The sequence below is a fragment of the Bacillus sp. FSL W8-0102 genome (assembly GCF_038007225.1).
Classification (GTDB): Bacteria; Bacillota; Bacilli; order Bacillales; family DSM-4216; genus Bacillus_O; species Bacillus_O smithii.
Map to the genome: position 1 here is coordinate 460,286 of NZ_JBBOWT010000001.1, position 230,686 is coordinate 690,971.

Genomic DNA, 230,686 nt, shown 5'->3' on the forward strand with positions numbered 1-230,686 from the left:
TCGAGATGGCGAAGAAATTTGTCGATCAAGGAGCGGCATGGATCCATATGGTCGATCTGGATGGCGCCAAAGATGGAATGCGAATCAATGACCGCTATGTTCTGGAAGCGGCTCAAAAGCTTCCGGCGAAAGTGCAAGTTGGCGGCGGCATCCGTTCGGAACGAGATGTGATCCATTATTTAGAAAACGGAGTGGATCGGGTGATCATTGGCAGTATGGCCGTTTCGAATCCGGATTTGGTTCTTGAACTGATTCGAACATATGGATCCAAAATTGCTGTTGGCCTCGACGCAAAAGATGGATATGTGGCCGTTCACGGCTGGCTGGAAACTTCCCAAATCAAAGCAGTCGAATTGGGAAAACGGCTGGCAGAAGGCGGGGTAGAAACGTTTATTTTTACGGATATTGCGACGGATGGCATGCTGTCCGGCCCCAATATAGAAGCAGCGGTGGAATTGGCGAAAGCAACAGGTAAACAAGTCATTGCTTCCGGCGGAGTCCGTTCCCTCTCTGATTTGCAAGCTTTAAAGGCTTATGAGAATGAAGGCGTGTCCGGTGCGATTGTCGGCAAAGCCATTTATACCGGACAATTTTCACTGCGGGAAGCGCTGGAAGAGGTGGAAAGATGATCACAAAACGGATTATTCCTTGTTTGGATGTAAAAGATGGAAGAGTGGTGAAGGGCATTCAATTTGTTCAGCTTCGCGATGCAGGCGATCCGGTTGAGCTGGCACGTGTTTATGATGAACAAGGTGCCGATGAACTGGTTTTTTTAGATATTTCCGCTTCCCATGAGGGCAGGAAGACGATGGTTGATGTTGTCAAAGCCGTCGCCTCCGAACTGGCTATTCCTTTTACCGTTGGCGGCGGGATCCATTCACTGGATGATATGAAAAAGATTTTGCGTGCGGGTGCCGATAAAGTTTCTTTAAACACGGCTGCTGTCAACCATCCTTCCCTTATTACCGAAGGAGCAGAATATTTTGGATCACAATGCATTGTCGTGGCCATCGATGCCAAATATGACGCAGAACTAGGTTCTTGGCGGGTGTATACGCATGGAGGAAGAAAAGCTACTGAAAAAGAAGTCGTCTCTTGGGCTAAAGAAGCAGTAGAAAGAGGAGCCGGCGAAATTTTGTTAACAAGCATGGATTCGGATGGTGAAAAGAAAGGGTACGACGTTGCCTTAACGAAAGCGGTTAGTGAAGCTGTCACGGTACCGGTCATTGCTTCGGGAGGTGCCGGGAAAAAAGAAGATTTCTTGGAAATACTGACGGAGGGAAAAGCAGACGCTGCCCTTGCCGCCTCGATTTTCCATTATAAAGAAACAAGCGTGCAGGAAGTAAAACACTTTTTGCAACTCCAAGGAGTGGATATCAGATGACAGAATTTTCAATAGATCAACTTGTTTTTGATGAAAAAGGATTAATTCCGGCAATCGTTCAAGATGTGAATACAAAAGAAGTGCTCACGTTGGCTTACATGAATAAACAATCTCTGCAAAAAACGTTGGAAACGGGAGAAACTTGGTTTTACAGCCGTTCCCGCCAAAAACTATGGCACAAAGGCGAAACGAGCGGAAATACCCAAAAAGTAGTGAAAATGAAATGGGATTGCGACCGGGATGCTGTGCTCGTTGTGGTAGAACCGAACGGTCCTGCATGCCATAACGGCACGGATAGTTGTTTTGTGGACGAGTTTTACGGCGAAGAAAATCAGATCGCTTCTTATGCTATTTTGTCTGAATTGGAACAAGTGATTGCAAAACGGGATGAAGAACGTCCGGAAGGAGCCTATACCACCTATTTATTTGAAAAGGGCGTCGATAAAATTTTAAAGAAAGTCGGGGAAGAAGCGTCTGAAGTCATCATTGCCGCTAAAAACCGCAGCCATGAAGAATTGCGCTGGGAAGCAGCTGATTTGATTTATCACCTTCTTGTGCTGCTTCGAGAACAGCGATTGCCGCTTCAAGACGTCTTGGCTGTTTTGGAAAAAAGACACGAAGAAAAATCAAGAAAAAATAATGAAAATAAGTGAACTGTAGTTGAGCAATTTTCATTACAATAATTACCATGTAAAAAGAGACAAACGGAGTACCCCTTATGCCACATGAAGCTGTTTTTTAACGACATCAATGGGAATATCTTGTTTCGCTGCATCGTAAATAAACTCCACGAGGCTATGTCCTTTCTTCTTTCGAAGGAAGTCAAGCCCGGTAGAGAAATCGCTGTTGGATTCGACCATACTGTACACATAAGCGAGTTGCACCAAGATCCAATACCGTTTCACCGCCCGACGCCCGCGAACGCGGTACCCATCGAGCTTCAGCTGGTCTTTCGCTTGTCGAAAAAAGCATTCGATCGACCAACGCTGGGCATAGTAGCGCAAGATCTCTTCATCGCTTAGCTCCCGGTCGGTGCTCAAGACGCAGTGAAGATGTTCAGGTGTCATCGGCTGATCGGCTTTCCAAGCCAACAACACAACGGCATCATCGAGACCTTTCAGCGCTCCCTCGTAGCGATACACGCGATAACGCTCTTCTCCCACCGTGACGAGATGGGTGTCGTTCGGTTCGATATAGCGGGCAAACTGTTTGGCTTGGATGGCGATGCCTTTTGGATAAAGAACCCGATTCGTCTTGAGCATCGCAATGACGTGGAATCCTTTTTTCAGGCAGGCTTCCACGAGTGTTTTCGATGGGTACCAAGAGTCCATGAGCACATAAACGGGTCGACTCACATCCAACGAAGAAAGCATCTCGATCGCGAGTTCCCCTTTGCTTTTCCCCGCCGTCTTGTCGTAGAGGCGAAAGGCAAAAGGAAACGCTTGGGTCATCGTATGAACCATGAGCCAAACGAGAGAATGTCCCCAGATCGACTTTTTCTCTGCGTGAGAATAGTGCCAATCACACCCTTGAATGGCGTGTGTTGCCCGTGACGAGGGCTTCGTTTTTTGGCAAATCGTATCATCGATCGAAACAAAAATGGGTTGATTCTCTCGTTTCGAGCTGCGTTCGACACGATGAAGCACCCACTGCTGGAGTTTGCGAAGCAACGTCTCTTCTTCCCATGGGCTTTTCGTGAAAAAATGGCTGAGTGTCGTGCGATGGTTCGGATGAAAACTCCCGTGATGTAGATCGGTCAGTGTTCCCGAAAAGCCCTTTGTAATCATCGCATCCACGATATGAACGAGATGCTTCATGACAGGTTTTGAGAAATAAAGTGCCAACCCCAACATCGTCAAAAACTTGTGGATTCCTAGGTGATGTGCTAATCTATTCATGAGACATGAACCCCCTTGTGAGTAGTTGTGGCACATCTATTCTAACCAAGGAATCGGGTTCATGTCTTCTTTTTTGTTTGGTTGTAAATTTATGTTAGCGAATTTGCTCATCTACAGTAAGTGAACATAAGCTGGCCGAGGGGCCGGCTTATTTTGCGCTGTTTCTTTCCGAAAAGATCAAAAAGACTTTTGCCAGCTAAAAGTGCAAGTAAGCATTTAAAAACAGGCTTTTAATATTACGGATCGCCATATTTCGTCAGAGTTTGATATATGATATACTACTGTAGTTAATTAAGTACGTTTTGGAGGACATTTATGAGAAAAGGCTCAAATATAGAAGATGAGAAAGGGAAAATCCTTTCCTTCATCCCTACCGGTGAATATTACTTTAAAAAAGGATTAAAGGCATATAGACAAAGAAATTTAAATAAAGCAAAAAAATATTTTTCACGAGCATTTGAGTTGGAGCCTCTAGAACCTGTGATAGCCTGCCAATTGGCAATTGTGGAAACGGAACTGGGCAATTACGAAGAGTCTAATCGGTTGCTCATCATGATAGCGAATGATTTGGATCCGTTTATGAATGAAGTTCATTATTTTCTGGCAAATAACTATGCCCATATGGGGATGTTTCAAGAAGCGTTCAAACATGTGAATGAATATTTGCAAAAAGATCCTGACGGGGAATTCAGCGAGGATGCCGAAGATTTGCTGGAAGTGATTCAAATGGATGCGGAAGAAGCAGAAGACGTACTCATTGTTCAAGATGAGCTGATATCGCTGCAGGAAGAAGCGCGCAATTTATTGGAAGCCGGACAATTTGAAGCGGCGATTGAAGTGTTAAACAAAATCATTGACAACTATCCGGAATTTTGGGCAGCGTATAATAATCTTTCTTTGGCCTATTATTATTTAGGAAAAACGGATAAAGCGTTTGAAGTGATTGACAACGTATTGGAGAAAAGCCCTGGCAACCTTCACGCGCTTTGCAACACCGCTGTGTTTATGTACTATGGGAGAAATGAAGAAGAACTGCAGAAGATCATAGCTACTCTTCAAAAAGTGCGGCCAATCCTGATGGAGCATCAATACAAATTAGGTACGACTTTTGCGTTAGTGGGACGGTACGAAGAGTCGTATTTTTGGCTGAAAAACCTTTATAAAAAAGGGTTTGATGGGGATGTGAATTTTTATTACTGGCTTTCGTATGCCGCTCATCACACCGGCCATCACAAAACGGCCCGTGCGGCTTGGGAACAAGTGCTGCAGATGGCGCCGGAAAAAGACGGTTTGGAGCCTTGGAATGAAGAAGATTTTCATTTTCATCAAGGGATAGAAAACGTACCATCTTCCATCATCAAAAGATTAAACAGCGAATATATAGAAGAACGGCTTTTTGGCATGTTTTTGCTTTCATTACGGGAGGATAAAAAAGCCATCACGGCGGATCCAAGCTTTTGTGATATTGAAAATTTAACCTTTCAAGAAAAAATTTATTTAGCTAAAGTGCTGGACATGGAATTGAAACCGATGGATGCAAGCCCCGCCATTGAAATAGGACATGGAACAGCGCAAATATTGTATGAACGTTTCCGGCCGATAGGAATCGAACAAATCGGTGTTTATTTGCTATGGTTTTCTTTTTTTGCCTCCATTCTTACAAAACGCCCAAGACTGCAAAAAAAAGAGGCGTATGCTGCAGCGATTGAATATATTTGGAAAAAACTGCGGCATCAAAAAGCGTCTCAAAAAGAAGTGGCTGAAATTTATCATATCTCTCCCGCCACTTTGCGTCGATACATTCAAGCCATCAAAAAAGAAATCTCCGGTATAAGCATATAGTTGGACGCAATTTCTTTTGTCTTATAGGATAGAGATAGCAGGAGATAATAAAGCAAAGATGTATGCTTCAATAGTAAATTTGAATTACTTGCTTATCAGTCTCTGTAAACGCGAGAGCACGATTTGACTCTCAGTCTCGAATAAACGTCTTTCGGAACAAAAAATATGTACAAATGAGAAAAGGGAGTGTCTTACGTGGCGGAAGAGAAAATTTACGATGTCATTATTATTGGCGCCGGCCCGGCAGGAATGACAGCTGCTGTGTATGCCTCGAGAGCCAATATGTCTACGTTGATGATTGAAAGAGGCGTTCCGGGCGGTCAGATGACGAATACGGAAGAAATAGAAAATTATCCTGGATATGACAGCATTTTAGGACCTGAATTATCCAACAAAATGTTCGAACACGCCAAAAAATTTGGTGCAGAATACGCTTATGGCGATATTAAACAAATTATTGACGGCGAAGAATATAAAACGGTAGACGCCGGTACGAAACAATATAAGGCTCGGTCCATCATTATTGCGACAGGAGCACAGTTTAAGAAATTAGGGGTTCCCGGTGAATCGGAATTTGGCGGACGCGGCGTTTCCTACTGTGCGGTTTGCGATGGCGCCTTTTTCAAAGGAAGAGAACTGGTTGTGGTCGGCGGTGGAGACTCCGCTGTGGAAGAAGGCGTTTATTTAACTCGCTTTGCCAGCAAAGTAACCATTGTCCATCGTCGCGACAAGCTGCGCGCTCAAAAAATTCTCCAACAACGCGCTTTTGAAAACGAAAAAATTGACTTTATTTGGAATCACACCGTTAAAGAAATTCATGGAAAAGACGGCAAAGTGAACGCTGTAACATTGGTCAATACCATAACGGGTGAAGAAAAAGAATTCAAAACGGACGGAGTCTTTGTTTATATCGGAATGGTTCCGTTGACAAAGCCGTTTGAAAACTTGAATATTACCAATGAAGCCGGATATATTGTAACGAATGAACTAATGGAAACAAGCGTTCCTGGGGTGTTTGCCGCAGGAGATGTCCGTGAAAAGAATCTACGCCAAATTGTCACGGCAACCGGAGATGGAAGCATCGCTGCTCAAAGCGCCCAACGCTATGTGGAAGAATTAAAAGAAAAATTGGGCGTGAAATAATAAGGGAATATTTGTTAATCTTCATAAAAGCTTAATTATGTTGTAATCAATCTGCAACAATGATGCTGTATAGTAAAGGCAGATGAAATTCCCCTCTTTTTTAAAAGAATCCCTTTTTGAAACACAGGTGTTGCTGCCTGTGTTTTTTTCTTAGAAAAAATATCGGTTTTGCATTTGAATTGAGTACCTGCCTTCGTTCATAGTATAATAAAAAGAATAAGGTGGAACTTAGTTGACCGCATATAGGGGCAGTTGCTCCAGGCTTAGGACTTATAGTCTTCCAGTCAAGAGTGCCCCTTAGTGCGGGATAAAGTGAAACTTCCATCAGCGGTGCTTCACGACCCCTGATGGTTAGTAGAACCAATCGGGCACATAGGGGCAGTTGTCCCCAAGTTTACAGCTTTTCGTTTCCTTCAAAACAAGAGAAGGACTTACTGCCCCTTGGTGCGGGGAAAAGATAACAGAAAAACGGTTTTCAGCGGCCATTGAGGTGAGAACATGCAACGAGTAACAAATTGCCTATTAATAAAAGATGAAAAAGTGCTGCTTCTGCAAAAACCGCGCAGAGGATGGTGGGTGGCTCCCGGTGGAAAAATGGAATCAGGCGAATCCATTAAAGAAGCGGTCATCCGTGAATTTCGGGAAGAGACCGGCATCTACCTTCGAAATCCGAATGTAAAAGGGATCTTTACCATTCTGATAAAAGAAGGAGAAAAAATCACTTCAGAATGGATGTTGTTTACTTTTTTCGCTACAGAAAGCGAGGGATTATCCCTTAAGACATCCGAAGAAGGAAACCTTGCCTGGCATCCGATTGACTCCATTCATACGCTGCCGATGGCGGAAGGGGACCGGCATATTTTGGATTATATGATTCACGGAAAAGGAATGATTTACGGAACCTTTACATACACGCCTGATTTTCAACTGTTATCCTATCGTTTAGATCCAAGTTAAATGAAGGGGGTTCCATGATGAGCTCACAGTCAAAAACAACGGATATCCAATTAGTCGTTATTACTGGAATGTCGGGGGCGGGAAAAACAGTTGCCATCCAAAGTTTCGAAGATCTTGGCTATTATTGTGTAGATAATCTTCCGCCTACACTATTGCCGAAATTTTTGGAACTCATGAAAGACACTGGGCATAAAATAAACAAAGCTGCTATTGTTATGGATCTAAGGGGCAGAGACTTTTTTGAACATTTGTTTAAAGCGTTGGATGACATGGCAGAGATTGATTGGGTCAGCCCGCAAATCTTGTTTTTAGATGCCGATGATTCTGTTCTTGTGCGCCGTTATAAAGAAACGCGTCGATCGCACCCGCTGGCTCCTTCGGGACTGCCTCTTGAAGGTATTCAGCAGGAAAGAAAGCTGTTGGAAGATTTGAAGGGTCGTGCCCAGCTGATTTACAATACTTCCCACATGAAACCGAAAGACTTGCGGGATAAGATCATAACAGAATTTTCCGCGAATAAACAGTCGATCTTTACTGTGAATGTCATGTCATTTGGATTTAAACACGGAATTCCTATTGATGCGGATCTGGTGTTTGACGTTCGATTTTTGCCAAATCCGTATTACATTGACCATATGCGAAAAAAAACAGGCATGGATGATGAAGTGTATCATTATGTGCTCAAATGGAGCGATACACAAAAATTTTTAGGAAAAGTAACCGATTTGCTTGCTTTTATGCTTCCTCATTACAAGAGGGAAGGAAAACGTCAGGTGGTTATTGCCATAGGATGTACCGGAGGGCAGCATCGTTCGGTTGCACTGGCTGAATATATCGGCCATTATTTTGAAAAAGACTACCAAACACGCATCAGCCATCGCGATATTAAAAAAGAAAGGAAAGGACAACATGAATCCTGCTTCTGATAAGAAAGTGGTTGTCATCGGCGGTGGAACGGGCCTTCCTGTTTTGCTGCGCGGGTTGAAAAAATATCCTATTGATTTGTCAGCCATTGTGACCGTAGCGGATGATGGCGGGAGCTCCGGAAGATTAAGAAATGATTTGTCCATTCCGCCTCCCGGAGATATCCGCAACGTGTTGGCTGCCCTGTCTGAGGTGGAACCGCTGATTGAACAACTTTTTCAGCATCGGTTCACGACTTCGAATGAACTGTGTGGGCATTCTCTTGGAAATTTGATGATTGCCGCGTTAACTTCGATTAAGGGGGACTTTGTGCGGGCGGTTCAAGAAATGAGCCGTGTCTTAAATGTGCGCGGAAAAGTACTTCCGGCGGCCAATGAAAGTGTAGTATTGCATGCAGTGATGGACGATGGGACCATCGTTTCAGGAGAATCAAAAATTCCATATTCCGGAAAAAGGATACGGAGAGTATTTTTAACTCCGGATAATGTGGCACCGCTTCCAGAAACGATTACGGCTATTCGGGAAGCTGATTTAATTGTTGTCGGTCCAGGAAGTTTGTACACAAGCATTCTTCCTAATTTGCTGGTATCGGAAATCGGGCGGGAGGTATCCCGGGCGAAAGCGCATAAAGTGTATATATGCAATTTGATGACTCAGGCAGGGGAAACGCTTGATTATACGGCAAGCGACCACGTAAAGGCGATCCACCGCCATTTGAATCAGCCTTGTATTGATACGATTTTAGTCAATAAAACACCAATACCGGAAGAAATTCAAAAAAGGTATGAAAAAGAACTGGCCAAGCCTGTTATATTTGACCCGGATGAGCTTCGGGCTCTTGGTTTGAATATTCTTTATGAAGAAATCGTCTCTGTGAAGGATGGAATCATTCGACATGACACCGATCGAGTTGCTCAAATATTATACTCGTTATTGGTGAAAATAACTGAAAACGGATCTGAGCTAAGCAGACGATAGTCTCAGAATGGGAGGTGGCGGGGATGTCGTTTGCTTCGGAAACAAAAAAGGAGCTGACCACTTTGGAAGTAAAGGAATGCTGTGCTCGTGCCGAACTTTCGGCGCTCATTCGAATGAACGGGGCACTTTCCTTTTCCAATCGGCTTTTGGTTGTCAACGTTCAGACTGAAAATGCAGCCATCGCCCGACGAATTTACGTTCTGATTAAAAAATTGTACGATGTGCCGGTCGAATTGCTTGTTCGTAAAAAAATGCGGCTTAAGAAGAACAATGTTTATATCGTCCGCTTAAAAGAAAAAGCGAAGCAAATTTTAGAGGACTTGTATATACTCGGGGAAAATTTTTCGTTTATTCATGACATTTCCCCGAAATTGATAAAAAAGAAGTGCTGTCGTCGGTCGTACTTGCGAGGAGCGTTTTTAGCGGGTGGGTCTGTGAATAATCCGGAAACATCTTCTTATCATTTAGAAATTTTTTCCCTTTATAAAGAGCATAATGATTCATTGTGTGAAGTAATGAACACCTTTTATCTCAACAGCAAAACGCTGGAAAGAAAAAAAGGATATATCACCTATTTAAAGGAAGCCGAGAAAATTGCTGAATTTCTCAATATTGTCGGCGCCCATCAAGCGTTGCTCCGCTTTGAAGATGTCCGCATTATGCGCGATATGCGCAACTCGGTGAATCGTCTTGTTAACTGTGAAACAGCGAATTTAAATAAGACGATTGGCGCAGCGCTAAGGCAAGTGGAGAACATTCGTTATATCCAAGAAACCGTTGGATTGGACATTTTACCGGAAAAATTAAGAGAAATCGCTGAGCTTCGAGTGGAACACCAAGATGTAACGTTGAAAGAGTTAGGTGAATTGGTATCCGGAGGGAAAATCAGTAAATCCGGCATTAATCACCGCCTAAGAAAAATTGATGAGATCGCTGAAAAATTGCGGGCCGGCGAAACCATTACGAAAAAACATCAAGCATGAAAAAAGCCGGTGCGGCTGGCAAAACCGAGCAAAATGTTTGCGGCTCCTTAGCCAACCGATGTGTGATGACACGGGTGGCGAAGGGCCGCAGTTGAATCATAAAAAAAGGGGTTGTGGAAAATGATTCAAAAGATGGTGGAAGTTAAGCTGAAAACGGGATTGCAATCACGGCCTGCTGCTTTATTTGTACAAGAGGCAAACCGGTTTTCATCGGAAATTTATGTAGAAAAAGACGAAAAAAGAGTGAATGCCAAAAGTATCATGGGAATTATGAGTTTGGCAGTCGGAACGGGTACGAAGATCCGGTTAATCGCTGATGGTCATGATGAAGACAAAGCATTGGAAGCGTTAACGGAATTTCTTGAAAATGAAGATTAACAAAACAGGCTGATACTTTTGATGAAGTATCAGCCTGTTATATTTGGCGTTCTGGGCTTGATGGTGAGGGAACCGAACCAAATTAGTCTTATCCGCCTTAACCACTGGACTCTCTCTATTCCTGATGTTAGGAAAAGACAATCCATCGAACGAGGCGATTCTCCGCTCGATGGGAGTAAACGAAATTATTTGCTGATATCGTTTCGGCTAATGATATGGTCAATTAAGCCATATTCTTTGGCGCGTTGAGCCGTCATAAAGTTGTCGCGGTCTGTGTCTTTTTCAATGACTTCGAGCGGCTGGCCAGTGCGTTCTGATAAAATTTTGTTTAATTTATCTTTTAAGAACAAAATGCGTTTAGCGGCAATTTCAATTTCGGTTGCTTGACCTTGTGCGCCGCCAAGCGGTTGATGGATCATCACTTCGGCATTTGGAAGAGCATAACGTTTTCCTTTCGTTCCTGCTGCAAGCAAGAATGCTCCCATGGAAGCGGCCATCCCGATACAAATAGTTTGGACATCTGGTTTAATAAATTGCATTGTATCATAAATCGCCATTCCGGCTGTAATGCTTCCGCCGGGACTGTTAATGTAAATGGAGATGTCTTTTTCCGGATTTTCTGCTTCAAGGAATAAAAGCTGAGCTACAATAGAGTTTGCGACAGTGTCGTCGATCGCGCTGCCCAACATAATAATACGGTCTTTCAACAAACGTGAGTAAATATCGTACGCCCGTTCCCCGCGGTTGGTTTGTTCAATGACTGTAGGAATTAGGTTCATACCAACTTTCCTCCTTTTTCAAATTTCTTCATAAAATTTCTAGCGAAGAGAAACTTATGTAATGTAATCATACAATGAAGGTCAATAAAGGTCAAACATAAAAGCTTATAAAAAATAATTTTTTTGTACACATCGAACATTGTACCCATGTCCGTTCGAATTTAAACTTTTAAAATCCGCCGGAAGACAAAGTTTTTTCCATAAAACTCTTGCATTATGATTGTTTTTTCATTATAATTTAAAACCGTACTGATTCATTATATGCCCTCGTAGTGTAACGGATAACACGCAAGATTCCGGTTCTTGAAATGTGGGTTCGATTCCTGCCGAGGGCGTTCCAAGTATCCGACTGGTTCGGATTGAATTTCTTTAATCCCTTGATACGACTGCATTTGCGGTCGCTTTTTCTTTTTCGAGAATCCGAAAGAATCCTATAGATTTTGAAAAAATTTTGCACGAATTTTGCACGGCTATTTTGCATCACGGTAAATCTCCTCCATCGCTAAATCAACTTGTCGGGCGCTTCTATAAGACGGTGTTTCAGCGAAAATGAATTCGTGGGAACACCGTTTTTTGTGCTTGATTTTAGCTGATTTATTAGTTGCCTTAAATGTACAGGAATTTTGAGAGTTATCTGGAAGCGCAGGTTTATTTTAAACTCAAAAATTTCGGTCAAATGAAGTTGACGTTTTTATATAATTGAGCATTTTGCATATTTTTTGACCCAAGAGCCATAAGGATTTCAAAGACACAAAAAAGGACTTCACCCCTAAAATGTAGAATTTTTGAAGTGACGAAACCACAAAAATTCAAAAGGAGGAAGTCACTTTGTATATTCTACAAGAAAGTCTATTTTCCTTTGAAGAATTGCAAATTTTAGAGTCAAAAGAGAAATTACCGATCTTTTTTAGTGCTCTAGATTTGCGTCCTTATGCTAAACAATTGAAAAGTTCTTCACCCCAAGGGGCTGAAGGACATTCCAAAGAAGGGATATTAAGGGCTCTTATCGCTGCCCCATTAGAAGGTATTGATACTTTTACTTCTCTTCACAATCGATTGAAAAATGACCTGCGTTTTCGTTACCAATGTGGTTTAGATATTAGCAGGCCTGCACCATCCATCTCTACTCTTAGCCGAGTATTTTCTTCACTAACCAAAACTGGACTTGTGAAAAGAATCTTTCAAGATCTCGTCCAGTTAGCTCAAGAGGAAGGAGTAATTGATGGAAAACATCAGGCTATCGACAGTGCCGCCATTGATGCTTACGAAAAGAAGCAGCCTAAGAAGCGAAGTGAACAAACAGGCAACGCCAATTGGGGGGCAAAGTTTGATTCCTTCGGTAATAAAATGACTTGGTTTGGCTATAAGATGCATCTTTCCGTTGACACCAAAAGTGAATTACCAATGGCGATTGAAGTAACCCCTGCTCATATCAACGATGGGGATGTCGCACCACAATTAATTGAACAAGTAAAGAGTTGTACAAACTCTAAAATTGATTTCCTGATAATGGATGGTGGGTACGACCAGCTTAAAAACTACGAATCCGCCAAGAACATTGGGGCTCAAGCTATTATTCCACTCAATTTGCGTAATGAAAAGGAGCCTCCCGAAGGAATTGCCTCCAATGGAACCCCACGCTGTTCGATGGGGTACGAAATGACTTATTGGGGAGCCAATAAGGATCAGCTCAAATTCAGATGTCCACACGCAACCGGAAAAGTGGATTGCCCATTAGGAATGGCAGCCTGTTCATCCTCCAACTATGGAATGGTAGTAAAAATTAACGTGAATAAGGATCTTCGCCGGTACTCTAATCCACACCGCGATTCCAAACGTTGGAAAGAACTTTACAATGAGCGAACCAGTGTAGAACGGTGCAATTCAAGAATGAAAAGTGATCTTACAGCGAACTCCCTGCATGTGTGGGGAATCGATAAAGTAAAAACTCATATTTACTTGAACGCCATCGTATTACTGGTTTCAGCTCTCGCAATGGCAAAAGAGAGTAAAAAGCAACAAACCGCTTAAAAAATTTTTAAAGCGAAAAATTCTGCAAGTACGCCCAAAAAAGGACAAACAGAATATTTGTAAACCAAAGATACAAAATACCCCAATTTATTTGGGTTTCTTTTAAAACTCTTTTTAATAAAAATCTAATTTTGCAAAACTCTCAATTAAAATAAGGACAATAATAATTCAGAATATTTGAAAATTAAGGGTGGTTTTATGCGGGTTTGTATTTACTTAAAGGGAACCGAGCCAGAGCTTTCATTTACTTCGGAGGAACATATTTTTCCTGCTGGAATAGGAGGTATTCAAAAGCTCCCTCAAGGTTACGTGAGTCATGAATGTAATAACGCTTTTTCAGCATTAGAATTGGAGTTCATGCGAAACTCATTAATAGCTTTTCCACGACAATTTTATGGACCGGGAAAAAGAGGAAATTTATCACCTAAAAAAGCAACCAAGTCAAACGTAACACGTGTGAGTAGTCGAGATGCCCCCGATTTAATAGAATTAGGATATATCAGTTTAGGACGGCCATATGTTATTCCACAATTGAAGATTGATATAAATGGAACCGTTCATTTTATTTCAGATCGCTCATTTGGCGAGTATAAAAAACAGTTCAAAGATTTTGTGAAAAAGTTACCGAAATTTGATTATAAGTATATACTTCATGAGGACGAAAGATTCGGAAAAGGTGATTTTATTATTGGGTACCATGATGGAAAATGGCATGTAGCTTTAAGTAATAAGGCCCTCATTTCAGAAATAGATGGTTTTATTGAAAAGATCCTATCCCAAAAAGTATTTGAAAATGGGACTCCTCAATATGCTACTGTACAACCGAAGGTTCATCAAACTATACAGATGGATGACCGATATTTCAGGACTTGTGCAAAGATTGTTTTCAATTACTTAGCATTTACAAAAGGGCAAGAATTTGTTTTGAATGAACGTTTTGATCCGTTACGTGACTGGATAGTAAATGGAGGAGAAAATGAGTTCGCTACTTTATTAGCAAGAGAAAATAATAGATTCGAAATGTTTTCGCCTATACCATTTCCTGAACTGTCCCATAGATTAATAATAACGAAAATAGGTACTACATTAATTGGGTATATTAGTTTTTACGGAGCCAGTTTTGAAACTGTCATCAAATTGTGTACTAATTTCGAGGATTCATTTGAATTGGAAGGTTATATCTGTGATTGGCAAAAAAGAAAGGAATATTCATTAAATGATTTTTTAAATGCGTTGCATGATAAGAACGAATCTAATTTAATGTGAAAATAAAAAGCACAGTCACTCTATTTGAGCAGCTGTGCTTTTTTCTATTTCTTGAACGCCTATTTTGGTTCGATAAGCCTCTTTCTTACATGCTTTGGATCAATATTTTAATGGCTATTTGCTTCGGTTTTTCACATATTTAAATCGGTTTATTTTGATTTATTCACTGCCAAAAATCATAGTATATGCCCATTGAGGAGTAACTCTATCTTCAACTAAATGAATTCCCTTAGTGATTCATATGTATTAAACGATATTTTTTTATTTGTATGTTTTTTGAAACCATTCTAATACGGAGAAAAGCCTGCTACTATGATAGTGTCAAATAAAAACAACTTGGCTTTTTTCTTTTTTGTACAATTACAGACATAACTAAAGAAACTGAAGAGGAAATTTGGAAGGAGAAGAAAAATGAGTAGGAGAGAGTTCGATGAAGCCGGAAAAGGTTGGCGAAATAAACGAAATCGTCATAAATATATTGAATTTATCTGTGAGTCCCAATACGCCAATTTTCGTAGGTGAGACAAACCTGAAACATATGAGAAATGAACATCCGGAGGACTTTAAGAAGTACGGAGACAAATTAACTGAAATACTGAACTCGCCTGATTATGTTGCTAAACATCCCAAAAAAGATTCAATTGAATATATAAAAACCCGTGGTGCTAGTTGAGTGTCAGCGCTCAACCAGCCCTAGTGTGACCAAGGAATAAGCCAACAAGATGCCATCGAGTGCCACTTCAAACCTGGCAATGGAATTCGCTCGAATGTCGGTGATCCGGTATTGGTCTACGAGAATCGAAAACACCGTCTCGATGACTTTGCGTTTTTTCCTGATCCATTCTTCCCATGCCTTGGATGGGCCGTGCTTTTGATTGTGTCGAGACGGTGTCCAGAACGCGGCTTGGTGTTCTTCGTACAGCTTTTCTCGAAGAGCGTGGCTGATGTACCCTTTGTCCCCAAAGTTGTAGGGATGAGGGATTTGAGTCATCACCGTTTCAGCGGCTTTGACGTCGTGGCAGGACGCTTCCGTCACGACATAGCCCATGGCCAGCCCTTGATTGGTCACTTGAAGATGCAGCTTGAAACCGTAGTACCATTGCTTTTTGGAAGCACAATACCCCATATCCGCGATCCCTCGAAACCGCTTGACGCGCTGCATTCTTGCGGGATGGCACAACGGAAGAGGCAAGCTGTCGACGACCGCATAAGCATGGTGTTGGCCACGTTTCGCCAGCTCATGACGGATCCATTTGATGGCGAAACCAAGCGCTCGGCAGCGGCGGTTGTATCGGGAGCGTTCAAGAAACGAGCCGTTTGTGAACAAATTTCCCGTGACAAAACGATGCCAGGCTCGTTCGGAAGAAAAGCCCAGCAGCTTCCCCAAAAGGTGAACCGCCATGACCACTTCGTCTTCTTGCTTGACCAAGTGACGGTTGCGGCGATGAAGATACATTTGAATCAACGACAGTTGGGCAGAAACAAAACAGAAAATAGCGGCATATTGTTTTTGAAGTTTGGCTGGATCTGTAGTAAAATGAAAGTGCTCTTGCATGGGGGATCTCTCCTTTCGAATGTTGGGTGACACTTTCATTCTACTGGAGATCCGCCAGCAAGGGCTATTTTTATGCTTGTCTGAGTTTTATCTAGCACCACGGGTATATAAAAGTATTTTATGATGAGGATAAAGATGATCATGTTTTAGTCGCTGTCAGGGCAAGCAATAGAGGGATGTATTATGCTCGTACGCTGTTTATTATGGGAGATGAAAAAATCCAAAAGTATAAGAAAAAGGGAGCATTAAAACAAATAAGAAAGCCATAGCTTTGTCGGCTATGGCTCCGCAGGCAAGGATTTTAGGCGGGGTGGCACTCCCGCATCTCCACCAAGGGCGATGGCTGCCTGTTCCATCCTCAGAAAATCCTTGCATTATTAACATATGTCATTCTTTATAGTTAGTATACCGTATGATCATTTTTTTGGCAACTTGTCCCCCTTTTAGTGTGAGTCAAGTTTTTTGTGGAATTTTTCTTTTCGAAAGAAGAACACTTTTTTGTAAATCGTTACAATTGTTTTTATGATTCTTCAACATAGAAAGGTCGCCTCTTTCTACAAAAATGGTGGTTTATAAAAGTAAGAAAGGGAACCTCTTTCTTGATTTTGTTTTTTCCAACCCCGAAACATTTTACTTTTCGAAAAAAGCACTGCCGCGTGGTTATTTGATCTAAAGATGTGTTTTATGGTGATTTTTAATACCAAGCCCGTTCTGTAATCGGAATGCTAAACAGACGCCGTTAATTTATTTAAGCGCTCTTTTAACGATTCACGCCATGATTTGGCTAATTCTTGAACCTCTAATACTTTTTTTATCCCTTCTGCGTCTCTCTGTCTGTGGAAATAAACTTCGTTGGCAAAAAGAATAGAAACTTGTTGCGGATGGCGTTGAATCAATTCGATCTTTGAATGGTGTCTAACAGTGCCTTCTTTTAGAACCCGACAAAGATAACCGGTATAGCCCGTTTCTACCATTCTCTTAAGTAGACCTTGTATGTTCGTTCTTCTGGTTATAGTGCTGCATGGAATTCTCCCTTGCGTGATTTGTATGACCGCTTCTCCTAACTGATAAATATCTCCTATACAAACATCTTGCTCTAACATGTTGGCCACGGTAAGATTTTCTCCGAACGCAGAAGGAGGCAATGAAGTATCAAATTCTTTCTCCCACAACTGATAATGTTCATACGGATAGATACAGACGGCACGGTCGGGGCCTCCGTGGTATTTTAGGTTGGCCACTCCATCTCCGCGAAAACCTTCTTTGGTAAGAAAAGCTTCTTCTGTTTTGTTCTTGCATATCCCGGTTTTCATTTCCTTCTGATTGCCGTATTGCATCGTTTTGGGAAGTCCTATAGCAAAGTGGATGATTTCAATGTTACGATCCTTCATATGACGTATATCCCTGCTTTCTGTAGATTTTTCTTTAAAATGATCTTAACATTTGAAATATTAAAAAATCCAGAGGGTGATTTGTTTTGATGCCGGGATATCCCTTTCATTCATTTTATAACGCAATTCCCGACATGGAATGATGAATTCGGCAAGATCAGTTTTAAGTTAAGTCTTTTCAAGATTCTTTTTCGCCAAAAGAATATGAAAGAAAGATTTATACGATAAAACAAAACCAATTCTCATAGAAAAACTGAAAAAAAGGTGCTTGCTGAAATTTTATCTATAGATGAACTTAAACAGATAGCGGCAATGGTCCGATTGAAAAAAAGGATTAAATGGAATTTATCACCATGAAAGAAAGATAATTTTGTACTATAGATGAGCAAATTCGCTAACATAAATTTACAACCAAACAAAAAAAGAGACATGAACCCGATTCCTTGATTAGAATAGATGTGTCACCAAAACTATTCACAAGGAGGTTCATGTCTCATGAATAGATTAGCACATCATCAAGGAATCCACAAGTTTTTCACGATGTTGGGGTTGGCACTTTATTTTTCAAAACCTGTCATGAAGCATCTCGTTCATATCGTGGATGCGCTGACCACCAAAGGATTTGCGGGAACATTGACCGATCTTCATCATTGGAGCTTTCATCCGAACCACCGCACGACACTCAGCCATTTTTTCACGAAAAGCCCTTGGGATGAAGAGACGCTGCTTCGCAAACTTCAACAGTGGATGCTTCGTCGTGTCGAACGCATCGCCAAACAGGAGAATCAACCCCTTTTTGTTTCGATCGATGATACGATTTGCCAAAAAACCAAGCCTTCGTCACAGGCAACGCACGCCATTCAAGGGTGTGATTGGCACTATTCTCACACAGAGAAAAAGTCGATCTGGGGACATTCTCTCGTTTGGCTCATGGTTCATACGATGACCCAGGCTTTTCCCTTTGCGTTCCGCCTCTACGACAAGGCGGCTGGGAAAAGCAAGGGGGAACTCGCGATCGAGATGCTTTCTTCTTTGGATGTACACCGTCCTGTTTATGTGCTGATGGACTCTTGGTATCCATCGCAAACGCTCGTGGAAGCTTGTCTGAAAAAGGGATTCCACGTAATCGCAATGCTCAAGGCCAATCGGCTTCTTTATCCAAAAGGCATTGCGGTTCAGGTGAGGGAGTTTGCCCGCTACATCGAACCGAAAGACACTCACCTCGTCACGGTGGGAGAAGAGCGTTATCGGGTTTATCGCTACGAAGGCTCTCTCAAAGGTCTCGATGATGCCGTGGTGCTGCTCGCTTGGAAAGCCGATCAGCCGATGACATCGGAACATCTTCACTGCGTCTTGAGCACCGACCGGGATCTAAGCGATGAAGAGATCTTGCGCTACTATGCCCAGCGTTGGTCGATCGAATGTTTTTTCCGTCAAGCGAAAGACCAGCTGAAACTCGATGGATACCGCGTTCGCGGACGTCGGGCGGTGAAACGCTACTGGATCTTGGTGCAGCTTGCTTACGTGTACAGCATGTTCGAGTCGAACAGCGATTTTTCTGATGGGCTCGATCTTCTGCGCAAGAGAAAAGGACATAGCCTCGTGGAGTTCATTTACCGTGCAGCGAAACAAAATATTCCCATTGATACCGTGAAAAAACAGCTCCACGTGGCATAAGGGGTACCCTGTTTGTCTCTTTTACATGGTAATTATTGTAATTAAAATTGCTCAACTACAGTTTGTATAATAAAAGTAGTGAAATTTTTCTGGATTTAAGGAGGCATATAAATTGAAGAAAAAGAATTTTGCAGGTGCTTTGGCATTTGCGGCTTTGCTGGCAGGTGCTATCCCTGCTTTTGCTGCTGACAGCGACTTTCGAGATGTCCCGAAAAGTTCCTTTGCTTATTCAGCTATTATGGAACTAGCAGAACGCGGCGTTGTCTCCGGTTATTCTGATGGCACATTTCATCCGAATGAAACGGTAACAAGAGGACAATTTGCCGGCATGATTGCCAGAGCTTTCAATCTGCCAAATGGGAGCAGCCATTTTAAGGACGTTCCAAAATCGAAGGCTCTTTATGATGAAATTAGTCGTGCTGCAAGCGCGGGAATTGTAAAGGGAACAGGTGGTAAATTTAATCCTGATCTTCCTGTGACACGAGCCGATATGGCTGTCATGTTAGATCGGGCGATGAATCTGAAAGGGAACTTCAAGGAAAAGGAAAATTTGAAGTTTAAGGACAAAATTCCACCTTACGCTTTGGAATCTGTTAAACGGATGGTTCATTACGGAATCATTAAAGGAAAAACCAACGGTACCTTTGCACCAAGCGAGAAAGCTGATCGTGCTTCTTCAAGTGTTTTAGTGAGCCGAGTGCTGCAAGTCTTAGAAAAAAATGGAACGAAACCAAGTAATCCAGGAAGTCCATCAACACCGTCGCCGACGAATCCAACCAAACCGAGCAATCCGACAGGTCCATCTACACCAACAAATCCAACTGAACCAAGCGATCCAACAGGTCCATCTACACCGTCGAATCCTTCGGATAAAGTGCCTGATTATGTCAATATGTCATTGGCTCAACTTCATGAAAAATATGGAGACTGGACGTTGGTTCGGAGAATTGATGGTATCGTGCCCGGTGGTGGGATTGTAACAGATGATTTGCTGAAAAATTACTACAACGAATTACATCAATCCCAAGACGCATATAAGAGCCTTCCGAATCCTGAAGATTATCTTAAAGAACAAATTGAATATTTGATGCCTGAAAAGACCCTTATAAGCGCTCATTATCCAAATTATGAAATTATTTCATTCAACGGTAAGGCTTATAAGGATTCAGAAATTTATAATTCACCTTATCCTGAAGGACATCCAGTTTTGTTAACTATGCCTTCTCAACCGACAGAACCTAATCAGTATTGGATCGACTTGCATATTCCATATACTCAATTTGGTGTATATGGGCATGATAAGGTGACAGTGGGTCAAGTTCAACCAACCTATACAAAGTCCGGTGTGGTGATGGTGGATATCAAAGGTTTGTTTGCCCAAGTTCCAACTGTCACGGTGTCCAATGATGGAAAAACCGTTCAATATAATGGCACAACGATCAAACTCACACCGGGAAGCAATGAAATTCAAGTAAATGGAGAAACCAAAACATTGTCCGTCAATGTGGAAGCAAAAAACGGAACCGTTTATGTTCCAGCAAGAGAGTTCGCTAAGGAATTAGGATGGTATACTCGTTCAATTCCTCGCTATAAACGATTGGATTTTTCCACTTACCCGTTACCGCAATTTGAAGGATTAACGGAATAAAATGTAATCAAAAAACTTCCGTGAAGTGAAACGAAAATGAAGGAAAAAATTTTTGGGAGTTTTGTTACATATGGCGATGATCGTATTTTATTTTCCCGATCGATTGGAATTACATTCGGTCTGCAGGTGTTATTTAGTTTGATGATAGGACGGGGTGGGGCAAAAGGTTTTTTTGCGATTTGGGCAGCTGGATGGATAGGCTTTTTTGGTCCACCCGTTTTTCTGTTGATAGGGAAGGGAGCGATCTAGGCTGAATATTGTCGAAAAAATGGATTTTTTGAAAAAATAGTTCATTTCCGATGGATATCTTTATAAAATAATAAATGAAAGCGCTTTTAAAACATGAATCGTGAATGATCATATATTGTAAAACAACAATAAGGAGGAGGGAGAGACATGAGTATGCAATTGAAAAGCGGGCTTTGGCTCCAGCAAACGCAGAAGCTGGCGATGACTCAAGAACTGTCGCAAGCGATTGAACTGCTTCAATACTCCTCGCAAGAATTGGCGGAATATTTAGAAGAAAAAACGATGGAAAATCCGTTTATTCAGATAGAGACTCCGCCGCTGGAATATTTCGATAGATGGAGAAGCCGCAAGCAGACGAAAAGGATTCATGACGATAAAAATTGGATTGAACAAATTGCCGATCATTCTTATCAGCTTGCGGATTATTTGCGTTTGCAGCTGTCCGGAATTAAAGTGTCAAAAACGATTCAGAGAGTGCTCGATTTTTTGCTGCTGAACTTAGATGACAACGGTTATTTAACCATCTGTCCGGAAGAAGCGGCTGCTTTGCTGAAAACATCGGTGGACGAAGTACAAACAGCTGTTTCGATTATTCAAGAACTGGAGCCGGCCGGTGTCGGTGCATACCATCTCCAGCATTGCCTGCTTCTGCAAATGGATAAAGATACAAATGCGCCTCCGTTAGCAAAACAAATAATCCGCTTCCACTTTCATGAATTTGCAGAGAAAAAGTGGAAAGGGTTATCCAAAACATTAAAAGTGGAATTGTCCGACATTCAAAAAGCCTCAGATTATATTCAAACGTTAAATCCTCGTCCTGGAGCGGCTTTTCAATCGAGCCGGTCAAATGAATATATTATCCCTGATATGTCCGTGTCGATGCACGGGGAGAAAATAGAATTGAAATTTTTGGATGAGACAATGCCTAAAATTGTCTTTCAAAAAGAATACTTTCAAGAAGTCTCCAACAATCATGACCAAGAGTTGAAAATGTTTTTAAAAGAAAAATTCCAAGATTATCAATGGCTGCTGAAAAGCTTGGAGCAGCGGAGAGAAACCATTCAAAAAGTTGGATTGAAAATAGTGGAAAAACAGCGGGATTTCTTTTTGAAAGGGCCGCAAAATTTAACTTCCTTGACAATGAAGGAAATTGCGGAAGAACTCGGAATTCATGAATCAACCGTCAGCAGGGCGGTAAGGGGAAAGTATATGCAAACTCCTTATGGTACGTTGGAACTTCGCTATTTTTTCACTAACGCCGTACCTGCCCGAGACAACGCCGAGGCAATATCCAGCCGACGGGTGAAAGGGTTGATCGAAAACATGATAGCGCAGGAAGATAAAAAACACCCGCTTTCCGACCAAGAAATATGTGATCGACTTAAGATGGAAGGAATCATGATTTCAAGAAGAACAGTCGCTAAATATCGAGATCAACTGCATATCCCTTCGTCATCCAAAAGAAAGCGATATGAGTCATAACGATCGTTCGTCCGGGTGACTGAATCGAAAAAACAAATACGGATTGGTTCGCAGCTTTAATATTGAAAAGAAAAATCATGATTTTTCAATGTATGTTTCTCGATGACAAGGGATTGTCGGATCGGAATGTCTCGTGCAATGAACCGGTTGACGAAAGAGTGAACGATGAAGAAAGCGGATTAAATGGCAAGGGAGGTTGCCTATGATGGTTGGTGGAACCAATTGGGATGAAACAGGAGGAACGACCGTGAAACATATAGTGCTTTATACAAAGAAAGATTGCCCATTATGTTTGGAAGCAAAAATGAATTTGATGCTTGTCGGCGAATTAGTGCCATTGAAAATAGAAGAACGGGATATTGAAGAGAAGGATGAATGGATGGAAAAGTACGGCATGATGATTCCCATTGTTGAATACGACGGTGAAATGATCCAGTACGGACGTGTTGATTACCCCACGTTGTTGGGACGGCTTAAATAAAAAATATTTCAATATTGTTAACGAAATAGGAAGGGTTTGTAAAATCGTGTTCTTCATCGTTGATTTCTTCCATTATCCTTGCTACAATAAAATCGCAAGCAGGGATCATTTTTTTACAGCAGGTGGGACATAATAAGTCTATGCGGGACTAAAAATGTCCAACTGAATAAAGGAGTCAAAGCATGAATGAGTACATTTCTTGAAGTTCAAAAAAAGCTAGTACCAGACCTGCTGCAAATCATGCAAAAACGTTATGAAATTTTAAGATCCATTTGGCTGTCCGGCCCTGTAGGAAGGCGTACTTTGGCCCAAGCAGTCGGCTTGACGGAGAGGGTGCTTCGCAGCGAAGTTGAATTTTTGAAAAATCAGCATCTGATTGAGATTCGCTCCACCGGAATGGTGATTACCGACGAAGGGAAAACCATTTTGCGTGAAATTGAAGACATGATGCGGGAAATTTCGGGAATTAACCAAATGGAGAACAAAATTAAGGAATATTTTCAAATCCAAGCTGTATTTATTGTGCCCGGCAACAGCGATACTTCTCCTTGGGTAAAACAAGAAATGGGGCGTGCATGTGCCCGAAGTATCAAAAAACGATTATTGGGAGAAAATATCATTGCCGTAACAGGTGGAACTACGATGGCGGCTGTTGCTGAAACACTGACACCCGATTTTTCCAATAAAAAAATCATGTTTGTCCCTGCTCGCGGAGGTATTGGCGAAGATGTATCCAATCAAGCCAATTATATTTGCGCCAAAATGGCGAAGAATACGGGCCAAAAATACCGGGTTTTCTATGCACCGGACCAAGTCAGCCAACAAGTGTATGCTTCATTGATGAAGGAAAAACCGATTAAGGAAATTTTGACGTTGATATCATCCGCCAATATGGTTCTCCACGGCATCGGTGATGCTATGGTTATGGCAAAACGCAGAAATACGAGCCCGGCGGAGATGGAAAAACTCGTCAAAGCAAAGGCAGTCGCAGAAGCTTTTGGCTACTACTTTGATGAAGAAGGAAAAGTAGTACATAAAGTTTCCACTATCGGTTTGCAGCTGTCAGACTTATCAAAGGCCAAAGATGTCATTGCGGTAGCTGGCGGCGCTTCTAAAGGTAAAGCGATTTTCGCTTATTTGAAAAGCGCGCCTAAATCAACGGTGCTCATTACAGATGAAGCAGCAGCAAAAATGCTTTTAAAAGGGATTTAACCCTTTTTAAAGGATAAATTTTACCATCATCCTGAAACTATGAAGGAGGAATTTTTAAAATGGCAGTAAAAGTTGGAATTAATGGTTTTGGTCGTATTGGACGCAATGTTTTTCGTGCAGCATTAAATAACCCAAATGTGGATATTGTTGCAATCAACGATTTAACAGATGCCAATATGTTGGCGCATCTTTTAAAATATGACTCTGTTCATGGCACTCTTGATGCTGAAGTAGGCGTTGACGGAGATTCTTTAGTAGTAAACGGAAAACGCATTAAAGTTGTGGCAGAACGCGAACCTGCTAATCTTCCTTGGGGAGAACTTGGTGTAGAAGTAGTAGTAGAATCTACTGGCCGTTTCACAAAACGTGCAGATGCAGCAAAACATTTAGAAGCAGGAGCTAAAAAAGTGGTTATTTCCGCACCTGCAAAAGAAGAAGATATTACGATCGTTATGGGTGTTAACCAAGATAAATATGATCCTGCAAAACATCATGTTATTTCGAACGCTTCTTGTACAACAAACTGCTTAGCTCCATTTGCAAAAGTGTTAAATGACAAATTCGGCATTCGCCGCGGTATGATGACAACTGTTCACTCTTACACTAATGACCAACAAATTTTAGACTTGCCGCATAAAGACTATCGTCGTGCTCGTGCAGCTGCTCAATCTATCATTCCGACTACGACTGGAGCTGCAAAAGCTGTTGCGCTTGTATTGCCTGAATTAAAAGGAAAATTAAACGGTATGGCTATGCGCGTGCCTACTCCAAACGTTTCCGTTGTAGACTTAGTTGCGGAACTTGACAAAGAAGTAACAGTAGAAGAAGTGAACGCTGTATTAAAAGAAGCAGCAGAAGGAGAATTAAAAGGCATCCTTGCTTACACAGAAGAACCGCTTGTTTCCCGCGACTTTAACGGAACAACTGAATCTTCTACTATCGATGCTCTTTCCACAATGGTTATCGAAGGAAACCTTGTGAAAGTTGTTTCTTGGTATGATAACGAATTCGGTTATTCTAACCGCGTAGTAGACCTTGTGGACTACATCGCTCAAAAAGGTCTTTAACATTATTTCCGAAAGAAGTCTCCCACTTCAAGCGTGTGAAGGGCGATAGCCCAACGATAAGTGGGGAGATGAATTTCGGTTGGCGATAGCCAACTAATAGGATAGAATATAGCTAGAACGGACACCTTCGGAACGAAGGGAAGCGTAAAGGGTTCTTGTGTGTGGCTTACCGTTCAGCGAACACGCACAAGTTGCTTGAAGCCCCCGCCTCTAAGCGAAGCGTAGGTGGTGGGTAGTTCACTATAAACTGAAGAATATTGGAAATTGAAATCCTAACATCTATAATAAGAGTGGGATGAAAGGGGGAGTGGGGGATTCATCCCCCCTCCCCGTTTTCATGGAAAATCTTGGCTGGAAAATCTTCGAAAACCAAGGAGGCCTTTTGCTATGAATAAAAAAACGATTAAAGACGTGGATGTAAAAGGAAAACGAGTTTTTTGCCGCGTTGATTTCAACGTTCCGATGAAAGACGGAAACGTAACGGATGATACGAGAATTCGTGCTGCACTCCCAACGATCCAATATTTATCCGAAAACGGGGCAAAAGTGATCCTTGCTAGCCATCTTGGACGCCCGAAAGGACAAGTGGTGGAAGAAATGCGCCTGACGCCAGTGGCAAAACGCCTTTCCGAGCTTCTTCATAAAGATGTTCGTAAAACGAATGAATCTTATGGCGATGAAGTGAAAGCAGAAATCGCGAAAATGGAAGACGGCGACATTCTCCTCCTTGAAAATGTTCGTTTCCATCCCGGCGAAGAAAAAAATGATCCTGAACTGGCAAAAGCGTTTGCTGAATTAGCAGATATTTATGTGAATGACGCTTTTGGAGCTGCCCATCGCGCTCATGCTTCAACTGAAGGGATCGCAAAATATTTGCCGGCCGTGGCAGGATTTTTGATGGAAAAAGAATTAGAAGCTCTCGGCAATGCGCTTTCTAATCCGGATCGTCCATTTACGGCCATTATCGGCGGAGCAAAGGTAAAAGATAAAATCGGCGTCATCGACAACCTTTTGGATAAAGTCGATAACTTAATCATCGGCGGCGGTCTTGCTTACACGTTCGTTAAAGCAAAAGGCTATGAAGTGGGCAAGTCGTTGCTTGAAGAAGATAAAATTGAACTGGCAAAAGACTTTATGAAAAAAGCCGAAGAAAAAGGCGTTAACTTCTATATGCCAATCGATGTTGTCGTGGCAGACGACTTTTCTGAAACTGCCAATACAAAAGTAGTCAGCATTGAGGAAATTCCTTCTGATTGGGAAGCTTTAGACATTGGACCGGAAACAAGCAAAAAATATCGTGAAGTCGTTTTAAATTCCAAATTGGTGATTTGGAACGGACCAATGGGTGTATTCGAAATGGATAAGTTTGCGGAAGGAACAAAAGCTGTTGCGCAAGCTCTTGCTGATGCCGAAAATACTTTTACCATTATCGGCGGCGGTGATTCAGCGGCAGCAGTGGAAAAATTCCATTTAGCTGATAAAATGGATCACGTCTCGACAGGCGGAGGCGCCTCTCTGGAATTTATGGAAGGAAAACAACTTCCTGGCGTTGTCGCTCTTAACGATAAGTAATGGAAGTCGCAAAAGAAAGGAGAGGCAAAAACCATGCGAAAACCCATTATTGCGGGAAACTGGAAAATGAATAAAACGCTCACGGAAGCTCTTCAATTTGCCAACGAAGTAAAAGGTTCCGTACCTGGCGAAGACAAAGTGGACAGCGTCATTTGTTCACCGGCGCTTTTTCTGGATCAATTGATTAAAACGGTCCAAGGAACACCGGTCAAAATCGGCGCTCAAAACATGCATTTCGAAGAATCTGGCGCTTTTACCGGTGAAATCAGTCCGAAAGCGTTGGAAGAATTGGGTGTACAATATGTCATTATTGGTCACTCAGAACGTCGGGAAATGTTTAATGAAACAGATGAATCTGTCAATAAAAAAGCGTTGGCAGCATTCCGTCACCATTTAATCCCGATCATTTGTGTAGGGGAAACCTTGGAACAAAGAGAAAGCGGACAAACAAAAGAATTAGTTGGCGATCAAGTCCGCAAAGCGTTGCAAGGTTTAACAGAAGAGCAAGTGAAACAAACCGTTATTGCGTATGAACCTATTTGGGCGATTGGAACGGGCAAATCTTCCACAGCAGAAGATGCCAACGAAGTTTGCGCTCACATTCGCCAAGTAGTCGCTGAACAATTTTCAAAAGAAGCGGCGGAAGCAATCCGCATCCAATACGGCGGAAGCGTAAAACCAGGAAACATTGCAGAGTTTATGAAACAACCGGACATTGACGGTGCATTAGTCGGAGGCGCAAGCCTTGATCCAAAATCTTTCTTACAATTACTGGAGGCAGGCAGTCATGAGTAAAGCACCAGTTGCATTAATCATCTTGGATGGTTTTGGTCTAAGGGATGAAGTGAAAGGAAATGCCGTAGCACAAGCGAAAAAACCGAATTTTGACCGCTACTGGAACAAATATCCGCATGCGACATTGAGAGCAAGCGGGGAAGCGGTTGGTTTGCCTGACGGGCAAATGGGAAATTCGGAAGTAGGCCATTTGAATATTGGAGCTGGTCGGATTGTCTATCAAAGCTTAACGAGAGTGAATATTGCGATTCGCGAAGGGGAATTTGACCGCAATGAAACATTCCTTGGAGCGATGAACCATGTGAAAAAACATGGAACAAGCCTTCACTTGTTCGGCCTTTTATCCGACGGCGGGGTCCACAGCCATATTGACCATATGTTTGCCTTGCTGAGACTCGCTGCGAAAGAAGGCGTGAAAAAAGTATATATACATGCTTTCTTAGATGGTCGTGATGTTGGCCAAAAAACAGCGAAAAAGTATATTGAACAAACGCTCGAAAAAATCAAAGAATATGGAGTCGGCGAAATCGCAACGATTTCCGGACGCTATTATTCCATGGACCGCGATAAACGCTGGGACCGTGTGAAAAAATCGTATGATGCGATGGTTTACGGCGAAGGTCCAAAATATAAAGATCCGTTTGAATTAGTGGATGATTCCTATGCAAACGGCATTTATGACGAATTTGTCATTCCGTCTGTGATGGTGAAAGAAAACGGAGAACCGGTTGCGACGATCCAAGACAACGATGCCGTTATTTTCTACAACTTCAGACCGGATAGAGCGATTCAAATTTCCAATGCTTTCACAAACGAAGATTTCCGTGAATTCGATCGCGGTCCGAAAGCACCGAAGAATCTCTATTTCGTATGTTTAACTCACTTCAGCGAAACGGTAAAAGGATATGTGGCCTTCCAACCGACGAACTTGGATAACACGATCGGGGAAGTTCTATCGCAAAACGGTTTAAAACAACTGCGTATTGCTGAAACGGAAAAATATCCGCACGTTACTTTCTTTATGAGCGGCGGAAGAGAAGAAAAATTCCCAGGAGAAGAACGGATTTTAATCAATTCTCCAAAAGTGGCCACTTACGATCTTAAGCCGGAAATGAGCGCTTATGAAGTGGCTGATGCGCTTGTGAAAGAAATCGAGGCAGACAAATTTGATGCTATTATCCTAAACTTTGCCAACCCTGATATGGTTGGACACTCCGGTAAACTAGAGCCGACCATTAAAGCGGTGGAAGCAGTTGACGAATGTTTAGGACGCGTAGTTGACCTTATTTTAGAAAAAGGCGGCGTCGCTATTATTACGGCTGACCACGGAAATGCGGACGAAGTCGTAACGCTTGACGGCAAGCCGATGACGACCCATACAACGAATCCTGTACCGGTCATCGTGACAAAAGAAGGATTGGAATTGCGCGATGGCGGTATTTTAGGCGATTTGGCGCCAACCATGCTCGATCTTTTAGGAATAAAACAGCCTAAAGAAATGACAGGTCAATCGATTATTAAACATTAATATTTAGAAATTAAATAAAAAGGAGAGATTCACATGACAGTCATTACAAAAGTTTATGCTCGTGAAGTATTAGATTCCCGCGGTAATCCAACAGTAGAAGTAGAAGTTTATACGGAATCTGGTGCATTTGGACGTGCGCTTGTTCCATCCGGCGCTTCCACTGGTGAATACGAAGCTGTGGAGCTGCGCGATGGTGATAAAACACGCTATCAAGGAAAAGGGGTATTGACGGCGGTTAAAAATGTAAACGAAATTATCGCCCCTGAATTGATCGGCCACGATGTAACAGACCAAGTCGGAATTGACAAATTGTTAATTGAACTGGACGGAACAGAAAATAAAGGAAAATTAGGCGCTAATGCCATCCTTGGCGTTTCCTTGGCGGTTGCTCGTGCAGCAGCTGATTTTCTAGATGTTCCGCTTTATCAATATCTTGGCGGCTTCAACGCAAAACAATTGCCAGTTCCTATGATGAACATTTTAAATGGCGGTGCCCATGCGGACAACAACGTGGACATTCAAGAATTCATGATCATGCCGGTTGGTGCATCCAACTTCCGTGAAGCATTGCGCATGGGAGCGGAAATTTTCCACAATCTGAAATCCGTGTTGAAAGAAAAAGGCTACAATACAGCAGTTGGAGACGAAGGTGGTTTTGCACCAAACTTAAAATCCAATGAAGAAGCTCTGCAAACCATTATTGAAGCAATCGAAAGAGCGGGTTACAAACCAGGCGAAGAAGTGAAATTGGCAATGGACGTTGCTTCTTCTGAACTTTACAGCGATGAAGACGGAAAATACCATCTGGATGGCGAAGGCGTAGCGAAAACATCCGAAGAAATGGTAGACTGGTATGAAGAATTGATTTCTAAATACCCAATCATTTCGATCGAAGACGGTTTGGATGAAAACGATTGGGAAGGCCATAAAATGCTGACAGAACGCCTTGGCAAAAAAGTACAATTAGTAGGTGACGACTTGTTCGTTACAAACACGAAAAAATTAGCACAAGGTATCGAAAAAGGTGTCGGCAACGCCATCTTAATTAAAGTAAACCAAATCGGTACTTTAACGGAAACATTTGATGCAATCGAAATGGCAAAACGCGCAGGATACACAGCTGTTGTGTCTCACCGCTCTGGTGAAACAGAAGACAGCACAATCGCTGATATTGCCGTGGCTACAAATGCCGGCCAAATTAAAACGGGAGCACCGTCCCGCACTGACCGCGTAGCGAAATACAACCAATTGCTTCGCATCGAAGACAAATTGGGAGATACTGCTCAATACCTTGGCTTGAAGGCATTCTATAATCTGAAACACTAATCCTTCATCCATTTTCAAAAGGCTGACTCATCACGGTTGACCCGTTCAATGAGTCAGCCTTTTTCATGATTCTTATTTGTCTTCTTCCTGACCCTTGTGGTAAAATAAAACTAATCGTTTGTTCGTTGTTATGGAGGGGAATCATGCACACATTTTTAACCATCGCACTAGTAGTCGTTTCCATCGCGCTCATCGTGGTCGTTTTACTGCAATCGGGAAAAAGCGCCGGCCTTTCCGGAGCCATTACCGGCGGGGCAGAACAGCTTTTTGGAAAGCAGAAAATGCGCGGTGTTGATTTGGTTTTGCATCGCATTACGGTTGTATTGTCCATTTTGTTTTTCGCGATTACCATTGCGATCGCTTATCTTGGATGGTAACGGCAGCGAGACGCTGTGGAAATGAACGGTTGTCTGCAGCTAACTGATCTTAAGAACGATATAACATTGCGAATTTTCCGGCCTGACCATTCGTGGTTAGGCTTTTCTCTTGAAAAGCTCATCCATTCGCTTCTCATGATGATCGCCAACATCGGCGCTGGCTTGCGCCATTTTGTGGACTAGGGTGTCAACATGTGGATCATGAGAGAGAGTTTGAACTAGAGAGGACTCTTGAGAAGGCGGATTGATGAGAGGAAAAGAACTTTTTTCAGCGGCAGTAAAACATTTGGATTCATGAAGAAAGGAGAAGTCATCATGAAAATTAAATGGCCGGAGCCATTTTTCTTTGAAGCGGGGCCGAGAGCGGTATTATTGCTGCATGGTTTTACCGGAAATTCATCGGATGTGCGCATGCTGGGGAGATTTTTGGAGAAAAAGGGGTATACCAGTCATGCTCCTCATTATAAAGGCCATGGAGTGCCTCCGGAAGAGCTGGTGAAAACAGGGCCATCAGACTGGTGGAAGGATGTTGTAAAAGCCTATGATTTTTTGAAAAGCAAAGGCTATGAAGAAATTGCCGTTGCCGGCCTGTCGCTCGGCGGTGTATTTTCTTTGAAATTAGGTTACACTGTACCTGTGAAGGGAATCATTCCCATGTGTGCACCTATGTATATTAAAAGCGAAGAAGTTATGTACAAGGGAGTTGTGGAATACGCCCGCAACTATAAAAAATTGGAAGGGAAATCGGAGGAGCAAATTGAAAAAGAAATAGAAGCCTTTAAGGAAACTCCTATGAATACATTAAAAGAGCTTCAAAATCTTATAGCCGATGTCCGGGAAAATGTGGATAACGTATATGCCCCAACGTTTGTTGTTCAAGCAAGACATGATGAAATGATCAACACGGATTCGGCCAATATTATTTACAATGAAATCCAATCTCCGGTGAAACACATAAAATGGTATGAACATTCCACTCATGTCATTACACTAGGAAAAGAAAAAGAGCAGCTTCACGAAGATTTTTATCAATTTTTAGAAAGTCTTGATTGGCAAGTATGAATTCCGTCGGGGCTTTAAGTCCTAAGGAGGGATGAAAATGGATCCAACCATTCAAGAGCATGTGGACAGGCTGTTGACCTATATGAAAGAAGACGCCTACAAGCCGCTCACTGTCCAAGAACTTGAAAAAGCATTTGAAATTGAGGATTCATCAGAGTTTAAAGATTTTGTCAAAGCGCTTGTCTACATGGAAGAGCAAGGGCTTGTCGTTCGAACAAGAAGCAACCGCTATGGAGTTCCGGAAAAAATGAATTTAATCCGTGGAAAGCTGTCCGGTCATCCGAAGGGATTCGCCTTTTTGATCCCGGAAGAACCGGGAATGGATGATATTTTTATCCCTCCCGGCGACACAAACGGAGCGGTGAACGGAGACAAAGTGCTTGTCCGAGTTTCCAATCAAAAATCAGGAACGCGCAGAGAAGGAGCCGTTGTCCGAATTTTGGAGAGAGGCGTCAAGGATCTGGTCGGTACGTACTCGGACAGCAAATATTTCGGGTTTGTGATTCCGGATGACCGTAAGTTTTCCAGTGATATTTTTATCCCGAAAACAGCCAATATGGGGGCAGTGGACGGTCATAAAGTGGTGGTCCGGATCACTTCTTATCCGGAAGGAAGAAAAAGCGCCGAAGGAGAAATTATTCAGATTATCGGCCATAAAAACGATCCGGGAGTGGATATTTTATCGGTTATTCATCAGTTTGGACTTCCGGAAGGCTTTCCGGATGAAGTATTGGCTCAGGCCAATGAAACACCCGACACCATTGACGAATCGGAAATTCGAAACAGAAGGGACCTGCGGAACGAACTGATCGTGACGATTGATGGACCGGATGCCAAAGACTTGGATGATGCCGTCACTGTCACAAAATTGGACAATGGACACTACAAATTAGGCGTTCATATAGCGGATGTCAGCTACTACGTGAAAGAAGGCTCTCCTATTGACCGGGAAGCGTTTGAGCGGGGGACAAGCGTATATTTGGTTGACCGAGTGATTCCGATGATCCCGCATCGGCTGTCCAACGGAATCTGTTCTTTAAATCCGAAAGTGGACCGCCTTACTCTCTCATGTGAAATGGAAATCAATGAACAAGGAGAAGTGGTCAGCCACGAAATTTTCGAAAGCGTCATCCGCACAACGGAACGAATGACTTATGAGGATGTCAATGCCATTCTCGTTGACAAAGATGAAGAATTGCGGAAACGGTATGAACCTCTTGTTCCTATGTTTGAACGAATGGCCGAATTGGCCGAAATTCTCCGTAATAAACGAATGAAGCGAGGAGCCATCGACTTTGATTTTAAAGAGTCGAAAGTGATTGTCGATGAAAACGGCAAACCGGTAGATGTCGTACTGCGCGAACGTTCCGTTGCGGAGCGGCTGATCGAAGAATTTATGTTGGCAGCCAATGAAACGGTGGCGGAACATTTTCATTGGCTCGATGTTCCGTTTATTTACCGGATTCATGAAGATCCGAAAGAAGACAAACTGCAGCGATTCTTCGAATTTATTACGAATTTCGGTCTGGTAGTCAAAGGAACGGCCAATTCCGTTCATCCGCGGGCGTTGCAGGAAATCATTGAAGCCGTGCAAGGAAAGCCGGAAGAAATGGTCGTATCGACTGTGATGCTTCGCTCCATGCAGCAGGCAAAATATTATCCGGAAAGTCTGGGACACTTTGGTTTGTCTACCGATTTTTACACCCATTTTACTTCTCCGATACGTCGGTATCCGGATTTAATTGTTCACCGGCTTATCCGCACTTATTTAATCGAAGGGAAAATGGACGAAGCGACACGAGCGAAATGGGGAGCGCGGCTTCCGGAAATCGCTGAGCATTCTTCCGAGAGAGAAAGACGGGCGGTAGATGCCGAAAGAGCGACTGACGAAATTAAAAAAGCGGAATTTATGGAAGATAAAATCGGCCAAGAATTTGACGGCATTATTAGTTCCGTTACGAACTTTGGCATATTTGTTGAACTGCCGAATACCATTGAAGGTCTTGTCCATGTTTCGTATATGACCGATGATTATTATCACTACGATGAACGCCATTATGCGATGATCGGCGAAAGGACTGGAAATGTGTATCGGATCGGCGATGAAATTACGGTCCGCGTCATCAATGTCAATAAAGAGGAACATTCGGTCGATTTTGAAATCGTCGGCATGAAAAACGTTAAGAAGCGAAAAACGACGGAAGCACCGAAAGTGGTGAAAGTGCGTTCCAAAAAAGGAAAACAAAAAGGACCACAGCTGAATGTGGAGGAAGAATGGTCAACGCGGCCGCCCAAAAAAAAGAAAAAGAAATTTTACGAGAATGTCGCAAAGCCAAAAAGCAAAAGGCGAAAACGAAAATAAAGGCAGACTGACAAGAATTTAGTCAGAGAATGAGATAAGTTTTTTTGATGATGGAGAGGTCGGATCTTTCCTGATAGCCTTTTGGACAAAAGATCAAGAAACCAGCAAGGGGGGAATCATATGCCAAAAGGGGAAGGAAAAGTTGTCGCACAAAATAAGAAAGCTAGGCACGATTACTTTATTGAAGAAACGTATGAAGCGGGCATCGTGCTGCAAGGAACGGAAATTAAATCGATCCGCGCTGGTCGTGTCAATTTAAAAGATTCATTTGCCCGCGTCCAAAAGGGCGAGGTTTTTCTTCACAATATGCATATCAGCCCATATGAACATGGAAACCGCTATAATCATGACCCGCTTCGTACTCGAAAGCTTTTGCTGCATAAAAAAGAAATTCTGAAATTAATCGGGAAAACAAAAGAACAAGGCTATTCGCTTGTTCCGTTAAAATTATATATAAAAAATGGCTATGCCAAAATTCTTCTCGGTCTGGCCAAAGGGAAGAAAAAATGGGATAAACGCGAAGACTTGAAAAAGAAAGAAGCAAAACGAGAAATTGAGCGTGCGTTTAAAGCTCGTCAGCAGTTTTAATATTCTTTTGAACTTCCAGACGGTGAAACTCGTTTCGTCATCCAACATACAGGGCTGCTGTAAAAGTAGAATTAATACTTTTAACGCGATCTTTGGATGCAGTCCTCGGGAAAAAGCCTCCACTTCGATAAGTAAAGAAGTGGGGTGTCGTACCACACGTTGGAAAGTTGGAAGTTCATCCCGGTTGAATTATGCGCTCGATATGATATAATAATCCTTGCAAGAGCCAGTTGAAACAAGCATTAAGCTCGATATTCCTAGAGCTTCCGAAACATTCTCTTTATTATAAGGGGACGTTACGGATTCGACAGGGGTAATCAGAGCTTAAGCTGCGAGTCGGAGGGATCGTCTCCGTCATCAACGTCAACTTAAATATAACTGGCAAACAAAACAATTACGCTTTAGCTGCTTAATTGCGCTAAAGGCTCCTCCTTCCATCGCCCATGTGGAAGTCGAGGGGTTCATCTGAAGTGGGCTACGCCGGATTCCGCCGCCTGAGGATGAAGGAAGAGACCAATCAGGCTAGCTCATCCGAAGCCCGTCGACAGGCCGACGATAGAGCGAAACACAATATGTCGACTACACTCGTAGACGCTTAAGTGGTGATACCTTTGGACGTGGGTTCGACTCCCACCGTCTCCATTTTAAGTATCCGATAACATGCGAATAAAACTTGCGAAATCCTGATACGACCGCATTTGCGGTCGTTTTTCATTTTTCCGAGATTCCGAAAGAATCCTGTAGAATTCGAAAAAATTTTGCATTGATTTTGCACTGCTATTTTTATTTGAAATCGTAAGGCTCTTTCATCGTTCGGTCAACTTGTCGAGACTTTTTCTGCTTATTTTTACCTAACTTGCTTCATAAGCAGGCTGGCTTTTGTCGACAAACTAAATAACCGCAACACTATCAGTTGCGGTTGTTCGCGGAAGATTCTGAGGCTGATTTGAAGTTACACAGGTTTTTATAAAAAACCTGAAATCAAAATATTTAGTGGCAAATACTCTCTGTTTCTCATCTACAAAGAGATCTCAAGTGGTGATCCACAATCGATTCAACCATTTCTGGCGTTAAATGATTCGGCTGCATAATGATGTGTATCGCTAAACCGTCAATAAGCGCATAAAAACGCTCCACTTCTAAATCTACATTTAAGTTTGGTAGTGCAAGTTCAAGTTTTAACAACGTTTCAATGATTAGTTTAATTGCGGAACGAAACTCGTGGTATACTTGATTGCTTAATGGCTGAAGTTCAGGCTCCCATAATGCCTTTTGGGTAAAAGTAAACCACACCTCCATTTCTTTTTTTGTTTCTTCTTCCAGCGGCAAAACTTCATGTATTAGACGTTTTATCCCTTCAAGAGGTGGACAAGAAAAATCGATTCCTTCAATTCGTTTTTTCACTCGCTCGGAAACGAGCCTCATCGAAAAAGCCAACAGTTCTGACTGGCTGGAAAAATAATGTCGTAAGGAACCTACAGAAACTCCAGCCTCTTTCGCAATATTGCGGACGGTTGCTTTTTCAATTCCCTCCCTCGTAATGATTCTCCATGTCGCTTCCGCAATTTTTTTCCTTTGTTTATCATGATCAACTATTTTTGGCATGAATATATTATATCATGATTGTTTTTTTGATACATGTGTGCTAAATTGGTTTTAATACAACTGTATTAAAAAGGGGATATTTATATGATTGCTTGGCTCATTATTGCCAGTGAAATTTTGTTTTGGCTATTTATTTTTGCGGGTTTATTCGCAAGATATGTTCTGAAATGGAAAAGAATTGGAATAATATTATTGTTTTGCACACCGCTTATTGACCTTTTTTTATTGATGGCTACTATTATTGATTTGAAAAATGGGGAAACAGCTCATTTTGTTCACGCGTTGTCAGCAGTTTATATCGGCGTCTCCGTTGCATTTGGCAGACGCATGATTCAATGGGCTGATGAACACTTTTCCTACCGATTTGCCGGGGGGACTCGTCCCAAAAAAGCACCTCGATTCGGAAAAGAACATGCCAGGTACGAACGACAAGGCTGGTATCGGCATTTGCTTGCATGGACAATCGGGAATGGATTAATCCTTTTCATGGTTTTGCTCGTCAACGACTTTGACAAAACAAAAGAGCTATTAATCGCAGCAACCCGATGGTCTGTTATTCTTATCATCGATTTTTTGTGGAGCTTTAGTTATACATTATGGCCCCGCGGGGCAAAAAGGTAAAAAGCAGCTTACTGAATAAGTAGCTGTTTTTTGCTCCGAGGGGAATGACTGCCTTGCTTTAATCGCTGCGCAAGCGCTTCGCATAAGAAAAAGCGGAAAATTATCTAAAAATATTTATAATTTTTGATAGGTTTGATATAACAAAAGGTAGAAAGGAGGAAAAAGGTGGATAATTTTTTAGTCCGGATGCTTGGCAACAGCATATAGGGTATTTCCCGCTTTTCACTAAAACAATTGAGCATCTCCACCATGAAATATGAAAAATAAAATTTCATCAACTGATTTTTTGATGCTTCTTTTATTTATGATGTGGTTTTCCAATATGAACTTTAATCATATGTCGATTACGACATGGATGGTTGTCATAACCTTATTGATCTGGTTTATTCTATTTATCATTAAGCTATGCATACCAAAAGTAAAAGAGAATTGATGTCGGACTATCATTTTACAAACAAAAAAGAAATAGAGAAGTTTGTATTGATCACGTATTAACGACGTCGCAAGCCATAAAAATACCGGGGATTACAAAATCACGCAGGAGCCAGCTTATTTCACGAGGAAAGATAGCTTGTTTTTAAGGCAGATATTGAAAACCAGATAGGCTAAGAAAAAAATATTGTCCGTATGAAAGGGAATAAAAACCAATAAGGGTTATTTTATAGCCAAATGCTTTTCTCCCATAAATCTGTTCATCGTGAACCTCTAAACTATGCTGTTTCCACTTATCAATGACAACTAGAATCATATTTTGAAATACATGGAGATATGATTATATGAACAGGTTATAAAAGGGAGAGGCTTCATGGCGGATTTTGAAAAAGCGGCGAAATTTGAACATGGATTTTGGCTTCAGGTATTGGGAGATCATGCTCGATTTATACACGATTCACTCGGTCCTCAAGAACAACGGGAAATCGATTTGGCCCGTTATTTTATTCAAACGTTTGATTACCTTCTCGCAAGGGTTCAAGTTGATGACTTAGCGGCATTAAGCAACAAGGCGGAAGAAGAGGGCAATAAACTAAGAGAGTTTAAGCTCCGTTTAATCGAACGTCATTTGGTCAGAAAGATTCAAATAGGATTAAGTCCATCCTTTTTGAATCATATGGTCAATGAATTAGAGGAGTATTTACGGATTTTAGACTATTTAAAAAAAGGAGCAGTTCCTCCTATCTTTCATGAACTTCACCACCACTTAATCTGGATTTTAGATGCGGCCGGTCATGCCGGAGCCATTTCAGATAACATGGATAGAATCGAAAAGAAAATCAAAGAGAAAAGCGATGATTTTACAAAAGACTTCGAAGCATTTTATTTAAAAGCGGTAGAAATGACAGGATTTCTGAGAACCAATCTTTCCTCTTTCCCCGCATTAGAGAGGCTTCATCATGATGTTTCCCTTGAAATGAAGCTCTTTATGAACTTTCTGAATGAAATAGAAGAGCTGGGATTAAGTAAGCAAGCTTTGGGTACTTTTGCCCCTCTAATGGCGGATCATATGATGAGAGAAGAGTGCTATTATTTAACAAGAATAGCGAGAAGTCCCCTTCCTCTTTAGGTGGGGGATGAAGTGTGAGTAAAATGTTTGTGGGAGAAATTCTTAGAATTCCCCGATGAGGGGGTTGGGAACGTAGGTTCGCAATCCCCCTCATCGGGGCCACCAAGCAAAGCGCGGTAGGATCCCAAGCAGGAAACATGAAAAAAGGACTCTCTCCCTGGTAAGATGATCATTGTTCACACCATCAAACAGGAGGAGAGAGTCCTATGAATATTCAACAACATCTTACCACAAATTCGTTGTCATGGAAAGAGATCGAACTTGATTTGTTTCGAGCCTTGCAAAACGCCTTCGCCGAACTGTTTACGGCTTTGTTGGAGGACATCGACCGACAATTGGCGGAAACCCGGGACAAGCGCCGGTACCACTTGAAAGACAAACGACGCATCACGATTCAAACCCTGTTTGGCGAAGTTACCTTTGAGCGGAACTACTATTTAGACCGGGAACAAAACCGTTACACGTTTTTGCTTGATTCCTTTTTAGCGTTTGATGGATCGCAGTCAATCAGCCCTTGTCTAGAAGAAACAGCGGTGGGATTGGCGGTGGAGTGCTCTTCTTATCGCAAAGCGGCTCGTACGCTTGCCCAGATGGTCGGGTATCCGGTGATGAGCCATGAGGCGATCCGCCAGTTGGTGCTCGAAGCTGAAGCTCCGCTGCACTGCCCGGTCAACCAGCGATATGGACGGGTGCTGTTTGTGGAGGCCGATGGACTGTTTGTTTCTCGCCAAGGGAAGGGAAAACGGGCCAAGGAAGACAAGATCCTAACCGTTCACGAAGGGTGGAAGCGCAACGGCTCACGGATCGAATTTGTCAATCAGCGCCATTACGTCCATGAGGGCAAGGGGGAGGTGTGGGAAGGCTTCGAGGAATTTTTGATGAACGAATATGCCTATGATCCGTGTCGGGATCTTCTTGTCATCAACGGGGACGGCGCTCCATGGATTACCGCGTGCCGGGAGTATTTCAAGGGACGGGTCTGCTTCCAATTGGATCGATTCCACGTGGCGCGTGAGTTGCGCCAATGCCTCTCGGGCCATCCACGGTGGCAGGCGATTCGGCAAAAGCTGGCGAAGCAGGATGAAGAGAAGCTGCTTGTGGAACTGAACAGCGCCCTCGGCACGCTGGGGGACGAAGCGAAAGAACAACAGCTGGCTGCCTTGATCCACCGGATCGAATCGATGCCGGGATGCATCCGTGATTACCGGGAATGGCTGAAGGAGCAAGGAGTGGACACAACGGGCATGTATCCGATGGGGAGGGCTGAAAGCGTGATGAGCCAGCTGGCGTATCGGGTGAAATACCGCCGCAGTTGGACAGACAAGGGACTCAGGGCGTTTTTCAAGGCAATGATTGCCCGGATGGATGGGATTCGTCTTTTCGGACATCGTTTAGGAGAAGAATCGTCGCATCCGGCGGAGGAAACGGCATCTACCAAACAGACGATCGTGAACAAGGCGAAACAACGCATCCGCCGTCTTCTTCCAGAGGTAACGCGGAATAACGTGCCATATTTACAGCAATCGTCCGGGACTCCGATCTATCATGCCCTGTCTGAATTCAAGGGATGGTAAAAAAAGGTATACATATTCGTCTGTCATGGCAAGGGATGAGAGTCCGAAAGCGCTTACGGATGAAATTCAAAAAAATGGTTCGCTAACCTATGACTTACACCTGTTTTTTAGCGAACCAAAAAAGTTCCCACAAAATCTTGACTGACTCCAATACTAGAATGTAAATATAAAATAGCAATTTGAAGTTGGATAACGAAGATAGCTGCCCAAGCAATCGCATTAGCAACTTTTGATTCTTCTACTGAAGTTTTTCTTTCCCAATGCCATTTTCTTTTATCTCCTAAAGTAATAGGAAGTAATAAAAAGGTTAATACACTAATAACTTGATCTCCACCATCTAGTGTTGTCATTGAGTTTTGGATACTAAATGCAATCCACCAATGTATTATCCCTGTGATTCTTGGTCTCCACCCTGACGCTACCAGTAGTAATAAGAAAATCACAATAATTTTAACGGTTGGTAAGAACTCTACAGGTAAAATACAAAATGCACTTATACGACTAATGCCAGTGGAGCAAAATGGATATTCTTCAATCCCTGCCACGGGTTTGAATAGTGTACTCACTTCATTAAACATAAGAGTCATAATAGAGGAAAGTGCTAAAATGGTTCTTGCTAAACCATAAACATTGGTAAATGGAGATCCAAGGTTATTTAGTTGGTTTACAGTTGATTCCTTTATGTTTTGGAACATTTTAATTCTACCTTCACCATTTTCATAGTTTTATAATTTCTTTCTATACTAGAACTCCAAGACCATGGCATTGGTTCCTTGATTGTAATAATATGTACTCCGCAAAGGGTTGGTTCAGGTGTTTTGTTTATAATTTCAATTGGCTTAACATCCTCTATCTCTTTAATACAATATTTTATATCATATTTTGAACATTCTTTAAATTCAGACACTTGTATTTCTTGTAGAAACATCCCAATTTCTGTTCCTTGTGCTCTACCTTCTCTACTAATCCCAAATAGGTTTGAAACTCTCATATTTGGCCATTTTACTGACTTTTCTCCATCTAAAGAATAGACATCCAAGTATTCATCTCTAGGACTTTTGCTGAAGAACCCCCATCCTTGTGGCATTATTTGCGAAATCACAAGTTTATAATCACTTTTTATATTAATAGGATTTGGTGGTAAGGCAGCAATAATAGAAAGTACAAAAATCGATAACAAGATAAACAGAGTAATATAGAAAGACATTACAGTATTATTCTTAATTTCCTGATTCATGACCTTATTAAAATTCCCCCTATCTTTCTTTATATTTGTTACTCAACTTTCGCAGTGAAAAATTTATGAATAATCCTTGATTTGATAGGTTTCTTTAGGTATCTCATATTCACTTGACACTGAAAAAATTCGTCTAAAAAACAAAAAGACACCTCTTTCTTTTGGTAAACTATTGGTGACCAAACCAAAAACCAAAGAAAGAAAGGTGTCACCATTATGATAACGAAAAAAGAGTATTTTGCGCAATTACCAAAAGAAATAAAAGACGGATTTTCTGAATTACAAATTGGTAATCATTTAAGAAAAGCAGGAATTATCAAGGCTTGTGGTTATTCTTGTTTATCGATTTTTCAACTATTATTTCTTCTTGTTTTTCAATACAGAAACTGGTACCACGCCTTACAAAGCAAAAAGGCTGCCGATTTACCAGGAAAAGATACCATTTATCGTTTTTTGAACTCGTCTACGTATAACTGGAGAACCTTTTTACTATCTCTGAGCTCCGAAGTGATTCGTCGTGTGAAACAAACGATTTCGAAGCGCCGTGTTACCGTGTTTATTGTAGACGATTCGATTTATTCTCGTAACCGTAGTAAATCGGTTGAGCTTCTAGCTAAAGTATTCGATCATTCCACTCGTCAGTTTGTCAATGGTTTTCAACTATTAACGCTCGGATGGTCCGATGGCTTTACATTTGTACCTATCGATTTCGCTCTTTTGAGTTCAGCGAACCAAAAGAATCGCTTGAACGAAATCCATTCGTCCATTGATAAACGAACCACAGGCTACAAACGACGGCTCGAGGCATTGGAAGCAAAACCAAACATGGTGTTGAAATTAGTAGAACATGCATTGGATAAAGGAATTTTCGCTGATTATGTGCTCATGGATACATGGTTTACTCATGCCCCGTTGGTGGAGAAGATTCACTCCAAAGGCCTTTTTGTCATTGGTATGGTCAAACAGCTGAAACAACGGTATCTTTTCAACGGAGAACGTTTAACCTTGGAACAACTGTATCGAAAAGCGAAACGAGACATTGGCAAAAAAGAAACACTCGGCTCGATTCACGCAACCCTTCATACGGGTTTACCAGTGAAAATCGTGTTTGTGCGGAATCGAAACAACCAAAGTGAATGGCTGGCCATTTTGAGTACAGATACCACGCTGTCTAATGAAGAAATCGTTCGAATCTATGGGATGCGTTGGGACATTGAAACCTTTTTTAAATTCAGTAAATCGTTTTTACATTTAGCCAAAGAGTTTCAAGGTCGTTCCTATGACATGATGATTAGCCATACTACCATTGTCTTCACTCGGTATATCTTGATTGCTTGGCAACTTCGGAAAGAAGAGGATCCGAAGACCATGGGCAACTTATTCTTGTTTCTATGTGACGAAGTAAAGGAGATGGACTTTAAAACGGCTTTACTACAATTGATTTCTCTTTTCCAAACTTTGGCTGAAGCTAAGGTTTATTTGAGTATGGACATTTTTCAGTGTCAACTGTCCAATTGGATTACTTCTTTACCTCGTTATATCAAGGACTGTCTTCATATTTCTGTATGCGAAAGTTGAGTTTGTTACTTAAATGTTTTTAATATCACAAGTTTCTTCTGAGCAATTGCCTATTGGTACAATTTTTCTTGTGCTTGCTATATAATTATAAACATAATGACCGAATCCGAAATAACTTGATAATTTAATTGGAATGTAAAAGATGGTCAGCAAGGGAATTCTAGCGATGATTGAAGCAATTGCATCAATTCCAGTTGCAATCTTTCCATTATTAATATTTATACAATGCATTTCTTTTTCTAATTTCTGTATGGGAATGTTTATTATTCTTGAATCATCACGTATGGTTTGGAATTCAATAAGACGTAACCAATTAAGACGTTGTATATTTTCTTTCATACTCACACAGAGAGGACACCAACTATCATAAAGGACAATAATTTTAGACATAATTAATTCACCTTATTTCATATTTTGTATTCATTTAAAAATAGACTCTAATTAAAGTGAAAAACGTTAAAAGCACAATGATTCCAATTAATATCCATGAAGACCAGTCACCCAGATATTCCATTAGAAAAGGGAAAATTATTATAATAATCCCAAGAGTAATCGAATATATTCCCATCACTCTTGCTAATTTATTCTTATCTCCTTTATATTGTTTTTCATCATACCCGGCAATTAATTTCAATTTCTTTTTTCTCCAAATAAGCCAACCAACAAGAATGAATAATAAACCAGTAATAATACAAATAACAATAGCAGTAGAGAAATCTGTATTTAAGGACATATTTCACCTCCGTAATAAATGGACATTTTTGGAATGATTTTTCCGAATGTTTAATTATAAACTCAGCTTTCGCAGTCCAAAATCTTGTTTAAATGCTTGATGTAAATGGTTTTGGGAAGTACAAAATTATCATTTGACATTTTTTAAAACATAAAGAAAGACACCTATTCTTTTGGTAAAATATTGGTGACGAAACCAAATCCAAAAGAAAGGTGTCACCACTATGATAACGAATAAAGACTACTTTGCGCAATTACCAAAAGAAATTAAACAAGGATTTTCCGAATTAAATATTGGATATCATTTAAGAAAAGCGAATATTACGAAACTTTCCGGGTATTCTTGTCTTACTGTTTTCAAACGGATTTTTCTTTTAGTCTTCCAATATAAGAACTGGTTTCGTGCTTTTATGAGTAAACGATCTCAGGATCTGCCCGGAAAGGATACAGTCTATCGCTTTTTAAATACACCAACCTATCATTGGAGAAAGTTTCTGCTTTCATTAAGCAGTGAAATGATCCGTCTGCTTCAACCATTAACTTCAAAAGATCGTGTCACAGCTTTTGTGATTGATGATTCTGTCTTTTCAAGAAACCGTAGTAAGTCGGTTGAACTGTTGGCTAAGGTTTTTGATCACTCTACCCATCAGTACTTGAAAGGGTTTCAAATGCTTACCCTTGGCTGGACCGATAGTTTTACTTTTATTCCCGTTGATTTTGCTCTTCTAAGTTCACCGAAAAAGGAAAATCGCCTGCAAGAAATCAATACCAATATTGATAAACGAACATCTGGCTATAAGCGTCGCCAGGAAGCTCTGAAATCAAAACCGGACGTGGCTTCAGCTTTACTTGATCATGCGCTTGAAAAAGGGATTATAGCTGACTATGTTCTCATGGATTCCTGGTTTACACAAGCGCCTTTAATTGAGAAGATTACGAACAAAGGGTTATTTGTCATTGGCTTGGTGAAGCAATTAAAGCAGCGATACGTTTACAATGGTGAACGTTTCACACTGAATCAACTTTACAAATTGGCAAAACCTCACATGGGTAAAAAAGACATTCGCGGATCCGTTTATGCTACTTTAGACAATGGAATTCCAGTAAAAATTCTATTTGTACGAAACCGTAATAAACGGAGCGAATGGCTTGCCATTCTCAGCACAGATACAACATTAGAAAATGAAGAGATCATTCGTATTTACGGCATGCGTTGGGACATTGAAGTCTTCTTCAAATGCAATAAATCCCTTTTAAATTTAGAGAAAGAATTCCAGGGACGTTCCTACGACATGTTAATTAGCCATACAACCATTGTTTTTACACGATATATTCTCATTGCTTGGCAAATGCGAAAAGAGGAGGATCCTAAGACGATTGGCAACCTTTTTTACATCCTTTGCGAAGATGTAAAAGACATAGATTTTATTACTGCCCTTCAATCACTTATTGACCTTTTCCAAACTTTGGCGGAAGCCGAGGTTTCTTTGAACATGGACATCTTTAAAAATCAAATGAATAAATGGTTGGCCACTATACCTAATTATATCAAGCAATGCTTAAATATTTCTGTGTGCGAAAGTTGAGTTAGTTATAAAATGATAATTTAAGAGTTTTCTTCTCATATTTCTCATTAAGCTTCAAGATGTTGACGAAAGACTTCAGTAATATCTTCTTTTTTACTAGAGCTTCAACGATATCTGTTGTAAAATTATTCAATGGAAGACCTTCTTTTTTTGAATTGGTGTGGTAACTTAATTCTACAAGAAAAGGTCTTCCTTTTTATTTAGACAAAATATTTTAAGCTCTCGCCTATAGTGTTTATATAGATGAAACAGTATAGAGAAATACAAATAGAAGGAGACTTTTAAAATGAAAACAGATAAAATAAAAAATTCAAATAGCATTGCTAAAGGCATACTTATTACCAGTATTTTATTACTGCTTGTCATGGCTTTATTAAATGCAAAGGGAGTTTACGTGCAAATAGCCACGCCACCTAACGGAATCAGTCATAAAACTTTATCTACTTTACTAATAATTGCAATGGTCATTTCATTAGTTTATTTATTAAAAGATAAAGTAACTAGAGGAATTGTTATTGGAATAGGGGCATTTTTTATTTTAATAAATAGATTGCCGGAGTTATTAACAGGTGTAGAATATACGACTTTTTCTTCTCCTGATAATGAGCATAAATTTGTAGTCATTGAAAAAGGCATTGGTCAACTCTACCAATTATCGGATTCAGGGTTATTTATGACTTATTTAGCAGACATTCATACTGACGATGGATATAAGCCATTCTCCAATGGAGCCTATAAATTAATATGGATTTCAGATGATAGATTAATAATACATTATGCTTTTGATTATATGGATGAGAATAATTATGATAACTATAGAAAAATTTCTGTTCAATATAAACGAGACTAGATTTTCTGAGCTAAAATGAAAAGGTTAATCTTAAGAATCGATTAACCTTTTAATTGATTTTATATTTTCATACCATTAAGGATTACTCTTCGTTGGTTTTTTGAATTAGAATATCTTTAAAAGCCTTTGCAACTTCTTTACCTTGTTCTTCTGTATAATAGGGAGTATTAAAGGCATTCTTAAAGAGTGATCTCATCTCAAAGATACCCAGTTCATTAGATGTTAATAAGTAAGTACTTTGAGCTTGTACTATATTTGGATCCCCTGAAAATCTATTTTCAAAATACAGACTAAATCTCACCTTATATCTATCTTCAAAGTAATATCTTAATAGGTCGTTTATTGGTTGTGGAATATTAATAAGCATATTACCAATGTTAAAAGCATCTACATCTGCAATAAAATCTGTTAGTGAAAATTTAGAAACACCTTCATTCGGATTTCCTATCAGATATAATGCCGCATCATAAGCTGAATTATAGCCTTCAATAGTCGCGGCCCCTCCAGCAGCATCAATTAAATCTCCTGCCCAACCAGCAAAATCTACAACTGCCTGATTGCCAGTTCCATAATGCAATACACTATTAAGTGTAGCCGCTAGATGAGGAACATCAATCGGTATCTTATATTTTGGATCATAAATTTCATAAATGTAAGGATTTTTTAATTGTTCGTTAACTTCATTGATAAAATCTGTATCTATAGAACCAGCTGTCATATCCCATAAGAAACCGTCAAATCTCTCTCTTCTTAGATATTGGCATACAAGTTTATTAGCTTGCGTCACATCGTTACCAGAATAATTTAAGGCAATAGTGTAAATTTGATCAATTTGATCAAAGAACCCGTGATTAGGAATATCTGGACCAATAGGATATTCTATTGAAGGATCGACGATACTTTCTCCATTATATCTGCCTGATTTTATATTGTTATCAATTTCGATATATCCATCACCGGAACCAACAGTAATAGTTGAAATTTGATCAAATGCCCAGTTGCTTGGTAAAGGATATCCTAGATTTCCACTATATCCAGTAGACATACCACTTACAAAACTAGTCGTTGCTAATCCTCGTTTTGAGACCTCAATACAAACAGCTCTGGGGCCATATACCCCAATTTTATATAATTTGCCCAAATTAATCATCCGTTCATTTACACCCGTAAAATAAGGTATCACATTCTCAGTTATTTGGTAGCCAAGGACATCAAAATCAACGGCAAAATAAATAGTAGTATCTTTCAGAAAACCATATTCTCTAGCTGCCTTATATGCTGCATCTGCGTCTAGTCTGCCTTGTTCTCTAGTAAAATACTCTAAGTAATTCCCTCTTGTTTGATAGATTGGAAAAACTGTAAATCCAGCGTTAAAAATATTATCTAACTCTCCAGGCTTAATCTTTTTGTCCAAACCTCCTGAAACGTTTACGAGATAACGACCAATTGTTTGATATCCTGCATCTTTTAATGCTTGAGCCCTAGCAGGTGTCACTTCTGTTATACAATCACATGCTGTACCTTTACGTGTAGGATCTCCTTTACTTTGCAATAAGGAAAGCCAAGTCTGTTTACCTGCAATACCATCAGCAGGTAACATTACGAATTGCTGAAAATTGGTTACTGCATTTTTAACTGTAGTGCCATATTGACCATCAAAGGCTCCCGGATCAAAATTGTTTACATATAAAGCATATTGAAGTAGTTTTATAAAGTTTGTTTTAGTACTTCCGACATTCAAAGTTGGTAAGAGACTTGTTGTTGTAGGACCAACACTACCAGTTTGTTGCTCTGGCGGAATACCTTCCTCTGTTTGAATCCCATAGATTAATGCTTTATTAGTAGCTCTTTGGTAATGACCATCAGCAGGTTGAACACCTGAAGTTGTATAGTATTTGTAATTAAGATCACGCTGCATTTCCCTGATTCTTGGGTCTCCACCATGAGTGAGAACATAAGCATCCATTGTTAAAAACGCTTTAAATACGTAAGCATATACTTTTCCATCACGAATAGGGAGTCCAGCATCGGTTTGCAGTTTTATTACAGCAGCCTTTGTACCTTCACCAAACGTACCTGTGAAACCGGTTGGATTGTATCCTTTACAATACATAGCACCTTGCAGAATTCTAACAATATTTTGTCCTTTTTCATCTGTAGGAACACTCCCCTTTTCCATTTCTCCCCAAGCTTTATAAGCAGCTTCTGTTCCTGGGCCAAAGTTATTAGATGGAGTTGTAATTCCTAATTCAATTTGTAAAGCTCTTGTCAAGGAATACATCGTGGACCAACTAGTCTGTCCAGTTTCAGGTGCTAGAACGTAACCGGGTTTTCCTCCGTAAACAAGGTTTACCCACTGCTGAACTTTTAACACCATTTCATCCATCAAACATTTCTCCTTTCTTTTGTCTTACATACTTATCCTAATGGATAATAAAAAGATAAAACTCCCAAAAAAAGCTATGAAAAGTTTGATAAAATTCCCTTTTGAATGATTTTGTATCCAAAAAGGATTTCTCGTGAAATAAACCAGAAATAGATAACAAAAAAGGAAGAATAAATATGTGGACAGATGATGATTTAGAATACGACGTAAAATGCACTAAGTTTCTATCAGGTGCAGGATGTTTAATTTGAGGATCTATTCTTCTTGTGATTATTATTGTTTCGGCTGTTTCATTATATACAAAGGTATTAGATAAACTTGAAACAGGGGATAAGGAACTTGTTATTAGCAAACCTCCTAATCAAAAACATATCATTAAAGTGATAGAAAAAGGACGTGGCTTTCATTTCGTTGACCCAACTGTTGTGATTTCGTATAAAAAATATAAAATCCAATGTGAAATCAATAATGATATAAAAGATCTAACCCCTTCTGATATTTCAATAAGTTGGAAAAATAACGAAGAAGCAACGATTCTGCTATTTGGTGAGAAACAATCCCCAGAGGTTTTTGAATTTAAAGTTCCAAACAAAGTGTCAAAGTCTAATCCATTTCAAGTTGTTCAAAGAAAATTAGGGTTTATCCCTTTTCAAAAAAGCGAATCTCCCAACCATGTCAATGTCGTAGAATTAAGAAGGAACACCTACTCAAAAGGAATGATGCATTCCTGTAATGAGGAAATTTGAGGTTTGATAAAAAAAAGTCCCCTTGGTATAGTACAGGGTGTCAATGCGCGTTGACCCCGAATTTCAATAAACCAAGGAGGACTCAAAATGAATTATACACAAAATCAAAAAATCTCTCAAATCACACCATCAACTTGAAAGTTATATAGCCATTTTTTTATCATAAATTTTTTCATCCATATTGTATAATATATAATTAATTACAATAAGATAGCTTTCAGTCTATGGATAAGGCGGTGTATAGCAGATGGAATTGCTGCAACTGAAGTATTTTCAAACCGTTGCACGTCTCGAACACATGTCGAAAGCGGCAGAGGAACTGAACATTGCCCAACCTTCCCTTAGCAAGACGATTGCCAGATTGGAAGAAGATCTTGGCGTTCCGCTGTTCGATCGGCAAAACCGTCAAATTAAACTAAATCGATACGGAAAAATATTTTTGGGACGGGTTGAAAGAGCCTTTATGGAATTAAAGGAAGGAAAAAGAGAAATTTTAGAGTTGGCAGAGCGAAATCAACATAAGATCAGCTTGGCTGTATCCATTCCAAGAGTCCTTCCTGATTTATTAGGTTCTTTTTTAAAAAAATATCCTCAAGTCCATTTTCAACAATTTGTCCATTCGACATCGTCCATGAAACGTCATCTGAAAAACGGGGAAATCGATTTTTGTATTTCTTCGGTTCCCATTGAAGACCCTGAAATCATTTGGCAGCCCCTTTTCACGGAAGAAATTTTTTTGATTGTTCCGCCTGGACATCGGCTGGAAGGACGAGAAACGATTTATCTTGATGAAGTCAAGGACGAATCTTTTATCAGTATGCATACGGGATATGAAATCCGTAACTTAACCGATGAATTTTGCAGAAAAGCAGGTTTTATGCCGCATATTGCTTTTGAAGGGGACGAGCCGGGAGTTATAGGAGATTTAGTGAAACAAGGATTGGGGGTTGCCTTTATTCCGGCCATCTATTGGATTCATCAAAAGAAACCTACTTTGAATCGATTACGAATCTTAGAACCAACATGCCAACGAACGATTGGTTTAGGCTGGTCCAAAAGACGCTATTTTTCGGAAACAGCTCGTCAGTTTCACCAATTTATCTTCGAGTATTTCTCGAACATTTCTTCACAACTGAAAGAGATGCCATAGTGTCAAAATGAATGTTCAAGGACCGTTACTGCCAAAAGCATATTTGATAGTAAAAATCAACGGACTTGCTGGTGATGGCTAGTCGATCTCAATGGAAGAAAGAATCAAAAGACTAAATCAGTACCTAATGGGTTAGTGCGGATACTTTTCACTAGCTGACACTCCTACTGTCTTTAAGAATCTTGATAAATGGATAAGAAGAAGGCTCCGAATGATGATCTGGAAACAGTGGAAGAAGCCGAAAACGAAAATAAAGAAACTTATACAACTCGGAGTTCAACCATTTAAAGCATATGAATGGGGAAATTCGAGGAAATCATATTGGAGAATCTCTAAAAGTCCCATATTACACAAAACCCTTGGCAACTCTTATTGGAGTAGCCAAGGGCTGAAAAGCCTGTACAGTAAATATGGCGAAAAGCGTCATTAATTTGATTGAACCGCCGTATACCGAACGGTACGTACGGTGATGTGAGAGGACGGAGGTTCACCACCTCCTACTACTTGATTTATGAACGCCTCCCCATTTTCTTCAAATCCTCTGAAGGTGAAGCTGTCAAACGATTTTCCATATGAGGATCTACTCACCCGATATGACTCTATTGCAAGAAAACATGGAAATCATCATGAATGCTTAGTAAGTTCCAGGTGTAAGGTTCTCCTAATTTATAAATGAGCATTTTGCAAAATTAGATTTTTTGGATAAAAGTATAAAAAATAAAGCACTCGACAAATAGCTACCAGCATGTTATTTTACAAAATATTACAATAATCTTGTTTTCGGGCATACCTACAGAATTTTTCACATTGAATTTTTTTAAGCGGCTTTCTTCCCTTTATTTTCCTTTGCCATCGCTAGCGCTGAAACAAGTAATACAATAGCGTTCAGGTAAATATGGGTCTTTACTTTTTCAATTCCCCATACATGTAGGGAGTTCGCCGTAAGGTAGCTTTTCATTCTTGAATTACAGCGTTCTACACTTGTCCTCTCGTTGTAAAGCTCTTTCCAACGTTTTGTATCACGGTGCGGATTGGAATATCGGCGCACATCCTTTTTGATGTCGACTTTTACCACCATTCCATAGTTGGAAGATGAACAGGCTGCCATTCCTAATGGGCAATCCACTTTGCCGGTTGCGTGAGGACATCTGAACTTGAGCTGGTCCTTATCAGCTCCCCAATAAGTCATTTCATAACCCATGGAACAACGCGGAGTTCCATTGGAAGAAATCCCTTCAGGAGGCTCTTTTTCGTTGCGCAAATTGAGCGGGATAATGGCTTGCGCTCCAATGTTTTTGGCTGATTCATAGTTTTTTAGTTGGTCATATCCGCCATCCATGATCAGAAATTCAATTTTGGATTTGGTACGCTCTGCCACTTGCTCTATTAATTCTGGTGCGACTTCTCCATCGTTCACATGGGCAGGGGTTACTTTTATGGCCATTGGCAGTTCGCTTGCGGTATCGACTGAAAGATGCATCTTATAGCCAAACCAGGTAATTTTATTGCCGAAGGAATCATATTTTGCGCCCCAATTGGCATTACCCGTTTGTTCACTACGCTTTTTGGGCTGTTTCTTTTCATAGGCATCAATGGCGGCACTGTCGATGGCCTGGTGGCTGCCGTCAATTATTCCTTCCTCCTGAGCTAACTGTACCAAGTCAAGGAAGATCTTTTCAGCCAGCTTTTTTTTGGTAAGTGCCGCAAAAACCCGGCTGAGAGTGGAGATAGACGGTGCGGGGCGATCAATCGATAAACCGCATTGATAACGGAAACGAAGGTCTTTATCCAATCGATGATGAAGGGCGGTAAAGGTGTCGATGCCTTCGAGTGGGGCAGCGATGAGAGCCCTTAGAATCCCTTCTCTGGAATGACCGTCAGCCCCTCGGGGTGAAGAACTTCTCAACTGTTTAGCATAAGGGCGTAAATCAAGCGAGCTAAAAAAGATAGGTAATTTCTCTTTTGACTCTAATTTTTGCAGTTCTTCAAAGGAAAATAGGCTTTCTTGTAGAATATACAAAGTGACTTCCTCCTTTTGAATTTTTGTGCTTTCGTCACTTCAAAAATTCTACATTTTAGGGGTGAAGTCCTTTTTTGTGTCTTTGAAATCCTTATGGCTCTTGGGTCAAAAAATATGCAAAATGCTCAAATAAAAATGAAAACCAACATAACAAAGATATATGACTAAAACAGTGAAAAATCCTTGTTCAATTGCACCGCCGGTACGAATGCCAAAAGGTATACCAATTTCGATGTTTAAAGGCCATAAAAACTTAACTCCTTGTTTTGTGAGCATATCCAAGACCATATGACTGAACATTCCCATCAAGATACCCAATTCAATATCTTTAGGCCAGGAAGTTTGTTGGAATAAGAAGAATGCTAAAACTAAAAACAAAAGACTATGAGTAAAGGAGCGATGACCGAATACCGTGCTGATGATGTTGTCAATCAACGGCACCTTTCGGCCAATTAATGAACCGGTGTGATCAATATCCGGTATTAAAGCACCAAGAGCTAAACTACCAAAAAAAAGAGCTTCATGGCCAACGGCTCCTCCCAAGTTTAAATATAGAGCGCCTGCTGCTAAGCTCCCAACAATATGTGTTTTACCTTCCATTTTTCTCCCCTATTCTTTTAAACTATTTCCATAACTTAGTATGAATTAGCTTTTAAATGAAATCAACCAGGCTGATGTCTTCCTTCATCAAGGAGTCAACATGCCAACAAACCATTGGTTTAGGTTGGTCCAAAACCAAAAGACGATACTTTTCGGAAACAGCTCGTCAGTTTCATCAATTTATCTTCGAGTATTTCTCGAACATTTCTTCACGACTGAAAGAGATGCCGTAGTGCCAAAAGAAATGGCCGAGATCCCGTTTTGTCGAATAAAAAAACAGACTTGCCAAGTGTGGCGGGTCTGTTTTTCGTTCGTTGATCATGATGAATGATGATTCCATTGATCGAACAACAGAGCGTGATTTTGAACTCATATTCAACGTGTTCAATTGGAGACAAAAAGAGACACCGGTCTCGTTTTGTCTTTTTTGTGTTTGCGAGAATTGCTCGATGCTTCATGTTGACGCTGATGATTTTTGGCACGCTTTTTGCAGTAAGAAAGGGTGAAGAAACAAGAATGAAGGAGGTTCAAAAAGATGAATGTGATTCAAGGCAAAGGAGTTGCTTTAACTCGGGAAAAAGCCAAATGGATGTATCAAAAAATGCTGGAAATTCGTGTATTTGAAGATAAGGTTCATGAAATCTTTGCACAAGGGAAATTACCCGGTTTTGTTCATTTGTATGCAGGCGAAGAAGCGATAGCGGTTGGGGTGTGTGCGCACTTAAGTGATAAAGATACGATTACAAGTACGCATCGCGGGCACGGCCACTGTATTGCCAAAGGCTGCGACTTGGATGGAATGATGGCGGAGCTTTTTGGAAAGATCACTGGGTTGTGCAAAGGGAAAGGCGGTTCCATGCACATTGCCGACTTAGATAAAGGAATGCTGGGGGCGAATGGAATTGTAGGGGGAGGTTATCCTCTTGCTTGCGGGGCTGCCTTAACAGCGAAGTATAAAAAGACGGAAGATGTAAGCGTTTGCTTCTTTGGCGACGGGGCCAATAATCAAGGAACTTTTCACGAAGGACTTAATTTAGCATCTATTTGGAAGCTGCCGGTTGTTTTTGTAGCAGAAAATAACGGGTATGGAGAAGCGACGCCGTTTGAATATGCTTCAAGCTGTAAACAAATTGTCGATCGTGCCATCGGCTACAACATGCCTGCCGTTCGCGTCGATGGGAAAGATGTGTTGGCTGTTTATCAAGCAGCGGAGGAAGCCATTCAAAGAGCACGCAACGGAGAAGGTCCAACGCTAATCGAATGCGTGACTTATCGAAATTACGGCCACTTTGAAGGAGATGCCCAAAAATACAAAACAGAGGAAGAGAAGAGAGAACACCTTCAAGAGCGGGATGCCATCGTTCTATTCAGAAAACATTTACTTAGTCAACAACTATTGTCAGAAAAAGAATTAGTGGAAATGGAAGAATCTGTAGAACAGGCGATAGAAAAGGCGGTTGAATTTGCAGAAAACAGCCCGTATCCGGAAGCATCAGAGCTGTTAAAAGACGTGTATGTATCTTATTAAAAGAATGATAGGAGGCGGTATAGATGGTGAGAAAGATCAGTATGTCGAGTGCGATTAATGAAGCATTGAAGCTAGCGATGCGAAAAGATGAAAATGTCATTCTGTTAGGAGAAGACGTGGCTGGCGGTGCGGCTGTTGACCACTTGCAAGATGATGAAGCATGGGGCGGTGTATTAGGGGTAACGAAAGGATTGGTTCAAGAATTTGGCCGGGAGCGGATTTTGGATACTCCGATATCCGAAGCGGGATACGTAGGGGCAGCCATGGCCGCAGCGGCTACAGGATTAAGACCGATCGCTGAATTAATGTTTAATGACTTTATCGGAAGTTGTTTGGATCAAGTGCTGAATCAAGGGGCCAAATTCCGGTATATGTTTGGAGGAAAGGCGAAGGTGCCGGTTACGATTCGAACTACGCATGGAGCAGGCTTTCGGGCGGCGGCTCAGCATTCTCAAAGCTTATATGCACTATTCACCAGCATTCCCGGCATTAAAGTCGTGGTTCCGTCCACGCCATATGATGCGAAAGGCTTGCTGCTTGCTTCTATTGAAGACGATGATCCGGTGATCTATTTTGAGGACAAGACATTGTATAACACGACCGGGGATGTTCCGGAAGGGTATTACACCATTCCATTAGGAAAGGCAGACATTAAACGGACAGGAAGCGACCTCACGATTGTCGCGATTGGAAAACAAGTTCATACAGCGTTAGCGGCAGCGGAAGAATTGGCGAAAAAAGGATTGGAAGTGGAAGTGGTCGATCCGCGAAGCTTATCTCCGCTGGATGAAGACACGATTCTTTCTTCCGTGGCGAAAACCAATCGTCTTGTGATCATTGATGAAGCGAATCCAAGATGCAACGTGGCCACCGATATCGCTGCATTAATTGCCGATAAAGGGTTCGATACGTTGGATGCACCGATTAAACGGATTACGGCACCGCATACACCTGTGCCATTCTCTCCTCCGCTGGAAGACCTTTATCTTCCGACACCGGAAAAAGTAATAGAAGTGGTATCAGAATTAATAGGGGATCCGTCGCTTCTAAACGTGTAATCAAGCAAAAGAGAAAGGAGAGATAGAAAATGGCCGTAGAAGTGGTTATGCCGAAATTAGGAATGTCCATGAAAGAAGGGACCGTTTCCGTTTGGAACAAGCAAGCAGGCGATCCCGTCAAAAAGGGAGAGCTGATTGCCAGCATCAATTCAGAGAAAATTGAAATGGAACTCGAGTCTCCCGCAGATGGCACCATTTTAGATATTGTCGTACCGGAAGGAGAAGGAGTTCCTCCCGGAACCGTGATCTGCTATATCGGCGATGCGAATGAAAGCATCTCCAAAATCGAAAGAAACGTAGAAACAGCACAGACAGAAGTCGCTGCCACGGCAACAAAAGTAAAAGAATCACAGCCTTCCGTTCAAACAGCAGCAAAAGAGAAAATCAAAATTTCTCCTGTCGCCAGAAAAATGGCTGAAGCCGCCAACTTAGATATTCGGACCATTCAAGGGACCGGACCAGGGGGAAGAATCACGAAAGAGGATGTTCAAAAAGCGATTGCAAACTCTTCTTCCGTGGAATCTCCGTCTACAAAGGAGCAAAAACCGGCTGAAACCATTACTCATAACATCGAGCCGACTAAGAAAGTTCCGGTTGCCGGCATGCGAAAAATCATCGCAGAGCGGATGCAAGGCAGCTTGCAAAACAGCGCCCAATTAACGTTAAACATGAAAGTGGATGTCACCGATTTGATCGCTTTGCAAAAACAATTAACCGAAACGGCACAAACCCATTATGAAACAAAGCTTACCGTGACGGACTTTGTGGCCCGTGCAGTTGTTCTTTCTCTTCAACAGCATAAAGAGATGAACAGCGCTTATATCAACGACCAAATTCATTTATTTGATTCAATTCATCTTGGAATGGCCGTCGCTTTGGATAAGGGATTGGTTGTCCCTGTGATTCGCAATGCAGAAAACCAATCGTTGATTCAATTAGCCCAAAATATCAAATCGCTGGCCAAGCGAGCACGCCAAGGACAGCTGAGCCATGAAGAGATGAAAGGATCCACGTTTACCATCAGCAATTTGGGTGCTTACGGAATTGAACATTTCACGCCGATTTTAAACCCGCCTGAAGCAGGAATTCTTGGGGTAGGAGCGACTTATGACACACCTGTCTATATAGGAGATAAACTGGAGAGAAGAACGATCTTGCCGCTTAGCCTTACATTCGATCATCGTGTGTTGGACGGAGCACCGGCCGCGGCCTTTCTCCGGACGCTGAAACAATATTTAGAAGAGCCATTTACCGTGCTTTTATAGAAAGAAGGTGGAGTCCATGACCACATTAGCCATTATTGGAGGTGGACCTGCAGGATATGTGGCGGCGATTACGGCCGCCCAGCAGGGACAACAAGTCATTTTGATTGAGCAAGGACCTCTAGGAGGAACTTGTTTAAACGAAGGCTGCATGCCGACGAAATCTTTGTTGGAAAGTGCTGAAGTCTATGAGAAAGTCCGACATGCCGAAGACTTTGGAATCAGCCTTTCATCCGCTCAAGTAGGAGTGAATTGGAACCAAGTTCAGCAGAGGAAAAACCGAATTGTTCAAACGCTTGTTCAAGGGATTGGCTATTTAATGAAGAAAAATAGAATCCAAGTCAAAAACGGCACCGCTTCTTTTCTCACGGCCAATCGTTTACGCGTGGAGAATGAAAGCGGACAAGAAATCGTGGAAGCGGATCGCTTCATTATTGCTTCAGGATCGGAGCCGATCAGTCTGCCGTTCGCCCCTTTTGATGGGGAGTGGGTCATTCACAGCGGGCAAGCCATGTCTCTTCCGGCGATTCCTTCTTCGCTTTTGATTATTGGCGGAGGAGTGATCGGATGCGAGTTTGCCAGTATTTATAGCCGCTTGGGAACGAAAGTCACCATCGTCGAGATGGCCGAGCAGCTTCTGCCGGGGGAAGATGAAGATATCGCTTCTATTTTGCAGGAGCAATTGGAAAAGGACGGAGTGACCATCTATACTTCTACTTCTTTAAAAGATTTGAATGCGGATAAAAAGAAAGCGATCATTGAAAACCGGGAAGGAATTCGTGAACTAAGCGCGGATTATGTTTTAGTCTCCATTGGCAGAAAGCCAAGAACCGCGAATTTAGGACTGGAGGATATCGGAATCGAATTTTCCAAACGAGGCATCGCAGTTAATGAACAGATGCAGACAAATATTCCTCATATTTATGCTTGCGGCGACGTCATTGGAGGAATTCAGCTCGCTCATGTAGCGTTTCACGAAGGGACCATCGCGGCGCTGCATTCCGGAGGACAAGAGGTGAAAGCAAACTATCGAGCGATTCCTCGCTGCATCTATACATCACCTGAAATTGCCGGAGTCGGACTGACAGAAAAACAAGCAAGAGAGCAATATGGAGATATCCGAGTTGGAGAGTTTCCTTTCACGGCCAATGGCAAAGCGCTCATACTCAACGAGCCGATCGGAAAAGTAAAAGTGATCGTGGAACCGCAATATCACGAAATAGTGGGAGTTTCGATTGTAGGTCCACGTGCGACAGAATTGATAGGACAAGGAACCGTCATGCTGCACGCTGAGATGACGGTGGACATTATGGAGGATTTAGTAGAGGCCCATCCTACTTTGTCTGAAGCCATTCATGAAGCTTTGCTCAGTGCCGTGGGCCATGCGGTGCATGTATAGAGGGATTTCTCAAAACTTGCAAATATATCTGTTTATTCAAGGTTCAGCGAAAACGTCCATGAACAGGAGATCATGTGGTACCGTGCCATGACGAAAATGGAGTTCTCTCATCCTACTATTTGGGAGGAAAGAAAAATGGATAAACCCATTTTTACGGAAGTATTGCAGATTGGCATCGTTGTGGATGATTTAGATGCTTATATGAAAAGGTATCACGATGATTACGGTATAGGGCCTTGGCTAGTCTATGATTTTAACAAAGAAACTGTAAGGAATATGACGATCCGTGGTGAAAAAGTCGATTACTCTATGAAAATCGCATTATGTGATGCGCATAATGTCCAATGGGAGCTCATTGAGCCCACCGATGACCGCAGCGTGTATGAGGAATTTTTGAAACAGCATGGCCCCGGTTTGCACCATGTTGCATTAGGAACGGAAAATCATGATGATGTAGTGAAAACGATGGCGGCAAGGGGAAATGAGGTGATTCAAAGCGGGATCTTCCATAAAATCGGGTACACATACTTAAATACAACGAAAGACCTTGGCTTTATCGCGGAAATTTACCATATACCGGAAGGGTTTGAGCTCCCCGCTCCGTTGCGAACTTATCCTCCGCAATCGTAAGGTGGCTTATGACGGTTTTGTCTAAATGGTCATTCTCTGTTTAGAAGAGAACAAGATGAGAAAGTTGCGGTCGGGCTGCCCGTTCTCTTATGTTTTGCAGGATGGGCGGCATTTTAAGAACTTCTCAATCAATAAGGAGGGAACAATATTGAGCAGCTCTCCCAAAATCGCACTTGTCACCGGAGCGGGCCGAGGCATAGGTCGAGCGATTGCTTTACGTCTTGCCCGTGATGGATTCCACGTCGTCATCAACGATATTCATTTGGAAAACGCCCAATCGGTGGTGGATGAAATAAAGGAACTGGGCAGAGAAAGTTTTGCCGTTCAAGCGGATGTAAGCAAAAGAGACGAAGTGTTTCAAATGGTGGACCAAGCAGTCAAACATTTCGGACAACTGGACGTCATGGTTTCCAATGCCGGCATTGCCCAAGTTAAGCCGTTGCTGGAAGTAACAGAAGAGGATATGAATAAAATCGTTCAAATCAATGTGTTTGGCGTTCTCTATTGCCTGCAAGCGGCAGCCGAACAAATGAAAAAGCAAAAAAGAGGGAAAATCATTCATGCGGCCAGCATTGCGAGCTATAAAGGATTCAGCCTTCTTGGCGCCTATTCGGCCACGAAATTTGCCGTTCGAGGCTTGACACAAGCCGCTGCTCAGGAATTGGCGCCATTTGGGATCACCGTGAACGCCTACTGTCCCGGAATTGTCGACACTCAAATGTGGGACTTGATTGATGAAAAAATGGCGCATTATATGAATCTTAAAAAAGGAGAAGCTTTTCGGCAGTTTTCGGATGGCATCACTCTTGGACGGCCTGAAACACCGGAGGATGTCGCAAAGTTTGTTTCCTACCTTGCATCGGAGGACTCCGATTATATGACCGGCCAATCCGTCATGATCGATGGGGGTGTGATTTTTTCCTGAATGATTGGAATAAAAGCATTTTCCGAAAAAGCAGTTCAAAAAGGGGACATGAAGATGTTGGTTCATGTCTTCTTTCTGCATGGAGATTTATGTTGAAAGCGCTTAAGTTTTCCTCTATAATAATTTCGAATACTCCGAATAAACAAAAATTTCTCTTCGAAACCTTTCCTTTTTCTGTTTCCTCATGTCGGTCTTTGCCAAAAGTATGGATTCTGTTTATGATCAATATTTCCAAATTAAGGAGGATATTATGTTTACAACAACCTGTAACTGGATTACATGGAAGCGTTTTGTAAACGAAGGAGTGCTGGATTCGTCTCGCTTAAACAAAAGAGTCATCGAATCTTGGTATCGTTGCAAGAACAATGACGTCAATCCATATTTGAGTAAAGGCCAACATGTTTTATCCAATGATTTGCTTGCCGCTCAAAAAGAAAAAAACTCCTTGCTCCTCGATATTGCTTTGCCTCATTTGAATCGAATGAAACAAGCTATGAAAGAATTGGAAATGATCGCTTTAATCATTGATCCGGATGGATATGTATTGTCGGTGGCGGGAAATCAAAAAATCCTTCACGATGCGCGAAAAATTAATTTTATGGAAGGCGCCCGCTGGACAGAGAAAGAAGTCGGAACGAATGCGATCGGAACAGCCTTAGAAATTGAAGAAGCGGTGATGATAAACGGCACCGAACATTATTCCGTCGCTTCCCATAATTGGACTTGTTCGGCTGCTCCGATTCGAAACGATGACGGCGCATTAATCGGCATCATCGATGTTTCATGTCCGGTTGATCGTGCCCATCCTTTTATGTTGGGGATGGTAGCGTCTGTTTCTCATGCGATCGAACGGGAAATCAGCATACGTACTCATAAAAATGAGATCGAACTTGTCCATAGGAGCGTGGATTTCATGGATTCTCATCAACCCGTCATCGTGTGCAACGAGAAAAAAATCGTCGTGGCCGCAAGTAAACCGGTTCGTCAAAAAATACCTCACTGGGCCGACAAGAAGGTCAATGAAATATTAAAATACGGATTTCGGATTCAAAAAGAAACCCCTGTCTTTTCCAATCAGCATAAAGGCTTCATCGGAACATGCGTTTATTTATCAGAACGAGCTGTCCAAAAATCCGATTCCGTTCCCATTGCTGCTTTTTCCACTCAACCGTTTGTGTTTCAAGGAGAGACTGGTACAAGCAAAGCGTTTCAAAACACATTAGAGGAAGTGAAGCGTGTCGCACCGACGGACGCAAGTGTTTATATATTAGGGGAAACGGGAACCGGAAAAGAATTGGTGGCTCGAGCGATTCATGAAAATAGCCCGCGGAAAAACGGTCCTTTTATTGCGATCAATTGCGGGGCGATTCCAAGAGAGCTGATGGAAAGTGAACTGTTCGGTTATGTGGAAGGAGCTTTTACAGGAGCTAAGCGCCAAGGATATAAAGGAAAATTCGAGCAAGCCAATAACGGCACGATTTTTCTCGATGAGATCGGTGAAATTCCGCCGTCTATGCAAGTGGCGCTCTTACGGGTTTTGCAAGAACGCAAAGTAACCCCCGTTGGAGGGACGAAAGAAATTTCTTTAAATATTCGCATCATTACCGCTACTCACCGAGATCTTCTCCAACTAGTCGAAGAAGGATCCTTTCGCAAAGATTTATATTATCGCCTTCATGTGTTTCCGATTCATGTTCCGCCGCTCCGGGAACGAAAAGAAGACATTCCGCACTTAATTCGATACTATTGCGAAAAACACAACTGGAATACCGAATGGCCGGATGAAGTATTGGAGCGAATGATGGACTACCATTGGCCGGGGAACATACGGGAACTGTTCAACGTATTAGAACGATTGCAAATTTTATTCCCATATGGAATAACGGATTCATCCCAAGTTTTGAACCTGTTAGACTCATTCGATATCCATCAGCGATTCACCGCTTCACCTTCGAAAGAACCTGACCAAGAAAGAATTGAAGAATCCACTTCCTTGACATTCCGCGAAAAAATTCAAAAAGACTTAATGATCGAGGCGTTGCGAAAAACGAAAGGAAACGTATCTTTAGCAGCCAAATTGCTCGACATCCCAAGAAGCACCTTTTACAAACGAATTCGGAAATTTGGTTTATAAGTCCTTTATCAAGGAACATGTCAAAAGGTTCCTTTTTTCTTTGGATAAAAAAGCAGAAATAAGGTGAGAAATACCGTCTTACTTAATTTCTAAAAAGCATAGAAAATAGAGAAGGTGCTCTATTCAAAAGGTAGCTTTTCAAAACGAAAGCAAAGAAAAAAGACTTACTAGCAGTCTAGTATGACATTCACTCCATATATTTCGGAAACAACACACGGATTGTTATAAGAGTTTGGCCATATAATATTCGTCAACATACTCCCCATTCACAAGAAGGGAGTCTTTCTTTATTCCTTCTTTTTCAAACCCCATTTTGCTGTATAAAGAGATCGCAGCCCGGTTGTTCGTCATCACGGTTAACTCTAAACGGTGAATGTGATGTTCTCTAGCCCACTTTTCTAATGCCAAAAATAATCGGGTGCCGACGCCTTTCCCCCAGGCGGAAGCGCGTGGGAATGGCATAAATACAGAGCCTAATAAGTTTCGGCAGGAGACATTTTTCTGACACCGCATGTCGCTTTATGTTGGCCTTATTCGGCAGCTGCCGAAGCCCTCCCAATTCCGCTTTCAGTGTCTCCAACAGTTTTTTTCGCTCTTGTCTTGACGTTCCGCTTCTTTTGGACTGTACACAATACATAGCGCTGACACGTCTTGCTATCTCCAGTGGTGATCTCTTTGACATATAAATTTTCCCAAACTTGGTGGTACTGGCTACGACAGCTCATCGCTTCTTCCGTGATGTCCTTCCCGGACCGCATTTTTCCACACACGATATAATGCCCGTCCAGATTTTAACCTGAATCCGTGATGAATTGAAATCGACTTTGATTTTGTTGTAATTTTGATGGATTGATAATCCATAAAACCCTTTTTATGCTTATGACCTATGTCATCTCTATTTCCGAAAATGGAACCAATCTCTTTTTTAGGTATACGAACCAAAAAAATAGACAAAAAAGCACAGGGAGTGACGTTGGACATTAGTGCCCGAACATTCGTTCGTTATCTTGCCTCTCTCCATTTCTGATAGACGTTCAGTAGGGGCTCGCTATAGCCACTCCTTCGCGTCAGTTTCATCCAGATCTGTCGTGATCGACGGACGAGTCGCCCTGCCATCGTGATCACCGTCTGAATAATCGTCTTGATGCGGCGGCGTTTCACTTTGTGGTGCAACGGATGTCTCGGATCGCTTAATAGATCTTGTCCAATCAGACGAAGAAGATTGTAAACGAAGGCTCCCATGACCAACACGAGCGCATTCGTTTTCATCTTCCCAGATGGAAGCCGCTCTAAATCTAAGTCGCTCTTCAGTTCGCTATGAAACTGTTCGCATGTCGCATGGTCATGATACAACGCGAGCACATCGCTCATTCGAACATGCTCGTATCCTTTGAGCCGCACCCAATAGCTTTCCACTTCATAATCAGGAACGAGCATCAGCTGTCCATTGCGTTCCATCGTCCGTTCCGTCACTTGGGTGACTTGAACGTACGTATACGTGTTTCCATCGATCGCTGCCTTCTGTGGAAGGCATAGCTCATAGGTTTGTACTCCTTCGCTTTGTCCATCATCGACACGTTTGCCCTTTTGCGAAGCGATCTGGAACCAAAGCGCTTTCGATTCTCGGCGTAAGTTTCGCTTGATGACAAAGTCCACGTCTTCCTTTAGGCATACGTGCACATTCGCTTCTGCATCGTTTCCTGCATCCATGCGAACAAGCAGACGAGATGAAGTCAGTTGACGAGCTCGACGGATAGCGGTGACTAAAAACGAGGGCATGTTGTCTTGCACATGTTGTTTCCCTGGACGCAACTCGGCATGAACGAGATACCCTTCCTTCCCTGCATACGCAAACAACGGTGTAAAACCGTCAAATCCTTTATACGTTCGACTGACTCCTTCTTTTTTCGTATCGGAGTTGTCAAATGGGGAACCATCTATATCAAGGGGAAGCCATGTCGTCTTTCCTTTGGTCCAACAAGGGGACAAAGTGGCATGTCGTTGAATCAACAGACGTATGGACTCCTCCCAAAGAATCGTTTCGGTCATCGGAAGACAAGCGAGCTGATCGAGTCGTTGTCGCAAGGTTGGAGAGGAAGGCACGTGCTGAATCCCCATCGATGCCGAAAAGATATCGTCCTGACGATACGCTTCGATATGATCGAAATCCGTTTTTCCTGTGGCAAGCAAGCCAATCATCGAGCGAATGACATCGCTATGGGAAATGTGCACTTCTCGACGAACCGTTGGAAGCCGAAGTGCGTTTACCCGTTTATCCAGTTTCGTTCGATGGAGTAAGTAGCCAACGAGAGCAAGCCCAGCACTTGGGGTAATCGCTTCATCTGTCAATACAAACCGAATCGGGAAATCTTTCATCACATCACCTACTTGATGAAGAATCGTCAACGTCGTTTTCCCTTATCGTATCAACGGTTTGCGACCATTGTAAAGATGTTTTGTCACGGATTCAGGTTTAAGTTTTGCTGACTACAAATTCCACTCATAAATCGCTTTTCAATTTACTTTGTTATCAGAATCCAATATAAAGAGATCACAGATGAATTGATCTAGGGAGCGATTGTGTTACGACGAACGAAAACATATGTGATCAACAGCAAAAGGGTGTAATGTATAGTGTATGCTTGCAAAGCTGTCTTGTTTGATTTTCATGTCATGTGGAGAAAATGGGTAGTGGACAATGTTTAAAGGAATAGAAATCATTATACAGTTTATATTATGATGGTGTTAAATGGACGATATTTATTGGAGTGATGATGGTGAAACTGGCATTCACTAATATTGGTATGGTGGAAAAGGCGGAAATTGAGTTAAATGGCTTAGTATGCATTGCGGGCGAAAATGATACTGGAAAAAGCACCGTTGGAAAATTGTTATTTTCGATTGTCTATGCACTTAATCATTTTGAGGAAATGTTTGAGCAAGATCGCACCCATTATTTATTAAATCAAGCAGAACTGTTTTATTTCAGGCTTCGCCGCTTAATTCGTTTATCTGACGAAGATCGTTTGTTTTTTGGAGTGGAATTTCAACATGAATTATCGCATTGGCTTAATTCTGGTGAAAATGTGACGGAGAAATTAACAGCAACAATTGAGAAGCGTCTATTGAAATTAGAACATTTGCACTTAGATGAAGAAGGAAAGAACCTATTAGCGGATATGCTTACGGAAGTTATTGACTTTTTGAATGTTGCCCGTGATGAGGAAAAAATAAAGCAAGAAGCAGTGGAAATGGTGATGAGAAGCGAATTTCAAAAATCCATTTCACGTCTTAACAATGAAAACGCTGAATCGCTTGTTTCGATTACGGAAAATCATCAAGAAATTCTTCGCCTGGCTTTAAAAAACAATCGTTTGACGGAATTTAAGTCGGGAGATCCTCTCTACTATAAGGATGTTATTTATATTGAATCGCCATTTGTATTTTACTTTATCGATTTGCTGCAACGATTTATGGCTAGACGCCTAATGCAAAGAACAAATCGGGACCAAAGCATTCCATATCATTTAAAAGATTTATTTGAAAAGTTGAAATCGAAAAATCCGCAAATGTTTTCGATGTCAGAACATATTGCGAAAGATGCAAGTGAAAATTCACTATATCATTCTCAACTTGAGAGCTTAATGGGCGGGAAAATGTATTATAAAGAGATGGAAGATGAATTTGTTTTTCAACGGTCAGGCGGGCAGGAAGAAAAGTTTGCATTAATCAATACAGCCACAGGAATTAAAGCGCTGGGAATTTTCCAATTGTTGTTGCAGTCGGGATGGTTGACGAAGAGAACGCTTCTTATCATTGATGAACCTGAAGTTCACTTGCATCCTAGCTGGCAAATAGAGTATGCGCGAATTTTGGTCGAGCTAGCCAAAAGTGAAGGGGTCCATATATTAGTAAATTCCCATAGTCCATATTTTATCGAAGCTCTTAAAGTTTATAGTGACCAAAAGGGGCTTGAAGAGGATATGAAATTTTATCATGCCCAAAAAATTAGCACGTCTTCATCTGTCATTCGAGATGTTACAAATCAGCTCGAGGAAGTTTTTCATCTATTAACAGAACCTTTTCACCAATTAGAAGAGGAGACATTGCGGGATGATGAAGATAGATGAGTTAAAAGCGCTATTGCAAAACAAATACAGTGAATTTTTTCAATCCATCGAGGATATCAGCAGGGATGATCAAAATAATGAAAGTCTTTGTTCTTCCCCCTTTGTTTGCTTATCTTTTGATAAAGTTATTCAAGATTTAGCAAGTAAAAAGGGGGAAGATGCATTAAAATCCCCCGACCTTCTTCATATTCAAGACAATCAATTGTTTTTTGTGGAATTTAAGAATGGCAAAATTGATCAAAAAGAGCGGCAAAGCCTTAGATTGAAGGCAATCGAGGGACCTTTCATAGGTCTATATGAAATGATAAAAGAACATGATCCTTCTATATCATTTCATGACATCGTCAAAATAGATAAAGTATATTATGTTGTGTACAATGCGGAAAAAAATCCTCAGAAACGAACAGCGGGGTTGCAAAGACATTTGGAATGACAACAAATCCGTTTTTCCTTAAAAAAATATAAAGGTACTTTTATGAAGGATGTAAAAACAATATGCGCAACCGTATTTTTAGAATCGGTTGTTTCAAATTGGGAATAGGGATAGGTGTCTGTTACCACCCAGATTTTGTCGAGATTTATAGAATGAGAGAAAGGAAAGTTTGTCACTGTCGGAAGTGACCGTCTCTTTTTTTGAATAGAATTTACAATGGAAATATTCTAGAATCTTAATAGCAACTACATAAGCAGGGCCATAAAATGTAGTCGCACTCTACATGAGTGCGTGGATTGAAATCATTAGGGAAATTTTCCAACTACACATTATCCACGTCGCACTCTACATGAGTGCGTGGATTGAAATCTCAGGAGTTTTGGTTGTGTAGATGGTTTCGCCCGTCGCACTCTACATGAGTGCGTGGATTGAAATCCTGCAAAATTGTCCGTTTTGATTAGATTTTTGGTCGCACTCTACATGAGTGCGTGGATTGAAATACATCGAACAAAGAAAAGCAAAAATCGATCTGACGTCGCACTCTACATGAGTGCGTGGATTGAAATATCACCACTCCCAAATTTCCAATTTTCCAATCTCGTCGCACTCTAAACGAGTGCATCGATGATGGCTGTGCCAGCCCAACAATAGAACGATCTTTATTCATACAAAAAATCTGATGTCTTGAATGGAGAGACAATCAGATTTTTAAATCGTTTTAATCAAAAAGATCATTGAATTTTCATCGCTTTTCTGAAGTCGATATCAGAAGGGATCTCTCCGGATTCCATTAAGTCTTTTAAAGTTAACAATTTTAAAGTGATATCCGAACTATAGACTACGTCGGCAGAATATCCTTTATATACTTTGAAAGGTACATTGCGAATGACATAATGATTTTGATCCGTTTCCCACGAAATATCTTTTACCAATTTTGCTTCAGGAGCCATATGAAAACCTCCCTACATATTTGAGGTATTTTTTACTGTCATTATACTCCCCGCGTTCCATTTGTATACCGGTTTCAAAATGGGGGTCTGACCCCATCTGTTATTTAAAGCGATAAAGGATTAAGGTAACGAAAGAATCAAGGGATGGTGGTGTGATTTTGGGGGGATTTGTTCTCACCTCGCTTGGAATTTTAAATTCATAGATTTACGACAGAAGCTGTCTGGGCGTCTGTCTTTTTTGTTTTTAAGACTGTTGATATTTTTTTCAGGGATTGGTCTAAGCATAATAGGATGCATGGGCATGACAGCCTTCTTATTTGCAAAGTCTTCCGCATAGCCTTTGCTTTCATGCCCGTCAGGTTTCTTGGAAAGTGGAAATAAATCAAATGCAAACGGTCTTAAAAACGCCTTTACGCAAAAAAGTGACGATCCTCAACATGGTTGAAAAACCATTCGATTCGTAATATTTGAGACGCACAAAATATGCCTTCATCTATTAGACAAAATTCAAATGTTCGAAAAATATTCCGGATTTCGCAACAATTGTTCGAGTTCATTGCCGGGTAATGGACGACTGAAAAGATAGCCTTGGCCGATAGGACAAGAGTGTTTTGTTAGAAACTGCAGCTGTTCTTTCATTTCAATCCCCTCAGCAATGACGTTTAATCCCAGGTGAGAGGCCATGGTAAGAATCGTTTTGACAATCACCCCGTCATCTTGAAAAAGTTCTTCTATAAAAGAACGGTCAATTTTTAGTGTGTCAATGGTGAAGCGTCTCAAGCTTGCGAGTGAAGAGTACCCTGTTCCAAAGTCATCAATAGAAAGGGAAACTCCTAAAGATTTTAGTTTTTCTAATAAAGGAATGGCACTTTTAGGATCTTGCATCATACTCTCCGTAATTTCGAGTTCAATGTATTTTGGATCAAGTTTGCCTTCTTTTATAATTCTTTGGAGAGAATCCATAAATCGATTGGATTCAAATAAAAATGGCGACAAATTCACAGCTACATAAATAGGGGGAAGCCCTTTTTCGTGCCATTTTGCGATTTGTTCGCAAGCCGTTTTCAAAACCCATTCGGTAATCGGGACAATCAAGCCTGTTTCTTCCGCTAAAGGAATAAATTCCGAAGGGGGGATGATTCCCTCTGTAGGGTGATTCCAGCGAATGAGTGCCTCCACTCCTACCATTTTTCGCTTTTGCAAATCGACAAGCGGCTGATAATATAGAAGGAACTCTTCCTTTTGAATGGCTTGTCTTAAAGCCGTTTCCATTTTCATATTTTTGGATAAGACTTCATGGGTTTCGCTAGTGAAAAATTGAATAGAATTGTTTCCTTTTTCTTTTGCTCGATACATGGCAAAATCCGCTTTTTTAACTAATGTTTCAATATCTTGCCCGTCTTGAGGTGAAAGACTGACGCCGAAGCTGGCACTAAAAGAATAGGATTCCTTATGAAATAAAAAAGGTTTTTTTAATAGTACTTTCACCTTTCGAATGATGTCCATTACCTCGGATATGTCTTTATTTTTGACGACAATCGAAAATTGATCTCCCTCAAAACGATAAACGTTGCCAATCCCTTTTAAATGAATGGCCAGTCGCTTGGATATTGATTTGAGAAAGCGATCCCCCACCGAATGGCCTAGTGTATCCGTAATGTATTTAAAACGATCAATATCGAAGAAGATCAAGGCCATTTGGTCCGTTTTCTTTTTTTGGTTTAACCATGCACCTACTTCTTCGTTGAAGTAATGACGATTTGGGAGGCCGGTCAGACTGTCGTGATAGGCGTTAAACAGTAATTGTTCCTCTAATTTTTTTAAGTCTGTTATATCTTGGCGTATGGAAATGTATTGATAAGGTTTTCCTTCTTCATTTAAAAAAGGTACAATAGTGGTTTTTACCCAGTAGTATGTCCCGTCTTTCGCTTTATTTTTAATATCGCCTGTCCAAATATCCCCTTTTCCAATGGTTTTCCACATATTCTTAAAAAAGCTTTTTGAATGGTATCCTGAATTAAGAATCCGGTGATCTCGTCCGATTAATTCTTCTCGACTGTATTTCGAGATGTCGCAGAATTTCTGATTGGCATAAGTGATTTTTCCGGTATGATCTGTAATCGCAACAATAGTAGATTGATCCAAAGCATACTTAATGTCTAATAATTCTTTGATGCTGTCAGGTGACAGGCTTTGAAAAGCTTTCACGTTATTATTGGTTGAATCCATAAAATCCCTCTCTAATTCATTACTGTAGATGAGCATTTTTATTAACAATGATTACCATACGAAAAAGAGACAAACGGGGTACCCCTTATGCCACGTGGAGCTGTTTTTTCACGGCATCAATGGGAATATTTTGTTTTGCTGCACGATAAATGAACTCCACGAGGCTATGTCCTTTTCTCTTGCGCAGGAGATCGAGCCCATCCGAAACATCACTGTTCGACTCGAACATGCTGTACACATACGCAAGTTGCACCAAGATCCAATACCGTTTCACCGCCCGACGCCCGCGAACGCGGTATCCATCGAGTTTCAGCTGGTCTTTCGCTTGACGGAAAAAACATTCGATCGACCAACGCTCGGCATAGTAGCACAAGATGTCTTCATCGCTTAGCTCGCGATCGGTGCTCAAGACGCAATGAAGATGTTTCGGTGTCATCGGCTGATCGGCTTTCCATGCGAGCAGCACCACGGCATCCTTGAGACCGTTCAGAGCACCTTCGTAGCGATACACCCGATAACGCTCTTTTCCCACCGTGACGAGGCGGGTATCCCGTGGCTCCATAGATTTGGCAAATTCCTTTGCTTGAATGGCCGTCCCTTTTGGATAGAGAATCCGATTCGTCTTGAGCATCGCGATGACGTGGAACCCTTTTTTCAAGCAGGCTCCCACGAGGGTTTTCGATGGATACCAAGAGTCCATGAGCACATAAACGGGTCGACTCACATCCAACGAAGAAAGCATCTCGATCGCGAGTTCCCCTTTGCTTTTCCCCGCCGTCTTGTCGTAGAGGCGAAAGGCAAAAGGAAACGCTTGGGTCATCGTATGAACCATGAGCCAAACGAGAGAATGTCCCCAGATCGACTTTTTCTCTGCGTGAGAATAGTGCCAATCACACCCTTGAATGGCGTGTGTTGCCCGTGACGAGGGCTTCGTTTTTTGGCAAATCGTATCATCGATCGAAACAAAAATGGGTTGATTCTCTCGTTTCGAGCTGCGTTCGACACGATGAAGCACCCACTGCTGGAGTTTGCGAAGCAACGTCTCTTCTTCCCATGGGCTTTTCGTGAAAAAATGGCTGAGTGTCGTGCGATGGTTCGGATGAAAACTCCCGTGATGTAGATCGGTCAGTGTTCCCGAAAAGCCCTTTGTAATCATCGCATCCACGATATGAACGAGATGCTTCATGACAGGTTTTGAGAAATAAAGTGCCAACCCCAACATCGTCAAAAACTTGTGGATTCCTAGGTGATGTGCTAATCTATTCATGAGACATGAACCCCCTTGTGAGTAGTTGTGGCACATCTATTCTAACCAAGGAATCGGGTTCATGTCTTCTTTTTTGTTTGGTTGTAAATTTATGTTAGCGAATTTGCTCATCTACAGTTCATTAAATTAGTTTTTTGTGACTTTGGTATGATTTTTTATTGGCTAAGTGAATTTTCATAAGCCTTAACCCTTGTATCAAGGAGTTTCATCGTAAAAAAAGAAGTATCCCCCATGTCTTGTATAACGGTAATTGGTGCAAAAACCTAAGAAAACTGGAGCGATACTTCCTATGCTATTATACAATAATATAGTATATTTTGGCATTCAAGAATTATGTGAAAGGCAATCTGTCCACGCGTTTGATGTATTGAACGAATTTTTGCCGGCGCATCAAATGAGCTGCGAACCGAATATGTGATGATTGACCTAATTCTTTAAGTCTATGTTTTTTAAAATGAAAAGATGAATTTAATCCGGAATCATTTTTCAAAAATTTCTAATAGAAAAAATAGACAAAAGTTTGTTGATCCTTTATAATCCCTATGGGAAAAGTACGGCAAGAATAAAAATCACTCTCGAGAGTTGGTGATAAATGTTGTATAAATTTAACTTCCCTCCGAAAGAAGTCCCCTACTTCTAAATGTGAAGGCGCTGAAGCACCAGTGAAGTGGGAGATGAATGTCGGCTAGGCGTAGGTGTGAGTAAAATGTTTGTGGGAGAAATTCTTAGAATTCCCCGATGAGGGGGTTGGGAACGTAGGTTCGCAATCCCCCTCATCGGGGCCACCAAGCGAAGCGCGGTAGGATCCCAAGCAGGAAACATGAAAAAAGGACTCTCTCCCTGGTAAGATGATCATTGCCAAACCATCAAACAGGAGGAGAGAGTCCCATGAATATTCAACAACATCTTACCACAAATTCGTTGTCATGGAAAGAGATCGAACTTGATTTGTTTCGAGCCTTGCAAAACGCCTTCGCCGAACTGTTTACGGCTTTGTTGGAGGACATCGACCGACAATTGGCGGAAACCCGGGACAAGCGCCGGTACCACTTGAAAGACAAACGACGCATCACGATTCAAACCCTGTTTGGCGAAGTTACCTTTGAGCGGAACTACTATTTAGACCGGGAACAAAACCGTTACACGTTTTTGCTTGATTCCTTTTTAGCGTTTGATGGATCGCAGTCAATCAGCCCTTGTCTAGAAGAAACAGCGGTGGGATTGGCGGTGGAGTGCTCTTCTTATCGCAAAGCGGCTCGTACGCTTGCCCAGATGGTCGGGTATCCGGTGATGAGCCATGAGGCGATCCGCCAGTTGGTGCTCGAAGCTGAAGCTCCGCTGCACTGCCCGGTCAACCAGCGATATGGACGGGTGCTGTTTGTGGAGGCCGATGGACTGTTTGTTTCTCGCCAAGGGAAGGGAAAACGGGCCAAGGAAGACAAGATCCTAACCGTTCACGAAGGGTGGAAGCGCAACGGCTCACGGATCGAATTTGTCAATCAGCGCCATTACGTCCATGAGGGCAAGGGGGAGGTGTGGGAAGGCTTCGAGGAATTTTTGATAAATGAATATGCCTATGATCCGTGTCGGGATCTTCTTGTCATCAACGGGGACGGCGCTCCATGGATTACCGCGTGCCGGGAGTATTTCAAGGGACGGGTCTGCTTCCAATTGGATCGATTCCACGTGGCGCGTGAGTTGCGCCAATGCCTCTCGGGCCATCCACGGTGGCAGGCGATTCGGCAAAAGCTGGCGAAGCAGGATGAAGAGAAGCTGCTTGTGGAACTGAACAGCGCCCTCGGCACGCTGGGGGACGAAGCGAAAGAACAACAGCTGGCTGCCTTGATCCACCGGATCGAATCGATGCCGGGATGCATCCGTGATTACCGGGAATGGCTGAAGGAGCAAGGAGTGGACACAACGGGCATGTATCCGATGGGGAGGGCTGAAAGCGTGATGAGCCAGTTGGCGTATCGGGTGAAATACCGCCGCAGTTGGACAGACAAGGGACTTAGGGCGTTTTTCAAGGCAATGATTGCCCGGATGGATGGGATTCGTCTTTTCGGACGTCGTTTAGGAGAAGAATCGTCGCATCCGGCGGAGGAAACGGTGTCGACGGCATCCACCAAACAGACGATCGTGAACAAGGCGAAACAACGCGTCCGCCGTCTTTGGCCGGAGATCACGCGGAATAACGTGCCATATTTACAGCAATCGTCCGGGACACCGATCTATCATGCCCTGTCTGAACTCAAGGGATGGTAAAAAAAGGTATACATATCGGTCTGTCATGGCAAGGGATGAGAGTCCGAAAGCGCTTACGGATGATATTTAAAAAAATGGTTCGCTAACCTATGACTTACACCTGTTTTTTAGCGAACCAAAAAAGTTCCCACAAAGTCTTGACTGACTCTAGGCGTAGCCTAAAGTTGTCTCTTTTTTGTATTACGATATAATCAGTATTTATATAATGAAAGACTGTTATATCAACGGAATTAGATAATAATAATCATTCGGTATTCCTTTTTATTATCATCTTGTTCTGGTCGTAAAATATCGCAGACAAGTGATTAATGATCCCATATCTGACTATGCAAAAGATATGTTTATTCGACTTGGTGAACATTACAATATTTCCTTGGGCGAATGGAATCACGATCTTGACCATGTGCATATTTTGTTCAAGGCACACCCGAATAGTGAACTATCAAAGTTCATCAATGCCTATAAAAGTGCAAGTTCTAAGACTTATCAAAAAGCATTATCCACAAGTGAAAAGAAAACTTTGGAAAGAGTATTTTTGGTCAAGAAGCTTTTGCTTACTTACAACAGGTGGTGCGCCCATTGAAGTGATAAAGCAGTATATAGAAAATCAAGGGAGGAAGTGAGGTGATTCGATACGGCAAACAAAGCATATAAATTTCGTCTGTACCCAACACAAGAACAAGAGCAACTTCTTACAAAAACCTTCGGTTGCGTTCGTTTCGTCTACAACAAAATGTTGGCTGAACGAATGGAAACATATGAACCATTCAAGGACGACAAAGAAGCCTTGAAAAAGCAAAAAAAATTCCCGACTCCTGCAAAGTACAAAAAGGAATTTCCATGGCTCAAAGAAGTAGACAGCCTTGCGTTGGCAAACGCTCAACTGAATTTGCAGAAGGCATACCAAAACTTCTTCTCTGGTCGTGCTGAATTTCCGAAGTTCAAAAGCCGAAAGGCGAGACAGTCCTACACAACCAACGTGGTCAACGGAAACATTATGCTTTTGGATGGTTATATCAAATTACCGAAACTGAAACTTGTAAAAATCAAACAACATCGAGAAATTCCGTCACATCCTATCATCAAGTCTTGTACGGTTTCTCGAACAAAAACAGGAAAATACTATGTTTCTATTCTCACTGAATACGAACATCAACCTGTACAAAAAGAAGTACAAGCTGTTGTTGGCTTAGATTTTTCCATGAACGGTTTATTTGTCGATAGTGAAGAAGGTAAGACAGCCAATTACCCTCGTTTCTATCGCCAAGCCTTGGGAAAATTAGCGAAAGAACAGCACGTTCTATCACGCAGAAAGAAAGGTTCTAATCGTTGGCACAAGCAACGACTAAAAGTGGCGAAGCTACATGAAAGAATTGCGAACCAACGAAAAGACTTTCTACATAAGGAATCGCACAAATTAGCGAAACTATATGATTGCGTGGTTATCGAAGACCTCAACATGAAGGGAATGTCCCAAGCACTCAATTTCGGCAAAAGCGTTGCTGATCATGCATGGGGCATGTTCACGAAATTTCTCCAATACAAGTTAGAGGAGCAAGGGAAAAAGCTTATCAAAATAGATAAGTGGTTTCCATCATCCAAAACTTGTTCATGTTGCGGTCAAGTAAAGGAGTCTCTATCTCTTTCTGAGCGCATATTCCATTGTGATTGTGGTTTTGTAGCAGATAGAGATTGGAATGCTTCTATCAATATCAAGCGTGAAGGATTGCGACTGTTGGCATTAGCATCATCATAAATAGAGCATGGAACAGGCTCGATAGCTAAGTAAATTTCGTACCGTTAGGTGCGATTACCTTAGAAGCCCCCAACTCTAAGCGAAGCGTAGGTGGCGGGTAGTTCACAGGAAGGATCGTGGCATCCTCTTTAGTTCTTCTTTTACTCATTTTCATTCGAACAGCCGTATGGATGAAAATAGGGCGAGTTCCTCATCTCATTCCAATCCCCGGCATCATCGCTTTAATCATTGCATGGTTGTTAGGAAGAAAATATGATGAAACCTTTTTCCTTTCAATGAAAGATCCTTTGACGGGATTGAATAATAGAAGATACGTTCATTTTATATTTCCGAAATTCATAAAAACAGCACAACGCAAAAAGAAAAAACTGGTTGTTTTTGTATATGATGTTGATGAATTTAAACAAATCAATGATCATTATGGTCATGAATACGGTGATCAAATACTCCTATCGGTTTCAAAAGTTTTGGAGAGTGATATAACAAAGCATGATGTCATTGCCCGTTGGGGAGGAGATGAATTTCTTGGCCTTTCCCTTTTTTCTGACCTTCATGAAATCAAAGCAAGAATAGATTCCCTTCAGTCGAAACTCAAGGAACTGGCCAAAAGTTTTGAAAAAAAGATTTCCGTTTCTGTTGGATATGCCGTTTACGGAGAAGATGGAAAACGATTGCACGATTTAATTGAAAAAGCGGATCAAAACATGTACAGAAACAAACACTCCAGGAAAACAGTGTAAGTATATAAGGAGAGCTTGGCACATTTTGAAATCGTTAGGAAGATCAATATTTTGGACGGACTGCAACAGGCGAGAAAGAAGGGGACATACGTGACTTTGATAGCTGCTACCGACTTAGAGCATGTCTTAAAAAGATTATCATTCGCTTAGGAAGAAATCATTTTACGTAGAAAAAGGTACTGAATGCAAAGGCGGTCTCGACCTACAAACAAAAATCTGATTGTCGCTGCTTTCCAGACAATCAGAGTTTGAACAGTTCTGATAAAAAGGATCATTGAATTTTTATCGCTTTCCTAAGTCAATATCAGAAGGAATCTTAAAATCAATAAATAATGATCAACGAAACGGTTTATTAAATTAGAGGTGTTTGAGAAGCGGTTTGATCGGACCCTTCTGTTTCATTTTTTGCTGTTACAGATATTTGCAGGGGTGTCATATTATAAGCTGGTTCTTGATGAAAACTTAAATCTAGACCCATTAATTCTTCTTTTTCACCAACACGTAATACTGTAAGTAGGCTAATGACTTTCAGAATGATAAAAGTTCCAACTGTAGCCATAATGACAGCAGTTGTTACACCTGTCGCTTGATGGAGAAGTTGCGTAGGATTTCCGTACAGTAACCCATTATTTCCAGCCGGGTTTACTTCTTTCGTTGAAAATATACCAGTCGCGATTGCCCCCCAAATGCCAGCCATACCATGTACTCCGAAAGCGTCCAGCGTATCATCGTATTTTAATTGGGCTTTTAGAAAATTTATGCTGAAATAGCAAACAGGTGCGGCAATAATCCCAATGATTAAAGCGGAAGGAATGGTTACATACCCAGCAGCTGGTGTAATAGCCACTAATCCAGCAATACCTCCAGTAGCGGTTCCAATCAGGGTTGGGCGTTTACGCAGAATCCATTCGATGATGAGCCAGCATACCCCAGCAGCAGCTCCGCTTACATGGGTTGTTGCAAAAGCAAGCGAGGTCGTTGCTCCAGAAGCAAGGGCACTACCCGCGTTAAATCCAAACCAACCGATCCATAGGCAAGCAGCTCCAATGAGGAAAAATACAATATTGTGAGGCCGATTTTCATGGAGATATCCTTGTCTAGGTCCAATGATTAAGGCGGCCACTAAAGCACTCACACCGGATAAAATGTGGACAACTGTTCCTCCAGCAAAATCAAGTTCTCCCATTTGAAATAACCAACCGCCGCCCCATACCCAGTGGGCCATTGGAGCATAAACGAATGTCGGCCATAAGACACAAAAGATTACCCATGCCGAAAAAGAAATTCGTCCAGCAATTGCTCCTGAAATGATGGCGACCGTGATGGCTGCATATGCTATTTGTAAAAGCGCAAATATATAATGCGGTATGGTCAAGGAACCTAATGCAGCGGAGCCATCAACACCACTAAAGCCAAGGTGATTCAGTCCTCCGATTAGTCCGTTGATGTCTGTACCGTAACTTAAACTATAGCCCCATAGAACCCATACAACTGTGACGATTAATAGACTGACAAAGCTGTGCATCATGGTTGATACAACATTTCTTTCACTAACTAACCCTCCATAAAAAAGAGCGAGACCAGGTACGTGCATAAAAAACACGAGAGCTGTTGCAAGAATAATCCATGTTGTATCTCCAGTGTCTATTTTCGGGACTTTTTCGGCAGCAAACACATTCAATGGAAAAGTCATGAAGCATCCTAGTATCAAGATGGTTAATGAACTTCTTTTTTTAAGTAAGGAAAACATATAATCCCCCTTTGAAAAATCAGTGGTATTTAATAAATAAAGGGTGCAATTCCATCAGGCTGAATTCGATTAATGGTCCATTTTCATATGGGTATGATGTTCTTGCAAATTCATCGTACTTTTATTTTCTTTGTGGTGAATATCGAAAATGGTTGCGATCCCTATGATTAGGCAAGGTATCAATATAGTTGTGAAAAAGGGATTGAGTTGAAATTCGATTGTTTGAAAAATTTCTTTTTTTCTGATTTCTATATGAATCATCATCACAATAAAATAAATCGTTAGCAAATATATGATATCCATTGTGACAATCATTAAAGTTGTATGATTAACCGGAATCATTTCTCCTAGCATCGCTCCCATTGTACTACCCATGAGGCTGGAAGAAAAAAGTCCTTCAAAACAAGCTAGTAAACCAAATGGATAACTAATGGTGATGCAAATAAGAAAGCTTAATAGAATGGATCCAATGGTAGAAAAAGCCAGCTGTCCTTGTAATAAAATGCCTAAGAATAAGCCAATAGAAAAACTGCTGGCCATCTCTAAAGCCATAGAGATACTTTTTCCAACCATTGCGCTTATCAATTTACTATGGGGATAAACTTTTATGCGATAATAAATGGTATAGAACATAATTATAAGTAAACTACTGGCAATTAACATATTCCACCTCCAATTACTGTTAGAAAAAGGAATTCCAACTCTTTTTACGATCTTAATGGTGACTACAAGAAGAATCTGTATGAAAATGACAAGTAGAGTCATGTTTTGGTATCGGACGTGGCAAGTCAAGAGCTGGATTACGGTCAAAGAATCCTACTGGCTTTAATTGAAAACTTATATAAGCAGTTGGCATGATAGGCCAATCCTCTGTACGAGGGATATGGTGATGGCCCATTGTATACCACACTACGATATCTTCGTTTTCAATATTCCGATTTGCTTCGATATATTTCGTAAGTCCATCTCTACCCTTGTTTTGGTTAGGATATTTACCGCTGGCATACATTTCATCTGGATTGAATTTCGTCACGTGTAAATGATGTTTAATAAAACCGGCTCTTTGAATTAAGCTAGAGTCGTCGTAAGCGAAAGGAAGACAGTTTTCCCCGGTCATCAGTTTATATCCTACCGGTTGTCCGATGGCATTTAAGGAATTGGGGTTGATTATTTTCCATGTTCGTGCAGATGTGAGATCAATATTTCGCTTGGCTTCTTGTTCAGTTTGAAATGTTTTCGTTTCGGTATAGAAAGCATTGTGATATTTATTTTCTGGGCTTCTTTTTTCAGGTACTGTATTGACTTCTACAACTGAGTTATTAATGCCATCAATTTGTGTGTCGAGTCTAAAGTTAAAGAAATGTTGATGGTAAGGAGCGTTCAACTGAGGTGCAACGATCGTTCCGTATTTCGGAATCTCGTCCTTATCTAATGCCCCTGTATTTAACATACCGGTTAACTTCACTTCCATTTCAAGTGTTCCATCTTGATAGAATGACCAAAAGAAACCGTAATCATAGTTTGCAACTGTGGCGAAAAATGAAATAACAAGTCGTCTTGAACGACGAACTTCTACATCGTTATTTCTCCAATCTGTATGTTTCCAAGCGACTCCGTAATCTTCTTCATGAAGGCAAATGGCATTCGGAATAATTTTGACATTTCCTTTGCTATCGGTGAGGACAGCGTCAAAATAACGGATTTCTCCTAGACAGTCGCAACCTAACATTAGAGAGTTTGCTAATTGTCCAATACCATATTCTCCAGCGTCAAAAGCATTTTGACGGTTATGCATGTCACTTGCTTCTCCATATGGGACTACCATTTCCGATAAAGCAGCACGATAAAGGATTGGGCGAATTTTTCCTTTATCTTCATATCCTACAGTGTGAAGGACAAGTCCTTCTCTTGGAGTAAAACTGAAGCGGAAATCCCATTTTTGCCATCGAATATGGTGTCCGTCAATTTTGAAACTAGGCCCTTTTGGCTGTGAGATTTCGAGTGGTTTTAAGTCTTCTCGTAATTTAATAGAATCCGAGGTTTCAGGTGTATAATTGCCATCTAACGGGGGGAGGGGTTTGACACCATAATCCTCTATTCTTATGACTTCCATCTTGTTCAGATCCACTACAGCTACCAGTCCGCTAAGTGGGAAAGCATAGCCATTATCGTTTGGATTTTTTTTGACCCATGCTAAAGCTCTTGCAATTCTTTTTCCTTCATCTTCTTCTACACCAAAATAGCCGGCGGACCAGGGATCAATCATTACTAAACTGGGATCTGTCACACCACGTTTTAACAATGCAGCTTGATATTCAGGATTTCTCTTGACTACTTTTTCACATTCCTCAAATTCATCTAGCATAAAGCATGGCTGAACATCAGGAATGTATTCCCAGGACATCACTTTTTCATTTGAAATGGAAACAACTGCTTCAAACGTTTTTTCTGTTGCATTATTTAAAATAATGATGAAGGCTTCACGATTGATTGCATCCCCGTCATTGTAATTCAATACAACATCTTTTGGGGGTTCTTGTAATACCACTTGTACAAAACGGACGGAAGTGTTTAAATTTTTTTCTTTTCGTAAAATCGATACTGCTTTAGCAATTTCTTCCGGTGTTAAGGGTTCGAGTGGGTGATTAACCTTTTGTACTTTTGTCTGTTCCATGCTTATTTTTTCCTCCTTCTGCACAGATTATGAAAAATAATAGATACATTGCGAGTATGAACTTACGAACCTGCACTTGAGTGCAAGCTTACAAGATATTTACAAGCGATACGTCCCAGACAAACTGGTAAATGTAAGATTTATTTACGTTCTTTCAACTCCTTTCTTATACAATTTGATTATAATTTTTTAATACATCGAATTTATTGTAAAAAACGAAATTTTTTAATGATTATGTCACAATTTGTTTCTGATTATGTTATTATTTGTTACAAATATAAGTGAATTTGCTTGAAAGGGTGATGAATTTTGATCCATTTTTCTAATGTATCAGCAAAAATGTACTTTCCTTTTCAGCCGGAAATTCAGCAAAGTACTATCGGTTACCAAGAACTAAAACAGATTGGCGGGCAATTTTGTGATGATATTGCGTTGTATTATCAATTTAAAACAAAAAAGGAAACTCCGACTTTTCTTTCGCTAATTCCCGATGGTTGCTTTGATATACTGTTTTGTTGCAGCCCAAAAAAGCCTAAGGTATTTCTTTGGACAAGTCCGTATTTTCGACGGAAACAGCCGAAATTTGAAATAGATTGTGAGTATTTTGGAGTAAGATTCTTTCCTGAACAAACCATTATTTTATTGGAATATTCTATGAGAGAGTTGTTAGACAAGCAGATTCCATTATTGGATGTGCTTGCCGCAGATGCATCCATTGCGGACGCTATTTCAGAAGGGAAATCATTTTTAGAAAGGATTGCATTATTTGAAAAATTTTTGAAGGTCATTTCCTTAGATATGAACAATGATCAAAAAATTGTTGCGTATGCGATTCAAAAAATTTATGATTCTAAAGGCACTTTAAATATGAAACAACTGGCAAGATATATCGGTTATTCAGAACAATATATAAGAAAACAGTTTGAAGCATATATTGGATTTTCACCAAAGCAATTTTGCCAAATTGTTCAATTTCAAAATTCCCTAGATATGTTTATACGCACAGAAAACTTGAATCTATTAGACATCATTTATAAAAATGGATACTATGACCAATCACATTTTATAAAAGCTTTTAAAAAGTTCGTACGTTTGACACCGAAACAGTACAAAGAAAATTTTTTGAATTTTCCGTAATTATATCGTTCTTGATGATTTCTTTCATTTTGTAAAAACAAGAATTTCAATTGTAGAAGAATTCAAATGCTTCGATTGGAGGGATTAGGGTGCATGTTAGTAGACATGATGTAGATCTTTTGGATAAACTAAATCTTCTCTCCCGAAATAACAGTATGCTTTGATTATTCAGATCCTGGCACGAATAATATTCTGAAAATTATAAAAATATTGACCATTAGCTTCTGTATTATGTATAATGTATACATAATACAGAAAATTTATATTATTACATTATTTTTTGGATAGGATGATGAGTTTATGGAAGGAATGAAATTAAAACCGATTAAAGAGAAGACAACACAAGATATGGTTTATAAACAAGTTATGGAAGCGATTTTAAGTGGTGGTATCAGTAATGAAGAAATTTTTACGGAAGTTCAATTGGCAGAAAGTTTAAATACATCAAGAACACCTGTAAGGGGAGCTATACAAGATTTAGTGAAGGAAGGTCTACTTGTTTCTATTCCAAGAAAAGGATTAACTGTAAGAAAGATAACACCGGAAGAACAAGAAGAAATCTTTTTGCTTAGAAGTTGGATAGAAGATAAGGCTGTTAAAAAAATCATAAAAAATAATATCTCTACGGAACAACTAATATTCCTTAAAGACATTATTCGAGAGCAAGAAGAAGCAATGAAAAAGGATGATAATATTAAATTCATTCATTTAGACCAAGAATTTCATCTTTCTTTAACAAGATTGGCCAACTATAAATTAATGGAACAAGTTTTGAATAATCTGCATAATCTTACTCAACTAATGGGGTTAAAGGCTGTCAGTCGAAAAGGTAGGATGAAGGATGTATTAATGGAACATCAACAAATTATTAAAGCAATAGAGATGAAAGATTCAACGTTAGCGTCTAAGTTTGTTTTGGAACATATTAGAAAAACGAAGGAAGCATTAAGTTATTAGGGATAATTGACAATAGGGGTGATTCATAAAAAAACAGAGTGAAATGAAGAATGATGTTATGATTACAATTTTTAAGCATCGGATAAGTTTAACCACAAAAATATAATATTTATTCTAAATGTGACGATGTTAAATTCAAAATGAAAGATTATGTAGAAACTCATTTTCTGGATCAAAAAACAGGTAGCGTATTTTTTGAATGAACCAGATAAATCAAGAGAAATTCTAACAGGATAGCGAGCAGAGAGTACTAGATCAATTGGAATTGAGGCTCTTTTTTGATTTAATAGACCGAAAATTCTGACTATTACAAAGGGATCTATTTGTAATCACTTTCTGGTACCTCTCTAATTTGCGTTAACAGAATTCTTAACAATACTAACTCTGAAAAATGACAAAATTTTTGTATAACAGATCTAATTAAAAAGTAAAAAGGGGTGATCGTCATGAAAGTGGCTTCTATTCAAGTTGAAATTAGAGATAATGAAACAAAAGAAGAGAGGATCAAACGAGTTGGGCAGCAGTTAGATGATCTTGAAAATTTTGACCTTATTATTCTTCCTGAAATTTGGGCAACGGGTTATTTTTCTTTTGACAACTATATTAAAGAAGCTGAATCTATCAATGGTCCGTATGTACAATATTTTTCCGAAAAAGCAAGAAAACTGGGTGCATACATTCATGCGGGAAGTTTTGTCGAGAAGGAAGACAATAAATATTATAACACAAGCATTTTATTTAACAGAGAAGGAAAACTTATTGGGAAAAGTAGAAAAATTCACTTATTTCAATACGGTTCAGCAGAAGGGGAAATATTAACACGAGGGGAAAAACCAATTGTGATTCAAACAGAATTTGGAAAAGTCGGACTTTCAACATGCTATGATTTACGCTTTCCTGAGTTGTATCGTTCACTTGTTGATCAAGGTGCCATAATTTTTCTTGTCACATCTGCTTGGCCACATCAAAGATTAGAACATTGGAAATTATTTAATGTCACTCGAGCACTTGAAAATCAGTGCTTCTTGATTTCTAGTAATTGTGCAGGAACCACTAGAAATGTTCTGATGGGTGGGCATAGCCAAATCGTTGATCCTTGGGGGACAGTAGTTGCTTCCGCAGGAGAATTTGAAACAATAGTTAAAACTGAAATTAATCTTGAGCAAATTGATTATATTCGCGAGACATTCCCACAACTGAAACATCGAGTGTTATAACATGACTTAATATATGATTATTAAAGCTTATCCAACAATAAAAGAGGTTTTTGCAAATTTGCTCTGAAAGCTTAGACACAAGGGAAACAATAGGTGAAATAGGATTAAAGAGTTGATATTTCAATAAAAGGGTTAGTTTTTCAAAAATGTGATTGGGGGATGGTTATAATGTATAAATTAGCTGATGATACAGTTTATGTTGATAGAATAAAGCAACAAAAAATTGCTGGTTTTTCAAGTGTACTTGGGTCAACGATTGAATGGTATGATTTTTTTCTTTATGGAACAATGGCTGCACTCATATTTCCAAATTTGTTTTTTCCTCAACAAGATCCATATGTTGCAACTCTTTTAACCTTTTCAACATATGCAATTGGTTATATCGCAAGACCGATAGGAGCGGTTTTGTTCGGACATTTTGGAGATAAAATTGGTAGAAAGGTTTCTTTAATAACAACTTTAATAGCCATGGGTGCAGTGACGATGATTATAGGTTTATTACCAGGATATGAAAAAATAGGTTTGCTTTCCGCCGTTTTAATAACAATATTGAGATTCATACAAGGAATTGCTATCGGAGGAGAGTGGCCAGGGTCCGTTCTTATTTCCATGGAATGGGGAACAAACAAAAATAGAGGTTTTATGGCTACTTTGCCTCAAATTGGAGTGCCATTAGGGTTGATATTAGGAACAGCTGTAACATCTTTTTTTATTAAAATTTCAGGTGATCATTTTGAAACATGGGGTTGGAGAGTACCTTTTGTTTTAAGCGTCGTTTTAGTTCTTATAGGATTAATAATTAGATTAAATTTATTGGAAACTCCTTCATTTCAAAAAGTTCTTGATGAAGGAGATCTGCCGAAGCTTCCTATTGTTTCGATTTTTAAAGATTATCCTAAACAAATGTTGGCAGCGGTTTTTTCGAATATTAGTAGCGACATTGCATTTGGAGTATTTGCATTTTATACGACAACTTATGGAATAACATATTTAAAGTTGGATAAATCCATTTTTGTGAATGCAACTCTTATAGGTGCAATCGTTGCTGTGTTTACAATCTTTATAACTGGATATTTTAGCAATAAAATAAATCCCAAAAAAATATTAGGGTATGGTAATATACTGCTTATTTTGTGGGCTTTACCATATTTCTATTTACTTAATACGAAAAGTACAGGACTAATTATATTAGCAGTAATAATAGCATTTGTCATCCACTCTTTAATGTGGGCGCCTTTGGCTCCAGTTATTGCTGCCAGTTTTCCTGCACATCTTAGATACAGTGGATCAGCTGTATCGTTTATGTTAAGAAGTGTAATTGGAGGAGGATTTGCTCCATTAATTTCAACATATCTTCTTAATAAATTTCACAGTGGCTATGCTATTAGTGTCTATATTATTATAGCGGCAGTCATAGCACTATTTGCTTTAAAACATGTAAATCTTAAATATCAAATGGAAGACGAATAAATTTCTTTAATGTATTCAATACAACGTTTATGTGAGAGATTAATAACAAAAACAGATAATCATTAATTTGAATTTTTAGACAAGGAGCGATGAAATGAGCCGCAATGAATTTATAGTAAAGATTGGTTCGAAAGAAAAAAAGCTGACTATTAATACATGTTATTGTATTGGATATTCAGGGAGAAACAAAGAACAAATTATAAATCATATTGAGGAGTTAACGGCTTTAGGTGTACCCAAGCCAAATGAAATTCCTGCACTTTATCCAATGAGAAAAAGTGGTATCACTCAAGAAACTATAATAGACGTTTTGGGAAACAAGACAACAGGAGAAGTAGAAATAGTATTGATTTTTGGAGATTTAGAAGGCGAAGTTTATGTAACAGTAGGAAGTGACCATACGGATAGAGCATTGGAGACAGTAGATATTAATAAATCCAAATTGGTATGTGATAAACCATTTGCAAAAACAGTTTGGCCATTGCAAGACGTGATGAATCACTGGGACGATTTAGAATTAGAAACTTATATTAAAGAGGAGAAAGATTGGGAACTATACCAAAAAAGTTCAGTACAATCAATAATTTCACTTGACGATATTCTCACTTTTTTGAAAAACAAAAATGTAAAACTTCAAAACTCCATAATTTTTTGTGGTACAGTTCCTTTGATAAATGGTTTCAAATATTCGAAAAATTATCTAATGAAAATAGTTGATCCTATCTTAGAAAAAACTATTTCATTAGAATACTACACAAATACATTATAGATAATTAGTAGAAAATTGTAAAATTTAAACAACAAACGACATTTAAAAATTTAGATTAAAGTCCTTTATAAAAATTTCCTTCATCAGATATAAGCCCAGTAGCTTTGCTTTAGAGGGGTCTTATTCACCAACTGTTATTCTTGAACTTTTCCGAAATTTAATAGCATATAAAAGAAGAAGGGGATTTTTTTGTGAATGAAAGTAGGCGCTTCAATTTTATAGTTGGTCGCTATTTATAATTAGAGATGAATCAAATGACTGGACCTAATCAAGAGATGCTCATGCCCATAAGAAAAATAACAGCCTCTTGCCTTTTCGGCAGAGGCTGTTATGGCTTTTATTTGTCCGCCGGGAAGACAATGCCTGTTTGTTTCCGGGCTTTTTCTATAATTTCGATGGTAGTAAGTGAGTGTTGATGCGAATTGATCTCCGATTGTTGTTTGCCGTTTTGAATTAATTCGATAAATTCTTTTGCTTCGTAGTACATAGGATGATGGTCTTGAGTTTCGGTAATGTCTTCGATGCGTCCGTCGCGATAGCGAATTTCGACTTTTTGCGGCGTATGGATCGCATCGATGATAATGCTTCCTTCTTCTCCTTGAATTTCGGCAGGGATATAGGAATTCGAAATTTTGGAGTACTGAACCACCGCGTCCATTTCTCCATAGTCGAGAATGACGCTTCCTTCTCCATCCACACCCGTTTCCAGTTTAACACTGTTGGCTTTTACATTAAGAGGTTTCCCGAATAATACTACCATTGGATACAGGCAATAAACGCCAAGGTCCATTAAAGATCCGTTGGAAAATTTGGGGTTAAAGGCGTTTAGCACCGTTCCTTGCTTGTATGCGTCATAGCGCGATGAATATTGGCAATAGCTGGCGAAATAGCGGCGTATTTTTCCGATTTTATGTATATGTTTGCGAATGGCTTGGAAATTAGGGAGTAGTGTTGTTTTCATCGCTTCCATTAGGACGACATTGTTTTGTTGGGCTGCTTCGATCATAGCTTGCACTTCTTTTGTATTGGAGGCCATTGGTTTTTCGCATATAACGTGTTTGCCGTGGTTCATCAGCAAAATGGCTTGTTCGGCGTGAAAGGAATTAGGGCTTGCAATATAAACAGCATCAATTTCATCGCTTTTTGCCATTTCTTCTAAGTTGGTAAAGGTCAGTTCAGCACCTACTTTTGCCGCAAATTCTTTTGCTTTCTCTTCAGTCCGCGAATACACTGCTTTTAATGAAAAATCCGGTACTTCTTTGGCCGCTTTAATAAATTCCTCAGTAATCCAGTTCGTTCCAATGATCGCAAATTTTATCATCGTTTGTCACTCCTTCATGGCAAGAACATGCTACCAGCATTGTACCATATTTTAAGGGGCCTGACCCCTTTAAGCCATTAAAGGGGTCAGGCCCCATTTGGTATATTGATATAAGTATCCTATTTTTCTGGGAAATTGATTTATGAGGAATGCGCAGATGAAATGATGAACAATAGCGTTGACGAGCTTAATTAGTGTGATATAATTCAGAATAATAAATTATATTGGAATTATCATAATATTATTTTTGGATCGCTTGTTTGATTCTGCACTGCAAAGCTCTTTGTTAGAACGTTGGAATGATAGAATGTCAAATTTCTGGAGAAAGAAGGGGTAAGATGGTACTCATTGGTGTTGCTTTGATCATTGTTGGCTTTTTGTTTCGGATCAATCCGTTGGTTGTCGTAACGGTTTCGGGATTGGTCACTGGGTTGATAGCTGGTATTCCCTTTAAGGATCTCATCGCTCAATTTGGTGAAGCGTTCACGACGAACCGTTATATGTCGATTTTAATCATTACTCTTCCGGTTATCGGTCTTATGGAACGAAGCGGTTTGCAAAAACAATCGGCTTTGCTTGTTTCGAAAATAAAAGCGATCACCGCTGGTAGATTGATCAACATTTACTTTTTGATCAGGGAAATAGGGGCGGCGCTAGGATTGAATAGTATCGGTGGACATCCACAAACTGTTCGTCCCCTCATTGCGCCAATGGCGGAAGGAGCTGCGGAAGCCAAATACGGGAAGCTACCTAAAGAGGAAAGGGAAAATATCCGTGCACATACGGCCGCTGCCGACAACATTGGATTGTTTTTCGGTGAAGATATTTTTGTTGCTGTCGGAGGAATTTTATTAATGAAAGGCTTCTTTGACCAAAATCATGTTGTGAGTGACCCAGTGTTGATGGCACTATGGGGGATTCCCACTGCGGTTGGTGTCTTCATCATCCATTCCATTCGACTATATTTATTCGACAGACGTTTGGAGCGACGTCTTGGGCAAAAGAAACCTGAAAACAAGGAAGTGAAATCTTCATGATACTGTCTCTTGAATACCTCTATGTTTTGATGGGAGTCATCGGTTTGTGCTGTTCTATCTACACTTTTTTGGATAAAAAAAATACAAAACGAATCACTTCGGGGTTGTTTTATTTTATCTATGCTGTGACTTTGTTGCTGGGAAAAGTGATCCCGCCGTTTTACATAGGCTTGCTCGTCATTCTGATGGTACTTATCGTAGGTTTCGGAGGTTTAGAAAAAGGAAAATATGACAGCACAAGCGAAGAGGAACGCGAAGCGAAACGCAAGCGGCTCGGCAATTGGCTGTTTTTACCGGCGTTGCTTATTCCATTTTTAACCGTTATTTTTTCAAAAGCACTGGCGGGTATCAAAATCGGCGAACTCTTTCTATTTGATCCATCCAATCCGACATTGGTTGGTTTAGGCGTTGCTTGTGTCATCGCTATGATGGTTGCTCTGGCACTTACAAAGAGTACTCCAAAGACAGCCATCAAGGAATCCCGCCGTTTGCTGGAGGCAATTGGCTGGGCTGTCGTGTTGCCTCAATTTTTAGCGACGCTTGGCACGATTTTCGATAAAGCTGGCGTCGGCAATGTGGTGGCCGATATTGTCAAACATATGATTCCATCTAATTCATTATTTTGGAGTGTCGTGGTGTTATGTGTTGGAATGGCGTTCTTTACCATGATCATGGGAAATGCGTTTGCGGCCTTTCCGGTCATGGCCGGAGGAATCATCATTCCGATCCTGATTCAGCAGTTCGGAGCGGATCCAAACCAAATTGCCGCCATTTCCATGTTTGCCGGTTATTGCGGAACGTTGATGACACCTATGGCTGCCAATTTTAATATTGTTCCCGCAGCTTTATTAGACTTGAAAGATAAATATCATGTCATTCGGGTGCAAGTACCAACAGCGTTGTTGACGCTTTTGCTCAATATTGTGCTGATGTATTGCCTGGCTAGATGGCAAATGTAGCTTTGGGATATGAAAATGTTGTGCACATGTGTAGATGATATGGCCAATGGAGCGTCCGTTTGAAACAAAATGATAGGGAATATTGTTGTGAGATTCATAGGTTTCGAGAGGAAGAGCATCGGAGGGAATAGTATGGAGAAAAAAGTTTTAATGACCGGTTTTGATGCTTTTGAAGGTGAGCGTTTGAATCCGGCTTTGGAAACAGTCAAAATTTTAAATGGTTACCAGGAAAAAGGGGTTCACATTGTTGCTGTAGAAATCCCAACGGTCTTTCGAGCCTCGATCAAAAAGCTGGAAGAAGCGATTAAAGAGGAGAAGCCAGATGTTGTGATCTGCGTTGGGCAGGGAGGAGGTCGAACACACATTACACCAGAGCGGGTAGCCATTAATGTGGATGATGCCAGAATTCCCGATAATGAAGGCAATCAGCCTATTGATGAGGCGATTGTAAAGAATGGTCCGGTTGCCTATTGGTCGACGCTGCCGATCAAACGCATGGTGAAGAATCTACGAGAAAGCGGTATCCCTGCAGAGGTATCTAACTCAGCCGGAACGTTTGTCTGTAATCATTTGTTTTACGGCTTAATGCATTATTTGCATGACAATGCTCCGGATGTGCGCGGAGGATTTATTCACATCCCTTATTTGCCGGAGCAGACTGTCAATAAACATGCGCCAAGCATGGCACTTGAAACGATCGTTAAAGGTTTAAAAATCGCTGCCATCACTGCTGCACTCGAGCCAGCTGACATAAAAGAAATCGGTGGGGCGATTCATTAAAAAATAGGAGATGGATATTTCTAGTGATTTTTGAAAGCAGCAGTTCCACTCATTAAGAAAAAGATGAAAGGGATATCAAATGAATTTTCCAATTTTTGGCCCTGTCCAATTATCCGGATAGGGCCTCTTTTATAAAATATGTCGATCGTTTCTGTTCCTTAGTTCATCCTTATTTAAAAAAAATTTATGTATTTTTAAATGAATCGAGGGAAGCATTTAGTTCTTTGGCTAATACATATAATGATTTGGCTTCATCTGCAACTTCGTTTATTGTTGTATCTTGTTCATCAGTGATAGAAGCGACTTCTTGCATGCTGCTTGAAATTTGTTGGGCGATGCTGGCGATGTTGGACATGCTTTCTACCATTTCGCTCATTTTTTGTTCCATAATTTCCGCTGCGGTAGACATGGATTTTGATTCTGAAGAGGCTTGTTCCACAACGGATATTAGATCATCAAAAGATTGCTTTGTGGAATGCATCATATCTATTCCTTCTTTTAAAATGCTGGAGTTATTCGTAATAGCGCTGGTGACATTTTCCGTATCGTTGCGGATGATTTCGGTTAATTGTTTAATTTCTTCTGAAGCTTGTTTGGATTGTTCTGCTAGATTTTTCACTTCTTGTGCAACGACTGCGAAACCTTTTCCTTCGTCTCCGGCTCGAGCGGCTTCGATGGATGCATTTAATGATAATAAATGTGTTTGTGAAGCGATGGTTTGAATGACTTTGACGAATTGATCGATATGTTTCGTTTTATGGTCAAGTGTATAAATTTTTTCTGTTGTTTCAAGAAACGTTGCTTGTACTTCTTCTAGTTTTTTCACTGTTTGATTGATGAATTGAAGCCCTACTTTCGATTTTTCATTGGCGATCATGGCTACGTTGTCGACTTTTTTTATCGCTGAAGCGACTTGCTTTACTCGATGAGACGTTTCATGAATCGCTTCGGTGCTTTTTAATGAATATTGAGATTGGCGTTCCATTGCATCGACGACTTCTTTCATTGCCTTTGTGACGATGTCCGATGTTGCTTTTGAATGATTCGAAGAGTCTCTCAATTTGTTAGAGGACGATTCAATTTGCAAAGTAGTGTGATCGACTTGCTGGATGAGAAATCTTAAATTGCTGACCATTTGATGAAATCCATTAGACAGTGTCGTGATTTCTCGCGATACGGAATGAATATGTATAGGTGTATCTAAGTCTCCGCCGGCCACTTGGTCAAATGCTCGTTTTAGCAACGTAATAGGCTTTACAATGGAGCGAATGGTCATAAAGCCGATAAAGCTGGCTACTAAAATCATAGTGATTGTGAATCCCAACATCATTCTTTGCTGGTGGGTGATCGGCTTGATATAGTCTTGATCTTTAACGGCAATGACAAAAGTTGCATTATCCAGCTCGATTAATGGTGATAAAGCCATCGTATAGCCATGAAGATGTTCAATGCCTGTTTTTTGTTTCAAAATTTGATTGATTTCATTTTTAGTGAGGGGGATTTTTTCTTTTAAATTCGTATCCGCTAATCCTTTGATTTCTTTATCTTTTGTGATTTGAAATTGGATGGGGATTAAGTTTTGTTCTTTAAACATTCTTTGATTGAGCTGCACGGCATAGCGCAGTTCGCGGTTAAAGTCTTCTCTCGTCGTAGAGGCTTTTAACATGACCACCTTTTCCGACATCACTTCTGCAGATAAAGATAGCTGCTGCTCCATTGATTGGATGGCGAGCTTTTTATTTTTTTCAACATTCACATAGGCGATCAGCAAAGAGGATAAAGCGATCACTGTAATGATAGGCACAAGCAATATGGTGAGCAGCCGAAACTTTTTTTGATTTTTCTCTTTTCTCATTTTGATACCCCTATAAATGTAATATTTTACTCTCATTTAACCAAACCAATGTAAAGATAATATAAATTTTTCATAAAGCATTCGTTAAAAAAAGGGGCCTGACCCCGTTAATGATTTAAATCGATAATGTGATAAATCGATAAATCTATTAATCATAAAGCAAGGAATCGATAAATATATAAAGCAATGGTGATAAAGCGGTAGTGATCATGCGAGATGATTAATTGGTTTAGGGATGACTTTTGTCAAATGAGGGGTGTGTTTTATTTAAGGTTGGTAGGAGGTGAGGATAAACTATTGGCATGTAAATAGGGCTTGTAAGCAGTGGTGTCTTCGTTCAAAATGAGAATGATTATAGGAAAAGAAACAGGTGATTTTAATGAAGCATAAATGGTTTTGGTGGGGGTTCGTGCTCATTTGGTGTGGGGTCATTTTTTCTTTTAGTCAATTTTCTATGTTTACAGGTGCAAATACGGCGAAAGTCATTCATCACATCGCTCAGTATTTTGGATTGGAGGGGACGAACGATCATCGAGATAGCGGCGTCTTTTCGTGGAATTTTATCATCCGCAAATTTGCGCATCTTTCAGCTTTTGGTTTTTTGGCTTTTCTTGTGTGGAAAGCGGTATTTCCGAATCGGTTTTCTTATATAGGAGCATGGTGTTTTACCGTATTGTATGCGGCATCGGATGAGTGGCATCAATCGTTTCGACCGGGACGGACGGCTTTATTTTCTGATGTGCTGATTGATGCAGCCGGAGCATTCATCGTTTTATTGTTTATCCGTTTTTATATACGGAGGCGTCATTAAAATAAATTCAGAGGGTTCCATTCATTCAAGCGGAGTATAAAGCATATAAAAATACTGGAAGCGAAAACCGCAGTCCAGTATCGAAAAGGGAACTAGTATGGAGTAAAAATAAGAGAGAACATATAAAGAGCTTACATAAAACTGTGTTTTTTAGCGGTACGAAAATCTGAATTTTAGATTCTTTTGATTTTCAAGAGAAATGAACAGGTTTGGTCCACTGTGATACAGAGAAGAAAAAGGAACCTAGTTTGCTAACCGTCTATTTGAAGGTAACGTGTATACGTACCTTCTTTTTTATTCTAACAATCTCTCCTTTGAATCAGAGAGTATCAAAGAAAATGGCTGATGATTTTTTGAAAAATGGTGGATTTCTTCAAAAGATAATAGACGGTTAATACGCCGAACGAATCAATCAGTAGATCATATAAACGGCCGTCTCGTCCGAAAAAAAGCTGCAAGATTTCGGTGGTGAACGCAAAAGCTACCGAAATCAAGATGGACTGCTTATGATCTTTCAGCCAGATATACAGAAGGACATCCATGATGGCAAAGCCGGTAAAGTGTCCAAGTTTTATCCAAAACCAATGGGGGTGAATCAGCTGGATATCATAAAAGTTAAAGAATTGTAAAAAATCGGGGGACGAATGCCATTCAAATTTAATGGTTTGAAATCGCAGCAACGCTTCCAAATTTTCGGTCCATGTATGGATGCCTAAGAACAATCCCCATAAGATGACCGCAAAGAATTTCAATGATTCTTGCCGGTGGTACCTTTCTTCTTTTTTTAGACTGGATATTCCGTTTTCTGTTTTGTTCATTGCTAAGCTCCTAGCGACTGGTTTTATTTCCCTATTATATCATATGAAAATAATGACTGGTGAGAGGCTATTGGACCAAGCCGTCAAGAAAAGAATGTAACTGCTCTGTTTCATCCGATGAACAAAGAGGAAGGATCTAATGAGAGCACTGTGTTAAACTTTCAACAGTGTAAAGAGATTCTTTTTTATCCGAACACCTATGGTTTCGGCAGCTATGGACTTCGTCATTCTGGCTTTCTGGATTTTGATTGATTAAAGATAGGGGCCTGCCGTTTATCAAAGTATAATTAGGATATGAGAGAAGAAGGAGGAATAACTGCGCTTTGTGGATAGATATTCTTATAGCTTGTGATTTGTTTTCTGAAGATTCATAATTATATTATATTTGGTTCAGGAGGTATGGAAATGACAAATCAATATACAAATGTACGTGTTGCGGTTGTACAAGCGGCTTCTGTGATCATGGATCGGGATGCTACTACGGAAAAAGCGATTTCGTTGATTCAGGAGGCTGCGGAAAAAGGAGCTGGCATCGTAGTGTTTCCGGAAGCTTTCATTCCGGCGTATCCAAGAGGACTGACTTTTGGAACGAGCGTTGGCGGCCGTTCACCGGAAGGACGAAAAGATTGGCTTCGTTACTGGGAAAATTCCGTACCTGTGCCCAGTGAAACGACAGAACGGTTGGGAGAAGCGGCTCGTAAGGCAGGAGTGTATCTTGTGATCGGCGTTATTGAAAGAGATCATGAATTTAGTAGAGGAACTTTATACTGCACGGTTTTATTTTTCGGACCGGACGGCTCTTTGCTTGGAAAACACCGGAAGTTAAAACCGACTGCCTCTGAACGAATTATTTGGGGAGAGGGGGACGGAAGCACGCTGCCGGTAATTGATACGCCTTATGGAAGAATGGGCGCATTAATTTGTTGGGAAAATTATATGCCGTTGGCGAGAACGGCCATGTATGCAAAAGGAGTTCAAATTTATATTGCTCCGACAGCGGATGCGAGAGAACTGTGGCAGTCTACGATTCGTCATATTGCCGCTGAAGGAAGGTGTTTTGTGTTATCTTGCAATCAGTATGTGACGAAGGATATGTACCCGACGGATTTAGCGTGCTATGAAGAGCTGGAGTCTTCGCCACATGAAATGTGCATCGGCGGAAGCGCCATTGTCGGACCGCTTGGAAACTATATTCATGAACCTGTCTATGGAAAAGAAGATATTTTAATCGCCGATCTTGATTTGCGTGAGATCGCCTATAGTCAATTTGATTTTGATGTCGTTGGGCATTACTCAAGACCGGACGTATTCCAGCTTTTGGTGAATGAAGAGAAGAAAGACAGCGTTAAGTGGATAGGATCTAATCATTTCTGATGAAATAGCAATGAAAGATTTTGCATATGAGGAATTCAAGCACCTTTTTCTTGCGACTAAAAAGGGGGCTTATTCCGCATGAAAATATCTTTTCGGTCATGTTCTTTCAAAAACCGCTTTGGTATGCCACTTGCATATTGAGGGAAAATGATAAAAACGGTGAAGTTTGGAGGTGAAACAATCGATGGAATAGGAACAACCGAGAAGATCTCGCGGAAAAAGATTCGTATGGAGAAAATAGAGTTTTCGACTGTGATCTTCGGGAATGGAAGTCAGCTAATGACGTAGAATTTAGTAAAGAACTTTTCGTAATGGTTGGTGAGACGACAAAGGCGAAAGCCGATGAGAAAGAGGAAATGGGTATGACCGACATTATTGGAAACAGGACCATTCCGCAATTACTAAAGGAAATGGCCACTCTTTATCCAAAGAAAACGTTTGTTGTGTTTGAGGATCAACAAGAGCAGACCAGCTCGCTTACTTATGAAGAGTTTCTCGATAAAGTCCGTCGTCTGGCCCGTGCTTTGCAGCAGTATGGCATTCAAAAAGGAGATAAAGTACTTCTTCACCTGCCCAATGGAATCGACTTTATGATTTCTTGGTTTTCGGTCACTTCCATCGGAGCGGTGATGGTTCCCACCAATGTTTTATCGACAGCTGAAGAAATGGCTTATTTGCTCGAACATTCCGAAACGAAACTGGTGATTACGGAAAAAGAGTATGTCCACAAGTTTACGAGATTCCGAGATCGATTGAACGGCTTGTTTTTGGCAAGTAGTGATGAGGACGACTACGGTGTAAGCCTTCAAAACATCATCCATGAAACAGAACCACTGACTGCCTTTCCTCGTTTATCGAGCGATGACATTGCTTCCATTTTATATACGTCAGGTACGACATCCAAACCGAAAGGGGTTTTGCTTACTCATGCCAATTATATCTACGTGGGAGAAATCATGTCCAAAACGCTGAGGATGTCCCCGGATGACCGCGTGTTCATCGTATTGCCGATGTTCCACGGGAATGGGCAATATTACTTAGCGATGCCGGCATTGACGGTTGGAGCCAGTATCGCGATAGCAGAACGATTCAGCGCCTCCCGCTACTTTCAACAAGCGAAACGATTGCGGGCAACGGTCGGATCGTTGTTTGCCGCCCCTTTAAAAATGATTTTAAAGAAGCCTTATCGGTCTGCGGATGCTGAACATTCATTGCGGCTGATTATTTTCGCACAGTCTATCACAAGGGAACAACTCCGTGAGTTTGAACAACGATACCGTGTATCTTTGCGGCAATTATACGGGATGACGGAAACCGTCGGCACCCCGCTCATTAATCCGTTGGACGGCTATTACAATAACAGCAGCATGGGACGACCGACGATTGTTATCGAGTCAAGCTGGTCGACGAAAACGGTCATGAAGTAAAAGACGGCGAAGCGGGGCAAATCATCGTGAACGGAATTCCGGGGAGGACCATCATGAAAGGCTATTTTCATAATGAAGAGACGACAAGCAGCACCATAAAAGACGGATGGCTCTATACCGGCGATGTCGCACGGAAAGATCCCAACGATGGATTTTTTTACTTCGTGGATCGTCAAAAAGATATGATCAGGCGTGCCGGTGAAAATGTAGCAGCCGGTGAAGTGGAAGAGGTGATTAATCAATGTGAAGGTGTTTTTGAAAGCGCTGTTATTGGCGTTCCTGACGAAATAAGAGATGAAGCCATCCATGCTTTCGTGATTGCAAAAGATGGATACGATCTTTCCGAGCAAGAAATAATCGATGTCTGTAAACAAAAGCTTGCCAAATTCAAAGTTCCGGAAGTCATTCATTTTGTCGACGAGTTTCCGAGAACCTCCGTCGGTAAAATTCAGAAACATGAGTTGAAAAAATTCCTCTACGAGAAAGGGGCTGCAAAACGCAAGTAGTCAAAAGTTTTATTTTCTAGTATTCACACTAGGGGTGAATGGCAGGATGCCATTTTTTCCGCAGGTCCCATTTGGCGATGGTGCAATAATGGACAGTATTCTTTAGCCTTATTAAAATCAGCTTCACTAGTTGAATAGGAATCAAAGAAGAGAGAGCAAGAGGCCAGGAAAATGGATCGGCTCTCTTTTTCTTTTGATCAAACGCAAAAACGGAGAAGAGGTTGGGGCAGTGATAGAAATAGATTTTCTATGGTGATGACAAATTCACGATAAAAATGACAAATATTCGATCAATCTTGCCGAAATTTTGGCACAAAAACGAAGAGAAGGATGGAGGGGAGTGATTTTTTCAGTTGGCACGTTTTTTGCATGACTATGGGTGAAACAAATTGAAAGGGGAGAGGGGAAAATGAAAGCGGCTGTTGTGAATTCATTTAAACAAAAATTAGAAATTAAAGATGTGGAGAAACCAACATTAGAGTATGGGGAAGTGCTTGTGAAAATTGAAGCGTGCGGTGTATGTCATACGGATCTTCATGCGGCTCACGGAGACTGGCCGGTAAAGCCGAAGCTTCCTTTGATACCGGGGCATGAAGGAGTAGGGATTGTGGTAGAAGTCGGTGAAGGAGTTCGATCGATCAAAGTGGGAGATCGCGTCGGCATTCCTTGGCTTTATTCTGCATGTGGGGAATGTGAATATTGTTTAACCGGACAAGAAACTCTGTGTCCTCATCAATTGAACGGCGGATATTCTGTAGACGGCGGTTATGCGGAGTATTGTAAAGCTCCTGCTGACTATGTGGCAAAAATTCCGGAACATTTGGATCCTGTGGAAGTGGCGCCGATTTTATGTGCGGGAGTGACGACGTATAAAGCGTTAAAGGTTTCCAACGCGAAACCAGGGGAATGGGTTGCGATATACGGTATCGGAGGATTAGGCCACATTGCGCTGCAATATGCAAAAGCGATGGGATTGAATGTTGTAGCTGTGGATATTAGCGATGAAAAATCGGCATTGGCTAAAAAGTTAGGGGCCGATATTGCGATCAATGGATTAAAAGAAGATCCGGTCGAAACGATTCGGGAAAAATTAGGCGGAGTGCATGCGGCCGTCAGCGTGGCAGTCAACCGAAAAGCGTTTGAACAAGCTTACCAATCCGTAAAACGAGGCGGTACTCTTGTCGTCGTTGGATTGCCAAATGATGAATTGCCGATTCCGATTTTTGATACTGTTTTAAACGGAGTAACGGTAAGAGGTTCGATTGTCGGAACAAGAAAAGATATGCAAGAAGCTTTAGATTTCGCTGCACGCGGAAAAGTTCGCCCCATTGTCGAAACGGCACCGTTAGAGGATATTAATGAAGTATTTGAGAAAATGGAAAAAGGGCAAATTAACGGACGGATCGTATTAAAAATTGGGGAAGCCAACTAATTTGTCATCTTCTGAATGGCAGGGAGCGAGTACATACCACGGATCGCTCCCTGCGTGATAAAAGGGAAGGACCACGGCGGAAGACGCCGTTAGACGTGTTACCGATCTGTTCAAAAGCGTGCCTGAAAGAACTTGTGAAATCTTATACAACGCTGGACCTTTATATGAATCTATTGAACAGAATGAACTCCTTTTTCTTTTAATAAATAGCGAAGTTTTCGAACCGAGATATTCAGTTGTTCTGCCGCTTTTTTTCGATTTCCGACAGTTTGTTTTAATGTTTTCATGACGAAAGATCGACCAATTTGCCTTTCTAATTCTTTTACTAACGATAGCACCTGTTCCAAATCCACTTCACGGTTGTTTTTCCATAGTTCCAGAATATAGCTTGTCCATTCGTTTAAATATGCTTCAAGGTCGGCCTCGTCATCATGATCCTTTTTTTCAATCAATAATTCGATCTGCGGCGAATCGTTTGTCATTTTCATTTTTTCCGGCAAATAATTCGGAGTAATGATCGTGGTTTCGCCTTCTGCCAATGTGACCGCTCTTTTGATCACATTCAGAAGTTCACGAATATTTCCCGGCCAATGATATTGTTTCATTTGTTCGATGGTATCTTCAGAAAAAGTAAGATGGGTTTGTAATTTTTGTAAGAAGAACTCTATGAGAAGGGGAAGATCTTCTATCCTTTTTCTCAACGGAGGCAAGGATAATTTGACCACGTCTAAACGATACAATAAGTCTTCGCGAAATGTTTTTTCGGTTACCGCTTGAGCCAGATTGACATGGGAAGCAGCGAGGATTCGGGTATTGGTCCTGCGTATCGTTTCCCCTCCTACTCGAAAATACTCTCCTGTTTCTAGCACCCGCAAAAGTTTTACTTGAGTCGAAAGAGAAGCCTCTCCAATTTCGTCCAGAAATAAAGTGCCTTTGTTCGCAATTTCAAAAATTCCTTTTTTCTCTTTTACGGCTCCTGTGAAGGCTCCTTTTTCATGTCCAAACAATTCGCTTTCCAGAAGGGTTTCTGAAATCGCTCCGCAGTTGATTCCGATAAATGGTTGGTCAGAACGCATGCTGGCGCTGTGGATAAAATGCGCTAACACTTCTTTTCCGGTTCCGGTTTCTCCTTCAATCAGCACGTTGACATTTTTCTTGGCAATTTTGTAGGCTAGCTTCACTAAATCATTCATTTCTTTGTTTTTTCCTATTATAAAGCCTAGCGATTCTGACAGCTCGTACATATCGTGATCAGACGATGTGGACCGGGTGTTCAATAATTCTTCTATTAACGTTTCCAATTGGTCAAGATCGTCAAACGGTTTCTCGATATAATCACTGGCTCCGTTTTTAATCGCTTCGATCGCTGTTTTCACCGTACTGTAGCCGGTCATGATAATCACTTGGCAAGACGGGGTCGTTTTTTTCATCTGTTTTAATAAATTTAAACCGTTGGCATCAGGCAATTTTACATCGATGAAAGCCAAATCAAATGCTTGTTCTTGGAGGAGACGTCGAAAATCTTTCCCGTTGTATCCAATCTTTACGTGAAATCCTTTTTCCTCAAGAAAATGCAAAAAGAATGTACCGACTTCCGTTTCATCGTCAATAACAAGAATATTGGCCATATCTTCCAACCCCCGAATGATCTTTTTAATGTTTGGCAGGCAGCTTTAAAAGGAATTGGCTTCCTTTTCCGAGTTCACTTTTTACCTCAATTGTTCCACCGTGAGCTTCTGCGATCCCTAAACTGACGGAAAGACCAAGTCCTGTTCCTTTTCCGGGCCGTTTTGTCGTAAAAAATGGATTGAAAATTTCTTGTAAATGCTGTTTGCTTATTCCTTTGCCGTTATCTGCGACCGAAAGAAGAACCCATTGTTTCCCTTTTACTTTGACCGTCGATGTGCGGATCTTAATCACTTTTTTCGGCACATCGGTCTCTTCTAAAGCATCCTTTGCATTGATTAACAGATTTAAAATGATTTGTCCGATTTGTTGTGCGTTTCCTTCAACAGTGCCAATGGAGTCATCCAGCGTTTTTTGGATCAGGATATTTTGTTTGCGAATCTGGTAACCGACTAATCCTAATACTTGCTCGACTGCTTCATTGATGGAACAATCTTCAAACCTATATTCATCTTGTCTTGAGAACGTCAATAAATTTTGAATAATGGTTTTACATCGTTTACCGCATGTAAAAATATCGGTCAACAGTTGATAGGAGCGATTTTCTTTTGATACCGATCTTAATAATAGTTGGGCGTTTCCTAAGATGGCGGTTAATGGGTTGTTAAGCTCGTGGGCAATTCCTGCCGCCATTTCGCCAATGGCCGCAAGCTTCCCTGATTGGACTAATTGAGCCTCAATCCGGGATTTTTCTGTGATGTCATTGATATAAACAATGATGGCATACATGTTTTGGCTTTCATTAAATATCGGGTAGGAATGGAGTTCACATACACGCTGTTGAATATGAATTTGCCTGTGAACGGGTTTTTTCGTTTGAAGACTTTCCAATATCGGGCTGTCATGAATATCCATGGATAATAGCGAATGGATGTTTTCGTTCGTTTTTTTCTGCGAAGGCAATGAAAAGAATTCTTGTGCCGAGTCATTATAATTCAGAATATTTCCGTGTAAGTCAACGACCAGTATCATTTCGGAAACAGCCCGGAACGTTTCTTCCCATTCTTTTTTACTCGTGAGCACTTCTTGATAAAGCTGGGCATTTTCTATACAAACAGCTAATTGATCACCCAGTTGTTGAAAAAAGGAAAGATCATCTTTCTCATATTGGAGGGTGCTTTTGCTTCCGACGCTTAAAAGACCAATGATTTTTTCTTTACTCGTTAAGGGAATTAATAAAACACTTTGAATTCCTAATGATTCGTACACTTTGTTTTCAATAAAAGAATCCTTTTTATTCCGGACTTGGTAAAAAGTCATTTGCAGGGATTGAATGACGTTCCAATAGAGCGAGTTTTCCTTCGGCAGAGAAAAACCGATCGGGAAATATAAGGACTGCGCCGGGTAAGCATTGCTTATCATTAATTCTTGATGTTTATATAAAGATAAGCTGATTCTTTCGCACGGGAAAATTTGATTTAATTTATCAAAAAGGTTTTTCATTAATTCATCCATGGACATATCGATATTAAAACTTTTGGTCACATCGTTTATGATTTCTAACTGCGTATTTTTCTTTTTTAATTCTGTGACCATTTTTTTTAATTCAGTATAATAACTTTTTTTGGAAGACTGGACCCCCGTTAAGAGACTCATCATTTTCTTCTGATCGTGTATCTTCATGAGTCACCAAGCCTTTCTGAATAATTCTTCAATATCCTCAATGGTTATGTCTCTCGGGTTTGTGATCATGCAGGCGTCATTTAAGGCAATTTGACTCATTTCTTGTATCGTTTCTTTTTCTATCCCCATTTCCGACAATTTTTGAGGAGCTCCGATATCAATGGCTAATTCTTTAACATAATCAATGGCTTTTTTTCCAGCTTCCATATAGGTGAGGCCACGGATGTCGATCCCTAGAAAAGAAGCAATATCGGCAAATTTCTTCGGATTGGCGATCAAATTGTATTCCATCACATGGGGCAACAGAACGGAATTGACATCGCCGTGATGCACCGGAAACCGCCCGCCGATGGCATGGGACATCGCATGTACAGCTCCCAAAATAGCGTTGGAAAAAGAGAGGCCCGCTTGTAAACTGGCCATCGCCATATTGGTTTTCGCTTCCATATTGAGTTTGGATGCAACCGAAGGGCGCAAATATTGGGCCACTAACGTAATGGCATTTTTCGCTTGAACATCTGTTAAAGGTGTCGATGCTAAACTGACATACGCTTCAATTCCGTGGGATAAGACGTCTAAACCGGTGGAAGCTGTCAAATGGGCGTTTTTTGTTGTTAATGTTTCAGGATCGACAATCGCAATATCCGGAACGAGAGATTTCGATACGATGGTCATCTTTTTTTGTCCTTTTGTATCTAATATGATCGAAAACTGCGATACTTCTGAACCGGAACCGGCCGTTGTAGGAACCATCACTTGTGGGGGGAGGGGTTTTTGGATTTTATCGACTCCTTCATAATCGTGAATATGACCGCCGTTGGCGACAAGGATCGCAATCGCTTTTGCTACATCGATGGAACTTCCCCCGCCTATTCCGATAACGGCGTCGCATTCATTATCGACATACAGGGCAGCGCCATTTTCAACTTCCTTATCTTTTGGATTCACCGTGACATCATAAAATGTGGAGTATTTCAGCCCGGCTTGTTTGCAGCTCTTTATCACAACTTCCAGCCAACCGGCTTCCATGACACCCGGATCACTGACAATGAATACGTTTGTGGCGCCAAGCCTAAGACAGCTTTCGCCGACTTGATGAATGGAATGATTTCCAAAAATCACTTCCGGCATGACAAATTTATGTATCATCATTCTAAATCCCCCAATGTACGGCTTATACTTTTCCTTTGATTGGGCTAAAATTCATTTCTTTTAAGTCCAACTTGTCTTGTTGGATACGGACGGAGAATAAGAAGATGGTTCAAAATGAAACGAAGAAGGGATTTTCACAAAATGGGAAGAATAGATTTCTTGATGTAAAAAAGGATATTAAAAGATTCGAATGCTTGTACATTTGAAAAAGAGGTTATTCGTTAGTGAATCTTATACACTCGTCATGTTTAATAAAGAGAAGCAGCGGCATGGTCAACTGCTTCTCTTTATTTCATGACAACGAAAGAAAACAAATCATTGGATGATTGAAAGATTCAGAACTTTTCCATCCACGTAGAAAAGAATTGTACGTGGCAGGGGATGAATCGATCAATCGTCCGGTAAAGGCTGTTCATCCGGAAGAACCGTTTTGGCAATGGTTTGATCGAGTTCTTCAAAATCATAATAATGAATTGTTTCATACAATTCTTTTCGCGTTTGCATATTGTCCAGTTCGCTTTTTTGCGTGCCGGTTTCGAGAATGGTTTGGAAAACCCGCTCATAGGCCTTTGCTGCCACGCGAAGCGAAGTAACAGGATAAATGACCATCGCATAGCCGAAAGACGCAAATTCTTCAGCCGTATAATAAGGTGTACGCCCAAACTCTGTCATATTGGCAAGAAGCGGGACCGAAACGGCTTGCTTCATCTTCAAAAACTCTTCTTTCTTTGTAAGAGCTTCCGGAAAAATGGCATCTGCTCCTGCTTCTACATATCGCTGCGCCCGTTCGATCGCTCGATCGAGTCCTTCCACGGCATAAGCGTCCGTTCGCGCGATGATCACAAGAGACGGTGCCACTTGTTTAATGGCCTGAATTTTTTGCATCATTTCCTCAGCGGATACAAGTTTTTTTCCATTTAAATGACCGCATTTTTTAGGAAGCTCCTGATCTTCGATTTGAACGGCCGCCACGCGAGCTTCGACCATTTCACGAGCCGTTCGGGCTACATTGAGGACACCGCCAAATCCGGTATCAATGTCTACGAGAACAGGCAGATTGGCTGCTCGAACGAGTTCACGGGCACGACGAGCCACTTCTTCAGATGTCACGATGCCCAGATCAGGCAGCCCTTGGCTTGCCGTAAAGGCTCCGCCGGATAAATAAAGGGCTTGAAATCCGACCTTTCTGGCTATAAGGGCTGCCATTCCATCGTGTGTCCCGGGAATTTGCAAAATGTCAGGAGCGTTCATTAAAGTTCGAAACCGTTCTGCCAACTCTTCTTGTGTTGATTCGTGTTCAACAACCCAAACCATAAAACCACCTTCTTTCAATGATTAAGACCATTCGTTTGTTTGAATTCATATCCATTGCTTGCAATTAGTTAGTATGAAATAACAAATCACCCTCCACGGTGTTTCATTTGAAGCGGGAGTTTTATGACACCATGAAGGCCATATTCAAATCACCATTTTGGTTCGGGAGGTGTCTTGAGTTTCGAAAAGCCTGATTCATCTTCTGCTTTCATTTTGGGGATGAAAGCAGGAGACTCCTTTTGAAACGTGTTAAAGGACGAATAGATCGACGAATTCATGAACATTCATTGTTTCAAGGCGTTCTTGATCCGTAGAAACTTCCAGAATACGATTGATTTGTTTGTCTGTGAACCGAGTTTCCAGGTTGTTTTCGTATTTTTTCAATAGTTTCGGTATGGCTTCTTCTCTGCGGAAGCGGTGGCCGATTGGGTATTCCCGAACGACTTGGCGCGTTTCCGTTCCGTCTTTAAAGCGAATTTGAACAGCGTTCGCGATGGAACGTTTTTCCGGATCGAGATAGTCTTTGCTGTATTGTTTGTTTTCCACGACGGTCATTTTTTCACGAAGTGCATCGATTCTTGGGTCTGATGCGATTTCGTCTTCATAATGATCAGCCGTTAAGTCGCCGTAAATGAGACCGACAGCAGTGATATACTGGATGCAGTGATCGCGATCGGCCGGATTGTGAAGCGGTCCGGTTTTATCGATAATACGGATGGCGGATTCATGTGTCGTAATCGTCACTTCTTCAATCTCGTCTAAACGATCTTTTACTTCAGGATGAAGTTCAATCGCGCATTCAACAGCAGTTTGAGCATGGAATTCTGCAGGGTAAGAAATTTTAAACAGTACGTTTTCCATGACATACGATTCAAATGGGCGAGCAAGCTTCAATTTTTGTCCACGGAACAGCACATCTTCAAATCCCCAGTTTGGAGCGGACAGAGCCGTTGGATAGCCCATTTCTCCTTTTAAGGACATCAGCGCCAGGCGAACGGCCCGGCTTGTTGCATCACCGGCAGCCCATGACTTGCGTGAACCCGTATTAGGAGCATGACGATATGTACGTAAGCTCGAATTATCGATCCAGGCATTGGACAGAGCGTTAATGATTTCTTCCTTTTTTCCTCCAAGAAGTTTTGTTACAACAGCGGTTGAAGCGACTTTGACAAATAAAACATGGTCGAGACCAACGCGGTTCAGACTGTTTTCAAGAGCGAGCACTCCTTGAATTTCATGGGCTTTGATCATGGCTTCCAGCACGGCGCGCATTTTTAACGGTTCTTTTCCTTGGGCAACGTTCGAGCGGCTGATGTAATCAGCAACTGCTAAAATACCGCCTAGGTTGTCGGAAGGATGTCCCCATTCTGCTGCAAGCCATGTGTCATTATAATCAAGCCAGCGAATCATACAGCCAATGTTAAACGCACCTTGTACCGGATCCAACACGTATGATGTCCCCGGAACACGAGATCCGTTTGGAACAATCGTACCTGGAACGATAGGCCCCAAAAGTTTGGTGCATTCCGGGTAGCGAAGAGCAAGAATTCCGCAGCCGAGCGTGTCGATGAGCACATAGCGAGCGGTTTCGAAAGCCTCATTGCTTTTAATTTCTTTATCCAATACATAATCCGCAATTTCATTGAGCAAAGGATCCACTTGTTGTTTTTCATTATTTTTTACTAAAACTTCACCCATCAGCCTCTTCCTTTCTAAAGTAAAATGATATAATTAAAGGAGAGGAATTTCTGCCCAAATTCCTCTACTGGTGAGCGTATAAATCTGTTTAGGATCAGTTCGTTTGCAGATGGCGCTCGCCGACATACTTGACGCGTGGCCGGAACAGACGGTTGTTGTTATGCTGTTCGATTACATGAGCACATAGCCCCGCTGTTCGGGCAGCAAAGAAAATAGGTGTGTAAAGTTCAATCGGAATATTCAGCATGTAATAGACGGGAGCGGCATAATAGTCCAGATTAGGATACAGACCTTTTTCTTCCCGCATAATTTTTTCGCCCGCTTCACACATTTCCAACAGACGCGTATCTCCGCGTGCCTCGCTTAATGATTGAAGCGCTTTTTTCATCAACAATGCCCGTGGATCCATTTTTTTCATGTAGACCCGGTGGCCAAATCCCATAATCCGCTCTTTATTCGCTAATTTACGATGGAGAAGATTCTCATAGTTTTCTTTCGTTCCGGCTTCTTCCAGCATATACATAACGGCTTCGTTGGCTCCGCCGTGAAGGTGCCCTTTTAAAGAGGAAACGGCTCCTGTCAGTGCGCCATATAAATCAGAATATGTGGAAGAGATGACTCTGGCTGTAAAAGTGGAATTCGGCATTTCATGTTCGATATAGGCTACGAGCGAGCGATCAAAAATTTTCGCTTCCAGTTCCGTCGGTTTTTTTCCTGTGAGAATGTAAAGGAAATTCGCCGTGTAGGAAAGCTCCGGATCGCTTGGAACTACTTGTTGATTGTTCATTAATCGATAACTGCTTGCGACAATGGTCGGTATTTGGCCAAGCAGCTTGATCGTTTTTTGTTTATTGGCCGATTCGCTTCGATCGTCGATAAGAGAATCAAAGCCGGATAAAACCGAGATGCCGGTTCTAAGAGCATCCATTGGGTGCGTCGTTTTAGGGAGGCGCGACAATATTTCAATCAGCTCTTTTGGAAGATCGCTGTTTGATTTAATTTCCGATTCAAAACGAGCTCTTTCTTGATCAGAAGGAAGCTTTTCTTCAATTAATAAATAAGCAACATCAAGATACGTCTTGTTTTCTGCCAACTCGATCAAGTCATACCCGCGCACAACAATCTCTTCATTTTCCACATCAAGAAATGAAATTCCGGTTTCAGCAGCAATAATGCCTTCTAATCCAGGACGAAATTCCAAATTATTTCCCTCCTTCAGAATATTTTGTATTCTAGGGTCCTCTCATCTCTGGGTAGTGTGATGGATTTGCTCATCTGCAATTTTTTTATTAGTTTATGCCTTGCATCATCGGATGTGACAGTGTGAATCTTTGCTGACAAATACAAACAAGCTCACATGAATATGAACTGATATTGCGAAGAAAGAGTTAGTTTTCGCAGTGTCAAGATTTAATCCTAGCTTATTAAACGCTTTCAAAAAGTCGGTTTAAAAAATTTCTCTTAAAGAAAAGATTTTCTAATCTAATAGAATTCCGGTCTAATAGAAAAAAGATTCCTTTTTAAAAAGTTGAAATCCCTATGGGACTTCTTGAAAATTCCTATTGATCTCTGCTCTTAGCACCTCCTATTTTTATAGTTTCGGCCGTTTCCGATCAGGCAGATTTGCTGATGATGCCACGATGCCGGTTTTTATAGAAGCGGATCGTCGGATTTTTTGCCGCTTCCACGATTGATGATCATCATACCTGATATATAACACATCGTTTCTTTTTCATTTATACTATATCACATTTTTAAAAATAAAACAAAAAATTATAAATTTTCTTTTATTTTATAATGGAAATATCAGTTGATACAACCTATTTAACTCCGTTTTTAGAATAAAAATGCGTGCTTCTTCTTATCATTCTTCCTCTAAAGAGAAAAAAGGGGAAAGGGAGGGAAGGAGGATCGCTTCATTATAAGAATAAAATATGAAAACTATTCTACAAAAAGAGACCGCAAATCGTTCCAAGAACCATTTACGGTCTCTAAAAGTTCGAGAGAGGAAACTCTATTCTAAATTAGCATGTCTTCCAAACATCGTATTGGAATCCAATCCTTTTTTCTCCATGACTCTCAAGATGATGGCGTCATAAAACAATAACAATGTTTGTTCGAAAAGCGACCCCATTGGTTGTATGGTTTTGTAATCGTTATCCGATTGATCTTTTGGTGATCCGGGTAACTTTACAGTAATATCCGCCAGTTGACCAATGGTCGATTCGGGGAAAATGGTGGCTGCTGCTATGCTTCCGCCGATTTTTTTGGCTTTTTCTGCCATGGAAACTAGGCTTTTCGTTTCTCCCGAACCCGATCCAATAATTAAAAGGTCTTCTTTTTCATAGTTGGGAGTGACGGTTTCGCCTATGACATAGGCATCTAATCCCATGTGCATCATTCGCATGGCAAAAGATTTCGCCATAAATCCTGATCGGCCGGCGCCGGCTACGAAAATTTTCTTGGATTCGAGAATTTTATCTACCAATTTTTCTGCTTCTTCATCCGAAATGAGATCAACCGTACGACTTAACTCTTTTAAGATTTCACCTAAATATTGAGTCGTCTTCATAGGCCTCAACCTTGTTGTAACATTTCTTTCATTTTAGCTGCTACAGCTTTTTTATCTTTTTGTCCAGCGATACCGCCGCCGACAATGACAAGATCTGGTTGTGCTTTAATAGCTTCTGGCAGTGTTTCTAATTTGATACCGCCGGCAATAGCTGTTTTTGCATTTTTAACGACAGCTTTAATTTTCTTAAGATCTTCAAAAGAGTTTTTACCTACTGCTTGAAGATCGTAGCCGGTATGAACGCAAATGTAATCTACGCCCATAGCATCGATTTCTTTTGCGCGTTCTTCTAAATTTTTTACGGCGATCATGTCAACAAGGACTTGTTTGCCTTGTTTTTTCGCTTCTTCTACAGCGCCCTTGATGGTTAAATCTTCAGCAGCTGCAAGAACGGTCACGATATCGGCGCCGGCTTCGGATGCTTTCATCACTTCATATGCAGCGGCATCCATTGTTTTTAAATCAGCTAATACTCTTAGATTTGGGAATGCTTCTTTCATTTGTTTAACGGCTTCAAGCCCCCAAATTTTTACAACCGGAGTACCGATTTCGACAATATCAATATATTCCTCAACTTCCTTTACTATTTCTATTGCTTCTGGAATGTCAACTAAATCTAATGCTAATTGTAATTCCATTCTTTTTTCACTCCTTTGATTTATTGATGATTTACACTTTTGTAATATACCCAACGGGTCACTTTTTCTTGACCGGATTATTTGATCCCCGGCTACAGTCGTAAGTATACATCGTATTGTATTTAATTAGAAGTACGCACTTTATTTTTACATAGTGTCGAAAAGTATACCGTGTGCTATAATACATGTTGGAGGTGATTAGAATGACGCGTATGCGCGAAAAAACGTTTAATTGTGAAAAAGAATTAACGCTCGCAGTCATCGGCGGAAAGTGGAAAATGCTGATTTTATGGCATTTAGGCAGAGAGGGAACTAAGCGATTTAGCGAACTAAAAGCTCTTATGCCCGGCATTACACAAAGAATGCTGGTGAACCAATTGCGTGAGCTGGAAGAAGACCTTATCGTTCATCGCGAAGTTTATCCTGTTGTTCCGCCGAAAGTAGAATACTCTTTGACAGAGTATGGAAAGAGCTTGATGCCGATTCTTGAGTCCATGTATCAATGGGGAAAAAATTATATGGAAACGGTTCTTGGCCAACATCCAGAAACAACAGAAACAAAAGAGGTCGTTAATAAATAAAGTTCATTCTAAAACAGAATGAAAAAAATATAGATATGAAAAAGCCACGGGCAACAACTTTTCTTGTAAAGGTTGTTGTTCGTGGCCTTTTTTTGTTTAGAAATGTTCCTTTCGAAAATCGGGCTTCATACTTTAAAAGCTGCTGGCTTTGGAATCCATTTGGGTCTTATAAATTACCTTTTATAAAGATGAGTAGGTATTTTTATTTTCACTATATATTGTTTTTGTAACTATATGATTAAAAAGTGCGTACTTACAAATTTGATCGATACGTATTATACTTACCATTGCTGAAACAATGAAGCATGCATGAAAGCATGTTCTTTCTATCTCTAAGGCGTTGGAAGGCAGAATTTATTTTGAATAGGCATCGTTTGAATATGAAAGAGAAAACTAACTCGTACACATTCTCACGAAAGTTTAGATGTCGGATGTGAGAGAAATGACCGGAATGGAAAAAAGATCCAATTTATCAGAGGTTTGGTTTTGCTATCTGGTCAAGTATGGAAAAAATGAAATCGCCTGTTTTCAAAGCAAGGGGATCCAACGTTTTAGAGTCTGTTTGATCAGGAGGGATGATAAATGAATTCTATGAGCTTGGTCTTGTTTGGAGCGTCAGGGGATTTAGCGAAAAGAAAAATATTCCCTGCTTTATATAATTTATTTCTCGATCAAAAAATGCCAGATTCCTTTTCCGTCATTGGTGTTGGTCGAAGAGATTGGATGGATGAATATTTTCAAGCGCTGGTGGAGGATTCAATCAAAACATTTTCTAGACGTCCCGTTATGGATGATTCCCGAAAGAAAGAGTTTTTGAATGCCTTCCGCTACTGCAGTTTGGATGTAACCGATGCAGAAGGGTTTAATGTTTTGCTCGAACTGGTTCAACGGCGTGAGAAAGAATTGAATATTCCTGAAAATCGATTGTTTTATCTTTCTGTTGCGCCAACCTTTTTTGACGTGATTGCGAAAAATATCCAACAAAGTGGATTAGGGTCCACGAAAGGGTGGAAACGCCTCATTGTTGAAAAGCCGTTTGGACATGATTTGAAATCGGCCCAAGAGTTGAATGAAAAATTAAGCCGATTTTTTGAAGAAGAAGAAATTTATCGGATTGACCACTATCTTGGCAAATCGATGGTCCAAAATCTGGAAGCGTTGAAATTTGCCAATCCGGCGCTGCAAGCGCTATGGAACCATCAACATATTGCCAATGTCCAAATTACGGCCAGCGAAACGGTGGGAGTGGAAGAAAGAGCCGGCTATTATGATCAAGCGGGCGCGATTCGAGACATGGTTCAAAATCACATGATGCAGTTGGTGATGATGACGGCCATGCAGCTGCCCAACCGCTTTAACGCCGAAGACATCCGCAAGGAGAAAAGAAAAGTCTTGGAAAATCTTCGTCCATTGCGGAAAGAAGACGTCCGCCAACATGTCGTTCGCGGACAATATGGACCGGGGGAAATTCAAGGGGAACCCGTTGTAGGGTATACAGAAGAGCCGGGCATTCCTCCTTCTTCCACGAACGATACGTTTGTGGCGGCACGATTGTGGATTGACAACGATGCTTGGCGAGGAGTCCCTTTTTATATCCGTACGGGAAAAAGAATGAAGGAAAAATCGACCCGCATTGTCCTGGAATTTAAACATTCGCATACGGTTGAATCTCAACAAGCGAAGCCAAACTTATTAGTGATTCATGTCAATCCGGTGGAAGGCGTCTCGTTCCAACTCAATCGGAAAAATCCGGCCCACCGCGATCAAATCGAACCGGTCCAAGTCGATTTTTCGGCGAATCAGAAGGATGTACCCGAAGCGTATGAACTGTTGCTGTTCGATGCTTTGATGGGAGACTCGACGTTCTTCGCTCATTGGAAAGAAGTAGAGTTGTCTTGGAAATGGGTTCAACCGATTTTAGAAGCCTTTGAAGAAAATCTGGTTCCTCTCCATTCCTATCCTTCCGGTTCCATGGGGCCGGAGGCCTCTCAACAATTATTGGCAGAGGACGGATTTCGTTGGTGGTAAAACCAATAGGCGGGGGGTTCCCCGCATGATGGAAAAAGAATCAGAAACTACGATTGGAAAACAAGTGAAGGAGGGTATTTAGATGAAAATTGGATTAATCGGTTTAGGAAAAATGGGGCTGAATTTAGGCCAAAACTTAATCGACCATCGCCACGAAGTGGTGGCGTATGACGTCAATCCCCAGGCGGTGGAAGAAATCCAAAAATATGGCGCTCAAGGAACTTCCAGCTTACAAGAATTGGTGGACTCGTTGGAAAAGCCAAGAATTGTCTGGATCATGGTGCCGCATGGTGTGGTGGATTCCGTCCTCGGCGACCTGAAGCCGCTTTTGGAAAAAGACGATATTGTGATCGAAGCGGGGAATTCCCACTATAAAGAGTCGATTCGCCGCTACAACGAGTTCAAAGAAGCAGGCATCCGCTTCATGGATGCCGGTACTTCCGGAGGCATGGAAGGAGCTCGCCATGGGGCTTGTTATATGGTAGGGGGAGATCCCGAAGCTTGGAACATCGTGGAACCGATTTTCCGGGATACCGCTGTGGAAAACGGCTATTTATATGCCGGCAAACCGGGCAGCGGTCACTTCTTGAAAATGGTCCACAACGGCATTGAATACGGGATGATGGCCGCCATTGGAGAAGGATTTGAAGTGTTGGAGAAAAGCGACTTTGATTTTGACTATGAAAAAGTCGCGAGAGTATGGAACAATGGGTCCGTCATTCGTTCCTGGCTGATGGAATTAACCGAACGCGCCTTCTCGAAAGATGCGAAATTAGACGGCATCAAAGGCGTGATGCACTCTTCCGGTGAAGGAAAATGGACGGTGGAAACGGCTCTGGATTTACAAACGGCCACACCGGTTATCGCCCTGTCCTTATTGATGAGATATCGTTCGCTCGAAAACGATACCTTTACAGGAAAAGTCGTCGCCGCTTTGCGCAATGAATTTGGCGGACATGCGGTGGAAAAAGCAAGCGGGAAATAAAGAACCATGATAAAGGAAAGATTTTAACATCTGACCTGATCAATGGAGAACCATTTCAAGAAAAGGGGAGTAGGCTATGTCCATTTCTTTTGATTACTCAAATGCATTATCCTTTATGAAACAAAGCGAAATCGAAAATCTCAGCGAATTTGTCAAAGTCGCTCATACGATGATTCATGAAAAGAAGGGACCCGGCTCTGATTTTCTGGGCTGGGTGGACTTGCCGTTCCGGTATGATCGGGACGAATTTGCGCGCATCAAACAAGCGGCGGAGAGAATTCGAAGCCACTCGGATGCTTTGGTGGTCATCGGCATCGGAGGCTCTTACTTGGGAGCAAGGGCAGCGATTGAAGCGTTGTCCCATAGCTTCCATAACCAAATGAACGATCAGACTCAAATTTATTTTGCCGGCTACAATATCAGTTCGACTTATATGGCTCATTTACTGGAGTTGTTGGAAGGAAAAGACATCTCCGTCAACGTGATTTCGAAATCCGGAACTACGACCGAACCGGCGATTGCTTTCCGAATTTTCCGGGACTACATGGAGAAAAAATACGGAAAAGAAGAAGCGAAAAAACGGATTTTCGTCACCACCGACAAGGAAAAAGGCGCCTTGAAAAAATTGGCCGATCAAGAAGGATATGAAACTTTTGTCATTCCGGACGATGTCGGGGGAAGATATTCGGTTTTAACCGCTGTCGGTCTCTTGCCGATCGCCGTAGCCGGACTGAACATTGATCAAATGATGGAAGGAGCCGCTGCGGCTGCACGCAAATACAATCATCCGGATCTTTTAACCAATGAAAGCTATCAATATGCCGCGGTGCGAAACATTCTGTACCGGAAAGGAAAGGCCATCGAATTGCTGGTGAATTATGAACCTTCCCTTCATTATGTATCCGAATGGTGGAAACAGCTGTTTGGAGAAAGCGAAGGAAAAGATCAAAAAGCGCTTTTCCCGGCATCGGTTGATTTTTCCACGGACTTGCATTCCATGGGTCAATACGTTCAAGAAGGCCGTCGCCTTCTGATCGAAACGGTCTTGCAAGTGAAGAAACCGCGAATAGAAGTCACCATCCAAGAAGATCCGGAAAATATCGATGGATTAAACTTCTTGGCCGGTAAAACGATGGATGAAGTGAATAAAAAAGCGTTCCAAGGGACTTTATTGGCCCATGTCGACGGGGAAGTACCGAACCTGGTAGTGGAACTGGACGAAATGAATGAATTCACTTTCGGAGAAATGGTGTACTTCTTTGAAAAAGCTTGTGCCATCAGCGGACACTTGCTGGGGGTGAACCCATTCGATCAACCGGGAGTGGAAGCCTATAAAAAGAATATGTTTGCGCTGCTTGGAAAACCGGGATTTGAAGCAGAAAGAGAAGCGCTGATGAAACGGTTGTCCAAATAATTTATTGAGTGAAATAGACAATCTTGTTGATAAAAGTGCAGGAAACAAGAGAGGGAGCGAAGTCAAATCGCTCCCTCTCTTTTACTTTTTTCGATAATCTATTTTGAGATTGGAAAATTTTAGCTGGTGGCCATCACTGAACGGCAGAAAATAGTTCAATCCAATTATTGTTGTAATTTTGGCAATAAAGAGAATATTGTATTATGATAAAAGCACAGCGACTGGAGTGAATGGAATGATATGGAGACTAAAAACACATTTTTGTATTTGCTGAAAGAAAACAAAGAATTTAAAAAATTGTTTTATGGATCTCTTCATAAAAATCTTGGTCCAGGTGGTATTTATCTATGGCATATAAATCACCCGTGTTGTATACGAGATGATCGTCCGCCATGAAAGAAGACAGTCCAAAACTAGAAAATACAATCGCTTTAGGCAGCGATGAAACCGTTGTCGGCGCAATCTGCCGCACGTCCTGAAATGCTTCTTTCAGCTGCGGCACCACCGTTGAAACCCTCTCATCCATCTTCGGCCAGTCGGCCGGATATGTAATCTGATAACCTTTATAAACGAGCCGGTTGCCCTGACCCTTGATCAGCGTGACCGCTTGCGCCTCGCCGCTGTAAACCGACCCCCGCTTCGGCAAATTGCAAAACAGCACATCGCCATCCACTTTCAAGGTAAAAGCATGTTTTTCTCTCGGCAAAAATTGGTCCGTGAATTCGTCCCACCATATCCGTTCCTTTGTTCCGTAAATGGTAAACTCATATATTTTATACATTTGTGACGCCCTCTTTTTCGGATACCACGCTTTATCGGCGAGAAGAACCGTTCGTCCGTTCGTATAAGGGATGAAGCTTGTATCCACGATGTCATACCGAAACGTGAGAGATGTCGTGCCTTCAGGCAAATAAACAGTAACAATATCTCCCTCTCTTGCAAACTTGACTCGTTTATGATTTGCTTGAATCCATTTGATTGGATAAGCATGGTACAATTGAAACGTCGGCTTTGTTGTGTCCATACGGGAAAACATCACATGCACAGTGGCCTGTTTTTCTTTCAATGAAATGGAGTAAGATTGAATATCATACCGCAAATCTGTCTTGACGTCTCTGTTCATCTTTCGATAGTCATTGATCTCCGTTGTTTGATCCGCTCGAGTAAACGCTTTTGTGTTTGACTGCAAAGAACTATAAGCTGTCAAGACAATAAGGAACGGGAGCATAAGCAGCACTTTCATGACAACATTCCGTTCTCTCGTTGTAAGCGTCCAACGAAGCGACAACATCAAAATCATTCCAAAAAGGACGAGAAACCATGTGAGCAGCTTCCACTCATTTCCCCGATCCACCTCAAAACCAATATAGGAGTCATATACAGATTGGACACCGTGGTTTCCGATAAAAAGCAGCGATTTCCAGTCATTCGCATGAACTGTTTCAAAGAAATCAATAAATAGTTCCGTCGTCATACTGCCGGTTACAATCCACACGACTAACATCACAAAAAAGCTGCTCTTTTTTGTCCCAAGAAGCATCGCCACCATCAAGCCATACATTATGCTGAGCGACAACGGAGCGAACATATATACGATTAAAAAACGAAACAGTGACAAATAAAAATCCGAAGGCTCAATTCCTACAACAAAATAAACAATGGAAAAAATGCCATAGGCAACAACCGCCATAACTCCTTGGCATAAAACATGAACGGCAAACATCGCGCTCATTTTCTCCAACATAATGCGATAGCCATCCGTAAAAAACGACTGGACGCCATAAAGAAGTTCCTTTGAATGGAGAAGATAGAAAAAAACGATGTAAAAGATCGATACCATTTGCACAAGCATGAAAACTTCATGTGGCAGTTGTCCATACGCTTCCATATCATATGGATCTGAAAAGAACAAAATGAGCCTGCTGATTAGCAAAATGAAAAACAATACACTTGCCCCAATATATAGCTTACTTTTAAATATTTGTTTGATATAAAAAATAAATAGACGCTTCCATCGCACTTCATTTCACCCGTTTCCCTAAAAGGTGCCTCAAAAAGATCAGAAATCTCCACAAAAAATAAAGATTGGTGGGATTGAATAGCCGCGATGATATGGATTTCATCGATATTTACTGCATGTGTTATGCTGTATCCTTATGCATAACTTTGAGTGTTTACTTTAGTTTTGCAACACCATCCATATTTAATTAGATCAACTTTTCTACTCAATGCTATTCTCCACCTTTTGGTACTGAAAAAAATTACCTGTCTTTATCCCGTAATTTATCAAGCCCGCCAACCTTACTTTCAATCTATCAAATAAAAAAGAAAAAAACATCCGTATTTTCCGCAAAGTTGATTGCAGAAAATGCGGATGTTTAAGGATATCCATGAGATTGAACAATCGGTGGCAGCATCTTAGTGTACATCGAGCATCACAAAGAAAAGTTTTTCAGTGCTAAGGAATGTGATTGAGAAGCAACAGGCAACGGAATCTTGATCTGTTAGACATCCGTTTTAGGGAAAGTTTTTACCGCATTTCCTCTCCCTTGTTCTTCAATAATCTTGAAACAGCACAAACATCTCTATATGGCTATTGAGGTTTCCTGTCTGCTCTCTGAATGAAAACAACTGTTGTAAACATAAGCACGATAACCGTTATCGACAAAATCACAAATTTCCTTAATAAAAACGGATCCCAAACGGGCGGCTGGAATAAAAAGATGTGCGGCCACGGCATAAATTCCCCTAACGTTACCACTTCTAAAACCGTATAAATGATAATATTTTATCGAGCCATAAAAAAGCAGCAAACTAATACCAAATTTGTTCTCAGGTGCTTTGGTATTAGTTTGCGAATAATGAGGCTATAATAGTTATCTCTTACTACCGCTTCGCCAGATTGGAAGTCAGTCCCTCTTTCCCATTTCAACAGAAAATTTATCCTTTTCCCTATGGTAGGAATTACTTCACTTTTTCAAGTTTAAAGTGGTTGATTCTGTAAACTTCATCACAAAGAATATCAATATCCTCTTGATTATGGCTGGTAAGCAAAATAGTTCTCCCTTCTTGCTTGAATTTTCGGAGTAAATTGCGGATATTTTCAACGCTTTCAGCATCCAAAGCATTAAATGGTTCATCTAAAATAAGTGTTTGTTGATCTTCCATAATGGCTTGAGCAAGGGCAAGCTTTTGTTTCATTCCAAGCGAGTAATGTTTTACCTTTTGTGTCGATTCTGGATTTAATCCAACCATCTTCATCGTTTTCTTTATTTTGTCATCATTAATTTTGTTTCTAATTAGGGCTAATGCTTTTAAATTATCAAACCCTGTCTTTTCCGCTATATATCCAGGCCGATCAATGATAATCCCAAAATTATTCGGAAACCGTTTATTGGTACCCAATTCTTCCCCATCCACGATCACACTACCGTGATCAGGAAATATAAATCCGCATATTAGTTTGAATAATACTGACTTGCCAGAACCGTTAGGACCAATAATTCCATAAATTTTCCCCTTTTCTACTGTAAAATTCATATTTTCAAAAATCGTTACCCCTTTAAAAGATTTACTGACTTGATTCAGTTGTATATGTGGCAACTTCCTCACTCCCCTTTTTATAAATCAATGTCTTTTTTATGAAAAATATACAACACAAAAATTATTCCTAAAATATTCCATAAAGATAGAACCACACTTATACGATAAATAGAGTGATCGCTTAATATATAGCCAATACTATTCAATCCAGATGGAATGATTAACCAATTATTAAGACCTGGAAACATAAAGATCGAAAGTATACAAATAGCCAATAGACTATAAAAAATTTCTTTGCTTAGCCAAGAAATAATAAACACAAATAACACATAGAAGAAAACTTGTAGATAACCATTGACAAAAAAATGATAAAATACCTTGAATATCGTAATAGAGTTATCAACAGAAATATAGAAATCAAAAGAAAAACGTTTCAAAGAAGAGAGCAATAACGAAAATAATGCCAATATTAACAAATAGAATGCAATATATATCATTATTTTGCGATACCATTCCCAAAACCACTTACTTATAGAGCGATAACGCAAAAGCTTATAATAACCAATTTCCGACAATTCCCTTTGTAAATACAATTGTATTAAATAGATAAAACCAAAATATATAACCCAATAAGACAAAAATGACTTTAAACTAAATGTTTGGTTTGAACCGCCTATAAACATGAAAATAAATTGATCCCAAATGGTTTTTCCTAACTTTTCTCGCATACCGGACCATAATGCTATGACAATCAGTGCAAAAAAAATGATATAGCCCCAGTTATATCGCAATTTACTAAATATTTTCGTATTTAAATCTATTCGATTTACACTCCATACAATCAACGTCGCCAATCCTATTACAATTGCGAACGGTCCCCATATATTACCGAACTGTGCAGCCCCCGAATGTAAAATGAGGTAATTGCACAAATTGAATAAATAAGCATGACTAGGAAGAAGTTTAAATGACACTCCACTATATACCCATATGAAAACCGCAATGAATATGACAATACCTTTTCTTTGTGATTTTACATAAATGATGGCTAGAATAAAGTGGATACAAATCAAACTTAGAATGAGTAACGAAAGATGTAATAACAATGCTAAAAAGGGTGTATCTATAAATTTTTGCAATATTTGCGTTTCACTTAGAGAACCATCAAGCTTACTAAACGGGCTCCAACCAGCAAAAGAAGGAGCGCCGATTAATAAAAGCCCACTCACTGCTCCCCAAACTATCGTTGCTATACTGAGGCTTTGAACAAATTTATTTAATGTTTGATACACCCAACTTCGATAAGAACCTAATCGTATAAGAATCGTGTACTCAAAATCAGATATGATAATCGAAATAGAACGGTATAGTAAAACAGGTAAAATAAAATACAAAATAAGATAAATATCACTAAGAAAGCTATGCAACAAGTCCCACTTGTTCAACGATAATTTTGTTTGAACTGAAAAATAATATATTTGTTCTTTGCTTCTTGATCCATATATGTAAATAATCATTCCAAAGATAATCCATTTGAATGTAAATAGTTCGTCGATGAAATCTTTCCATTTACTTCTTAATATCCTAGCCATAGTGTTTGTGTAGATTCTCCTTTAAATAAAATCCTAATATGATAATGACAATACATAATATTGTAAATGGGACGAATACCGTCCACAAAGGTTGTTGTGAGATACTAAAAGGAAAAATAGTATAAGTGGGTGAAAATTGCTCATATCCAAGAATTTGCGTAATAAAATTGCCTAACAAATAATACATAAATGGAATGGAAAGCGCAACAAAAGGTTTCTCTAAGATCATAACTAGCAATAATCCCATTGTCGCATACATCATTCCATTCAGTCCTACCCATAGCGAGTAAATAATTCCATATGGCAATGTTCCAAGAAAAAGCAATTGCTCAAACGTCGTATAAGGAATAGGATTACCATCTGCAGGATATAAATGAACGATGTCCAAAACAGGTTCAATATACATAGAAAATATAAAAGGGACGAATACCATCAAAAAGGCTATCAAAAAAGATAGAATCGCATTGACTACTAATTTGCTAAATAAGTAAGTAGCCAAAGGGATACGAATACGCACATACGGAATAAAATGGTTTTTTTGTTCACCAACGAAGTAAATCGCATACACAAGAACCACTATGATAGGAAAAAGCAGCGGAACAAAATTAGAATTTAATCGTAGAAAAAGATCTAATTGCCTATAATAAACATAATTCTCTTTAATCAATAAAAATTGAATGGTGGGAAGAACCAATATCAATGCCGCCCAAATCACACATTGACGCCAGGTGACGGCTCTCATCAATTCTACTTTCACCTGATGACTTAACATTTTTGACATCCTTTCCTGCTCTTAGTTTTAGTTTTGAAGAGAATGGACCGGCCGAATGGCTCGGTCCATTCTCATTGTGAATTAATTGCTTCTCCACTCTCCCTTTACCCTTACGTCTACCAATTGAGTAAGATCCGAGCTGAACTCAACTCGGGCATCCTTACCTGATTTGATCGAATTAGGCAATTTGAATGGCCCCCCAACGGTTGCGATACGAACCCAAGGCCCAGTTCCCCCGCTATAAGAATGCGCTCTTGCATCCAATGCTTTTCCAAGTATAGATACTTTCAAATTAGCTGATGCACCGGTAGTAGATTTGGTTTGTTGAGGAGTAAACGCATTACCGTTTAACTTTGGGACAATTACGTCATACCCGCCATACGTTGTACCAGCCTGAGCCAAGCCTCCTGCCGCGAGAAGCCCTGCTGCTAAGGTAAGTACTGCGAATTTCTTTTTCATTTTTTAACATTCCTACTCGTAATTTTAGATGATAACCGGCCGGCTTCGCCCCCATTATATCAAAATAAACCTGAAAATACCTATATTTTTTAGAAAATGATGACAAAAGTTGTAATATAGTGTAAAATTTTGATAAAAATATTGGTTGGAGGTAGGTATTATAAACCAAAACTTATGGAATGTTCTTCAAACACTACTAGGGAAAGATTCCATCGGAACAACGGAACTTGCGTTAGCAAGGGAGAGTTTAAGTCCAGAAGTCTTCTCAGCATTGGTAGAGTATCTGCAAGATGGATTGAAGGCGAAAGGAAATCCGTGGGTGTAAGGTTGAATGAATATTGTCGGAAGAAGCGAGATAAAGACTTTTTTGCAAAATCACTTGTCCACTAACTGTGTGTTAGAACAAGAGATCATTCAATATATATAAATCCAGTTTGAAATTCCGACATGTTTAATCAACCTGCATCCTTGTCTATACTGCTCCTAAATGAGTAAATCAAAGGAGCGGAAGAAGAATGAGGAAAAAAGGATTACAAATTACAAACGATCATGGTTGGACGATCGAACGTCTTCAAGAACAGGAGCGCAAAATGAAAAAGGCGAACATGGCAAAACGAATTGCAGTCATTCGTCTGATTATGCAAGGCTATTTGGGGATCCAAGTCGCTGAGCTCTTGAATCTCCACCGTGAGACCGTTTCGATTTACGTGCAAAAGTTTACTCAAGGTGGGATGGATGCGTTATTAGAACGTCGATACGCCCCGGGCAGAAAGCCGTATCTATCTCCAGAAGAAGAACAGGAATTAAAAAAAATGCTGGAAGAAAGCACTCCTGCCGATGAAGGATACGGCATTGAAACGGGCTGGAATACCCGGATTATTCAACATGTGTTAGAAGAGAAATTTTCTGTCACCATGTCCCGTGGCGGTATTGGTGATATGCTTCATCGATGGGGATTTCGCTATACACGCCCTACGTATACCCTCAAACGGGCCAATCCACAAAAACAAAAAGAGTTTCAACAGGAGATGGAACTCATAAAAAAAACTTGTCCGACAACATGGTCATAATCTATGAAGATGAAAGCCATATTCGGGATTACCAAACTCTACGGGCCACATGGAATGTTAAAGGGCGTCAAAAACAAATCCCTACGTATGGACATCACGCAACCGTTAGCTTATTAGGCGGTGTGAATATCAAAACGGGGGAATTTCACTGTATGGAAACCAATCCATGCAATGTACAGGCTTTTCTGCAATTTCTTCAATACACATTGGACCAGTATCCGGATAAACATGTCGTGATGGTCTTGGATAACACAAAAATTCATCGTGCCAAAATTCTTCAGCCTTTTCTACATGAGCACGAAGAACGGTTGACTTTGATATTCTTACCTCCGTATTCACCGAATTTAAATTTGGTCGAACGGATTTGGGGATGGCTGAAAGAGAGCGTGATTGCCAATGTATTTCACAAGGATCGCAACGATATCATTCAAGCCATTACTCGGTTTGTCAACTACATCCACGAACGTCCGGAGGAAGTGCTGCAGCGCTTAGGGTGTGCAGGATGACTGAGAAGTTAACTCTTCATGTTGCATGTATATAGAAAGGATCTCTCCTAAAATTTTTGGGGGGGTTTTAGGAATGCTTTGTATCTTCATTAGCTTGATATGGTTATACATGTATTACTTTCATAAATTGAACGAAGATCAGAATTTGAATCAGTCTGCGAGTTCCCGTTGATATCGTTTGGCCATTTTCGTTTAATCTCATCTTTACAAGTAAAGAATAAATTCCCACTTGACACATAGGATTAATTAAATTAATATAATCTCAAATAATATGCCGACTAGACAACTAGAGGCTTTCAATTCAAACAATACTTTGAATTGAAAGCCTCTTTTTTTAATGTTTGATGAAAAAATTTTATTTTTAGAAAGGACGTGAGATATAAAATATATTCGGATTTTTAAGAAAAATAGATTCATAAAATGGAAGAGTTGTTAAAGGCATATAAGGAGAAAAGCTATTTTTCGCAGCAAATGTCGAAAGGCAGTGAAAAGAATGTATGCAGTTGTTTGTTCGGAAACTGAAATCCTTACTGGATTCAAAAGCAAACATATCATCCTGATATTTTCATCCTTGGCTGGCGGGGGAAGGTCCCGTGAAATTTCATAACTTCGATCGATTCCGGCATTTCTCTTCAACCCCCAATGGATGATAAGCGAAAAAACATTGGCTATGAATCGAGGAATATCCGATCACTAGTGATTACCCTGATAGAAATGTTAGATCAAAAGAACGCAAACAGTTAGGAGGAAATCTAATGACAAAAAAAAGAATGTATTTAAATGCTTTTGATATGAATTGTGCAGGACACCAATCTCCGGGTTTATGGACGCATCCGAAAGATAAATCTTCCACCTACAAAGATGCGGAATATTGGACACATTTAGCCAAGGTATTAGAAAGAGGACGATTTGATGCGATCTTTCTGGCAGATGTTTTAGGGACTTATGATGTTTACCAAGGATCGCGTGATCCGGCGGTACGTCAAGGGGCACAGGTTCCTGTTAATGATCCGGCGTTTGTTGTTCCTATCATGGCTCAAGTGACCAAACATTTAGGCTTTGGACTAACAGTATCCACAACTTACGAACATCCTTACATTTTCGCCAGACGTATGTCCACTTTGGATCATTTGACAAAAGGGCGCATCGGCTGGAATATTGTGACCTCTTATTTAAACAGTGCCGCTGTTAATATCGGATTGGATCAACAAATCAGCCATGACGAACGCTATGAAATCGCGGATGAATATATGGAAGTGGTTTATAAACTTTGGGAAGGCAGCTGGGAGGATGATGCAGTCGTATTGGACGTAGAAAACAAGCTTTATACCGATCCTGAGAAAGTACATGATATTCGACATGAGGGAAAATATTATAAGGTGCCGGGAGCACACTTATGTGAACCTTCACCGCAAAGGACGCCGGTCATTTTTCAAGCCGGAGCTTCCAAAAGAGGCCGCCAATTTGCGGCCAAACATGCTGAACTTGTGTTTATCAGCGTTCCAACCGAACAAATTGGTAAAACATATGTGGAAGCATTGCGTGAAGAAGCGAAAAATGCCGGCCGCAATCCGGAGGAAATCAAAATTCTTTCTTTATTTACTCCGATTATTGGACGTACACAAGAAGAAGCAGAAGCGAAGTTTCGTGAGTATCAAAGCCATGTCAGTTATGAAGGCGGATTGGCATTGTTGGGCGGATGGACTGGTGTAGATTTTTCCGGATATGCCCCGGATGACAAAATTGAATACGTTAAAAACGATGCGATACATTCAGCGATCGAGACATTTACAAAAATTGATCCAACGAAACAATGGACGGTCAGAGAAGTCGCTGAATTTGTAGGAATAGGAGGAATGGGAAAAGTTGCGGTTGGAACTCCTGAAAAAATCGCGGATGAGATGGAACGATGGATGGAAGAGACAGGAGTTGACGGCTTTAATATCGCTTATGCGGTGACACCGGGTACGTTTGAAGAATTTGTAGATGATGTAATTCCGATTTTACAAGATCGAGGTCTTGTGCGGAAGGAATATGAGGAAGGCACTTTCCGGAAAAACTTATTTGGATACGACCATTTGCCGGACCATCACCCGGGACGCCAGTATCGAAATCGTTTTTCTTTTCAAAGGAGTACATAAGGATTGTTTCACCAAAACTATTAGAGGGAGCGCAATCACTCCCTCTATAAAGAATATGCTTTATAATGGAAATTAATTCAGCGGCTAAAACCTCGACCCAAAAGATAACGAAAGGGGCTCGATTCAATAGACTATGGACAGACGTTTGATCCTCTTTTTAATCTTCTGTTAAAGCAGGGAAATGAGGAAGGATGTATTCGCCTAGTTCTTCAATGACTTCTTCAACCGGGCGTCGTCCATATTTCAAATTGATGATGATATGATTGACTCCCACGTCGTTTAGTGCTTGCAAAAATTCAATCAGGAAGTTGCGTCCAATTCTAAATCCAAGATGGATCGGGATAGGTACATGATTTGGATCCTCTGTCAAATCAATATAAAGAGATTGAGTAAATGGCTTAAATTCATCTGTTAGAGAACGCCAATTTTTAATCAGTTCCGCTTGGTAATGAAGTGGTCGCGGATAATAAATCCATCCATCGCTGTTTGCTGCAATCCATTCAGGAGATTGAGAACTATGACCGGTTACCATCACCGGAATGGAGGATAAATTCGGTTTTGGTAAAAGGTCTCCGTTCATTAGGTCAACCCGGGAAGTATGAATTCTAGGGAAATTTTTTGCCCATACTTCTCTCATGACCGCAATAGATTCTTGGAATAATGTACCGCGATCATTTGCATCTACCGAAAAAGCCGGAAATTCAATAGGGCGGTCGCCTGTTGCCACACCGAGAATGAGTCGTTCACCGGAAAGCTTATCAACAGAAGCTGCCGCTTTTGCTACGTGGAGCGGATGGCGCAATGTTAAAATAATGCTTGCGGTTCCAAGGGCAATTTTCTCTGTATGGGCGGCTATAAATCCAAGATAAGTAAATGGATCATACATTTGTCCCACGTCGCCGAAATTAGGATCGCGTAAAGGAACGTCTCTGGCAAATACGGCGGCAAATTTTAGTTCTTCTGCTCTTTTGGCTAGTTTTATTTGCTTTTCTATATTCATTTCAGGGACGTCGCTCATATAGGATTCAATAGGGAAGAACAGCCCGAGAGTGAGTTTGTTCTCTTGATACATCCGTTTATATCCTCTATGATTTTGAAATTTTTCCATCATTAGACCTCAATACCTTTCTGTGTATTAGATAGAATATAATCATCATTTGATGAAGGATTGATGCTTCATTCGATCACTCATCCATGCCGATTGTCGGCTAAGGCGAGTGATCGTTCTGTCTATTCCAAGCCTCATATTGTTCCAAAGAATATTTTTAAATTATCCATTTTGGTTGCTTTTCATTATGAATCATAAAGCGTGCCATGGATCAGCGAATATTAAGCGACGATAGAGTCAGAAGCATCTTCTTTTCTCACCTTATCGATAATTCCGCTGCCAAGACAAACATCATTGTCATAAAATACGACGACTTGTCCCGGTGTCACCGCTTTTATTGGTTGTTCATATTCCACTAAAGCGGTTTTGTCCGGACGAACATGCACTTTTACTTTTTGGTCTTGTTGGCGATATCTGAATTTGGCCGTACAAGAAAATGATCGTGGACTGTCATCCCCGCTGATAAAGTGTACATCGGAAACGATGGCAGCATTTGAAAAGAGGGCCGGATGGTCTTTTCCTTGAGCGACGATTAACGTATTGTTATTTAAATCTTTATCTACGACAAACCAAGGTTCGCCGTTGCCTTTTGCTCCGATTCCGAGTCCTCTTCTTTGTCCGATCGTATAGTACATTAATCCTTCATGTCGTCCCAGCACTTCTCCATTGATCGAGCGAATGACTCCCGGTTGTGCAGGAAGAAAATTCTTTAAAAAGCTTTTGAAGTTTCTTTCTCCGATAAAACAAATACCGGTGCTATCTTTTTTATTGGCAGTAAAAAGGTTTAATTCATTAGCGATTTTTCGCACTTCATCTTTCGTTAACTCTCCGAGCGGGAATAGAACTTTTGATAATTGTTCTTTCGTTAATTGACTCAAAAAATAGCTTTGGTCTTTTTTTGAATCTTTTCCTCTCAATAAATTGATTTCGCCGTTTTCTCTATTGACTCTGGCATAATGTCCCGTCGCGATGTAATCTGCATCTAAAGACAGAGCAAAGTCTATAAAGGCTTTAAATTTGATTTCCGCATTACACAAAACATCTGGATTTGGGGTTCTTCCTAATTTCAGTTCTTCCAAAAAATAAGTGAAGACTCGATCCCAGTATTCTTTTTCAAAATTGACACTGTAGTAAGGGATTCCTAGTTGATTCGAAACTTTTTTTACATCTTCATAGTCTTCCGTTGCTGTGCAGACACCATCATCATTTTTGTCATCCCAATTCTTCATAAAAACGCCTATAACTTCATATCCTTCTTTTTTAAGAAGGTAGGCAGCAACGGAAGAATCGACTCCTCCTGACATTCCTACAACGACTCTTTTCTTTCGACTCATGATTACCACCTTAACTGAAATATTTTTTGTTACAGTTTTCGTTAAAAAAAAATTATCTTTTATTAATTTCTTTTATAATATCTTGTATCGTAATCCCCTTTAAATAATTCATCAGATGTTTCTCGGCATCGTCAAAAATATTGATCAGTATGGAAGACAAATTTTTTCCTACAATACAGTTTTCATTTGCTTCGGGACATTTTGGTACCAGTGTGCCTTCGCTCGTAAGCATAAAGATTTTGTCTAATGTAATATTTTCTGCTTTTTCTTTTAAAGAAAATCCTCCTTTTGCTCCTTCTTTTGATAAGATAATCCCTTCTTTTCGAAGCAAACTTAAAATTTTTCTTAATCGCGCAGGATGAACAGTTACGCTGTGGGCAAGGTCTTCGCTCGTTACAATCTGTTCAGATCTTGTGGCCAAATAAGTAACGCAGTGGACTGCAATAGAAAAATCACTATTCAATCGTATTACCTTCTTCCTAAATGTAATAATAAATATTACAGTTAACTATGTCAACCTATTAATTTTCATCGAGTCAGTCAAGACTTTGTGGGAACTTTTTTGGTTCGCTAAAAAACAGGTGTAAGTCATAGGTTAGCGAACCATTTTTTTAAATATCATCCGTAAGCGCTTTCGGACTCTCATCCCTTGCCATGACAGACCGATATGTATACCTTTTTTTACCATCCCTTGAGTTCAGACAGGGCATGATAGATCGGTGTCCCGGACGATTGCTGTAAATATGGCACGTTATTCCGCGTGATCTCCGGCCAAAGACGGCGGACGCGTTGTTTCGCCTTGTTCACGATCGTCTGTTTGGTGGATGCCGTCGACACCGTTTCCTCCGCCGGATGCGACGATTCTTCTCCTAAACGATGTCCGAAAAGACGAATCCCATCCATCCGGGCAATCATTGCCTTGAAAAACGCCCTAAGTCCCTTGTCTGTCCAACTGCGGCGGTATTTCACCCGATACGCCAACTGGCTCATCACGCTTTCAGCCCTCCCCATCGGATACATGCCCGTTGTGTCCACTCCTTGCTCCTTCAGCCATTCCCGGTAATCACGGATGCATCCCGGCATCGATTCGATCCGGTGGATCAAGGCAGCCAGCTGTTGTTCTTTCGCTTCGTCCCCCAGCGTGCCGAGGGCGCTGTTCAGTTCCACAAGCAGCTTCTCTTCATCCTGCTTCGCCAGCTTTTGCCGAATCGCCTGCCACCGTGGATGGCCCGAGAGGCATTGGCGCAACTCACGCGCCACGTGGAATCGATCCAATTGGAAGCAGACCCGTCCTTTGAAATACTCCCGGCACGCGGTAATCCATGGAGCGCCGTCCCCGTTGATGACAAGAAGATCCCGACACGGATCATAGGCATATTCGTTCATCAAAAATTCCTCGAAGCCTTCCCACACCTCCCCCTTGCCCTCATGGACGTAATGGCGCTGATTGACAAATTCGATCCGTGAGCCGTTGCGCTTCCACCCTTCGTGAACGGTTAGGATCTTGTCTTCCTTGGCCCGTTTTCCCTTCCCTTGGCGAGAAACAAACAGTCCATCGGCCTCCACAAACAGCACCCGTCCATATCGCTGGTTGACCGGGCAGTGCAGCGGAGCTTCAGCTTCGAGCACCAACTGGCGGATCGCCTCATGGCTCATCACCGGATACCCGACCATCTGGGCAAGCGTATGAGCCGCTTTGCGATAGGAAGAGCACTCCACCGCCAATCCCACCGCTGTTTCTTCTAGACAAGGGCTGATTGACTGCGATCCATCAAACGCTAAAAAGGAATCAAGCAAAAACGTGTAACGGTTTTGTTCTCGGTCTAAATAGTAGTTTCGCTCAAAGGTAACTTCGCCAAACAAGGTTTGAATCGTGGTGCGTCGTTTGTCTTTCAAGTGGTACCGGCGCTTGTCCCGGGTTTCCGCCAATTGTCGGTCGATGTCCTCCAACAGAGCCGTAAACAGCTCGGTGAAGGCGTTTTGCAAGGCTCGAAACAAATCAAGTTCGATCTCTTTCCATGTCAACGAATTTGTGGTAAGATGTTGTTGAATATTCATAGGACTCTCTCCTCCTGTTTGATGGTTTGGCAATGATCATCTTACCAGGGAGAGAGTCCTTTTTTCATGTTTCCTGCTTGGGATCCTACCGCGCTTCGCTTGGTGGCCCCGATGAGGGGGATTGCGAACCTACGTTCCCAACCCCCTCATCGGGGAATTCTAAGAATTTCTCCCACAAACATTTTACTCACACATTTTCATCCTTATCGTTGAAACGGTAAAATGGTAAACTTTTAAGATTAAAGTGATGAATCATGATGGTATTGATCTTGCAGATTGTTAAGAATAGATGATCCATTGAGCACCCACATTCATTTTATTAAATCCATCGTACGAGAGCAAGGACGTATCATGTATTAGCATACGGAGCACCGAGAAAAAGAGATATCATCTTACCATGATGTGGAATGTTTGAAGAATTAAGATATAAAAGAAAATTCCTGAATGCCGTGTATGATCTACAAATATACTGTATAAGAAACCATTTGATTTGAGGATGGGGAATCGATTCGTACGACCATAATGAACACTGGCTCTTTAAATGACCAACAGAGAAAAAACGGACAGGTGATGTCTAATTATTTCCATCTATCTGCCTACACTCCATTCACCACAGTCATAAGAGCCGTCCATCATTTTTCCATATCATCATTGTGTTTGGAAAATTCGGTAATAGATTCCAATCACAATCCAAAGGTGTGGTCATATGTCTTTTTCACCAAAAGCGATGATTCGCTTTAATAAAAAAACAAAAGAGTTTCACCTTCAAGGAAAAGATTTCAGCTACATTATCAAAATTTTGAAAAACAACCAGCTAGGGCAACTATATTTCGGAAAAAAAATACGCGATCGAAAGTCTTTTTCCCATCTATATTCAATTCGACCAAGGCCCTTGGTTGCCTGTGTGTATGAGGGGGATTCGTTTTCCCTTGATACTTTAAAACAAGAGTATCCTTCTTATGGTACGACTGATTTTCGTGAGCCCGCGTTTCAAATTCTTCAGGAAAATGGAAGCCGTATTACGAATTTTGAATATCAACATCATAAAATTTATAAAGGAAAGCCGAAATTAGAGGGGCTGCCGGCAACGTATGTGGAAAAAGGCGAAGAGGCGATTACGCTTGAAATTTCGTTGTACGATAAACTGATCGACACCGAAATTCAATTGCTTTACACAGTTTTTAGCGAGTGGAACGCCTTGGCCCGAAGTGCGAGAGTGGTCAATCATGGCCAGCAAGATTTATACTTGACCAGAATAATGAGCGCCAGCATCGATTTCTTCGACTCACAATTTGAAATGGTTCACCTCTCCGGATCATGGGGGAGGGAGAGATATGTGAAAATGAGAAAATTACAACCTGGCATTCAGAGTATTTCGAGCACACGAGGGGCGAGCAGTTCCCAGCACAACCCCTTTATCGCATTGAAAAGACCGGATGCCACAGAACATCAGGGGGAAGTATATGGGTTTAGCCTCGTCTACAGCGGAAATTTTTTGGCACAGGTGGAGGTCGATCATTACGATGTCGCCCGTGTCACAATGGGCATCCATCCTTTTGATTTTAACTGGCTTCTAGGACAAAGAGAAAGTTTTCAAACGCCGGAAGTGGTGATGGTCTACTCTGATCAAGGACTGAATGGGATGAGCCAAACGTATCATCAGTTATATCGCACGAGATTAGCAAAAGGTTATTGGCGAGACAAGGAAAGACCGGTGCTTATTAATAACTGGGAAGCCGCTTATTTTCATTTTGATGAAGAAAAACTGATTAAGATTGCTAAAACAGCGAAAGAGTTGGGCATTGAACTGTTTGTTTTGGATGACGGCTGGTTCGGAAAGCGAAATGACAGTAAAACCTCGCTTGGAGACTGGTTTGTGAATAAACGAAAGCTGCCTAGTGGAATCGCAGGGCTTGCCCAAAAGATCAATGACTTAGGAATGCGGTTTGGACTTTGGTTCGAGCCTGAAATGATTTCCAAAGCTAGCCGATTATACGAACAACATCCGGATTGGGTGATCAAAGTGCCAGGGCGGAGGATGTCCCAAGGGAGAAATCAGTATGTATTAGATTTCTCAAGAAAAGAAGTGGTCGATCATATTTATGGAATGATGGCCCAAATTCTTCGGGAAGCACCGATTTCTTATGTGAAGTGGGACATGAATCGCTATATGACAGAAATTGGATCGGCTGATTTACCTCCTGAACGTCAAAGAGAAGTTCCCCATCGTTATATTTTAGGTGTGTATGATCTATACGAAAGATTGACGACGGAATTCCCGCATGTCCTTTTTGAGTCTTGTGCCGCTGGCGGGGCCAGGTTTGATCCGGGAATGTTATATTATGCGCCGCAAACATGGACGAGTGACAACACAGATGCGATCGAACGTTTGAAAATTCAATACGGAACTTCTTTTCTCTATCCTTTAAGCGCAATCGGCGCCCATGTTACGTCTGTTCCGAATCATCAAGTCAAAAGGATCACGAGTCTTGAGGCAAGAGCACATGTGGCGTTCTTCGGAGTATTTGGCTACGAGCTGGATGTCACGAAGCTATCAGAGAAAGACAAACAAAAAGTTAAAGAACAGATTGCCTTTTATAAGAAAAATAGGAAATGGATCATGAATGGAACGTTCTATCGAATAAGAAGCCCTTTTGAAGACGATGGCAACATCGTAAGCTGGATGGTAGTTTCTGAAGATCAAAAAGAGGCGCTTGTTGGGTATTATCAAGTGTTGGGAACGGCTAATCCGGGATTTTCCCGTATTTTGTTAAAAGGTTTGCGAACAGATTATGAGTATGAAATCGAAGGAATAGACGGTACGTATTTTGGAGACGAACTGATGTATGTCGGCCTTCTGTTGGAAGATGCAAAAGGAAAAGGGGACTTCTACTCCAAAATTTATAAATTAAAAGCCATTCAAAGTGATGAAAAAGTGGGGATGAAAAATAGATGAAACGACGGATGGCCTCCTTAGATGATTGAAAAAGGAAAACACTTTTTTTAAATAGAATGTGACGCAGCATAATGGGTGATTTACGGTTGCTTTATTTGACAAAATGGCTCTTTTTCAACATGATTGTAGATGGAATATTTCGCTGAACGGGCTTGTGATCCCTTACCGGAATTCCTATTAGGATGCCCGACTGCACGTGAACGAGTTTTCTTTAAGCTAAGGGAATCACGATTCGAAAAAGCCCGGTTCGTTTCATATCCATCCAGGGAGTCCCTCGAATGCCCGGCGTCTCCCTAGATGGTGGATATTTCATTATATTTTATTGGATAAAGGAGCTTTTTTTATGACGTCACGTTCTATTTCCCCTGATTTTGACCCGTGGGAATCTTATATGGATATTGAACAGCACGGATCATATGTACTTTCTAACGTAGAGTTTACTACTACTTATCTTTGCAATATGCGATGCGCCCATTGTGCGGTAGGGTATACGCTGGCTGCAAAGGATCCGGACGCTTTGCCTGTAGAACTATTGATCCAGCGCTTGGAGGAAGTGCCGACTTTGCGCGCTATCAGCATTACAGGCGGAGAGCCGATGTTGTCGAAAAAATCGGTGGAAAACTATACATTGCCTCTATTGAAATATGCGAAAAGCAGAGGGCTTTACACACAAGTCAATTCCAACTTGACGCTGCCGGCAGAACGGTATGAACAGCTGGCGCCGTATATCGATGTTCTACATATTTCCCATAACTGGGGAACGATTGAAGAATTTAGCGAAACTGGTTTTGCGATGATGGATCGTAAACCGCCAATGAGTAAAAGAAAGGCCATGTTTGAGCGGATGATTGAAAATTCCCGTCTTCTTGCTGAACAAGGAGTCAAGATTTCTGCGGAAACGATGCTGAATAAAAAGACGCTTCCTTATTTAGAGAAGATACATCGTCAAGTGGTGGAGGAAATGAAAGCTTTTCGCCACGAGATACATCCGATGTACCCAAGTGATTTTGCTTCCAGCCTTCACTTGCTCTCGTTAACGGAAATTCGAGAGGCCATCCATCACTTGCTCGATATCCGCAGCCAGGATGTTTGGATGTTGTTTGGCACGCTGCCGTTCTATCCATGCAGCCGCAATCCGGAAGATCTCCGCTTGCTCGAACGACTTTATCAGGAAAAAAATGTAACCGTCCGTAATGATCCGGATGGACGCTCTCGGTTAAACGTCAATATTTTTACAGGCGACGTTATTGTGACTGATTTTGGCGACACACCGCCTTTTGGCAATGTACAAACAGATACGCTTTCCGAGGCATTTGAACGCTGGCTTGATTCCAAATGGGCGAAAGAACTTCATTGCCATTGCCCGCAAGCCCGCTGTCTCGGTCCAAATGTACTTGTGAAAAATGCCTATTATCCAACGGTCTCTTTCCGAGATCGAAAAGCTCTTATTGCTCAATAAAAGAACATTCAATCGGGGTCTTTCCACAACTAGAAATAGTGTTGGGAGGACCTCTTTTGATTTCAGAAAAACGGAGGCAAAAAAGAGCAAAAAGGGATGGAAGTTGAGCCATCCTGTTGTTAAATATAAAGTTTTGTCGTTATTGATCATTTTGATCGTTGTCATAAATGCGACGAACATTGTTGTCTTTTGTGTTTTTCAAGTTATTATTACTGAAGTTGTTATCAGTCAGGTTGTTATTATTGAAATTGTTATTCGTTGGGTTGTTATTCGTTAAGTTATTGGGATTGAAATTGTTGTTCGTTAAGTTGTTGTTACTTATACTGTTGTGATCGTTGGAATGGATATTGCTGCTGTCAGCGTGATTGTCATGGCTATTTTGTGTACGGAAATCTTTCGCTGACACAATCTCATCTTCTTCGCCGAATTCGGAGCTAAAGGCTGGATTGTGGCGGGCTTCTCTGCCGTTGTTTCGGTCTTCATTGAACACACTTTTGTTTATATAGCGATGGAAGAATATTTCGGCAATCGCTAAAATCAAAGCAGACCAGAAGCTTGCCCAGCCAAGGGAAATGTTTTCATTTATAATACCGCTTCCGACGGCCCATATTAAAATGTACGCCAATACAAAATCGGAAATGGTAGCGGCTGTATTTCCGAAACGCGGAAGAATAAAAAGATCACTCAACATATAGGATACGACTGTCACAATTAAGCTTATGGTAAAATATTCACCGAAATCCACCCTGTAAAATAATCCAAGCACGAATGCTAATATGATCATGACCATGACAAACTTAATGATTAGTGCTTTTACGTGTTCCATTTATAACCCTCCTTTTTGAAGTCAATTTTAGGTTGGCTCCGAAAAAGGGGATTATTCATTCACCTCTCGTTTTCCAATCTTTCCCGTGATTTTCTTCACACCTTTATTTTTTCAAACTGTTAAAAGCGAAAAATAAGTTGTTAAGAAACAATGCAGAAGGAATTCAACCATTCATTTAAAATGACAGATTCCTACTGGTTCACACGAATGAGGAATAAAATTGATACTTTTGGACAAATATTTCTGTCTAAATTTCCCGGGCAATTTCTGTTGTTGTCGAACAATAATGAAGCATACATCTGCTCTGAGGAAATATTTTAAATTGCGGAAGAAAGAATTCGACAAAGAAGCCCTTTTTGATAGCGGAAGTCAGCTTTCCCGTCGGTGGAAAATGGATTAGGCCAAAATAATTAGTGAAGATAGATGTTTAATAAATGGATTTTTTCCAAAAATGGATTTACAAGATAGACTTAAATGATAAGATTTTTGGACGCAATTGAAGTTTGTGGCGGTGTGAAAATGGAGAGGAGATTCTTGTGGATCCGTCATTTAGCCATTGCGGTCAAAATAAAAAAGGAGAGGCTATTAGCGGGAAAATAACAAGGACCGCAATGGAACATACGGAATTCATGTTATGTGTCTTGAATTTATGAAGCCATAAAATACTTTTTCAAAAACTTCGCCCATAAAGCGTGACCTTTCGTGTTCGGCAAGCCGTTGCTTTCATCGATGTAATCTTTCAGTTTGTCAGAGGAGTAGTCCGGCCAAACTTTCCAATGGTCGATATAGTTCAATCCTTCTGTTTTTGCGAATTCCTTAAGCGATTTGACTTGCTCCGGATAGTTGGATGCACCGTAAATCGGATTTGGCGGCTGGATCATCACGACTGCATGTTCGTTCTCCGCTTTGACGTCACGCACAAACGTCTGAATAACCGTATGGTTGTCTTCTACAGACACTTTGCCGTTGTCAGCCCATGTAAACGGCTCGAACAGAATCATATCGGGTTTGGAAGCGGCAATTTTCTCTATCTCCCCATTTTGAAGAAAGTCGAGTGATGTCCCTTCTTCTTCCCAAATCGATACTTTCAGTACCGGGCTGTAGGCGGTCTCCAGCGCTTTCTTCAATTGAACAGACCAGCCGTTATCCTCTTTTCCAAGTGCTTTAGAGCCGACAATGGCTACTTGAAATGGCTTTCCGTCATGGAATGATTTTGCCAGCTGTTTGCGAGCCTGATCCGGCCAATGACTCGACAAATCTTTCCAACTTTCGTTTGATCCGTTTCCGGAAACGGGTGTCACCACAGCGGTTGAATCGACGGTCGTTTTTTCCTTCCAATACCAATAGCCTGCCAATAAAAAAAGGGCAACGACCACTGCGAATAACAACGTCATCAAATTTTTCATCCATAATCCTCCAAAACAATTCCTATTTTCAAAAAATTTTTCAAAAAGATTTAAATATAAGTGCTAATCGACAACATTTTCAATAAGATTATGACAAGGTTTATCAAAATTAGCAACTATGATATAATTTTCCTGTTTAATAGTATCTTAGAATCATATAGTATAAAGTCCTCGGACTTTGGACTTATTTATACTTACTAAAGGAGGACATTATGGAAGAAACGATCAGCCTGCGAGATTTAATGGAAACTCTGAAAAAACGGCTGCGTCTGATTGTGTTGATTACGGTACTGGCAGCCCTGATAAGTGGATTAGTCAGCTTTTTTATTCTTACTCCGATTTACCAGGCTTCTACGCTACGCAGCTGCTTGTCAACCAGTCAAAAAACGATCAGCAAATGTACGATTTCAATCAAGTGCAGGCCAACTTGCAGCTTGTGAATACGTACAGCGTGATTATCAAAAGTCCGGCCGTTTTGGAAAAAGTTATTAAAGAATTGAAATTGGATATGACGACTGACACGTTGAACCAAAAAATAACCGTCGACAGCGAGCAGAACTCTCAAGTACTGAACGTATCGGTTCAAGACCCCGATCCTGACAAAGCAGTGTTAATTGCGAATAAAATAGCGGAAGTGTTTAAACAAGAAATTGTGAAAATTATGAATGTCGATAACGTTAGCATTTTATCTAAAGCCGATTTAGGAAAAGACATGACGCCGGTGAAACCGAAACCGCTCCTAAATATTGCGATCGCTGTAGTCGTCGGTTTAATGGCAGGTGTAGGGCTAGCCTTCTTACTTGAGTATTTAGATAATACAATCAAAAACGAACAAGATATTGAAAAACGATTGGAACTTCCGATTCTCGGCATGGTTACCACGATTTCAGAGGAAGATATCAAGCTAGCCACCCAACGTTCTTCACATCGCAAACAAGTAAGGGGTGAGACATTTGGCTCGTAAAACGAAAAAAATAGACAATAAACGAAAATTGATTGCAAAGTTGAACCCAAAATCGCCTATTTCAGAACAATACAGGACGATTCGTACTAATATTCAATTTGCATCTGCTGATGGCGAACTACGCTCCTTTATGGTGACATCTGCAAGCCAGGGAGAAGGAAAATCGACGACAGCTGCTAACTTAGCCATTGTTTTCGCCCAACAAGGAAAACGCGTCTTGCTTGTGGATAGTGATTTGCGAAAACCGACTATGCATTATACGTTTCGTGTAACCAATACGGTTGGATTGACCAATGTTCTTACGAGACAGGCATCGCTGGTGGAAGCGGTTCAAGCAACCGATGTTGAGAAGCTCGATCTTTTATCTTCGGGCCCGATTCCACCTAATCCAGCCGAGCTGTTAAGTTCGAGGATGATGGAACAAATGTTGGCGGAAGCGTACAAACAGTATGATCTCGTCATATTTGACTCGCCCCCTGTTTTGGCGGTCACTGATGCTCAAGTGCTGGCGAACCAATGCCAAGGTACGGTGCTGGTTGTCAAAAGCGGAGTAACGGAATTGGAAAATGCTCTTAAGGCGAAAGAATTGCTTCAAGCGGCGAAAGCAAAGTTGTTGGGCGCTGTTTTAAACAGCAAAACGATGAAAAGTTCAAGCTATTACTATTATTATGGAGAAAAATAGAATGGAAACCACTGAGAGATTCTATATTTTCTTACATAGTCTTTGAAAATATTTAAAATGGATTCCGTGCAACAATCTGTTCATTTCAGTAAAATAATCTTAAATCGGAAAGTAGGAAGAGACGATGATCGATATACACTGCCATATATTACCTGGGGTGGACGATGGGACTCAAACTTTGACAGAAGCAGCTGCAATGGCCAAACAAGCAGAAAAAGAAGGAATTCATACGATCATCGCCACTCCCCACCATATGAACAGAAAATATATTAATCGTAAATCAGAGATTGTCGCAAAAGTAATGGAAGTAAATGCGCATTTGGAACGGGAAGGGATTAATGTAACGGTTCTCCCCGGACAAGAGGTGCGGATTTACGGAGAACTCCTTCAAGACTATGAAAATGGGGAAATCTCCACTCTTGGCGGGGATTCCTCTTATGTATTGGTGGAATTTCCGTCCGGTTATGTTCCAAAGTACGCGGAACAGCTCCTTTTTGACATGCAAATGAAGGGGCTAGTGCCTGTCATTGTTCATCCCGAACGAAACCAAGAACTAATCCAGGACCCGGACAAATTGTATAATCTAGTTAAGAACGGAGCGGCAGCGCAAATTACCGCTGCCAGCCTCACCGGCTATTTCGGGAAAAAATTCAGAAATTTACGGAACAGCTGATTGGCGCCAACTTAGCGCATTTTATTGCTTCGGATGCACACAATACAAACAAACGCCCGTTCAAAATGATGGAGACATTGGATCGACTTGAAAAAGAATTTGGAATCGATTATGTCTATTACTTTCAAGAAAATGCAGAATTGGCAGTCAGCGGTCAGAATATCATGAAAGAACCGCCGCAACAAATTAAAAAGAAAAAATTTCTCGGGCTATTTTAACAGAATATCGGGTTGGAGCCTTAGCCCGAATCAACAACAATGTTTGAATCGAACCTCTTTTCAACAAATCAACTGAACTATCCATAAAAAATAACCATTAGGTAGGGATTCTATGCCTGAGGGAGTGGCTCTTTCATAAAAGTCGGTCATCGAGAGAAACGTGAGAGATGGCTCGTGACCTAACTAATTTTACTTTGTTAAAATACAAACATAATCAACTGCATTTTGCGTATATTTTATAAAAATCCGTTATTCGAACAAAACCCATCGGCATTCTAAAAAATTCAAACGAAAGGAAGTATGCGGTTTGAAAAAGGTACGTAAAGCGATCATACCGGCTGCCGGGCTCGGCACTCGTTTTTTGCTCGCAACGAAAGCCATGCCGAAAGAAATGTTGCCGATTGTGGACAAGCCGACTATTCAATACATAGTGGAAGAGGCAGTAGCATCCGGGATCGAAGATATAATCATCGTTACTGGAAAAGGTAAACGAGCGATTGAAGACCATTTTGACAATGCCTGGGAGCTGGAGCATAATTTGGCGGACAAAGGGAAGCTCGATTTGTTGGAAAAAGTCAGGTATTCCTCCAATTTAGCTAACATCCACTATATACGCCAAAAACAACCCCTCGGTTTAGGCCACGCCGTATGGTGCGCCCGCAATTTTATCGGGGATGAACCGTTTGCCGTTCTATTAGGCGACGATATTGTTCAAAGCGATACGCCGTGTTTAAAGCAATTAATGGATCAATTCGAACAAACCCATTCTTCCATTATCGGGGTTCAGGAAGTTCCGGAAGAAGAAACACACCGCTACGGTATTATCGACCCGGCTGGAAGCCAAGGGCGCCGCTACCAAGTAGAAAATTTTGTGGAAAAGCCGGCACCGGGAACAGCTCCCTCCAATTTGGCGATTATTGGCCGTTATATTTTAACGCCGGAAATCTTTTTGTTTTTAGAAAAACAAGAGCAAGGAGCCGGAGGAGAAATTCAACTGACGGATGCCATTCAAAAGTTGAATCAAATTCAGCGAGTATTTGCCTATCAATTTGAAGGCAAGCGATATGATGTGGGCGAGAAGCTGGGATTTATTCAAACCACGATTGAAATAGCATTACAAGATTCGGAATTAAAAGAGCCACTGTTGAAAATCATGGATAATATTTTAAAAGAAACCAATCTGAATAAAGTGAATATGTAAGAAAGAAAAAATGAAGAAAATTAGCTCGTTTAGCTATAGTCAATTTGTGAATAGTCACTTAACCCGATTCTTTTGTCGTTCTATACAACCTCAGAATCGTCATTTTGAAACAGTTGGGGAAAAGATCGTGATTTTACCAGCTGTTTCTTTTTATTCTTCCTTTGCTCGGGTGATCAAAAAAGTCAATGAATCGCATTCCTTTTAAGAAAGACGGTTGTTTACTGTATAAAAAAATAAAAACGAATACAAAGAACCGAAAAGTTTGACCCAGTTAAGATATGCTGTGATTTCGATGAATTATTTTAACGTCTTTCCGAAAGAAGTCTCCCATCCTCTAGGAATGTGAAGGTGCGAATAGCACCAATGAGTAGGTGGGAGATGAATTTCGGTTGGCTTTAGCCAAAGTTATTTTTCCAATCCCTTTCTCAACAATTCTAAGATTGCGGCTGTTCTAGTTGGAATCCCATTTTCTTTTTGATATTGCTCCAATTTTTCTAATATCGTCTTAGGCATACGAATTTCTACACGTTCTTTCTCTTCTCTCATGATTATCACCTCATATTGATTGTACGGATTTTTTACGGTATAATCAATATATACGAAATTTTTCCGCACAAAGTGAGGTGAATTGATATGGCCAAGCAAAACAAAGCTTTCAAGTTTCGTTTGTTACCAAACAAAGAACAATCCGCATTATTAGCTAAGACATTTGGTTGTGTTCGCTTTGTCTACAATAAGATGTTAGCTGAACGCAAAGAAACGTATGAAAAGTTCAAGGATGATAAAGAATTGCTTAAAAAGCAAAAGTTTCCGACCCCTGCAAAATATAAAAGTGAATTTCCATTCCTAAAAGAAGTGGATTCTTTAGCTTTGGCAAATGCACAAATGAACTTACAGACTGCTTATAAGAATTTCTTTGAAGGAAATGCGGATTTTCCAAAGTTCAAAAATCGTAAAGCAAAACAATCCTATACAACTAATATGGTCAACGGAAATATTAAGCTAGAAAATGGTCATATCAAACTGCCAAAAATCAAAAAGCCAATAAAAATGAAACAGCATAGAGAGATACCTGCTGATTATAAAATCAAATCTTGCACTATTTCTAAAACAAAGACAGGCAAATACTACATTTCAATTTTGACAGAATATGAGAAAGATATTCGTCCAGTTAAAATACAGAAAGTTGTTGGTTTGGATTTTGCTATGGATGGTCTATATGTCGAGAGTGAACAGGGTAAGAAAGCCAATTACCCACGTTACTATCGGCAAGCCTTAGATAAATTAGCAAAAGCACAACGAATTCTTTCTCGAAGAAAGAAAGGTTCTGCAAGATGGGAAAAACAACACCTGAAAGTGGCTAAGCTACATGAAAAGACAGCGAATCAGCGCAGAAACTTTCTTCATCATAAGTCAAAAGAATTAGCAACAAACTATGACGCTGTGATTATTGAGGACTTAGACATGAAAGGCATGTCTCAAGCCCTCAACTTTGGAAAAAGCGTTCATGATAACGGCTGGGGGATGTTCACTACTTTCTTAGCGTATAAGCTAAAAGAACAGGGGAAACAACTTGTGAAAATTGATAAGTGGTTTCCCTCCACTAAGAAGTGTTCATGTTGCGGCAAGGAAAAAGAAATGCCATTATCTGAACGTGTATATAAATGTTCTTGCGGCTTTGTATTAGATCGCGATCACAATTCAGCAATCAATATCAAAAATGAGGGATTACGCTTATTAGCATAAAGAATAATAACTTTCGGAACGAGAGGGTTAGCTCGGTCAATTTTCTGTCATTAGACGGGATTACCCGAGAAGCCCCCACTTCAATCAAACCGTAAGGTTGATAAGTGGAGGGTAGTTCACAATAATGGTAGAGAATCTTTTTGCTAAGATGAAATAGAATTTTCGTTGGACTCAGGGAAATATGGATATAAGCATTCATTACTGAGTAGATATACTGCTTTTAACCATTAAAAGGATTTTTTTAAACGAAAGTTGAATCCTGCAAGTACAGCCATTCTCTATTTTTCTTTGTCATTCACTTGTTTTTTGAATGTATAAAATGGGACGCGAATAGAATGTAATATTCAACTGAACTTTTTTGTGATCGATTCCGTTTTTTCTTTTAGAGGTCATTATAAAAAGAGTTTGGATTCAGATTTGTACTTTTTTCGTTTTGCGTTTTTCATTAAGTTTGTAAGCAGAGTTTTACCGGCTCTCTCTGTAAAGAAAGAATTTTGCTATGCTTTTTTATCATGCAATCAAGAAGACTATGATTGAAAAGGAAAATGGGGTCTTCATGGTGAATTAAGAATTGTACTTCGGTGATTGGAAAATATTTCATATAAAAGGAAGCGTTGTCTAAAGCGCTGTCAGCCTACGAATAGTTTGATGACTAATCAGCGGTACACTTTTAATACAGGATGATCATTTTAGCTCGACTATGGTTAGTGGTGAGGAAAAGATCAGAATGTTCATGTATGCAGTATTTTAATGATTCTATTGGGGAGTTGGAGGGGAACAATATGACTTGGAAAACGATCTATGAAAAATGGACATCTTATCCAAATTTAGATCCAGTTTTAAAGAACCAGTTGGATGGTATCAAAGATAATGAAAAACTGTTGGAAGACAGCTTTTATAAGAGTCTTGAATTTGGGACAGGCGGCATGCGCGGGGAACTCGGACCTGGTACGAATCGAATGAATCTTTATACGGTTCGGAAAGCTTCAGAAGGGCTGGCGCAATACATAAAGTCTCAAGGTGAGGAAGCGGTGAAGCGCGGCGTGGCAATTGCCTACGATTCCCGCCGGAAATCGCCGGAGTTTGCTTTGGAAGTGGCGAAAACGGTGGGGAAACATGGAATTCGCGCCTTTTTGTTTGAAAGTTTGCGTCCGACTCCCGTATTGTCGTTTGCTGTCCGCCATTTACACACATTTGCGGGTGTTGTTATTACCGCTAGCCATAATCCTCCTGAATACAACGGTTACAAAGTATATGGACCGGACGGCGGACAATTGCCTCCTGCTATGGCGGACGAATTGATTCGCTACGTTCAAGCTGTCGAAAATGAGTTGACGGTGGAAGTGGCAGAAGAAAAAGACCTTGTCCATAACGGCCTTCTCACGTATATTGGGAGCGAAGTGGATCAAGCGTATCAACAACAATTACAGACGATCCGTCAGAACAAGGAAGTCGTATCTTCTGTGGCTGATTCGTTGAAAATTGTTTATACGCCGCTTCACGGTACGGGAAATATCCCTGTTCGGGAAGGATTAAAAAACTTTGGCTTTACGAACATCACCGTGGTGAAAGAGCAGGAGCAGCCTGACAGCCATTTTTCTACGGTTCAATCTCCCAATCCGGAAGAGCATAGCGCTTTTGAACTGGCGATCCGTTATGGGGAAAAAGAAGACGCCGATCTTTTGCTGGCCACGGATCCGGATGCTGACCGTTTAGGTGTGGCTGTGAAAAATGCACAAGGCGACTATCATGTGTTGACCGGAAATCAAACAGGAGCGCTTTTGCTTCATTATTTGTTGACGCAGAAGAAAGCCAACCACACGCTTCCTGAAAACGGCGTGGTGATCAAAACGATTGTGACATCGGAGCTAGGCAGGGAAATTGCCAAAAGCTTTGGCATTCCAACGATTGATACGTTGACTGGATTTAAATTTATCGGCGAAAAAATCAAAGAATTTGAACAGACAGGAGAACATACCTTTTTATTTGGCTATGAAGAAAGCTATGGCTATTTGATCGGCGATTTCGTACGCGATAAGGATGCTGTTCAGGCAGCGGTGCTGGCAGCCGAAGTAGCAGCGTATTACAAAGCACAAGGAAAGAGTTTGTATGACGGTCTGATGGATATTTTTGAACAATACGGCTATTTCCGTGAATCACTGCGGTCGCTGACTTTGAAAGGAAAAGACGGATCGGAGACCATTGCCGCCCTGATGGATAAATTTCGCGAGTCTTTTCCTGCCCAAGCGGCCGGATCCCCGATCGTCGCAGTTGAAGATTACCTAAAAGGTGTACACATGGATCTTACAGAGTTAAGTCACAGAAAGATCTCGTTGCCGTCTTCCAATGTTCTGAAATATTATCTTCAAGACGGATCTTGGTTTTGCATTCGCCCGTCCGGAACGGAGCCGAAAGCCAAGTTTTATTTCGGCGTGAAAGGAACGTCCTTGCAAAACAGTGCCGAGAGATTGGCGCGACTGGAAGAAGACGTTATGCGATGGGTGGAAAATGAACTAAATCAAATCACTGTTTACTAAGACAAAAGGGAGATGTCAGCAATGATTTTAGTTGTTGGCGGCGCCGGATATATCGGCAGCCATCTTGTAAAGGAACTTGTAGAAACAAAAGAAGTCGTCGTTCTTGATAATTTATCGACGGGGCACCGTTCGCTGGTGGATCGCCGTGCACACTTTGTTGAAGGAGATCTGGGCGATAAAGCGGTACTCGATAAATTATTTTCAAATTATCCGATTGAAGCGGTGATGCACTTTGCTGCCAATAGTTTGGTGGGGGAATCAGTGCAGCATCCTTATAAATATTACCAAAACAACGTGGCGAATACTTTGACGTTATTGCATTCGATGATCGAGCATGGCGTGAAGAATTTTATCTTCTCGTCGACGGCGGCCACTTATGGGATCCCGAATGTGGAACTGATCGATGAACAGCAGCCGACCCAACCGATCAATCCTTATGGGCGGTCGAAGCTGATGGTGGAACAGATTTTGGCTGATTTTGCCGATGCGTACGATTTGCACTATGTCGTTCTTCGCTATTTTAATGCAGCGGGCGCACATGAATCGGCAGAAATTGGGGAAGCGCATGATCCGGAAACGCACTTAATCCCGATTATTTTGCAGCATTTGCTTGGCCAGCGTCCGAAAATCTCCGTCTTTGGCACTGACTACGATACGCCGGACGGAACGTGCATCCGCGATTATATTCATGTTACCGATCTCGCTCGAGCCCATATTTTGGCGCTGAATGCCTTGTTGTCGGGCGAAAAGAAATCAGCAACTTATAATTTAGGAAATGGAAAAGGCTATTCCGTAAAAGAAGTGATCGATACGTGCGAACGCGTCACCGGACGTAAAGCTGTCATTGAATATACAGATCGCCGTCCCGGTGACCCGGCTAGACTCGTCGCCACTTCTGAAAAAATTTACCACGAACTAGGTTGGAAAGCGGAATACGGCTTGGAGGAAATCATCGCCTCCGCATGGAAGTGGCATAAAAAGGGATTTATCGGCAAATAGGAAAGGAATAGTGAAAGGGACATTGCCAAAAACTGATGTTTAGAGCAATGTCCTTTTTCTTTTCCGGAGTCGTTTCTCGAAAAATGAAAGAATAATCGTTTTGTTTAGCATCATTCATCCGGATGTAATAAACTTCTAATGGATTTTATGAACAAATTTTTATTTAATCGCCTTTGAAACGATCCTTCAACAATTTCCAGCGTCGGTGCAATTTTGAAGCGATTTGTTTAGAACGGAAGCAATTTGATTTGAATAATCATCGGCTGGCTTCTTAACGACATTTTGCTGATCACGCTGAAACGTGTATAAGTAAAGAGTATGTATCCTGAGCGGATGGAAAACATTTTATGTAAAGCTTTCAGACGTTTAACCGAAGGAAAAAGAAACCAAAAAATTGAAAACAATTTCCTGATTTGCCTTGACTTGCATACTGGGTTCGGGTATACAATCAAATTAAGAATTCATTATTTAATGAAAATTTTTATTATGACGTGGTTTTGTTTGTCATTTAGCAACGGGAAAGGAAACAGATTACGTGGACACACATTGAGCGTGTACATATTGTATAAGGATTAGAATGTAGCGGAACGATGCTGAAGGTGCGAGAATGTTTTTTGGCGTGAAGTAATTTTTGGTTTCAACTTGGTCATAGAGTGTCTTTAAAAAGATGGATGGAGATGTGTCCATAAGAGGGAACAGGAGAAATTCAATAGGAAGGGAGAGAGCGCATTCAGAGTCAAAAGTCATTTTAATCGGTCCGCTGCAGTGGTGTTCACGATTTAAACGAGGAAAGCGCTTTTTTAGGTGTGAAACGGTTCGTTTGATATTAGGAAAGGATCATAGTTTTGAAGAATGTCATAACCGCGGCTCAAGATCGGAGTGATCGGTTTTTCTTTTTGGTTGCTAAATAGTCGTTAAGAACTACATAATGGCAAAAACGCAAAGAGATTGATGGGTAATAAGACCTAAAAAAGCAGCGAAGCTTCTACTTTTATCCCGTTCTAAAAAAATCTTTTGATACACACAGCTAGACTTGTTTTACTTTAAGTAGTTTGTTTAAGAGTGAATCTTCAAAACTATTAATGAAAGAGGTATGAAAAGTGAAGATAAAACTATTCAGCGGATTGAGATCAAAACTCATCGTTTCTTTTGCTGTTATTTTACTGCTTCCTTCGATTGTTGTAGGATCATTGGCATACAATTCGGCTAAAGATCAAATTCAAAATCAAATTTTCACAAGTGTTAATGAAAATGTGAAGCTAGTGAACACACTTATTGACAACAGCATCAAACCAAAAGTAAATGATATCGATTACTTTTCGAAAACCGTCTCATCTCGTCTGTATAAAGGCGATGACAGTCCCGAACTTCGCAGAATTTTTAAAGAATATGTAGATTTGCATCCGGAAGTAGTGAGTATTTTTGTCGGCACTAAAAATGGATTATATGTTCAAATGCCAAGATTTAAGATGCCTTCCGGCTATGATCCGAGACAGAGATATTGGTATTCGGAAGCTATGAATCATAAAGGGCAAGTAGTAGTGACGGATCCTGAAAAAACGGCCTCTACTGGTGAAACTGTGGTCACCATATGCAAAACAACCAATGATGGTTCTGGCGTCGTGGCGATCAATATAAGATTAAACAAGATTAAAGATTTAGTGGAAAAAGTGAAGGTAGGAAAAGAAGGATATGCGTTCCTGATCGATCGTAATAAGAAGATCGTTGCCCATCCTAATCTAAAATCCGGATCAAAAGCAGACAGCAGCTTTTATGATAAATTATTTGCTAGTAATACAGGGGAATTTCATTATACTTTGAATGGCAAAGAGAAATTATACAGTTATACGACGAATCCGTTAACGGGATGGAAAGTAGTAGGAAATATGTCGATCTCCGAAGTGGATGATGCCGTTGCGCCTATTCTCCGTAAAACGTTGCTCGTGATCATCATTTCTTCTGTTCTTGGGGCGATAATCGTCTACTTTATTATCTATTCCATTCTTGCCCGTCTTAGAGTATTAAAAAATAAAGCGATTACCATCAGCAGAGGCAACCTCACTGAACAAATTGAAATAAAAGTAAACGACGAGATCGGTCAATTAGGCCATGCTTTTAATCAAATGCAAGAAAATCTGCGTACATTAATTCAAAAAATAGAACTCAGTGCGGAACAAGTCGCTTCGTCCGCTGAGGAATTAACAGCGAGCGCTGAACAAACAAGTTTAGTTACTGAACAGGTCGCATCTTCCATTCAAGAGGTGGCAAGCAATGCGGAAACGCAGACAAACGGTATTGATAAAAATGCTCAGTCTTTAAATACAATCTCATCAGGAATTACAAAGATTGCCGAAAATTCCATGAATGTAGCGGAGCTTTCTAAACAATCCACATTGCAGGCGGAAGAAGGAGAAAAGGCTGTTCAGAAGACGGTCGATCAAATGAATTCCATTCATGAATCCGTTCAAGTGTCAGAAGAGGCTATCCAATCTTTAGCAGAGCGTTCAAAGCAAATTGGAAAAATATTGGATGTTATTACCGGAATCGCAGACCAGACAAATCTTCTGGCTCTTAACGCCGCCATTGAAGCAGCTAGAGCTGGCGAAGAAGGTAGAGGTTTTGCGGTCGTAGCGGAAGAAGTCCGAAAATTAGCCGAGCAATCGCAAGAGTCGGCGAAGCAAATTTTTGAATTAATTCAAGGAATACAACAAGATACAGGCAATACGGTACAAATTATGTCTAAAACGACAGAAGATGTAGAAGAAGGGTTAAAAATCACCAATGAAGCCTTTGAAAAGTTTGAGGGAATTTTACATAGTATGAGAGAGGTTGCTCCTAAAATCCAGGATATTTCCTCAACGGCGCAAAAAATATCCGCCGAAGTCCAAGAGGTTGCGGCAATGGCCAATGAATTGGCCAATATAGCGCAAAACAACGCAGCCACATCCGAAGAAGTAGCGTCTTCAACGGAAGAACAATTAGCTTCCATGGAAGAAATCTCAGCATCAGCAAAATTGCTTTCTTCTATGGCGGAAGAGCTCAAAGAGGTAATTTCTAATTTTAAATATTAACCCATTTGCATGTTCGCAGAATAGTACAATGAAGAATGAAAACTGAAGGTTCAAGAAAGGACATCGCCGTAGGGCCATGTCCTTTCTTCGTTCCATGTATAAGGATAAATGTTGTTTTTTCGTCTTGGGCAGGTTGTTTGAGATGATGTCTGTCAGATGGCAGACATGTTTATTCGCTTTGTAAATTTTCCTTTAGCATATGTGTCACTTTTGCTTTTTCTTCGTCAGGAACAATCAAATAATAAATGCCGTTGATCTTTTGGCCTGTTCCTTTGATTTCATAATTTTCTATGTTGGATAGACAGCTGCGGTAATTGGATCGAATATTCATCATATCCTGAAAAGTAAGATTCGTTTTTACGTTGTTGCCCAGCGTATTCAAAATATCTTGATAATGAGTCACAGAGGATATACTGGTAGCTTTGTGCAGAATGGCTGTTATGACTTGCCGTTCACGCTGATTTCGGCCGAAATCCCCGTTTGGATCCAAATGGCGCATTCTGACATAGCCTAGTGCTTTTGGTCCGTCAAGTTCAATCTTCCCTTTTTTGTAATGATAGCCTTTTTTGTAATATCCTTCATCGTACCAATCCAGATGATTATCAACCGTAATACCGCCGACGGCATCGACTAAACCACTTAGCGCTTCCATATTAATGCGGATAAAATAGTCAATAGGGATACCTGTAAACTGTTCAACGGTATTGATTGCCATCTTTGTTCCACCGAATGCGTATGCATGATTTATTTTATCCATGGTTCCTTTTCCGACGATTTTTGTTCGCGTATCCCTAGGAATGCTGACCATTTGCATTTTCTCTTTTTGCGGATTAAGCGTCATGACAATCAAAGTGTCGGAGCGGCCTCTGTCATTTTTACGCTCGTCCACTCCCATAAGAAGAATGGAAATAGGTTCGCTTTTTTTCGTTTTATCCGACTGATCGCGGCCATTATCGAAAGGAATGTTTTGATGCATTTTATCAGCCGCTTCTTTGGCGGAATGATACAAATAATAGGCATAGCCACCCCCGCCCAAGACGATTAAGACCACTATGATGGACAGGATTTTCAACAGTTTTTTCAACATATGGGATTCCTCAACTTTCACCTTAGAACTATGGTTGAATTATACCATATTCATAGGGGGCCTGACCCCCTTAATGCTTTAAAGTATTAAGGGGGTCAGGCCCCGTCATCTTCGATTAAATCTTTTATTGGTACTTGTGTTCTTTCTTCCAATAGTGGGTTTCTGGCGTGAACGGTGGCCAATTTTGTGTTTTCGTCCACTCCGTCAATCCAAACGGAAGTTCCTTCATATAAAACTTTAATATCGGCAGGTGAAGAAAGTATTTGTTTTACACGTTTTAATTCCATTGTTCGGGCCTCCAACTTTTAAAGAGTTATTTTCAGTTTTTGCGGCATGGACGTTTTTATTCATTTTTGATGATGAAAGGGGGGCGTTTAGATGCACGCAGCGAATGTAAGGATGTCGCAAGGAATTTTTAAAAAGTCTGGATGTCGATATTTTTCGTGTTGGCCATTCGGTTAGGAAAAAGATGAGCAACAAGAAAAAAGACGGTGTTTCCTTTAGGACCACCGTCCTTTCTACACTGTATTGCAGATGGTGTTCTTTTCATTTATTTTCAAAAGAGCAATCATCTCCATTTTCTTTTTTAATAAGGCTGCCATTTGAGTTTCTTTGCCTCAGCAAATCTTTTTTCCACATTCGGCCAATACACTACATTCCACCATTGATCTACATATTTTCCTCTGTCGTTTTTATATTGTAAATAATAAGCATGTTCCCAAACATCGAGAACGAGAAGAGGAATGGTATCCCATTGAGTTAAAAATTGATGCCGTTCTGCTTGCAAAATTTCCAGTCTTCGCGATCGGGGCGACCAAACTAAAATGGCCCAGCCCACTCCTTCGACTTTTTTGGCTGCTTCTGAAAAATGCTTTTTAAATAACTCGTAACTGCCGAAATCTTTTTTGATTTGAGCAAGCAGCTCTCCCTTCGGATTTCCACCACCTCTAGGATTCATGATTTCCCAAAAGATCGTATGCAAATAATGACCCGATCCGTGAAAAGCTGCTTCCCGTTCCCAATGTTTGATTAAATCGAACTGATTTCTTCTTCTTGCTTCTCTCAATTTTTCTTCTGCTGTATTTAGCCCGTCTACATAACTTTGATGATGTTTTGTATGGTGAAGTCTCATAATTTCTTCGCTAATATACGGTTCCAAGGCATTATATGCATATGGCAATGGCGGAAGCACGTGTTTTCCGATCGGCACAAATTCACGAATTCTTATTTGATTTCTTTCAAAAAGTTGAACGACACGATGGTTCATTTGCCGGACTGTACGTTGAAGTTCGGACACAACCGGCTCACTTATGTTTTCTTCCTGAAGTTGATGTTTCACGTCATGATAGATACGATCAATCTCAACCAACATATTTGGATCAACTTCCATCTCTTGTTCATCGAGAAATTTTCGTATGTTTTGCAGCCAGTTTTGCACTTCGACTAAATATTGTTTCGCTTTTTCTTCAAAATCCATCCTTCTCCCCCTCAAACGTCTTTTCTTTTTCTGTTTGTTCCAAGATAAAACCTATTTTTAGGTAAATACCGCTTTATCCTTAATGTATTAATGAGAAATAGGAAGGTGACACTTAGGACCGATATAAAAAATTCCTTCAATGATGAACAGAAGGTTTGGTTCATAGAACTAGACAACAAGGTAATAAATAGCAGCCACTAACGAAAAAAATTTGATAAAATGCAAACGCAAAGTATAAAACAAATCGGGAGGAAAGCAATGATAAGAAAAATATCGACAGTCGCAGTGTATGTGGAAGATCAACAAAAAGCAAAAGAGTTTTGGACGAAAAAAGTCGGATTTGAGGTAATGGCAGAGCATCCAATGGGGCCCAATGCTTTTTGGCTGGAAGTGGCTCCGGCCGGTTCTGAATCTCATTTAGTAATTTATCCTAAATCCATGATGGAAGGCTGGGAAAACAGGAAAGCCTCCATTGTATTTGAATGTGAAGATATAATGGGAACATATGAAACGATGAAGAAAAACGGCGTTGAATTTTTAGGAGAGCCGAAAAAGATGCAATGGGGCACCTATGTCCAATTTAAGGACGAAGACGGCAATGAATTTTTGTTAAAGGGCTGAGAGTGATTTTCATCAGAAACTCAAGGGATCATACGGTAAAAGCGGCAAAGGTCAGCTTCCTCTAGAGAGGACTGGCCTTTGCCTATATATATCTTTGAGCGAGTCCACTACAGTATTTTTGATTCAGAGAGAGCTTTATGCCTTTGCAGATGGATGCACACTCAGCTGCCGTTTTAACGCTTTACGAAGTTTTGGAACAAGGGCAAGCGACAAAGTGGTGACGATGAGATCAAGAGGCAAGTAGGCGGCCATCCAAGACCATGCCACAGCATAACTGAATCCCTTCGGTGCATCCAGCCAAAACATAAGGGCAAAGTACATAAAATTAGTGCCAATCATGTAGTTCAAGAAAAGACTCGACAGACCGGCGCATATGTAAGCCCATTTCGAGGGCTTTTCTTTTTGCAAGCATTTGCCCACGGCATACGCCACAAAGATAAAAGAAATCACAAAGCCGAAAGTCGAGCTGAATATGCTTGAAAGTCCTCCTTTAAATTCAGCGAAAACAGGAATGCCCATCAAACCGACAAAGACATAAGCAGTCATGGCCAAGGCTCCTAATCGGCTTCCGAGAATTCCTCCAGCTAAAATGGCAAACATCAGTTGTAGTGTGACCGGAACGCCGCCGATGGTCAGATAAGGCGATACATTGGCGCCAACGGCCATTAAAGCAACAAACATTCCGCACAGCACCATTTCTTTAGGTTTCATAGAAAATCCTCCTCATTCTCAAAATTTCAATAATTGTGCATTTTCCTTTTATATGTTAACATTTTTTTAAAAAGGTTTACAAATAAAGGAGGATTATGATGTCGGCTATTTTTTTAACAGGAACGGATACGGATATAGGAAAAACCGTTATCACAACATTACTTGTTCACTTTTTTCAAAAAAGAAACATTCCCATTTTTTCTTTTAAGCCCATTCAAACAGGGGCCATTCAGCGCAATGGGGAATGGTACGCACCCGACCCTGTAGTGTATGAAAAGGTAACGAAACCGACATCTCACAATGAGTTTTATGGAATTCTATTAAAAAAAGCAAGTTCACCTCATTTGGCTGCCCGTCTCGAAGGGGTTCATATTCCTGTCCATGAAATCAAAGAACAAATCGCTTCTTTAGAAACGAAATACGAACATCTCATTCTTGAAGGAGCGGGCGGTTTATATGTGCCCATCACCGATGAAGGATATTGCATGATTGATTTTATGCAAGAATTGTCTTATCCTGTCATCCTAGTGGCAAGAGCCGGACTTGGAACGATTAATCATACCGTTTTATCGATAGAGGCATTGAAAAAACGGAATATTCCGATTGCAGGCATTATTTTCAACCAATTAAATGTGGATGACCATGAAATTGAAGAAGATAACCGTATAATGGTCAAAAAATTAACGGATGTGCCAGTTATTGGATCTGTGCCTTATATGGACAACCTGATCGAGCGTTTGAAAGAGGAAGAGGTAAGGGATCAATTGATTTCGAATTGGGATGAAAAGCGTTTGAAAGGGGTGCTTTTAAATGACGCCGGATCAGCTATTAAGTAAAAGCAAACAGTATTTATGGCTGCCTTTTACTCAAATGAAAGATTATGAACGCGATCCTCTTATTATTGAAAGCGGAGATGGGGTGCGGCTAAAAGATATTTATGGAAATGTTTATTTGGACGGCAATTCTTCGCTTTGGCTTAACATTCATGGTCATCGTAAAAAAGAACTCGATGAAGCCATTAAAGAACAGTTAGATAAAATCGCACATTCTACTTTGCTTGGAGCGGCGAATGTGCCTTCCATCATTCTGGCGGAAAAATTAATTCAAATTTCACCGAAGCGGTTGAAACGGGTATTTTATTCGGACAGCGGGGCAGAGGCGGTGGAAATCGCAGTCAAAATGGCCTACCAATATTGGCAAAACAAAGGAATCAAAGAAAAAACCAAGTTTGTAACATTAGGGAACGGCTATCATGGCGATACAGTCGGAACGATGAGCGTCGGGTCCATTGATCTTTATCATAAAGTGTATACATCATTACTGTTTGATGCTTTTGTTGCACCGTTTCCTTCCGCTTATCATCATCCGTCAGGCGATGAAAAAACGGCCAAAGAGGAAGCGTTACATAGTTTGCGGCAATTATTTTCCAACCACCATCATGAAATCGCTGGCATGACGGTGGAATCGATGGTTCAAGGAGCAGGCGGCATGAATGTAATGCCGAAGGGGTATTTGAAAGAAGTCGAAAACTTATGCCGCGAGTTTGACATTTTGTTCATTGTGGATGAAGTGGCGACAGGATTTGGTCGTACGGGAAAAATGTTTGCCGTCGAGCATGAAGGAGTCCAGCCGGATATTATGACGGTGGCGAAAGGACTGACAGGAGGATATTTGCCAGTGGCCGCTACACTAACCTCTGAAGAAGTGTATGAAGCCTTTTATGGCGAGTATGAAGAGTTAAAAACGCTGTTTCATGGCCATTCTTATACAGGAAACCAGCTAGGTTGTGCCGCTGCCATTGCCAATTTGGAGCTGTATGAGAAAGAAAATATTGTTCAACAAGTACAAGAGAAAAGCGAATATGTGTCTCAACTTTTAGAAAAAGTATCCTTGCTTGAACATGTTGGCGATGTTCGTCAGCTCGGACTTATTTGCGGGATTGAGCTTGTTCAAAATAAACAGACGAAAGAGCTCTATCCATGGGAGAAGCGTGTTGGATACCAAGCTACATTAAAAATGAGAGAATTGGGCATGATTACAAGGCCGCTTGGGGATGTGGTCGTCTTTATGCCTCCTCTAGCTGCCTCATATGAAGACTTAAAGCAAATGGTGGATATATTGTATCAAGGCATTCTTTGGGCAACGACTGAATATGCGATAGAACACGCATGATCGCAACAAAAGGGCGTCTTATAAGGGCGCCCTTTTATCAATGTGCGCCCGGCATGTACATGAACTATAGGGTGTAAGTCCCGAACCCCGAAGACAGAAGTAGAGGTTAGCCAAGAGCAAGGGTGTCCGTGGTGACGCGGAATCTGAAGGAAGCTGGAGGCAAAACACCGGTCCGAGGAACACGAACCTCATATAAGGCTAGGTATGATTGAGTGAGTTTGCATAACAAAACAAAGCTCTTTCTGTCGAAGGTCATATCGAGTAAATGAGGCGGATAGATGGTGTGAAAGTGCATGTACTTACCCGGGGAGGTCTGGCGGATATGTGAAGTACTCTTCATAACCTACTTAGTGATAAGTAGCTGAACCGTCAGAAGTCAGCAGAGGTCATAGTATTAGTTGGTCTAGAACAACTAAGAAGGACCGAACAATTAAGAGAGAATAGCCCTTGGTATTCAGTGAGTCATGATGAACACAGAAAACGTAGTACCTCACTTGAGGGAGGAAGCGGTGAATCCCGTGGGAGACCTCTTGGAGGGTGGAGTGACCACTGGCATAAAGAGAACAGCTATTCACGGAAGTTATAAAGACTTGCGTCAATGATCTTAATTGAACCGCCGTATACGGAACCGTACGTACGGTGGTGTGAGAGGACGGGAGTTAATCGCTCCCTCCCACTCAATTCTTCTTTGTATTCCATCCATGCAAAAGAAAAAACAGCTCCGGATGGGAACTGTTTTTGTTTCTTTTGCTGAAAAGCCGCTTTTGCCGTAATTCTAATTAAGAAACTGTAGATGAGCAAATTCACTAACATAAATTTACATCCGAACAAAAAAGGAGACATGAACCCGATTCCTTGATTAGAATAGATGTGTCACCAAACCATTCTCAAGGAGGTTCATGTCTCATGAATAGACTACCACATCACCAAGGAATCGACAAGTTTTTCGCAATGTTGGGGCTGGCCCTTTATTTCTCTAAGCCGGTCATGAAGCATCTCGTTCATATTATCGATGCGCTGACAACGAAAGGATTTGTGGGAACCTTGACCGATCTGCATCATGAGAGCTTTCATCCCAACCATCGAACGACACTGAGCCATTTTTTCACGAAAAGCCCTTGGGATGAAGAAATCTTGCTTCGCAAACTCCAACAGTGGATGCTTCGTCATGTGGAACGAACGGCCAAGCGAAAGAATCACCCCATTTTTGTTTCGATCGATGATACGATCTGCCGAAAAACGAAGCCTTCGTCACAGGCGAAACACGCTATTGAAGGGTGTAATTGGCATTATTCTCACGCGGACAAAAAGTCGATTTGGGGACACTCTCTCGTCTGGCTCATGGTTCATACGATGACGCAAGCCTTTCCCTTTGCGTTTCGCCTCTACGACAAGGCGGATGGGAAAAGCAAGGGTCAATGGGCCATCGAGATGCTTTCTTCTTTGGATGTGCACGGTTCTGTTTATGTGCTGATGGATTCTTGGTACCCATCGAAAACACTCGTGGAAGCCTGCCTGAAAAAAGGATTCCACGTCATTGCGATGCTCAAGACGAATCGGGTTCTTTATCCAAAAGGCATCGCCATCCAAGCCAAACAGTTTGCCCGCTATATCGAACCGAACGACACCCATCTCGTCACGGTGGGAGAAGAGCGTTATCGCGTGTATCGCTACGAGGGAGCGCTGAAAGGTCTCGATGATGCCGTTGTGTTGTTGGCTTGGAAAGCCGATCAGCCGATGACACCTGAACATCTTCACTGCGTCTTGAGCACCGACCGGGAGCTAAGCGATGAAGAGATCTTGCGCTACTATGCCCAGCGTTGGTCGATCGAATGCTTTTTTCGACAAGCGAAAGACCAGCTGAAGCTCGATGGGTACCGCGTTCGCGGGCGTCGGGCGGTGAAACGGTATTGGATCTTGGTGCAACTCGCTTATGTGTACAGTATGGTCGAATCCAACAGCGATTTCTCTACCGGGCTTGACTTCCTTCGAAAGAAGAAAGGACATAGCCTCGTGGAGTTTATTTACGATGCAGCGAAACAAGATATTCCCATTGATGTCGTTAAAAAACAGCTTCATGTGGCATAAGGGGTACTCCGTTTGTCTCTTTTTACATGGTAATTATTGTAATGAAAATTGCTCAACTACAGTAAGAAAGTTTTAAACCACACTCCTCCAAGTGGGTGCTCGCAAAAACGTTCCTGTCTTCCTTCTTGTCTAAAGACAAAGGCCTGACATTCCGGTTTCGATATAAAACTCCCTTTTTCAGCTTAAAGGTTAAAACTTTATTAACATTACGTACAACGCAGCTTGTATTCCTATATTAAATGAAAAAGAATAAGAAGGCAACAGAAACGCATGTCCTTACTTATACTATTTTCATTGCTTGAAAGTTGGCGAGAACATTTTGCAAGGATGTTTTTCTATATGGTGTATGATAGAAAATTTTTGGAACATGACTGAAAAACGGTGACTGTTATAAAAGAATATTCAAAAAGTACTTTTCAGAAAGACGATATTTTAGGTATGTCTTTCGAGGCGCAAGCATAGAAAAGAAATAGGACCGAGAGAATAGTTGTGTCCTAGATCAAAGGCAGAGTATGAAGGCCGTAAAGGAGGGGAGAAATTTTGAATAAGAATGACAGGCAGCTTCAAGCGGAAATGGAGAATATAGTAGCGGATGAAGGGGTGGTTACGCGCTTTAGGCTTTATTCCGGTCCTATGGCTAAAATTGTCGTGGCCATCGAAGTCATATGGGCGCTTTTCCAAATTTATGTGTCCAGTTTCGGGATCATGGACGCTGTAAAGGCACGTGCATGGTTTTTCGGATTTTTGGCTGTTTTGATTTTTTTATGGATTCCGGCAAGGAAAAACGAAGGAAAAACGCGTCGGCTTCCCACCGTTTGGGATTGGATTTGCGTTGTCGCAACCATCATGGCTATTGGATTTTTATTGTTTAATTATGATGACTATGTCGAAACCGGTGTTCATATCCAAGCGGATTATTGGTTTGGCGGGCTTGGGATTTTGATCGCTTTCGAAGCAGCTAGGCGTGCTGCAGGGAATGTGATGACGATTTTGGCTGCTCTTTTTTTGCTGTATAACTTTTTCGGTCAGTATCTTCCCGGAACTTTTGGAATTGGAAATCTAGGGTATGAACGTGTGGTAGACACCATGTGGTGGGGGGCCCAAGGGATATTTGGAACGGTCATTGGAGTGGCGGCCACTTATATTTTTTTATTTATTTTATTTGGTGCTTTTTTAAGGCGCAGTGGTTTTATTGATTTTATCAACGATTTGGCTCTGGCAGTCGCCGGCCGTTCTGCTGGTGGTCCGGCGAAAGTGGCCGTGATCGGAAGCGGGTTTATGGGAATGATTAACGGCAGCGGGGTGGCCAACGCTTCATCGGTTGGAACTGTGACGATCCCCCTTATGAAAAAGGCCGGTTTTAAGCCTCATTTTGCCGGTGCAGTCGAGGCGGTGGCCGGAACGGGAGGGGTAATCGCGCCGCCTATTATGGGGGCTGCCAGTTTTGTGATGGCCGAGTCGTTGGGAGTTCCGTATCGAACGATTATGCTAGCCGCTGTGATTCCAGCTATTTTTTATTTTTTTATGTGTTTTCTCTCGGTGCACTTTGAGGCGAAAAAACTAGGAATAGAAGGAATGCCTAGAAATCGGCTGCCCAATATATGGTCGGTATTGAAACAACGAGGGCACTTGTTGATCCCGGTTGTTGTCATTGTTGCGTTTCTTGTCAGTGGAACAACACCATTGTATGCTGCGGTGTGGGCAATGCTATCCATTGTTGTCGTCAGTTGGTTCAGAAAAGAGACGAGAATGGGTTTGAGGGAAATATTGGAAGCGCTTGCAGAAGGAGCGAAAGGTGTTTTAACGGTCGGAGCGGCTTGTGCGATTGTCGGGGTCATTATCGGTACCATTTCATTAACCAGCATTGGTTTGACATTTGGCAATAACATTTTGGAATTGGCAGGCAATCATCTTTTTCTTATAGCATTCTTTACAATGATCATTTGCATTATTTTGGGAATGGGAGTTCCGGTAACGGCTTCTTACGTAATAACGGCAACGATTGCCGCTCCTTTATTGGCCAAAATGGGCGTTCCGCTATTAGTGGCTCATATGTTTGCTTTTTTCTTTGCTGCCTTATCCGATATTACTCCTCCGGTCGCACTTGCTGCAATAGCATCCGCGGGAATTGCAAAGGCGCCGTTTTTTAAAGTCGCGTTAACGGCTGTGAAGCTCGGAGCCATTGGCTTCATCATCCCTTATTTCTTTCTATACAATCCGCTTTTATTGTTTATGGGTGGAAGCATGATGAACACCATTATTGCTGCCATTATCGGCCTGATTGGAGTTGTGGCTCTTTCCGCTGGGTTTGCCAATTGGCTTTTGATCCAAACGAATATAGTCCAGCGGCTGATGCTAATAGCAGCAGGCTTATTGATGATTGATCCTCATTATGTGACAGATTTGATTGGGTTTGTTCTTCTTGTAAGCGTGTACATTTGGCAAAAGAAAAAGAGGAATAATGAAGATCAGTCGACTGGTCTTGAATCGAACTCTTTTACGGCACTTACTAAGAATTCGGGGGAGGATGGAAGATGAAAAGAAAAGGTTTTCTACTTGTAGCAGTTTTCCTTTTCCTGTTTGCGTTAGTGGGATGCAATAGAGGGGAAATGCAATCTTCAGTCAGCCAAAAACAAAGGTCATCCGATGGGAAGCTGGTCATTAATTTTGGCACCGGAACGACTACGGGGGTTTATTATCCTTTAGGAGCTACATTGGCGAAAATATGGAACCAACAAGTACCGGGTGTAAAAGTATCATCCCAAGCTACGGACGCTAGCGTGCAAAATTTGAATTTGATGATGCAAGGAAAACTGAATATGGGGATTACTACATTTGGTGTTTTACATGATGCCTACACCGGAAAAGGCGCTTTTAAAGGACGTGCCTATAAAGATGTTCGCGTATTAGCAGCACTTTACCCGAATATCGGACATATTGTCACCCGTCAAGGTGATATTCATTCTGTCGCTGATTTGAAAAACAAAGGGTTTGTTCCGGGGGCTCCAGGAAGTTCAACAAAGGTAGTAGCCGGGCAAATTTTATCTGCCTATAAAATGACATTTGACGACGTAAAAGCTCAATATGTCGGATTTACCGAAGTGACTGATTTAATGCGGAATAAACAAATTGATGGTGCTTTTATTGAGGCGGGAGTTCCGAATTCTGCAGTTGTTGAAATTTTGACCACAGCTAATGGAAAATTATTAAGTATTGGAGATAAAGAAATTCAATTTATTACGAAACATTATCCTGGTTTTTACAAATATACCATTCCGGCAGGCACTTATGAAGGGCAAGCGCAAGACGTCCATACGATAGCCGAGGGGAATTTGATTGTGGTTCCAAAAGATCTTCCTCAAGAAAAGGTGTATGAATTGACCAAGACATTATGGGAAAACGTGGACACGATCACGAAAAACATTTCTGCAGCGAAAGAAATGAAATTGGAAACCGCTACAAAAGGACTTTCCAACATCCCGCTTCATAAAGGGGCAGAAAAATATTACAAAGAAAAGGGGATTCTCCACTAAACAGATGGGAACGATTTTTAATTAATAGAAGGAAACGAGAGATGGTTTCCTTCTATTTTTCTCGGAACGCCCTTTTCCCCTTAAGCGGCTACGAGGCGTGGCCATATGATTTATCATGCTTCATAGATTGTCATTTTAAAAAGATTTTTTCTATTCTGGTCCGCATGAAAAATCGCCAACAGGATAACCTCGCACGACTTCCTTGCAAAATCAAAAGGGGGAAAGCCAAAAAGAACCGAATAGCGGAGGCCTACCACGCTTGGTGGAATCACCGTACTTTTTTTAGTTTCCGTGCACTCGGCTTTTTGGCCAGTCCCTCGATCATGATCGAGGGGGGATAGCCCCGTCTCCGACAAAAGATAAACCTGTTAGTTTCATATTTGACGCTTTTGTCGAAAAAGAAATAGATATCTATTTTTTCAGGATGAACGAGGCCTATCCTCCGATATATTTTTGATAAAGCGACCTGGCGTGTTTTTGGTCGGATTCACCATGGATGATGGCTCTGCCGTCTCGAAATAGAACGACTCTTTTTCCTTCCAACTGTAGAACAATTAAATAAGGGTTTTCGTTTACGATTCCAAATTTTTCCTTCAATGCCGGCAAGTTGATTTTATGCTGTTGTCCGGGCCGGATTTGAACAGCGTCGCGGCCGCACAGTACTTCCGCTTTTCCCCAGTTTTCATATTTTAAAAACGGGTAGCTGGGACGAATTCCGCAAGACGGGCATTCTGCTTTTTTCAGTGAACGAACGTTGATTTGCGAAAATTCATTTTTCCAAAGATCAAAGGAGATGAGTGTTTTCCGCACATGCTGTTTCTGTCCGGACAAAATTTTTAGCGCTTCTGCGACTTGATAAGTGCTGACCATTTGGACGGCGGGTGAAATAATTCCAACGGTATCACAATTTTCTCCGTTTAACGGTATTTCTTCCATCAAACAATGAAGACAAGGCGTTTCACCGGGAAGAATGGAAAGCGATACACCGTATGAGGCGACACAGGCGCCGTATATCCATGGGATCTGATGTTTTTGTGCAAAGTCATTGATCATCATGCGAGTCTCGAAGTTGTCGAGCCCGTCGATGATGACATCTACGGGCAAAAGCGATTCTAATGTGTTTGGATTAGCTTCTTCAAGTTTCGCATCAATGACTACATCGCGATTGATCGCCTCTAATCGTTTTTTGGCTGCCATTACTTTCGGCAAATTTTCTTCTGCATCTTTTTCGGTGTAGAGCTGCTGGCGATGGAGGTTGCTTAGCTCAACGTAGTCTCGGTCTACGATTGTCAGCTTGCCGACTCCGGCTCGAACTAACATTTCTGCGCTGGCGCTGCCCAAAGCCCCCATGCCGATAATCGCAGCATGGCTGTTTTGAATACGTTTTTGTCCTTCTTGACCGATTCCTTGGAAGAGAATCTGACGGGAATAGCGCATGTCGCTCACAACCGGATCAATCCTTCCATTGGACTGCTGGCTTCGGCATAGTATTTTTTGCTGATTCGGCCAGCCTCAAAACCAAGCCTTCCGGCGATTACGGCATATTTCATTGCTTCGGCCATTTTGACAGGATCTTTTGCCCCGGAAACGGCAGAGTTTAATAAGACGGCATCGGCTCCCAGTTCCATCGCGTAAGCCACATCTTTCGGGCTGCCAATTCCCGCATCTACAATCACCGGCACATTAGCTTGCTCTATAATATGAGATAGATTGAAAGGATTGATAATTCCTAATCCAGTACCGATTGGTGATGCCCCCGGCATAATAGCGTGGGCTCCTAATTCTTGGAGGCGTTTGGCCAGCACCACATCATCGGACGTGTAGGGAAGAACCGTAAAGCCTTCTTCCAGCAATTTTTCTGTCGCTTTCAACGTTTCGACTGGATCGGGAAGCAGTGTTTTATCACAGCCGATCACTTCTACTTTAATCATATCGCACATTCCGGCTGCTTTAGCGAGTTTTGCAATCCGAACGGCTTCTTCCGCCGTTTTGGCACCGGCGGTGTTGGGCAGAAGCGTAAACTTGGAAAGGTCGATATTTTCCAAAAAATTAGGCTGTTCAGGATCAAAAATATTCATTCTTCTTACGGCAAAAGTTAATACTTCCGTCTCGGATTTTTGAATGGCTTCTTTTTGAATGTCTGCACTTGGGAATTTTCCGGTTCCTAAAAATAAGCGAGAATGAAAAATGTAGGACCCAATTTTCAACATGATGTTATCCTCCTCCGACAAAATGAACGATTTCTAATACATCTCCTGATTTCAATCGAAATTGGCCGTGCTGATCTTTGTTCAAAATCTCACCGTTCATTTCGACTACCAGTTTTTTGTCTTGAACTTGCAAATGCTCTAATAAACGCTCGACTGTACGGATATTTTCCGGTATTTCTTTTTTTACACCGTTGATCGTTACGATCATGGAATCACTCCTTTTTGTGAGTGGCGTCCGGGATCAAAGGCGTCTTTCCACTCTAAATGATCCGCTTTCCCCTCTATTTGATCCGCCATCCAGACACCGGTTAACGCTGACAACAATATGCCGTTGCGGAAATGTCCGGCTGCCAGCCACAGTCCTTTGAAGTCAGGATGGGGTCCCAGATAGGGAAGACCGTCTATCGTTTGCGGACGGACTCCTGCCCAAGCTCTTAACCATTCTGCAGAATGGAGCGCTGGTACGATGCGGCACGCTTCATCTGACAATCGACGAATGGCTTCAAATGAGACTTTCTTATCGTAGGTACCTGCACGTTCCGTTGCACCAATAAATATTTCTCCATTGGCTTTTGGGACGATGTAAACAGTTGATGAATAAATAGTCGATGTGATAATCGGTTTTTCCGGTCTGACAGCAAGGATCTCTCCTTTAACTGGAGTAAACATCGGCAACGAAACTCCGTCTGGAAGGGAGAGATGGGGAGTAAAGGCACCCGCTGCGATCACGATATGTTCGGCATAAAAACGGCCGGAAGTTGTTTCTACTCCTGTTATTTTTCCGTTTTGTTCCAATAATTCTTTGACCCATGTAAATTCATAAATATCTGCTCCTAAATTGGAAGCTCCTTTGAAAAAAGCTTTTGTGAGCTGAGCTGGCATGACTTGTCCATCCTTTGGAAAAGAAGCGGCACCGACTATTTCGGCTTTCAATTCTGGTTCCATTTGATATACTTGATCGGCTGAAAGCCATTCTGCCGGCTCGCCTTGTTCACGATGCCAGGCAATTCTTTCTTTCAACATGTTTGCTTCTTTCTCGCTAAATGCGATCCGTAACATACCATTTTTAAGGAACTCAACAGGCTGGTCGGAAACTTGTTCAATCTCAGGAACCAATTGATCAAAATAATCACGGCTTTTGCGGGCGAAATCAAAAAAGGCTCCGTCTATTCTCGGTTCTACTTGTGCTCCCAGCATTCCGGCTGCCGCGCTTGATGCTTCAGAAGCAATTCGTTCTTTTTCCAGTACAGCAACGCGATAGTTTCGTTTTGACAACTGATAGGCGATCGAGCCGCCATTGATGCCGCCGCCTATAATAATGACATCATATTTCTGCATGGTGACGCCCCTCCCACAATGATTGATTGTAAGCTTTAGCCGCTTGTTCAGGAAACTCGGCTTCATACACTCCGGAAAGAACCGCAACTCCCGACGCTCCGGCTGCCAGACACTCGGGAACGCGTTGAGGAGTAATGCCGCCAATGGCAATAACGGGGATTTGGACTGCTGAAGAAACGGATTTCAAAGCAGCTAATCCTCTCGGAGGGAGACCTGGTTTGCTTTTAGTGGGATAAATATGTCCGAAAATGAGGTATTGAGCGCCTTTCTTTTGTTTATCCATGGCTGATTCGACGCTATGTACGGAATACCCCTTTGTTAAGAAACAATCATGATCTCTTTCCTCGTGAGACTTTTCCGGAAAGTGCACACCAAGAACACCAAGCTGTAAAGCTAAATCAGGTTGATTGTTCAGAATGATTTTCGTTAACGGAACTCCATGTTTTTCTAAATCTGCAACTCCTTTTTTGATCATCTCTGTACTCCAACTGCGCTCTCGAATATGAATAAAATCCACCCATGGTTGAATTCGCACGGTGATCGAAAGCCAATCTTCAAAACTCTGTTTTCCTGTGGAAATGACGTGCAGCGCTTTTTTCATCGCCATTTTCTCCTTGATGAAAGTTGAATGGAAAAACTTTTAACCAATTCTGTGCAGTAAAAAACCCACTTTCCAATGTTGGAAAGTGGGCTAAGAGCTCTCAAAGTATAATGGAATTATACTCCACTTTCCTACGCTGGTATCAACCAGATCAGGTTCGAAGGGTTTTAAAGTAACACTTTAATCTCAGCCGATCACTATCGGCACCCCTAGTGGCTGTTATTTGCTTATGATGATTGTTTTACGATCCCAATGAAAAAATTTAAAATAATAAGGAATATTTTTCTTTATCAAAATCTTAAATCTATATTGAAAGGTTGTCAATAGTCGTTTCAAAGTTTCTGGACGATAGGTGAAAGAAGGTGGCGAAATGTTGTGTCGTTGAAAAAGGGAATGGGGAAAAAATAAAGAAGGCGCCCCGGAAGTGTAGCGGGAGGCCTTCTAAAGAGATGATGTCCATCTTTTAGAATAAGCAATTATTTTGCTTTCTTCAGGCTTTCGGGGATCTTAGGTGCATGTGCGAGCGGGCTGGAAGCTTGAACAAATACATTTGCCATTACACGGGTAGTGTTAGACAGAACTTTAGCTGCTTTTTTCACAATACTCACCTCCTTTCATGGTGAAATTATTTAATTTATGGATAAACTTGATGCCTGCCGGTGTCAGCAAAAGGGCTTGCAGCAATGCACCGAACACGAAACCGGGTGAGGAAAAAATATAGTAAATGACAAAGGTAAAGATAACCCACAATATGGCAGCACGTTTCTTTTTTTGTTCCCACTGCTTTGAATGTTTGATTTGATGCGGTTCATAGTAAGGAGCAAATCTTGCGATCAACAAGAGACTGACAACAAAGTAGCAAAAAAGTAAAATAGGCGATACAGGGAGCCAAACGAACGTCAGAACAAGAAGCGAGCTTGTAATCGAACAGGCGATAGAGCGATCTAAATGGGCGCCGCCCGTCAATATCCGAAGAATCATAAAAGACAACGTCACTTCAACAGTCAACAGCGGCACTCCGATGATCCAGCCAACAATCAGCAAAAGAAGAAACGTAAAAAGAAGATTGAATAGAATCGTAAACCCGAATACGAGCACGTCATGAGGTTCTGTTTCTTCAGGATTTATTTTTTTGATTTGGTCTGCCAATGCAACTGCCCATTTTTCAAACATACGACTTCCTCCTTTATAATGACGGGCAGCGGATGGATAGCCGGACTGGTTTTAGCTCGGTTTCAACCACTGCTTGATCTTGCTTAAAGTGTTGAAGAGCATCAAATAATTTCAAGTTTGTCTGAAGGCGATCCAGTACAAGTTGGCTGGATATCAAATAGGTAATATCTTGAGTTCCTATATGAACATGAAAATAGATTTTTTTTCTACGCTGGAAGGAGACTGGTAAAGCGCTAGAATTAAATCGTCCATGATCATGCTCAGATAGCGGACTTGCCTTAATGTTGCAGCCACATTTCCATGAATTTCGGCCGTTGCGACAACGTCAACTTCCAACAGTTCGGCTAGTTTTCGTTTATTTACTAGAAAAGCATAGAGCAATTCATCTAAGTTCTCTAAACCGGCGCGAAAATCAGACTCAACAAGCCAAGAAGCGGCTTTTTTTCGAAGCAGCCGATTGTTTTCCAAATATTCTTTAATAAGAAGCGTAGAAGACTCTCTCTCACAAAGTTTTAAGATGGCATGAAAATGGTCTTCATAATCCGTTTTTAATTTTTCGACTATAATGGCGGTTTGTTCTTCTTGGTCCAAATAAAATTTTTTGGCCTCTATGATATGCTTCACTTGAAATTGAGTGTGCAAAATCAAATAGATGGATAAAATAATAAACAAAATAATCACACAATACAGCACAAACGAAAATTTAGAATTCATTTGCTCTGTCAACATGGCGAAAACAGACAGGCAAATAAATAGAAATGTCAGCAGAGAATTGATGATAACGATCGCCCTAAACTGATGGTTTTGATTGTGTGTTTTTAAAAAGTGACGAAAGTCAGTCAAATGATACTGATATCTTTTTAATAGATAGCTAATAGCCATGACGAATAAAAATGTAATCGTTCGAAGCAGAAACGGCAAATTAGAGAATGAAAATAAAATTTTAAAGTAGTTAACAGTAGATATGGATTTTACCACTTCCGTTATTAATAGTTGAATGAAGGAATAAAACCCGTATCCGATGCTTGAAATGACAATCGTTTCAAGCGAGTTTACTTTATACAACCATTTCACCAAGCAAAGCAATAATAAAATTTGAACGGCGATAACAAAAACGGTCGCCAAAGGTGTGAATCTTAATAAAAGTGATGCGACGCTCATAATGACGGATAGAAAAAGAATCGGTTTTATATAAATGCGATAAGGATACCCTAAAAACACAACGGGAAACGTCAAAAGAGCAATCCATTCAAATAATGAGATAACCAATGTGAATAAGTAATCCATCGCGATGGCTCCTAACCGCAAGAATATTAGAATAATAATTTTAACTTTTGTGATATATTTGCTGGCTTTGTGGAATTTTGACTGTGACTTGGGCCCCTTTCGTCGGATGATTTTGGATATTCAAAGTTCCATTCAGCGTTTCAATAATCGTTTTGCAGATTGGCAATCCGATGCCGGTTCCTTCATCCTTTGTAGTGTAAAATGGATAAAAAATCTGTTCGAGATGTTCGGGTGAAATTCCCGGACCGCTGTCAATGATGAAGATCATCACGAATTTGTTTTCTTTTTTGGTGATAATCTCGATGGTGCCGTTTTCTTGTATTGCTTCCACTGCATTTTGGATCAAATTGATCAGCGCTCTCTCAAATCGACTGGCATTTCCGGTTATATACGTTTCATCCGCTAAATGAGAATGGAACTGGATATTCGAAGGAGCAGTTTGCAAGGAAAAAATATGGACTATTTTTTCAATGCTATGTTTGACATCAATAATGGAAAGATTGTCTTGGTGCAAATAAGACTTTGACAGGCTAAGAAGCTCTTGAATAAGAGACTCCATTCGCAGCGCTTCTTCTTTAATGATCGATGTATAGTGTACGGTATACGGGTCTGACTTGATGATTGGATTACTGGGCAAAACCAATAATCGATGTCAGTGGATTGCGTATTTCATGAGCAAAAAAAGCTGCCATACGTCCAATCGTTGCATGATCGTCTTCTGATTTCTTGGATACTTCGTCATTTGATTCTTTAGGATCTTTTTCGACTTCGACAGGAATGTGAGAGTCCTTTTTTTTCAGCCATTTTTGGATTAAATTGTTCATATATGAAGTAACACTCCTAAAAAGGCCCATCTATTTTCCTAAATCAACGTTAGGAAAATACAGGAATTTTATTCTTTGAATTCTACATGATTTGTCATGATTCCTTCTTTTCAATGAAAAAAAATGGATCGCTGTCAAAATATTTTTCAGCATAAAATGACATCTTTTTATGGCTTTTCAAATTGAAGGAAGCAGATTTTGGTTGCATGTGAACGCTCTTCCTGAAAATAATTTTTGCGCCACCGAACTTCTTTTATTTTGAAAGGCATAATCGTTCCAAAGGCAAATAACCTCCCATGGCGTTTTCTGTTCAATCGAAGCCTTTTTGGGCGAAATAAGCATTGCTTGCAAAAGTAAAGGGTCTACTCCTGGATTCCTTTTTATGGAAATGGAGAGCAGACCCTTATCATGCAAGCCATGAAAAAATGTTTATGGCTGCATGCGTCTTGTTAAATATTTATAAAGCGGAACTCCCGCTAAAGCGACGAGAATGGACAAGAAAGAATCTATCGGTTTGTCGACTAATGTACTGCCGACAATATAAAGAGTTCCAACGATCGCCACGATAGGCGTCAGCGGATATAATGGCACTTTATACAAGCTGTTTTGTCGTCCGTCTTCTTTTTTCCGAATCAGAAAAACCGCATAAAAAGCTAATCCGTAAAACAAGAAGACAACGAATATAGCGATATCGGACAGCCTGTCAGGATTGCCCACCAGCATAAATAAGATGGCTAAGACCGTTTCAAACAAGGAGGCATATAAAGGAGTTTGGAATTTAGGATGGACTTTGGACAACCATTTTGCGCCAGGAAATAATCGATCTTCTGCCATAGCAAAAGGGATGCGTGGAAAAGTCATGATCTTTCCGTTCAGACAGCCAAAAATGGAAATCAATATTCCAATCGCAATTAATTTACCGCCGATATCTCCAAACAATATCGAAGCGGCAGTATGGGCAGCGTTCGACCCTAACTCAACGATCTTGCTTGCCGGGAGAACGTGAAGGAGAGCGACATTCACTGAAAGATAAGCTATCATCACGACGGCGATTCCCGTAATAATCGCTTTCGGAAGCGTTTTGGACGGATTTTTCATTTCACCGGCCATAAAACCGACATTCATCCAGCCGTCATACGCCCAAAGGGTAGCTAAAACGGCGGACCCCATACTGATGGATTGGCTGTTTCCGCTGCTCATTCCTGTAATATGACTATCTCCATGCCAAATTCCAAAAACGGTAATCATGGCGATAGGAACTAGCTTGGCCACTGTGAGGAGACTTTGAATGAAGCCGCCTAAATTCGTTCCTATTACATTAAGGATAAATAAAAATAGAACGGAAGAAACGCTGACGAAAAGTTTGCCGGTTTCCGACAAGCCGACCAGATCTGCCACGAGTGAACCGAAATATAATCCGAGGGCTCCAATAACCGCCGGCCCATAGATAATGGTTTGCATCCAACCGCATAAAAATCCCCAAAACTTTCCGTACACTTCTTCCAAATAAGCGTACAAGCCGCCGGTCTTAGGAATTTTTACACTGACTTCCGCAATCGTTAATCCACTTGCCAACGTAATGATACCGCCGATGATCCAAGCCCAAAGCGCCATTGTAGATCCGCCGGAAGAGGCAAGGACAATTCCCGGCTTCATAAAAATTCCTGAACCAATCACGGTCCCAATTACAATAGACGTTGCAACCACAAAACCGATATTTCTTTTTAATTGAGTATTTTCCACGATGTTCACCACACAAGGACAAATGTATTTTGATGACGGTTTTTGTTGATTATACCACGAAATAATATGAATTCTTTTTGTTTGAAAATTTAAATTTTTATATGTAATACACAATATTTAATGAATTGGAGATTTTGGAAATATAGTATCATTCGATTTTCTCGATGGTTGATTATTAAACGAAAGACCAATTGGTTTAGGGATTTGAGAAGTCAGGAAAGATAAAACAAATCGTGGAAACATCATGTCAGTGAAAGGTTTTCACTATTTTATGGCGGGGTCTATCAGCGAATGATTGAAAGAGGATCGACTGCTATTTTGTTATCAGTCAAACAAAATAGCAGTTGTTGATCCATTTGGCTGATTACGGTTTTAATCCTAGAGCAGCTCCAAACCATTGAGAAGCGATCGTAAAGCAAATGTATGCGCATAGTTCACTGATTTGTTGCTCCGTAAAGGTAATTTTCAACAATTGAACAGTAGAATTTCCGGGCGAACCGTTCGTTTTCAACATGACTTCCGCGAAAGCGGCTGCAAGACTTGTGGATTCATCCAACTTTGATAAATCGGGCTTTCCTTTCGCTTTGCAATATTCGCATTGGTTTTGCTGCGCCAATGATCTTCTGATTTGTTCCTTTAAATCAGCTGAAAGTAATGAATCTTCCGAAAGCACATTGCTTAGTGTGTTCCATTTTTCTAATATTTCCTTATTGTGTCCTAACAACTGTTGAAAGGGGGTTTCCCCATTTTTTGAAAATGAAATTCTGGCTTCCATATTCTCACTCCTTTTCTTTTATTATAAAATGTGGATATTTAATTACCATTTCAAATATAATGAAAATAAAAATAATATGTTTTATATGAAATGAATTTTAAAAGGACGGTTTGCAAATGAAAATAGATGAAATCGATATACGAATTTTGCAGGAATTGAAGAAAAATGCACGGTTGTCGATGAGAGAACTAGGCAAAAAAATAAACCTTTCCCCTCCGTCCGTAGCAGAGCGGGTAAGACGCTTGGAAGATCAAGATGTCATTGAAGGATATACGGTTTCCATTAATCGAAAAAAATTAGGGTTTGCGATCGATTGTTTGATGGAAGTATCGATTAAAAATGGCGAATATCAACGATTTCAGCAATATATTGAGAGTCATCCTCGGATGGTGTTTTGTTATCGAATTACCGGGGAATCTTGTTATATGGTCAAGCTGTCTGTCGTGAGTTTAAAGGAAATAGAGGATTTTATTAATGAGGTATGTACTTTTGCTAAAACCGTTTCCCATATCGTGATTTCGGAAGTGAAGCCCCAACCTGATGCAGAGTGGCAGCTGCCTATTTTACAAAATGAAAAATAGAAAGGCGGGGATTTGGCTTTATTTTGAATCATTTTTGCCTTTGGGAAAAGGGGAATGATTGTTGTCAATTTTTTAATAAACAGAATTATCGAATAAATATGTCTTTGTTATTTTAAAGATATTTAGAAATAATTTTTATTTAGTATAATGAAATAGGATAGGACAATATTCAAGCTGATCAGGGGGCGTTAATATGATACAAGCTATGAAAAATCAGCGTGAGCTACGCCCCTGTCTATATATTGGTTCATCATTGCAAGATAAAGATCATGTCAAATTCTTATTTTACAGAAGAAGGGTGCAACGATGATGGATGCAGTTTTTACTCCGCTTGGAGATTCCGCCGTGACGATTGATTTCGGAGAAGGAATCTCATTAGAGAAAAACCGGAAAATTTTGAATCTGGCAAGCGCCATAAATGAGAAGCCGTTTCGTGGATTTTTAGAGGCTGTTCCTGCATATACAACTTTAACGGTTTTTTACAATCCGGTTGAAGTGGGCGGGAATGATCCGTATGAACAGGTTTGCCAACATTTGAAGGAGCGAATGAGTCATGGAATCCAGTATAAGATTCCGGAAAGAAAAGTGTGCATTCCCGCTTGTTATGATGAAGAATTTGGTCTTGATTTAGAAGAAGTGGCCAAATCAAACGGCTTATCAGTCGAAAAAGTGATTGAAATTCATTCATCCGCCAGCTATCACGTTTATTTTCTTGGCTTTGCCCCAGGGTTTCCTTTTTTGGGAGGAATGGATCCATCCATCGCGACTCCAAGAAAAAAATCACCCCGACTGAAAGTTCCGGCAGGTTCTGTTGGAATTGCCGGATATCAAACAGGGATTTATCCGATAGAAACACCTGGAGGCTGGCAGATAATAGGCAGAACTCCAATTTCTTTATTTCATCCTGATCGAAATCCGCCCACCTTTTTGCTTCCGGGTGATGAGATTCGATTTGTTCCGATTACAAAAGACGTTTATGAAAATTGGGAGGATCAAACATGGGAATTCACGTCACAAAAGGAGGAATGTTAACGGTTGTTCAGGATTTGGGGCGATTCGGATACCAGTCCTACGGTTTTATTGTAAGCGGCGCCATGGATGCTTTTGCCATGAAAATAGCGAATATTACTGTAGGGAATCCTGAAAACGAAGCGGTATTAGAAATGAATTTCGTCGGACCGACATTGCTGTTTGAGGAAAATATGGTGATCAGCTTATTTGGTGCGGATATGTTGCCTGAAAAAAATGGAGAGGCGATTGCACACGGTAAACCGATCTCTGTGAAAAAAGGAGATGTTCTTCGGTTCCATGCGGCAGTGAAAGGAAGCCGCTGCTATTTAGCCGTAAAAGGAGGGTTTGATCTTCCCCCTGTTTTAAACAGCAAAAGTACTCATTTAAGTGCAAAAATTGGCGGGTTTCATGGAAGAAAACTCGAGTCCGGGGACAGGATTCCGATTCGACAGCCCAGCCGGATCCTTCCTGTTTCTTGGGGAATTGGAAACAGCTATCACCATTATATAGGGACGGAAGACCATACGATTCGATTTACGAAAGGGCGCCAATATGATTGGTTTACGGAAGAAGCGATTTCCCGATTTCAATCCGAGACGTTTCAAATTACTCCTCAGTCGGATCGAATGGGATATCGTTTAGAAGGACCTTCCTTAAGTTTGAAGAAAAACAAGGAATTAATCACAGAGGGAGCAACATTCGGCTCCATACAAGTGCCTCCGAACGGTCAGCCCATTATCTTGATGGCCGACAGACAACCAACGGGCGGCTATCCAAAGATTGGCCAGGTGATTCAGGCGGATTTGCCGAAACTGAGTCAAATGCGGCCCGGAGATACGATCCAATTTCAGGAGATTAGCTTGAAAGAAGCGCAGCAAATACTGATCCAAGTCCATCGAGAGCTTGCGTATTTAAAAGCGGCTGTCACATTAAAATGGAAGGATGTTGCCTATGTTTAAAGTGGATCTCAATTGTGATATGGGAGAAAGTTTTGGTCGGTATACTCTTGGCAATGACAAAGAAATGATGGCTTATATCTCCTCGGCCAACATTGCATGCGGTTTTCATGCAGGCGATCCGAACATCATGGATCAAACCGTAAAGCTGGCATTAGAGCACAACGTAAGTATTGGCGCCCATCCCGGTTTATTGGATTTACACGGCTTCGGCCGAAGAAATATCCAGATTACCCCTGAAGAGGCTTATCAGCTGGTAGTCTATCAAGTGGGTGCATTGCAAGGATTCGTTCAAGCGAATGGTGGAAAACTCCATCATGTGAAACCGCATGGTGCGCTCTATAATATGGCCGCCGTCCAAAAAGAACTGGCGGATGCTATTGCCTTGGCCGTTTACCGAATCGATCCTGAAATCGTACTGTATGGACTTTCAAACAGTGAATTGACGAAAGCAGGTGAAGCGATCGGTCTTAAAGTCGCGCATGAAGTGTTTGCTGATCGCACTTATCAAAAGGATGGAACATTAACGCCGAGAAACATGCCGAATGCTTTGATTACGAGTGAAGAAGCCGCCATCCGACAAGTTGTGAAAATGGTAAAAGAACAAAAAGTGGTCACAGCCGATCATCATGAAATCAGTATTCAAGCAGATACGATTTGCCTCCATGGAGACGGAAAGACTGCTCTTTTATTTGCCAAGCGTATTCATGAAATATTTCAAGCAGAAGGAATTAAAATCGAGACCGTATAAAGGAAGAAAAGAGAATGGCGCCTTTACTGAGACAAAAAAGAAAAAGGATTGATCGTTCCCACTTTTTAGCCCGTTTGTGATAGAAGAATCAATAGCGACACTGTACCGAATCCTTTGTTAAACTTTCAGGCTGGCCCCACTGTTGTACCGGTGGACCAGCCTGGTGAATTCAAGAGTTTACCAGCGGTGTGCTTTCGCGTTTCTTCTTAAAATAAAATTGGTTTTTGACATTTCGGTATGCCCATTCACTTGTGATTTGGAGCGTTTTGGTCTTGTCCAATTGTGGTGAAAAAGTTCTGAGTGTGGATCAAGCTGATCTTTATAACTCATCTTATCACCTCTTTGAAAGGATAGGCGATATTCAACGAGGAATATCATATATAGGTTTTGTAACATCGAAAGAAATATTCTTTCGATGAAGTATTGGTGCTTTTCCAATTTTCCCAAAATAAAATAAGAGGAAGGAAAAACGTACTGTTTGCCGATAGCGCCGTCAAAAGATGCTCAGCGGCTAAAGCCATTGATAAGGAATGAAAAACTTGTAAGATTTTGTGACATGTAATACAATAAAGAAAAAATAAAAAATTCTAATAATTAAAATAAAACAAAAGGAGGATATGTTGAAAATGATGGGTTATGGAAATAGTTGGGAAAATTTTTCGATAACATAGGTGTTTTCATTTCAAATATCGAGGAAAGGCAAGTAGAGGGGCTTTCACCGGATATTTCTATTTTATATTTAAGGAATTTTCAGATTCTTTTCAAAATGGTTCTGGTTTTGTTGAATTTTATTGTATAATAGTAAGAAATAGCATGAGTGGTGGAGTGAAGGAAGCGTGTGAAACAGGAAAGTCTTCCTAAAACTCTTTTTTTGTTTGCTGAAAATAATTTTTCGGCGGACAAGCCCCCTTATTTGCATATCGCTTTTTCTCTTGCCATTCTGTCCAATCGGCAGTGTAGCTGAGGCGAAAAACGTTCTTTAAGGAACAGGAAAAACACAACTTTTTATTACATGGAAGCAGTGCGTATGAAAAGAAAGGATGAAACAAATGTCAGATAACAGATCTTTGCAGCGTGGTTTAAAGAACCGGCATATTCAGCTAATTGCTATTGGGGGGGCAATCGGCGTAGGGCTGTTCTTGGGTTCGGGGAAATCGATCCATTTTGCCGGGCCTTCTATTATGCTCGTTTATTTGATCACGGGGATTATGCTCTTTTTCATGATGCGCGCCTTGGGAGAATTGCTGCTTTATCGGCCGACGACAGGTTCGTTTACGGATTTTGCTGAAACGTTTATCGGACCGTGGGCAGGGTTTATTACAGGTTGGACCTATTGGTTTTGTTGGATTGTGACCGGAATAGCCGAAATCACAGCCGTAGGTTTGTATGTGAAATTCTGGTTCCCCGACTTGCCTCAATGGATCCCTGCGCTTATATGTGTTCTTGTATTGTTTGCAATCAATATGGCAACAGTAAAAGCGTTCGGAGAGATGGAATTTTGGTTTGCGATTATTAAGGTTGTGACGATTGTAGCCTTAATAGTCATTGGATTGATTTTGGTTTTTACCGGATATAAAAGCCACGGCACCCATGCTACGTTTTCTAATCTTTGGAGCCACGGCGGGATTTTTCCGAATGGAGTTTCCGGATTTCTGCTGGCTTTCCAAATGGTCGTGTTCGCCTATGTTGGAATTGAACTTGTGGGGGTGACAGCCGGTGAAGCGGAAAACCCGGAAGTTACTTTGCCAAAAGCGATTAACAATATACCCATTCGCATTTTGATTTTTTACATCGGCGCTTTACTTGTCATTATGTCGATTTATCCGTGGAATGGGGTCGATCCGAACAGCAGTCCATTTGTGAAAGTGTTTTCGCTTATCGGCATTCCTGCTGCTGCAGGTATTATTAATTTTGTCGTGCTGACTTCAGCAGCTTCTTCCTGCAACAGTGGTATTTTTAGCACTAGCCGAATGCTTTATACGCTGGCAAACGAAGGAAAAGCGCTGAGGAAGCTGAAAGAGCTGAATGATCAAAGCGTTCCTGCACCTGCTCTTATCACTTCAACGCTTGTGCTTTTGATCGGTGTTTTATTAAACTATTGGCTGCCGGATCAAGTGTTCACGTTGGTGACGAGCATTTCAACCATTTGCTTTATATGGGTATGGGGCGTTATATTAATCGCTCATTTGCGATTCCGGAAATTAAAACCGGAAGAGGCTGAGAAAATTTCATTTAAAATGCCGTTTGCTCCTGTTTCAAACTGGATTGTGCTAGCCTTCTTTGTATTTATTCTTGTCGTGCTCGGACTGGCCGATGATACGCGGGTAGCTTTGTTTGTCACCCCGGTATGGTTTATTCTTCTGGCCATTGCGTATGGAATTACGAAGAGAAAACAAAAAGGCGCGTTGTAAAATTTCAATCCTTTAGATGCAAGAACCCCGTTCCGAATTTGGAACGGGGTTCTTTTCGGGCATCGGCGGCCGATACTATCACAGGAAATATCTACGGATGTCGTGAGATTAATATTGCCGATACACATAAGGATCTTTTGGTTTTGGTATTTCTTCCCATTTGGTTACTTTTAAATAAGGAATATTTTCTTTAAATGGCTGATAATAAGTGGTTTCCAGCGTTCCTTCTACTTGCAGCCATTCATCTTTGTGTATTTGGGACTTCATGTCTTTTGGAAACTCGACAAGCATTCCATATACTCCGGCATCGGCAATGCAATGGATAATCCCGAAGCGGAGAACAAATAATTGATTGTTTTCAATGTCATCTGTTCGATATGCGAATCCTTTTAAAACAACTTTTTTGTCAATAAAATTGCCCGGATGGTTATAAATGGATTCCAACGCTCGAAAATAATGTTTATCGTCCAGAACGATCCGGTTTTCGGATCCATATTTTTTCAAATCATTTTTGTCTATTTGATTATAGGCAATTTTGTCGTAATAAGGGCTGGCATCTGGACGCAAAATTTGATGGTTGGCATATTGATCGGTATCGTTGTCGATAAAAGAAAAGTGAAAACCTTTCGCTTTTACGATTGTGGAGTCCAATGTTGCTGCCGGCAAAAAAATGCCCGTTATGATAGGAATCAGCATCATAGTATAAGTGAATACTTTTTTTAAAATCGTATCTTCGTCATGGGAATGATCGTGGCCATGGTCGTGATCGTGATCGTGATTGTGATCTTTACGTTTATCGCCTCTTGCCCATTGAATCAATTGATACAACGTTAAAAAGCCCATCAAAAAGATCATGCTGAAGGAAAGATACGAATATTTCATATTAATATATTTGCTGATATCTCCTTTGGCGTGAAGCATCATAAAAAAATACGTGAAGCCGAATAAAATGATAATCCTGAGCATGATAAACACCTCCTATACAAAGTCCTCCGTCAATCGCTTGAAAAGGTAATTCCGAAAAAGCCTATGTTTTTTTGATGTCTCCTGGCTAGATCATTAATGCTCCGACAAAAACACATACAGCTATCAGTGAAACAAGCACAAACACAAACCGTTTTTGAAAAGCATCAAGCATCATGAATAAATTTTTGATATCCACCATCGCTCCGAACACTAAAAAAGCAATAATCGGACCTGTTCCGAAAAGCCCGGAAAAAGAAGAGGCGATAAATGCATCGGCTTCTGAACAAATCGACAGGATAAAAGCCAGCGCCATCATGACTAAGACAGCCGTTATTTTCGAATGACCGAATTCAAGCAAAGTGCTCGTTTTGAAAAAGGTTTGCATGGCGGAAGAAATCAGGGCTCCAAAAATTAAAAATTTCCCAACAGAGAAAAATTCGTCAATGGCATGGTCGATGGTTCCGACTATTTTCGAGCGAAGGCTCATTTTATGAGAACCATGTGAATGATTGTGAGCAAAATGATCGATCGATTGTCTTAATTGTTGATCATTAAATATATAAGAAATGGCAATGCTTACGACTATGGAAACTCCAATGGCTAAGCTGCAGCGATACAGCGCCATTTTCCAACTGTCCCCGAAAGCGACGAAAGTTGAAAATATGACAATAGGATTTATAATCGGGCCGCTCAACATAAAAGCAATGGCGGCATGGAGAGGAACATTTTTTTGTACAAGTCGTCGTGTAATGGGAACGATGCCGCATTCGCAGCCTGGAAACAACGATCCAATACAAGAGCCAAGAGCGGCGGAAGCAAAACGATTGGCTGGGATCATTTTGGCGATCATTTCCTCTGTTACAAACATTTGAATCAACGCTGACAAAAATACGCCGATGACAACAAACGGCAAAGCTTCGATGATGATACTGATGAAAATGGTATTCATTTGTAATAATGTTTGACTCATTGATTTCCACCTCGAATATTCTAGTGTAAGTCTAGACGAACAAAGGGTAGAAATACACTCAAGCACAATAAAAAGAAGCTTAAAAGAAAGAGTGTAAATGATCCATCATGAATCTGAAAGAACTCTGTTTCAATTCCTTCGTATTGGATCCAATAATATTATCAGATGTTTTTATCAAATCACTATCCATATCAACAGTCAAGCAATCTGTTAATCTGTCGGACAGTATAAGAATTTATCAATGGTCCATGGGAAATATGAGAGTCATTCTTGACGACGATGTTGCATGTCTACAAAGCAAAAGAATGCCATATGTCATCATATCAAAATGGATCGGTTCATACGAGTGGAAAATAGTAGACAATTAGACAAACTTTTAACGGATTTCCGAAAGAAGTCTCCCATCCTCAAGGAATGTGCAGGGCGTAGCCCAATGAGTAGGTGGGAGATGAATTTCGGTTGGCGATAGCCAACTAATAGGATAGAATATGGCTAGAACGGACACCTTCGGAACGAAGGGAAGCGTAAAGGGTTCTTGTGTGTGGCTTACCGTTCAGCGAACACGCACAAGTCGCTTGAAGCCCCAACCTCTAAGCGAAGCGTAGGTGGTGGGTAGTTCACATATCCCGGTTAAAAGAAAATGGTCAACGGAAAAAGAGGAGAAGCGTTAAGCGAGACTTTGAATTTGGACCGATACGACAGACATCGCCGTTATGGAGATTAGCGGAAAGAAATGGGCTTCAATGAACAAAGCCCACGATAAGATTTCTTATCGTGGGTTTTGTTCAATCGATTATTTATTGATTGATATTGTAAAATGCTTTTTTCACATCAATCTTTTCTTTGATCACCTTATTTCTGTAAAGCCAATCGTTAACATGTTCCCAAACTTCTTGATCTTGATAACCAAATGGCTTGTCTTTGCTGTTCATTAAAGGAAGCAGGATATTCAAACTTTTTGTTTCTACTTGTTTATCAAGAGGGAAACTGTCGTTTTCATGGTCAAGCAGAATCTTTAAACCGGCTTGAGGGTTTTTAGTAACTTCTGATTGCCCTTTTGCAACAGCTTTCCAGAACTTTTTATACACATCCTTCTTTTCTTGAAGTCCTTTTTCGCTTGCAACCAAAACAAGCTCATAATAATCAGGAACACCATATTGAGCCGGGTTAAATATCCGTACAGGATGCCCTTCTTTTTCTAAAAGGATGCGTTCATGATTGATATAGCCGCCAATAATGCCATCTACTTTCTTGGAGGTGATCGCTGGAATTAAATCAAAGCCGACATCCGTCATTTTGACTTTTTTTGGATTGCCGCCGTCTGTTTGGATCATCGTATTTAATATGGCTTGTTCTATATCGATAGATGAATAGCCGATATTTTTTCCTTCCAAATCTTTAGGACGGTGGATTGAGCTGTTAGTTGGAACCATTATACAATCAAGTGGATGTCTGACAATGGCCGCTAAAGATACAACCGGGATTCCTTCGGCACGGGAAACGATTAATTGCGGCTGGTAGCTAATCGCTAAGTCGACTTTTCCTGCCGCGACAAGTTTCAACGGATCGTTGGTTTCAGCCGGCATTTTAATGTCAACATCAAGCCCTTCTTTGGCAAAATAACCTTTTTCTTTCGCTGTATAAATGGCGGAATGGACAGCATTTGGATACCAATCCAGCATGATCGTTACCTTTTGCTTTCCATCCTTAGTCTTTGCTGTATCTTGTTGTGAGGAACAACCCGCTGCAATCAATACGAACAACAAACTTACACCAATCAATCGGATGATTTTTTTCATGATTCAACACCCATTTCTATGATTTTCTATTCCATTTTAAAAAGCTTTTTTCAATGAAAGTGGCTATACTAAATAAAACCAATCCTAGAACCGTTAATAAAGAAACGGCTGCAAATACCCCTTCGGCATTTAAATTTCCCGACATTCTTCTCGTGTAATATCCAAGTCCTTCGCTGGCTCCAAGCCATTCACCGATGGTAGCGCCAACGATGGAATAGATAACCGCCATCTTGATGCCAGAAAAAAGAGAAGGCATGGCAAAAGGAACTTCTACTTTTATAAAAATTTTCCATCTGGACGCTCCCATGGACCGTAACAGATCCACATAATCTTGATCGATATTTTTGAATCCATCATAGCAGCTGATCACGATAGGGAAAAAAGCAACCAGCACCGTTACAGCGATTTTGCTCCAAATGTCGTATCCAAACCAAAGGACAAAGATGGGCGAGAGGGCAATGACAGGAATCGTTTGAGAAAACAAGACAAAAGGATAAAGCATTTTTTCTACCAGCTTGGAAAAGTGCATGGCGAGTGCGATGGTGATCCCGCCTGCGAAAGAAAAAGCAAAACCGATCAAAGCTTCTTTCAACGTTGCCGGTGTATGTACCCATAACAAAGCCTGTTTCTGTTCGTAAAGCATTTCTAACACTTTGGAAGGAGCAGGAATGATAAAAGATGGGACTTTTCCGGTTCTTGCCGCCCACTCCCACAGAGAAACGACAATGATGACCAAGAGCCCGAATGCTCCATAATCTGCTAACAATCTCTTTAACTTACTCATTGGCAATCTTCTTTTCTATTGTTTTTCGATAGGTTTGTACTTCTGGCCAATAAACCATGTCGACACTCCTAGGTCTAGGCAAATCCACGATGATTTCTTCCACTTTATGGTCAGCGTGTAACAGCAAAATTTTATCGCTTAACAAAATGGCTTCTTCTAAGTCATGTGTGATAAATAAGATGGTGTTGTCCAATTCCTTCCAAATCGATAACAGCCAATCGTGCATTTCTCTCTTTGTCAAAGCGTCGAGAGCAGCGAAAGGTTCATCGAGGAGCAAAACTTCGCTTCCCATAAAAAGTGTTCGCAGAAATGCCACCCTTTGTCTCATGCCTCCGGAAAGCTGTTTTGGCAAAGCGTCCTTCCAACGAATCAAGCCAATGCGTTTCAGCCATTCTTCAGCATCGGCTTTCGTCAAGTTTCGCTTATTTTGAACTTCCAAAGGGAGCATGATGTTGTCTATCACGGTACGCCACGGCAGTAGTAAATCTCGTTGGGGCATATAACCAACACTACCGGGGCCCGGAGTTTTTCCGTTGACGGAAATGATCCCTTCCTCACATGGAAACAAGCCGGCAATCAGTTTTAATAGTGTACTTTTCCCTGTCCCGCTTTTTCCGATTAATGAAACAAATTCTCCTTTTTCGATATGAGCGGAAAAGTTAAAGATGACCGGTTTTGTTTCACCGGGATAGGTATAGGAAACATTTTCTAAACACACAGACATTTTTCGTGTTCCTCCTTTCCTCTTGAGTTTTCCTTTTCTCTTTGAGGCGGGAATGATGAAAAAAACCCGCTCTTCAGCCTAAAGAGCGGGTTCATCTTCAATGTCCATTTCAAAAAGACTCCACCACTTCCCTACGCTGGCATTACCCATCTCAGGTTCAAAGGGTTTAGAACGAACGTTCAATCTCAGCCTTGTCGGCTCCCCTAGTGTGTTGTAAGCAACTATTAAATTCTTATAGTCTATCGTAGCAAAATCATTCAGAAAAGTAAAACGTAATCGAAACATTTTGTTATAAAAAACTTTTTGGCTAGTTGTATAATCAAATGCAACAAGCATAAAAAATGAAAAACCATAGATAAACCACGTATGATTAAGTCGACTAAAACAATATCGATACGGAGGATTTATCTATGGCAATTACTAATTCTACCATAGGAGCTCGGCATTTCAAACACTTAACGGCTTATGACCGTGGGAAAATTGCGGCCTTACACGCTGCTGGTAAGACTCAACAGGAGATTGCAGATTATGTTGGTTGTCACAAAAGCACCATCTCCCGTGAGTTAAGAAGAGGTACAGTGCCACAAAGAAAAAGCAACGGGAAAATTGTTCATGTCTATTTTCCAGACACAGGTCAACTTCTCTATGAGAGAAACAGGAAAGCCTGTGGCCGCAAGCTAAAACTAGACGATGCCATCGAGTTTATTAAGTATGCCGAAACTCAGATCCTTGATAAGAAATGGTCTCCTGATGCGGTATGTGGGAGAGCCAAACGTGATGGGAAATTCAAAGACAAAATGGTTTGCACCAAGACCCTTTATAACTATATTGATCTAGGACTTATAGGCGTTAAAAACATTGACCTACCTATGAAAATTACCCTGAACACCAAGAAAAAACGTAACCGGAAGAATAAGAAGATCTTAGGACGCAGTATCGATGAGCGACCAATTGAAGTCAATGAACGCCAAGAGTTTGGTCACTGGGAAATTGATACGGTTATAGGCAAGAAGACTAAAGATCAGGCCTTATTGACTCTTACTGAGCGCAAAACCCGTAAAGAAATAATTTTGAGAGTGACAGCCAAGGATAGTCTATCCGTTTCAGAAGTCATATCTCAGTTGAAAGTGTCTTATGGTAATCGGTTCTCTAAAGTGTTTAAAACCATTACGGCTGATAACGGTTCTGAATTTGCTGACCTCGGCCTTAGTGTTGAAAAAGATCTAACAGAGGTTTATTTTACACACCCTTACACATCCTGTGAACGAGGAACCAACGAGCGTCATAATGGCCTTATTAGGCGCTTCATACCAAAGGGGAGACCCATTTCCTCTGTGGCAGACGAAACCATTACCTATGTTGAAAATTGGTGTAACCATCTTCCAAGGAAGATCCTCAATTATCGTACACCTGAGGAGTGTTTCCAAATAGAGTTAGCTGGCTTAGCTTCTTAACCTTAAGCCAGCTAACCCAAAGGGTTGGTTTTTAGCAACTTGACAAAGAGCCTCTGCGGGCATGGCTACCAGCCATGAAGCCAGGTATACGGTACTGGCTGGGCCAACCAGGCTACCATGCCCACCACTCCACGTCAAGTCGCGCAGAGTGTCCCGATTCTACTTAATCATGGGTTATCTGGTCTTTCAATACTTGTTGCATTTAATATTGCAATTTAAGTAAAAAACTTTTTCATTTAGTATAAATGAAAGGTTTGTTTTAAAATATGAAAAATTTATAAACATTATATAAATTCAGATAATTATTATCCGTTATGGAGTATAATGGTTAAAAATTGGAAAGGGGAGAATCTCTTTGAAAAAAGTGGTAAATTTAATTACTAAAAAAACGATGGCAATCGCTCCGGCTTATGATCTTGAACATGAATCCATCATTTATGAAGTGGACCGCACGTTTTTCAGCAAAAAACGTCCGCTGGAAATTTTGGATGATGCCTGCATTTGTCGTTGTTCCACTTATGAGGGAAGAATTCGTGCTGTCCGAAGAAAATTAGGTCACTATAAAAAAACTCCTCTGATGATTTCTCCGGATGAAATGCTCTACGCCTTTCCTACTAAATCACCTGAACGATATGATTGTATATGGGTTTTTCCGCGTCATGTGAAAGATTGGAGAGAGGCAGGGGAGAATGCGTTGATGGTTCGATTTTTTAACGGATTGGAAATTACCGTCAATTGTTCCTCTTACACTTTCAAGCGTCAAAAAGAAAAAACAGCGGACTGCTTAATGCACTTTTCTGATCCTCCGTTTGTACATATTAAAGGGTTTTCAGCAATCAAAAAGGAAACGGAGAAGATTTAAAATTTACTTTTCATTTGCCATAAGGGAATCCTATTTTTAGGATCAGCTCTTTTGGAGCGATTCTTTCTTCATCAGTTTTTCTGATTTGTTTTTGCACAATTTTGCAAACGATTTCTTTTTGTGGGGTTGATGTACTGAAAGGCTGATTCACTAGAGCTGTTTTTCTTTTAGAAAGGATTTTGCTGTGAATCAGCTTTTTTTATTTTACCGAATCGTGTATGGAAATTCTTTAATAGTGCCAAAACAAGATGAAGATTGAATTGGGTCAAAAGTTCTAAAATCTAGTGGACGATCACAAATGAGAAAATATGATTATGCCACCGATAACAAGAAAGAATAATAGAATTTTTGGAGGAAATGGAATCAATGATCGTAAAAACGAAATAATTAGTAGTTGCATTATTTTTCGTTATTATTCTATAATTTTTAGTGTGATAATTGAATAACGAGTTAAATCCTCATCAATTGATGGGGTAGAGGTCGCGGCTTTTATGAGTAATTCGGACGAGATGCTGAGAACATTGACGACTCCGAAGGAAAGGAAAGGCCGCCGAAGTCCGTCCTGTTCTCAGAAGGCGCGGGCTGGGGCTGTATCCGAATAGGAACAGAACTGTCACGCTTTTTGCCCGTAAAGCGTGGAGCACTATCTGAAGAAGTATGATGAGGGGTATTTCTATATTTGCGCCATCGAATCTTCTTCGGTGGCGCTTTTGTTATTTAAAGCCAATAAGGATCAACGAGTTTTAATAATGAATCTGTTTAGGCAGTCATCACCGCTTTTTATCTGCAGCAGAATGATGGCAAAGGAGTGTTTAGTTGAATGGTGAAAGTACAAGACAGTAGAAATGCGACGGAGACGGGCAAGTTAAAAAGAGGACTTCGATCGCGTCATTTAACGATGATTTCTCTTGGGGGCACAATCGGTACCGGATTGTTTCTGGCCAGCGGCGGAGCGATTCATACGGCAGGGCCTGGGGGAGCGTTATTGTCTTATTTGATTATTGGAATTATGGTGTACTTTTTGATGACGAGTTTAGCGGAAATGGCTGCCTATATGCCGATCACCGGAAGTTTTAGTACGTATGCGACTAAATTTGTTGATCCTGCTTTAGGATTTGCCCTCGGTTGGAACTATTGGTATAACTGGGCCATTACCATCGCCGCAGAATTATCTGCTGTTACCATGATTATGAAATTTTGGTTTCCGCATAGCCCCTCATTGCTTTGGAGCGGACTTTTCCTATTGATTATGTTTATATTGAATTATTTAGCAGTAAGAGGTTTTGGGGAAGCGGAATATTGGTTTTCCCTTATTAAAGTAGTGACGGTCATTGTATTTATCGTCATGGGCACTTTGATGATTTTCGGCATTATTGGGGGAGAAGCTGTTGGATTTAAGAATTTTACGATCGGTGATGCTCCTTTCCACGGCGGATTCATGGCGATGCTGGGCATTTTTATGGCGGCCGGATTTTCTTTTCAAGGTACTGAGCTTCTTGGGATTACGGCCGGTGAAACCGATGATCCGGAAAAAAATATTCCAAAAGCGGTCCGGCAAGTCTTTTGGAGAATTCTTTTATTCTATGTATTAGCTATTTTAGTCATTAGCCTTCTAATTCCTTATACAAATCCAAACCTTGCAAACGATGATGTCTCGGTTAGTCCGTTTACGCTCGTTTTTCAAAAAGCAGGGATTGCTTTTGCGGCGTCTGTCATGAATGCCATAATTTTGACGGCGGTTTTATCTGCCGGAAACTCCGGAATGTATGCTTCTACAAGAATGTTGTGGAATTTGGCTATGGAAGGAAGTGCGCCAAAATTTTTAGCTAAATTGGATAAACGAGGAGTTCCCGTTAATTCCTTGATTGTGACCGCACTGGTCGGCTGTCTTGCCTTTTTGGCTTCCCTTTTTGGTGATGGGGTTGTGTATACATGGCTGCTAAACGCTTCCGGCATGACGGGATTTATCGCGTGGCTTGGCATTGCCATTAGCCATTACCGGTTCCGCAAAGCTTACGTTGCCCAAGGCCGCAAGTTGGAAGACCTTCCTTACAGAGCGAAGTTTTTCCCGTTTGGTCCTATTTTTGCCTTTGTACTCTGTACAATCGTTATTTTGGGGCAAAATTATTCTGCGTTTATCGGCGAGAAAATCGATTGGCACGGCATACTAGTTTCCTATATCGGCATTCCTGTTTTTCTCGTATTTTGGTTTGGTTATAAAATTGTAAAGAAAACAAAAGTGGTTTCATTAAAGGATGTTCAATTCAAATAAGTTTTGTAAAGAATGCTTATCCCCGCATGGTCCATCCATGCTGGGATTTTTCTTTGACTACGGGATCTATTGGAGTTTATGTCTGTTTATTTGCACCGTTGGCCAATAAAAAAGGAGAACAGACACCCGTGGTATTCCGTGAATTAGACAGAATAGGTATCGTGACGAACGATTAATGGAAAGAAAACTGTGTTCAAACATGAAGGAATAAAGTCGAGAAATTCGTTTCATTCTACCGTTTTCAGTATTGGGCGAGTGGGCGTAAAAAAAGAACCTTTGAGAGATCAAAGGTTCTTTTTGGATCGGGAAGACAGGATTTGAACCTGCGACCCCTACGTCCCGAACGTAGTGCTCTACCAAGCTGAGCTACTTCCCGGTATTTTTTCGACATTGATTATTATATACCTTATCACTGATTTTGTGAACTGCCTAAAAGTTATTTTTATTTTCGAAATTTTTTGTAACAGATTGATCGTTATAATAGTAAAAATAAAGAGCACCGACGGAAAATCGGTGCTCAATAGGTAGGTGTGGTAGACCTCGTGGTTTACCAACCAAAACCTTATCACAATTGAAAGAATATCAGATTATGTCGAACTTTGTCGATGAAAAAATAATGGTTATACTTCCGATTTGTAGGAATTGTTGTTTGCGAAGTTATGAAACATGGTGTGGATATGTGGATTACCTTTAAATTCACATCTGCGAAATAAACTATGAACTTGTTCTTCCGCTATATCTATGTCGATGAGGTGTAATTCCTTCTATGTTGGTTACCCCCTCGAATTTGTGATAATGACCGCCTTCAGAAAGGGGAATAGCCGGACCAGTAACCCCGCGGATCATATGTCGATGTCCATCATTAAAATAAGTAAAAGCAAAATATCTATGTGTATGTTGAGATGTGTTTAGGGCGGGTTCAGTAATTCCGATAAATCTATGGTTATGCCCCGCGTTATAAGAGGTAGCTCCTCTAAAGCTGTGGACATGGAGAGAGATAAGCCTTCCGTCCCATGAGTTGACGTAAAGTGGATGAGAATGAACGGGGGCAGAATCATTCGAATGATACGTGTATACGGAAACGGGTATCTCCATCAGCAAAACTCCTTTTCATTTTTTTATATTGTATGGGAAAAAGTCTAAAAAAGAGTGGGGATTTGCCTGAAGTGGATAGAACGATAGTTTGGCGGAATGATAGTGGTGGGTGAGCACCATCATTCGCACATCCACACTTATGTTCGACAATCAAACAGACATTCGAACAGATGGTGTAATATCGTTGGATAAAATGGCATTCACAAACTGGAACGACCCAACGTTCCAAACGGAAATGAAACGATTCCGAATAAAGGTTTAATGAAGGTGCGATGGGGCTAAGCAGAGAGCCGAGACGTTCATTAAATACGAAACGGGCATGAGAGCTGGATTTGAATACATCCTTGGCATCGTTAAACAGACGGCTTGGAATGTTTAAGAGTTTGGCTGCAAAGAATGGAAAGATGAACGAGAAACAAAATTTCTGGTTGTGCCTTTAAAAAATTTACAGATTGTTTCGGAACGATAATAAGGTTGTTTTCAGTGACGCATAGCTTCCTATAGCGGCATAGCCATAGAACCATCCCATAAAAATGCCCGCGATCAAGTGGTGGCGATGGCTGATGAACACAGAGAACAGCAATCCAATGATGACCGCTACCGCCGGTACATATTTTTTAGGGACTTTCAAAAAAATCTTTATAACTTGAGTTAGAATGAATACAACAGGTACAGCGATGAAAGCATCCCAGACATTTGTTTGTATGACAGGAAAATGGAAATTCATTCATTTCATCCCTTTCTTTCGTATGAGTAGTATTTGTTTATTTGTCAGGAAATAAACCATTTAGGTGCTAGTAGACCCGGATATTGAAGTTTGGGACATCCATACAGGAAAGCAGCCTGTCTTGCAGAATATTTTCTAAAAGGCTTTTAACGACAAACAGTCTTCTTGATTCTTCACTTTCCTTGAATCCATTTCATTCATTTGCTATAATGAGTGACATTCTAACTATAAAATTTTTAGCTATATATCTTGATTTCAAAATATTAGAGAGCAGAATATATTCGAATGAAGAGGAAGTCTGATGTCGAAAACATTGAATTGGGGCTCACCATGAAATGTTCCAAAATGTGATGAACCACCCGGCCTTCCTCGGAACTTGTAGAAAATGGATGCTTTCAAAATAATTGGAGCCCAGAAAAGAAGAGGAATCGTGCTGTTTGTCTTATAATTCGGAAAAAGAAGGAGGAAGAGATCTTTGTTAACGATCGATCCATTATCTTTGCCGGAAAAGGAAAATTATAAGTTTTTAACGGGAGGAATTATTCCTCGCCCGATTGCGTTTGTTACCTCTTTATCTAAGGAGGGGGTATTGAATGGCGGGCCGTTTAGTTACTTTAATATCGTGGCCGCTAATCCACCGCTTTTGTCCATTTCGGTGCAAAGAAACAATGGAATGAAAAAGGATACGGCGAGAAACATTTTAGAAACGGGTGAATTTGTTGTTCATATTGTGGATGAAAGCAATGTGGAAAAAGTCAATCTGACGGCTGCTACCCTTCCGCCGGATGAAAGTGAAATTGAGTTGGCCGGACTGACCCCTATTGAAAGCACAAAAATTTCTGTTCCGGGAGTCAAAGAGGCGAAAATTCGAATGGAATGTGTGTTGGAACAATCGCTCGAACTTGGCGGCAACGGAGAAAACGCTGCTTGTGATTTGATTATAGGAAAGATTGTTCAATACCATATTGACGAAAATCTTTATCATAAGGGAAGAATAGATGCCCGCCAATTGAAAGCTGTCAGCCGATTAGCCGGAAGCGATTATGCAAAACTTGGAGACTTTTTCTCTATCGAACGGCCGAAATGAGAAGAGGAAACCGAAGGAGATTTCTTTTTTTGGTGTTAAGGCTATCATCCATTGTTTCCAACGGCAGAATTTGTAAGAGTATCTTTTGAAGGAATGGCGCAATGATTCGGATGAAAAAATCGCTTTGGATAAAGCGGGAAAGTTCATCATCGAAGGAATGGCGGTCAAACACATGTGTGCTGTCGTTATTCTCCAGAAAATAGAAAGATGCAAAATGATAAATACCGGATAGCGATGTTATTCATTGAAAAAACACTGCCCCTCTTCACACTAAAGAGGGGCTAAATGGAACCAGAGGAATAAAATTACTTATAAGTGAATCAGTTCATCTTTCAGAGTAAAGTCCGTTTTATTCTTTTTTTAGAAGCATTTTTTCAATTTGTTCACTCTTTAAAGGTTTGCTAAATAAGTACCCTTGTCCAAGGTCACATCCGTATTGCGCAAGGATTTGAAGCTGATCTTCGGTTTCGATTCCTTCGGCCACTACACGTAAATTTAAATTATGGGCAAGGGAAATAATAGAATGTACAAGAGAAGCATTTTTTTGATTCGTTAATTCTTCGACAAATGATTTGTCTAGTTTTAAAACGTCGACTTGCAATTTCATTAAATACGACAAAGAAGAAAAACCGGTTCCAAAATCGTCAATGGCAATTTGGACTCCCATTTGCTTCAGCTTTTGAATCGTTTGAATTGTCGTATCGAAATCTTGAATCATGGTGCTTTCTGTCATTTCTAATATAAGATATTGAGGTTCGATCTCTGCTTTTTTTATTAAGTTTAATATGTCTTCGACTAACGTTCCTTTTTCAAAATGCTGAGGCGAAATGTTGACGGAAACGGGAACCTTATGAAAACCAAGCAATTGCCATTTCTTCATTTGCTTCCCAACTTGTTCAAGAACCCAATGTGTAATGGGAACAATTAAATCTAATTCCTCCGCACGAGAAATAAATTCACTCGGGGCGATTATTCCTTTTTGAGGATGGTTCCAGCGAATTAAGGCTTCTAAAGATTCAATCCGTTTCGTTAATAGATTAAATTTCGGCTGATAGACTAAATAAAATTCGTTATTAAGGATGGCTCTTTGAATATCACTTTCGAATGAATCGTTGAAATCCGTTAGCTTGCCGCAAAATTGATAATTGTTCTTCCCGAATTGTTTCGCTTTGTGAAGAGCTTGATTTGCATGTTTTAATAATGTGGAGATATCTCCGCCGCAATTTGGATAGATGCCAATTCCAATAGAAGAAGTCGTCTTAAATTCATGGTTTTTGATTTTCCATGGCTCTTGCAGTGCCGATAAAATTCGTTTTGCCAGATTGCCACATCTTCGATCGAAATTCCTGTAAGCAAGATCGCAAATTCGTCTCCGCTCAATCGCGCCAATGTATCTTCTTTACGAATGCATGCTTTCACCCGTTTCACAAACTGGATCAATAACTCGTCTCCTACGTCATGGCCTAACGTATTATTCACCCATCTAAACTGGTCTAAATCCAAAAACATGACAAAAAACGGTTCTTGACGGCTTTTAGCTTGATTCATCGTATGGTGGAGGCGTTCCATAAATAAGCGGCGATTGTAGGAACCGGTTAGATAATCATGGAAAGCCATGTTTTCTAATTCTGCTTCATATTGTTTTCGTTCTGTCACTTCTTTTGAAACGCAAAGAATATGCTGAAGCTCCTGGTTCTCGCCATACACGGGTGTCATCTTTGTTTCTAGCCAAATAAAAGAACCCTCTTTATGTTTAAAACGGAATTCCACCGAACTATGCTCTTTTGTTTTTAAAACGTTTTGAAAACACCTAACCACTCGTTCGATGTCTTCTTTGTGAACAAGTTTATAAGGGAATTCGCTTCCTTCATTTAGAACGATTCCTAAAACGGTACGATGTGAAGGAGAAGAATATAAAATATTCATATCAGCGTCAAGAAGAGAAACGAGGTCGGTCGTGTTTTCCGCAATTAATCGATACTTCGCTTCATATTCCTGTAATTTTCTTTCCTCTTTCACGATAAAATTTTGTAAAAACGCTATTATATAGGCCGTTTTCACTTGCTCATCATCGATAAGCGAGAGATTATTATCCACATCTGTTAAATTTTCATCCTTACGTCCAAGAATCGTGTCAACCAGTCCGGACGTTCCGTCTAACTCGATCTGGAATGACTTTTTCAATGACGTCTTATTTTCAGGCATCTCCACAGAAAGATTTTTTCCAAGCACTTCATTTTCTGAATAATCGTATGTCGATTTTTGATTTATTTTTTGGAGATTGACAATCGATTCGATTATATTAGAAAAAGGGTCTGGAATTTCTTTTGCACGAATTCGTTCATTTTGGCTGCTCTTTTGTTCAGTAATGTTTTGGGCAATCCCCAATACACCGGTTACAGTATTGTTCGCAATAATCGGAATATTGGTTAGTTTAAGCAATACACGCTCTTTTTTCTGATTATAAATGGAACATTGGTAGTGTCTGATTTCTCCTTGCAAGACAGCATGGAAATGTTCCATCGCAGACGCCAGACTATCAGGTGTTATTAAGGAAGCAAATGAACAGTTCATAAGATCTTTCCATCTATATCCGGTCACTTGTTCAACCGAGTGATTGGCCTTTAAAATACGACCCTTCAAATCCAATTGGAAGATAAGAACGGGATGGTTTTTTGCTGCAGATTGATGATACTGTTGGCTTTCTTTGAACTGACGCTCTTTTTCCGTTTGTTCCGATATCTCTTTAAAAATCCCCATAAAGCCTATGATTTCTCCGTTTTTATTTTTTATGGAGGAATACGAAGTGTTCACATGAAGCGGTCTACCATCTTTTCGTTTCCATGTTGTTCGATGAAAAAGGAATTTATTTTCTTTTTGCAATGGGATGGACCGATTGTGGCATTCTTCCTCAAAACGACCCGGCGTGAGCTTTAAATGATGGATAGGGAGCCCAACGACATCTTCTTCTTTCCAACCAAATAACGAGGCAAAGGAAGGGTTGGCGCGGATGATGGTCCAATTGGAATCCATTATCAATATCCCATCCGATGTTGTTGAAAAAAAAGATTCAAAAATGGAACGCAAAGGAATGAAGTCTTCCTCGATTTTTTTTCGTTTGTTTCCAACTCTTCCGATCACTATCATATGAGTACATTTTCCTTGAGAATTAAAAATAGGGGTGATCGCCAATTCACTTACATTCTGACCGATGATAGACTGAATTCCGTTATTATACTCTAAGCAGTGGGCTGAAATGAGCGCTTTGTTTAATGCATCATGGAGGTTTGACGCATACGGATCGGGAAGCACTTCTTCCGCAAATTTTCCGTATTTTTCTTTGTTGATACCGACTTTAAAAGCTGTTTCATTTGCTGTCAGCAATTGAAACTTTCCATCTATGACTTCAAAAAGGAGGGCAAGATCTGTCATTTGATGAAAAGCTTTCTCAATCATTTCTAATAAAGTAGAATTTGACATATTGAAACCCCTTTTAGTATAATCTCAAATTCATCTATCTTATTTTCTTTATGTTGATAATTTTTTAACTTTTTCACGAAAAAATACACATTTATTTTATCTAATAAGTGTGTGTATAAAAGGTTTGTAGAAACTTTCTTATTATACTTTTTTTACATATTAATACAAAATACTACAAATGACAACTGACAAAGGCTGATTGAGTCGAGTTTTTTCAAATTTTCGTTTTTTTTTTGCATGAAATTAGGGCATTATAAAAATTTTATTGAAAGCGTTATAGCAATCAAAAAATGATTTTCTTATGGATTTTTTGCGCAACTTACCTGTGGATATTTCTTTTTCGTTTTTTACTATGAAAAAGCGATTGGAAATCATAAAATCTGAGAGGTTTGGAAAGGATAGGTACTTTTTGTATTAATTGAATTTGAAGAAAGTATGCAAATCATTTTATATTGTAAGAAGTGATGCGTTCAGGAAGCGCTTGAACGAATTGGGATGAATATACTATACATCGAGGTAGACGTATGCAACCGAATTTATCCCGTACCGAACCAAAATCGGAGCGATTCTACAGACAAGTGGACAAATTCGTACAAAAAATTGAAAAAGCCATAAATGGACAATATAGCGCCATTCAATGTTATGCCAAGTTAGCCAACATGGCTCCGACAAAAAAGGAAAAAGCTAAAATTTTGGAAATTCGCAGCGATGAAGTCAGACATTATCAACGATTTACACAGTTATATATCCATCTGACCGGCAATCAGCCCAGTCTAAAAAAGCCGGAAGAATGTCCGAGTACCTATGTGGAAGGATTAAAATATGCTTTGGAAGATGAACAAAATACAGTCGACTTTTACCTGGATATAATGGAAAAAAGTATGGATCCGTATACAAAAGAAGTGTTTCGACGTGCAGCTGCAGATGAACAAAATCATGCGGTTTGGTTTTTATACTTTTTGGTCACGAATAAAGGATAGACGTTCTAATCCATTTCGGTGATATTTTTAATGGGCGAAACGTGCTAACCTTTCAGTGGATGAAAGTTATTTCCAACCGATCATGGATCAATATTCTCTGATCAATGACAATGGCCGAAAACCGTACCCAACTAAAAAGGTATGGCTGTCAATAAACAGGAGTTCTACTGTTATTGATACAAAAGCCATACCGTTTGAACATTTCTTTTTATTCCCAAATATACGGTGTCTCTTGGTACACATAATAGTTCAGCCAATTGGAGAAAAGCAGATGAGCGTGAGAACGCCAAGTATTGCGCGGCTGTTTATTAGGATTGTCATTAGGAAAATAATGTTCCGGAATATGAATATCAATCCCTCTTTGTATATCGCGTTTATACTCTTCCGCCAGCGTTTCAGTTTCATATTCCAAATGTCCGGTAATCATAATATGCTTCGCATCCTTCGAAATGATTAGAAGAGGTCCGGCTTCTTCTGATGACGCCAGCAGAAGCAAGTCAGGATGTTCTAAGATTTGCTGTTTCTCAACGTCCGTGTAGCGAGAATGAGGAGCTGAAAACACGTCGTCAAACCCGCGGACAAGCTTAACAGTCGGATAATGTATGGTATGTTCATAAATACCCAAACATTTTTCGGGTAATTCAAACTTTTCAATACCATAATGGTAATACAGAGCCGCCTGTGCTCCCCAGCAGATGTGCAGTGAAGATGTAACATTGGTTTTGGACCATTCCATAATTTCCGTTAATTCTTCCCAATAATTCACCTCTTCGAATTCCATCGTTTCTACTGGGGCCCCTGTAATAATCATCCCATCATAACGACGATTTTTAATTTTCGAAAAAGTTGTGTAAAACTGGTCCAAATGATGCTTACTTACATTTTTGGATTTATGTGTGGCCGTATGTAAGAAGGTAATATTTACTTGAATCGGCGTATTTCCCAGAAGTCTCAGAAGCTGTGTCTCTGCCTTCTCTTTTTCCGGCATCAAGTTCAGAATCACAATATTAAGTGGCCGTATATCTTGAGTACGAGCCCTTTCGTCATCCATTACAAAAATATTCTCTTTCTCTAAAATCTCTCTTGCTGGCAATTCTTTTGGAATATTGATAGGCAATCGGCACACCCTCCTGTTTCGAGTACTTTCACTAAATTATAATACAAGAAAGCCAAACGGGAAAGAAAAGGATTTTTTCGATTCATAGGAACAAGGTCCACGATCTTTTCCTCCCGATAGCCGAACAAAAGAGTATGCCGAAACCTGAAATGAAACGTGATCTCTCCGTAAAAAGCCATCTGAGAAGAGAAATCACGTTTCACATTATTTCATTTCAGTTTTAGCTTCTTTAACGCATCCGCGAGTGCCGTATTGACAGGTTCTTCTTTTGCTTGATTTTTCAAATAACGCGCCACGTCTTTTTTCGAAGCTTGATTTTGTTTTTCTTTTTTTCTTCTTTCGTTAAAGACCGCCCATTTTTCTTTAAATCCGCAATTCATACAGACAAAGAGCTGCCCTTCGCCTTCTCCTCGGAGCTCTAGTCGCTTATGGCATTGCGGACAGCGCGCATTTGTTAATTTGGAAATTTGTTTTCGATATCCGCATGTTCTGTCTTGGCAAACGAGCATTTTCCCCTTTTTCCCGTTCACTTCCAAAAGCAGCTTTCCGCACTCTGGACATTTTTTTCCTGTCAGGTTATCATGTTTAAATTTCTTATCACTCTGTTTAATTTCTAACGTCACACCTTTGGCATAGGTGCGGATTTCACGTAAAAAGGCTTGCTTCGACAGCTTTCCTTTAGAAATCGCCTCTAGTTTCTGCTACCATTCGGCAGTTAAGGCTGGCGATTTTAATTTGTCAGGGACAAGATCCAAAAGCTGTTTTCCTTTTGAAGTGATATGAATATCTTTTCCTTTCTTTTCAATTAAAAAAGTATGAAACAGCTTTTCGATAATATCCGCTCGTGTCGCAACCGTCCCTAATCCACCTGTCTTCCCAAGAGTTTGAATCAAATCTTTGCTTTTGTTTTCCATATATTTAGCCGGATTTTCCATCGCTGATAAAAGCGTGCCTTCATTAAACGGAGCAGGCGGTTTGGTTTCTCCTTCCGTTGGCTGAAGATCGATGACAGGAATCCACTCTCCCTCACGGAGTTCCGGAAGCAGCTGATCTTCGTCTTCTTCGTCATCTATTTCTTTTCCATATATTTCTTTCCAGCCTATCGAAAGCACTCTTTTCCCTTTGGCTGTAAAGATCTCATCGCCAATACGTGCTTGAATCGATGTTTGTTCATATTCAAACGGCGGGTACAGGACCGCCAAGAATCGTTTGACAATCAAATCATAAATTTTCCGCTCTTTGTCGCTTAGCTGATCCAAATTGGGCGTTTGTTCTGTCGGAATTAAAGCATGGTGGTCAGATACCTTTTGGTCATTTACAAAAGAAGCGTTGCCTTTGATCGGACGAACTAATAACCGTGCTGTAAAAGTGGAGTAAGGTCTGACGCTGACCGCATCCACACGCTCTTTCAACGTTCCCACAATATCGCTTGATAAATACCGTGAATCCGTCCGTGGATAAGTGACCAGTTTATAGTGTTCGTAAAGCTGCTGCAAAACGGAAAGAGTTTCTTTTGCTGAAAATCCGAATCTATTATGGGCGTCGCGCTGCAATTCCGTTAAATCATACAATGCAGGCGGATAACTTTTTTTATGTGTTTTTTTCACAGAAATGATTTCTGCCTTTTTCCGGGCTAATTTCGCCAAAATGGCATCGCGTTTTTCTTTGGAAAACGTCTTTTGATCTTTTGATCGAGAGTCTTGCCATGTCAACACAAAATGGTCCGTAACCGCTTTGATGCCAAAAAATTGCTCTGGAACGAATGACTTGATTTCTTCTTCTCGGCGGGCAATCATGGCAAGCGTCGGTGTTTGAACACGTCCGCAAGAAAGCTGGGCATTAAATTTTGTCGACAGTGCTCTAGTAGCATTGATTCCGACAAGCCAATCCGCTTCTGCCCGAGCTACAGCGGAAGCATATAAGTTTTCATAATCTTTTCCGTTCCGCAAATGCCGGAACCCCTCTTTGATCGCTTTATCGGTGACAGAAGAAATCCATAAACGTTTTATCGGCTTTTTTACTCGAGCTTTTTCAATAATCCATCGGGCGACTAGCTCTCCTTCCCGACCGGCGTCCGTTGCGATGACAATCTCTTTTATATCTTTTCGATTCATCTGCGTTTTCACTGTTTGAAACTGTTTGCCCGTTTTTTTGATCACGACCAATTTCAATGTTTCAGGCATAATCGGCAAATCTTCTAATCTCCATGTTTTATATTGGTCATGGTAAACTTCCGGATCAGCCAGCGTCACTAAATGACCTAAAGCCCAAGTGACGACGTAATAGCTGCCTTCCAAAAAACCGTTTCCTTTTTTCTTACAGTTAAGAACCCTCGCAATGTCCCTCGCTACCGAAGGCTTTTCTGCTAATACCAAGGTTTTCATGAATTGCATCCTTTCTTGCGGTCAAAGTGATATAGTATATGTATCATACCACCAAACAAGCATGGCGACAATGAAGCAAGACTTTACGAAAGTCCGCCTATAAAACGCTTTATGGCAATCGTATATCTTGAGAATTTTTATCCGCCTCTCACCAATTTCTGAAAAACGAGATTGCTCCTTTCGGCAACAACGCCTTGCCATCATTACATAGTGCAGTCTTCCAGTTCAGCACCTTCTTTTTTAGCATCAAACTTTAGATGGACCGACTTGGGCGGCTTCTGAATCCCGCACATTGGAAAAGTGTTTAAAGAAAAATGAAGCCCCGTGCCTTGATGGCACGGGGACTACATGTTTTATTTCGTTTGCGATTTGACCGGTTTTTTTAAGAATCCCACAATCAAAGCCGTCACAATCGAACCGATGAGAATCGCAAGAATATACAAGAAGACGTTTCCTTGAACAACCGGGAAGACGAAAATTCCGCCATGCGGAGCCGGAAGCCCAATATGAAAAGCCATAGTCAGCGCCCCGGCTACTGCGGAACCGATCGCCGTTGCCGGAATGACCCGCAGCGGATCCGATGCCGCAAACGGAATGGCACCTTCTGTAATAAAGGAAATTCCCATGAAATAGCAAGTAAAACCAGCTTTTCTTTCTTGATCCGTGAATTTGTTTCGGAAGAAAGTCGTTGCAAGGGCAAGCCCGAGCGGAGGCACCATACCGCCGGCCATAATGGCTGCATGCGGATAGAAGTTTCCCGCTTCAATCATTGCTAGTCCAAATGTATAAGCCGCTTTGTTGATCGGACCTCCCATGTCAATGGCCATCATAGCGCCAAGGATCAGTCCCAGAATAATTAAGTTGCCTGTTCCCAATCCGTTCAGCCAATGTTGCAATCCGGTGTTGACGTCGCTTAACGGTTCCACTAAAAAGTACATAATCAGCCCCGTCAAGAAGACCCCCAAGAGCGGATAAATCAAAACAGGTTTCAATCCATCAAACACCTGCGGTAAATTTCTAAATACATATTTAATGCCTACAACGATGTAGCCAGCCAAAAATCCGGCAATCAAGCCGCCTAAAAATCCGGCATGCCCGTTATAAGCCATCAATCCCCCAACCATTCCAGGCGCAAATCCAGGACGATCGGCAATGCTCATCGCAATAAAACCAGCCAACACAGGCACGATTAACATAAACGCGTTTTGTTTGCCGATTGTATTGATGATTTCGGCAAATTTATTGTATTCCGGACTTTTCGGATCAGCGGAATGAATGCCAAACATAAAGGAGATCGCAATCAAAATACCGCCGCCGACTACGAATGGAAGCATGTTGGAAACGCCATTCATCAAATGCTTGTAAAAACCTGTCCATCCCTTTGAGCTATTTTTTCCGGAATCCGGACCGTCATTTTTTCTGTTTTTTGCGTGATAAATAGGCGCATCTTTTTTGATGGCTTTTTCAATCAACTCTTCAGGACGACGAATTCCATCCGCAACCGGAACTTCAATCACCGGCTTTCCGTCAAAACGGTCCATGTCCACTTTTGTATCCGCCGCAACAATGATCGCAGGCGCTTCTGCAATTTCTTCCGGAGTCAATACATTTTTTGCTCCGCCAGATCCGTTTGTTTCTACTTTTATATCAATGCCCATTTCTTTTGCTTTCAATTTTAAAGCATCTGCCGCCATATACGTATGGGCAATACCCGTCGGACAAGCGGTAACGGCCAATATTTTCCCTTTCGAAGAGGAAGAAGAAGCTGTTTTTTGTTGCTCTTCTTCATCTTCACGGTCGAACGATTCAATAAGAGAGAGAACCTCGTCTGCTGATTTGGCTTGCATCAGCCCTTCCCTCACCTCAGGATGCATCAACATGCCGGACAGCCGGCTCAATGCTTCCAAATGGGTTTGATTGGCACCTTCCGTCGCAGCAATCATGAAAAATAAATAGGCTGGCTGGCCGTCAAGCGACTCATAGTCCACACCGTTTTCTGATTTCCCGAACACAATCGCGGGTGTTTTTACCGCGGCCGTTTTGGCGTGGGGAATGGCAATTCCTTCACCGATCCCCGTTGTGCTTTCTTCTTCTCTTTTTAAAATGCCTTGTTTAAAAGCCTTCTTATCGTTTAATTTTCCAGCTTTATCGAGAACGTCAATTAATTCATCGATCACGGCTTCTTTGGAATGGGCTTTTAAATTTAGTTGAATTGTATCTTTTGTCAACAATTCTGTTATTTTCATCACCTATTCCCCCTACATGATCCTTTTGACCTTGACTTGGTCAAAAAGTTGTTCAACTTGATCTTTCGTGCAAAGCCCGATGGAAAAAGCAGTCGCGCTTCCTGCAGCATTGGCAAGCTGAAAAGATTTTTCAAGACTGTAGCCGCGCTCTATGCCAGCTAAAAATCCGGCGACCGTAGAATCTCCGGCCCCAACCGAACTTTTCAGCTCTCCTTTAGGTACAGTCGCCTGCCAAACGCCTTGTTCATTTAAGAGGACGGACCCTTGTTCAGCCATGGAAACGATCACATTCTGCACGCCTCTCTCAAGCAGCCTCTTTCCATAATGTACAGCTTCTTCCACCGTCTTGATGGTGGTTTGAAATATTTGTCCAAGTTCATGATGGTTCGGTTTAATAAGAAATGGACGATAATCGAGCACCGGTTCCAACAAGTTTTTCTCAGCGTCGACAACAAGCCGAACGTCTTTTCCTTGAATCGTTTCTGCAATCGTTTGATAAAAGGTTTTCGGAATGGAAGCCGGAATGCTTCCTGCCAAAACTAGTACATCGCCGCTTGTTAAACCAGCTACTGTCTGTAAAAGTTTTTCTAAATCAGCTCTTTGAATATCCGGACCGTTCGCGTTGATCTCCGTTTCTTGATCAGCCATAATTTTTACATTAATGCGGCTCAATCCGTCTACAGGAACCAAGCGGGAAGAAATGCCTTCTTTCCGAAGATATTCCTCAATATAGCGTCCTGTAAATCCGCCGCCAAAACCTAAAACCGTACTGTCTATATCTAATCGCTTCAACACTCTCGATACGTTGATTCCTTTGCCTCCCGGGAGAACGGTTTCGTGAGTGGATCGGTTCAAACTCCCCGGTTCGAGGCGATCCATTGCCAGGATATAATCTATGGAAGGATTTAATGTAATGGTATAAATCATGTTGTCACAACCTTTATCATCGTTTGATTCGCAAAACTTACTTTTTGATCGTCCTCAAGAGAATTTGTGATGATGATGACTTCATCTATCTCCGCAATTTTTGAAAAAGAAATTTCGCCAAATTTTTCTTCATCCGCCAGTACATACGCCTCCCTTGACAAGTCGATTGCCTGTTTCTTCACTTGGGCTTCTTCAGGATCAGGTGTGGTGAGACCGTATTGGGGATGGACACCGTTCGTACCAATAAACGCCTTGTCAAAACGATATTGTCGAATCGATTCAATGGCCCCTCTGCCAACCATAGCATTTGTCTTCGGCTTGACAAATCCTCCAATTAAATAGGTTCGGATGCCTTTCTTCAAAAGAAGTTCGACAAGATTTAAACCATTGGTCACAACAACAATATCTTTCCCTTCTAACCATTCAATCATTTGCATCGTCGTTGTGCCGGCATCCAAGTAAATACAATCGCCATCTTCCACAATGCTTGCCGCATATTGAGCGATTTGCTTTTTTTCTTGAATGTTTTTGGATGATTTTTCAGGAACGCTTAACTCCGTCAACTTTCCTTGAAGTCGAACCGCGCCCCCATGAATGCGCTTTAAAAACTTTTTCTCTTCCAGCCACGTCAAATCTCTTCTAATCGTAGACTCGGAAGCATCCGTTAAAGCTGTAAGTTCGCTTATTTTTACTATTTCTTTTTCTTTAAGCGCTTGCAAAATCAGTCGGTGTCTCTCTTCCGTCAGCACAAAACCACCTCTGAATCCTTTCTTTCTTTTTCTCTACACTTATATTGTAATGGAACCGATTACAAACATCAATAAATTTCTATCAAATTCTTTCATTTTTAATCAAAATTATTCACAAAATCGACGATTTCTTTCAGGAAGAAAGAACGACATTTTTCTTGATAAAAAAAGCCTCTCCTCCTTTTCACACTGCTAAAGAACGAAAGGCTTTTGTGGATTATAGCCTCTATTCCAAGACCTAGTACTCTTCCTAAAACGAACCTTCTATTCCTTAAGACCTACGACCCGAATCCTTTTATAATCAGCCATCCATTGACCGTTTTTGAACATTTTTTCTTTCAAAAGCGCTTCTATATCTAAAATAATCTCTTCTTTTGTTTCATCGTCCAGATCTTGAAACATCGGATTTCCAAACATTTTAAGCCAATTCCGCAAACCTTCCTTGCCCAATAATGGAGTAGGTCTGTCAAAATGAAACGCTGCGGATACCCGAAAACCATATTGCTCCATCAAAAAAGTGTATTCGCCAATACTTGGATAATACCACGGAATGCGTGCATCAGGATTTTTTATTCCCACTTTTCTGAATATTTCAATCGCAGCATTGACAATCATTTGGACATTCCCTTTTCCACCGAACTCTGCCACAAATCGGCCTCCTTTTTTCAGCGCTTTGTAAATGCCTTCAAGCGCTTGTTCCGGCGGTTTAATCCAATGAAGAACTGCGTTGGAGAATACAGCATCAAACTCATCCTCAAAAGGAAGATCAAGCGCATTCGCTTGCTGAAATTCAAGATGAGGATACTTTTTTCGTGCTTGTTCGATCATGTTTCCGGATGAATCTATTCCAATCACATCCACCCCTAACATATACAGCTGATTGGCCAAATCTCCAGTTCCACACCCCAAATCTAAAATGCGCTCTCCGTTTTGCGGAGCCAACAAGTCTATCAACTCTGTCCCATATTGCGAGACAAAAGAATGTTGGTTATCATATAGCTTGACATTCCAATGATCTGTCATGTTCCCATCCCCCTCACTCATTTTTCTGTATTTGCTTGAAAAGAAACCCGCCTATATCGGCAGGTTTCGGTTATGATGGAGAAAATCTGATAAAATCAGCCAAACTGTTGTTCAGTCTATCCTGAATATCCAAATCTATGACGACTTCTCCATTTTCCTTCATCTGCACATGCGAGTCGTGAATGTAAACGCCGCGAGCAATTTGAGTGGCCCCGATGACTGAAAGAAGCGGATTTAGAACATATTCAATCGTCAGCAAATGCGACATCGTTCCTCCCACCATGATCGGAAACACTGATTTTCCCTTTAAAATATCCATTGGCAGCAAATCGATAAACGCCTTCAATGCGCCCGGTATGGATGCTTTGTAAACCGGGGATATCACGACGAATCCATCCGCTTCTTCGATTTTTTGCTTATATTGTTGGATAGCCGTACTATGAAAATCAGCATAATAAACATCCTCAGCCGGCAAGTCCCGAATGGATATCACTTCCGCTTGATGTCCGATCGATTCTAAACGGTTTTTTAAAAAATCGGCGATCGAATCAGATCGGCTGGGCCGCAGCGGGCTGCCAACCAAAATCACGCATTTCATTTTTTTCCCACCTTTACTGGACAACGATGAAATCGCCATATTCAATCCTGTTATTTTTTCTAATTTTCCCGCATTCTTACTATATCATACTTTGAAGCAGGACAGGCCGGCCGACGTTTTGCCGGCAAGAAGAAAAAATCTTCGTGTTTTAAGAGCTTGTCTATTATTTTTTCTTTATTTCTTCATATTTTTGAAACCAATCAGGAAATGCTTTTTTAAATTGAACAGGCTTGAATTCGCCTTTTTCATCTTTGCGAACCACGATGTGCGTCGTACTTCCTTCCGCACATACTTCCCCATCTCCGTTTACAATTTGAAAACCGTATTCTGTCTTTAAGCCTTGATTTTTTTCAACCCACGTCTTAACAAACACTTTATCTCCGAGCTTTAATGATTTTCTATAAGTAATATTCAGATTGTATACCGGAGCATAATATCCCGCTTTTTCCATGTCCAAATAGTCAAAGCCGACATCCTTTATGAGCTTTTCCCTTCCCAATTCAAGCCATTTAATATAATTCGCATGATAGATGACGCCCATCATATCCGTGTCAGCATAGGATAGTTCAATTTCTTTTACCGCTATATACATTTCATGATTTCCTTTCTACGTCAAAATCGTCCATTTTTTTCTATCATATCACATGGCTTGAATCAGCGTCTCTTTTTCCATCCTTTATCCACTTCATTTTTGAATAAAACAACTATTTTTAGATGCAAAAATATCACAGGAAACAGAAGGAGACTTTTCCCCATAGAGATTTCACGGAAGATGCGTCAGATAGTAAAAAAAGAACTCTCTTCTATTAGAGAGTACACTAAATAGAAAAAGTCTTTACTTCCAAACACGTTTCCATTTGAAAAACTCTTGCAAGTAACCCATCACAGAAACCGGCGACATCACCATTTGATAACAAAGAAGAAATAAAACAAAGCCTAATTTATTTTTTCTTACCTTTAGATGAAGATTTCGAAATACGTAATGTTTTTGATAGTGATAAAACAAGGCATAACTAGCAATGCTTAAAGGCAAAACCGTTAGCGTTATGGGGCCTGCAATCCAGTAAACGCCCAAAAAAGCCAATACGAATCCCGGAATCCAACAAAAAGTGTAAACAACATCCAGATAAGGCATCAAGAAGTTAATTCCGGTTAAGTATTTCCAATATAATTTCGGCTGTCTCCATGGTTTGACTTCCCTTAATCCTTCAATCATTCCTCTAGCCCATCTAGAACGTTGTTTCGCAAAGCGGCTAAAGGTAGTGGGGACATCTGTAAAAGCAACAGCCAGAGGTTCATAATACACTTTCCAATCATTACGTAAAAGTCTCCACGTTAAAACTATGTCTTCTCCAATAGCATCCGGCCATCCTTGTACTTCGCGTATACAGTCAGTCTTGAATAAACTAAAAGCACCTTGCGCGACCAATGTACCTTGATATAATCCTTGTAATCTTTTAATTGAAGCAATACTCAGAAAGTAATCCCACTCTTGTATTTTCGTCCAAATCGTTTCGCGGCTGTTCCGAACAAGCACCGAACCAGCGACCGCACAGACATCCAGAGGACTGCTTTTGATTCTGGCAACTAAATAGCGAACAGCAGATGGATGAAGCAATGTATCGGCATCTAAAGTGATCACATAAGGTGTCGTCACATACCGTAATCCCTTATTCAAGGCATGAAACTTTCCCGGCTTTTCTTCGTGTAAAATGGTCATGTCCAAATCGAATTCTTGTTTTGCTCGCAAAATTTCTTGATCCGTGTGATCTGTTGAATGGTTATTAACAACGATTATGCTCATTTTTCCACCATAGTCCTGAGCGGCCACGTATCGCAGCGTGTTATAAATGGTTTTTTCTTCATTATAAGCTGCGATAAGCAAAGTCACTGGATCAGAAGGAAATTCATTCTTAAAAGCTGGTTGTCTATCAAGTAATAAACTGATGACCAAAAAAGCATTCATGTAACCGGGAATATAAGCAATTCCGCCAATCACGAGGAATGCCAAAGGAAAAGAAAGAATGGAAGAAAGATCTTTCAACCAAGGGAGAGAAAGATAAATAGACCTGAATCCGTGACAAAACATCTTTACAATGGTCGCAAACCGTTGATACGATAAGGAAAAACGACGTTGACGATTCTTCATCAAGTAGGTGATGTGATGAAAGATTTCCCGATTCGGTTTGTATTGACAGATGAAGCGATTACCCCAAGTGCTGGGCTTGCTCTCGTTGGCTACTTACTCCATCGAACGAAACTGGATAAACGGGTAAACGCACTTCGGCTTCCAACGGTTCGTCGAGAAGTGCACATTTCCCATAGCGATGTCATTCGCTCGATGATTGGCTTGCTTGCCACAGGAAAAACGGATTTCGATCATATCGAAGCGTATCGTCAGGACGATATCTTTTCGGCATCGATGGGGATTCAGCACGTGCCTTCCTCTCCAACCTTGCGACAACGACTCGATCAGCTCGCTTGTCTTCCGATGACCGAAACGATTCTTTGGGAGGAGTCCATACGTCTGTTGATTCAACGACATGCCACTTTGTCCCCTTGTTGGACCAAAGGAAAGACGACATGGCTTCCCCTTGATATAGATGGTTCCCCATTTGACAACTCCGATACGAAAAAAGAAGGAGTCAGTCGAACGTATAAAGGATTTGACGGTTTTACACCGTTGTTTGCGTATGCAGGGAAGGAAGGGTATCTCGTTCATGCCGAGTTGCGTCCAGGGAAACAACATGTGCAAGACAACATGCCCTCGTTTTTAGTCACCGCTATCCGTCGAGCTCGTCAACTGACTTCATCTCGTCTGCTTGTTCGCATGGATGCAGGAAACGATGCAGAAGCGAATGTGCACGTATGCCTAAAGGAAGACGTGGACTTTGTCATCAAGCGAAACTTACGCCGAGAATCGAAAGCGCTTTGGTTCCAGATCGCTTCGCAAAAGGGCAAACGTGTCGATGATGGACAAAGCGAAGGAGTACAAACCTATGAGCTATGCCTTCCACAGAAGGCAGCGATCGATGGAAACACGTATACGTACGTTCAAGTCACCCAAGTAACGGAACGGACGATGGAACGCAATGGACAGCTGATGCTCGTTCCTGATTATGAAGTGGAAAGCTATTGGGTGCGGCTCAAAGGATACGAGCATGTTCGAATGAGCGATGTGCTCGCGTTGTATCATGACCATGCGACATGCGAACAGTTTCATAGCGAACTGAAGAGCGACTTAGATTTAGAGCGGCTTCCATCTGGGAAGATGAAAACGAATGCGCTCGTGTTGGTCATGGGAGCCTTCGTTTACAATCTTCTTCGTCTGATTGGACAAGATCTATTAAGCGATCCGAGACATCCGTTGCACCACAAAGTGAAACGCCGCCGCATCAAGACGATTATTCAGACGGTGATCACGATGGCAGGGCGACTCGTCCGTCGATCACGACAGATCTGGATGAAACTGACGCGAAGGAGTGGTTATAGCGAGCCCCTACTGAACGTCTATCAGAAATGGAGAGAGGCAAGATAACGAACGAATGTTCGGGCACTAATGTCCAACGTCACTCCCTGTGCTTTTTTGTCTATTTTTTTGGTTCGTATACCTAAAAAAGAGATTTGTTCCATTTTCGGAAATAGAGATGACATAGGTCATAAGCATAAAAAGGGTTTTATGGATTATCAATCCATCAAAATTACAACAAAATCAAAGTCGATTTCAATTCATCACGGATTCAGGATAGAAAAAAACATCCATCCAATGGAAACAGCATGGCTTATCCAAAACTTCCTTTTTACACTAATATAAAGTCTGGTGGATGGATCGTTATTTGTGTCCATATAGACTACCTCCCCAACGTTTACTCCCTTTATACTATGGCGAATGTAAAAATGAGGTGAGTGTTTATATAAAATGTTTTTAAATGAAAAGCTGCCGGAAAGCATGACGATGGTACAGATAAACACTTTTTTAGAAAGGTTGAAAAGGCGGGGAGAATGATGCGTTCAGTGGTCCTCCACCATTTAAATCGGGAATGGTCATGTAAGTCCTTTTGGTTTGGCGCGCTGAACGATGGCCGTTATTCAATGTTAATAGAATGGAATTGATAGGAAAAAATCCTTACACGTTGCTGTTTTAAAAACGGATTTTTTTAGTCAGCAAATGCTGTTGTTTCTATTTGTTTGAATGATTAAGATGAAATCAATACCAAGTTTTCTTGGCATACGAAAAAAATGATGAAAAAACAGGAGGAGTGAATCATTATGATGAATGGAAAAGAATACTTGGAAAGTCTGAGAGACAACAGAGTGGTTTATTTAAACGGAGAAAAAATTGATGATGTAACGGAACATCCTGCATACCAAAATTCAGCCCGATCGATCGCGCGGATGTATGATGCTCTTCATGACGAAAAACAGCAGCCGATATTGACGACGGTAACCGAAGAAGGAATCAGAACCCATAAATTTTTTAAAGAACCGAAAGATGCCGATGATTTAATTGGAGCAAGGGATGCAATCGCAGAGTGGTCTAAACTGAATTATGGATTTATGGGCCGAACACCGGACTATAAAGCCTCTTTTACTGCCAATTTACGAGCGTTTGCCGACTACTATGAAGGATTTGAAGATAGCGCCCGCCACTGGTACGAAAAAACCATAAAAGAAGTTCCGTTTATTAATCATACCATTGTGAATCCTCAAGTCGATCGTTCCAAACCTCTTCATGAAAATAAAGATGTATTTGTACGTGCCGTGAAAGAGCGTGATGACGGCATTATTGTAAGCGGTGCCAAAATGGTAGGGACAGGTGCAGCTTTAACGCACTATAATTTTGTTTCCAACTACGGTCAAGATTTGGGGGATAACGATTACAGCCATGCTCTCATATTCTTTGTGCCAATGAATGCTCCCGGAGTCAAAATGATCAGCCGCCAGTCTTACGAGCTCGCAGCCAAAAAATCAGGATCGCCGTTTGACTATCCACTTTCAAGCCGCTTCGATGAAAATGATGCTGTGATTGTGCTTGATAATGTTTTCATCCCGTGGGAGAACGTACTGACATACAACAATTTAAAAGTAACAAACGGCTTTTTCGTTGAAACGGGATTTGTCAATCGCTTTACGTTCCAAGGGTGCACTCGCTTTGCGGTAAAACTGGATTTTATGGCCGGACTTTTAATGAAAGCGACAGAATCTGCCGGAACAAACAAATTCAGGGGTGTACAGGCAAATATCGGAGAAGTGCTGGCATTCCGTAATATGTTTTGGGCCATTTCGACTGCGATGGCCGCCAATTGTGAACGGAAAAACGGGATTGTCGTTCCTAATTTATCGTATGGTGCCGCTTACCGTGTTCTCGCTCCAATGGTTTGGCCAAGGGTGAAACAGATTTTTGAACAGGTGGTTGCCGGAGGATTAATTCAATTGCCGTCCAGCGCCAATGACTTCTTAAATCCGGAAATCCGCCCGTATCTCGATCGCTATTATCGTGGATCAGGGATCAGCGCTGAAGAAAGAGTCAAATTGTTAAAGCTGGTTTGGGATTCGATCTTAAGCGAATTTGGAGGCCGACATGAATTATATGAAATCAATTATGCCGGCAATCATGAGGCGATTCGTCTGGAAACGTTAAAAATTGCCGATGCGATCGGAGACTCTGCTAAGTTTAAATCGTTTGTCGATTCAGCGCTCAGCGACTATGATCTGAACGGTTGGGTCAATGAAACGTGGATGAATCCAAAACAAGCGGTGGAAACTAGGAATTTGTAAGTGAATTATTTTTAATTTATAAAAGGAGTGAATAGAAATGGAGGATCGTTTGTTTCGCAATGCAATGGGCCAATTTGCTACCGGAGTGACGGTGGTGACGACGGAAATCGATCGGGAAATCCACGGAATGACGGCAAATGCTTTTATGTCTGTATCGCTCAACCCCAAGCTCGTGGTTATATCCATCGCAGAAAAAGCACAAATGCTTCGAAAGATCCAACAAACGAAACGGTATGCTGTGAATATTTTGTCGGAAGATCAACAATTATTGTCCATGAACTTTGCCGGCCAATTAAAAGAAAAAGCACCTGTAGAATTTGAAAGACTAGAAGATCACCCGGTAATCAAAGGGGCGGCAGCTCAAGTGGCTTGCAAAGTTGTGGATGAAGTGAAGGCGGGAGATCATATATTATTCATCGGAGAAGTGGTCGGAATAGTGGTCGAGGAGAAAGAGCCGCTGGTTTTCTGGAGTGGAAAATATCGAAAACTGGAAAATGAAATGGCGGCAAAGCGATAGGAAAAAATCTATTTCAATCGTATCTTACTTTTAAAACCAACAGAAGGATTTGAATAATCCGAAATATTTAAACAGTTTCTGCTGTTGTTTTCAAAACGATTAGACAGTAACATATAATCAAATTAATATTTTGAATATTTTTAATATTTATAACTTTGTTCACGATGGATAATAGCATAAGGAACTTTGATATTCAAAAGGAAGTGGGGAAAGGATGACGGGATTTCTAGATGAAAAAAGAATCAGCAATGAACTGGCTTGGAAATTGATTCAAGCAGCGCAAAAAAAGGCAGAAGAATTACAAATTGCCGTCAATATTACGGTGGTGGATCAAGGCGGGAATCTCATCGCTTTTTCCCGCATGGATCGAGCGCCTATTTTAAGCATTAAAATCTCTCAAAATAAGGCGTATTCAGCCGCTGCGTTCGGGATTCCCACGCATGAATGGTATGAACAGATTAAAGATGAGCCGAGTTTAAAACTAGGAATCGTTCATACTGAAAATCTCATCATTTTCGGTGGTGGATACCCTATTTGGGTAGAGGGAAAGTTGACAGGAGCGATTGGAGTAAGCGGAGGCACAGAAGAGGAAGACCGATTGTGTTGTGAAGCCGCTTTAAACCTTTTAAGAGAATCAAGTTCCATAAAATAAGTAGGAAAGGAGAGAGAAAAGATGAATGGAAATGGAATTATAAGATTAGGGAGACTGGAGCTTCGGGTTTATGATTTAGAAAAATCTGTGGATTATTATACGAATGTGATCGGTTTGGAAGTAACCGCTAGAGATGAAAATCGTGTGTATTTAAAAGCATGGGACGAATATGATCATCACAGCATTATTTTGCAAAAATCGGACTCTGCCGGCATGGACCACATGGGCTTTAAGGTGAAAGATGTTTATGAGCTGGAAAAACTGGAGCATAAAATCGAACAATTCGGTTGTACACTCACTCGAGTGCCAAAAGGATCAAGGATAGCGGAAGGAGAAGCAGTCCGCTTTCAAATTCCAACCGGACACATGATGGAGCTCTACACAGATATGGAATTTGTCGGAGTCAAAACCGGTTCCGTCAATCCGGACCCGTGGCCGGAAGGTTTAAAGGGAATTGCTCCTCATCGACTGGATCATGCGCTGCTAACAGGGGATGATTTGAAAACGGCTACAAGGTTCTTTACAGAAGTTCTTGGATTTAAACAAAGCGAGAGAATCATCAGCGTGGATGGAGAAGATTTAGTAGGAAGCTTTCTTTCTACGACCAATAAAGCCCATGATTTAGTTATGATCATGGGAGAATTAGAGATTTAATGTTTTTCTTGCTGATTGGCTTTTATTTTTTTGTCCATAAAAGGAATTTTCTCAAAAATGTCGAATTATAAAGAATATTACATAATTTTAGGGGTGAAGGAAATGACATTTAAAACAGCCGATCTTTGGGATGAGTTCAATGAAGAGCTGCAAGCATGCAAATTGGCCTTTCATTCTTATGGCAAAAATAAGCGTTTTTCAGGCCCGATCGCAACGGTAAAGGTGTTTGAGGATAATGTTTTAGTGAAGGAAGCGCTTCAATCCGTTCCGAAAGGGAGTGTACTCGTAGTGGACGGGGGTGGCTCTCGGAACTGTGCTTTGTTGGGAGACCGCTTAGGTGAAATTGCCCAAAATCGTGAGCTTGCGGGTGTGATCATTAATGGCTGCGCACGGGATACCGCCGATCTTGCCGAACTAGAAATTGGGGTTCTTGCAATAGGAAGCATTCCGGTGAAAAGTAAAAAAGAAGGAAAAGGGGAACGGGATATTGTTCTTCATTTCGGGGAAGTAGAATGGGTTCCAGGTCATTATGTGTATGCTGACGAAGATGGCGTAGTATTGTCTCCACGTCCGCTTGTATAAGGCTTCTTTTGGCGGTCACTCTTTTTCCGGTCGGTCATAAACTAAGATAACAGCCTATGGAATGGGGGATTGATGATGATATACGGACAGCCTTATGATCACCGACTATTCAGTCCAGAAACGGATTGGAGAAGGAATAAGGGTGAAATATTCGGTATTCCACCACAGCATCAGCCGATTCAGCCTGGCGTCGAATCGCTTATGATTCCGCGGCCAATGGTAGATGATCCGGATTATAGAGGAAGCGGGAAATTAAAGAATAAGACGGCGGTTATCACCGGAGGCGACAGTGGAATCGGAGCGGCAGCAGCTATTGCTTTTGGTAAAGAAGGGGCAGATGTGGTCATCGCCTATTATGCCGAGTATGAAAACGAAGATGCTTTTAGGACAAAAAGAAGAATTGAAGAATTTGGGCGTCGCTGTATTTTGATTCCTGGAGATTTGAAAAATGAGAGGCACTGCCAGGAAGTGATCCATAAAGCAGTCGATACATTTGGAAAACTTGATATTTTAGTCAATAATCATGCAGTTCAGTTTCCACAGCAAAGCCTTCTCGATATTACGACGGAACAATGGGATTTGACGTTTAAAACAAATATTTATTCTTTTTTTTATTTGAGCATTTTGCATATTTTTTGACCCAAGAGCCATAAGGATTTCAAAGACATAAAAAAGGACTTCACCCCTAAAATGTAGAATTTTTGAAGTGACGAAACAACAAAAAATTCAAAAGGAGGAAGTCACTTTGTATATTCTACAAGAAAGCCTATTTTCCTTTGAAGAACTGCAAAAATTAGAGTCAAAAGAGAAATTACCTATCTTTTTTAGCTCGCTTGATTTACGCCCTTATGCTAAACAGTTGAGAAGTTCTTCACCCCGAGGGGCTGACGGTCATTCCAGAGAAGGGATTCTAAGGGCTCTCATCGCTGCCCCACTCGAAGGCATCGACACCTTTACCGCCCTTCATCATCGATTGGATAAAGACCTTCGTTTCCGTTATCAATGCGGTTTATCGATTGATCGCCCCGCACCGTCTATCTCCACTCTCAGCCGGGTTTTTGCGGCACTTACCAAAAAAAAGCTGGCTGAAAAGATCTTCCTTGACTTGGTACAGTTAGCTCAGGAGGAAGGAATAATTGACGGCAGCCACCAGGCCATCGACAGTGCCGCCATTGATGCCTATGAAAAGAAACAGCCCAAAAAGCGTAGTGAACAAACGGGTAATGCCAATTGGGGCGCAAAATATGATTCCTTCGGCAATAAAATTACCTGGTTTGGCTATAAGATGCATCTTTCAGTCGATACCGCAAGCGAACTGCCAATGGCCATAAAAGTAACCCCTGCCCATGTGAACGATGGAGAAGTCGCACCAGAATTAATAGAGCAAGTGGCAGAGCGTACCAAATCCAAAATTGAATTTCTGATCATGGATGGCGGATATGACCAACTAAAAAACTATGAATCAGCCAAAAACATTGGAGCGCAAGCCATTATCCCGCTCAATTTGCGCAACGAAAAAGAGCCTCCTGAAGGGATTTCTTCCAATGGAACTCCGCGTTGTTCCATGGGTTATGAAATGACTTATTGGGGAGCTGATAAGGACCAGCTCAAGTTCAGATGTCCTCACGCAACCGGCAAAGTGGATTGCCCATTAGGAATGGCAGCCTGTTCATCTTCCAACTATGGAATGGTGGTAAAAGTCGACATCAAAAAGGATGTGCGCCGATATTCCAATCCGCACCGTGATACAAAACGTTGGAAAGAGCTTTACAACGAGAGGACAAGTGTAGAACGCTGTAATTCAAGAATGAAAAGCTACCTTACGGCGAACTCCCTACATGTATGGGGAATTGAGAAAGTAAAGAGCCATATTTACCTGAACGCTATTGTATTACTTGTTTCAGCGCTAGCGATGGCAAAGGAAAATAAAGGGAAGAAAGCCGCTTAAAAAAATTCAATGTGAAAAATTCTGCAGGTATGCCCAAAAACAGGATTATTGTAATATTTTGTAAAATAACATGCTGGTAGCTATTTGTCGAGTGCTTTATTTTTTATACTTTTATCCAAAAAATCTAATTTTGCAAAATGCTCATTTAACAAAAGCGGCGCTGTATTATTTAAAAAGAGGAAGCTCCATTATCAATACAGCTTCTGTGGTGGCATATGAAGGAAACGAACTTTTGCTGGATTACACTGCTACAAAAGGAGCGATTATCGGATTTACACGCGCCCTTGCCAAAAATTTGGTTCGAGAAGGTATTCGAGTCAATGCAGTGGCTCCTGGCCCAATTTGGACGCCGCTTATACCTTCCAGCTTTTCGGCAGACTATGTAGCGACAAAATTTGGAAAAGACACGACGATGGGGCGTCCTGGCCAGCCTTTTGAATTAGCGCCCGCTTATGTCTTTTTGGCATCCGATGATTCCAGTTATGTGACTGGTCAAGTGGTCCATGTCAATGGCGGTATTATAACGGGATCATAATTCTTAACTGCGAAACAAAACTGGAAAAAGTGTGGAAAGTCCGCTGAAATGCGGGCTTTCCTTCTTGTGTATTAGACATCAGAAAGTTTATCTGTTTGCTTTTTATACACTATTCATACCAAGAGTAGCAGTTGGTTCAAAAATAGAACCATTTGTGAATATTCGATTTCATATGTATTAAAAGCGAAAGGGGCCACTACACAACTTTCTTCGGATCATAGATTGATAGATTTTGGACAGCTGTTCTTTTTTTCTATTTGCGGTCATATGTTCAATAGTGGACAGGGGTTAGAGAAGGAGAGGACGTATGACTTCATTTTTTAAAGGAACATTGATCCTGGCAGTGACAGCATTTTTTGGGGAGACGCTTGAATTTTTAACGAATATGGTGTTGACAAAAGAACTTGGTGAAATTGGGATGGGGAAATACATGGCGATTTTGCCTTCCGTATTTCTTTTTGTCGTAATTGCCAGCTTAGAATTGCCTGTTTCTGTTTCCAAATATATTGCGGAACTACAGAGGGAGTATCATAGGAGTACTCTCCAGCATGCCATGAGACTGGCGACGGTTACCACCAGTGTTTTAATGCTGTCCGCTGTGATTGTTTTTACGTTTTTTCCCGTTTTTCACGGTTACCATCCGATGATTCGTTGGCTGACGCTTATTCTCATTCCCGTTATTTCCTTTACTTCTGTTGCAAGAGGATATTTCATGGGAATACAGCAAATGAGAAAGATTGCGTTCGCCAATTTTGTACGAAAGTTTTTTCAGCTACTATTGCTAGTCGTTGTATACCGCTTTTTTGATTTTGATCGGGAAACATCGATATTAGTAGCGTTGGGAACATTGATAGCCAGTGAAATAGTGGTGTTTTTATATCTTATGCGTGCCTATGTTCTCTACATGAGGCAGATGAAAAATATTCCTTATAAAGAAATGGCGAGAAAAACTGTTACCAAAAAGTTATTGGGAATTTCATTGCCGACTACGGGGATGCGCATTTTTAATTCGATGATTAATGCCATTCAGCCTTTTCTCATTTCATATGCTTTAATGCTGGGAGGTGTTGAAGAGAAAACGGCTACGGCACAATTCGGTATGGTGGCTGGAGTTGCGTCGACGATCGGTTTTTTTCCCGCTTTTATCGCTCATTCTTTGCTCATCATGCTCGTTCCGACTGTTTCCGAAGCATATACTAGAGGAGAATTTGGCAAATTGCAAGGACTATTGAAACATGTTATTGTCATCACCATGCTGTACGGATTGGCTGTATCGTTTATTTTGTATTTTTACGGCGGAGCGTTAACGAAACTATTTGGCACTTCTTTGCTGGCTTATTACTACTTGCAGTTGATGATCCCTTATTTTTTATTTTTTTATTTGGCGATCCCTATGCAGGCTTTTTTAATTGGCATGAATTTAGTGAAAGACGCATTTTATCATTCGGTATGGTCAACACTCATTTCCAATTTATTTATTTTTTGGCTTGGATCAAACAGTCACTTGCAGATGGCCGGAGTCATTATCGGCATGAATATTGAAGCAGTATTGCTTGCTTTTCTTCATTACACCACCATATATAAAAAGCTGCACATTTCTTTTTCAAAAAAGCAAAGTTCTCTTTCCGAAATGAACTGGGGCAACAGAAGAGCCTAGCTGTTTGTTGGGCAAAAAATCGATTGAAAACAAGCTTGATCTACCTCGTTTTCTGTCTTCCGTGTAAGGAATGTTTTCATCATTTTTCCTAAACGGTTGGCCTTTTGCGTTGATGGATGAATACTTTTGACAGAATGGGATTCAATCAATTTCTGATTTTGTGGTTTTCTCATGAGAAGTTGAAAGGAATTCCAGAATGAAATCGATTTGGTTCTGGAAAACAAGAACAAGGAAAGCCGAGTTTGGTATTAATAAAAATGAAATCGGCTTCCCGTATAGTTTCTTCACATACTTTTTATGTTTCTTGATGATTCAGGAATTTTATCTATGCGTGAAGCATCACTGGAATTGAGCACTTGGCGGAGTTCATGGAACAGAAAGCTGCCGAAAAAGCCGATGAAAATCACGATAAAGCCAATGACCGTAAACCACATAAACGCCATGCCGCATCGCTCCTTTCGCAAGATAATGGGGGATATCTAACGTTATTTTACATGAATTTCCTGCCGGTTTGGGATTGAAAATTATTTTCGATTAGTTACTAAAAGATAAAAAGAATGTTTTCAAAGCACTCATTTTGGATTCGGCTGGGGTAACAAGAAAAGCATTGAAAAAGGAATGATAAATATTTAGGAGAAACGTCAACCTATAGCGGATGGAAAAGTCCTATTAAACATTCCTAATGGTTTAGGGCAATAAAACGCCGATTCGAAATACTACCGGCATGAAGAGATGGGGGAGGTTTATTTAAGCGTCTCCTTTAGAAGGTCTTTCGCAAGCGTCGCCATGGCAAAGGGAATCTGGGACGATTTTTCTTTTTTTGGCGATCTTTTTGTATGCCCATTCGCCTAATCCGCTAGCCTTCAGAATATAGAAGAATGGAAGAAATAACCATAAAGATGGCGTTCTTTTGGCCATTAGCCAAAATGCGTCAAACCCTTTTACATATTGAAAATCGTTTTTCAGCCGAGCATGCATTTCTGTTGCCAGTTTATCAAGCGCAATATGTTCCTTTTGATAATGATCGCGAAAGGACCGAAATTCGATTAACGAGAACCAATCAAGCTTGGACCATTTATCGGCAACACTAGTGCAAAGTCCGCACCAGCCGTCGTACAATACGACGATTTTCCAGCGGTCTTTTAAAACCATGAGGATCGCTCTCCTTCAATTTATAGCTGTCCTTGGATTTCCATAAACACAATGTCTCCAAACATGGAGCTGACTGATTAAGACTTTTTCTTGCGCTTCTTTCCTTTTAGGTTAACATATTTTGGTGAACAAATGGATCGAAATGGTTGATCTGTAAGAGAGCGGATTGAATCCTAAACAGCCGGAGAAAGATCCCCGACTGCCAACCATTTATTTTGAAAAACGCTGAGGCAAATGGTTATTCGAATAAGAGAGCTGCTTCTGTTCAAACATTTTCGTAGCCGTTAATAATCAAATCTAGTTTTCCTGTTGATGGATCAATGGCTAGTCCGTGAACAGGAATATCATTTGCAAACAACGGGTGCTGTTTAATCATATGTACGCTTTCCGATACGCTTTTTTCTACGCTTTCAAACCCGTTCAACCAGTGATCAAGATCGATTCCAGCGTGTTTTAATGTCGAGAACGTTTCTTCTTTAATGCCGCGTTCTTTCATATCCGCCAAGATGGTTTTGCTTTTTAACGCACCCATTCCACAATCGTAATGGCCGATCACGAATACTTCATCCGCTTGCAGTTCGTAAACAGCTACTAGTAAGCTTTTCATGACCATTCCGAAAGGTTCGTCTACAAGAGCGCCGGCACTGCGCACCATTTTGACATCGCCGTTTTTTATGTTCAGCGCTTTCGGAAGCAGTTCTACTAAACGTGTATCCATACAAGTTAAAATGACGCACCGTTTATTTGGAAATTTGGATGTTTCGTATTTTTTATATTCTTTATTTTTCAACAAACTTCTCGTTAAATGATAGAATGTCATCCAATAATGACATAATGAACCCCTCCCGGTTATGACTTGATACTCTTTTATTTTAGCGGAAATAACTAGGAATGAACAGTTTTTGTAAATGAATGGGAAGAAAAAAGGGGGAATGCACCTTAATGCAGGAAATGGAAGTGAGAAGGCGGCGACGAAAAACCATCTCGGAAGGGTAAAAGCCGCTTTTGAAAAGAAGCTTTAGGTTTGTGAAAAAGAAAGACGAATATGCGGCCATGTTCATTAAGAAAACAGCTCCGGAAACTACCGGAAGCTGTTTCTTTTACAAATTTTCATTTTGCTGGCCGATTTCTGATCTGCCGATTAGTTCATTGGCAGCTTCTTGATCCGAATGCTCATTGACGGAGTCTCCCGGAGCGTATTCATTAATATCAGAATGGATGCCATATGCCGGCTGTTTAGGGATAAGAGGATGATCCTTGCGCTTGCCTTTCGCCATTTATTCCTAGCTCCTTTTCTTTTTAATATGGAGAAAAGAGGCAGGAAATATTCATGATTCTACATTAAAGTAGCGGGCATCCGGATGGGCAAAAACAATCGCAGACACGGAAGCTTCCGGTTCCATCATATAGCCGTCGGTTAAATGTATTCCTATTTCTTCCGGTTGAAGAAGGCGGAATAATTTCTTTTGATCTTCTAAATTAGGACAGGCCGGATAACCAAAAGAATAACGTTGTCCTTGATATTTGGCCGCAAATCTGTCTCTCATAGTAAAATCAGTTGGATCCGGAAATCCCCAGAAATCACGCATTTCTTGGTGAAGGCGTTCGGCAAACGCTTCTGCCAGTTCCAACGCTGTCGCCTGCAGCGCATGGCTTGCTAAAAATTTTCCTTTTGCTTTCCATTCATTCGCTTTATCACGAACACCAAATCCGGCGCTGACGACGAACAAACCGACATAATCCATCAATCCGCTTTCTTTTGGTTTTAAATAATCAGCAAGACAAAGATACGGTTCTTTCTTTTGACGAGGGAAGGAAAAACGTTCTATCACCGTCTTTTGATCGGCGGGATCATAAATGATCACATCATTTCCATCCGATTGGGCCGGGAAAAACTGATACATTCCCTTTGGTTTTAAAATGCCAGAGAAAAGAAACTCATCGATCATTTCCATTAACGCCGTTGCTTTTTCGTCGCCTTGCGCAAGCATTTTGTCTACTTTTCCTTTCAAACCAAGATGGTGGCCGATCAATGTTTGCAAGTTAATGTAAGGCTTCAAATACGCAATGGGATAATCAACGAAAAGATGTTTTTTCGTGTCTCTTGGCACAAAGACCGGTACATCTTGACGCACCGTTTTACTTGTCTTTTCCATGACCGCAACAGCGGCTGATTGAATGGATGTTTTTTTCCGTTCCGTTTCTGCTCTTTTGACTTGCTGGGCTTCAAGCTCCAGTAAAAGATCTTGCTTTTCTTCTTCATTTTGCAGACGGTTGGCAAGAGAAAGACCTTCCATGGCATCTTTCGCGTACAAAACGGGCCCTTCGTATTCAGGCGATATTTTCGTTTCGGTAAAACGTCTGGAAAGTGCTGCACCGCCGACTAGCACCGGTACGTTGATTCCAGCTTGCTTCATATCCTGAACGGTCATCACCATTTGTTGGGCAGATTTTACGAGCAAACCGGAAAGACCGACAATGTCGGGTTGTTCTTTTTGAACAGCTTGAATGAGTTCAGAAGGAGCTACTTTAATACCTAAGTCGATGACTTTAAAACCGTTGTTGCTTAAGATGATGTCGACTAAATTTTTGCCGATGTCATGGACATCGCCTTTAACGGTGGCCAGCAAGACTTTTCCTTTTCCGCTGTCATTGTCTGATTTCTCCATGAACGGTTCTAAAAAGGCAACGGCTGCTTTCATTACTTCAGCGCTTTGCAATACTTCAGCGACAATCAACTGGTTGTCATTAAAAAGACGGCCGACTTCCGCCATTCCGTCCATCAATGGTCCGTTGATGATGTCCAGAGGCGTTTCAAAGATTTCAAGCGCTTTTTGTAAATCAGGAATAAGACCTTCCTTTGTACCTTCGACTATATAATAGCGAAGACGTTCTTCTACTGTTTTCGGAAGTTCTTGAACTTTATGTTCCTTCTTTTTATCACGGTAAAATGCGGTAAAAGCAGCCAATGTGTCATCATTGGTTTCAAAAAGCAGTTTTTCGGCCAGATGTCTTTCATCTTCCGGAATAGATGCATAGCGCTCCAGCTTTTCGGTATTGACGATGGCGTAATCTAAACCCGCCTGGGTGCAATGGTAGAGAAAAACGGCGTTTAATACTTCGCGTCCGACGGGAGGAAGGCCGAAAGAGACGTTGCTGATGCCAAGAACGGTCAAGCAGCGCGGCAGTTTTTCTTTTATTAGCCTGATTCCTTCAATCGTTTCCTGTGCTGATCCGATATATTGTTCATCCCCGGTTCCCACGGGAAAAACTAACGGGTCAAAAATGAGATCTTCCGGTTGAAGTCCCCATTTATGAACTAATAAATCATAAGATCGTTCAGCGATTTCTAATTTTCGTTCTCTTGTCACGGCCATTCCTTTTTCGTCAATGGTGCCGACCACCACCGCTGCACCGTATTTTTTGATCAGAGGAACGACTTTTTCAAATCGTTCTTCGCCGTCTTCCAAATTGATCGAGTTGATGATCGCTTTGCCTTGTGAATAGGTAAGGGCTTTTTCGATGACTTTTTCATCTGTGGAATCGATGACAAGCGGGACTTTTACTTTTTTAACTACTTCTTTTATAAAATTTTCCATATCGCTTAGTTCGTCTCGATCCGGATTGGCAAGACAGATATCGATTACGTGGGCCCCGCCTTTGACTTGAGCGCGGGCAATTTCGGACGCTTCTTCGTATTTTCCTTCGATAATCAGCCGCTTGAACTTTCTCGAACCGATGACATTCGTTCTTTCGCCGATAAAAAGAGGTCTCATCGAATCATCATAAATAAGTGGTTCGATGCCTGATACGGCATGGCCGTGGGGCTGATTCGGCCGTTTTCGGGGCGGGTATGGTTTGACGGCTTCGCTGATCGCTCGAATATGCTCTGGTGTCGTTCCACAGCAGCCGCCCACTAGATTTAGCCATCCTTTCTCAGCAAAACCGGCAATTTTTTTGGATAAGGATTCTGGAGTTTCGTGATATTTTCCTTCTTCATCCGGCAATCCCGCATTTGGATAACAGCTGACAAATGATTGAGCCAGCCCGGAGAGCGAACGGATATGGTCCGTCATAAATTCCGGTCCTGTTGCACAGTTCAATCCAACAGACAAAGGGTTCATATGCTCTAAAGAGAGATAAAAAGCTTCGATGTTTTGGCCGGCCAATGTAGTCCCCATTGGTTCTATCGTGCCTGAAATCATCAAAGGAAGAGTTTTCCCCGTTGCTTTAAAAGCTCTTTGGATGCCGAGAAAACCGGCTTTCACGTTGAGCATATCTTGGCTGGTTTCAAGAAGGAGAAGGTCGCAGCCGCCGTCAATCAGACCTCTTGCTTGGATTTCAAAATGATGGCTGAGCGATTCAAAATCGATGCCGCCGGTTACAGATAACGTTTTGGTCGTAGGCCCCATAGCACCAGCCACAAAACGCGGCTTTTCCGGTGTTGAAAATTCGGCAGCAGCTTTTTTGGCGATTTCGGCTGCCCGGCGGTTAATTTCATAAGCTCTATCGCCGAGATTGTATTCATTCAGAACAAGCGGTGTTCCGCCAAATGAGTTGGTTTCAATAACATCGGCACCGGCTTCCAAATAAGAGCGGTGAATCCACTCGACCACGTGTGGGGCTGTGATGTTTAAATATTCATTACAGCCATCATACTGCTCGCCTCCGAAATCGTTCGATGTAAGGTCGGCTTGTTGAATCATGGTTCCCATTGCTCCATCGATGATGAGGATTCGTTTTTCTAGTTCGTGTTCAATTGGATGTTGTAATTTCGGCATGGACAGTCTCTCCCTTTTTTGCATCTTGTTCCCGAATATAGCGAGCCAAATCGGCTGTCATTTCATAACGAAGGAAAGGAGTAATGAGATAAATTCCGTTAAAATACCGAAGAGCAGTATCGATTAATTCTTTGGCGATCTCAATCCCCGTTTGCTGGGATTTTTCTTTATCTCCGTCGAATGCTCTCATTCGCTCTATAATTTCATCGGATAATTTTATGCCTGGCACTTCATTATGCAAAAATTCTGCGTTTTTGAGGCTTGTTAATGGCATAATTCCGATGAAAATAGGGACATTTAAATGTTTCGTTGCTTCGTAAATTTCTTTTATTTTTTCCCTTGTAAAAACTGGCTGTGTGATAAACGAATCGGCTCCGCATTCTATTTTTCTTTCCATCCGTTTTACTGCTTTTTCCAGTACGCGGACATTCGGATTAAAAGCAGCGGAAACGGAAAAATGAGTTTTTTGTTTTAATGGTTTCCCGGAAAAAGAAATCCCGTTGTTCAATTGCTTAATTAATGAAATCAGTTCCAAACTGGAAACGTCGTATACGCTTGTGGCGCCGGGAAAGTCACCCACTTTTGTCGGATCGCCTGTAATGACAAGAATATCATGAATACCTAGGGTGTGGAGGCCCATCAAATGCGATTGCAGTCCTATTAAATTGCGATCTCGGCAGGTTATATGTACGAGCGGGCGAATATGCTGGTTGGCCTTTACTAAAGCCGCCATTGCCATGTTGCTGATCCGCGGTGAAGCCAACGAATTATCGGCCATTGTAATCGCGTCGATTCCGACTTCTTTAAGTACTTGAGTCCCTTGAAAATATTGAAAAGTGTCCAAATGTTTCGGAGTATCCAATTCTACGATAATCGTCCGTTTTTTCTTCGCTAGTTCGTGAAGAGGGGGATCGAGCGGTGCCGGTGGTTCTTTTACAATGATCGGTTTTTCCGGTTTCACCGATTTTTGATGAATGGGAGAAAGACCTGATAATGCTTTTTTGACGGCTTCAATATGTTTAGGCGTTGTGCCGCAGCATCCCCCGATAAGACGGACTCCTTGATTGCGCAATTTTACCGCCGCTCTTCCGAAATACTCGGCTTCCGATTCATAGATCACTCGGCCGTCTTTCACATCCAGCAGGCTGGCGTTAGGATAAGCGGAAAGATACGCTTTTTTGGGCAATGTAGCTTTTTCAAGTGCTTGTATCATATGGTAAGGTCCAAGTCGACAGTTCACACCCACCAGATCTGCCCCGTGATCTTCCAAACGGTGGAGAGCTTCATTCAGAGATAGACCGTTTTGAAGGACACCGGGTTCATGCATGGACACTTGAGCGATAATTGGAATGTTTGTTAATTTTCGAGCTATTTTTAAGACGGTTGTCAATTCTTCAAAGTCATAGTAAGTTTCGAGAAGCAGTCCGTCTGGATTTTCATTCAATAAACTTTCTGCCTGTTCTAGGAAGGCCTCTTTTATATCAGCCAGTGAGCAGGTATCTTTACGGAAGCCGCGAATGCCCCCAATTGTACCGAAAACAAACGTTCCATGATCAGCCGCTGCTTGTTTGGCAAGACGGACAGCCGCTTTATTTATTTGTTTGACGTTTTCTTCCAGTCCGTAACGACGCAGTTTTACAGCGTTGGCACTGTAAGTATTGGTTTGGATGACATCGGCCCCGGCAAGAATATACTCTTCATGTATTTTGGAAATGATTTCTGGCTTGGTAATATTCAATTCTTCATAACAATAGTCAATTCCATATGAATAGAGGAGCGTGCCCATTGCGCCATCGGCTGTTAAAATCTCTGTTTTCAATCGATCCAAAAATCTCATGCGTGTTCCTCCTCTCATTACGGATAAAATGAAAAAAGCCTTCCGTAAGAAGGCTTTTGATGGATGATGTCCAAAATGATCCTTCTTATCTTCCAAACTCGAAAGTTTGCTGGATTTAGCACCTGGCCAATTCGGCTGGTTGCTGAGGATTCATCGGGCCAGTCCCTCCACCTCTCTTGATAAGAAATCTATGAAATTTTTTTCGTATTTTCAGATTTATTAAATTAATAATAGCTTTTCTTCAGGCAGCGGTCAAGAGAATTTTTGGCAGATCGCGTGTTCAAAAGCTAGCTGAAATCATTCATCCTGAAGAAAAGAAATCAGAAAAGTCTTATCTCCGGCGGTCTAAAGAAGGTTTATATGAGGGGCTTAATAAGATCGAAAAAAAAGTCTGCTTCCGAAAAAGCAGGAGGGATGAGGGCCTGCTTTTTTTAATCGGAGAGACAGACTTCTTTAACAAGCGTTAATTTTTTACTTTTTTTAACTGAGGGATGACATGCAAAGACCGGCCTGTACCAATGGCGACTGATTCGAGCGGACTTGGTGCGAGGTTTACGGGGACAATCATCTGGCTTGCCAACCATTCTTTTAAACCGTTCAGCAGGGAAGCTCCTCCTGTTAAAATAATTCCTCTGTCAACAATGTCACCGCTAAGTTCCGGTGGTGAATTTTCCAGCGTAGCACGAACTGTTTCTAATATTTGTAAAACGGTTTCCTTTATCGCTTTCTGAATTTCTAAGGAAGTAATAGTAATCGTTTTGGGGAGTCCCGTTACTAAATCCCTTCCGCGAATCTCCATTTCTTGGATATCATGATCGATGGGCGCATATCCAATTTCTTTTTTCAGCATTTCTGCGGTCGGTTCGCCGATTAGCAGGTTGTACTCTTTCCGTACATATTGAATGATATCTTCGTCCATTTTGTCTCCGCCAATTCGAATCGAATTGCTGCACACCACTCCGCCATAGGAAATAATAGCCGCTTCAGTAGTGCCTCCACCGATGTCGACAATCATATTAGCAATCGGTTCATCTACCGCCAAATCTGCTCCGATGGCCGCTGCAATCGGTTCTTCAATCAAATGGACGGTTTTCGCTCCGCAGCTTTGAATAGAGTCTTCAATCGCTCTTTTTTCGACTGTTGTCGCTCCAGATGGGGCGCAGATCACGACATTCGGCTTTCGCAAGGTGATTCCAAGCGCTTTGTTCACTTTTTTCATGATGCTTTTTAGCATTTCCGTTGTCACTTCAAAATCAGCAATAACCCCATTTTTTAATGGACGAATAACGGAAATGTTGGCGGGGGTTTTTCCGATCATTTTTTTTGCTTCTGAACCTATTGCCAATAATTGTTTCGTATGTATATCAATCGCTGCTACAGAGGGTTCGTTTATAATAATTCCTTTATTTTTACTATATACAAGGGTATTGGCCGTGCCTAAGTCAATTCCAATATCTTGAGAAAGCACCTTTTATACCTCCATTTCGAATAAGCCAAACAAATTTGACGCATGTTCAGAAGAATCATATCGTCTTTATCCTATAAAAGTATACAAGTTTTTTTGTTGAAAAGTATATGGGTTTTATTGTCAAAATATGTTGTTACAAATGTAGAAGATTTGTAACAATGGCGGGATGAACGAATCTATCAGCATTTTCGACATAAGGGGAGGGGGGAATGTGCTTGCTGTTGTTTATAAAACTTAATCTTTGTAACTTTATGTAAAAGAATGTCGCAGCAGAATTTCGCCATTCAAGTTTTCTTCAGGACGTGTTTACGTTAATAGAGGCATTTATCATTTTGAAATGCCATTTTTAAAGAATGAAAATCGGACTATTCTATAAATCTAATGAGCTTATTCCGACTTAGGAGGATTGTAGGACTATGTTTCACGGTTTTGGAGGAGCCGAAAAAAAAAAAGAAAGGGCCGGAGTTCCTCGTAGAAATGTGAGCGGAGAGCAAGTGTAGTATAGTATCAAGATTGAAGGATTGGAGAATTCCGGCCTTTTGAAAAATTACTTATTCCATTTTGGAGAAAAATTCAGCTAGTTCTTGGCTGTGAAGTTTCCGTGCTTTCCGATGTTCTGCCCGATTGAGAGCTGTTTCATTCAGCCATTTTTCTTCTTCAGATTCCGGAACCACTTCAGGCACTTCTGTCGGTTTTCCGTTTTCATCAAGGGCAACAAAGGTTAAGAAAGAGAGAGCCGCAACTGCTTTTTCACCCGTTAATAAATTTTCGGATGTTACTTTTACGAATACTTCCATGCTTGTCCGACCAGTATATGTGATCCGAGCTTCTAATGTCACAGAGTCACCGCTGTTAATTGGTTTAAGGAAATCTACGGAGTCCGTTGAAGCAGTTACAACCGGTCTTCTTGCAAATTTAGTTGCGGTTATAGAGGCGATATCGTCTATGTATGCCATCAACTTTCCGCCGAATAAAGTACCATGTTGGTTTGTATCCGGTGGAAGGACGAAACTTGTTTTGACTGTTAGAGTATCACGCATTGGTATTTTCTTTTTCATGAATCTTTCACCTCGTGGACTATTGAGTTGCTAATAAAATGTTACGTTCACTTATAATCTTAACATAAAACTTACGAACAATGCATTTTGATTTTATTATCTAAATAAATTTTTTGCAATACGATATTTATGATTGTATTTTCATTCTTTATTGTGTATAAATATTAATTATAAAGGTTTTTATTTTACGAAAGTTTTTAATATTGACATGATCAATTAAAAAAACGTTCAAAAAAGGATAGTACATTGGAAAGGGAGTGTTTATAAATGGCAATCGTTCATACGGTGACAGCCGAACAATTGAAAGGAAAAGATTTACTGACTCTTGCTGATTTTACTCCGAATGAAATTTCTTATTTTATAGAATTAGCAGCTGATATGAAAAAAAATCCTTCCGCTTATTCTGAAAGTTTAAAAGGGAAAATTCTCGGGATGATTTTTGAAAAAAATTCGACTCGTACGAGAGTCTCTTTTGAAGCTGCCATGATCCAGCTCGGGGGGCATGGAATGTTTTTGGATTCGCAGCATACTCAAATAGGACGAGGAGAAACAATCGAGGATACAGGAAAAGTATTGTCGAGATATCTGGATGGGATCATGATCCGGACGTTCGGACATGACAAAATCGAGGCGCTGGCGAAAGCAGCCGACATTCCTGTCATCAACGGATTGACGGATTTATCACATCCTTGTCAAGCGCTTGCAGATTTGTTGACGATTTACGAATGGAAAGGAGGGTGGAAAGGGGTCAAGTTAGTATATGTAGGAGATGGAAACAATGTTGCCCACTCTTTAATGATAGGGGCGGCTTTGACAGGAATGGAATGTGTTGTGGCGACTCCGAAAGGATTCGAGCCTGACCCGCAAGTCATGAAAAAAGCACAAGCATTGGCAGAAAAAACGGGGGCTTGTATTACCTACTTAGAAAATCCGAAAGAAGCAGTGAAAGAAGCAGATTTTATTTACACAGATGTGTGGGTCAGCATGGGACAGGAAAAAGAACAGGAAGAACGAAGGAAGATATTTATTCCTTATCAGGTAAATCAAGGACTTTTCCAATATGCTAAGCCGGACTGTAAATTTATGCACTGCTTACCGGCTCACAGAGGAGAGGAAGTGTCCGCGGACATTATGGATGGGCCGTCATCCATCGTTTTCCAAGAAGCGGAAAATCGTTTGCATGCTCAGAAAGCTGTTCTCTATAGTTTATTGCAAGATTAAAAAGTACAAAAAAAGAGGCGAACTTAAAGGTCGGCCTCTTTTTTTGTGCGTATTTCAGGTTATGGCAAAAAAGTCTCTCCCATTAAATAACGGTCGATTTCTCGAGCTGCTTCACGGCCTTCGTGAATGGCCCAAACGACCAAACTTTGCCCGCGGCGCATATCTCCGGCAGCGAACACGCCCTCCACATTCGTTGTATATTGTCCATATGCCGCTTTCGCAGTATTCCGGCTTGTTTTTTCTACTTGAAAGGCATCAAGAAGTTTTGGTTCAGTTCCGGTGAATCCAATGGCAATTAATACTAGTTGAGCCGGCCATACTTTTTCCGTTCCCGGAATTTCTTTCATTGTATAGGTTCCGTCTTCATGATAGGTTTTTTCCATTTGAACCGTATGCAATTCTTTCACATGGCCATTTTCATCAGCCACAAATTTTTTCGTTTGAATTAAATATTCGCGTGGGTCTTCTCCGAAAACCGCAGCGGCTTCTTCATAGGCATAATCTAATTTAAAAGTATTCGGATATTCCGGCCATGGATTGCGTTCCAATCGTGAATCAGGCATTTTTTCATGCTTTCCAAATTGGACGACGCTTTTGGCTCCTTGACGCAAAGCCGTTGCTACACAGTCAGCTCCCGTATCTCCGCCGCCGATGACAATAACATCTTTTCCTTCCGCAGAAATCACTTCTGTTCCATCCAACAATCCTTTAATGCTTTTCGTTAAATAATCCATGGCAAAATAAATGCCTTTTGATTCACGGCCCTCTATTAATATGTCGCGATGTTTTTGAGAGCCGGCGCATAAAAGGACTGCGTCAAACGATTCCTTTAGTTCTTCGGCGCTGATATCTTTTCCGATTTCCGTGTTTGTCACAAACGTAATGCCTTCTTGTTTCAGCAAATTCACGCGTCTGTCTACGGTAGATTTTTCAAGCTTCATGGAAGGAATCCCGTATGTCAGCAATCCTCCGACACGATCGTCTTTTTCAAATACGGTAACCGTATGACCAGCTTTATTCAGCTGATCGGCAGCCGCAAGACCGGCAGGACCTGATCCGACTACGGCCACTTTTTTCCCCGTACGCACTTTGGGAGGGTTTGGCTTAATCCATCCTTCCTGGAATCCTTTGTCAATGATCGCTTTTTCAATAGATTTGATTGCCACCGGATCATCGGAAAGGGCGACAGTACATGATCCTTCGCAAGGTGCAGGACAAACGCGTCCGGTAAATTCAGGGAAGTTGTTTGTTTTCAAAAGCCGTTCTAATGCTTCCTGCCAACGGTTTTGATATACCAAATCATTCCATTCGGGGATTAAGTTATAAAGAGGGCAGCCGGAAGGCATCCCTCTTAATTCCATTCCCGTATGACAGAAGGGGGTTCCGCAATCCATGCAGCGGGCGGCTTGAATCTTTAATTCGTTCTCGGAGAAAGGGAGCTGATACTCATTCCAGTCCTTGATGCGAACTTTTGGATCACGTTCCGGTGCTTTTTTTCTTTTATATTCCAAAAAACCTGTTGCTTTTCCCATGCTTCTAACCCCTTTCTCTACTAATTGATGGCTTCTATCATTCGCTGATCGTCAGATATGGTCTTTTTTTCGACAGTACTTTCAAGAAAAGCGGCGTATTCAGCTTCAGACTGCGTCTTTCCTTCCAAAAGGAAATGTTGGATTTTTTGTTTCATTTCTTTATATTCTTTAGGAATTATTTTTATAAAGCGGCCGGATGTTTTGCTCCAATTGTCGAGAATTCGTTTGGCCAACGGGCTGTTTGTGTAGTCAACGTGTTTTTTTATAAGAGATTTCACTAAGTCTTCATCTTCTTTTGACAACGATTCAAACAGAAGAGATGATTCTCGGCATTGACGTTTCGTCAATCCAGGCGTTTTTTCATAGATATATACAACGCCGCCGGACATTCCGGCTGCAAAGTTTTTCCCAACATCGCCGAGTATGACGACATTGCCGCCGGTCATATATTCACAGCCATGGTCTCCTACACCTTCGACCACTACATCGACTCCGGAATTTCGAACGGCAAAACGGGCTCCGGCTTTTCCGTTGATATAAGCTTCACCGCCGGTCGCTCCATACAGGCAAACATTTCCTGCGATAGTCTGTTCTTCCGGAACTAGGCTGGAAGATGAATCAGGGCGAACAATCAGTTTTCCTCCCGATAAGCCTTTTCCAAAGTAATCGTTGGCATCTCCGTCTACCGCTAATGTCAATCCTTTAGGAGCAAAAGCACCGAAACTTTGTCCGGCCGAACCTTTGAATGTAAATTGGATCGTATCTTCAGGAAGACCTTCAGCTCCGTATTTTTGGGTAATCAAAGATCCCAAAATGGTTCCGGTTGCCCGATTGATATTGCGAATTGGAAAACTTCCTTTTACAGGTTTTTTCCATTCGATTGCAGGTTGAGCAGCGGGAACCAACTTTTGAAGATCAAGCGTTTTTTCAAGTTGATGATTTTGTTCCTGCGTTTTGTGCTGGGATTGATGTTTGGCCTCTTCCGGTACATACAGAAGCGGTGACAAATCTAGATATTTGGCTTTCCAATGACGTTTGGCCCGTTCATGAACTTTTAAGAATTGTTTTTGTCCAATCATTTCGTCCATCGTCCGGAATCCCAATTGTGCCATAATTTCGCGGATTTCCTGGGCGACAAAGTGCATGTAATTCACGATATGATCAGGCGAACCGGCAAATCGCTTCCGAAGTTCTGGATTTTGGGTTGCCACTCCTACAGGACAAGTATCCATATGGCAAACCCGCATCATAATGCACCCAAGCACGACAAGAGGTGCAGTGGCAAATCCGTACTCTTCAGCGCCTAAAAGAGCAGCGATGACGACATCTCGGCCTGTCATCATTTTGCCGTCTGTTTCAAGGGTTACGCGATCACGGAGACCGTTCATCAGCAAGGTTTGATGTGTTTCGGCAAGGCCGATTTCCCAAGGAATTCCGGCATTTTTAATGCTTGATTTCGGCGATGCGCCTGTGCCGCCTTCATATCCGCTAATCAAAATGACATCGGCAAGCCCCTTGGCCACGCCGGTTGCGATTGTTCCTACACCGCTCTTGGAAACTAATTTCACGTTGATGCGAGCTTTCGGATTTGCATTTTTTAAATCGTAAATCAATTGGGCTAAATCTTCGATAGAATAAATATCATGGTGAGGAGGAGGAGAAATAAGTCCGACTCCGGGTGTGGCACCACGAACGTCCCCAATCCAAGGGTATACTTTTTTTCCCGGCAAATGACCTCCTTCACCCGGTTTAGCGCCTTGTGCCATTTTGATTTGAATTTCTTCGGCGTTCACTAAATAATGACTCGTTACGCCAAATCGTCCAGATGCCACTTGTTTGATGGCACTCCGGCGCAAATCTCCGTTTTCATCCGGCGTGTAACGAGAAGGGTCTTCGCCGCCCTCGCCGCTGTTGCTTTTACCTCCAATGCGGTTCATCGCAATCGCCAGCGTTTCGTGAGCTTCTTTACTGATGGAACCGTACGACATGGCACCGCTTTTAAAGCGTTTGAGAATGGATTCGACAGGTTCCACTTCGTCTAAAGGAACTGCGGGTCTTTTGCCAAAGTTGAAATCAAGAAGACCCCTAAGGAAAAATGTTTGTTCTTCTGAAATCATTTTTGAGTATTTTTTATATAGTTCATAGCTATTTTGCCGTGCTGCTTGTTGTAAAGTATGAATGGTTTTCGGATTAAAAGCATGAGCTTCTCCCGTTCTTCTCCATTGAAATTCTCCGCCGGAATCAAGGGAAGTATCCTGGAATTCACTTTTATGAAATGCTTGGCGGTGGCGGAGCAGGGTTTCTTCGGCAATCACATGAAGCGTAATCCCGCTTAATGGGGAAGCGGTACCGGTAAAATAGCGGTCCACTACTTCTTTTCCGATGCCAACCGTTTCAAAAATCTGGGCGCCTCTATAGCTTTGAATAGTGGAGATACCCATTTTCGACATGATTTTGACAACCCCGTCGATGCTCGCTTGCAAATAGTTGCTGATGGCTTGTTCAGCGTTTATTTCTTTAATAATGCCTTTTTCCACCATGTCTTCAATAGACGAAATGGCAAGGTATGGATGAACTGCATCTGCTCCGTATCCGATTAAACAAGCAAAGTGATGAGTGTCTCTGGCTTCAGCCGTTTCCACAATAAGGCTTACTTTCGTTCTAAGCCCTTTTCGCACTAAGTGATGATGAAGACCGCTGACTGCGAGCAAAGCAGGGATGGCAGCGAAATCTTCGTTCACTCCATGATCGGATAAAATTAACAACGAATACCCTTCCTCAATTGCTTCTTCCGCTTCTTGGAACAGCCTGTCTAAAGCCGGTTCAAGGGCTTGAGGGGAAGAAGCGTCAAATAAAATAGACAGAGTTTTCGCACGAAATTCTTTAAACCGATTGCCGATTAAAGCAGCTAAATCTTTCTCAGAAAGAATAGGTGATTCAAGCCGAATTCTCCGGCAGCTCTGTTCGGAAGGCTCGAGAAGATTTCCTTCTCTGCCAAGGAGCGTCATAGTTGAAGTCACAATATCTTCCCGAATGGCATCAATCGGAGGGTTCGTCACTTGTGCAAACAGTTGTTTAAAATAATTGTAGAGAAGCTGAGGACGTTCCGACAAAACGGCGAGCGGGGCATCATATCCCATGGATCCGATCGGGTCCTTTTTTTCCGTCGCCATTGATTTAAGATTTTTCGTCAGTTCCTCATACGTGTAGCCAAAGGCTTTTTGCCATTTTACAATTTTTTCGGATTCTAAACGCGTTTCCATCGGTTCGAAATCATTTAGATCGGATAGGTGGACAAGATTTTCGTCGAGCCATTTGCGGTAAGGTTTTTCAGAAGCAATTTTTGCTTTGATCTCTTCGTCGGAAATAATGCGGCCTTCTTCAAGATCAATCAAAAGCATTTTCCCCGCATCTAAGCATTGTTTGGAAATGATTTTTTCCTCTTCGACAGGTACGACTCCTGTTTCAGAAGAATAGATGATTAAATCGTCTTCCGTTATATAATAGCGGGCAGGACGCAGTCCATTGCGGTCCAAAATGGTTCCGATTTTTCGACCGTCCGTAAAGGAGATCGAAGTAGGCCCATCCCAAGGCTCCATTAGGCAACTGTGGTATTCATAGAAAGCAAGCTTTGGATCTTCCATTTGCCTATCATGATCCCATGGTTCCGGAATCAGCATCATCGCAGCGTGAGGAAGCGAACGGCCCGATAATGTCAAGAATTCAAGTGTATTGTCCAACATGGCGGAATCGCTTCCGCTTTCGTCGATAATAGGCAAAATCTTTTCGTAGTTGTCCCCGAACACTTTAGAGTAACTTGCCTTTTCGCGGGCACGCATCCAGTTCACATTTCCTCTCAGGGTATTGATTTCTCCATTATGAATTAAATAACGGTATGGATGAGCACGCTCCCAGCTGGGGAATGTGTTGGTGCTGAATCGAGAATGAACAAGGGAGAAAGCAGAAGTATAGGCTTCGTCGGAAAGATCCAGATAGTATTGATCGATTTGCTCCGGAAGAAGCATTCCTTTATATATGATCGTTCTTGTCGACAGGCTCGGAACATAAAAGCTGCCGTTAATTGCCGGATCCTCTGCGATCGCTCGTTCAATACGTTTTCGAATGATGTATAATTTTAATTCAAAATCTCGTTCCGATTGGATTTCTTCGTTTTGCCCGATAAACAATTGCATGATGAAAGGCTCCGTTTTTAAAGCGCCTTCGCCAATGACGGAAGAATCGGTTGGAACTTCACGCCATCCGAGCAGCGACTGTCCTTCTTCGCCAACAATCCGTTCAATGTGCGATTTAGCGCGTTCCCGTTCGGATTGGTTTTGTGGCATAAATAACATTCCTACTGCATACTTATGCATTTCTGGTAAATGAATATTAAGCTTTTCGCATTCTTTTCTAAAGAATGAATCCGAGATTTGAAGCATAATTCCCGCTCCATCTCCCGTTTTTTCATTCACGTGGCCACCGCGGTGTTCCAATTGGCACAGCATGTATATACCCTGCTTTACAATG

Annotated in this window: 184 protein-coding genes, 2 tRNA genes, 2 other RNA genes, 12 pseudogenes, 1 CRISPR repeat array and 4 riboswitches (2 of these 205 cut by a window edge); of the genes and pseudogenes, 109 read left to right on the plus strand and 91 right to left on the minus strand. The window is 41.1% G+C overall.

What is annotated here, in order from left to right; translation table 11 throughout:
• The 3 genes in view from hisA to hisIE are tightly spaced (each overlapping or abutting the next) and all read left to right on the plus strand, a layout consistent with a single transcriptional unit that may run on beyond the window.
• Positions 1 to 629, plus strand: the 3' portion of a protein-coding gene (gene hisA / locus N1I87_RS02265; protein WP_327797445.1) for a 1-(5-phosphoribosyl)-5-[(5-phosphoribosylamino)methylideneamino]imidazole-4-carboxamide isomerase. It extends 103 nt beyond the left edge of the window; 629 of the gene's 732 nt are visible here — the last part of the coding sequence; its start codon lies off the left edge, out of view; the stop codon is at positions 627 to 629.
• Positions 626 to 1,384, plus strand: a complete 759-nt coding sequence (gene hisF, locus N1I87_RS02270) for an imidazole glycerol phosphate synthase subunit HisF (protein WP_048622602.1) — start codon at positions 626 to 628, stop codon at positions 1,382 to 1,384. The genes hisA and hisF overlap by 4 nt, the downstream gene beginning before the upstream one ends.
• Positions 1,381 to 2,037, plus strand: coding sequence for a bifunctional phosphoribosyl-AMP cyclohydrolase/phosphoribosyl-ATP diphosphatase HisIE (gene hisIE, locus N1I87_RS02275; protein ID WP_003353541.1), 657 nt, complete (start codon positions 1,381 to 1,383; stop codon positions 2,035 to 2,037). Before hisF ends, hisIE begins: the two co-directional genes overlap by 4 nt.
• 63 nt (positions 2,038 to 2,100) lie before the next feature.
• On the opposite strand, the gene N1I87_RS02280 is transcribed toward hisIE, so the two are convergent.
• Positions 2,101 to 3,282 carry an IS701 family transposase gene (locus N1I87_RS02280; protein ID WP_341100314.1) on the minus strand — a complete coding sequence of 394 codons (1,182 nt, stop codon included), beginning with the start codon at positions 3,280 to 3,282 and terminating at the stop codon, positions 2,101 to 2,103.
• A gap of 315 nt (positions 3,283 to 3,597) precedes the next feature.
• Here N1I87_RS02280 and N1I87_RS02285 point away from each other — a divergent pair, with 315 nt between their 5' ends.
• The 7 genes from N1I87_RS02285 to N1I87_RS02315 all read left to right on the plus strand — a co-directional run bounded on the left by N1I87_RS02285 (position 3,598) and on the right by N1I87_RS02315 (position 10,487).
• Entirely contained in the window at positions 3,598 to 5,124 is a 1,527-nt protein-coding gene (locus N1I87_RS02285; RefSeq protein WP_003353539.1) for a tetratricopeptide repeat protein, read from the plus strand.
• A 195-nt stretch (positions 5,125 to 5,319) separates the two neighbouring features.
• Positions 5,320 to 6,267, plus strand: coding sequence for a thioredoxin-disulfide reductase (gene trxB / locus N1I87_RS02290; protein ID WP_341100477.1), 948 nt, complete (start codon positions 5,320 to 5,322; stop codon positions 6,265 to 6,267).
• Positions 6,268 to 6,765: 498 nt separating this feature from the next.
• The gene (locus N1I87_RS02295) at positions 6,766 to 7,224 is read left to right on the plus strand and encodes an 8-oxo-dGTP diphosphatase (RefSeq protein WP_003353537.1); all 459 of its coding nucleotides are present in this window, start codon (positions 6,766 to 6,768) and stop codon (positions 7,222 to 7,224) included.
• A gap of 17 nt (positions 7,225 to 7,241) precedes the next feature.
• A complete protein-coding gene (rapZ, locus tag N1I87_RS02300) occupies positions 7,242 to 8,150 on the plus strand; it encodes an RNase adapter RapZ (RefSeq protein WP_341100478.1) in 909 nt (302 codons plus the stop codon).
• Positions 8,134 to 9,126, plus strand: coding sequence for a gluconeogenesis factor YvcK family protein (locus tag N1I87_RS02305; RefSeq protein WP_003353535.1), 993 nt, complete (start codon positions 8,134 to 8,136; stop codon positions 9,124 to 9,126). Before rapZ ends, N1I87_RS02305 begins: the two co-directional genes overlap by 17 nt.
• 23 nt (positions 9,127 to 9,149) lie before the next feature.
• Positions 9,150 to 10,109 (plus strand): DNA-binding protein WhiA, encoded by a 960-nt coding sequence (gene whiA / locus N1I87_RS02310; RefSeq protein ID WP_341100479.1) that lies wholly within the window; start codon positions 9,150 to 9,152, stop codon positions 10,107 to 10,109.
• Positions 10,110 to 10,229: 120 nt separating this feature from the next.
• Complete coding sequence (locus tag N1I87_RS02315) at positions 10,230 to 10,487, plus strand: HPr family phosphocarrier protein (protein ID WP_048622607.1); 258 nt, start codon at positions 10,230 to 10,232, stop codon at positions 10,485 to 10,487.
• Between the two features lie 185 nt (positions 10,488 to 10,672).
• Here the strand turns inward: N1I87_RS02315 and clpP are convergent, their stop codons facing one another.
• On the minus strand, positions 10,673 to 11,266 hold the full coding sequence (clpP, locus tag N1I87_RS02320; RefSeq protein WP_003353530.1) for an ATP-dependent Clp endopeptidase proteolytic subunit ClpP: 594 nt from the start codon (positions 11,264 to 11,266) through the stop codon (positions 10,673 to 10,675).
• A gap of 263 nt (positions 11,267 to 11,529) precedes the next feature.
• Between clpP and N1I87_RS02325 the strand changes: the two genes are divergently transcribed.
• The 4 genes from N1I87_RS02325 to N1I87_RS02340 all read left to right on the plus strand — a co-directional run bounded on the left by N1I87_RS02325 (position 11,530) and on the right by N1I87_RS02340 (position 15,236).
• Positions 11,530 to 11,601 (plus strand) — tRNA-Arg (locus tag N1I87_RS02325).
• Positions 11,602 to 12,094: 493 nt separating this feature from the next.
• Positions 12,095 to 13,297 (plus strand): transposase, encoded by a 1,203-nt coding sequence (locus N1I87_RS02330; protein WP_327825349.1) that lies wholly within the window; start codon positions 12,095 to 12,097, stop codon positions 13,295 to 13,297.
• A 198-nt stretch (positions 13,298 to 13,495) separates the two neighbouring features.
• A complete protein-coding gene (locus N1I87_RS02335; RefSeq protein ID WP_341100481.1) occupies positions 13,496 to 14,563 on the plus strand; it encodes a hypothetical protein in 1,068 nt (355 codons plus the stop codon).
• A gap of 430 nt (positions 14,564 to 14,993) precedes the next feature.
• Positions 14,994 to 15,236 carry a PBECR3 domain-containing polyvalent protein gene (locus tag N1I87_RS02340; protein ID WP_341100482.1) on the plus strand — a complete coding sequence of 81 codons (243 nt, stop codon included), beginning with the start codon at positions 14,994 to 14,996 and terminating at the stop codon, positions 15,234 to 15,236.
• Between the two features lie 3 nt (positions 15,237 to 15,239).
• Here the strand turns inward: N1I87_RS02340 and N1I87_RS02345 are convergent, their stop codons facing one another.
• Entirely contained in the window at positions 15,240 to 16,118 is an 879-nt protein-coding gene (locus N1I87_RS02345) for an IS982-like element ISGsp1 family transposase (RefSeq protein ID WP_341100483.1), read from the minus strand.
• Positions 16,119 to 16,843: 725 nt separating this feature from the next.
• Positions 16,844 to 17,509: an MOSC domain-containing protein gene (locus tag N1I87_RS02350; RefSeq protein WP_340396148.1), complete on the minus strand. Its 666-nt coding sequence runs from the start codon at positions 17,507 to 17,509 to the stop codon at positions 16,844 to 16,846.
• 495 nt (positions 17,510 to 18,004) lie between these two features.
• On the opposite strand from N1I87_RS02350, the gene N1I87_RS02355 reads away from it, so the two are divergent.
• The 16 genes from N1I87_RS02355 (at position 18,005) to ssrA (ending at position 35,580) form a co-directional block, all read left to right on the plus strand.
• A complete protein-coding gene (locus N1I87_RS02355) occupies positions 18,005 to 19,186 on the plus strand; it encodes an IS701 family transposase (RefSeq protein WP_040037972.1) in 1,182 nt (393 codons plus the stop codon).
• A gap of 112 nt (positions 19,187 to 19,298) precedes the next feature.
• Positions 19,299 to 20,834 carry an S-layer homology domain-containing protein gene (locus N1I87_RS02360; protein WP_341100485.1) on the plus strand — a complete coding sequence of 512 codons (1,536 nt, stop codon included), beginning with the start codon at positions 19,299 to 19,301 and terminating at the stop codon, positions 20,832 to 20,834.
• 36 nt (positions 20,835 to 20,870) lie between these two features.
• Positions 20,871 to 21,083 (plus strand): hypothetical protein, encoded by a 213-nt coding sequence (locus tag N1I87_RS02365; protein WP_341100487.1) that lies wholly within the window; start codon positions 20,871 to 20,873, stop codon positions 21,081 to 21,083.
• 153 nt (positions 21,084 to 21,236) lie between these two features.
• On the plus strand, positions 21,237 to 22,565 hold the full coding sequence (gene rpoN, locus N1I87_RS02370) for an RNA polymerase factor sigma-54 (protein ID WP_341103266.1): 1,329 nt from the start codon (positions 21,237 to 21,239) through the stop codon (positions 22,563 to 22,565).
• A 202-nt stretch (positions 22,566 to 22,767) separates the two neighbouring features.
• Positions 22,768 to 23,046, plus strand: a complete 279-nt coding sequence (locus tag N1I87_RS02375) for a glutaredoxin family protein (protein ID WP_341100490.1) — start codon at positions 22,768 to 22,770, stop codon at positions 23,044 to 23,046.
• A 186-nt stretch (positions 23,047 to 23,232) separates the two neighbouring features.
• Positions 23,233 to 24,258 carry a sugar-binding transcriptional regulator gene (locus N1I87_RS02380; RefSeq protein ID WP_270584099.1) on the plus strand — a complete coding sequence of 342 codons (1,026 nt, stop codon included), beginning with the start codon at positions 23,233 to 23,235 and terminating at the stop codon, positions 24,256 to 24,258.
• A gap of 59 nt (positions 24,259 to 24,317) precedes the next feature.
• Positions 24,318 to 25,325: a type I glyceraldehyde-3-phosphate dehydrogenase gene (gene gap / locus N1I87_RS02385; protein WP_003353519.1), complete on the plus strand. Its 1,008-nt coding sequence runs from the start codon at positions 24,318 to 24,320 to the stop codon at positions 25,323 to 25,325.
• A 387-nt stretch (positions 25,326 to 25,712) separates the two neighbouring features.
• A complete protein-coding gene (locus tag N1I87_RS02390) occupies positions 25,713 to 26,897 on the plus strand; it encodes a phosphoglycerate kinase (RefSeq protein ID WP_048622611.1) in 1,185 nt (394 codons plus the stop codon).
• 33 nt (positions 26,898 to 26,930) lie between these two features.
• Entirely contained in the window at positions 26,931 to 27,692 is a 762-nt protein-coding gene (gene tpiA, locus N1I87_RS02395; RefSeq protein ID WP_341100492.1) for a triose-phosphate isomerase, read from the plus strand.
• Entirely contained in the window at positions 27,685 to 29,220 is a 1,536-nt protein-coding gene (gene gpmI / locus N1I87_RS02400) for a 2,3-bisphosphoglycerate-independent phosphoglycerate mutase (protein ID WP_003353514.1), read from the plus strand. The genes tpiA and gpmI overlap by 8 nt, the downstream gene beginning before the upstream one ends.
• 33 nt (positions 29,221 to 29,253) lie before the next feature.
• Positions 29,254 to 30,546, plus strand: coding sequence for a phosphopyruvate hydratase (eno, locus tag N1I87_RS02405; RefSeq protein WP_341100493.1), 1,293 nt, complete (start codon positions 29,254 to 29,256; stop codon positions 30,544 to 30,546).
• Between the two features lie 143 nt (positions 30,547 to 30,689).
• The gene (secG, locus tag N1I87_RS02410; RefSeq protein ID WP_003353512.1) at positions 30,690 to 30,923 is read left to right on the plus strand and encodes a preprotein translocase subunit SecG; all 234 of its coding nucleotides are present in this window, start codon (positions 30,690 to 30,692) and stop codon (positions 30,921 to 30,923) included.
• 315 nt (positions 30,924 to 31,238) lie between these two features.
• Positions 31,239 to 31,985, plus strand: a complete 747-nt coding sequence (locus N1I87_RS02415; RefSeq protein ID WP_341100496.1) for an alpha/beta hydrolase — start codon at positions 31,239 to 31,241, stop codon at positions 31,983 to 31,985.
• A 37-nt stretch (positions 31,986 to 32,022) separates the two neighbouring features.
• Entirely contained in the window at positions 32,023 to 34,347 is a 2,325-nt protein-coding gene (gene rnr / locus N1I87_RS02420) for a ribonuclease R (RefSeq protein ID WP_341100498.1), read from the plus strand.
• A 120-nt stretch (positions 34,348 to 34,467) separates the two neighbouring features.
• Entirely contained in the window at positions 34,468 to 34,935 is a 468-nt protein-coding gene (gene smpB / locus N1I87_RS02425) for an SsrA-binding protein SmpB (RefSeq protein WP_048622616.1), read from the plus strand.
• A gap of 289 nt (positions 34,936 to 35,224) precedes the next feature.
• Positions 35,225 to 35,580, plus strand: a transfer-messenger RNA (tmRNA) gene (ssrA, locus tag N1I87_RS02430).
• 369 nt (positions 35,581 to 35,949) lie between these two features.
• Here the strand turns inward: ssrA and N1I87_RS02435 are convergent.
• On the minus strand, positions 35,950 to 36,540 hold the full coding sequence (locus N1I87_RS02435) for a TetR/AcrR family transcriptional regulator (RefSeq protein WP_341100500.1): 591 nt from the start codon (positions 36,538 to 36,540) through the stop codon (positions 35,950 to 35,952).
• 84 nt (positions 36,541 to 36,624) lie between these two features.
• Here N1I87_RS02435 and N1I87_RS02440 point away from each other — a divergent pair, with 84 nt between their 5' ends.
• The 3 genes from N1I87_RS02440 (at position 36,625) to N1I87_RS02450 (ending at position 40,296) form a co-directional block, all read left to right on the plus strand.
• Entirely contained in the window at positions 36,625 to 37,161 is a 537-nt protein-coding gene (locus N1I87_RS02440; RefSeq protein ID WP_341100503.1) for a hypothetical protein, read from the plus strand.
• 805 nt (positions 37,162 to 37,966) lie between these two features.
• A complete protein-coding gene (locus N1I87_RS02445) occupies positions 37,967 to 38,722 on the plus strand; it encodes a DUF2935 domain-containing protein (RefSeq protein WP_341100504.1) in 756 nt (251 codons plus the stop codon).
• Between the two features lie 206 nt (positions 38,723 to 38,928).
• The gene (locus tag N1I87_RS02450) at positions 38,929 to 40,296 is read left to right on the plus strand and encodes an ISLre2 family transposase (protein ID WP_341100507.1); all 1,368 of its coding nucleotides are present in this window, start codon (positions 38,929 to 38,931) and stop codon (positions 40,294 to 40,296) included.
• A 107-nt stretch (positions 40,297 to 40,403) separates the two neighbouring features.
• On the opposite strand, the gene N1I87_RS02455 is transcribed toward N1I87_RS02450, so the two are convergent.
• Together N1I87_RS02455 and N1I87_RS02460 are read right to left on the minus strand one after the other, a co-directional pair.
• Complete coding sequence (locus N1I87_RS02455; protein ID WP_341100510.1) at positions 40,404 to 40,991, minus strand: hypothetical protein; 588 nt, start codon at positions 40,989 to 40,991, stop codon at positions 40,404 to 40,406.
• Positions 40,976 to 41,533 carry an SdpA family antimicrobial peptide system protein gene (locus N1I87_RS02460; RefSeq protein ID WP_341100514.1) on the minus strand — a complete coding sequence of 186 codons (558 nt, stop codon included), beginning with the start codon at positions 41,531 to 41,533 and terminating at the stop codon, positions 40,976 to 40,978. The genes N1I87_RS02455 and N1I87_RS02460 overlap by 16 nt, the downstream gene beginning before the upstream one ends.
• A gap of 216 nt (positions 41,534 to 41,749) precedes the next feature.
• Between N1I87_RS02460 and N1I87_RS02465 the strand changes: the two genes are divergently transcribed.
• Positions 41,750 to 43,111, plus strand: coding sequence for an IS4 family transposase (locus N1I87_RS02465; RefSeq protein WP_003353499.1), 1,362 nt, complete (start codon positions 41,750 to 41,752; stop codon positions 43,109 to 43,111).
• A gap of 9 nt (positions 43,112 to 43,120) precedes the next feature.
• On the opposite strand, the gene N1I87_RS02470 is transcribed toward N1I87_RS02465, so the two are convergent.
• Positions 43,121 to 43,501 (minus strand): thiol-disulfide oxidoreductase DCC family protein, encoded by a 381-nt coding sequence (locus N1I87_RS02470; protein ID WP_048623302.1) that lies wholly within the window; start codon positions 43,499 to 43,501, stop codon positions 43,121 to 43,123.
• 34 nt (positions 43,502 to 43,535) lie between these two features.
• Positions 43,536 to 43,844 (minus strand): DUF3784 domain-containing protein, encoded by a 309-nt coding sequence (locus N1I87_RS02475; RefSeq protein WP_244878053.1) that lies wholly within the window; start codon positions 43,842 to 43,844, stop codon positions 43,536 to 43,538.
• A gap of 223 nt (positions 43,845 to 44,067) precedes the next feature.
• On the opposite strand from N1I87_RS02475, the gene N1I87_RS02480 reads away from it, so the two are divergent.
• Positions 44,068 to 45,429, plus strand: coding sequence for an IS4 family transposase (locus tag N1I87_RS02480; RefSeq protein ID WP_341100516.1), 1,362 nt, complete (start codon positions 44,068 to 44,070; stop codon positions 45,427 to 45,429).
• Between the two features lie 286 nt (positions 45,430 to 45,715).
• The gene (locus N1I87_RS02485; RefSeq protein ID WP_270584435.1) at positions 45,716 to 46,279 is read left to right on the plus strand and encodes a hypothetical protein; all 564 of its coding nucleotides are present in this window, start codon (positions 45,716 to 45,718) and stop codon (positions 46,277 to 46,279) included.
• A gap of 82 nt (positions 46,280 to 46,361) precedes the next feature.
• On the opposite strand, the gene N1I87_RS02490 is transcribed toward N1I87_RS02485, so the two are convergent.
• A complete protein-coding gene (locus N1I87_RS02490; protein ID WP_341100518.1) occupies positions 46,362 to 48,665 on the minus strand; it encodes a glycoside hydrolase domain-containing protein in 2,304 nt (767 codons plus the stop codon).
• A 266-nt stretch (positions 48,666 to 48,931) separates the two neighbouring features.
• Here N1I87_RS02490 and N1I87_RS02495 point away from each other — a divergent pair, with 266 nt between their 5' ends.
• The 3 genes and pseudogenes from N1I87_RS02495 to N1I87_RS02505 all read left to right on the plus strand — a co-directional run.
• On the plus strand, positions 48,932 to 49,411 hold the full coding sequence (locus N1I87_RS02495) for a hypothetical protein (protein WP_341100520.1): 480 nt from the start codon (positions 48,932 to 48,934) through the stop codon (positions 49,409 to 49,411).
• A gap of 247 nt (positions 49,412 to 49,658) precedes the next feature.
• A complete protein-coding gene (locus N1I87_RS02500; RefSeq protein ID WP_341100521.1) occupies positions 49,659 to 50,561 on the plus strand; it encodes a LysR family transcriptional regulator in 903 nt (300 codons plus the stop codon).
• A 91-nt stretch (positions 50,562 to 50,652) separates the two neighbouring features.
• Positions 50,653 to 50,991, plus strand: a pseudogene (locus N1I87_RS02505) (group II intron maturase-specific domain-containing protein); the annotation flags it as partial.
• A 387-nt stretch (positions 50,992 to 51,378) separates the two neighbouring features.
• Here the strand turns inward: N1I87_RS02505 and N1I87_RS02510 are convergent.
• Both N1I87_RS02510 and N1I87_RS02515 read right to left on the minus strand, forming a co-directional pair.
• Complete coding sequence (locus N1I87_RS02510; RefSeq protein ID WP_063210481.1) at positions 51,379 to 52,581, minus strand: transposase; 1,203 nt, start codon at positions 52,579 to 52,581, stop codon at positions 51,379 to 51,381.
• Positions 52,582 to 52,686: 105 nt separating this feature from the next.
• A complete protein-coding gene (locus N1I87_RS02515) occupies positions 52,687 to 53,181 on the minus strand; it encodes a metal-dependent hydrolase (protein ID WP_341100522.1) in 495 nt (164 codons plus the stop codon).
• 535 nt (positions 53,182 to 53,716) lie between these two features.
• On the opposite strand from N1I87_RS02515, the gene N1I87_RS02520 reads away from it, so the two are divergent.
• From N1I87_RS02520 to N1I87_RS02550, 7 genes are all read left to right on the plus strand, one after another.
• On the plus strand, positions 53,717 to 54,709 hold the full coding sequence (locus N1I87_RS02520; protein WP_341100523.1) for a thiamine pyrophosphate-dependent dehydrogenase E1 component subunit alpha: 993 nt from the start codon (positions 53,717 to 53,719) through the stop codon (positions 54,707 to 54,709).
• Positions 54,710 to 54,732: 23 nt separating this feature from the next.
• The gene (locus N1I87_RS02525) at positions 54,733 to 55,767 is read left to right on the plus strand and encodes an alpha-ketoacid dehydrogenase subunit beta (protein WP_341028369.1); all 1,035 of its coding nucleotides are present in this window, start codon (positions 54,733 to 54,735) and stop codon (positions 55,765 to 55,767) included.
• Positions 55,768 to 55,796: 29 nt separating this feature from the next.
• Entirely contained in the window at positions 55,797 to 57,032 is a 1,236-nt protein-coding gene (locus N1I87_RS02530; RefSeq protein ID WP_341100525.1) for a dihydrolipoamide acetyltransferase family protein, read from the plus strand.
• A 16-nt stretch (positions 57,033 to 57,048) separates the two neighbouring features.
• Positions 57,049 to 58,428, plus strand: a complete 1,380-nt coding sequence (gene lpdA, locus N1I87_RS02535; RefSeq protein ID WP_341100527.1) for a dihydrolipoyl dehydrogenase — start codon at positions 57,049 to 57,051, stop codon at positions 58,426 to 58,428.
• A 135-nt stretch (positions 58,429 to 58,563) separates the two neighbouring features.
• Positions 58,564 to 59,058 carry a VOC family protein gene (locus N1I87_RS02540; protein ID WP_341100528.1) on the plus strand — a complete coding sequence of 165 codons (495 nt, stop codon included), beginning with the start codon at positions 58,564 to 58,566 and terminating at the stop codon, positions 59,056 to 59,058.
• A gap of 148 nt (positions 59,059 to 59,206) precedes the next feature.
• Positions 59,207 to 59,983, plus strand: a complete 777-nt coding sequence (locus N1I87_RS02545; RefSeq protein ID WP_341100529.1) for an acetoin reductase — start codon at positions 59,207 to 59,209, stop codon at positions 59,981 to 59,983.
• Between the two features lie 250 nt (positions 59,984 to 60,233).
• A complete protein-coding gene (locus N1I87_RS02550; protein ID WP_341100531.1) occupies positions 60,234 to 62,117 on the plus strand; it encodes a sigma-54-dependent Fis family transcriptional regulator in 1,884 nt (627 codons plus the stop codon).
• A gap of 222 nt (positions 62,118 to 62,339) precedes the next feature.
• Here the strand turns inward: N1I87_RS02550 and N1I87_RS02555 are convergent.
• From N1I87_RS02555 to N1I87_RS02565, 3 genes and pseudogenes are all read right to left on the minus strand, one after another.
• Positions 62,340 to 62,552: pseudogene (locus N1I87_RS02555) on the minus strand (GNAT family N-acetyltransferase); the annotation flags it as partial.
• Between the two features lie 82 nt (positions 62,553 to 62,634).
• Positions 62,635 to 62,899: pseudogene (locus N1I87_RS02560) on the minus strand (IS1634 family transposase); the annotation flags it as partial.
• Between the two features lie 220 nt (positions 62,900 to 63,119).
• Positions 63,120 to 64,493, minus strand: coding sequence for an IS1380-like element ISGsp2 family transposase (locus N1I87_RS02565; protein WP_044899598.1), 1,374 nt, complete (start codon positions 64,491 to 64,493; stop codon positions 63,120 to 63,122).
• Positions 64,494 to 64,894: 401 nt separating this feature from the next.
• Here N1I87_RS02565 and N1I87_RS02570 point away from each other — a divergent pair, with 401 nt between their 5' ends.
• Positions 64,895 to 66,247, plus strand: a complete 1,353-nt coding sequence (locus N1I87_RS02570) for an AAA family ATPase (RefSeq protein WP_341100533.1) — start codon at positions 64,895 to 64,897, stop codon at positions 66,245 to 66,247.
• A complete protein-coding gene (locus N1I87_RS02575; protein ID WP_341100534.1) occupies positions 66,231 to 66,680 on the plus strand; it encodes a hypothetical protein in 450 nt (149 codons plus the stop codon). Before N1I87_RS02570 ends, N1I87_RS02575 begins: the two co-directional genes overlap by 17 nt.
• A gap of 271 nt (positions 66,681 to 66,951) precedes the next feature.
• Positions 66,952 to 67,246: direct repeats of the CRISPR family, unit length 32 nt; unit sequence GTCGCACTCTACATGAGTGCGTGGATTGAAAT.
• A gap of 165 nt (positions 67,247 to 67,411) precedes the next feature.
• On the opposite strand, the gene N1I87_RS02580 is transcribed toward N1I87_RS02575, so the two are convergent.
• From N1I87_RS02580 to N1I87_RS02590, 3 genes are all read right to left on the minus strand, one after another.
• Positions 67,412 to 67,630 (minus strand): hypothetical protein, encoded by a 219-nt coding sequence (locus tag N1I87_RS02580; RefSeq protein ID WP_341100535.1) that lies wholly within the window; start codon positions 67,628 to 67,630, stop codon positions 67,412 to 67,414.
• A gap of 507 nt (positions 67,631 to 68,137) precedes the next feature.
• On the minus strand, positions 68,138 to 69,859 hold the full coding sequence (locus N1I87_RS02585; RefSeq protein ID WP_341100536.1) for an EAL domain-containing protein: 1,722 nt from the start codon (positions 69,857 to 69,859) through the stop codon (positions 68,138 to 68,140).
• Between the two features lie 85 nt (positions 69,860 to 69,944).
• Positions 69,945 to 71,126 carry an IS701 family transposase gene (locus N1I87_RS02590; protein WP_003353085.1) on the minus strand — a complete coding sequence of 394 codons (1,182 nt, stop codon included), beginning with the start codon at positions 71,124 to 71,126 and terminating at the stop codon, positions 69,945 to 69,947.
• A gap of 888 nt (positions 71,127 to 72,014) precedes the next feature.
• Here N1I87_RS02590 and N1I87_RS02595 point away from each other — a divergent pair.
• The 4 genes and pseudogenes from N1I87_RS02595 (at position 72,015) to N1I87_RS02610 (ending at position 75,887) form a co-directional block, all read left to right on the plus strand.
• Positions 72,015 to 73,391: an ISLre2 family transposase gene (locus tag N1I87_RS02595; protein ID WP_341100208.1), complete on the plus strand. Its 1,377-nt coding sequence runs from the start codon at positions 72,015 to 72,017 to the stop codon at positions 73,389 to 73,391.
• Positions 73,392 to 73,609: 218 nt separating this feature from the next.
• Positions 73,610 to 74,014 (plus strand): annotated as a pseudogene (gene tnpA / locus N1I87_RS02600) (IS200/IS605 family transposase).
• A gap of 17 nt (positions 74,015 to 74,031) precedes the next feature.
• Positions 74,032 to 75,147 (plus strand): annotated as a pseudogene (locus tag N1I87_RS02605) (RNA-guided endonuclease TnpB family protein); the annotation flags it as partial.
• 116 nt (positions 75,148 to 75,263) lie between these two features.
• Positions 75,264 to 75,887 carry a GGDEF domain-containing protein gene (locus tag N1I87_RS02610; protein ID WP_327805657.1) on the plus strand — a complete coding sequence of 208 codons (624 nt, stop codon included), beginning with the start codon at positions 75,264 to 75,266 and terminating at the stop codon, positions 75,885 to 75,887.
• A gap of 352 nt (positions 75,888 to 76,239) precedes the next feature.
• Here the strand turns inward: N1I87_RS02610 and N1I87_RS02615 are convergent, their stop codons facing one another.
• The 3 genes from N1I87_RS02615 to N1I87_RS02625 form a co-directional block, all read right to left on the minus strand.
• Positions 76,240 to 77,637, minus strand: coding sequence for an ammonium transporter (locus N1I87_RS02615; protein ID WP_341100537.1), 1,398 nt, complete (start codon positions 77,635 to 77,637; stop codon positions 76,240 to 76,242).
• Positions 77,638 to 77,706: 69 nt separating this feature from the next.
• Positions 77,707 to 78,300 (minus strand): hypothetical protein, encoded by a 594-nt coding sequence (locus N1I87_RS02620; RefSeq protein ID WP_341100539.1) that lies wholly within the window; start codon positions 78,298 to 78,300, stop codon positions 77,707 to 77,709.
• Positions 78,301 to 78,352: 52 nt separating this feature from the next.
• Complete coding sequence (locus N1I87_RS02625) at positions 78,353 to 80,311, minus strand: primary-amine oxidase (RefSeq protein WP_341100540.1); 1,959 nt, start codon at positions 80,309 to 80,311, stop codon at positions 78,353 to 78,355.
• Between the two features lie 309 nt (positions 80,312 to 80,620).
• Here N1I87_RS02625 and N1I87_RS02630 point away from each other — a divergent pair, with 309 nt between their 5' ends.
• The 5 genes from N1I87_RS02630 to N1I87_RS02650 all read left to right on the plus strand — a co-directional run bounded on the left by N1I87_RS02630 (position 80,621) and on the right by N1I87_RS02650 (position 85,861).
• Positions 80,621 to 81,448, plus strand: coding sequence for a helix-turn-helix domain-containing protein (locus N1I87_RS02630; RefSeq protein ID WP_341100541.1), 828 nt, complete (start codon positions 80,621 to 80,623; stop codon positions 81,446 to 81,448).
• Between the two features lie 300 nt (positions 81,449 to 81,748).
• The gene (locus N1I87_RS02635; RefSeq protein WP_341100542.1) at positions 81,749 to 82,405 is read left to right on the plus strand and encodes a GntR family transcriptional regulator; all 657 of its coding nucleotides are present in this window, start codon (positions 81,749 to 81,751) and stop codon (positions 82,403 to 82,405) included.
• A gap of 446 nt (positions 82,406 to 82,851) precedes the next feature.
• Positions 82,852 to 83,622, plus strand: coding sequence for a carbon-nitrogen family hydrolase (locus N1I87_RS02640; RefSeq protein ID WP_341100543.1), 771 nt, complete (start codon positions 82,852 to 82,854; stop codon positions 83,620 to 83,622).
• 168 nt (positions 83,623 to 83,790) lie between these two features.
• Complete coding sequence (locus tag N1I87_RS02645; RefSeq protein WP_341100545.1) at positions 83,791 to 85,092, plus strand: MFS transporter; 1,302 nt, start codon at positions 83,791 to 83,793, stop codon at positions 85,090 to 85,092.
• A gap of 94 nt (positions 85,093 to 85,186) precedes the next feature.
• Entirely contained in the window at positions 85,187 to 85,861 is a 675-nt protein-coding gene (locus tag N1I87_RS02650) for a DUF2848 family protein (RefSeq protein ID WP_341100546.1), read from the plus strand.
• A gap of 337 nt (positions 85,862 to 86,198) precedes the next feature.
• Here the strand turns inward: N1I87_RS02650 and N1I87_RS02655 are convergent, their stop codons facing one another.
• On the minus strand, positions 86,199 to 87,182 hold the full coding sequence (locus tag N1I87_RS02655) for a Gfo/Idh/MocA family protein (RefSeq protein ID WP_270584563.1): 984 nt from the start codon (positions 87,180 to 87,182) through the stop codon (positions 86,199 to 86,201).
• A 338-nt stretch (positions 87,183 to 87,520) separates the two neighbouring features.
• Between N1I87_RS02655 and N1I87_RS02660 the strand changes: the two genes are divergently transcribed.
• The 3 genes from N1I87_RS02660 to pcp all read left to right on the plus strand — a co-directional run bounded on the left by N1I87_RS02660 (position 87,521) and on the right by pcp (position 89,958).
• A complete protein-coding gene (locus tag N1I87_RS02660; protein WP_048622635.1) occupies positions 87,521 to 88,219 on the plus strand; it encodes a DUF969 domain-containing protein in 699 nt (232 codons plus the stop codon).
• Positions 88,216 to 89,178, plus strand: a complete 963-nt coding sequence (locus N1I87_RS02665; protein ID WP_341100549.1) for a DUF979 domain-containing protein — start codon at positions 88,216 to 88,218, stop codon at positions 89,176 to 89,178. The genes N1I87_RS02660 and N1I87_RS02665 overlap by 4 nt, the downstream gene beginning before the upstream one ends.
• Positions 89,179 to 89,310: 132 nt before the next feature.
• Positions 89,311 to 89,958 (plus strand): pyroglutamyl-peptidase I, encoded by a 648-nt coding sequence (pcp, locus tag N1I87_RS02670; protein ID WP_341100550.1) that lies wholly within the window; start codon positions 89,311 to 89,313, stop codon positions 89,956 to 89,958.
• Positions 89,959 to 90,142: 184 nt separating this feature from the next.
• On the opposite strand, the gene N1I87_RS02675 is transcribed toward pcp, so the two are convergent.
• Entirely contained in the window at positions 90,143 to 91,813 is a 1,671-nt protein-coding gene (locus N1I87_RS02675; protein WP_341100552.1) for a methyl-accepting chemotaxis protein, read from the minus strand.
• 379 nt (positions 91,814 to 92,192) lie between these two features.
• Between N1I87_RS02675 and N1I87_RS02680 the strand changes: the two genes are divergently transcribed.
• Complete coding sequence (locus N1I87_RS02680; protein ID WP_327825136.1) at positions 92,193 to 92,624, plus strand: VanZ family protein; 432 nt, start codon at positions 92,193 to 92,195, stop codon at positions 92,622 to 92,624.
• 329 nt (positions 92,625 to 92,953) lie between these two features.
• Here the strand turns inward: N1I87_RS02680 and N1I87_RS02685 are convergent, their stop codons facing one another.
• On the minus strand, positions 92,954 to 93,442 hold the full coding sequence (locus tag N1I87_RS02685; RefSeq protein ID WP_327825137.1) for a VanZ family protein: 489 nt from the start codon (positions 93,440 to 93,442) through the stop codon (positions 92,954 to 92,956).
• 405 nt (positions 93,443 to 93,847) lie between these two features.
• On the opposite strand from N1I87_RS02685, the gene N1I87_RS02690 reads away from it, so the two are divergent.
• The 4 genes from N1I87_RS02690 to adhP all read left to right on the plus strand — a co-directional run bounded on the left by N1I87_RS02690 (position 93,848) and on the right by adhP (position 98,181).
• The gene (locus N1I87_RS02690) at positions 93,848 to 94,816 is read left to right on the plus strand and encodes a carbon-nitrogen hydrolase family protein (protein ID WP_003353976.1); all 969 of its coding nucleotides are present in this window, start codon (positions 93,848 to 93,850) and stop codon (positions 94,814 to 94,816) included.
• 311 nt (positions 94,817 to 95,127) lie between these two features.
• Positions 95,128 to 96,243: an AMP-binding protein gene (locus N1I87_RS02695; protein WP_341100557.1), complete on the plus strand. Its 1,116-nt coding sequence runs from the start codon at positions 95,128 to 95,130 to the stop codon at positions 96,241 to 96,243.
• Between the two features lie 53 nt (positions 96,244 to 96,296).
• Positions 96,297 to 96,749: a class I adenylate-forming enzyme family protein gene (locus tag N1I87_RS02700; RefSeq protein ID WP_341100559.1), complete on the plus strand. Its 453-nt coding sequence runs from the start codon at positions 96,297 to 96,299 to the stop codon at positions 96,747 to 96,749.
• A 409-nt stretch (positions 96,750 to 97,158) separates the two neighbouring features.
• Complete coding sequence (gene adhP, locus N1I87_RS02705; RefSeq protein ID WP_003353974.1) at positions 97,159 to 98,181, plus strand: alcohol dehydrogenase AdhP; 1,023 nt, start codon at positions 97,159 to 97,161, stop codon at positions 98,179 to 98,181.
• A gap of 170 nt (positions 98,182 to 98,351) precedes the next feature.
• Here adhP and N1I87_RS02710 read toward each other — a convergent pair whose 3' ends face one another.
• The 8 genes from N1I87_RS02710 to hxlA all read right to left on the minus strand — a co-directional run bounded on the left by N1I87_RS02710 (position 98,352) and on the right by hxlA (position 108,864).
• Positions 98,352 to 99,809, minus strand: coding sequence for a sigma-54-dependent transcriptional regulator (locus tag N1I87_RS02710; protein WP_341100561.1), 1,458 nt, complete (start codon positions 99,807 to 99,809; stop codon positions 98,352 to 98,354).
• A gap of 25 nt (positions 99,810 to 99,834) precedes the next feature.
• Positions 99,835 to 101,490 carry a sensor histidine kinase gene (locus N1I87_RS02715; protein ID WP_341100564.1) on the minus strand — a complete coding sequence of 552 codons (1,656 nt, stop codon included), beginning with the start codon at positions 101,488 to 101,490 and terminating at the stop codon, positions 99,835 to 99,837.
• Positions 101,491 to 101,493: 3 nt separating this feature from the next.
• Positions 101,494 to 102,642 carry an iron-containing alcohol dehydrogenase gene (locus N1I87_RS02720; RefSeq protein ID WP_340397416.1) on the minus strand — a complete coding sequence of 383 codons (1,149 nt, stop codon included), beginning with the start codon at positions 102,640 to 102,642 and terminating at the stop codon, positions 101,494 to 101,496.
• Between the two features lie 390 nt (positions 102,643 to 103,032).
• Positions 103,033 to 103,956, minus strand: coding sequence for a methylisocitrate lyase (gene prpB, locus N1I87_RS02725; protein ID WP_341100565.1), 924 nt, complete (start codon positions 103,954 to 103,956; stop codon positions 103,033 to 103,035).
• A 249-nt stretch (positions 103,957 to 104,205) separates the two neighbouring features.
• Complete coding sequence (locus tag N1I87_RS02730) at positions 104,206 to 105,654, minus strand: bifunctional 2-methylcitrate dehydratase/aconitate hydratase (protein ID WP_341100566.1); 1,449 nt, start codon at positions 105,652 to 105,654, stop codon at positions 104,206 to 104,208.
• A 94-nt stretch (positions 105,655 to 105,748) separates the two neighbouring features.
• Positions 105,749 to 106,855: a citrate synthase gene (gene mmgD, locus N1I87_RS02735; RefSeq protein WP_270584601.1), complete on the minus strand. Its 1,107-nt coding sequence runs from the start codon at positions 106,853 to 106,855 to the stop codon at positions 105,749 to 105,751.
• Positions 106,856 to 107,668: 813 nt separating this feature from the next.
• Entirely contained in the window at positions 107,669 to 108,226 is a 558-nt protein-coding gene (gene hxlB / locus N1I87_RS02740; protein WP_003353965.1) for a 6-phospho-3-hexuloisomerase, read from the minus strand.
• Between the two features lie 5 nt (positions 108,227 to 108,231).
• A complete protein-coding gene (gene hxlA, locus N1I87_RS02745) occupies positions 108,232 to 108,864 on the minus strand; it encodes a 3-hexulose-6-phosphate synthase (protein ID WP_118499157.1) in 633 nt (210 codons plus the stop codon).
• 203 nt (positions 108,865 to 109,067) lie between these two features.
• Between hxlA and N1I87_RS02750 the strand changes: the two genes are divergently transcribed.
• The 4 genes from N1I87_RS02750 (at position 109,068) to N1I87_RS02765 (ending at position 113,872) form a co-directional block, all read left to right on the plus strand.
• On the plus strand, positions 109,068 to 109,445 hold the full coding sequence (locus tag N1I87_RS02750) for a winged helix-turn-helix transcriptional regulator (RefSeq protein WP_227139824.1): 378 nt from the start codon (positions 109,068 to 109,070) through the stop codon (positions 109,443 to 109,445).
• A gap of 582 nt (positions 109,446 to 110,027) precedes the next feature.
• Positions 110,028 to 111,473 (plus strand): glucose-6-phosphate dehydrogenase, encoded by a 1,446-nt coding sequence (gene zwf / locus N1I87_RS02755; RefSeq protein WP_341100567.1) that lies wholly within the window; start codon positions 110,028 to 110,030, stop codon positions 111,471 to 111,473.
• A gap of 82 nt (positions 111,474 to 111,555) precedes the next feature.
• Positions 111,556 to 112,458 (plus strand): phosphogluconate dehydrogenase (NAD(+)-dependent, decarboxylating), encoded by a 903-nt coding sequence (gene gnd / locus N1I87_RS02760; RefSeq protein WP_227139826.1) that lies wholly within the window; start codon positions 111,556 to 111,558, stop codon positions 112,456 to 112,458.
• Positions 112,459 to 112,534: 76 nt separating this feature from the next.
• Positions 112,535 to 113,872, plus strand: a complete 1,338-nt coding sequence (locus N1I87_RS02765) for a glucose-6-phosphate isomerase (RefSeq protein WP_003353956.1) — start codon at positions 112,535 to 112,537, stop codon at positions 113,870 to 113,872.
• A 289-nt stretch (positions 113,873 to 114,161) separates the two neighbouring features.
• Here N1I87_RS02765 and N1I87_RS02770 read toward each other — a convergent pair whose 3' ends face one another.
• The 5 genes from N1I87_RS02770 to N1I87_RS02790 form a co-directional block, all read right to left on the minus strand.
• Entirely contained in the window at positions 114,162 to 115,892 is a 1,731-nt protein-coding gene (locus N1I87_RS02770; protein ID WP_234395449.1) for an ABC transporter permease, read from the minus strand.
• A gap of 944 nt (positions 115,893 to 116,836) precedes the next feature.
• Positions 116,837 to 117,475 (minus strand): ABC transporter ATP-binding protein, encoded by a 639-nt coding sequence (locus tag N1I87_RS02775; RefSeq protein ID WP_341100571.1) that lies wholly within the window; start codon positions 117,473 to 117,475, stop codon positions 116,837 to 116,839.
• 17 nt (positions 117,476 to 117,492) lie between these two features.
• Positions 117,493 to 119,007: a permease gene (locus tag N1I87_RS02780; RefSeq protein WP_341100573.1), complete on the minus strand. Its 1,515-nt coding sequence runs from the start codon at positions 119,005 to 119,007 to the stop codon at positions 117,493 to 117,495.
• On the minus strand, positions 119,000 to 119,788 hold the full coding sequence (locus N1I87_RS02785; RefSeq protein WP_003353952.1) for a hypothetical protein: 789 nt from the start codon (positions 119,786 to 119,788) through the stop codon (positions 119,000 to 119,002). Before N1I87_RS02785 ends, N1I87_RS02780 begins: the two co-directional genes overlap by 8 nt.
• 72 nt (positions 119,789 to 119,860) lie before the next feature.
• Positions 119,861 to 120,238, minus strand: coding sequence for a hypothetical protein (locus N1I87_RS02790; RefSeq protein ID WP_003353951.1), 378 nt, complete (start codon positions 120,236 to 120,238; stop codon positions 119,861 to 119,863).
• A gap of 638 nt (positions 120,239 to 120,876) precedes the next feature.
• Between N1I87_RS02790 and N1I87_RS02795 the strand changes: the two are divergent.
• Positions 120,877 to 121,814 (plus strand): annotated as a pseudogene (locus N1I87_RS02795) (IS630 family transposase).
• Between the two features lie 755 nt (positions 121,815 to 122,569).
• Positions 122,570 to 123,955 (plus strand): LLM class flavin-dependent oxidoreductase, encoded by a 1,386-nt coding sequence (locus N1I87_RS02800; protein WP_341100577.1) that lies wholly within the window; start codon positions 122,570 to 122,572, stop codon positions 123,953 to 123,955.
• 157 nt (positions 123,956 to 124,112) lie between these two features.
• On the opposite strand, the gene N1I87_RS02805 is transcribed toward N1I87_RS02800, so the two are convergent.
• The 4 genes from N1I87_RS02805 to N1I87_RS02820 all read right to left on the minus strand — a co-directional run bounded on the left by N1I87_RS02805 (position 124,113) and on the right by N1I87_RS02820 (position 128,455).
• Entirely contained in the window at positions 124,113 to 125,063 is a 951-nt protein-coding gene (locus tag N1I87_RS02805) for an LLM class oxidoreductase (RefSeq protein ID WP_048624370.1), read from the minus strand.
• 221 nt (positions 125,064 to 125,284) lie between these two features.
• On the minus strand, positions 125,285 to 126,397 hold the full coding sequence (mnmA, locus tag N1I87_RS02810) for a tRNA 2-thiouridine(34) synthase MnmA (protein ID WP_270584417.1): 1,113 nt from the start codon (positions 126,395 to 126,397) through the stop codon (positions 125,285 to 125,287).
• Between the two features lie 52 nt (positions 126,398 to 126,449).
• Complete coding sequence (locus tag N1I87_RS02815; RefSeq protein ID WP_270584416.1) at positions 126,450 to 126,860, minus strand: RrF2 family transcriptional regulator; 411 nt, start codon at positions 126,858 to 126,860, stop codon at positions 126,450 to 126,452.
• A gap of 218 nt (positions 126,861 to 127,078) precedes the next feature.
• The gene (locus N1I87_RS02820) at positions 127,079 to 128,455 is read right to left on the minus strand and encodes an ISLre2 family transposase (RefSeq protein ID WP_341100579.1); all 1,377 of its coding nucleotides are present in this window, start codon (positions 128,453 to 128,455) and stop codon (positions 127,079 to 127,081) included.
• A 706-nt stretch (positions 128,456 to 129,161) separates the two neighbouring features.
• Between N1I87_RS02820 and N1I87_RS02825 the strand changes: the two genes are divergently transcribed.
• Both N1I87_RS02825 and yfkAB read left to right on the plus strand, forming a co-directional pair.
• Complete coding sequence (locus N1I87_RS02825; RefSeq protein ID WP_341100580.1) at positions 129,162 to 131,411, plus strand: alpha-galactosidase; 2,250 nt, start codon at positions 129,162 to 129,164, stop codon at positions 131,409 to 131,411.
• Between the two features lie 343 nt (positions 131,412 to 131,754).
• Positions 131,755 to 132,870, plus strand: coding sequence for a radical SAM/CxCxxxxC motif protein YfkAB (gene yfkAB / locus N1I87_RS02830; RefSeq protein ID WP_341100581.1), 1,116 nt, complete (start codon positions 131,755 to 131,757; stop codon positions 132,868 to 132,870).
• A gap of 139 nt (positions 132,871 to 133,009) precedes the next feature.
• On the opposite strand, the gene N1I87_RS02835 is transcribed toward yfkAB, so the two are convergent.
• Both N1I87_RS02835 and N1I87_RS02840 read right to left on the minus strand, forming a co-directional pair.
• Positions 133,010 to 133,696: a YndM family protein gene (locus N1I87_RS02835; RefSeq protein WP_341100583.1), complete on the minus strand. Its 687-nt coding sequence runs from the start codon at positions 133,694 to 133,696 to the stop codon at positions 133,010 to 133,012.
• 647 nt (positions 133,697 to 134,343) lie between these two features.
• The gene (locus N1I87_RS02840; RefSeq protein ID WP_341100584.1) at positions 134,344 to 135,102 is read right to left on the minus strand and encodes an SGNH/GDSL hydrolase family protein; all 759 of its coding nucleotides are present in this window, start codon (positions 135,100 to 135,102) and stop codon (positions 134,344 to 134,346) included.
• Between the two features lie 212 nt (positions 135,103 to 135,314).
• On the opposite strand from N1I87_RS02840, the pseudogene N1I87_RS02845 reads away from it, so the two are divergent.
• From N1I87_RS02845 to galU, 4 genes and pseudogenes are all read left to right on the plus strand, one after another.
• Positions 135,315 to 136,066 (plus strand): annotated as a pseudogene (locus tag N1I87_RS02845) (YveK family protein).
• A complete protein-coding gene (locus N1I87_RS02850; protein ID WP_341100585.1) occupies positions 136,056 to 136,748 on the plus strand; it encodes a CpsD/CapB family tyrosine-protein kinase in 693 nt (230 codons plus the stop codon). Before N1I87_RS02845 ends, N1I87_RS02850 begins: the two are co-directional and overlap by 11 nt.
• A gap of 124 nt (positions 136,749 to 136,872) precedes the next feature.
• Positions 136,873 to 137,639, plus strand: a pseudogene (locus N1I87_RS02855) (tyrosine-protein phosphatase).
• Between the two features lie 307 nt (positions 137,640 to 137,946).
• A complete protein-coding gene (gene galU / locus N1I87_RS02860) occupies positions 137,947 to 138,840 on the plus strand; it encodes a UTP--glucose-1-phosphate uridylyltransferase GalU (RefSeq protein WP_341100587.1) in 894 nt (297 codons plus the stop codon).
• Between the two features lie 405 nt (positions 138,841 to 139,245).
• Here the strand turns inward: galU and N1I87_RS02865 are convergent, their stop codons facing one another.
• Complete coding sequence (locus N1I87_RS02865) at positions 139,246 to 139,386, minus strand: ribbon-helix-helix protein, CopG family (protein ID WP_003352379.1); 141 nt, start codon at positions 139,384 to 139,386, stop codon at positions 139,246 to 139,248.
• An 87-nt stretch (positions 139,387 to 139,473) separates the two neighbouring features.
• Here N1I87_RS02865 and N1I87_RS02870 point away from each other — a divergent pair, with 87 nt between their 5' ends.
• The 4 genes from N1I87_RS02870 (at position 139,474) to N1I87_RS02885 (ending at position 147,193) form a co-directional block, all read left to right on the plus strand.
• The gene (locus tag N1I87_RS02870; protein WP_003353982.1) at positions 139,474 to 140,586 is read left to right on the plus strand and encodes an RNA-guided endonuclease TnpB family protein; all 1,113 of its coding nucleotides are present in this window, start codon (positions 139,474 to 139,476) and stop codon (positions 140,584 to 140,586) included.
• 782 nt (positions 140,587 to 141,368) lie between these two features.
• Positions 141,369 to 143,123, plus strand: coding sequence for a phospho-sugar mutase (locus tag N1I87_RS02875; RefSeq protein ID WP_341100589.1), 1,755 nt, complete (start codon positions 141,369 to 141,371; stop codon positions 143,121 to 143,123).
• 21 nt (positions 143,124 to 143,144) lie between these two features.
• Positions 143,145 to 144,122 (plus strand): UDP-glucose 4-epimerase GalE, encoded by a 978-nt coding sequence (gene galE, locus N1I87_RS02880; protein WP_327824069.1) that lies wholly within the window; start codon positions 143,145 to 143,147, stop codon positions 144,120 to 144,122.
• A gap of 1,100 nt (positions 144,123 to 145,222) precedes the next feature.
• Entirely contained in the window at positions 145,223 to 147,193 is a 1,971-nt protein-coding gene (locus N1I87_RS02885; RefSeq protein WP_341100590.1) for a methyl-accepting chemotaxis protein, read from the plus strand.
• A 169-nt stretch (positions 147,194 to 147,362) separates the two neighbouring features.
• Here the strand turns inward: N1I87_RS02885 and N1I87_RS02890 are convergent, their stop codons facing one another.
• The 3 genes from N1I87_RS02890 to N1I87_RS02900 form a co-directional block, all read right to left on the minus strand.
• Positions 147,363 to 148,280, minus strand: a complete 918-nt coding sequence (locus tag N1I87_RS02890; RefSeq protein ID WP_341100591.1) for an LCP family glycopolymer transferase — start codon at positions 148,278 to 148,280, stop codon at positions 147,363 to 147,365.
• A gap of 95 nt (positions 148,281 to 148,375) precedes the next feature.
• Entirely contained in the window at positions 148,376 to 148,567 is a 192-nt protein-coding gene (locus N1I87_RS02895; RefSeq protein WP_003353924.1) for an H-type small acid-soluble spore protein, read from the minus strand.
• A gap of 299 nt (positions 148,568 to 148,866) precedes the next feature.
• Entirely contained in the window at positions 148,867 to 149,757 is an 891-nt protein-coding gene (locus tag N1I87_RS02900; protein WP_341100592.1) for a superoxide dismutase, read from the minus strand.
• A gap of 258 nt (positions 149,758 to 150,015) precedes the next feature.
• On the opposite strand from N1I87_RS02900, the gene N1I87_RS02905 reads away from it, so the two are divergent.
• Entirely contained in the window at positions 150,016 to 150,378 is a 363-nt protein-coding gene (locus N1I87_RS02905) for a VOC family protein (protein ID WP_003353922.1), read from the plus strand.
• A 135-nt stretch (positions 150,379 to 150,513) separates the two neighbouring features.
• On the opposite strand, the gene N1I87_RS02910 is transcribed toward N1I87_RS02905, so the two are convergent.
• Positions 150,514 to 151,089, minus strand: a complete 576-nt coding sequence (locus N1I87_RS02910; protein ID WP_003353921.1) for a biotin transporter BioY — start codon at positions 151,087 to 151,089, stop codon at positions 150,514 to 150,516.
• A 98-nt stretch (positions 151,090 to 151,187) separates the two neighbouring features.
• Between N1I87_RS02910 and bioD the strand changes: the two genes are divergently transcribed.
• Together bioD and bioA are read left to right on the plus strand one after the other, a co-directional pair.
• Positions 151,188 to 151,925: a dethiobiotin synthase gene (gene bioD, locus N1I87_RS02915; protein ID WP_341100594.1), complete on the plus strand. Its 738-nt coding sequence runs from the start codon at positions 151,188 to 151,190 to the stop codon at positions 151,923 to 151,925.
• On the plus strand, positions 151,900 to 153,261 hold the full coding sequence (gene bioA, locus N1I87_RS02920; RefSeq protein ID WP_341100595.1) for an adenosylmethionine--8-amino-7-oxononanoate transaminase: 1,362 nt from the start codon (positions 151,900 to 151,902) through the stop codon (positions 153,259 to 153,261). Before bioD ends, bioA begins: the two co-directional genes overlap by 26 nt.
• Before the next feature lie 567 nt (positions 153,262 to 153,828).
• Here bioA and N1I87_RS02925 read toward each other — a convergent pair.
• Entirely contained in the window at positions 153,829 to 154,074 is a 246-nt protein-coding gene (locus N1I87_RS02925; RefSeq protein ID WP_341100596.1) for a hypothetical protein, read from the minus strand.
• Between the two features lie 93 nt (positions 154,075 to 154,167).
• On the opposite strand from N1I87_RS02925, the gene N1I87_RS02930 reads away from it, so the two are divergent.
• Positions 154,168 to 155,349, plus strand: coding sequence for an IS701 family transposase (locus tag N1I87_RS02930; RefSeq protein WP_341100597.1), 1,182 nt, complete (start codon positions 154,168 to 154,170; stop codon positions 155,347 to 155,349).
• A 44-nt stretch (positions 155,350 to 155,393) separates the two neighbouring features.
• On the opposite strand, the gene ssrS is transcribed toward N1I87_RS02930, so the two are convergent.
• Positions 155,394 to 155,576: non-coding RNA, 6S RNA (gene ssrS / locus N1I87_RS02935), on the minus strand.
• 313 nt (positions 155,577 to 155,889) lie between these two features.
• Between ssrS and N1I87_RS02940 the strand changes: the two genes are divergently transcribed.
• Together N1I87_RS02940 and N1I87_RS02945 are read left to right on the plus strand one after the other, a co-directional pair.
• The gene (locus tag N1I87_RS02940) at positions 155,890 to 157,887 is read left to right on the plus strand and encodes a TRAP transporter permease (protein ID WP_341100598.1); all 1,998 of its coding nucleotides are present in this window, start codon (positions 155,890 to 155,892) and stop codon (positions 157,885 to 157,887) included.
• The gene (locus tag N1I87_RS02945; RefSeq protein WP_003353915.1) at positions 157,884 to 158,882 is read left to right on the plus strand and encodes a TAXI family TRAP transporter solute-binding subunit; all 999 of its coding nucleotides are present in this window, start codon (positions 157,884 to 157,886) and stop codon (positions 158,880 to 158,882) included. The genes N1I87_RS02940 and N1I87_RS02945 overlap by 4 nt, the downstream gene beginning before the upstream one ends.
• 435 nt (positions 158,883 to 159,317) lie before the next feature.
• On the opposite strand, the gene N1I87_RS02950 is transcribed toward N1I87_RS02945, so the two are convergent.
• The 12 genes from N1I87_RS02950 to N1I87_RS03005 form a co-directional block, all read right to left on the minus strand.
• A complete protein-coding gene (locus N1I87_RS02950) occupies positions 159,318 to 160,319 on the minus strand; it encodes a ThiF family adenylyltransferase (protein WP_341103269.1) in 1,002 nt (333 codons plus the stop codon).
• Between the two features lie 5 nt (positions 160,320 to 160,324).
• Entirely contained in the window at positions 160,325 to 161,092 is a 768-nt protein-coding gene (locus N1I87_RS02955; RefSeq protein WP_341100599.1) for a thiazole synthase, read from the minus strand.
• A gap of 4 nt (positions 161,093 to 161,096) precedes the next feature.
• Positions 161,097 to 161,300, minus strand: coding sequence for a sulfur carrier protein ThiS (gene thiS, locus N1I87_RS02960; protein WP_270583726.1), 204 nt, complete (start codon positions 161,298 to 161,300; stop codon positions 161,097 to 161,099).
• Positions 161,297 to 162,430: a glycine oxidase ThiO gene (gene thiO / locus N1I87_RS02965; RefSeq protein WP_341100600.1), complete on the minus strand. Its 1,134-nt coding sequence runs from the start codon at positions 162,428 to 162,430 to the stop codon at positions 161,297 to 161,299. The genes thiS and thiO overlap by 4 nt, the downstream gene beginning before the upstream one ends.
• Positions 162,417 to 163,031, minus strand: a complete 615-nt coding sequence (locus N1I87_RS02970; protein WP_341100601.1) for a DUF561 domain-containing protein — start codon at positions 163,029 to 163,031, stop codon at positions 162,417 to 162,419. The genes thiO and N1I87_RS02970 overlap by 14 nt, the downstream gene beginning before the upstream one ends.
• 111 nt (positions 163,032 to 163,142) lie before the next feature.
• Positions 163,143 to 163,252, minus strand: a riboswitch (TPP riboswitch).
• A 255-nt stretch (positions 163,253 to 163,507) separates the two neighbouring features.
• Complete coding sequence (locus N1I87_RS02975; protein WP_341100602.1) at positions 163,508 to 163,630, minus strand: AgrD family cyclic lactone autoinducer peptide; 123 nt, start codon at positions 163,628 to 163,630, stop codon at positions 163,508 to 163,510.
• Positions 163,614 to 164,204, minus strand: a complete 591-nt coding sequence (locus tag N1I87_RS02980; protein WP_327824058.1) for an accessory gene regulator ArgB-like protein — start codon at positions 164,202 to 164,204, stop codon at positions 163,614 to 163,616. The genes N1I87_RS02975 and N1I87_RS02980 overlap by 17 nt, the downstream gene beginning before the upstream one ends.
• 177 nt (positions 164,205 to 164,381) lie before the next feature.
• Positions 164,382 to 165,491, minus strand: coding sequence for a hypothetical protein (locus tag N1I87_RS02985; protein WP_341100603.1), 1,110 nt, complete (start codon positions 165,489 to 165,491; stop codon positions 164,382 to 164,384).
• A gap of 40 nt (positions 165,492 to 165,531) precedes the next feature.
• Entirely contained in the window at positions 165,532 to 166,050 is a 519-nt protein-coding gene (locus N1I87_RS02990) for a sensor histidine kinase (protein WP_341100604.1), read from the minus strand.
• Between the two features lie 67 nt (positions 166,051 to 166,117).
• Positions 166,118 to 166,315, minus strand: coding sequence for a histidine kinase dimerization/phospho-acceptor domain-containing protein (locus N1I87_RS02995; RefSeq protein ID WP_341100605.1), 198 nt, complete (start codon positions 166,313 to 166,315; stop codon positions 166,118 to 166,120).
• 429 nt (positions 166,316 to 166,744) lie between these two features.
• Positions 166,745 to 168,058, minus strand: coding sequence for an APC family permease (locus N1I87_RS03000; RefSeq protein ID WP_341100607.1), 1,314 nt, complete (start codon positions 168,056 to 168,058; stop codon positions 166,745 to 166,747).
• A gap of 364 nt (positions 168,059 to 168,422) precedes the next feature.
• Complete coding sequence (locus N1I87_RS03005; protein WP_341100608.1) at positions 168,423 to 168,833, minus strand: carboxymuconolactone decarboxylase family protein; 411 nt, start codon at positions 168,831 to 168,833, stop codon at positions 168,423 to 168,425.
• Positions 168,834 to 168,949: 116 nt separating this feature from the next.
• Between N1I87_RS03005 and N1I87_RS03010 the strand changes: the two genes are divergently transcribed.
• The 4 genes from N1I87_RS03010 (at position 168,950) to N1I87_RS03025 (ending at position 172,132) form a co-directional block, all read left to right on the plus strand.
• Complete coding sequence (locus N1I87_RS03010) at positions 168,950 to 169,414, plus strand: Lrp/AsnC family transcriptional regulator (RefSeq protein ID WP_341100609.1); 465 nt, start codon at positions 168,950 to 168,952, stop codon at positions 169,412 to 169,414.
• 306 nt (positions 169,415 to 169,720) lie between these two features.
• Positions 169,721 to 170,446, plus strand: a complete 726-nt coding sequence (gene pxpB, locus N1I87_RS03015) for a 5-oxoprolinase subunit PxpB (protein ID WP_341100610.1) — start codon at positions 169,721 to 169,723, stop codon at positions 170,444 to 170,446.
• Positions 170,413 to 171,384, plus strand: a complete 972-nt coding sequence (locus N1I87_RS03020) for a 5-oxoprolinase subunit C family protein (RefSeq protein WP_341100611.1) — start codon at positions 170,413 to 170,415, stop codon at positions 171,382 to 171,384. The genes pxpB and N1I87_RS03020 overlap by 34 nt, the downstream gene beginning before the upstream one ends.
• Positions 171,377 to 172,132: a LamB/YcsF family protein gene (locus N1I87_RS03025; RefSeq protein ID WP_341100613.1), complete on the plus strand. Its 756-nt coding sequence runs from the start codon at positions 171,377 to 171,379 to the stop codon at positions 172,130 to 172,132. The genes N1I87_RS03020 and N1I87_RS03025 overlap by 8 nt, the downstream gene beginning before the upstream one ends.
• Positions 172,133 to 172,309: 177 nt before the next feature.
• Here the strand turns inward: N1I87_RS03025 and N1I87_RS03030 are convergent, their stop codons facing one another.
• Positions 172,310 to 172,462 carry a YpzG family protein gene (locus N1I87_RS03030; RefSeq protein ID WP_081473049.1) on the minus strand — a complete coding sequence of 51 codons (153 nt, stop codon included), beginning with the start codon at positions 172,460 to 172,462 and terminating at the stop codon, positions 172,310 to 172,312.
• A gap of 719 nt (positions 172,463 to 173,181) precedes the next feature.
• Here N1I87_RS03030 and N1I87_RS03035 point away from each other — a divergent pair.
• Positions 173,182 to 174,543 (plus strand): amino acid permease, encoded by a 1,362-nt coding sequence (locus N1I87_RS03035; RefSeq protein WP_341100614.1) that lies wholly within the window; start codon positions 173,182 to 173,184, stop codon positions 174,541 to 174,543.
• 108 nt (positions 174,544 to 174,651) lie between these two features.
• Here the strand turns inward: N1I87_RS03035 and N1I87_RS03040 are convergent, their stop codons facing one another.
• The 5 genes from N1I87_RS03040 to N1I87_RS03060 all read right to left on the minus strand — a co-directional run bounded on the left by N1I87_RS03040 (position 174,652) and on the right by N1I87_RS03060 (position 179,786).
• The gene (locus N1I87_RS03040) at positions 174,652 to 175,509 is read right to left on the minus strand and encodes a TIGR03943 family putative permease subunit (RefSeq protein WP_341100615.1); all 858 of its coding nucleotides are present in this window, start codon (positions 175,507 to 175,509) and stop codon (positions 174,652 to 174,654) included.
• Positions 175,510 to 175,594: 85 nt separating this feature from the next.
• The gene (locus N1I87_RS03045; protein ID WP_341100616.1) at positions 175,595 to 176,479 is read right to left on the minus strand and encodes a permease; all 885 of its coding nucleotides are present in this window, start codon (positions 176,477 to 176,479) and stop codon (positions 175,595 to 175,597) included.
• A 797-nt stretch (positions 176,480 to 177,276) separates the two neighbouring features.
• A complete protein-coding gene (locus N1I87_RS03050; protein ID WP_048622679.1) occupies positions 177,277 to 178,278 on the minus strand; it encodes an ABC transporter substrate-binding protein in 1,002 nt (333 codons plus the stop codon).
• A gap of 16 nt (positions 178,279 to 178,294) precedes the next feature.
• Positions 178,295 to 179,062 (minus strand): ABC transporter permease, encoded by a 768-nt coding sequence (locus N1I87_RS03055; protein WP_341100618.1) that lies wholly within the window; start codon positions 179,060 to 179,062, stop codon positions 178,295 to 178,297.
• A complete protein-coding gene (locus N1I87_RS03060) occupies positions 179,055 to 179,786 on the minus strand; it encodes an ABC transporter ATP-binding protein (protein WP_003353885.1) in 732 nt (243 codons plus the stop codon). The genes N1I87_RS03055 and N1I87_RS03060 overlap by 8 nt, the downstream gene beginning before the upstream one ends.
• Positions 179,787 to 179,897: 111 nt before the next feature.
• Positions 179,898 to 180,001: riboswitch (TPP riboswitch) on the minus strand.
• A 195-nt stretch (positions 180,002 to 180,196) separates the two neighbouring features.
• On the opposite strand from N1I87_RS03060, the gene N1I87_RS03065 reads away from it, so the two are divergent.
• The 3 genes from N1I87_RS03065 (at position 180,197) to N1I87_RS03075 (ending at position 184,374) form a co-directional block, all read left to right on the plus strand.
• On the plus strand, positions 180,197 to 181,240 hold the full coding sequence (locus N1I87_RS03065) for an IS30 family transposase (RefSeq protein ID WP_048622401.1): 1,044 nt from the start codon (positions 180,197 to 180,199) through the stop codon (positions 181,238 to 181,240).
• A gap of 364 nt (positions 181,241 to 181,604) precedes the next feature.
• Positions 181,605 to 182,102: a competence protein ComK gene (locus tag N1I87_RS03070; protein WP_234395458.1), complete on the plus strand. Its 498-nt coding sequence runs from the start codon at positions 181,605 to 181,607 to the stop codon at positions 182,100 to 182,102.
• Positions 182,103 to 182,568: 466 nt separating this feature from the next.
• Positions 182,569 to 182,756: riboswitch (Lysine riboswitch) on the plus strand.
• 166 nt (positions 182,757 to 182,922) lie between these two features.
• Entirely contained in the window at positions 182,923 to 184,374 is a 1,452-nt protein-coding gene (locus tag N1I87_RS03075; protein ID WP_341100620.1) for an amino acid permease, read from the plus strand.
• A gap of 302 nt (positions 184,375 to 184,676) precedes the next feature.
• Here N1I87_RS03075 and N1I87_RS03080 read toward each other — a convergent pair.
• The 3 genes from N1I87_RS03080 to N1I87_RS03090 form a co-directional block, all read right to left on the minus strand.
• Positions 184,677 to 184,750: transfer RNA gene (locus N1I87_RS03080), tRNA-Pro, on the minus strand.
• Positions 184,751 to 185,088: 338 nt separating this feature from the next.
• Positions 185,089 to 185,469 (minus strand): YmaF family protein, encoded by a 381-nt coding sequence (locus N1I87_RS03085; RefSeq protein ID WP_341100621.1) that lies wholly within the window; start codon positions 185,467 to 185,469, stop codon positions 185,089 to 185,091.
• A 445-nt stretch (positions 185,470 to 185,914) separates the two neighbouring features.
• Positions 185,915 to 186,196 carry a hypothetical protein gene (locus N1I87_RS03090; RefSeq protein ID WP_048622683.1) on the minus strand — a complete coding sequence of 94 codons (282 nt, stop codon included), beginning with the start codon at positions 186,194 to 186,196 and terminating at the stop codon, positions 185,915 to 185,917.
• A 475-nt stretch (positions 186,197 to 186,671) separates the two neighbouring features.
• Between N1I87_RS03090 and N1I87_RS03095 the strand changes: the two genes are divergently transcribed.
• Positions 186,672 to 187,283: a flavin reductase family protein gene (locus tag N1I87_RS03095; protein ID WP_341100622.1), complete on the plus strand. Its 612-nt coding sequence runs from the start codon at positions 186,672 to 186,674 to the stop codon at positions 187,281 to 187,283.
• A gap of 349 nt (positions 187,284 to 187,632) precedes the next feature.
• On the opposite strand, the gene N1I87_RS03100 is transcribed toward N1I87_RS03095, so the two are convergent.
• Both N1I87_RS03100 and N1I87_RS03105 read right to left on the minus strand, forming a co-directional pair.
• Positions 187,633 to 188,592, minus strand: coding sequence for a putative bifunctional diguanylate cyclase/phosphodiesterase (locus N1I87_RS03100; protein ID WP_341103272.1), 960 nt, complete (start codon positions 188,590 to 188,592; stop codon positions 187,633 to 187,635).
• Entirely contained in the window at positions 188,478 to 190,763 is a 2,286-nt protein-coding gene (locus tag N1I87_RS03105) for a PAS domain-containing protein (RefSeq protein ID WP_341100623.1), read from the minus strand. Before N1I87_RS03105 ends, N1I87_RS03100 begins: the two co-directional genes overlap by 115 nt.
• A 524-nt stretch (positions 190,764 to 191,287) precedes the next feature.
• Here N1I87_RS03105 and N1I87_RS03110 point away from each other — a divergent pair.
• Positions 191,288 to 191,743 carry a ferritin-like domain-containing protein gene (locus N1I87_RS03110; protein ID WP_341100624.1) on the plus strand — a complete coding sequence of 152 codons (456 nt, stop codon included), beginning with the start codon at positions 191,288 to 191,290 and terminating at the stop codon, positions 191,741 to 191,743.
• A gap of 208 nt (positions 191,744 to 191,951) precedes the next feature.
• Here the strand turns inward: N1I87_RS03110 and metA are convergent, their stop codons facing one another.
• From metA to N1I87_RS03155, 9 genes and pseudogenes are all read right to left on the minus strand, one after another.
• A complete protein-coding gene (gene metA, locus N1I87_RS03115) occupies positions 191,952 to 192,860 on the minus strand; it encodes a homoserine O-acetyltransferase MetA (RefSeq protein ID WP_003353864.1) in 909 nt (302 codons plus the stop codon).
• Between the two features lie 209 nt (positions 192,861 to 193,069).
• Positions 193,070 to 195,244 (minus strand): annotated as a pseudogene (locus tag N1I87_RS03120) (DNA topoisomerase III).
• Positions 195,245 to 195,597: 353 nt separating this feature from the next.
• Positions 195,598 to 197,490, minus strand: a complete 1,893-nt coding sequence (locus N1I87_RS03125; RefSeq protein ID WP_341100625.1) for a PTS fructose transporter subunit IIABC — start codon at positions 197,488 to 197,490, stop codon at positions 195,598 to 195,600.
• A gap of 12 nt (positions 197,491 to 197,502) precedes the next feature.
• The gene (gene pfkB, locus N1I87_RS03130) at positions 197,503 to 198,417 is read right to left on the minus strand and encodes a 1-phosphofructokinase (RefSeq protein WP_341100626.1); all 915 of its coding nucleotides are present in this window, start codon (positions 198,415 to 198,417) and stop codon (positions 197,503 to 197,505) included.
• On the minus strand, positions 198,414 to 199,166 hold the full coding sequence (locus tag N1I87_RS03135) for a DeoR/GlpR family DNA-binding transcription regulator (RefSeq protein ID WP_341100627.1): 753 nt from the start codon (positions 199,164 to 199,166) through the stop codon (positions 198,414 to 198,416). The genes pfkB and N1I87_RS03135 overlap by 4 nt, the downstream gene beginning before the upstream one ends.
• 264 nt (positions 199,167 to 199,430) lie before the next feature.
• Entirely contained in the window at positions 199,431 to 200,189 is a 759-nt protein-coding gene (locus N1I87_RS03140; protein ID WP_341100628.1) for a class I SAM-dependent methyltransferase, read from the minus strand.
• Positions 200,190 to 200,259: 70 nt separating this feature from the next.
• The gene (ssuE, locus tag N1I87_RS03145) at positions 200,260 to 200,787 is read right to left on the minus strand and encodes an NADPH-dependent FMN reductase (RefSeq protein ID WP_048622688.1); all 528 of its coding nucleotides are present in this window, start codon (positions 200,785 to 200,787) and stop codon (positions 200,260 to 200,262) included.
• A gap of 163 nt (positions 200,788 to 200,950) precedes the next feature.
• Complete coding sequence (locus N1I87_RS03150) at positions 200,951 to 201,379, minus strand: acyl-CoA thioesterase (RefSeq protein ID WP_003353872.1); 429 nt, start codon at positions 201,377 to 201,379, stop codon at positions 200,951 to 200,953.
• A gap of 243 nt (positions 201,380 to 201,622) precedes the next feature.
• Entirely contained in the window at positions 201,623 to 202,876 is a 1,254-nt protein-coding gene (locus N1I87_RS03155) for a glycosyltransferase family 2 protein (RefSeq protein ID WP_341103274.1), read from the minus strand.
• A gap of 75 nt (positions 202,877 to 202,951) precedes the next feature.
• Between N1I87_RS03155 and N1I87_RS03160 the strand changes: the two genes are divergently transcribed.
• The 11 genes and pseudogenes from N1I87_RS03160 to N1I87_RS03210 all read left to right on the plus strand — a co-directional run bounded on the left by N1I87_RS03160 (position 202,952) and on the right by N1I87_RS03210 (position 213,631).
• Positions 202,952 to 204,325 carry an IS1380-like element ISGsp2 family transposase gene (locus N1I87_RS03160; RefSeq protein WP_044899598.1) on the plus strand — a complete coding sequence of 458 codons (1,374 nt, stop codon included), beginning with the start codon at positions 202,952 to 202,954 and terminating at the stop codon, positions 204,323 to 204,325.
• A 731-nt stretch (positions 204,326 to 205,056) separates the two neighbouring features.
• Positions 205,057 to 206,565: a 4-hydroxyphenylacetate 3-hydroxylase family protein gene (locus N1I87_RS03165; protein WP_341100629.1), complete on the plus strand. Its 1,509-nt coding sequence runs from the start codon at positions 205,057 to 205,059 to the stop codon at positions 206,563 to 206,565.
• 37 nt (positions 206,566 to 206,602) lie between these two features.
• On the plus strand, positions 206,603 to 207,082 hold the full coding sequence (locus N1I87_RS03170; protein WP_341100630.1) for a flavin reductase family protein: 480 nt from the start codon (positions 206,603 to 206,605) through the stop codon (positions 207,080 to 207,082).
• A 214-nt stretch (positions 207,083 to 207,296) separates the two neighbouring features.
• Entirely contained in the window at positions 207,297 to 207,734 is a 438-nt protein-coding gene (locus N1I87_RS03175; RefSeq protein ID WP_341100631.1) for a GlcG/HbpS family heme-binding protein, read from the plus strand.
• Positions 207,735 to 207,755: 21 nt separating this feature from the next.
• Positions 207,756 to 208,388 (plus strand): VOC family protein, encoded by a 633-nt coding sequence (locus N1I87_RS03180; protein ID WP_341100632.1) that lies wholly within the window; start codon positions 207,756 to 207,758, stop codon positions 208,386 to 208,388.
• A 102-nt stretch (positions 208,389 to 208,490) separates the two neighbouring features.
• Positions 208,491 to 208,970 carry a ribonuclease E activity regulator RraA gene (gene rraA / locus N1I87_RS03185; RefSeq protein WP_341100633.1) on the plus strand — a complete coding sequence of 160 codons (480 nt, stop codon included), beginning with the start codon at positions 208,491 to 208,493 and terminating at the stop codon, positions 208,968 to 208,970.
• A gap of 201 nt (positions 208,971 to 209,171) precedes the next feature.
• Positions 209,172 to 209,588 (plus strand): annotated as a pseudogene (locus N1I87_RS03190) (SDR family NAD(P)-dependent oxidoreductase); the annotation flags it as partial.
• Between the two features lie 127 nt (positions 209,589 to 209,715).
• Positions 209,716 to 210,918: a transposase gene (locus N1I87_RS03195; protein ID WP_096550413.1), complete on the plus strand. Its 1,203-nt coding sequence runs from the start codon at positions 209,716 to 209,718 to the stop codon at positions 210,916 to 210,918.
• Between the two features lie 142 nt (positions 210,919 to 211,060).
• Positions 211,061 to 211,453, plus strand: a pseudogene (locus N1I87_RS03200) (SDR family oxidoreductase); the annotation flags it as partial.
• Positions 211,454 to 211,760: 307 nt separating this feature from the next.
• Positions 211,761 to 213,110 carry an oligosaccharide flippase family protein gene (locus N1I87_RS03205; RefSeq protein ID WP_341100634.1) on the plus strand — a complete coding sequence of 450 codons (1,350 nt, stop codon included), beginning with the start codon at positions 211,761 to 211,763 and terminating at the stop codon, positions 213,108 to 213,110.
• A gap of 368 nt (positions 213,111 to 213,478) precedes the next feature.
• Positions 213,479 to 213,631: a hypothetical protein gene (locus N1I87_RS03210; RefSeq protein ID WP_341100636.1), complete on the plus strand. Its 153-nt coding sequence runs from the start codon at positions 213,479 to 213,481 to the stop codon at positions 213,629 to 213,631.
• Between the two features lie 226 nt (positions 213,632 to 213,857).
• On the opposite strand, the gene N1I87_RS03215 is transcribed toward N1I87_RS03210, so the two are convergent.
• The 7 genes and pseudogenes from N1I87_RS03215 to N1I87_RS03245 form a co-directional block, all read right to left on the minus strand.
• Complete coding sequence (locus tag N1I87_RS03215; RefSeq protein WP_341100637.1) at positions 213,858 to 214,262, minus strand: thiol-disulfide oxidoreductase DCC family protein; 405 nt, start codon at positions 214,260 to 214,262, stop codon at positions 213,858 to 213,860.
• A gap of 265 nt (positions 214,263 to 214,527) precedes the next feature.
• Positions 214,528 to 215,095, minus strand: a pseudogene (locus tag N1I87_RS03220) (beta-class carbonic anhydrase).
• 267 nt (positions 215,096 to 215,362) lie between these two features.
• Positions 215,363 to 215,539, minus strand: a complete 177-nt coding sequence (locus N1I87_RS03225; protein WP_003353850.1) for a hypothetical protein — start codon at positions 215,537 to 215,539, stop codon at positions 215,363 to 215,365.
• A 51-nt stretch (positions 215,540 to 215,590) separates the two neighbouring features.
• Positions 215,591 to 219,043: a methionine synthase gene (metH, locus tag N1I87_RS03230; protein ID WP_341100638.1), complete on the minus strand. Its 3,453-nt coding sequence runs from the start codon at positions 219,041 to 219,043 to the stop codon at positions 215,591 to 215,593.
• Positions 219,018 to 220,880: a bifunctional homocysteine S-methyltransferase/methylenetetrahydrofolate reductase gene (locus tag N1I87_RS03235; protein ID WP_341100640.1), complete on the minus strand. Its 1,863-nt coding sequence runs from the start codon at positions 220,878 to 220,880 to the stop codon at positions 219,018 to 219,020. The genes metH and N1I87_RS03235 overlap by 26 nt, the downstream gene beginning before the upstream one ends.
• A gap of 82 nt (positions 220,881 to 220,962) precedes the next feature.
• A riboswitch (SAM riboswitch) is annotated at positions 220,963 to 221,066 on the minus strand.
• A gap of 277 nt (positions 221,067 to 221,343) precedes the next feature.
• Positions 221,344 to 222,348 carry a rod-share determining protein MreBH gene (gene mreBH, locus N1I87_RS03240; protein WP_341100641.1) on the minus strand — a complete coding sequence of 335 codons (1,005 nt, stop codon included), beginning with the start codon at positions 222,346 to 222,348 and terminating at the stop codon, positions 221,344 to 221,346.
• A gap of 551 nt (positions 222,349 to 222,899) precedes the next feature.
• Positions 222,900 to 223,406, minus strand: coding sequence for an acyl-CoA thioesterase (locus N1I87_RS03245; protein WP_048622707.1), 507 nt, complete (start codon positions 223,404 to 223,406; stop codon positions 222,900 to 222,902).
• Between the two features lie 267 nt (positions 223,407 to 223,673).
• On the opposite strand from N1I87_RS03245, the gene argF reads away from it, so the two are divergent.
• Positions 223,674 to 224,627 carry an ornithine carbamoyltransferase gene (gene argF, locus N1I87_RS03250; RefSeq protein ID WP_270583037.1) on the plus strand — a complete coding sequence of 318 codons (954 nt, stop codon included), beginning with the start codon at positions 223,674 to 223,676 and terminating at the stop codon, positions 224,625 to 224,627.
• Between the two features lie 59 nt (positions 224,628 to 224,686).
• Here argF and N1I87_RS03255 read toward each other — a convergent pair whose 3' ends face one another.
• A complete protein-coding gene (locus tag N1I87_RS03255) occupies positions 224,687 to 226,159 on the minus strand; it encodes a glutamate synthase subunit beta (RefSeq protein ID WP_341100644.1) in 1,473 nt (490 codons plus the stop codon).
• Positions 226,160 to 226,179: 20 nt separating this feature from the next.
• A protein-coding gene (gene gltB / locus N1I87_RS03260; protein WP_341100646.1) for a glutamate synthase large subunit crosses the window boundary here: on the minus strand, positions 226,180 to 230,686 show its 3' portion. The gene runs 110 nt beyond the window's last position; the window shows 4,507 of its 4,617 coding nt (coding positions 111-4,617); the start codon falls outside the window, past its right edge; the stop codon is at positions 226,180 to 226,182.

Excerpts from the sequence above, each read along its gene's own strand:
- hisF (WP_048622602.1), top strand. The coding sequence starts at position 626 with ATGATCACAAAACGGATTATTCCTTGTTTGGATGTAAAAGATGGAAGA.
- hisIE (WP_003353541.1), top strand. The coding sequence starts at position 1,381 with ATGACAGAATTTTCAATAGATCAACTTGTTTTTGATGAAAAAGGATTA.
- N1I87_RS02280 (WP_341100314.1), bottom strand. The coding sequence starts at position 3,282 with ATGAATAGATTAGCACATCACCTAGGAATCCACAAGTTTTTGACGATG.
- N1I87_RS02285 (WP_003353539.1), top strand. The coding sequence starts at position 3,598 with ATGAGAAAAGGCTCAAATATAGAAGATGAGAAAGGGAAAATCCTTTCC.
- N1I87_RS02295 (WP_003353537.1), top strand. The coding sequence starts at position 6,766 with ATGCAACGAGTAACAAATTGCCTATTAATAAAAGATGAAAAAGTGCTG.
- rapZ (WP_341100478.1), top strand. The coding sequence starts at position 7,242 with ATGAGCTCACAGTCAAAAACAACGGATATCCAATTAGTCGTTATTACT.
- N1I87_RS02305 (WP_003353535.1), top strand. The coding sequence starts at position 8,134 with ATGAATCCTGCTTCTGATAAGAAAGTGGTTGTCATCGGCGGTGGAACG.
- whiA (WP_341100479.1), top strand. The coding sequence starts at position 9,150 with ATGTCGTTTGCTTCGGAAACAAAAAAGGAGCTGACCACTTTGGAAGTA.
- N1I87_RS02315 (WP_048622607.1), top strand. The coding sequence starts at position 10,230 with ATGATTCAAAAGATGGTGGAAGTTAAGCTGAAAACGGGATTGCAATCA.
- clpP (WP_003353530.1), bottom strand. The coding sequence starts at position 11,266 with ATGAACCTAATTCCTACAGTCATTGAACAAACCAACCGCGGGGAACGG.
- N1I87_RS02335 (WP_341100481.1), top strand. The coding sequence starts at position 13,496 with ATGCGGGTTTGTATTTACTTAAAGGGAACCGAGCCAGAGCTTTCATTT.
- N1I87_RS02340 (WP_341100482.1), top strand. The coding sequence starts at position 14,994 with ATGAAGCCGGAAAAGGTTGGCGAAATAAACGAAATCGTCATAAATATA.
- N1I87_RS02345 (WP_341100483.1), bottom strand. The coding sequence starts at position 16,118 with ATGCAAGAGCACTTTCATTTTACTACAGATCCAGCCAAACTTCAAAAA.
- N1I87_RS02350 (WP_340396148.1), bottom strand. The coding sequence starts at position 17,509 with ATGAAGGATCGTAACATTGAAATCATCCACTTTGCTATAGGACTTCCC.
- N1I87_RS02355 (WP_040037972.1), top strand. The coding sequence starts at position 18,005 with ATGAATAGATTAGCACATCATCAAGGAATCCACAAGTTTTTCACGATG.
- N1I87_RS02365 (WP_341100487.1), top strand. The coding sequence starts at position 20,871 with ATGAAGGAAAAAATTTTTGGGAGTTTTGTTACATATGGCGATGATCGT.
- rpoN (WP_341103266.1), top strand. The coding sequence starts at position 21,237 with ATGCAATTGAAAAGCGGGCTTTGGCTCCAGCAAACGCAGAAGCTGGCG.
- N1I87_RS02375 (WP_341100490.1), top strand. The coding sequence starts at position 22,768 with ATGATGGTTGGTGGAACCAATTGGGATGAAACAGGAGGAACGACCGTG.
- N1I87_RS02380 (WP_270584099.1), top strand. The coding sequence starts at position 23,233 with ATGAGTACATTTCTTGAAGTTCAAAAAAAGCTAGTACCAGACCTGCTG.
- gap (WP_003353519.1), top strand. The coding sequence starts at position 24,318 with ATGGCAGTAAAAGTTGGAATTAATGGTTTTGGTCGTATTGGACGCAAT.
- N1I87_RS02390 (WP_048622611.1), top strand. The coding sequence starts at position 25,713 with ATGAATAAAAAAACGATTAAAGACGTGGATGTAAAAGGAAAACGAGTT.
- tpiA (WP_341100492.1), top strand. The coding sequence starts at position 26,931 with ATGCGAAAACCCATTATTGCGGGAAACTGGAAAATGAATAAAACGCTC.
- gpmI (WP_003353514.1), top strand. The coding sequence starts at position 27,685 with ATGAGTAAAGCACCAGTTGCATTAATCATCTTGGATGGTTTTGGTCTA.
- eno (WP_341100493.1), top strand. The coding sequence starts at position 29,254 with ATGACAGTCATTACAAAAGTTTATGCTCGTGAAGTATTAGATTCCCGC.
- secG (WP_003353512.1), top strand. The coding sequence starts at position 30,690 with ATGCACACATTTTTAACCATCGCACTAGTAGTCGTTTCCATCGCGCTC.
- N1I87_RS02415 (WP_341100496.1), top strand. The coding sequence starts at position 31,239 with ATGAAAATTAAATGGCCGGAGCCATTTTTCTTTGAAGCGGGGCCGAGA.
- rnr (WP_341100498.1), top strand. The coding sequence starts at position 32,023 with ATGGATCCAACCATTCAAGAGCATGTGGACAGGCTGTTGACCTATATG.
- smpB (WP_048622616.1), top strand. The coding sequence starts at position 34,468 with ATGCCAAAAGGGGAAGGAAAAGTTGTCGCACAAAATAAGAAAGCTAGG.
- N1I87_RS02435 (WP_341100500.1), bottom strand. The coding sequence starts at position 36,540 with ATGCCAAAAATAGTTGATCATGATAAACAAAGGAAAAAAATTGCGGAA.
- N1I87_RS02440 (WP_341100503.1), top strand. The coding sequence starts at position 36,625 with ATGATTGCTTGGCTCATTATTGCCAGTGAAATTTTGTTTTGGCTATTT.
- N1I87_RS02445 (WP_341100504.1), top strand. The coding sequence starts at position 37,967 with ATGGCGGATTTTGAAAAAGCGGCGAAATTTGAACATGGATTTTGGCTT.
- N1I87_RS02450 (WP_341100507.1), top strand. The coding sequence starts at position 38,929 with ATGAATATTCAACAACATCTTACCACAAATTCGTTGTCATGGAAAGAG.
- N1I87_RS02455 (WP_341100510.1), bottom strand. The coding sequence starts at position 40,991 with ATGTTCCAAAACATAAAGGAATCAACTGTAAACCAACTAAATAACCTT.
- N1I87_RS02460 (WP_341100514.1), bottom strand. The coding sequence starts at position 41,533 with ATGAATCAGGAAATTAAGAATAATACTGTAATGTCTTTCTATATTACT.
- N1I87_RS02465 (WP_003353499.1), top strand. The coding sequence starts at position 41,750 with ATGATAACGAAAAAAGAGTATTTTGCGCAATTACCAAAAGAAATAAAA.
- N1I87_RS02470 (WP_048623302.1), bottom strand. The coding sequence starts at position 43,501 with ATGTCTAAAATTATTGTCCTTTATGATAGTTGGTGTCCTCTCTGTGTG.
- N1I87_RS02475 (WP_244878053.1), bottom strand. The coding sequence starts at position 43,844 with ATGTCCTTAAATACAGATTTCTCTACTGCTATTGTTATTTGTATTATT.
- N1I87_RS02480 (WP_341100516.1), top strand. The coding sequence starts at position 44,068 with ATGATAACGAATAAAGACTACTTTGCGCAATTACCAAAAGAAATTAAA.
- N1I87_RS02485 (WP_270584435.1), top strand. The coding sequence starts at position 45,716 with ATGAAAACAGATAAAATAAAAAATTCAAATAGCATTGCTAAAGGCATA.
- N1I87_RS02490 (WP_341100518.1), bottom strand. The coding sequence starts at position 48,665 with ATGGATGAAATGGTGTTAAAAGTTCAGCAGTGGGTAAACCTTGTTTAC.
- N1I87_RS02500 (WP_341100521.1), top strand. The coding sequence starts at position 49,659 with ATGGAATTGCTGCAACTGAAGTATTTTCAAACCGTTGCACGTCTCGAA.
- N1I87_RS02515 (WP_341100522.1), bottom strand. The coding sequence starts at position 53,181 with ATGGAAGGTAAAACACATATTGTTGGGAGCTTAGCAGCAGGCGCTCTA.
- N1I87_RS02520 (WP_341100523.1), top strand. The coding sequence starts at position 53,717 with ATGAATGTGATTCAAGGCAAAGGAGTTGCTTTAACTCGGGAAAAAGCC.
- N1I87_RS02525 (WP_341028369.1), top strand. The coding sequence starts at position 54,733 with ATGGTGAGAAAGATCAGTATGTCGAGTGCGATTAATGAAGCATTGAAG.
- N1I87_RS02530 (WP_341100525.1), top strand. The coding sequence starts at position 55,797 with ATGGCCGTAGAAGTGGTTATGCCGAAATTAGGAATGTCCATGAAAGAA.
- lpdA (WP_341100527.1), top strand. The coding sequence starts at position 57,049 with ATGACCACATTAGCCATTATTGGAGGTGGACCTGCAGGATATGTGGCG.
- N1I87_RS02540 (WP_341100528.1), top strand. The coding sequence starts at position 58,564 with ATGGATAAACCCATTTTTACGGAAGTATTGCAGATTGGCATCGTTGTG.
- N1I87_RS02550 (WP_341100531.1), top strand. The coding sequence starts at position 60,234 with ATGTTTACAACAACCTGTAACTGGATTACATGGAAGCGTTTTGTAAAC.
- N1I87_RS02565 (WP_044899598.1), bottom strand. The coding sequence starts at position 64,493 with ATGAAAGATTTCCCGATTCGGTTTGTATTGACAGATGAAGCGATTACC.
- N1I87_RS02575 (WP_341100534.1), top strand. The coding sequence starts at position 66,231 with ATGATGAAGATAGATGAGTTAAAAGCGCTATTGCAAAACAAATACAGT.
- N1I87_RS02580 (WP_341100535.1), bottom strand. The coding sequence starts at position 67,630 with ATGGCTCCTGAAGCAAAATTGGTAAAAGATATTTCGTGGGAAACGGAT.
- N1I87_RS02585 (WP_341100536.1), bottom strand. The coding sequence starts at position 69,859 with ATGGATTCAACCAATAATAACGTGAAAGCTTTTCAAAGCCTGTCACCT.
- N1I87_RS02590 (WP_003353085.1), bottom strand. The coding sequence starts at position 71,126 with ATGAATAGATTAGCACATCACCTAGGAATCCACAAGTTTTTGACGATG.
- N1I87_RS02595 (WP_341100208.1), top strand. The coding sequence starts at position 72,015 with ATGAATATTCAACAACATCTTACCACAAATTCGTTGTCATGGAAAGAG.
- N1I87_RS02615 (WP_341100537.1), bottom strand. The coding sequence starts at position 77,637 with ATGTTTTCCTTACTTAAAAAAAGAAGTTCATTAACCATCTTGATACTA.
- N1I87_RS02620 (WP_341100539.1), bottom strand. The coding sequence starts at position 78,300 with ATGTTAATTGCCAGTAGTTTACTTATAATTATGTTCTATACCATTTAT.
- N1I87_RS02625 (WP_341100540.1), bottom strand. The coding sequence starts at position 80,311 with ATGGAACAGACAAAAGTACAAAAGGTTAATCACCCACTCGAACCCTTA.
- N1I87_RS02635 (WP_341100542.1), top strand. The coding sequence starts at position 81,749 with ATGGAAGGAATGAAATTAAAACCGATTAAAGAGAAGACAACACAAGAT.
- N1I87_RS02640 (WP_341100543.1), top strand. The coding sequence starts at position 82,852 with ATGAAAGTGGCTTCTATTCAAGTTGAAATTAGAGATAATGAAACAAAA.
- N1I87_RS02645 (WP_341100545.1), top strand. The coding sequence starts at position 83,791 with ATGTATAAATTAGCTGATGATACAGTTTATGTTGATAGAATAAAGCAA.
- N1I87_RS02650 (WP_341100546.1), top strand. The coding sequence starts at position 85,187 with ATGAGCCGCAATGAATTTATAGTAAAGATTGGTTCGAAAGAAAAAAAG.
- N1I87_RS02655 (WP_270584563.1), bottom strand. The coding sequence starts at position 87,182 with ATGATAAAATTTGCGATCATTGGAACGAACTGGATTACTGAGGAATTT.
- N1I87_RS02660 (WP_048622635.1), top strand. The coding sequence starts at position 87,521 with ATGGTACTCATTGGTGTTGCTTTGATCATTGTTGGCTTTTTGTTTCGG.
- N1I87_RS02665 (WP_341100549.1), top strand. The coding sequence starts at position 88,216 with ATGATACTGTCTCTTGAATACCTCTATGTTTTGATGGGAGTCATCGGT.
- pcp (WP_341100550.1), top strand. The coding sequence starts at position 89,311 with ATGGAGAAAAAAGTTTTAATGACCGGTTTTGATGCTTTTGAAGGTGAG.
- N1I87_RS02675 (WP_341100552.1), bottom strand. The coding sequence starts at position 91,813 with ATGAGAAAAGAGAAAAATCAAAAAAAGTTTCGGCTGCTCACCATATTG.
- N1I87_RS02680 (WP_327825136.1), top strand. The coding sequence starts at position 92,193 with ATGAAGCATAAATGGTTTTGGTGGGGGTTCGTGCTCATTTGGTGTGGG.
- N1I87_RS02685 (WP_327825137.1), bottom strand. The coding sequence starts at position 93,442 with ATGAACAAAACAGAAAACGGAATATCCAGTCTAAAAAAAGAAGAAAGG.
- N1I87_RS02690 (WP_003353976.1), top strand. The coding sequence starts at position 93,848 with ATGACAAATCAATATACAAATGTACGTGTTGCGGTTGTACAAGCGGCT.
- N1I87_RS02695 (WP_341100557.1), top strand. The coding sequence starts at position 95,128 with ATGGTTGGTGAGACGACAAAGGCGAAAGCCGATGAGAAAGAGGAAATG.
- N1I87_RS02700 (WP_341100559.1), top strand. The coding sequence starts at position 96,297 with ATGAAAGGCTATTTTCATAATGAAGAGACGACAAGCAGCACCATAAAA.
- adhP (WP_003353974.1), top strand. The coding sequence starts at position 97,159 with ATGAAAGCGGCTGTTGTGAATTCATTTAAACAAAAATTAGAAATTAAA.
- N1I87_RS02710 (WP_341100561.1), bottom strand. The coding sequence starts at position 99,809 with ATGGCCAATATTCTTGTTATTGACGATGAAACGGAAGTCGGTACATTC.
- N1I87_RS02715 (WP_341100564.1), bottom strand. The coding sequence starts at position 101,490 with ATGAAGATACACGATCAGAAGAAAATGATGAGTCTCTTAACGGGGGTC.
- N1I87_RS02720 (WP_340397416.1), bottom strand. The coding sequence starts at position 102,642 with ATGATGATACATAAATTTGTCATGCCGGAAGTGATTTTTGGAAATCAT.
- prpB (WP_341100565.1), bottom strand. The coding sequence starts at position 103,956 with ATGGTTTGGGTTGTTGAACACGAATCAACACAAGAAGAGTTGGCAGAA.
- N1I87_RS02730 (WP_341100566.1), bottom strand. The coding sequence starts at position 105,654 with ATGGGTGAAGTTTTAGTAAAAAATAATGAAAAACAACAAGTGGATCCT.
- hxlB (WP_003353965.1), bottom strand. The coding sequence starts at position 108,226 with ATGAAGACGACTCAATATTTAGGTGAAATCTTAAAAGAGTTAAGTCGT.
- hxlA (WP_118499157.1), bottom strand. The coding sequence starts at position 108,864 with ATGGAATTACAATTAGCATTAGATTTAGTTGACATTCCAGAAGCAATA.
- N1I87_RS02750 (WP_227139824.1), top strand. The coding sequence starts at position 109,068 with ATGACGCGTATGCGCGAAAAAACGTTTAATTGTGAAAAAGAATTAACG.
- zwf (WP_341100567.1), top strand. The coding sequence starts at position 110,028 with ATGAATTCTATGAGCTTGGTCTTGTTTGGAGCGTCAGGGGATTTAGCG.
- gnd (WP_227139826.1), top strand. The coding sequence starts at position 111,556 with ATGAAAATTGGATTAATCGGTTTAGGAAAAATGGGGCTGAATTTAGGC.
- N1I87_RS02765 (WP_003353956.1), top strand. The coding sequence starts at position 112,535 with ATGTCCATTTCTTTTGATTACTCAAATGCATTATCCTTTATGAAACAA.
- N1I87_RS02780 (WP_341100573.1), bottom strand. The coding sequence starts at position 119,007 with ATGGCTAGGATATTAAGAAGTAAATGGAAAGATTTCATCGACGAACTA.
- N1I87_RS02785 (WP_003353952.1), bottom strand. The coding sequence starts at position 119,788 with ATGTCAAAAATGTTAAGTCATCAGGTGAAAGTAGAATTGATGAGAGCC.
- N1I87_RS02790 (WP_003353951.1), bottom strand. The coding sequence starts at position 120,238 with ATGAAAAAGAAATTCGCAGTACTTACCTTAGCAGCAGGGCTTCTCGCG.
- N1I87_RS02800 (WP_341100577.1), top strand. The coding sequence starts at position 122,570 with ATGACAAAAAAAAGAATGTATTTAAATGCTTTTGATATGAATTGTGCA.
- N1I87_RS02805 (WP_048624370.1), bottom strand. The coding sequence starts at position 125,063 with ATGGAAAAATTTCAAAATCATAGAGGATATAAACGGATGTATCAAGAG.
- mnmA (WP_270584417.1), bottom strand. The coding sequence starts at position 126,397 with ATGAGTCGAAAGAAAAGAGTCGTTGTAGGAATGTCAGGAGGAGTCGAT.
- N1I87_RS02820 (WP_341100579.1), bottom strand. The coding sequence starts at position 128,455 with ATGAATATTCAACAACATCTTACCACAAATTCGTTGACATGGAAAGAG.
- N1I87_RS02825 (WP_341100580.1), top strand. The coding sequence starts at position 129,162 with ATGTCTTTTTCACCAAAAGCGATGATTCGCTTTAATAAAAAAACAAAA.
- yfkAB (WP_341100581.1), top strand. The coding sequence starts at position 131,755 with ATGACGTCACGTTCTATTTCCCCTGATTTTGACCCGTGGGAATCTTAT.
- N1I87_RS02835 (WP_341100583.1), bottom strand. The coding sequence starts at position 133,696 with ATGGAACACGTAAAAGCACTAATCATTAAGTTTGTCATGGTCATGATC.
- N1I87_RS02840 (WP_341100584.1), bottom strand. The coding sequence starts at position 135,102 with ATGAAAAATTTGATGACGTTGTTATTCGCAGTGGTCGTTGCCCTTTTT.
- N1I87_RS02865 (WP_003352379.1), bottom strand. The coding sequence starts at position 139,386 with ATGAGAGAAGAGAAAGAACGTGTAGAAATTCGTATGCCTAAGACGATA.
- N1I87_RS02870 (WP_003353982.1), top strand. The coding sequence starts at position 139,474 with ATGGCCAAGCAAAACAAAGCTTTCAAGTTTCGTTTGTTACCAAACAAA.
- N1I87_RS02875 (WP_341100589.1), top strand. The coding sequence starts at position 141,369 with ATGACTTGGAAAACGATCTATGAAAAATGGACATCTTATCCAAATTTA.
- galE (WP_327824069.1), top strand. The coding sequence starts at position 143,145 with ATGATTTTAGTTGTTGGCGGCGCCGGATATATCGGCAGCCATCTTGTA.
- N1I87_RS02890 (WP_341100591.1), bottom strand. The coding sequence starts at position 148,280 with ATGTTGAAAAAACTGTTGAAAATCCTGTCCATCATAGTGGTCTTAATC.
- N1I87_RS02895 (WP_003353924.1), bottom strand. The coding sequence starts at position 148,567 with ATGGAATTAAAACGTGTAAAACAAATACTTTCTTCACCTGCCGATATT.
- N1I87_RS02900 (WP_341100592.1), bottom strand. The coding sequence starts at position 149,757 with ATGGATTTTGAAGAAAAAGCGAAACAATATTTAGTCGAAGTGCAAAAC.
- N1I87_RS02905 (WP_003353922.1), top strand. The coding sequence starts at position 150,016 with ATGATAAGAAAAATATCGACAGTCGCAGTGTATGTGGAAGATCAACAA.
- N1I87_RS02910 (WP_003353921.1), bottom strand. The coding sequence starts at position 151,089 with ATGAAACCTAAAGAAATGGTGCTGTGCGGAATGTTTGTTGCTTTAATG.
- bioD (WP_341100594.1), top strand. The coding sequence starts at position 151,188 with ATGTCGGCTATTTTTTTAACAGGAACGGATACGGATATAGGAAAAACC.
- bioA (WP_341100595.1), top strand. The coding sequence starts at position 151,900 with ATGACGCCGGATCAGCTATTAAGTAAAAGCAAACAGTATTTATGGCTG.
- N1I87_RS02925 (WP_341100596.1), bottom strand. The coding sequence starts at position 154,074 with ATGTTAGTGAATTTGCTCATCTACAGTTTCTTAATTAGAATTACGGCA.
- N1I87_RS02930 (WP_341100597.1), top strand. The coding sequence starts at position 154,168 with ATGAATAGACTACCACATCACCAAGGAATCGACAAGTTTTTCGCAATG.
- N1I87_RS02945 (WP_003353915.1), top strand. The coding sequence starts at position 157,884 with ATGAAAAGAAAAGGTTTTCTACTTGTAGCAGTTTTCCTTTTCCTGTTT.
- N1I87_RS02950 (WP_341103269.1), bottom strand. The coding sequence starts at position 160,319 with ATGCGCTATTCCCGTCAGATTCTCTTCCAAGGAATCGGTCAAGAAGGA.
- N1I87_RS02955 (WP_341100599.1), bottom strand. The coding sequence starts at position 161,092 with ATGTTGAAAATTGGGTCCTACATTTTTCATTCTCGCTTATTTTTAGGA.
- thiS (WP_270583726.1), bottom strand. The coding sequence starts at position 161,300 with ATGATCGTAACGATCAACGGTGTAAAAAAAGAAATACCGGAAAATATC.
- thiO (WP_341100600.1), bottom strand. The coding sequence starts at position 162,430 with ATGCAGAAATATGATGTCATTATTATAGGCGGCGGCATCAATGGCGGC.
- N1I87_RS02970 (WP_341100601.1), bottom strand. The coding sequence starts at position 163,031 with ATGAAAAAAGCGCTGCACGTCATTTCCACAGGAAAACAGAGTTTTGAA.
- N1I87_RS02980 (WP_327824058.1), bottom strand. The coding sequence starts at position 164,204 with ATGTTTGAAAAATGGGCAGTTGCATTGGCAGACCAAATCAAAAAAATA.
- N1I87_RS02985 (WP_341100603.1), bottom strand. The coding sequence starts at position 165,491 with ATGGATTACTTATTCACATTGGTTATCTCATTATTTGAATGGATTGCT.
- N1I87_RS02990 (WP_341100604.1), bottom strand. The coding sequence starts at position 166,050 with ATGGAGTCTCTTATTCAAGAGCTTCTTAGCCTGTCAAAGTCTTATTTG.
- N1I87_RS02995 (WP_341100605.1), bottom strand. The coding sequence starts at position 166,315 with ATGAACAATTTAATCCAAAAATGGCTGAAAAAAAAGGACTCTCACATT.
- N1I87_RS03005 (WP_341100608.1), bottom strand. The coding sequence starts at position 168,833 with ATGGAAGCCAGAATTTCATTTTCAAAAAATGGGGAAACCCCCTTTCAA.
- N1I87_RS03010 (WP_341100609.1), top strand. The coding sequence starts at position 168,950 with ATGAAAATAGATGAAATCGATATACGAATTTTGCAGGAATTGAAGAAA.
- pxpB (WP_341100610.1), top strand. The coding sequence starts at position 169,721 with ATGATGGATGCAGTTTTTACTCCGCTTGGAGATTCCGCCGTGACGATT.
- N1I87_RS03020 (WP_341100611.1), top strand. The coding sequence starts at position 170,413 with ATGGGAATTCACGTCACAAAAGGAGGAATGTTAACGGTTGTTCAGGAT.
- N1I87_RS03025 (WP_341100613.1), top strand. The coding sequence starts at position 171,377 with ATGTTTAAAGTGGATCTCAATTGTGATATGGGAGAAAGTTTTGGTCGG.
- N1I87_RS03030 (WP_081473049.1), bottom strand. The coding sequence starts at position 172,462 with ATGAGTTATAAAGATCAGCTTGATCCACACTCAGAACTTTTTCACCAC.
- N1I87_RS03035 (WP_341100614.1), top strand. The coding sequence starts at position 173,182 with ATGTCAGATAACAGATCTTTGCAGCGTGGTTTAAAGAACCGGCATATT.
- N1I87_RS03040 (WP_341100615.1), bottom strand. The coding sequence starts at position 175,509 with ATGCTCAGGATTATCATTTTATTCGGCTTCACGTATTTTTTTATGATG.
- N1I87_RS03045 (WP_341100616.1), bottom strand. The coding sequence starts at position 176,479 with ATGAGTCAAACATTATTACAAATGAATACCATTTTCATCAGTATCATC.
- N1I87_RS03050 (WP_048622679.1), bottom strand. The coding sequence starts at position 178,278 with ATGAAAAAAATCATCCGATTGATTGGTGTAAGTTTGTTGTTCGTATTG.
- N1I87_RS03055 (WP_341100618.1), bottom strand. The coding sequence starts at position 179,062 with ATGAGTAAGTTAAAGAGATTGTTAGCAGATTATGGAGCATTCGGGCTC.
- N1I87_RS03060 (WP_003353885.1), bottom strand. The coding sequence starts at position 179,786 with ATGTCTGTGTGTTTAGAAAATGTTTCCTATACCTATCCCGGTGAAACA.
- N1I87_RS03065 (WP_048622401.1), top strand. The coding sequence starts at position 180,197 with ATGGCAATTACTAATTCTACCATAGGAGCTCGGCATTTCAAACACTTA.
- N1I87_RS03075 (WP_341100620.1), top strand. The coding sequence starts at position 182,923 with ATGGTGAAAGTACAAGACAGTAGAAATGCGACGGAGACGGGCAAGTTA.
- N1I87_RS03085 (WP_341100621.1), bottom strand. The coding sequence starts at position 185,469 with ATGGAGATACCCGTTTCCGTATACACGTATCATTCGAATGATTCTGCC.
- N1I87_RS03090 (WP_048622683.1), bottom strand. The coding sequence starts at position 186,196 with ATGAATTTCCATTTTCCTGTCATACAAACAAATGTCTGGGATGCTTTC.
- N1I87_RS03105 (WP_341100623.1), bottom strand. The coding sequence starts at position 190,763 with ATGTCAAATTCTACTTTATTAGAAATGATTGAGAAAGCTTTTCATCAA.
- N1I87_RS03110 (WP_341100624.1), top strand. The coding sequence starts at position 191,288 with ATGCAACCGAATTTATCCCGTACCGAACCAAAATCGGAGCGATTCTAC.
- N1I87_RS03125 (WP_341100625.1), bottom strand. The coding sequence starts at position 197,490 with ATGAAAATAACAGAATTGTTGACAAAAGATACAATTCAACTAAATTTA.
- pfkB (WP_341100626.1), bottom strand. The coding sequence starts at position 198,417 with ATGATTTATACCATTACATTAAATCCTTCCATAGATTATATCCTGGCA.
- N1I87_RS03140 (WP_341100628.1), bottom strand. The coding sequence starts at position 200,189 with ATGACAGATCATTGGAATGTCAAGCTATATGATAACCAACATTCTTTT.
- ssuE (WP_048622688.1), bottom strand. The coding sequence starts at position 200,787 with ATGAAATGCGTGATTTTGGTTGGCAGCCCGCTGCGGCCCAGCCGATCT.
- N1I87_RS03150 (WP_003353872.1), bottom strand. The coding sequence starts at position 201,379 with ATGTATATAGCGGTAAAAGAAATTGAACTATCCTATGCTGACACGGAT.
- N1I87_RS03155 (WP_341103274.1), bottom strand. The coding sequence starts at position 202,876 with ATGTTTTGTCACGGATTCAGGTCTATTTATCTTTCTCTCCCTTGGTTG.
- N1I87_RS03160 (WP_044899598.1), top strand. The coding sequence starts at position 202,952 with ATGAAAGATTTCCCGATTCGGTTTGTATTGACAGATGAAGCGATTACC.
- N1I87_RS03165 (WP_341100629.1), top strand. The coding sequence starts at position 205,057 with ATGATGAATGGAAAAGAATACTTGGAAAGTCTGAGAGACAACAGAGTG.
- N1I87_RS03170 (WP_341100630.1), top strand. The coding sequence starts at position 206,603 with ATGGAGGATCGTTTGTTTCGCAATGCAATGGGCCAATTTGCTACCGGA.
- N1I87_RS03175 (WP_341100631.1), top strand. The coding sequence starts at position 207,297 with ATGACGGGATTTCTAGATGAAAAAAGAATCAGCAATGAACTGGCTTGG.
- N1I87_RS03180 (WP_341100632.1), top strand. The coding sequence starts at position 207,756 with ATGAATGGAAATGGAATTATAAGATTAGGGAGACTGGAGCTTCGGGTT.
- rraA (WP_341100633.1), top strand. The coding sequence starts at position 208,491 with ATGACATTTAAAACAGCCGATCTTTGGGATGAGTTCAATGAAGAGCTG.
- N1I87_RS03205 (WP_341100634.1), top strand. The coding sequence starts at position 211,761 with ATGACTTCATTTTTTAAAGGAACATTGATCCTGGCAGTGACAGCATTT.
- N1I87_RS03210 (WP_341100636.1), top strand. The coding sequence starts at position 213,479 with ATGGAACAGAAAGCTGCCGAAAAAGCCGATGAAAATCACGATAAAGCC.
- N1I87_RS03215 (WP_341100637.1), bottom strand. The coding sequence starts at position 214,262 with ATGGTTTTAAAAGACCGCTGGAAAATCGTCGTATTGTACGACGGCTGG.
- N1I87_RS03225 (WP_003353850.1), bottom strand. The coding sequence starts at position 215,539 with ATGGCGAAAGGCAAGCGCAAGGATCATCCTCTTATCCCTAAACAGCCG.
- metH (WP_341100638.1), bottom strand. The coding sequence starts at position 219,043 with ATGCCGAAATTACAACATCCAATTGAACACGAACTAGAAAAACGAATC.
- N1I87_RS03235 (WP_341100640.1), bottom strand. The coding sequence starts at position 220,880 with ATGAGATTTTTGGATCGATTGAAAACAGAGATTTTAACAGCCGATGGC.
- N1I87_RS03245 (WP_048622707.1), bottom strand. The coding sequence starts at position 223,406 with ATGAAAAAGAAAATACCAATGCGTGATACTCTAACAGTCAAAACAAGT.
- argF (WP_270583037.1), top strand. The coding sequence starts at position 223,674 with ATGGCAATCGTTCATACGGTGACAGCCGAACAATTGAAAGGAAAAGAT.
- N1I87_RS03255 (WP_341100644.1), bottom strand. The coding sequence starts at position 226,159 with ATGGGAAAAGCAACAGGTTTTTTGGAATATAAAAGAAAAAAAGCACCG.